The sequence below is a fragment of the Cocleimonas flava genome, assembly GCF_004339015.1.
Lineage (GTDB): Bacteria > Pseudomonadota > Gammaproteobacteria > Thiotrichales > Thiotrichaceae > Cocleimonas > Cocleimonas flava.
Map to the genome: position 1 here is coordinate 1 of NZ_SMFQ01000002.1, position 230686 is coordinate 230686.

Below are 230686 nucleotides of genomic sequence, written 5' to 3' on the forward strand. Positions count from 1 at the left end.
ATTTTCAAGTAATCAACATTTATTTAATGTTTTTTACTCAACAATTCAAACAAAATTCCCAACAAATCAAAACACTTTACAGCGACCTAATCTGTAAGAGCGGCGCATTATAGGCACATCCATTTTTGAGTCAATAACTAATTCACTATTAATTCAAATTAAATGAACACAAGGGTAATTTTGCTTTTTAACCAAGCTCGCGCCAGGCAAAACCATCTACCTGCGAAGCCAATGAAACCGCCCCTGCTTCGCAATTCAAACCATCGCAAAGCGCTTCGATTGCATAGTCCTCTGTATTATTCTTTTCGCTCACATGCATACCAATAATATGCTTGAGCTTATCTACTTTGAGACTCTGCAATAACTGGACTGACTGTTTATTATCAAGATGCCCTCTATTACCTGAAACCCTTTGTTTTAATTTTTGCGGATAAGCACCATTGTGCAACATATGACTATCGTAATTGCATTCGAGTAACAAACCATCGACATTATCTAGTTGCTCAATGACATGTGGCGTAATACTACCAAGGTCAGTGGCGATACCTAACTTAGAAACACCGTCGGAGAAAACAAACTGGCAAGGCTCCCTCGCATCATGCGGCACGGGAAATGGATGAAGAAAGATATCGTCGATCTCGAAGTCTTCATGCGAATTAATGAAATGAGTTTCGGGGAAATCAGTGTCTTTGGAATTATCCCAGGTACCATGAGTCAACCAAACAGGGATTTTATATTTGCGAGCCAATCTTCCAACGCCAATTATGTGATCGGAATGCTCATGCGTAATAACAATGGCGGTGATGGATTCTGCGGTACGATCCAGTTTCGCCAACCTGCTTTCTACTTCTTTCGTGGAGAAACCACAATCAAGCAGAATTCGAGTATCCGACTCTTTTACACCAGACTCAATGAGAGTTGCATTACCCTTACTGCCACTTCCGAGCGATGCAAAACGAATCATTCTATTTTAATTAAACCTGGCGATTAGAGTCTGGATATCAAAGAGGAAAATTCCTCTTATTTATTAAATTCTTTATTCAGTAGCGATATTATTTGAGCGTGCTGCGCGGTGGTTAAAACAGTACCTTCAGTTTTAGCTATACGCACCAGCGGAATACCCTGAGCATTAATAACAGATACTCGATAATTACCACCCTTCACCAAAGCAGGGGCATTACCTTGATAACGGACATTCATTTCACCGGTTGCCAGCATTTTATTTACTACTTTAAACTGCATTCTTTCGAGAATAATCTCTGTTAATAACAAAGCTCTTTCATACTTGTCATTAATCTGAAGATAAGAATCGTTACCCTGCTTCTTGATGGTAGAAAAACTTGCAGAACGCGGCTTTGCTACTGCAGCAGTTGTTTGCGCTGGAACAGTTGATGTATTGGTATAGGTCGGCGTCGTCGTTACACTATTTAATGAGGAAGCGGTTACCGTTCCCGTTGGCAAGTCAAACGCTCTATCAAATTCAGGAGCAGTTAAATCAGGTGGAAATTCCAAATCCTTTACCGACTTATTATTTTCATGACGCGCTACTGCTTTCTTACCTGTAACTAGACTAGTAACTTTATCAGCGGCACTATTAATAGTACTACAAGCGGTTATGCCAGAAATAACAAATAACAATAACGCAAATTTAATAACGTTGTTAATCATGCCAAAGTGTAATTTACTCATCGATTCCTCATTATAAAACTATTCTGTCAGACACGCTCTTGTCGAACAATACGCTTAACAAACACTGTTTAAACTAAAAATTAAATTTCTATACCAGCTGCGGCAGCTGCTGCCGTAACTTCTGGGTAAAACTCTTCAGAAAGTGGCACAAGCGGTAAACGCATCGTATTACTTCCATAGCCCATTTTGTGCATTAACCACTTTACTGGAATTGGATTAGCTTCTACAAAAAGCTTGGTATGAAGTGGAATTAACTTATTGTTAATCTCTTCTGCCGCTTTACGATCACCTGCCAACGCTGCTTTACACATTTGATGCATTAATGCAGGCGCCACATTAGCCGTAACTGAAATATCACCTTTACCACCGGCAAGAATCAGTTCCATGGCAGTGCCATCATCACCACTGATTACATCGATTCTATCGCCACAACGTTTGATGATTTCTTTAGCACGATCCAGATCCCCCGTTGCTTCTTTAATAGCAACAATATTTGAAATATCAGATAAACGCTCTACCGTCTCAGGCAGCATATCGACAGAAGTACGGCCAGGTACATTGTATAACAACTGAGGAATCGCAACTTTTTCTGCGATAAGTTTATGATGCTGAAACAAACCTTCTTGAGGAGGCTTATTGTAATAAGGAGTAACCAGTAAAACCGCATCCGCGCCATCTTCTTTAGCAGCTTTGGTTAACTCAAGTGCTTCAACGGTACTATTAGAACCCGTACCAGCGATAACCGGAATTTTACCCGCAACCAAGGCAATGATCATTTTCACAGCCGCACGGTGCTCTTCATGTGAGAACGTTGCAGATTCTGCTGTTGTACCCATTGCCACAATAGCATCCGTTCCTGCATCTAGATGAAAACCGACCAAGGCTTCTAATGCAGACTTATCTAAATCACCTGTTGCTGTCATCGGCGTAGCCAGAGCAACCATACTTCCCTGAAACATCTTAAATACTCTTCTCGTTAATTGAATGCAAAGTCATTGACTGACCTCAAAAAAAGTCGAACCAAAATAGCTGAACAAAAAAACCACATTCAAAATAGTGTTCTGTTTATCGCATGCAGTCTAATGCGCCATTAATCGAAACACAAGCGCAAAGCTCACTTGAAATTCTCAAGCTAGGCTTATATCTGATCGCATAAACCTCATCACAAACTTAACTATTTTTGTTATAGCAAAAACAATCGGTAACGTGATCATTCACCATGCCCGATGCCTGCATATAGGCATAGCAAATTGTGGTGCCGATAAACTTAAACCCCCTCTTCTTTAAATCTTTACTCATGGCATCGGATAACGCTGTGCTAGACGGCACTTCGCTCATATCTTTCCATTTATTAACCAATGGTTTGCCATCTACAAATTGCCAGATATAGGCATCAAAACTACCAAACTCTTTTTGCACTTCGATAACGCGGTTTGCGTTATTAACAGTGGCATTGACTTTAAGCTTGTTTCTTACGATTCCCGGGTTGTCTAAAAGTTCAGCGATTTTTGCTTCATCATAATTAGATACCGTTTCAATATGGAAGTTATCAAATGCAGCCTTATAGTTCTCGCGCTTATTCAAAATTGTGACCCAGCTCAAACCGGCTTGCGCACTTTCCAGATTTAAAAACTCAAAGAGTAATTGATCATCGTGAACAGGCACTCCCCATTCATTATCATGATAATCTTTTTCTAATTGGCTACCTTGAGCCCAACCGCAGCGGTTTTTATCGTTCAAGAGCAGATTCCTCTATTTTTGAATTCATTGCGTTTATTTTAGGCCACCCCCACCTTTCGGGCACTTTTTTATGTAATTAATTAGGTTTTAAATACGAGATAACTGCTTTTATCTATATCTATGTTAAATTACGCTCAAAATTCGACTCAACACACATACAGATAAGATAATAGTTATGCCTACAAATACAGAAAACCTTAATATTGAATCCACCGAGATACTACTAACGCCTGCTGAAATTAAAGAGCAAATTCCTCTTTCTGCAGAACTGCAAGACTCCATCACCCAACACCGTAAAACTCTTGAGAACATTCTCGATGGAAAAGACGATCGTTTATTTGTCGTGGTTGGTCCGTGCTCTATTCATGACCCTAAAGCTGCCATTGATTATGCGAATAGACTTAAAAAACTCGCAGATGAAGTATCGGATAGTATCTTTCTTGTAATGCGTGTGTATTTTGAAAAACCTCGTACAACCACAGGCTGGAAAGGCTTGATCAACGATCCTCATTTAGATGGAACCTTTGATATCAAAACCGGGCTAATCCAAGCGCGTGAATTAATGATTGAACTGGCTGAAATTGGTTTACCCATTGCTACCGAAGCTTTAGATCCTATTAGCCCTCAATACCTCGCTGATTTGATTAGCTGGAGTGCAATCGGAGCACGCACCACAGAATCTCAGACACACAGAGAAATGGCCAGCGGATTATCATGCCCGGTCGGCTTCAAAAATGGCACCGATGGCAGCTTAAAGGTTGCGACCGATGCATTGCAGGCCGTTACCAGTCCACATAGTTTTCTAGGCATTAATCGTCAAGGTCAAGTTGCGATTGTTCGCACTAAAGGAAATTCTTACGGGCATATCGTATTGCGTGGTGGTGGCGGCAAGCCTAACTATGATTTAGAGGTCATTAAAGACTGCGAAGAAAAATTAGCAGCGTTAAATCTACCTAAGAACTTAGTGATTGATTGTAGCCATGAAAACTCTAATAAAGACCCAGCCAATCAAGCGACAGTTTTTAATTACTGTATTGATCAACGACTCAACGGTCATTCATCAATAGTCGGCATGATGATTGAGAGCAACATCAATTGGGGCAACCAAAAGATGCAGGAAGATCTTTCTCAATTAGAATACGGTGTTTCGATTACGGATGCCTGTATCGACTGGGATACCACTGAAACATTAATTCGTAATGCCGCTAAAGCGTTTAAATAAAACGATCAAGAAATAGCACTTTGATAAAAAAGTGCCTATAAGTAGGGGGGGGGGGTGTCTTTACTCCCCTACTCTTAAATACAATATCGAATGAATCACCTAACTACTTTAAATACACTCAATAATCAGTACTTTGCTTTGCGCCACGGTGAAAGTATCGCAAACCAGAAAGATCTGATTGTAAGCTCGCCTGAAAATGGCATTAAGGATTACGGTCTGAGCGAAACAGGACAAAAACAAATTCGAGACAGTATTGAAGCATTCAACACACTCAATAATAAAACCAGAATTATCAGCTCAGATTTTTTACGCACAGCTGAATCCGCACAGATTGCACATCAACTACTTCAAGCAGAAGACGAAATTCAATTTTCCCCATTATTGAGAGAGCGTTTTTTCGGTGATCATGAATTAAAAGACAATAGCTTCTACCAGAACGTCTGGGACATGGATTTGCAAGATTCAGCGCATAATAACAACAATGTAGAAAGTGCTGATGCGGTATTAGAAAGAACCACCTCATTTATCGCTACCTTAGAAACAAACTTCAAAGATGAAGTGTTTTTACTGGTTTCTCACGGCGATGCTTTGCAGATATTACAAACTGCTTTTAGTAAAGTTCCGGCATCCACTCACCGATCACTGACTCATTTACAAACCGCTGAGATAAGAGAACTGGTTTTACAAAACTAAACCCGTACATTACTCCCTACCCTCATGACTCAAAAGATCAACAATCTGCAAACACTTTCGAAACACTATGATGTGTTTTTAATTGATGCCTGGGGAGTTTTGCATGATGGTGGTACGGTGTTTACTAGTGCTATCAATTGCCTTAAGTCACTTAAAAAAAATGGAAAAACCATAGTCATTCTCTCTAATGCTGCCAGAAGAACGGATACGTTTAATCACGAACTTCTAAAGGCTGGCATCGACAACAGTTGTTATGATTTCAGTTTAAGTTCTGGCGAGTTAGTTTGGCAAAATTTAAAACTGCCAAAAGACACTGGGCTAACCAACAGTTATGAAATCTCAGGCAATCGTTGCTTTTACCTTGGGCCATCCAGAAGCATGGGATTGTTAGATGACCTTGACCTGGAGTTAGTCAGTGATATAGATAACGCAGATTTTATTTTAAATACGGGCGTTGAAGGCAACCAAACTGATGCAAGTTCACACAAGTCTCTATTGCTCAAGGCAGCCCAAAAACAGCTAACGATGATTTGCGCAAACCCCGACCTTGTGGCAATCCGCAAAGGAGTGCTTGGCATATCCGCAGGTGCTATCGCCAAATTCTACGAAACACTCGGCGGTATTGTTCATTACACGGGCAAACCCTATTCTCAGATTTACGATGTATGTTTCGACAAATTAGGTGAAACACCCAAAAGCAGAATATTAATGATCGGCGATGGTTTACAAACCGATATTAAAGGTGCCAATGATTTTGGTATCGATTCTCTGTTTATAAAAGAAGGCATCTATTCCCATCAAATAGAACAACAAAAGCACGAAAGTAGCGAAGACAATATTTTAAAAACGCTATTTACACATGAAGGCGCACAACCCACCTACTACATGAACCATTTAAGTTATTAGAAAATACTAACTAAAAAAGTGCCTGAAAGGTAGGGGGTGCCTTAAAGCTTTTTTGCCTTAAAGCAAATACCATCAAATAATTGCTAAACGTACTTTTGATGAAACCCACTCACTAATTAAAACCGCAATCAATATCATTATTAGAATTACCGTAACTTGTGGCCACGCCAATATATTTAAGGATGATTGAAGGTATAAACCGATACCGCCCGCGCCAACTAAACCAAGAATGGTAGATTCACGAATATTGATATCCCAACGAAACACACTTAAACCCGCAAACGCAGGCATGATTTGTGGCACGATGCCATAAGCAATCACTTGTAGCTTACTCGCACCCGTTGCCTGAATCGCCTCTACCTGAGTGGTGTCAATCTCTTCAATTGCTTCATAAAGCAGCTTCGCGACAAAGCCAATGGAGCGAATCGCAATCGCTAAGGTACCTGCAAAAATTCCCGGACCGATAATAGAAACCAATAACAGCGCCCAAACTAATGAGTTAATCGAACGCGTAGATACGATAATTAACAGCGCAAATGGACGTAAAAACTTCCTACTCGGCGTAGTGTTGTTTGCCGCCAGGAATGCCACTGGCACCCCCATGATAATGGCCAGAAGCGTACCTAGTGTTGCGATATTGATCGTATCCCACATTGGCTTCCATAATTCAGAGAGGTATTCCCAGCGCGGTGGCCAGGCTCTACCGCCAATATCGGCGGCAATTCTTGGCGCATCAAACACGAAAAACCAGGTTGTCGCATCGGAAATGATTTTCCAGCAGAACATAAATATCGCGACACCCACAAACCACATCGCCCAGATTTTTAATTGCTTAGCACGGTCTCGGCGTTGCCAGACTTTTAATTCGCCTTTGCTAATTACTGGCATTTTTTATTCCCCATGCTATTGCACCTTTGCTCGAATAAAGCTTGAGACATATTCAAGCACTAACACTATCGCAATAATCATAATGATAATTGCTGCAGCGGTATCAAACTCATAGCGATCAAACGCCGTATTGAGCGTTGCCCCTACGCCACCCGCGCCCACCAGACCTAAAATAGACGAACTCCTGAAATTGATATCAACACGATAAATAGATAAACCGATCAGGCGCGGCATCACCTGTGGTTGTATCGCGTAATTAATCCATTGCCACCAACCAGAACCGGTTGACTTAACGGCTTCTGCCTGTGGTTTGCTGATATTTTCAATATCTTCAGCGAGTAGTTTTGCGATAAAGCCAATGGTTGAAAATGCCAAAGTGATAAAACCAGCCAGTGGACCAAAACCAAAAATAGCCACCATCAAAATCGCCACAATAATTTCGTGCAACGCTCTGGCAACCGCAATAATGCCACGACAGAAAAGATACACTGGTTTCGGCGCAAGATTACTCGCCGCGCCGAGCGCAATCGGTATCGCTAATATAATCCCCACCACTGTTGAGGTCACTGTAATGACAATGCTTTCCCAAATGCCTGCGGATATATCTTTCCAGCGCGTGACAAAATCGGGGTTACTGAATGCTTTGATAAATTCCCAGCCGCGATCTAAACCTTCGTATACACGTGCCCAATTAACCTCGTAAGAAAAAAACGCAGCGATAAAATATACGATGACGAATAACAGCAACCCATAACGCAACTTCGTATCTTTGATTAATGGAGGACGTTTCCATGTTCTTGAGGGTGAAGCCGTGCTCATGGAGCACTCACTGCTTCGGTGATATCTTTAGCGACTTTATCCGTATTCTTTGCCGAATCAATACCATCTTCATTTATGTCATCATCAATGTCATCGCTTACTTCATCAATGGTTGCTTCCCAATCTTCTTCACCATATATTTGGGTCAACACATCTGGGGTTAAACCTTCAGGCGGGCCATCGAATACGATTTCACCCAATTGCAAGCCAACAATTCTTTCTACATACATTTGTGCCAAGGCAACATCGTGAATATTAACGATGGTTGAAAGATTCCTCTCTTTACATAATTCAGCGATGAGTCGCATGATTTGACGAGATGTTTTTGGATCAAGTGACGCTGTAGGCTCGTCGATCAATAAAACCTCAGGATCCTGAATCAAAGCTCGGGCTATGCCGACGCGTTGCTTTTGACCGCCAGATAATTCGTCGGCACGTTTATCCACCATGTGATCTAGCCCTACCCGCTCCAGTAAACGAAAGGCTTCATCAACATCTGATTGAGGGTATTTACGCAGAAAACTTTTCCAGAATCCGACATAACCCAATCGACCCGAGAGTACGTTTTCCATAATAGTAAGCCGATCGACCAGCGCATATTCCTGAAAGATCATACCCATCTTACGGCGTTCTTTACGCAAGCCACCTGCAGAAAGTGTTGTTACATCCACATCATTTAAAATAACTTTGCCCGTAGTAGGCTCAACCAAGCGATTCACACAACGAATCAAGGTACTTTTTCCTGCACCGGAAGGACCAATCAAACCCACAATTTGGCCATCAGGTATTTCTAAATTAACGCCTTTAAGCGCATCATCACCGGTCTTATAACTCTTTCCTAGATTTTGTAGCTGGAGCATTTATGTTCCTTTATTTCACTGTAAATTTTCATCACATAAACAAAAGAGCTTCTTTAAGATAAAAGAAGCTCTTCGATAAAAAAACAAGATTGTTTATTTACACGCGTAAGAAACTTCGTTGGCAGAATCGATGGTACGAATAACTGACCAATGCTCTTTGTAAGTGATTGGAATGAATTTGGCTTCGCCATTTTTAGAAAACTCAACTTTCAGTGAGCTAGGCGTGCCATCAGCATTATCCCAAGGGAACGTTTCAAATGTTTTCACGATATTCGCTGCCAATTCAGGCTTGAGATTGTAAGCATAACCATAACTGGTCGTTGGGAACGTTTGTGATTTGTAAATTGTCTTGAGTTGATCTTCCTTTACCACGTCTCTTTTCAACATACGTTTTTTAACAGAGTTCGCAATCGACGCTGCTGGGTAGTCTTTATTCGCAACACCCAATATTGAATTATCATGCTTACCTGAATAAGCAGGAGTAAAGTCACGATCTGCAATCATATTAAATTCTTTTTTAAGTAACGCCGATGGAGCTTTGAAACCAGAGTTTGACGTAGGAGAAGTAAACGCCAGTGTTTTGCCTTTGATATCTTCAACCTTTTCGATGCCGCTACCCGGATGGGTGATTATTTCCATCTCATAACCGAAACTGCCATCAGCCCCTGCCATGATTGTGAATGGGTGATAACCAGAACAGTTAACCGCAAGAGGATTTGAGCCTGTATTAAAACCAGCTATATGTAATCGACCTGAACGCATCGCTTCTATTTGAGCTGCATTTGATTGCACAGGGAAGAACACAACTTTTTTGCCAGTGGTTTTTTCCATATAAGCAAGAAAGTCAGCCCATGCTTCTTTGTATACAGCAGGATCTTCTACTGGGGTGTAGGCAAAAATTAATGTGTCTGGGTCAAGCCATTTGGATGAGTCTGTTGGAGCATCTGCCACCAAATCACCATCTCTATCGCAAAAACGTTCATCTAAATCACCATGTGGACAGTCTTCTGCCATTGCTGAAGAAGCCATAAAAATAGAAGCGGCGAGTGTTGTAAACAAAGCGGACAAAGTTTTAGAAAACAAAGATTTCTTCATAATAATTATTCCATGAATGAGTGAGTATTTTGAATAAGGAGGAGTTAGCGGGATCGATTTCCTTAAACACTTGTTAATTTATAGAACAAAAATATGACAAGTGCATGAATTAGCGTATTAATTTTTTTATTCAAGCATTTAAAGAGTCTTAGGAGACATAAAAACGCAAATTAACGCTAAGGGAATTATGCATTTTATTTAAAGCATGGTTAAAATACTCTTTTATAGTTTCACTTATAAATCATTTCTAAGTAACTTCTAAAACTTATTCAAACAGGAATTATCATGACTGAAAAAACATCGTCGTTAGTCGTCGGGGAAGCAGTCCCAGACTTTGAAGCACCAGCCACTTCGGATCTACACTTCAAGTTATCGGATTACAAAGGTAAATCGAATCTGGTTATTTATTTCTACCCTAAAGACAGCACTCCGGGCTGTACCACTGAAGGTCAGGATTTCCGTGATTTATATGACACGTTTAAATCACATGACACTGAAATTTTTGGTGTTTCTAAAGACAGCATGAAACGCCACGATAATTTTAAAGCGAAGCAAGCATTTCCTTTTGAATTAATCTCTGATATCGATACTAACGTATGTGAGCACTTTGGTGTTTGGCAACTAAAGAAGACTTTTGGCAAAGAATATATGGGTATTGTGCGAAGCACTTTTCTGATCGATAAAGAAGGTGTGCTAAGACAACACTGGGATAAAGTAAAAGTAAAAGGACACGCAGATGAAGTACTCGCTGTCGTTAAAGAACTTGCATGATTATTCAGGTTTTAGGGCAAACGGAGCTTAGATTATCGCGTTTTGATGAAGATGGACTGGATATTCAGTTAGAAAATAAAGTCCCTCGATATAGTGCTCTAGCGATGTTTGTTACCGCATTAGGGCGCTGTACTTTTGCCGTATTAGATCATTATGCTTTACGCATGGATGTTCCTATTGAAAACATTGTCACTCATTTAGAATGGGATTATCACAGCGATCCTACGCGCTTTAAAACCATCACCATGAAAATATACTGGCCGGAACTCCCTGAAAAAAGAGTCGCATCCGTTGAGCGCGCTTCACATAAATGCGCCATCTCGAATACTATTAAAGATTGCGTAGATATCAATGTATCTGTCTTCAATAAAAGTGATGCGTAATTGATCATTTTTCGCTGTGTTATAGATACTTTGACACCCCCCTACTTACAGGCCTTTTTTATTCAACGCCTGTAAGTAGGAGCATCTGCATCTAATTATATTTACTATCTATGCGTTATATCAGGCAAAACCAAAAACTTTGTGATAACGTCCGATTAAAAATAACCACTACGTTTCACATTTATTGCAAGGAGAAAACATGCAGGTTTCACTAATCATAACCATCCTCGGACCAGACAAACCTGGCTTGGTAACAGCGCTTTCCGAAACCATTAATAAATTCGGCGCTAGCTGGACTGAGAGCCGTATGGCTCATCTTGCGGGCAAATTCGCTGGTCTGCTTCAGATTTCTCTACCAACTGAAAATCTTGAACCATTGACTCAAGCTATCAATGCACTTGAAACAGATACCTTCAAAATTCATATTGAACAGGCCAATAGTGACGTAAACAAACCAGAAAAAATACTTAAGCTTGAGTTATTAGGCCAGGATCGTCCTGGAATAATTCATGACATTACACAGCAACTAGCTAAGCTGGAAGTCAATATTGAAGAACTGGAAAGTCACATCAGAGAAGCCAGCATGTCAGGAGAAATCTTATTCTGTGCTGAGTTAACGTTAGGCCTACCGGCTAATATTTCCACGAATGAGGTTCAGGATATCCTGGAAGAAATGTCCGATCAGTTTATGATCGACATAAACTTCAATGCCTAATCACTCGGGTCAATATCACAACCAGCAGTGACATGAGCAGGACACGAACAAGACAAGAGCGAAACAAGAGTAGGACAAGAGTAAAAAGACAGAATGGAACTTTATCGTTTATACTCCTGACTAATTCGAAAAAGTTTAAGTTGTAAGATTAAAAACATATATGGAGCACCTATGAAACCTTTGTTTCACACAAAGTTAAGCACTAAAACCACAGCAGCATTGCTAGCCGTTTTCTCATTATTCTTTAGCACCGAACTACTAGCCAGTGGTTGTAGCAAAGCTGATATTGAATTCTATTTACAAAAAGGTTTTACACACGAGCAGGTCACTAAATTATGCTCAATTCCTACTGCAGCACCTGCTGCTGCACCTTATCAAGGACAGCCACAACAAGGTTCTCCTGAATCTGTTGATCAGGCTTACTTAGCTGCAGCGCTTGATGCTAACAACGTAACCATTAACCAAAACCGGTTAAGTTACACAAGCAAAGAGTGCGTAGAATACGGACCACCTAATAATACCGACCTGATTGAAGAAGCGTGTGCAAATACAACCGTTACCGTTAATTTTGCTGGCTTAAAAATCAGAAAGATCTCTAATGGTTTTTTCCTTATCAAAGACGCTCAATTCCTGGTTGAAGGCGACTTAAAAAGAGAGTTTCTGAATCTAAACAAAGTAAGACGACAAGATAAATCTGAAGTTGTGCGTCTTCTACCAACTAACCCTAAGCGCGTTAATATTCCTATTCGAAGAGGCATTGACCCAGAAGAAGTCGCACAAAGAATTCGAAAATATATACGCTAATAGAATAGTCACTATTTCTTGAACAATAAAAAAGCACTCTATTGAGTGCTTTTTTATTGTTCTTTTTATTGTGCTTTAATATATTCCTAAATATGTTACTTAATATTTTTGTTATGGTTTTTAATCTTGTATTTCAAAATACTCTGATTCTGGACTAAGCCTAAGCACACTTAAAATAAAGAACTTAGAACTTATAACGTACCCCTAAAGAAACGCCATCGGCATCCCCTGAAGTCGTTGAATAAACACCAGAACCATGATCTGCACCACCCAAACGATAACCTTCTGTTACGCGTGCAAACTGTGCATATACATCAGTTTTCTTGGCTATACGATAGTCATAACCAATCGCTAATAAGTCTGGATCATTGCTAGTACCACTTACATCACGTGAGTAGTACTGACCTTTAATTTTTCCTTTGCCGATTCGATAAGCCGCACCCACACCAAATACAGTAGCATCGGCAATTCCCGTCTCTTTGGTTTCATTGTTTTCATTCTGATAAAAACCAACAACTGTGAAAGGGCCTTTCTGATATCTTGTCATTAATCGTATCGCGTTGGGCTCGGCATTAACATTGTCCAGATCTTGCCTTTCGTAGGCAGCACCTACTCTGAAATCACCTATTATATAAATTCCATTAGCGCTAAATACTGAACTATCAGCGGCATCACCAATATCACTGGAGTACGCAACCGTGCCTTGAAATCCATCAAGTCTAGGCGTTTGATAAACGACAATTCTATCTGCACGAAGGTCCCATTGTGACGGGTTTGTCAGATTACGATTTTGCCCCAATTGTGAATGCCAAAATAAATCTGCTTTAGCGCCCAGTGTTTTAAAAGGCGTATCGTAGCGACCTACGATAACTGCGCCGAATTTACCCGCTAGCCCTATGACCTGATTTCTATTTTCTATCAAATCCTTGTTACTATTCACCAGACCTTCAGCGGTTGATTCGACGCCACGGTCACTTTGAAAACCTACTTCAAAATTGTAAATGAAATTGAGATTCTTGTTTACATTCTGTAAACCTTTTACCCCCAATACGCTGCTATTTAAAGATAAGGTATCTGCATTGGAAACTGCCGACGAATCTGCATCAAGCTTATCAAAAGAAGCATGCAATTCACCGTATATTTTTGTCGCACCCATTACCGGAGTACTAGCTATAACCGGAGCACAAACCGACGCCGCGATTGTTATCGCGTGTAGTTTTCTCATTCGATTCTCCCTCGATCTCTCACATCTATTATGTCGTTTTATGCCTTATTACTGGCCGTTTTCTGTTACCACACTCAACGGTGTGTTTCATTTTTTGCGCTATTTTAGCCTATGCTTATTGATTATACTGCTTTATTTAATCGGCAATGGTTTTTGACCACTGGATAATTGCCTCAATAATCTCAGTAAGTGCATATTAGCATAGCCATCTCCGGCATAACCTTGCTCAACTTGCCATGCCCTGATGGCTTCTCTGGTTTTAATCCCGATCTTGCCATCTGCCAGTCCTGGACTATAGCCTTCCAGATTCAAACGCATCTGAATTTCTTCAACTTCATAGCGACTCAGTGCTTTGTCGTTTACTGGCCAAGATGCCTGAATTTTTTCACCTGTAGCTAATAGTCGACTTAATTGCGCCACCGCTAACGCATAACTGGAAGAATTATTATATCGCTTAATCACTTCAAAGTTATGCGTGACCAAAAACTTAGGGCCAAACTGCCCAGCAGGAATGAATAGCGAGGCCTGTCTTAACGGATACGGAAAATCTTTGCCATTTATTTGAGTTACATTCAAATCTTGCCATTGCTCGAACCTAAGCTCGTATGATGCACTATTCAAACGCCAATCAAACTTGCTAGGAATTGTGACTTCTACCCCCCAGCTTTCATCTTTTCTCCAACCAGCTTCTGCAAGAAAATGTGCAATTGAACCAATAACATCAGGCACTGTTTGCCACAAGTCAATGATGCCGTCGGCGTTTTGATCCACTGCGTACTTTAGATAGGAACTAGGCATAAACTGCGGCTGCCCCATCGCACCTGCCCAGGAACCCACTAGATCTTTCGTATGAATTTTGAAACTTTGCACTATTTTAAGGCTAATCAGCAGTTCTTTTCGCGCAAACTCCGTCCGCTTTTTAGAGACGCTTGCATAAGCCAGAGTCGCCAAGGATCGAATTACATTTTTATTGCCGTAATTGCGCCCAAAATCACTTTCCAGCGCCCAGATCGCAAGAATAATTTCTCGTTGAACACCGTACTTGTCTTCTACTAAATCAAATAAGGCATCGTATTTTTTCATCAAACTTCTGCCCTTCTTAATTCGGTGATCAGAAGTAGCGTTATTGAGGTAATCCCAGATACTACGAGTGAATTCAGGCTGACTATTATCAAGCTTAATAACATCAGGATCGAGCTTGAGCCCAGCTAAGGAGCGTTCTAAAAAACTGGCTTTAATTCCCTGTTCGAGTGCCTCAGTTTTGAACTCTTGTTTCCACTTCTCAAAGTTAACATCAGCCATTGCCATTTTTGTTGTAACTGACGTTACAGCAATTGAAATAGCAAAAAGAATTACGTACTTGTAAAAAATAGTCTTAACAACAGCCCCCAAATTTTTTATTAACTATCTGCATACTATTACTTTAAGTAAATAATGTGAAAACACCGAAAAATCATTCTTATAGCATAGTTTCTTCCAGTTATTAGTAGGATAGTCCAAATCCAGATAAAAATGAGGTTTAGATACTTCTTTAGCCACCCCCCTACTTTGGGGCACTTTTTTTATTAGTGATTTTTCATATGACGTTTTACCTGGATATTTTTTTCTTGTTAAAGGACTTATGCAGGAAATAACATAATTTGTATGACTCATAGTGTTTTTCCAGACTTTTCACTTCAGATATAGTGACTCTATCTCTATTTCGCTCTTTATTTAAGCAGTCTTAGAATCAAGAAAAAGCACCAAACATTTGGTCGATAAACATTAAATAATTTTAATGTTTTCTTTTCACTAAAATATCCCAGATAAAAAACACTCATTTAAAATAAAAATAAAATATTAATAATCAATAACTTAATAAAATAAAAACAGAACCTATAAAAAAATATTTACATTCATTTATAAAACCAAACAACTCAAAAATAGAATATTTTTCGCAAATAATGAATCCAAAAAAAATATCACCGCGTTATTAAAGCCATGACACAGACAGTAACAGTTGTCTAAAAACCAAACTAAGGAACATTAACTATTATATAGAAAATGCGAATTATGAATAAATAAAAACGGTATTTTAATATTTTTTAAAGACAATATAATGATTTCATCAACTCGACGGAGACAAGAAAAAAGTCTGAGATTGAGATTATATTTGCAGAATTTTCTGCTTTATTAAATACCAGATAGATTAACTTAAAAGGATATAAATTATGAAAACTCAAACTAAAGCAATCATCGCAGGATCAATTTTAACAGCACTTTTTGCATGTCAATCAGCGTATGCTGGTCAAGATTCTGATCAAACAGTTTACGCAGAACTTACAGCAAATACAGTCGTGACTGATACTTCATCAACGGACAAAGTAAGTTACGACGCACCTACTGTTGATAGCCAGTACGATGTAGTTAGCGGTAGAAAATAAACAATCAACTTTTCAAAAAATAAACTAAATATTGATACCAAAAAATTAAAGGATATTAACATGAACACTAAAGCAATCATCGCAGGAACATTACTTACAGCATTATTTGCGGGTCAATCTGCAATTGCAGGTCAAGATAAAGATCAAACTGTTTACGCAGAATTAGAGGCAAAGACAGTAGTTAGCAACACATCATCTTCTGACAAAGTACGTTATGACGCACCTACATCTGATACACAGTACGATGTAGTAAGTGGCAGAAAATAAACCCAAACAAACTTTCAATAAATTACGAATATTTATTCAAACAAAATTTAAGGACATTAAACATGAACACTAAAGCAATCATCACAGCAACTCTATTTTCAGCTCTTTTTGCAGGTCAAACTGCTTTTGCTGGACAAGACAAAGATCAAACTGTTTTCGCAGAATTAGAAGCAAAGACAGTAGTTAGCAACGCATCATCTTCTGACAAAGTACGCTATGACGCGCCTACAGTTGATACTCAATACGATGTTGTAAGCGGCAGAAAGTAAGTTTTAAACTAAAGACTCTCTCTCCTTCTTAAAACCCCTGTTTGTTGATTCAAGCAGGGGTTTTTTCGTATCTGGCGTATTGATTTAATTTCACAGGGTAGACTTTCACCCAGACCGTTACTTACAACTGGCATATTGACACGAATAGGTAATCAGGAATTTTGGTAAATCTGGTATAAGCAGAGCAAAGACTGCTCAAGAATAGTATTTATTTTGCATACTGTAGTTGCAATAAAATCAAACGGGAAGCTTCTTGATACAGCTTCTTTTTCACGAGCTTTTCTTCTTCTGCTTTGCCCAAGGCGTAATCTGAGTCATACAGGTAAGACTTGTCGATATTGATTCGACGTATGGGTAACTTCTTTTCTTTTGTTTTTGTACTTTTAGATACGGTACTTTTAGATGCTGAGCCTTTAGATTTTTTACTTTTAATGGCTTTGCCATCAACAATGGCTACCTCATAATTGAATTTGAGGTATAACAAATATTCTCTGACTTCCAGATCACTATCATAAGCAACAACGCGTTTATCCAGCTTATAATTTTTAAAACGAATAATGCTTTTAGTTGAAGAGCTATCTTCACCCTCTGTTATAAGGTTCCCACCAGCATTTTCTAACGCCTCTTCAAACACCTCTGGAAAGTCACTATCAACAGGTAATCCTTCTAATGCTATATTTTGATACTGAATGGGTAAATCTACATTATTGCGTAGATGAAAACCATTACCGCTACACCCTTGCAACATAGACGCAAGTAACAACGATGAAGCAAGCATAACGAAAAACGCCATCCGCTTTTTCTTAAAGAGAAAGTCAGATGGCGTTTTAAGGAATGAAGTATTCATAGTTTCTGACTAGTTAGCCACAATGTTAATTAATCGGCCTTTAACCACGATTACTTTACGTACTGTAAGATCTTCGAGAAAACCTTTAACGTTCTCATTTTCCATTGCTAAGGCTTTTATATCAGCTTCATCGGCATCCACAGCAACATCAACCTTGCCACGTAATTTACCGTTGATTTGAATCATCATCTGAATTTTGCTTTGCTCCAGAGCAGCTTCATCCATTTCTGGCCATGACTCGTCCATCAATACGCTTTCTTTGCCCAGGATTTCCCATAGCTTTTGACAAGCATGAGGCATAATGGGTGCAAGCATCAAGACGATTAACTCGAGTGTTTCTTGTCTAACTGCACGACCCTGATCACTGTCTTCATGGAATTTGAATAGATCATTCAGCAATTCCATATTCGCAGCAATCGCCGTATTGAAAGTGAAACGACGCGACATATCATCCGTTACTTTTTGCAAGGTATTGTATGTCTTGCGACGCATTTCCTGTTGAACGTCAGTTAAATCATCAGTGTCCAAATCAGTTAATGGGCGGTTTTCTAAATGCACATACACCTGACGCCACAAACGCTTAATAAAACGATTAGCGCCTTCAACACCAGTGTCTGACCATTCCATACTCTGATCGGGAGGAGATGCGAACATCGAGAACACACGTAAGGTATCAGCACCGAATTTTTCGATGAGCTCCTGTGGATCTACACCGTTATTCTTCGACTTCGACATTTTACTCATGCCAGAAGAAACCGCTTCACGACCTTGATCGTCTTTATAACCGAGTATTTTACCTTTCGAGTTACGTTCGATTTCGATGTCTTTTGGCGCGATCCATTCCTGACCGCCACTCTCACCTTCTACATAATAAGTATCCGCAAGTACCATGCCTTGGGTTAACAAATTAGTAAATGGCTCATCGCATTCCACCAAACCTTCATCACGCATTAACTTATTAAAGAAACGCGCGTATAAAAGATGAAGCACTGCATGCTCGATACCACCTACGTATTGATCAACAGGTAACCAGTAATCCGCACGCTCATCCAGCATCGATTTATCATTATCTGGTCCGGTATATCTTGCGTAATACCATGATGACTCAAAGAAGGTATCAAATGTATCCGTTTCACGAGTCGCACCTTTGCCACAACTAGGGCAACGCGTATCATAAAACTCTGGCATATTTTTAATTGGTGATGCACCACTTTCATCGAAAACGATGTCAGTCGGTAACTCCACGGGCAAATCTTCATCTGGTACGGGAACAGCACCACAATCATCACAGTAGATAATGGGAATCGGACAACCCCAATAACGTTGACGAGAAACACCCCAGTCACGTAAACGGTAATTGACGGTTTTGCGCCCTTTTTTCTCTTCTTGTAAGAAGTCTGCGATTGCGTCTGAAGCTTCTTCTGAAGTCAAACCATCGAATTGATCTGAATTAATCAGCACACCCTTTTCAGTGAATGCCCCTTCATCAATATTCAGATTACTCGCTACTGTCTCATTTTCAGAGGTTATTACCTGAGTGATAGGTAGTTTGTAGGCTTTAGCAAATTCCCAATCGCGCACATCATGAGCAGGAACAGACATAACTGCGCCCGAGCCATAACTCATCAACACAAAGTTAGCGACCCACACTGGCACGTTTTCACCCGTGATTGGATGAACCGCAAACAAACCAGTATCAATACCCTTCTTTTCCATCGTCGCCATATCGGCTTCGGCGGTTTTCATGTTTTTACATTCTTCGATGAATGCTGCCAACTCAGGGTTTTCTACCGCTGCTCGCTCTGCCAAATGATGTTGAGGAGCAACGGCTAAATAAGTGACTCCCATCAAGGTATCTGGGCGCGTTGTAAATACAGAAATCTTTTCTTCTGTTTTACTTTTGGAGTCTTCCTCTGCATCCGCTAATTCGAATTCAAGTTCCACACCTTTAGAACGACCGATCCAGTTTTCCTGCATCGTGCGAACTTGTTGTGGCCAGTTTTCTAATTGACGAACATCTTCTAAAAGCTCATCGGCATAAGCCGTAATTTTCAAGAACCACTGATCAATTTCGCGTTGCTCGACTAAAGCGCCCGAACGCCAACCGCGACCATCTACGACCTGTTCATTCGCCAGCACTGTATTGTCAACAGGGTCCCAGTTAACTGTTGCCTTCTTGCGATAAACCAGACCTTTTTCCAACAAACGCAGGAAGAACCATTGTTCCCAGCGATAATAATCAGGCTTACAGGTTGCTAGTTCGCGTGACCAGTCGTAGGCAAAACCCATCGTTCTGAGTTGTGCGCCCATTTCTGCGACATTTGCATCCGTCCAGGCAGCTGGTGGTACATTATTTTTGATTGCAGCATTTTCTGCAGGCAAACCAAACGCATCCCAACCCATAGGTTGTAATACATTTTTACCCTGCATACGCTGAAAGCGCGAGATTACATCGCCTATGGTGTAATTTCGCACATGCCCCATGTGTAATTTACCGCTTGGGTAAGGAAACATAGAAAGGCAATAGAATTTTTCTTTATCAGGATCTTCGGTGACTTCGAAGAGTTTTTTATCTTCCCACATTTGCTGTACTGTAGGTTCGATGTCTTTATGGTTGTATTGTTCTTGCATAGATCTACGCGTATTTTTAAAAATGTATCTAAAACCTTTTATCCAAATGACGCGAATAGTTAGGGGAATTGGAGGATACCGAGGATTTTACAAACTCGCTACTTTTTTTACGTGCTTTTCATCCAATAATTAAGCAAAACAAACACCTCAAGCCGACACAGCCTTGTTTCAAGCGCTGTATCGAGCTGATAAGCCAGAAGCGAATAAATAGACCTTTTTAGTAAAATGCATCTTTAATAATAGGTATGTTAACAACTCATGTATTTTGTTAATCTTAGTCATTTATATTTCTAGTGGGTGCGTCATGAAAAAACTTGGAATAACACTGTCATCATTCATCATCGACGAACAGCGAAAACTTGGCAATAAAGCCAGCGGCCAATTTACCGGTTTACTCAATGACATCACTATTGCCTGCAAGAGCATTGCAAACCTTGTCAATCAGGGAGACCTGGCTGGTGTACTCGGTGCCACCAAAAGTGAAAACGCAATGGGCGATGTACAAAAGAAAATGGACTTAATCGCCAACGACCTGTTTATCGACGCGCTAGAAAACAATGGTCATTGCGCAGGTATGGCATCCGAAGAGCTCGATGAGATACTCACCCTTCCAGAAGGAAAGCCACGAGGAAAATATCTGGTTACCTTCGATCCATTAGATGGCTCATCGAATATGGATATCAATATGGATGTTGGTGCGATCTTCTCTGTATTAAGAGCGCCGGCAGATAAAGAAAACCCAACAGCGGAAGATTTCGCCCAACCGGGCACAGAACAAGTCGCAGCTGGTTACTGTTTATACGGACCATCATCCATGATGGTATTAACCACAGGTAACGGCGTAAATGGTTTTACATTGTGTTCATCGATTGGTGAATTCATCCTTACCCATCCGCACATGGAAATCCCTTCTGACACATCAGAGTATGCAATTAATTCATCTAATCAGCGCTTCTGGGAAGCGCCCGTTCAAAAGTACATCGAAGACTGCAATCAAGGCGAAGAAGGCCCACTGGGGAAACGCTATAACATGCGCTGGGTGGCAGCAATGGTTGGCGAGATTCATCGAATTCTCTGTCGTGGTGGCGTTTTTCTTTATCCCATTGACGAACGTAATCGTGAAGTAGGCGGCAAGTTGCGTTTACTTTACGAAGGCAACCCCATGGCAATGATCGTCGAACAAGCTGGGGGAGCTGCAAATACGGGGTACGGCAGAATTATGGAAGTACAACCCAATGGCGACCCGCATCAGCGTGTACCTGTGATTATGGGCTCTAAGAATGAAGTAGAGAAGATTCTAAGTTATCACGCTGCAGATTAATTCAATTTGAATCAAAAAATACTTATAAATAGGGGGAAGGATTTAAAAAAGTCACCCCCCTACTTTTAAGCACTTTTTTATCTTATTTAATATTAATCACTTTTACTTACTCAATAAAAAATAAAGCACCTTAGCGTCGCAATCACACTAGAATGCCGATAAACAAATCATCAAAGACTCAAATGACAAAATCGGCTAAAACAATCATCGTACTTCTCGTTTTAATATTGATTAGTTATGTTGCTGTTTACTTGTATAAACAATTTGAGCATTTAACTACTTTCGATACTCCTCCCATCAAGTTATCCGAAATAAAAGATATTGACCCTGATGCTTCATTAAATATTTTTGTTAGGGAAAAGGACTTCCTTCTTACTTATAGAAATGACGAAGAAACGGTGACGACAACTGAAGAAATTTTAGGCAAATACAATACATTGAAAGAAGCTGACCCAGAGATAACTGTGACGTATGAAGCACAGAAAGATTTAGAGTTTTTACGCGTGATGATTCCTTTTTCTGATCTCAGTGTTATACCTGCAGGAAAAATGAAAGTGATTAATATAAAGCCACCCACAAAAAATAATTAATCCACATTCAAACACCTCTGCAAAAACGAGCTATTCGTAAAATCCCATAAGCAATTAAAATCTATAAGTTACCCTTTCAACTCCCTCTTCAGGAAACGCAACACGCACTTATATGTAAAGTAATGTAAATGTAATTATTCTCTAAACTATTTTGCTCTATTCTTGCGCAAAATTACTAACGAGATATAGATATGCGAGATACATTTGAAAAATTCAGCCCACTTACTGTCGGCTTCCATTGGATAATCGCCGTTGGCATGATTGCGATGCTGGGGTTTGGTCTTTATATCGAAGATCTCCCTAGAGGTCCCGATAAATTTAGTTTGTTGGACCTGCACAAATCATTCGGTATTATTATATTTGTATTGGCAACTGCGCGCATTTTATGGCGCATCAAGAACAAATTCCCTCAACCTTTGAGTGAGATGCCAAACTGGCAGGAATTTTCAGCTAAATTCACCCACTGGTTTTTAATTATTGCTACGGTGATAATGCCAATTTCTGGTGTCATGATGTCTGCAGGTGGTGGGCATGCGATTTCATTTTTTGGATTGGAAGTGATAGCCGCCGGAGATAAAAATGAAACCTTTGCTAATATAGGGCACACCATTCATGGGCTGGGTAGCAAAGTGCTTATATTCTTTATTTTATTGCATTCACTGGGCGCAATTAAACATCAGTTTATGGACAAGGACGGAACGCTATCTAGAATGGTTGGACGTCGCGTAAAACCTGACTCTAAAACTTCATAGATTAAGCCAGTTATAAAAGCATTATGATAATAAAAGCACCATGATAAGAAAGGAGCATTTCAAATATATTTGAAATGCTCATCGTATATAAGTGAGAACCTGTCCCTTGAAAGCCTGCCTTAGCGGGTCAATATATTGCGGTTTGTACTGGCTATGTGAATAGCCGAGTTCGACCATTCTCTTACTGAAAGGTGCGTGATGGCCGCGACCGGGATCAACGATGATCACTTCACACTCAGGTTTACTATGGCGGTGAATAAAGTCTGTCAACAATTTGATGTGTTGCTTTTCATAAAGCAAGTCGGCACCTATTAACACATCAAATTCGCCTAAGGCATGATCATCAGAATTTTCCCAACCGGTTCGCAAAAAAGGAATCTGATTACCATTGTTGAGTTTTACATTGTCGGCCAGATATGAAGCGACTTCCGGGTGGTAGTCCGTAGCCGTTATATCTGCATCACGTGAATTTAATAAAAGGCTTGAAAGAGCCATTCCACAACCAATTTCAAGAATACGCTTACCTTTAATATCGTACTCCATCATTTTTTCAGCAAGTACTTCACTCGATTCCCAAACAACGCCAAATAAGGGCCATTGAGAAGGGGAAATCCCCATTCCTTCGGCTTCACCAAAGCTGTCTAAAAATTGTTGTTTATCACGTAATGATTTGACGTGAATATCTAAAGAACCAAACTCGTAGGTTTGAAAGCGAATGCGAACAGGTTTCATGCGATTATTCCAGAAAATGAGAAAACGCAACTAGCCAATACCGTAAATTTGCTACGCAAAGACACTATAAGCGGATTAAGTGAATAAGACCAGATATCTCATAACACATTCAATAACCTAGTTCTCAGATTGTTCAAAACAGATTTTAACGTGTATTTAAGCTGTTTTTTACTTACGACTTATAACTGCATCTTAAAATAGTAATACGACGTATATAACCTAAGAAATCAACACTAGATAGCATTTAAAATATGAAAGATATTCGTCGAAACGTTATTAAAGCGGGTGCCGCTGCGCTATTACTACCAATACTGCCAACAACTGTATTTGCCGCTAAAAAGCATAATTATGGCATTGCGGGAAAGCTAGCCCCTGAGCTTAAAATTTCTGACTGGATTGATGGATCAGGAAAATCTACCTCTTTCAAACTGGCTGACCATCAGGGCAAGTATGTGTTTATGGAATTTTGGCAGTCATGGTGCCCCGGATGTCATGCACATGGCTTTCCTACATTGAAAAAGATTTCAGACGCGTTTAAAGGTAGCGAACACTTTACCGCTATAGCGATTCAAACCACCTTTGAAGGTCATACGGTAAACACGTCAGATAAAATGCGGGAAATTCAAAAACGCTATGAACTTGATATCGTGTTTGGGCATGATGCAGGAGACCCAAAATCTCATGGACATCCTAAAACCATGATGGATTATCGCTCTGGCGGTACACCATGGGCGGTACTAATCTCACCTGAAGGAAAGGTCTTATTTAATGACTTTCATATAAATGCCGAGGGAGCTATTCAATTATTGGAACAAGAAATTAAAAAGCTGGCTTAGCTACGGCATTTCTTTTATAAAAGTTTCTCAACCATCAATTGCAACGAACAGGTTTCTCTAAACTCGTTCACTTCCAATCGGTACAATAAATGCACTTCATCGCCTTCGGTCGGCCAGCTATTTACATCAATATTAAAGGCTATGGCATCGACGGTTCGACCTTGATTAAAGACACCATCTGAATCGAAACTTATAGGTTTCAATACCATCTTCAGATGTTTTTCTTTGAGTATACGTTTATTCACTATAATGAATTTATTATCAAACGCAGGGGCTGGAAAATGTTGCCCCCACGGCACGGCAAAACGTAACTGATCTGCATGTTTTAACTGAAAATCATCTGCCTCTAATTCACCATCGCTGTAGTGAATTTCTTCGAAAGTCTCATCATCTGCCTGCCTTGCAACGACGTCACAAATAGCTTTCTTGAATCCTTCTAATTTAGATTCGTCGAGTGTGAGACCTGCAGCCATGGCGTGGCCACCAAACTTATCGAGCAAACCCGGATTACCAGAAGCGACCTCATCAAACGTATCTCGAATATGAATGGTGGGAATGGATCTGGCTGAGCCTTTGATGTCGCTATTATCTGGATCATGCTCATCGGCAGGAGCAAAAATCACTGTAGGTCGATGGTATTTTTCTCTAATTCTTGCAGCCAGTATTCCAATCACCCCTTGATGCCACGATGGATTGTAAAGGCAAATCACAGGCGGAATATTTCCGGTTAATTCATCCAGGTCTAATTCTTCCAATGCGGCCAAGGCTTCTGCTTTCATACCGTCTTCTATCGCACGCCGTTCAACGTTTAAATCATCTAAAACTTCAGCTATTTCCATCGCATGATTAGCGTCTTCACTCAATAAACATTCGATACCTAAAGACATATCATCTAAACGACCGGCAGCATTTAATCTTGGGCCACAGGCAAAACCTAAATCTGAACTTACCGCACTACGGATATTGCGTTTGGCAATTCGGAATAACGCCTGAATGCCTTCACAAGCAACACCTCCGCGCATACGACGAAGTCCTTGTTCTACCAAAATTCTATTATTTTGATCTAAAGGAACAACATCAGCAACCGTGCCTAAAGCAACTAGGTCTAATAAGTTAATCAAATCCGGCTTCAGGTGATCATTTTTTATAAAGTATCCCTGTTCAGTCAGCGCTTTTTTCAGGGCTAACATCATGTAAAAAATAACGCCTACACCTGCCAGATTCTTTGATGGAAAATCATCACCTTTTTGATTTGGGTTAATAATGGCTTCTGCATCAGGCGTTTTTTTACCAGGTAAATGATGGTCGGTGATAATGACTTTATTGCCATATTTTTTAGCTTCGGCGACACCTTCGATACTTGAAATACCGTTATCCACGGTAATGATAATATCAGGAGAAAAGCGTTGAGCATCTTTGACAATTTCGGGCGTTAAGCCATAGCCATACTCAAACCGATTAGGCACTAAATAATCAACCTGACCGGGATAACCTAGAATCTTAAAAGCTTTAACCGCAACAGCAGTAGCTGTTGCACCATCTGCATCAAAATCACCGACTATCAGAATATTCTGTTTTTGCTCAAAGGCATCTACAAGTATTTTAACAGCGGGATCAATTCCTAATAACGATGAAATGGGGTGTAGCTGCTTGAGTTCAATACTCAGTTCGCTTTCAGAGTCTATGCCACGTTTAGAAAGCACTCGGGTTAGTAAGTCAGAACCTAAACCTTCCCCAGAAATTTTTCCGCTACTCTCTCTCTGTACTAATTTCATATTAGTTCTTCCCTAACATCATCTTTTGTTGATTTATCATCACGGCTACATCGGAAAGTGATCGTGGTTTCTTCCAGAATTTCAAAACAGAAGGTTTAATTGGGCGGATACGGCTCCCATCAGCAGCATCAAGCACCAAATCTATTTGATTACTTTTCCACGCTTGCATCAAAGGCTTTATATAACCCTCGTCAATTTGGGTTAATACAGTCTGATAAGCATCCAGGTTTTCTTCTCTTACTGGCTGTTGCAACCGATCTAAGAGCACGAAATATTTACCCACTCTATTTCGTATCTGAGTTAATAACGCATTTCCATTTGAAGGTAATTTATACCACTTGCAATCGACCGCTTGTGCCAACATTTTTCCTTGTATTTCAGACTTATGGTCTTCATCACTTGAGAATACTTTTTCATACTCTGTTTTGATTTTTTTTGGCTTTCCACCGCCCCAAAACCACAAGCTATTCAAGGGTATTAATCCTGCCATTTCTCTTCGTTTATTAACTTCAGAACTATGCAATATCATTTGAATTTCATTTTGTATTTGCTGCCAGTTTCGTTGCTCGCTGAAAGGTAGAGAAGCAATAATATTTTTATTGAGAACATCTTCCAGAGGAGTTGTTTCGATAACTTCACTGCTTGGAAATAGGACATACCAATGCTGGTTACTACCATAAAAAAACTGCAACCCATCGGCACGAAAATACTGATTGAGCAAGGCTAAGATCTCTTTAGCATCGGCTTCAGTCAGGTCACATATTGTTTGGGTTAGAGTGACATCTTTCATGCCAACTTCAAAGTGCACAGGATCAGCACACATTATATTTCTTTTGTCTTGAATTAAAGAAGAGTGTAGAGCGTGATCAGGATGAATCGAGGCTCTAAAATATGCCGCAGGAATTTCTTTATCTTTCCAACCTAAATTGCTAAAAAAACAAGCAGAAAGCCCTTGAACCTTTTGTACGTCGACAAACTCTAAAGATGTAAGAAGCAAAGAGAGGTAATCGGAAGTTACTTCGAACTTGAGACCTTTCTTCCACAATTCCAATGGCTCAAATAAAGCTGGAATAGAAAGATGGATTTCAGGTTTAGGAGACATATTTCTCGTGAGAATTGGTCGGGGTGGCCAGATTCGAACTGACGACCACCACACCCCCAGTGTGGTGCGCTACCAGACTGCGCTACACCCCGATATATGAACAATTAGCTAACGTAAATATTACGTAATAGCTTAGGTTTTAAGAATAATTTATCCATAACACCCTGTTCTTCAACAGCTGCGAAGAATACATGATGTATAGATAAAACGAAAGAAAAACGGATACTTAACCAATATGTACTATAGATTTTCACTTTACTTAGGGATTAAGCTAATTAACAAGATAAATAGCAATCTGCATTTTATAGCAAATGAAATGCACTTCATCGTTAATACTAGACCATTAAAGTGGATTAAAACCAAGTCAACAGTAGATATGTTTATCATGCAAACGTACACATTAAAAATAAAAATTAGGTAGTGAATATGATTTACTCAATAGATGTCGAAGACTGGACTCAGTCGGTACTGGATAATAATAATCCTGTATCTGATCGTGTCCTGAACAGCACATCGCGCATATTAGATTTGCTCGACGAATACGAGCAAAAAGGAACATTTTTCATTTTAGGAAATGTTGCCGAAAAACACCCTAATCTTGTTAGAAGAATTGCAGATGCTGGACACGAAGTAGCCTCTCATGGCTATCATCACCATTCAATTTTTAACCTTTCGCCGAAGCAAGTTAAGAAAGATGTCGGCAATTCTGTAAAGCTTCTTGAAGACACAGTTGGCAAAAAAGTCATTGGTTTTCGTGCGCCTGATTTTTCCATTCGTGAATATCTTTTCGAGTGGTATTGTGAAGCCCTTGCAGAGAATGGTTTAAAATATGACTCTTCATTGTTCCCAATGAAAGTGATCAAGTATGGGATTGAGAAAGAATATTCATTAAAGATATTTAACAAATATCATCTAAATGAACATTACTTGAGCTATATGAAAATAGGAAATTCTAAACTTCCATTTTTTGGCGGCGGATATTTCAGGGTAACACCCTATTTCCTTACCAAACATTTAAGCAAAAAACTGAATCAAGATCGTGCTGTGTTCTATATGCATCCTTATGAAATTGATACAGAAGAGCTTGCTGCAATTAAAGGCGAAGGTAAACACATACCTTTAAAGTGGAGACTTTCTCAGTTTGTTGGCAGAAACACGGTTGAAAAGAAATTACACAGACTGTTCACCGATTATAAATTTACATCTTTTGAACAAGAATATTACAGCGAGTCATCGTCATCTATTCCACAGAATACCAAGAGTAACTTAGATGATATTGAGCACGATCATTCTGGAATTGGTCATGACAATATTGTTGCTAAAACATCTTTCTCTTAATAAGACGAAAGAAGCAACACATACTAAGCAGACATAAAAAAACACCCATATGGGTGTTTTTTTATGTCTGCTTAGTATGTTAATAAAAAAATTATATATAGTCTCTAAGCGAACTAGGCTTTCTTGGTTATTAAACAGAGCTCCTATTTAACTATTAACATCGACCATTTTTTGATATTCCGCTTTGTATTGATCCGCCATCGCTGTTAGAGAAAAGTGTTCTTCAGTATGTTCTTTTGAGTTACGTCCCATTTCTTCTCTTTTTTCTGGTGAATCAATTAATTCTTCCAGATGAGTCATTAGAGCTTCTTCGTCCTCTCCAACATAACCTGTTACACCATGTTGGACCACTTCATCATTACCTGGGATCTTTGTTACTATTGCTGGAATACCTGAAGCCTGCGCTTCTAGTAAAGCTAGAGATAGCCCTTCATAGGCTGAGGTCTGAAAGTAAATATCCAGAGATGGAATCAACTTTAATGCGTCACTTCTATCAAGCATGCCCGTGACTTCAACACCTGCTTTATTGAGCATCTCAACATCATCTTTTTCTCCACCACCAATCCAGATAAATTCGACATCGTTTCTTTTCTTATTAACTTTGTCAGCAATAGCGGCAAAAACCCATGGTGCTTTTTGTAAAGAAATTCGACCTACAACTCCAATCTTAACCTTCTCGTTTTTAACTGAATAATCTTTAGGTGTTAATTGAACAGTATCAATACCGTTACTAATTCGGATTAAACGCTTTCCACTACCATTGGTTATGTCTTTCCGAATAATTTCATATTCCTCTTTTCCACAAGCCACGATTGTTCCGCCTAACCAATAACCAATATGCTCAAAATATTTATACAGTTTTCGCTTTACAGGTTGTTCAATTAAGGGGTAATGAATCGCATGTGAAGTGTAGAGTAATCGCTTATTTTTTCTCAGCATAAATCCTGCAGCTCTGGCTAAAAAACCACCTTTAGAGGAATGCGTATGAATAATATCCGGATTGATACGTTTGATATTTTTAGTGAGGCCTATCAATGCTTTAACATCCATCACAGGGTCAATTGAGCGGCTCATTTGTACATGTATTAACTCCACACGTGGATCAAACATTTCTCGCCAGTTTGGAGGAGTATGCTCACGTATAGAATGTAGAACCGTTACCTTATAACCGTCTTCTACTAAACGGTTTGACATATCTACTACCCAGATGAAAACACCATGTTCCATTGGCTCTATTACATGTACGATGTGCATAATTTTCTCTTTATATTATTTTTAGTTATTTTGTGACTGTATTTGTCTTATTGTTCATTTATTTATCGTTACTCAATCAACTTTAAGTATTTTCAACTGAATAAATTTAGCGATATTAAAAAGGGTAAATCGGTATTTATGGGGTGACCATCTTAATCGAAACATTGGCTCAGTCTCTGCGGCATATTGTTCCTTTTTATAAGAATCTCCCGCATCAGAAAACATAAAATCAAACACTTGCTTATTTTTAATCGCTTCACCAATTTCATTACACACCAGAATAAATAAAGGCGAATAACGATTCGCATTCTCGGAATAAAATCCACTCTGGTAATAATGAATCACGCCTTTATCTACAAAGCAGTAATATGTTGCTAGTGGCTTCTCATCCAAATACAGTGTTTTGATGAATGCTTTTTGCTTTGGAACTAGACGCTTTAATGCTTCCAAATGAAACTCTTTAAAAAGCGGTGAATCAAATATATTTAGCTTTGCTCTATCATTCCAGCGTGAACTATGCATTTTTGAAAGCAGTTCGAATGATTCATCAATTGACTGTAAATCATCAGTAATTTTCGTTGTGACTTCACCATCTCTGGATAGTATGCGACTTTTTTTTGCATACATTTTTCTCCAGCGTTTACCCATTTTAGATTGGTATTGCTCGAAGTCTGCCATTCCCGAAACAATAAATCGGACACCATAATCTACTTCGCCTTTTATGATTTTACTGTTTACCGAGGAAAAACATTTGGCAATTAACGAGTCTTTTAGAAGAAATTCAAAGTCGGCAAAACTCCAGTTACTAGTGGTGTTTTCAAGGTAATCAGAGATTTGATCTACCATTTGATCTTCGTAACCAGCAGCAACGATAAAGTCGTTAAACTGGGTTACAATCATATCTTTCTTCTCTTCACCAGACCCAATAAAACACAGTGTTTTACCTTGAATCCAGGACTTCGGAAATGAAGACACAATATGAAATGGCGCAATACCGACGAGTGAGTCTTCATCATATAAACATATAATGAACAACTCGGTTTTTAGATTTTTACTAAATACTTCCCACCAGGTATGCATCCAGTCCCAACTAGAAAAAATGCCAGCCTTATCGCAATTTTCATACAAGGCATCCCATTCTTTTTGAATACTTCTAAACCCAGTATCAGTATCGATTACTCGAATTGATAAGTTCATGGACCCCCCCCCACTTTGAGAGGGTTTTTCATAGAAATTTTTAATTTAAATAGTTGATTCACTTGTATTATTTTAGTTATTAAACAGAAAATGCGCCAACACTTAATTAGTATTAAGCCAGATGAAAATACTTTACATGTTAATTGTACAATTATTAACCATACTTAGTAGAGCTTTCATGACAGAAGGAAGCACCTGACAGGACGAAAAGTTTTTTCATGTCTCTGCTAAACCCACAGGGTGCAATAACTTTAATATCTTTAGTTTCAAGCTGTCTGATTAAACTACTTAAGCCAATTTCTTTACGCTCATTGCCTTGAATCTGCCTTGTCCAAGGTAATGACAAAGAAACCATTTCAGGATGAATTCTTTTTAATAACTGGATGGACTCTTTAGAGACGACAAAGCCCTCTAAAGCTATCTGGCAATTATAAGCGCGGACTTTATTGGCAAATACAATTGTGGACTTAGCTTGCCTTTCGCTCACTTGAGATGGCACCAAAAAAGTAATATGAGACGACTTGACACCTATTCTTCGCAACCCTGGTATTAACCATGCTAAAAATTGCTCATCAGCCACGGATGCACCATTTAATCTCACAATCAGGTTAGGCTCAACATTCCTTTTTTTGAGTAGAATTTGTAACAACCGAGTGAGTTTTACTTTATCCCAGAAGATGGAACAGACCTCTTGTGAACGTGCACCAGAGAGATCCTGCAGAATATCATCAACACCTTTTTTCTGAGCGATGGGGACTTTTAAAGACAGCAAGTAATGTGTGTCAAATTTATCGAACTTCAGTTCGTTTTTCTTTAATCGCTTCAGACTAGTTGTTTTAATAACGGCTTCTTCTCGATTAATGATGCCTTTTAATAAACTCGCAGGTGTATACGTCTTTTTTTGTTTGGTATTCATATCCTCAGCACTACCTTCTGTTTTGTCTTTTAATAAAACCTCAAAAGGGTTAGGTGGTTCTTTGCTTTCTTGTTTTGGTTTTTCTTGTTTTGGTTTTTCTTGTTTTGGTTTCTTTTGATTCTGACTGACTTTTACACCTTTTGTTTCCGGAAAATCACTCAAGTTCACCTCATCAGATGTTTCTACATCGCCCATTACCCGAACCCAAAGCTGAAAACATTTTTTACTTTTGTAGACTGTGGGAATCAGATAGGTATTGGCCCTAAACGTTGCTCCATTTTTCTTTTTCATGGTTAAGACCAATGAATGATTCAGGTCCGCATTTCTTAATTGAGAATTTTGAAATCCATCAAACAGACGATGCTCATCTTCCAGAATGAAATCTCTAACTGCAATCGATCTCAACTCTTGAACAGAATCTAAATGAAACAGATTGAGATACGTCCTATTCGCATAAAGGTGGAGATCTCTAGAAATAAAAGCAATCGCTTCTCGACTCGAATCTACTAGCCATTGGCAACGTTTTTCAGAAATACCCAGTAGTGTTTTACACTTCCTGAAGTCTGATTTGATAAAGGCTGTTTGAAGGAGAAACTGGAGCTGTAGAATAGTTTCTTTTTTATCTTTGTCGAAGTGAAGCTTTGATATTTGAGTATTATCATAAGGCGTCTTCAAAGAAAGAGATTGTGTCTTCTTCGTCAGAATAACGATGATACTGTCAGAGGCATATTGCCAGACAAGATCAGACAAACTCTCCAACGAGAATGGTACATCATCAGATATAAACACAAGACTTGCGCTTCTCAAGCGCTTGAGACTATTGATGATAGCTCTCTTGGAGTTATCTACCTGTTTAAATCTAAAATGGGCTTCCTGCCCTCTTAGAGTACTTACTAGTTCAGAGTATAATGGTTTATTCTGACCAATCAGCACGCATTGTAAATCACCTTTTATCATAAGATGAACAATACGATAGCCCTGTTTTATATACAGCTATTACCGACTATAGTTTAAAGAATAGGGATAGATGGAACATCTTACGAGAACGAGCACACAGAAAAATGTGACTCGTTTTTTCTTAACATTCAGTTACACAGGGTAACTTTTCTTAATAGGAATCACTTTACCCTTATCATCATTGCTGATGGCTGAGTCGTTATTTGCAGTGTTTTCCCAAGGTGTATAGCCACTTACGATCTTGGTTAGTGATTTTTTAATCTCATCAAGGTTATCGTCAGTTAAGGTATTTTGTAAGTTTTTCAGAAGAACTTCTAACTGCGATTTACTTAAAAACTCTTCATTTGCCTGCATTATGCGACTATGTTTTGTACCGCTTACATTATCGCCAATGAGCAACTCTTCATATAATTTCTCACCCGGACGTAAACCAGAATATTTAACTTCAATATCTCCATCAGGGTTATATTGATCTTTGAGTTGCAGGCCCGCCAAGCTAATCATTTTGGTTGCCAGATCAGTGATTTTTACAGATTCACCCATATCCAAAACAAAAACATCACCGCCTTTAGCCATGGCTCCCGCTTGAATAACAAGCTGAACCGCTTCTGGAATTGACATGAAGTAACGCGTTATTTCTTTATGCGTAACAGTGATTGGACCACCATCCGCTATTTGCTGCCTGAATTTAGGCACGACTGACCCTGATGAGCCCAGAACATTACCAAATCTCACCATAGAGAAAGTCGTTTCACAATTTTTGCTATTAGCTAATGACTGTAACACCATCTCCGCTATACGTTTGGTACACCCCATCACATTCGTCGGTCTAACGGCTTTATCGGTAGAGATCAAAATAAATGTTTCTACTTTCGATGCCAAAGACTTCTCTGCCAAAGTTTTAGTACCGAATACATTGTTTTTGATTCCAGCTACTGAGTTCTCTTCAACCAATGGCACATGTTTATAAGCAGCAGCGTGATAAACCGTCTGGATTTCATTTCTCGAAAACAACTTATCGAGTAACGTTATATCTCCACTTGAACCTAACACTCTCTCAATTTCCACACTGAAATGCATTGATGACAAAATTTCATTCAGTTCTTGTTCGATTTTATAGAGGGCAAACTCACTCAGCTCGAGCAATACAAGTTTCTTCGGCCTTAAGTTAAGAGCCTGTCGACAAAGTTCAGAACCGATCGAACCTCCTGCTCCTGAGATTAATACCGTTTTACCATGAATATTCGCAGGCAATAACTGCTTATCAGGGCTTACCGGCTCCCGACCTAACAAATCATCTATATCAATATCTTTGATATCGGATACTCTAAAATTACCACTCGCGAAATCTTCAATCGCAGGAATAATTCGTACCTTTACCGGAAAGGGTTCTAATCTTTCAATAATAAATTGCCTTTCCTCTCTATCTATCGAAGGCATGGCAATAATTACTTCAGTGTTTTCTGGAGCATTCATCAATGTCGCAGCCGTTTTATCATAACTTTGCACATCAAAACCAAGCATATTCCAGCCTCTTAACGATGCATTATCATCAATGAAACCTTCTACGACATAAGCTGGATCTCCATCTAATAAAGCGGCTAATTTAGTACCTGATTCCCCGGCACCATAAATGTACACACGCTTCCTAGATGTTTTATTATCGTTATTGGTCCCATACAGCCATTGCTGAATCTGTAAACGACTTCCGGCAATGAACGTAAAGGTGCTTAGCCAATACAAAATTACACCAGACTTGGTCAAATCTGCCATACCAGTCACTTTCACCGTAATCGCCCAGATAATGGTCGTTATTAAGGTTGAGAGTAAAATTGCGGATATCGTTTGGTTACGAAAATATCGTAATACCGCTCGGTACAAGCCAAAGTTTATAAATACAGGAAATGAAATAGCTAACGCTAATGGGAAAATCCACCATTCACCAGCATGTGGGAACATTACCTCATTTTTACCTAATGATAATGAAGCCCAAAGAAGCATGGGTAAGAATAAAGCATCGAGCAAAAGTATGAATAAACGCTTTTGCATTCGTGTTCGCTTTAAAAAGAATTGTTTTACTGCGTTTATCATTTTATGTTTTCAAAAAAACCTCTATAAGTGGGGAGGTGCCTTATAATTATTAGTATTGGATTCAAATCGTTTATTTGAAAGTTAGATTAAAAAAGTATCTAAAAAATTGCGATCACCGTTTTGATGATTAGCTTAAAATCCATCCATAAAGAACGTTCTTTTACATACTCTACGTAATATTTAAGTTTTATCGGCAATACTTTATTTTTATAATCACTTACTGGATCTTCCGATCCACTTAGTAAATCATTTTCGTTTACAAACTCAATTGATGCCTTATCGGTCATGCCAGGTGGTACAGATAACACGATACTCCGTGTTTCTTCTGGATAAAACTCAACATATTCAGGCACTTCAGGCCTGGGACCGACCAAACTCATCTCCCCTTTTAGTACATTGATTAATTGAGGAAGTTCATCCAGTTTGTATTTTCTTAGTACTCTTCCGATAGGCGTGATGCGCGGGTCATCTCCCGTAGTTACTTTGTTGCCCAGTTTTTCAGCATCCAAAACCATGGTTCTGAACTTCAAGACATCAAAGTGCTTACCATTCTTTCCCACTCTCACTTGCTTAAACAGGACATTACCACCATCTTTTAACTTGATGATTAATGCTATTACCAACAAAAAAGGAGCCAGAACTAACAAACCTGGAATGACAAAAAACAAATCAAATAAACGTTTGCTAAGCATGTTTACACATTCCTTTATTTAGCAACTTTGGCACAAACATTTACCACTGCATCGATAACATTCTGCACATCTTCATCAGTCATTTTGGGGTAAATGGGTAAACTCACCGCTCTATTAAATACATCTAAAGCAACGGGATAATCTTCCTGTTTGTAATTGTAACGATCGCGCCAGTATGGCTGTAGGTGCAATGGAATGAAGTGAACGCTTGTGCCAATTTTCTCTTCGGCCATTAGCTCTATAAAACGGTTGCGATCAACAGTGATTGAGTCCAAATCAAGTTGGAGCACATATAAGTGCCAGGCATGTGTATCTTCAGGTCGTGCAAGATAAGGGGTATTTAAAGGTAAAGATGAAAAGGCTTGATTGTATTGAGTTGCCATCCATTCACGACGTTGCTGAAACTCGCAAGCTCGTTTCAACTGATGAATTCCCAAAGCCGCAGCAATGTCAGTCATATTGTACTTATAACCGGGCTCTACCACTTCATAAAACCACGAAGGTTTATCTGAAGTATATCGATCAAATACATCACGATTAATGCCATGTAAACGCATGGTTTTCATACGAGAAAGATAGTCTTCATTTTCAGTGGCAATCATTCCACCTTCACCCGTTGCAATCGTCTTGGTGACATAAAAACTATAAACGGTAATATCTGACAACGAGCCTATAACTTTACCTTTATAAGTCGTGGGAAGCGCATGAGCCGCATCTTCAACGACTTTAACATCGAACTCTTTTGCCAAGGCTAAAATAGCATCCATATCACAGGCTTGCCCTGCAAAATGAACAGGCATAATTGCTTTTACATTATCGTGACTCTCCAAAGCTTCTCTTAGAAGCTCCGGATTCATATTAAATGTTTTGGGATCTATATCGACAAGAATGGGATCAGCACCCAAATATCGGATTACCTCGGCCGTAGCGGTAAAGGTATAAGTCGTTGTAATAACTACATCACCCGGACCTACTCCTACTGCTTCCAATGCAAGATGAAGACCAGAAGTTGCGGAATTTACCGCTAGCGCATGTTTTGCGTTAACAAACTCAGCAAAGTCTTTTTCAAACTGAGCCGTTTTAGGCCCCGTTGTTAACCACCCTGATCGTAAAGTATCTACAACTTCATTTATTTCGTCCTCACCAATGAGTGGCAAGGCGAATGGTAAAAAATCACTCAAAATAATTCATCCTTGAAATTTTATTTTTAATTAAGTAACCCATTGAAGAAGAAAAGTTTATAAAAAAGAAACAAAACTGTTACCTATTATAAAAACTCCCAAACATCTTCGAAAGACTCTAAAGAACCATCCGCTGATTCTTCTTTCTCTAAGACTTCATATTTACAATAGGCAAAATTACCCACTGTATCATCTATTGCAGTAATTCTAACATGCTGTTGACGTGTGCCTAATGTAATAACAAGCTCATCTTCAGCCTGGAAAATGAAACCAGGGAAAATAAGGTTCGCTTCATCTCTTGCGCCATCAATCGTAGGAAGAAGAACACCTTCCAAAGGTAGTTTTTGTGAGATATCACGGTTTGAGATTTCATCAACCTGAACGACCATTCCATGCAGAGAAAGAATCTCTAGCCCCATTTTAAGGCCTATGTTTTTAAAGGCATCCATCCAGCGTGTTACCGCAACCTGCCATAAACCAGCCGTATCATTCGGGTCTTTGATGGCTACAAGCTCACCCACACGAGCGGTACTTGCCTCATTTTTTACCTGCTTTAGTCCATAACCTCCAGAACTACTATTTTCTATCTGCCAGCTATGAATCTGTACTTCACGTTCGTCTGCCAAAGCTTCAACATCAATATCAGACCAAGGACTAGATATATTGTCTTCAGCGGCCAGCGCCTCATAAATATTATCATCCTCAACATCTTCATTGATCTGATCCATGAAAGACTCAGGCTCATTATCACGAATCATCGTAATAACATCCTGCATCTTAATCACTAAAGAGGCCTTTTCATCACGAGGAAAACGTTTATAACGACGATTACGAATTGTTGTTAATACATACACAAGTCTTTTAGCCAAACTATGCGTCAACATTGGTAACTTATAATGAGTCCCCAAATCCGAGTCTTCACTTAAACTCACAAACTGGTCGATTAGCTTAATAACTTTTGATAAATCAAATATTCTGCTTGTTGGTGAATTTAGCAAATCACTGACAGGCATAAGGTTTGCAGGCTCATCACTATTCATTAATGCGATATGTGCAAACTTACTTTTTACTTTATCCGGGTTTGAAATGATAGACACTTCATTAAGCGTCTTGACAAAAAACTCACGTACTTTGGTAACTTCTCCATGACGCAAAGTATTAGGTGCAGCCAGGGCAACCAGATTGATTAATTTGTATTGCTCTTCAATGCTAAAGTTTTCACCGTTGACATCATCTTTATGTGGTATTTCTTTTGTTTCAATTTTATTTTCGCAGGCAAGCAGATATAAGTGATGAATATCATGCCAGATAGTCTTCTGGTTTTTAGCATATACCGCGTAATCATTGACAATGACTGAGCTCATGTACTGAATAGCTCTGCCAATTGAAACCAGTAGTTTCTTTTTAGACACCGAATTCTTGGTTAGCATATCAAGCGCTGCTAACTGATATGAGCCCGCAAGCTCCATTAACAATGATCTTTTAAGATCAAATACTTTTTGACTTCTCTCTGGTAGAGGGAATGAACGCGTCTGAAAATGCCTGTCTAAATTTTCTAGTGCCATTTTCACATAAGGCAACAAAATTTCTGTCACATCTATTCTAATCTGAGGCGACACAGGTTCTTGATTAAGTTTGGTGATTCCAGCAAACAAACGTCTGGTTGTCTCACCCATATCCATCATTGGTAACTCACCAACCCAGGAACGTGCCTTCGATACAGAACGAATATCGATAGTATCAATTAATTTGGGTTCAGCTTGAGGAGTAGATTTTTTAGTAGTTTCGTTACTATTATTTTTTTTCTTAAACAAAGAGATACTCATGAGACGACCTTAATTATTGTTAGTTTTATCTTTTTAAATGATATTTAAATCGTTTTTTATTTTTATTATTCTTGATAATACTAACATTATTCAGGATTTTTTTCGATAGGTAGCTTAGACCGTTCGCCGGAAATATCTTCAACCAATCTTGGAACCAAATAACCCGGCAAATGGTTTCTTAAGCCTTCCACAAGTCTTATCGACCGATCTCGCTCCACTTCAAAATGTGCGGCTCCCTGAATGCGATCTAACTGATGTAGGTAATAGGGCAAAACATGATTCGCCATGAGTTTATGGCTCAACTCTGACAAGGTAGCGACATCATCATTCACTCCCTTTAATAAGACAGATTGATTCAACAAGATAAAACCATCTTTTCTTAAATCTGATAAAGCACGACTCACGTGTTCATCGATTTCATTAGCGTGATTAATGTGAATCACCATGACTTTCTGAATCTCTTGAACCGCAGATAGTGCTGTAAACATTTTGCGCAAACTTTGATTTATTCTTTCCGGTAAGAATACAGGTACTCTGGTGTGGAACCTTAATGTTTTCACATGTGGTATAGCTGCAATTTCAATACACATTTTCTGCAAGCGATCATCAGACAACATCAAAGGATCACCACCACTAAAGATAACTTCGTGAATACTGTTGTCGCCCTGAATGTAATCTAAGGTGTTCTGCCATTGTTTTTTATCGGGCGATGAATCCGCATAAGGAAATTCTCTCCTAAAACAATAACGGCAATGCACTGGACATGCACCGGTTGTTACCAATAGAACTCTTCCCTGATATTTATGGAGTAATCCTGAAGATGCTTCCGCCTGCAAGTCACCAATAGGGTCATTCACAAAACCCCGTGTTTCAATATTTTCCTGGTTGATCGGCAACACCTGCTGCAACAGAGGATCATTCCAGTCACCCTTTTGCATTTTTTCCGCATAAGACAATGGAACCAACATTTTAAAGCGACTATCTGTCTTAACTTTATCTAAATATTCAGCGCGATCTAACCCTAAGAACTCTAATAATTCCAACGGATCTTTGAATGCTTTTTTTAAAACGGTACGCCAATTGGATTCATTGTTTAGCTGGATTCTTTCCAAAGGATGTGAACTTAGCATTGAATGGTTTTCATGGCTTTTCCTCTTGGAAAACTATCGATTAAAAAAATAAGTGAACAATAGCACCAACAAGTTCGATTTTCTCAAAGACTATGCCCTAATTTCACGTTATTATGATCGGCTTATTATTTTTCCAATTTGTAAGGAGTGCCATCGATGGCAACTGTTAGCACAAGTGAGTTTAAAAGTGGTCTGAAGTTCATACTAGACGGAGACCCTTATACCATCGTTGAGAATGAGTTTGTTAAGCCCGGTAAAGGTCAGGCATTTAGCCGGGTAAAGATACGTAATCTTAAAACCGGTAGAGTGGTTGATAAGACATTCAAGTCTGGTGAAAAAGTTGAAGCGGCCGATGTCATGGAAGTCGACATGGAATATTTGTATGAAGATGGAGAGTTCTGGCACTTTATGGAACCAACCAGCTTTGAACAACACGCTGCAGAAGAAACCGCAGTTATGGATGTTAAGCATTGGCTGAAACCACAGGAAAAATACATCGTTACGCTTTGGAATGGTTCACCATTAAGCGCGACACCACCAAACTTCATTGAATTACAAATTACAGAATGCGACCCCGGTGTTGCAGGTAATACCGCCCAAGGCGCAACAAAGCCAGCCACGGTGGAAACTGGCGCTCAAATCAAAGTCCCATTATTCGTTGAAGAAGGCGAAATGGTTAAAATTGATACTAGAACAGGCGAATACCTATCTAGAGCAAAAGACAGTTAAATAGAAATAAACAGTAAGTCCACCCCCCTACTTATGGGCAGTTTTTTATATAATTCTTATAAGTAAGCAGGGTGTGACAATCAGGAAGTAGAATCTTGGATTGGTCACCTAACACCACACAGCAAACAAGAAAATCTCGCGCCCAAATGTTACATGACATTCGGGCGTTTTTTTTGCAACGAGATGTTCTAGAAGTCGAAACGCCAGCATTATCTCAGTTTGGCAATACAGATCCTTTTATTGAATCGATACAATGTATTCAGCAAAAATCAGAAGGCTCAGAGCTCCGATACCTACACACCTCGCCAGAATATCCGATGAAACGCCTTCTCGCGGCAGACAGTGGTGATATCTATCAAATTTCAAAAGTATGGCGAGCGGGAGAATCTGGCAACAAACACAACCCAGAATTCACCTTACTTGAATGGTACCGTGTAGGTTTTAGTTATCAAAAATTAATGCAAGAGGTAGAAGAACTCCTCAGTATTGTATTGCCTGATTTACCTAAAAAGCCCCAATTTAAAACTTATGAATCGTTATTCCTTGAAAAATTCAACATCAATCCCCATATCGCTACAAATGAACAATTAATTGACTGCGTAAGAGAGCATATCGACCATTTAGATACTGAAGGTATGAATAATCAGTCATTACTAGATGCAATATTGAGTTTTTGCATCGAACCTGAATTCGAAAGCAGTCATTTAACTTTTGTCTATGACTACCCGGTTTCACAGTCTGCGTTAGCCCAAATCAGGCAAACTGAGCACTATCCAGTTGCCGAACGTTTCGAAGTTTATTTAGGGCAATCAGAATTAGGAAATGGCTACCAGGAAGAAGTAGACAGCAAGCGCAACAAACAGATTCTAAGTGATGAAAATCAGGCTCGAAAAGACTTTAATTTAGAGACTGTCAAAGAAGACCGCCTATTTTTAGCAGCTGCTGAAAAGGGTATTCCTGCCTCGGCAGGTGTAGCAATCGGTTTAGATCGGGTTTTGATGTGTATTACAGGTGAAAAATCCATACAGAAAGTTATTAACTTTCCGTGGGATAAGGCATAATACACGGCTATTTATTGAACAATTGTTTCTGCTTTAAAGAAACGATTATATTAAGAATTTTAAATTTTGGAGATTACAATGGATTTTTTCATTTCAAACGCAATGGCAGCTGGTGAAGCACCAGCAGGTGGCGGTTTACAACTTGTATTCATGGTAGCCCTGTTCTTCGGCATCATGTATTTCATGATCATTCGCCCACAAGCTAAAAAAGCGAAAGAGCATACTTCTTTACTTGATTCACTCAGCAAAGGTGATGAAGTTGTAACAAGTGGCGGAATCATTGGAAAAATCTCTAAGCTAGGCGACAGTTTCGTCGAGCTAAAAGTATCTGAGACTGGCACTATCACTATTCAACGCCATGCAATCTCAGCGGTACTTCCAAAAGGTACAATGAAAGGCGCTTAATAATCACCATTCGACGCATAACAATCCCTCATGTCTTAGTTCTAAGCATGGGGGTTATTTACTTATAACGTTACAAACACACCGGGTTAATAATAATGAACCGCTATCCAATGTGGAAATACATCATAATTATTGTCGTAATGCTGGGAGGTCTTATCCTCGCATTGCCCAATATTTATCCCTCTCAACCTGCCGTTCAGGTTACTTCTAGCTCTCCAGATTTTCCTCTTGATGCTTCCGTCCTTCAACAAATCAAAGACACACTGACTGAAAATGGTATCGCTGTTGAAGACACTCAATCAATAGATAACAGCAAAGCTTTGATTCGTTTTGATTCGCCAGATACGCAACTTGCAGCAGCTGATGCCATCAAAACCAGCCTAGGCAGCAAATACAATACAGCATTGAATCTTGCCCCTGCGACACCTAACTGGCTAAGAAGCCTCAAACCTATGAATCTAGGTCTGGACTTACGTGGTGGTGTTCACTTCCTGATGGAAGTTGACATGAAATCTGCCATTGATAAATCTCTTACTCGCCACAGTGAAGAATTCAGAACTTTTTTACGTGAAAAGAAAATCAGTTATCTGGGTGTAAAACGTGTTGCTGATGACTTAATAATCCAATTTAAGACAGCAGAGCTTAGAGATCAGGCAAGACGTGAAATAAGAGGCGAATACCGCAACGAAATTGATTTTGAAGATGAAGAGACCGCCAAAGGTGCTGCTTTAAAAGCGACACTAACGCAAAATAACATCAACAACACCAAGCGTTTTGCCCTACAACAAAACATTACTACCTTGCGTAAGCGTGTGAATGAATTGGGTGTTAGTGAACCAATCATTCAACAACAAGGACTTGAAAGAATTGTTGTGCAATTACCTGGTGTTCAAGACCCGTCAGTGGCGAAGGAAATTCTTGGAACTACAGCAACACTTGAATTTCGTTTAGTCGACGAGGGTAATGACCCCTACTCTGCACAAGCTTCTGGTCGTATCCCTGTTGGCGATAAATTATTTGTTGAAAGAAACGGTAACCCTATCCTGCTAAAAAGCAGAGTGATGTTGACAGGTGATTATATTACCGATGCTTCTTCAGGTTTCGATCAACGTGATCAACGCCCTTCAGTTACGATCGTTCTTGATGGCAAAGGCGCTAAGTTATTTGCTAAATCGACAGGTGCTAATGTTCAGAAACTAATGGGCGTGGTTTTCATCGAACATAAAACAGTTGTTACCAAACAAGATGACGGCACTTTCACTAAGAACACCAAAGTTTCCAGAGAAGTAATCAATGTTGCTCGTATTCAAGAGCAACTCAGCAAACGCTTTCAGATCACTGGATTAGATACCCCTCAAGAAGCATACAACCTTGCTCTACTTCTTCGTGCTGGAGCACTTGCGGCGCCCGTTTATATCGTAGAAGAACGCACCATTGGTCCAAGCCTTGGTGCTGATAATATTTCAGCAGGCTTTAAATCGGTAATCATTGGTTTCGTGCTTGTATTGATCTTTATGGCATTCTATTACCGAGTATTTGGTTTGGTAGCGAATCTGGCGTTAACACTCAATCTGGTTTTGATTGTTGCTGCACTATCAATGCTACAGGCTACTCTAACCTTACCGGGTATAGCAGGTATCGTACTGACCGTAGGTATGGCGGTTGATGCGAACGTACTGATTTATGAACGGATAAAGGAAGAGCTGCGCAATGGTTTGACGCCTCAGGCTGCGATTCAATCGGGCTATGAGAAAGCATTCTCGACCATCGCCGATGCTAATATCACAACCTTGATTGCCGCAATTGTACTCTATGGCATGGGAACAGGACCTATAAAAGGCTTCGCAATAACGCTGGCAATAGGTATTGTCTCTTCAATGTTTACCGCAATCATGGGCACTCGTTCAGTGATTAACTTAATTTACGGCGGTAAGAAACGTCTTAAGAAGCTGCATATTTAGGAGCTATCAATAATGAATACAAAAACTAAAAAGTTAATCAATTTCACGGGCAAACGCAAAATTGCCATGATTTTCTCCGCTATTTTAATGATTGCTTCAATAGGCTCATTAATTGTCAATGGCTTAAACCTGGGTGTTGATTTCACCGGCGGTACAGTCATTGAAGTTGGTTACAAGGAAGCAGCTGATGTCGACAAGATCCGTGAATCATTAACCGCGGCAAACTTTGATGCTTCAGTGCAACACTTTGGTACAGCGAAAGATGTATTGATTCGAATAGCACCACACGAAGGTGAAGACCGAGCGAAAATCGGCGATGCTGTTTTTGCAATCCTAAAAAGCACCAATGCTGATGTAGAGTTGCGACGCGTAGAGTTTGTTGGTCCACAAATCGGTGATGAGCTACGTGACGATGGTGGCACAGCAATGCTTCTGGCTTTAGCTGGCATTCTAATATACGTAACCTTGCGTTTTGAATTCCGTTTTTCAGTGGGAGCAATCGTCGCTCTGATACACGACGTAGTTATCACCGTCGGGATATTTTCAATCACCCGAATTGAGTTTGATTTGACCATACTAGCGGCCATACTGGCGATTATCGGTTACTCCCTCAACGATACTATCGTAGTGTTTGACCGAGTCAGGGAAAATTTCCTTAAACTCCGAAAAGCTACGGCAGAAGAGTCGATTAATACATCTATTAACCAGACGCTTTCCCGTACAATAGTGACTTCATTAACTACATTATTGGTGTTAACCGCATTATTTTACTTCGGTGGTAAAATCATTCACGGTTTTTCACTCGCCATGATTATTGGTGTAATTGTTGGTACTTACTCTTCAATTTTTGTGGCAAGCAGTTCATTGTTAATGATGGGAATTACCCGTGAAGCGCTTTTACCACCTGAAAAAGAAGCTGATGACCAGGAAGAATTACCTGATATGCCTTAAAGCTTGTCGTGTCATTTAAGGCTGATTTAGCTTATACACTAAATTAGTCTACACACTATAAAAAGGCAGGTTTACTCAACCTGCCTTTTTTGTGCCAATTCAACACAGAAAAAGTGAATTAAAGACTAAAATAAGGTCACCCCCCTACTTTGGGGCATTTTTTATATTAAAACTTTATTTTATTTAACTGCAACGAAACCATTAGATACGCTATAAATACGAATATGTTTGCTGCCTTGCCTTATAAATTTAAAATAGCGTTACTTACGTTAATTCCTCTGATTATTGCTATTTCAGGGATAGCGCTGGCCACAGCTCACCAGACAAAACTACTCGCCAGCACTCAGGCAGAAACGTTTGAACAAGAGTTATTGAACACCAAGAAGAATGAACTTAAAAACTATATGGAACTCGCCTATACAGCGATCATCAATGTTTATGAGAATCCTAATGTAGCAAAAAAACATGCCCAGCAAGAAGTGTATGACATCCTCAAAAACATGGAATATGGTGAAGATGGTTACTTTTTTGTTTATGACTATAACGGGGTCAATATCGTTCATTCTAGAAAACCAGAACTTGAAGGCAAAAACCTTTTTAATTTCAAAGATGACAATGGCAAATTACTGATTCAGGAATTAATCCAAAATGCCAAACAAGGCGGCGGCTTTACACACTATCTCTGGGACAAACCTTCAGGCGGAAAATCTGTTGAAAAGCTCAGTTATTCTATTGGCTTAGATAAGTGGCAATGGATGGTGGGAACCGGACTTTACATCGACGACATCGAAAAAGGCGTGTTTGGCATAAAAGACAAAGCCAATAACACAAACAAGAAGACGCTATTGCTTACCTCCATCATAGCGATTATCGCCACCTTACTGACTTCACTCATTGGCTTTTTGATCAACCTGTCAGAGGGCAAACTCGCCACCCAGAAAATGCGCGATCTAACCAATAAAACGGTTAACTTTCAGGAAGACGAAAGAAAACGGGTATCACGCGAATTGCATGATGGCATCAATCAATTATTAGTTTCTGTCAGATATAAACTCGATACAGCCAAAAGCAAATTACTAAAACCGAACAGTGAGACCGAAAACACCGCAAATATTATTGATGAAGCAGATGAAATTCTGAATACTGGAATTCAGGAAGTACGAAGAATATCGCGCGATCTTCGCCCTAGCCTGTTAGATGATCTTGGACTGGACTCAGCGATCAAAAGTTTACTTTCAGACTTTTCAGAACGCACCAATATCATTGTCGACTACAAAAACAATGCCACCAACACAAGACTACCTCAGGAAATAGAAACAGCCTTTTATAGAATCATCCAGGAAGCTGTCACCAACATAGAAAAACATGCCCTTTCTGCTAAACATGTTACCCTTAAGATCGATAAGAAAAGAGCCTCTATTCATTTGAGTATCAGCAATGATGGCATAGGATTTGATAAACAAACGCTGGAACAGACAAATCCCGAGCGCGGCCTTGGTTTACGCAATATGGTCGATCGAACTGAATTACTTGAAGGCTTTCTAACCGTTAATTCGTCCATTGATAAGGGCACAACAGTTATCGTACACATTCCATTATGAACACTTTACTTAAAAACAACACTGAACTTACAGATAGCCAAACTGGCACAATAACCGTGGTACTTGCTGACGATCATCCTTTGGTACAGGATGGTATTAAAACGCGTTTTGAAGACGTTGAGGATATCGACGTGATTGGGGTTGCAGCTACCGGACAAGAATTACTCGATATAACGGATGCACTAAAACCTGATGTAATCATCACGGATATAAGCATGCCTAATATTAATGGCTTAGAAGCCACACGCCTTTTATCTAACTCTCACCCCGATATAAAAGTACTCATCTTAACCATGCACGACAATAAAGAGTACATGCAAAATGCTATCGACTCAGGCGCAAAAGGCTACATATTAAAAGACCAGCCCGCAGCTGATATGATCGATGCAGTAAGGACAATACATCAAGGCGGAACTCACTTCTGTTCTAACGCTGCAAATATTCTGGATAATAAAGATAACGCTGCAATCAAACTCACCAAACGTGAACAAGCTATATTGATAGAACTGTTAAATGGCTTAAACAATAAACACATTGCCGAGAAACTCTCCATCAGTTTGCGCACAGTAGAATGCCATCGTGGCAATATCTATAGAAAACTAGATACACACTCGATCGCAGGATTAATTCGCTATGCGAAAAAGCATGGTTACATTTAATTGCGCGAATCTGTTGATCACCCCCCTACTTACGGGCACTTTTTTAGGTTTTCTAACAACTTAAAAGAATTTTAGTTGTATTTTTACGTAATTTTACCGATGCATGGTCTTCATTCTTAAGCTAGTCTTATGGACGTGATTAATCACACTAAGAAGTCTTGCCTGTAAATAACGGAAACCACAGTTATTCGGTAGGCCTCTATAAATATAAAGAAGATCTAACCCATAACAGAGGATATTATAAATGGATAGACGTAAAGTACTTAAAGGTGCCATAGCCGGTGCAGCAACAGCTGCAGCAGCGACAGTCGCAGCACCAGCAGTGGCAGCCAGCCATAGCAAAAAAATGAAAATCAACATGGTTTCAACTTGGCCACGTGACTTCCCTGGTTTAGGTACAGGTGCACAACGTTTCGCAGAAAGACTCACCAAAATTAGTGGTGGTAGCATGGAAGTTAAATACTATGCTGCTGGAGAGCGCGTTAAAGCGTTTGACTCGTTTGATGAAGTTGCTTCGGGCAACTCACAAATTTACCACGGTGCAGAATACTACTGGAAAGGAAAACACCCAGGATTTGCATACTTCACATCTGTTCCATTTGGATTAACATACACTGAGATGAATGCTTGGATTCGCTATGGTGGCGGACAAGAGCTATGGGACAAACTCGCAGGCGAATACGGTCTAAAAGGACTTATGTGTGGTAACACTGGTGTTCAAATGGGCGGTTGGTTCCGTAAAGAAATGAACTCTGCAGAAGACTTCAAAGGCCTTAAAATGCGTATGCCAGGACTTGGTGGAGACGTTTTATCCAAGTTAGGTGCTTCTCCAGTTACTTTACCTGGTGGACAGATCTACGAAAACCTTGTATCTGGAGCAATTGATGCAACAGAGTGGGTTGGTCCTTGGAATGATAAGATCATGAAGTTCTACGAAGCAGCAAAATACTACTACTACCCAGGCATGCACGAGCCGGGCGCTATGCTTTCAATCGGCATGAACAAAAAGTGGTGGGATAGCTTGACTGAAGCTCAACAAGGTATGGTTGAAGCAGCAGCATCTACTGAAAATGACGTAATGATGTCTGAATACAACGCTAAAAATGGTGAAGCATTAGCATCGTTATTAAAAGAGCACGGTGTAAAACTTCGCGCATTCAGTGATGACATCTATGACAGTTTCGGTGAAGCAGCGGATAAAGTATTTGACGATGTTCAAAAACACAGTCCACTAGCTAAAGAAATTCATGAGAGCTTCATAGCAGCACGTACCAATGTTGGTGCATGGGCCAAGATTTCTGATCAGGCTTATGTTCAGCAACGTAACAGAGTTTTGGGTCTCTAGTACTCCGACACTCAACCAGAAACGGAACCTTGTGGTTCCGTTTCTGTTCAAAATTAACCATAATTTGGTTTTCTTAAACTACTACCTTTAACAAAGAAATTCTTAATAAGACTACTGTTCTTGTTAATTACTGGTGGTTTAATAAAATTAATTTCACCTGCTAAGGAAAGGACTCTAATGGATTCAGCTTCTAGTTTATCTGATCAACAGACATCTATAGCTACCCACGCATCATCGCGAAGTTTTATCAGAATTTTTGCGCGGATTTTAGTGGCTACGGTACTGCTTTATTTATTGAGTCGTTTTCTGATTTATTGGCATGACTGGCCTCCGTTGACCGAAACCCTTCATTCCTTTATGGGAGGCGAAGCACTTGAATCGTCGAGGCTATATAAAGGCATTGCGTTACTGCTTATATATATCGCCACATTCGTTTTGATTACTTTTTCGATTAAACGTTCTCCAGAAAAGACGCTCTCTTCTGATGCAGAGCGTTATAAAGAGCTATCTTATTTCATTGTTAGAGCTGCATTCTGGGCGGTGTTCTTTATTGGCCTGACAGATGCTGTCATTTCATTTTTACGCGTAGAAGAAATTCTCATTCCTATCGTTGGTGCAGAAACTGCGCAAATGCTCGATCAATCTACACAACGTGGACTCTATGTTCACTACCCATTACTGGTTTTAGCCATTGTGGTTGCATGGTTCAGTAAATCATTAGGCTTTTACTGGCTCGCTTTTCTGGTTGTTTTAGCCGAGTTCACCATCGTAATTACACGCTTTGTTTTCTCTTACGAACAAGCTTTCATGGGTGATTTAGTCAGATTCTGGTATGCGGCATTCTTCCTTTTTGCTAGTGCTTATACATTGGTTGAAGGCGGCCATGTTCGTGTTGATGTATTTTATGCACGCGTTACCAATAGAAAGAAGGCATGGGTAAATGCCTTGGGATCTTTGATCCTCGGATTGCCTGTTTGCTGGACGATACTACACTACGGCCTTGGGAGTCGTCAGAGTAGCTTAATCGCTCCTATACTTAGTTTTGAAACCTCACCTAGTGGCTATGGTATGTATGTGAAATATTTAATGGCTGCATTTCTCGTTGTATTTGCTGTCTCGATGGCACTTATTTTTATCAGTTATTTTCTAAAGAATTGTGCTTTTCTATTTAAAGAAGCAGATGCAGAGCTACCTAGTGGAGGAGAGCACTAATGGAATTACTCTTTTTAGGTCTATTATTCTTTTTGATGATATGGGCATTATCATCAGGTTTCCCCGTTGCATTTGCACTTCCAGGTTCTGCCATTATCTCGGTAGGTTTAGCAGCACTTACAGGTTATCTCTTTACAGGTGACCCAAGCTCCTATTTTGCTGAAGGTAGCCCTTCTCAATGGCTAAGTGCTGGTGTGACTAACTTTAGAAGCCTCTATTGGATTGTTGAACGAGACACGCTGATTGCGATTCCATTATTCATTTTCATGGGGATAATGCTGCAGCGCTCAAAAATCGCTGAAGATCTACTCGTAGCTATGGCGCAACTATTCGGTCCTCTTCCGGGTGGATTGGGAATCTCTGTTGTTTTTGTTGGTGCTCTATTAGCAGCAACAACTGGCATTGTTGGAGCGACAGTTATCGCCATGGGTCTAATCTCCCTGCCCGCAATGCTGCGCAATAATTATTCGAAGTCACTGGCAACGGGAACGATTTGTGCCTCCGGAACCTTAGGGCAGATAATTCCCCCCTCGATTGTATTAATCATACTCGCTGATCAGTTATCAAATGCAGCTGATCAAGCAAGCACAATGAGAAAGACCCTCTACAAAGAAGCTACGGGTGAATTTAATATGCCTTCGCATCTAGATGTAGTCTCGGCTAGTGCGGGCGATATGTTCATGGGTGCACTAATCCCCGGAATGATCCTTGTTGGTTTGTATATGCTCTACATCCTTATTTACGCATGGATAAAACCAGAAGCAGCTCCACCTGTTCCTTATGACGGTGAGTACGACAAATCCTTTTTACTAAATATCTTGCTTGCACTTGTTCCTCCTCTAACTCTAATTTTTATCGTTTTAGGATCAATCATTCTTGGTGTTGCCACCGTGAATCAGGCAGGAGCCATCGGTGCCATCGGCGCCATGGTGATGGCAGGCTATAGACTACATACAGGCAGTAAATCGACAAGATATATCCCTGCTTTTATGACGCTGTTTGCCATCTTTGCAATAGGGTTCCTTTCAAATACCTATGACTTGAATGTAAGAAGCATCAACAGTCCTGAGCAATTCTTTGGTATTAAGCTCGCTATTGGAGCAGTCGCTATACTTGTAATAGCTATCGGCTGGAGCGCGTTGAGAGCCTTTAAAATCGACGACACACTTAAGAGTGTCATGATTGATACCGCTAAAATGACATCAATGGTGTTTGTTATCCTGATTGGTGCAGCGATGCTTACATCAGCCTTCCGTGGCTTTGGCGGTGAAGAAATAGTTAAACATTTCTTAACGACTTTACCGGGTGGTTTCTGGACTCAGTTCATTGTCGTAATGCTAGTAATCTTCTTACTAGGGTTCTTCCTCGACTTCATCGAAATTGCAGTAGTAGTTGTACCAATAGTTGCCCCAATATTGCTTGCTAACCCAGAAGCTAACGTAACTGCAGTATGGCTTGGTGTCATGATAGGTTTAAATATCCAGACCTCCTTCTTAACACCACCGTTCGGCTTCGCCCTATTCTACTTACGTGGTGTCGCCGATAAAATAGTGAAAACAACAGATATCTATAAAGGTGCATCTGCCTTTATTCTGTTGCAATTACTCGGATTAGTTATCGTTGGTTTGTACCCAAGCTTGGTAAACTACCTACCAAACCGTACACACTTACTTTCAGAAACTGCTCCTCCGCCGATGAATCCTAAGCTACAGTTTTGTCTTGAAGACTATGTCCAAGAGCAATACGCAAATAATAGCGACGAGATCAAGGCGAGCATCAAACAGGCACAAACATTGGATGTAAGTTACTTACCAAAGAAACTGGCTACCCAATTTACTGAAAGTACAGAGAGTGCCTTGAAAGGATTAGAGTTAGCCAATGTCATTGCTGAAGAAAAGTCGAAAATAGAGGAATTTTCAGTAGCCTATAAACCACTGCAACAGCAAGTGAGTTATATTAATTCTGACGTCAAAAAATTAGCTAACGAAATCGAATCTATACAAGACGAACTTGATGATTTGAGTGAAGATAGTCCTGATATTGATAGCTTCAAGGAAAAAATCAGCAACCTGACTAAAGAAAAGGCCGAGCTTGAGGCTTCTGTTCCAGAGCAATGGAGCAAGGAAAATGCCAGTTACAAAGAACTTGATAAGGCATTAAAGAAATCACGTAGACAGTACAACACTAGCGTGGATTCTGCTTATGAGCCACTTCAAGAGCTTTCTCAAATCATTGCATCAAAAGACTTACTTGCTGATGCAGGGGATAGTATGAATTCACTTGGAGATAGCATTACATCTAATGATGCAGACAAAATTGTTGAAGATGTAAAAGCACTGGAAAGACAGTTTAATAAGGTTAAAGGCTCTGGGGCCATCAAAACCAAACTGGCAAAAACCAGACGTGCTTTTAAGAAAGTGGAAGATGAAACGGCGCTCAACGAAGCTCGAAATAAAGCACTCGTATTTTACAATGAAGCTAAAGAAATTTACGCAAGTGAGATCAAATGGCGCAATAGAGCTGCTACTGATCTAGTGCCTGATTTAGAAACCTATAAAACAGCACTTTCCAAGAATATCGGATTGCGTTTGCAGCCAAGGTTTACAGATCCACAGGCGAAAGAAATGGCAGCATGTTTATCGCATCATCGAAATCTATCGCTTGAGTTTTAGGAGCCAACGACTCTCTATAAAAGAAATGGAATAGAAAATCCCCCTATAAGTAGGGGGGTGTCAATTTTGTATCTTTATTGAATTCGGGCTTTAGAAATAGAGCCCGAATTTGAATTTAGTAAGCTTGAATCTGAATATAACTAAAGAATCTAAATATAACTAAAGATAGAACGCTAAGCAGTAGCCAGCTCAGCATACGAAAAAATCAGGCACACGCTACAGCTGAGTTTACGCCTTCCATAACTGCATATTCGTCACCTTCTCTTGCCATATATACCTGACATTCTGAATTTTGTGACTTCACCCACGCTTTACTATCAATCAATATCTGATCTAACTGCTCATCCGTTCTTGATGGATCATGATGAAATAATATTAAATTAGAAACATTTGCATCTACAGCAAGTTGCAATGTCTGGGAAATTAACGAATGTCCCCAGCCGTGTGTTTTTTGTAATTCATCATCCAAATACATAGCGTCATGAATCAAATAATCCACACCCTGAAAGAAATCAACCCAATCTTGATAATTAGTATCTGGCTCATTAGGCGGAAAAAGCTCGTTATCAGTCGCATACGCCATACTACCTTCAGGCATATCTAAACGATAAGCAGAACCACCACCAGGGTGATTCAATGATTTGGTTTTAACTTGCGTTTTCCCAATCAACAACATGCTATTAATGACGGATAAAACTTTTACTTTAGCCTCTAACCTGTCGCTAGGTACAGGAAAGTGAGGATCAGTCATCTGAGTTAATACAGTATGGGTTTGTTCATCCTGCATGTGTGCAGCTAATAAGTGAATCGTTTGATCAGGCTGATAGGCCGGTAGAAAAAAAGGAAAACCTTGAATATGATCCCAATGATAATGGCTAAAAAACAAATGAATATCTTCTTTAGAAGACTTCTCCATCAACTCATCGCCCAGAATTTTTATTCCAGTCCCAGCATCTAATACGAAATGAGAACCATCATCGGACTTAACAGATACGCACGCAGTATTTCCGCCATACCTAATAGTATTGGGTCCGGGTGTAGCTATTGATCCTCTAACTCCGTAAAATTTAATTTTCATATATTTTTATACTTAAATGTCCAAACTAGAAATGTAACTGACTTAATTATTTTGCTTTAAAATAGCGTGATAATTAAAAAAGCTATTTAAATTTAGATAGAAATATGCGTTCAAAAGTTCATTTTAATTATTATTAGTTCTAAATCAGAAAGTTGATATTTCGTTCTTTTTAGCCAAAAATCTAAATCATTTAAAAATTCGATATCCAACATGATCTCAAATAATCTAAAACTTGGATATTACCCATTCAGGTTAGAATTTTAAGATACTGTATTATAAGAATAATTTATTGTTTGCTCGATTTTTTCGCTACATTGTTACGAATATATACGGGTTGTGCATCTTCAATTGCGACTGTTCTTTGTTGCAAAAACTCTATCATCGCAAGGCGAGCAATCTCCGTAGCACAAGGAAAAGCATTCTCGATGATCGTTAAACTTTGCTCAGAGTTTTTAACAGAACCATCCAATGTTTCCAATGTATATGCATCCCAGGCTGAACCGATACCTAGAAAATGTTTGCCCTCAAAACTGTCAATATACTCCCCAATCTCAACCATTTTTGTGACTTTTTCATCATTTATGAGAATTAATTCACTTTTTTGGAATTCAAAAGCCCCCCAATAGACTTCATCCATTCGCGCATCAAGCCCGACAAGAATTGTTTCACCCGAATATTTTTGTTGTCTGTCCTGTAATGCGGATACAGACTGAAGTGCCAAGGCAGATAAAGTAGAAACAGGAATCACAGGTTTATCTATAGAAAGCGCCAAACCCTGAGAGATACCTGCTGCAATGCGCAAGCCGGTGAAAGCTCCTGGGCCACGACCAAATGCAATTGCATCGATATCATCCATGGTACACCCCCCTACTTTCAGCACTTCTTCTATCATTGGCAGAATTAGCTTGGTGTGTTCTCGAGGGGCAAGTTTAAATTGCGAGAATATTTTAGGCTCTGCACCCTTTCGCTCTGCAGTGTTAACATCTGTATCAGTTGAATTATCTTCAAAGCTGATCAAAGCAGCGGAACAAGCTTCTGTAGCAGTTTCTATAGCGAGTATATTAGGCATCGGCAGTTTTACCCTTATCCAGATCTTCGCCTTTAGGCGATTCAGTCTGGAGTTTTTTAGTTTTTAGGTGTTCGAAAAAGCGCTCAACCACTTCTAGCTTACTGGTTCTAGGGACTCTCGGCATGCTTTCCAGAAACGTATTTCCATAAGATTTAGTTCGTAAACGCGGATCACAGATCATCAGCAAACCGGTATCGTTATCATCGCGAATAAGACGACCTACACCCTGTTTAAGCGCAATTACTGCTTGCGGTAGCTGATATTCAAAGAAAGGATTACCACCGGCCTCACGAATACTTTTGATACGCGCTTCAAGAACCGGATCACCCGGTGATGCAAACGGAAGCTTATCAATAATAACACAGCTTAACGCTTCCCCTCTGACATCAACGCCTTCCCAGAAACTACTGGTTCCCAGTAAAACGGCATTACCCAATTTACGGAAATTATCGATCATGTCGCCTTGTGATGAATCACCCTGTACCAGAATGGGATAATCGATTTCACCTCGCAACAGTTCCGCGGCTTCGTTGAGTGCCCGGTAACTGGTGAACAACATAAATGTTCGACCACCACTCGCTTTAATAACAGGGATAGCTGCTTCAACTAACGCAGGCACAAATTCTGCATTTTGCGGTTCAGGAATATTCGGTGGCGCATAAAGCAAGGAATTGTGCCAATAGTCAAATGGACTATCGAGCAATAATTCCTTCGGTGATTCCATGCCAATGCGCTGGGTAAAATGATCGAACGATTTTCCGACAGCGATGGTTGCTGAGGTTAAAATCCAGGCGCACGGCCAACTTTCTAAATGTTTTTTAAACGTATCTGCAATATCTAAAGGTGTTGAAACCAGTGAAAAGGATCTAGTATAGGTTTCATACCATTGAACGGTATTAGCTTTTGGATCATTTAAATTACGTAAACGTTCTACCTGAATTTGTATGCGCTCGTAACAAGACTCAAGTCCTTTGCTACGCTCAGCCGCAATTTTTAACTGACTATACAAGGAATCGAGTATTTCACTTAAATGCGCAATCTCTTTTTCGATAGCTGGTTTCGTTTTTATTTTATACCACGGCTCACGCAGACCCGGTTTATCCATCGCTAAACGTAAGTCTAATACGCACTTTTCCAATTCACGCAAATCATCGCGTAAATCCGTCATATCTGCAGCACCACTAAGAACCTCAGCGAGGGTATCCCGGCCTAATTCAATTAATTGGCGACTACTTAATGTTTCACTAAAAAACGTAGAAGCAACTTCAGGGAGTTGATGTGCCTCATCCAGAATAACCGCATTTGCACTCGGCAATAATTCGCCAAAACCCTCTTCCTTTAAGGCTAAATCAGCAAAAAATAAATGATGATTAACGACGACAACATCGGCTTCTTGCGCTTCTCTTCGGGCTTTAACCACAAAGCAGCTGTCGTAGTCCTCACAATCTGTGCCTAGACAATTATCTGCAGTTGAAGTGACTTGCTGCCAGACTTCAGCATCTCTGGGAACGCTATTAAGTTCTCCAATATCACCAGAATAGGTCATGACTTCCCAGTCAGCAATTCGCTGCAAATGAGAAATGGTACGGCGATCATCAAATTGACCTTCCGACTGAGCACGCCCCAAGCGATACCGACACAGATAATTTGCGCGCCCTTTTAGTAGTGCGATTTGAGTATCAGTTTTTAAGGCATTTTTAACGACGGGCAAATCTTTGGCAAAAAGTTGGTCTTGTAAGGTTTTGGTCCCTGTTGAAACAATAATTCGACCACCGGAAGCTATCGCCGGCACCAAATACGCAAAGGTTTTACCAACACCTGTTCCCGCCTCGATAACCGCAGCAGAATGGTTTTGAATCGCTTCGCCAACCGCTTCCATCATTTGCTGTTGTTGATCACGTACCTGAAAACCTGGTATGGCGGCTGCTAGCGGCCCATCATCACTTAGCAGTTTTTTCCAGTCATCATCTAAGTCAATTCCCATATCAAGGATTTAACTTGATGTAATCAAGCGCTTCTTTGATAGCAGTGGCGTTACCTGATTTCTCACCTGCTTTTTTAATTAATGCCCAGTTTTGCGCAATCAAATTATCATCGTTTGAATAACGATTAGATTTTTTAGCCATGGTGATAGCCTGTGTGTAGTCGTTATCTGAGTAATGCGCTTTTGACAGTAAATGCCATAACTCTGGATTCTGAGATTCTATGCGTAAACCTCTTTCCAGTTTACTCACCGCTGAGCTATTTTTGCCTATTGCCAAATCTGCGCGTGCACCTACCATTAGTGACTTAACCGCAGGTGAGCTACTCGAAGAAGTATCAGCAGCCTCCTCTTTCTCTGGACTAGGATTTTCTACCGTAGATGTAATACTCAAAGAATTACTCTCAGGTACCGTTGCATAAGGATCGATATCAACCGTAGCCTGCTCTTTAGCTTGTTTTTGCAAAAGTTCCTTTGCCTGCATTCTTTCCTCGGCTGTAATGACTTTAACCTGAGGTTTGACCACTTTTGCAACGGGCGCTTTTTGCACACGCGTCACTTTTTTCGGCTGCGTATAGCGAGGATTATTGACTTGCTGTCGTTTAACTTCAGGAATTTTGGGTAAAGCTCGAGCCTGAGGTTGTGGTGACTGAAACGAATCGACAACCGAACACCCCGTCACACTCATGAGCAATAATGCCAATCCTACACATTTTACTTTATGGGTAAATTGAAAAATGAACTGATAATTAGATGGATTATTGTATTGAGGAAATGTGTTCATGTTGCTTATGCTTTCTCTGGTTTTCATTTTCAGTAAATACAGGGGGCTGTAAATACGGGTTTTATAAGGCTTGTAAGAATTATCTTGATCCACCCCCCTACTTTGGGGGCTTTTTTATTTCCAATTTTTGTTGGAAAAAACACGCTATAAGTAGGGGGGTGTACTTAAATAGAATGAATCAGCGCGGAGTATATTACCAGAAGCTCAATAAGCAACCAATATATGACAGCTTATAACTGACCACTCCAAATCGGACCATCATCAACAGGTGCTTGTTGTTTTTGTTTATCACTCCATTGAATGGCTTTTTTCTTTGCCAATCCATTACCAGACAAATTCATTTGATCGGTCTGATTTCTATTTTGACGATTTTGATTATTAGGTGCTCTATTCGCACTATTGTTGCCTTGCCAAACAGGTGCACCTGCTGAATTATTTGTAGACTCGCTACTAATTTCATACTGTATTTCAGGAACGCATTCACTGATTTCGTTAGGCTCTGTTCCCGCAAAGAAAGGCACTGTATGAGATTTCCCACACGATGGATTAAAAATCAGACCCGTAACCGTATCAACCTTCATAAACTTAATACCTTTAGGTCTAACTGGCTTAAATGGTTTAGTCGGAATCTCTTTCATGAAATCAGCCCATACGCGTAATGCGCCAGCAGCCCCTGTGAAACCCGTAGGCTTGTTGTCATCCCGTCCGACCCAGACAGACACCACGTGTTGGCCCGTGAACCCAGCGTACCAACTATCTACATTTTTATTAGTTGTGCCTGTTTTACCCGCAGAATTTTTCCAAGCAGGCAAGGCATGACTTAAGTAACGTGCCGTGCCTTCTTTGGTGACTTTATTCATAGCGTAAGTTAACAAATAAACCGATTCTTCTTTGGCAACCTGTCGAACTTTTAGTGGATAACTCTTGAGCGTTTCACCGTATGAATTCATCACACTTCGGATTGCCTTTAACGGCGTATAACTTCCACCAGCTGCCAATGTTTGATAAATCTGTTGCACTTCCATCGGCGTTAACTGCAAAGCGCCCAACAATAAAGAGGGGTTCTCTGTCACCTCATGATTTAAACCCAGATTATGCAAGGTACGAATAACTTGCTCCAGACCTAAGGTGATGCCAATACGCACCGTTGGCGTATTTAGGGATTTAACCAAACCTTCTTCAAATGGAACAATGCCTAAATCTTTTCCGCTATAGTTTTTCGGTTTCCAGGTTTTTGTTTTGGATAAACGAACTGTCACAGGACCTGCATCAACCGGACTCGCCAAGGTATATTCACCTGACTCAATTGCAGACAGGTAAACCACCGGCTTAATCAACGAGCCGATTTGACGTGAAGCACTTAAAGCACGGTTATAACCGGCAAAACGTGCATCACGACCACCCACCACAGCCAATACTTCACTGCCCTGAGCGCTACTAACCACCATCGCACCATTGAGTTTATCTTTCTCCATGCGCTTGGATTTTTCGAGCTGCTCGATACGTTTCTTTAATACCTTTTCAGCGGTGATTTGAACGATAGGATCCATCGAAGTAAAGATCAGTAATCCTTCGGAATTCAAATCTTTCTCGTTGTAATCTCTTTGTAATTGCTTACGTACCAGTTCCAAATAAGAAGGAAAAGGACTCACACTCGGTGGCGCAAAGGTATTCACTCCCAAAGGCTTTTTCTTAAGAACAGCGACTTTCTCTTCTTCCAGAACGCCTTCCCTCGCCATCACATCCAACACTAGGTTACGACGTTCCATTGCTCTTTTAGGATGAGATCTTGGATTGTAAACCGATGGACCTTTTGCCAATCCAATTAATAGTGCGACCTGTTCTGTGCTTAATTCACTAATTGGTTTATTGAAATAAAACTGAGACGCTAAACCGAAACCATGTATCGCACGTTTACCGTTTTGCCCCAGATAAATCTCATTCAAATAGGCTTCGAGAATTTCATCTTTATCGTAATGCACCTCAAGCAGCATCGCCATGATGGCTTCTTGCGCTTTACGCTTATAACTTTTTTCGCTGGTTAAAAAGAAGTTTTTCACCAACTGTTGCGTCAGCGTACTTGCACCCTGAACTCTTCGACCTGCTTCAGCATTAGCCAAGACAGCACGAACAATAGATTTTGGATTAACCCCAAAGTGATCGTAAAATTTCTTATCTTCAACAGCAACCAGACCTTTTGCCAGTAGCGGTGTGACGTCATCCAGCTTTACCAAAACGCGGTCTTCATTATGCTGTGGATAGAAATTACCAATTAAAACAGGCTCGAGTCGCATTAGGGTTAATGGCTCATTGCTTTCTGTATTTGATAGTTTGACGATCTTATCTTTTTTAATCTGGATACTGATTCTACGTGAAATTTCCTGATCCTGAGCAAACTTAAAACCACGCGTTTGAATAGAGAACAGTCCTTTTTTATCTTTGGTGAATTGTCCCGTACCGACCAGATGAGTGACATAGCTGTAACCCAGCAATTGAAGTTCTTTCTGTAGATTTTCCGGCTTTAAACTCTGACCTTCGTAAATTTCCAATGGTCTTGCAAAAACTCGTGCTGGCAATGCCCAACGCTTACCTTCAAACTGCGATCGAACCAGTTCATCCTGTTGTAAAACATAGGCTGCAGTCAGTAATGAACCTATCACAATACCGATTAAAATAGCAATTCTGGATACGCGCCATAAACCTTTAAATACGCCTAAGATAATGCCGAATACCGTACGTTTTCTGGGTGGAACAGCTTGTTCTGTTAAATCAGCGTCTTCTTCTGCCAACGCAAGTGGCTCAAGGTCATCATGCTCAGTGCTGTTATCAACGTCCACAGTGTTTTCGACGTCCACAGCATCATCTGCGGAATCGGTAACAATATCTGAAACCTCGGAGAGGTTTAATGTATCAAATGGTTTGTCTTTATTGTCTGACAAAGGAAAGCCCCGGAAATATGACTAATAGCTTATGACTGTTTTCAGTTTGTTAAGTTCTAAACTAAACCCTGAAGCAGTTTTCTAATTAGTGTTATGGATTCTACAATAATTTACACATCACTGTATGAGATTATGTTTAAGTTAATTTAATAACCACACTTAAGATTCTCTCAAAAACGCACTGTTACTCATTATTTATTAATTACTAGGTTCAAATCATCAAAAATTCATAATGATTAGCAAGCTTAAAATCAATTAAGTTCATTTTGATTCAGCATACAGTAACCATTGACCAAGTACTCTTATCATCTTTAATGGTCTCTAATTCATTTACTGAGACTCATTCTTCCTTTCTTATGTGCATTTTATGTGCACAGAAAAATGATAATAAGAGTAAATAGCAATGAAGAAATTAAGCGCCCTGTTAAGCTTAATCGTTTTAACCCAATTAATATCAGCCTGTTCTCAGGGTCGATATACCCATTACCAACAGCCCCAGCGCAATCAACAACAGGCAGCCGTGCAACAACAAAGCGCACAGCAACAAAGAGCACAGCAACAAGGGCAACGCTACTCACAACAATCACCATCCCGAAGACAGGTGCAAAACTCTGCACCACAGTCATCTTCACAGCAGGCATCACGCCCTCAGTTTTCACAGCAGACTCAACAGTCAGCTGTTTATGATGTTAATCCTGCCCGCAACAGAATGGTGCAAATTGCAACAAGCGCCATAGGAACCCGCTATAAGTGGGGGGGTGACTCACCACAAAAAGGGTTCGATTGCAGTGGACTCATGACGTATGTTCATAAGAATGCCTTAGGAATGAATATTCCAAGAACCACTGCAAACCAAAGAGACCGCAGCCGCACCATTCCTTACCAGCAATTACAACCCGGCGATATGCTATTTTTTAAGACCGGCGCCAGAACCAATCATGTTGGCGTTTACATAGGCAACCGTAAATTTGTGCATGCACCCTCAAGCGGAAAACGCGTCACTGTCGCTTCTATGGATAACGCCTATTGGCACAAACGCTTTGTTAAGTTTGGCTCATTTCTTTAAAAGCCAAATATTGTGCTGATTACGTTTAGCTGATCATATCTAATTGTGCGTTAAGTATTGGCACCCCCCTACTTTGGGGCACTTTTTTTGAATTCGTTTATACGCTGGCACTATCTTGCCCAGCTATGTTGCCTAGTAAAATTGCCTAGCTATGCTGCCTAACGTGTTGCCAACAAGGATTTAATTCAATCACCTTGAAATACATGAATATAACCCTATGATAGCTGTGTAATTCTGATAAATATAAACTATCATTAGAATTCACAAATTAATTAAATCAAAGGAGATTTACAATGGGTCTATTAAGCTTTGCCAAGAATATTGGTAAGAAAATTTTTGGCAGCGAAGATGAAGCGCCAGAAAAATTAAAAAAACATATCGAAGAAGATAACCCTGGTATTAGCAACCTTGAAGTCGACGTTAAAGACGGAGTCGCAACAATCAAAGGCGAAACAGATGACCCCAGCGCACTGGAAAAAGTCATTCTAATGGCCGGTAATGCTTTAGGCATCGAAGAAGTTCACGCCGATGAAGTCACTGCTCCAGCTCAAACTGTTACTGTTGAATATTACGAAGTTAAGAAAGGCGATAGCCTTTGGAAAATAGCCCAGAATGCTTATGGAGACGGTAACCGTCACCCTGAAATTTTTGAAGCTAACAAAGAAGTCATCCAAAACCCTGATCTTATATTCCCGGGTCAAATGCTACGTATTCCTCAAGACTAATTGAACCTAAATTCAACAAGTAACACTTATATTTGTTGAAACAAGTATTAATTAATCTAAAGGATAATATTATGGACATGGGCGATCTTTTAAAAATGGGTGCTTCGGCATTTATGAATAGCCAACGTAGTGGTGAAGCAGGCAGTGGCCTTGATCTTGGATCTTTAACTTCTGCACTTTCTGGCCTTACTGGCGATAGTGAAGAAGGCGGATTAGACATCGGCTCTCTGCTTGGCAAAATGCAAAGCGGCGGAATGGCTGAGATGGCTGCTTCTTTCCTTGGAGATGGCGAAAATCAGGAAATGGCAGATAGCGATGTAACTGATCTTTTCGGTGCTGACAAAATCTCTGAATTTGCATCACAGTTAGGTATGAGCGAGACAGAAGCTGTCGGCGGATTACGCGATGCGATGCCACAGATGATGGATCAGGCAAGTAGCGGCGGATCACTTCTCGATTCAATCGGTGGAATCAGCGGCGCTATTGGTCTTGCTGGTAAATTATTCGGAAGATAATTCGAATAATAAGAAGAATAAAAAAACCACCCTACTGGGTGGTTTTTTTTCGTCTGTACTTTTTAAAGTTTAAACTCACTTCAAACTAAAGATCAGTTAAGTTTTACACGGCTTTCGCAAGTTGTTCTAGTTTAACCGCAGAATCCATTGCCGATAACAAAGCCTGTAAACCCGCTTTAGTAATATCTTCATCAATCGCGCAGGCACTGTATATTTTATCTTCTACTTCTATTGCTACAGCCGCAATTGCATCAGAGCGTGTTCCTTCGGTTAATGCGAATTCATCAAAGTGAAGTACGCGTATATTCATACTAGAACGCCTTTTCACTGCATCGACCATTGCTTCGAAGGCGCCTTTGCCTGCACCTTTAAAGGCGGGAGATTGACCGATGTTAAATTCAAGTTCGACATAATCTTCTTTAGTCTTGATTGAATAGTCTCTTAGTGTCCATAAATCTGACACCTGAATAAAGTTGCTCTGGAAAATCTCATGAATTTTCGCTGGTGTAATTTCTTCACCGCTTTTATCCACATGCGCTTGTACCAACACACTCAATTCACCATGCATCCATTTAGGCAATGTGATACCAAAGTCACGTTCTAATACTAATGCCACACCACCTTTGCCTGACTGGCTATTGATACGCACCACTTCTTCGTATTCGCGGCCAATATCGCGAGGATCAATTGGCAAGTAAGCGACATTCCAATGTTCTCGTCCATTTTCATTATGGAAGTCGATAGACTTACGAATCGCGTCTTGATGACTGCCAGAAAACGCGGTGTAAACCAATTCTCCTGCCCATGCATGACGCGGATGAACCGGTAACTGCGTACAATATTCTACGCACTCCACGATTTCAGCCATATTGCTTAAATCTAATTCGGGGTCGATGCCTTGCGAATACAAATTCATCGCCATGGTGACGATATCCATATTGCCAGTACGCTCACCATTACCTAGCAATGTTCCTTCGATACGATCCGCACCCGCCAATATACCCATTTCTGCAGCAGCGATTCCACAACCACGATCGTTATGCGTATGCAAACTGATTTCAATACTGTCACGTTGTGGAATATTGTTGCAAAACCACTCGATTTGATCGGCAAACACATTCGGCATTGCAGACTCGACCGTTGCAGGTAGATTAATGATCACACGTTGGTCTTTATTATCCTTTTGCCAGACATCAATTACCTGACTACACACATCAACCGCATAATCTAATTCTGTCTGACTGAAACTTTCAGGAGAATACTGAAAGCTCCATTGTGTTTCAGGGTATTTTTCAGCATACGATTTCACCAAGCTCGCTCCATTCAACGCGATATCAGTAATGCCTTGCTTGTCGCGTCTGAACACTTGCTCGCGCTGTACAAACGAAGTCGAGTTATAAACGTGCACAATTGCTTGTTTAACGCCTACCAAAGACTCGTAGCTGCGTGAAATCAAATCTTCACGTGCCTGGGTTAGCACCTGAATGGTTACATCATCCGGAATCATATTCTCTTCGATTAGGACCCGTACGAAATCAAAATCTGCTTGCGAAGCCGACGGAAAACCCACTTCAATCTCTTTGAAACCCAATTCAAGCAATAGCTTGAACATGCGAGTCTTTTGTTCGACATTCATCGGATTCGGTAAAGCCTGATTGCCATCGCGCAGGTCCACACTACACCAGTTTGGTGCTTGTGTTATCGAACGATTCGGCCATGCACGATTAGGCATCTCGATCGGAGCGAATGGTTTATATTTTTTATGGTCGAAGCCAGCTTTCATAACAATTTCCAGTTTAATCCTGATTAATATTGATTAGATTCTATAAGTGGAATGATAAGCAAAAAACCGCGCAATTACTTTGCGAATAATTCATTAATTTATCTTAAATTGGCATTTATTATCAAATTTTGTTATTTTTTAGCAATATTAAACTAGTCAACAGATAAATCATGACATCCAAAATCCAATTAGATGCTTTTGACGTTAAAATCCTTCAGGAATTGCAAATTGACGGAGGTTTGAGCAATCAGGAACTCGCAGAAAAAATCGGACTATCTGCTTCACCCTGTTTACGTCGGGTAAAGATTCTTGAAGAGAATGGCATTATCGAAAAAAGAGTGACATTACTGGATCGTAAGAAGCTAGGGCTGGATATCACTGCAATCATTCAAATTGGAATGGATCGTCATACACCTAAAAAATTCGAAGTGTTTGAAGCCCAACTCAAAACCTACGAAGAAGTGATCGAATGTTATCTTATTACTGGTCAGGACGCGGACTACACCATCAAAGTTGTGGTGCCCGACATGGAGGCCTATCAGGAATTTTTACTCAATCACATTACCACCATTCCAGGTGTGAGCAGTGTAACGTCGAGCTTTGTAATGCGGCGCGTGGTCGATACCGGAGCATTACCACTTAAGTATGTTAAGTAGAAAGATAACTTGAAGTCACCCCCCCTACTTTGGGGCCATTTTTTATTGATACTTTTTTTATTGAGCTATTTTTGATGGTTCTATATTTAGGACATTAGCTTAAAATACGGAATATAAAATCAGAGACAAATCACTCATTGTCTCTAGACATGAACTTACCTGTTCCGGTATTCACTTTGATAATTTCACCGGTCTCCAGATATTCTGGCACTTGCACTTCAATACCCGTGCTTAAAGTAGCCGGCTTATTTCGGTTTGTTGCGCTTGCGCCTTTGAGTCTTGGCGCGGTGTCCGTGACTTCTAAAGATACCGTAGATGGCAGAACAACTCCGATGATATTGCCTTCGAGCAATAATGCTGTGATTTCTTCCATACCCTCGGTGATATAACCTACTTGGTCACCCAGATCATCTTTACTCAAGGAGTGTTGCGAATAATCTTCGTTATCCATAAACACATAATTATCGCCATCCATATATGAAAATGAAACTTTAACGCGCTGGCAATCGGCTTCTTTGAGCATCTCTTCCGCTTTATGCGATTCATCACGCTTCATGCCTGTCTGTAGATTGTTATAACGGATCTTGTAATAAGTTGATGCACCACGAGAAGATGGGCTTTTGCAGTCTACGCTCTTTACGGCATGTGGAACGCCATCGAATTCTATAATCATTCCACGTTTTAGTTCATTTGCCTTAGGCATAGTCTTCCCCTCGTTGTATTTTTTAAAGCATGGAGTCTAGGTTTTCACCGCTGCAGATGCAAGGCTTGCATGATTATTAAGTACAGACAAATGAACCGTTTATCCCTATTTCTATACCTATTAAGACCCCCAAAAACACAATGGAAGATATAATGAAATTACGTAAACTACTGTCATACACACTCATCCCTGTTGCTTTATTGCAACTTCAGGCTTGTGGTGGAGGCGGCAGTAGCAGTTCAAACAACAGTGTTAATAACCCTGTTAACACCGCAAATCAACCAAATGACAGCACTTCCCCAACGCTATACATGCGTGGTTCGACACCTTTATTGCTAGCATTAGGCGAATCGTTTAATGACCCGGGCGCATTAGCTATCGATGATGTTGACGGCGACATCAGCGATCAGGTTTTAGAATCAAACGATATTAATACCAATATTGCAGGTTGTTACACACAGAGTTTCTTTGTAACAGATTCTGCGGGTAATAGCAGTGCTGAATCAAGAACGGTGTTTGTTGGTACGGATGCACAAAGACATTCGCCGAATACTGCTCCGGATGTTCTTCAAGACGCCGTTTCAACCAATAATTATGACGTCGTCACTATTGATGTATTGTCTAATGATAGCGATGCAGAATGTGATCAATTAACGGTTGTTTCTGTTTCCCAGCCTGCTTTGGGCGAAGCGTATGTGAACAGCGACAATACAGTGAGCTATGACCCACAAGGCAATGTCGGCAGTCATTCATTTATCTACACCGTTTCAGATCAGCACGGTGGCTTAAGCACAGAAGGCGTAACGGTAGCGAGTGTTGACCCCGACGATAATAATGATAACTGGCCTAATGTAGTCCCAGATACGGCTACGACCTCACAAGGGGCAACAGTATTTATCGATTTATTGGGTAATGATTCAGATGCTGATGGCGACGTACTTGTGCTCGATCAAGTTGATACCCCACAGCATGGCACCATCGTTAAACAAGATGGCGGAGTGTTTTATACGCCAGACGCTGGTTATATCGGCACTGATTCTTTCTACTACGGTGTGCATGATAATCATGGTCATAACGGGTCCGCGATTGTCGAAGTTAACGTGACTCAATAAACTGTAATAAACGTTAACAAATAAAATAAACCTAATACACCCCCCTACTTACAGGCCTTTATTTAAAAAAAGGCCTGTAAGTAGGGGGGTGTATTTTTTTGCCCGTGTTTTATAGTAATTAATCGTGTTTAATAGAACCAAGCATTAACATCCATGCGGTTCTCATAAAATAAAACAATAGAGTTAAGTGAGGTTGAATATGTCCCAAAACACCAGTAATACCAGTAAGCAACACGAAAAGATCAACTACATTGAACTACCAGCGAAAGATATCGAAAAAGCCAAATCATTTTTCAGCGATGTGTTTGCATGGACATTTGAAGATTTTGGACCAGAGTACACAGCCATCCATAATGCGGGTATTGATGGGGGATTCTATAAATCAGAACTTAATGTTTGCACTAAAAACGGAAGCGCTTTAGTGGTGTTTTACAGTAATGATCTAGACAGTACTCAGGAAAAGATTGAACAATCTACCGGGGAAATCAGCGAAGCAATTTTCTCATTTCCTGGCGGCAGACGTTTTCACTTTACCGACCCAAACGGCAATGAATATGCCGTTTGGTCAGATGCATAATGGTTAATTAGTTTTGGAAGTAATAATCGTATTTACGTTGTAAGTTGCTCGTAAACTTCCACGCTTCGTTATAAGACAAACCACTGTTCTCAGGAATCACAACTTTGATGTATAGATTCTCTTTGTGCTTCTTTTTTAATGCCTCTAAACCGCTGGCTAACTGTTTTGCCGTTACCGTTTTATAGCTACCATTCGGGCTGGTTTTCAATCTGATAACCTTTTTACCGCCCCTCTTTTTATAGGTCACACTGGCAATATACTTACCTTTTGATGAACGCGCAGGTCGCAACAACTTTTGATATTTGCTATCCAGCGTATCGTACTCACCCTGAAGGCTTCTAAGCTGGCTATTCCCTTCTTCCTGATCTACTTTAAGTGCTGCGATTTGCTCTTCTTTAGCCTTTAACAGCTCCTGTGACTCTTCAACACTGGCCGTAAGTTTAGCCAGCTCTTTTGCTTTCTCTTCCAGTTGTTGTGTCAGTGTTTGCTCTACTGTGCCCTGTTGCTCTTTATCGCTTTGCGTTTCTTCTAAACGGCTTTGAAGTGCGGCTAATTGCTGTTGCAAATTCTGGGAAGTTGCGCGTTCTTGCTCTAACGCCTTATTTGTCTTTTCAAGTTCCGAGGTTAAAGAACCGTATTTACTATCAAGACTGCTACGATCGCTTTGTAAGGATTTCAACATCGCAACACTATTCGACGCCGATGTCTTGAGCTTTTCAATTTCAGCTAAGTTTGACTGTTTAGACTGCTCTAAGGTTTTTAATGCCGTTTCACTCGCGACCAGCTTTTCACTCAAGGTCTTTTCCTGATTAAGAACAGTAGCAATCTGTTCTTTCTGAGATGCATTCACCTCAACAAGCTTTTGATTTTCCTGACTCGATTGAGATAGATCTGTTTTTAACGCGGCAATGGATGCAGTGCTTTCTTTAATCAGCGACTCTTTTTCAGCAAGGTTCGATTTTTGAACCGCAACCTCATCAGAAAGTGCCGTTTTTTCAGCAGTAACAGACGCTAAATCTGTTTTCAAGCTTGCGAGTAGTGCCGCATTCTTTGTGTTGATTTCTTCACTTGCCAACAGTTTTGCTTGCGTTTCTTTTAAACTTTCCTTTGTTTCTTTAAGACTCGATTGCGTCTCTGCTAATGTATTTTCTGTACTTGTATTTTTAGTGGTTAATGCAGTGAGTTTGGTATTTAACGCAGTGATCGCATCAGACTTTTCGGTCAATTGCTGCTTTGCTGTTGCCAATTGCTGATTCGTTTCCAGTAAACGCTTATCGGTATCGGTGAGCTTTTCGCTGGTACTCAGTAAATTCGCTTTTTCAGTCTCGTATCTTGTATTTAGCGCCTTTAACTGCTCTTCAATTGAAGTAAGTAAGGTGGATTTAGCCGTTAAATTTTCAGTGGTACTGGAAAGTTTTTGTTGAGTATCTGCAAGACTTGCTTTTTCAACTTCATATTTTTGATTTAAAGTAACCAGTTGTTTCTCTAAGGATTTGAGTCTGGCTGAAAGTGTCTGATTTTGTTCTTGTCGATTTTCTGCTAAATCAGATGCTATGTGTTGTGCATTAATACTGGTCTTTAGTTCTGATATAAGCGTCCAGTTATTGAGAATAACCGCGACTGTAACCAAAAGAAAAACCATCACAATAACCATCATGATGTCGGTAAATGAAGGCCAGAAGCTCTCTTCATTGACATTGTGATTTTCTAAATGGGTATTCGACCCTGGATAACCGTAGTTCATCTAAGTCTCCCTATTTAAGGTCTGCGACTTTAATATCACTTTCGGCTTGTTTCGCCAATTCTACTGCAGGTTTATTTAGGTCTGTTGATTTATCAGAATCATATTCAGGCTCGGATAAATGAAAACCTTTTCGTATCAGGTCTTTAATATCATCAAGACTCGAACCTTTTACTTGTCCATGCAAGTCATTAACAGCTAATTGCAAACGGTCTCCAGCGAGCATAAACCTATCTTCAACCATCAAGAGCTTTTCTGCCGCTTTATTCAATGCATTGGTTAACTCTGCGACTTTATTGATCATCCCCTCTTGAGTGTGAGAAACACTTGGGATCAGATACATGCTGGTCATGTCTTCAATCTGAGTTAACAGCTGAATGCGCGCATCATTTAAACGAAGATAAAAATAAGCAAACACAAAGAAGCACACAATTGCCGTAATGGTAGAGCTTAGTGCAGATGACATGCCACTGATAATAGCGCCCATTTCTTTCACACCTTCAGGCGAATTAAGCAAACCAGCCGCGCCGATTAGCGCCATCGATAACGAAACAACGGTACCAAAAACACCCGCTAAAATTAATGTGCTGTGGACAAAGCGGATTAAGGTTAAACGTGAATTCTCGTGCGCATTAGAACTTGATGCCAACGCTTCCTGATTGATCGGTGAGCCTTGCTTGGCTAACCAGCGAATCGCCTTATAACGATTAACAGCCAAAGAATTTTGTTGCAGTCTTGCGGTTGGGTCTTGAGCATTTTCTTTTAGGTATTCAGTCAGCTGAAAGAGCACTCTTTGCTCGTTAATGTAGCGAAATAGCACTAAGACTATCCTTAACATACCGACAAAGAACAAGGCAAAGATAATGCCGTTGATAATCATGCCGATTTTACTAATCTCGCCTGATGCGTACATGCCGACGATTGTGTCTTTTTTATAAAGAATCAATAACGCGAAAGCGATTAAAAAAATGACAACCTGAATTAATGTACTCTTTGCACTGCTTTTACCAATATTCATTGTTTGCCCTTCCCCCAGGATCACAGCATTTGACTGGCGGCTATAATGACACGCCATGACAATTTGCTCAAATATTAGTCATTATCTTTTTAGGGAATTTTCTTTAAAATAGAAACCAACAGATAAAAATAACAATGAATTATCAAAAACTTAAGTACTTAGTTGTTACTTTATCTCTAACTAAAAACTCTTTATTAAAAAAGTATTTAAACAGAGAAAACCTAAGCCCGGTTAGTTAAGCCAGGGTAGAATTTCATCAGGATATTCAATTACGCCGTTTGCTCCCCAGTTAACCGGTGTTTGCGAATCATCGATATAGCCATAACTCGCAATCAATGTTTGCATATTAGCGCGATTGCCCGCTTGAATATCACGTTCGGCATCACCGACATAAATACATTCAGTCGCGAGACTACCGCATTGACTGGCTGCTAGATAAAGCGGTGCCGGGTCTGGCTTTCTTTCAGGAATCGTATCACCCGAAATAACGCTACAGGCTCGTTGAGATAACTTTAACTGTTCTAATAAAGGATTCGTTAAGAACGCCGGTTTATTTGTCACAATACCCCATCGAATGTAGTTTTCTTCGAGAAAAAGCAACACTTCATCCATCCCTTCGAAAAGTTTTGTATCCAAACACAGGTTTCTCTCGTATAAATGCAAGAAACGGAGACGACGACGTTCAAATTCATCTGGATCTTGTTGTTCTCCAAAACCTAGAGTGACCATCGCGACTGATCCATGCGAGACGAAATCTCTACAAAACTCGGTAGTTAGCGGCGCTTTATCCTCTTCTGAAAGAAGAAGGTTTAACGCATTTGTCATATCTGGAGCGGTATCTAGTAGTGTTCCATCCAGATCGAATAAAACACTGGATATTTTTGAACTGTTGTCTAATTTAGCCATCTAATTCACGAATCATCTTTCATTTAAATTAATTAAAAATTGGATATGTATTGTTAACATATTTATATAACGAGGAAATTGTCTGTGATACGACTTTCATTAGCAAATAAAATATTTGGGACAGCATTAAAGAGTGTGTTGTTGGGAGCACTAATCATTGGTAGTAATGCATTTGCATTCACCGACATGAATGGTAAGCAAGATTCAATCAACAACCATATCGGTAAAGATAAGTGGACGATCCTAGAGATTTGGGAATCAACCTGTTCTGCATGCCGCAGTCATATGCCAGAAATGGTTGAATTTGATGGAAAGCTTAAAAATGCACGTATCATAGGCGTGACTCTGGATGGCGTAAGGGGCATAGAAGATGCAGAAGATTTCATCGCAGAATATGACATGAAATTCACCAACCTGGTAAGTAACTACGTTGAAATGAATATCTGGATGGAGCAAAGCATCGGTGAATCACTACGTGGTACACCAACATTTATCTTATTTGATCCAGAAGGAAAATTGGTAGCGGCTCAGCCAGGTATTGTTGCAATATCCTCTTTAGAGAAGTTTATCACCCAGAATTCTGGTGAGAAAACAGCTCAGGTTGTCGACACAACAAAATAATTAAACTCGTTTAAGTTTAAAAAAAGCCTTCGATGTCGAAGGCTTTTTTTATGAAGTCGATTTTTTATTGCTATAGTTTTTATTGTCATAGTATAGGGATACTTGCTCGATCAACTACTTAGACATATAGTTACCACAACTCAACGGAGTGCCGCGCAACATTCAAACGGCTGAGAGGTTTCACAACCGATCCGATGAACCTGAACCGGTTAGTACCGGCGTAGGGATGTGAGTTGAAGCTGTTTACCCAGTTTAAAACTTCTGCATCTCTCCGTTTTTATTGGAGACCCTTTCGTGCGATTTTTCTATTCTTTTATTTGTTTCACGCTGTTATCAATATCTATTCCTGTTATATCAGCCGAATCAGCCGATAAACCAACACTCAATGTTTACACCTACGATTCATTTACCAGTGACTGGGGACCAGGTCCCAAAGTCAAAAAAGCTTTTGAAGAAGTTTGTAACTGCACATTAAATTATGTTGCTTTAGAAGACGGTGTTTCCTTGCTGAGCCGATTGAAGCTCGAAGGCAGACACACCAAAGCCGATATTGTCTTAGGTTTAGATACCAATTTAATAGCGAATGCAGAAGCAACTGGATACTTTGCCCCACACGAAATGGCGCTTGAAAATTCGACACTGCCTGAAAAATGGACAAATTCACATTTTATCCCCTACGACTTCGGCTACTTTGCTTTTGTTTATGACAAAGACAAGTTAAAGAATCCACCTACCAGTCTTAAAGCACTGATTGAAAACCCAGACTCACCGAAGATTTTGATTCAAGACCCAAGAACCAGCACCCCGGGTTTAGGCTTATTATTGTGGGTAAAAAAAGTCTACGGCGATAAAGCCGAAGAAGCATGGGAAAAACTAGCGCCGCGTATTGTGACTGTCAGTAAAGGTTGGAGCGAAGCATACGGTTTATTCTTAAAAGACCAAGCACCATTGGTTTTAAGCTACACAACCTCACCTGCTTATCACATGATTGCTGAAAAAAAGAACAACTTTGCCGCCGCTAAATTTTCAGAAGGTCATTACCAGCAAATTGAAGTAGCAGGAATGATCGCTGCGAGTAAAAACAAGGAACTGGCAAAGAAGTTCCTGGACTTTATTCAAGGCGAAACATTCCAGAAAATTATTCCAACGACGAATTGGATGTATCCCGCAGCACTAGACAAAACTGAGCTACCTGAAGCATTCAATACACTAATTGATCCTGAGCCTGCCCTTATTTTCTCAAGTGATGAGGTAAATAAAAACCGCAAAGCATGGGTCAGTGAATGGCTTAATGCGTTAGCTAAATAATCTATCATCCAAAATAATCATAGTTAACAATGAAAGCTGGAATCCTCGTCGCCTTATTCGTGATTGCTTTTATCACGGTGCCACTATTTAGTCTTTTTTTTGCTAGCGGCACACTTTCCGGCGAGCAAACAGCGAGCTTTAGTGAGATATGGAACAGTAGCTATATTCGCAGAGTGCTGTTTTTCAGTTTATGGCAGGCATTCCTTTCCACATTACTCAGCATCGCCTTCGCCATTGTCGTAGCGCGTGCTTTTGCACGATATCCAAGCTTTCCATTTCGCTCATTTTTCCTAAGCCTATTTGGGCTGCCTTTAATCGTTCCAGCCGTTGTTGCAGTCATTGGAATCATTACAGTTTACGGAAAATCCGGCTGGCTACCTATTGGCTCAAACCTATATGGACTTTTGGGGATTTTACTGGCTCATGTCTTTTTCAATTTACCGCTCGCTGTGCGTTTATTCTTGCCTGTCTGGAATCAAATTCCTGAACAGCATTGGCGTATCGCTTCACAACTAAAATTTAACAGCATTCAGCAATGGAAACATATCGAATGGCCTGCGTTACGCGAGAGTTTACCCAGTGTTGCGCTATTAGTTTTCATGTTGTGTCTAACAAGCTTTGCGGTTGTATTAACGCTCGGTGGCGGCCCCAAAAGCACAACATTAGAAGTCGCCATCTATCAGTCTTTGCGGTTTGATTTTGATCCTGCACAGGCGGTTGTTTTAGCATTACTACAATTGGGATTATCTATACTGGTGGCTATAATTGCTTCTCGTTTTAACAAGATACCGGATGTAGAACCCGACCTAAACATCAAAAATCCCAAGCACCAATCCGAAACTGGCAAGTTAGATAAAATGCTACAAATCACGTTAATCGTATTCGCAATATTGTTTGTAAGCTCCCCTCTTCTCGCTATTTTCATCGATGCAGCAAGGGGCCCAATCATCAGCGTACTCAGTGAAAGAAATCTGTGGAAAGCGACTGCATTCAGTTTATTAATTGGTTTGAGTGCAGCAACTATTTCACTGGCACTCTCCTGGTTTCTATTAAATGCCAGTGCTCGAGCTAGCTACCAAAACAAAAGCAACCTTTCGCAATGGTTATTGCTTTCTGGATCTATTATTTTTGTGGTGCCGCCATTAGTGATCGGCACAGGGCTTTTTATTCTATTGGCTGACTTTATCAATGTGTTTGACTGGGCAATTTTGATCGTGATTCTTATAAATGGCTTACTCGGCATTCCCTTTATCATTCGCACGCTAGGGCCAGAAATCAGACAAAACACAATGAAGTATCAACGTCTTTGCGATAGTTTAAATTTAAAAGGCTGGCAGCGTTTCAAACATCTCGACTTCCCTCTTTTAAGGAAACCGTTGGGCTTATCTGCAGCGCTTGTCACCGTTTTTACCATGGGAGATTTAGGTATTATCGCGTTATTTGGCAGCCCGGAAACAGCCACACTGCCACTATTACTTTACCAGCGCCTTGGTGCTTACCAGATACCTCAAGCAGCAGTGACCGCCGCTTTTTTACTGATTATCAGCCTCATCACTTTCTGGCTTTTAGAAAAAATCATTAGCGGTAAAACGCAAAAGGACATGTAATGTTAACCGTAGACAATCTGAAATTCAGCTATCCAAAACACTCAGCCGATGTCGATGACAAAGGTACTAATACTGCTGAGATGCAATTCAACCTTGATGTTCAGGCGGGAGAAATTCTAAGCATTATCGGCCCGAGCGGTTCTGGCAAGACGACCTTGCTCAATTTAATTGCTGGTTTTAATTCGCCAAGCTCGGGCAGCATTATTGTTGATGATGTGGATATCACCTCACTAAAAATTCATCAGAGACCTGTCACAACCGTTTTTCAGGACAACAATCTTTTCCCTCATCTTGATGTGTTCACCAATGTGGCTATTGGCATTCAGCCTTCATTGAAACTCACTCAAGATGAAAAGCAGCATATTCATCATGCACTGGAAAATGTTGGCTTAGCTGATTTCCATAAGCGCCGTCCAAAAGAGTTATCAGGTGGTCAGCGACAGCGCATTGCTTTAGCCAGAGCATTAGTCAGAAAGCAATCCGTTCTCCTGCTCGATGAGCCATTAGCGGCGCTGGGCCCAGCGATGAAAGACGAAATCATTGATTTACTCAAAGCGATGGTTGAAGAACAAAATATGGCCGCCCTACTTATTAGCCATCAACCCACAGATGCTTTTCGTGCCTCTAAGCGTACGGCTTTTATCAATCAGGGAAAGATTCACCAAATCGGAAATACTGCGGATGTGTTAGGGGATTCGGCAGATAAGGTAATTAAACAGTATCTGGGCGAGAGCTAAAAAAACGCATCTCAAAAAAACGCCTATAAGTAGGGGGGTGGCTTTTGCTAGATTTAACCCTGCAATTTATGGCTATATTGATGAATATATCGGCTTCCTGAGCTTTAATCTTGCACTTTCAAGGTTCTCTACTATACTAACCGCCATCGCCTGGGGGTGGTTGTTGTATTTATTTTCATATAATTTAATAAATTCAACGTAACCTGAGATTCCGTGAGGAAGACCCTAAGAACCTGATCTGGATAATACCAGCGTAGGGATAGGTAATGTCTTTCTCGATCTAGCTTTGTCATTTAAAGCTATGAATCTACCAAGCATGTCTCCTATCCCATTTTTATTTTTAGGAGTACAGCATGCCATTTCAAGTGCCATCACAAACCAAACTGCCCGCACGTTTTTCATTAGCATTAACGAGTGTATCCGCATCAATTCTAGTTCTCGCACCGTTATTATCTAGCGTTAGCGTAAACGCTGCTGATGTTCTCGAAGAAGTGACCGTCACAGCGGATTTCCGCCCTACTACTTTAGAAGAAAGCACAGCGAGTATTTCGGTAGTAACTGAAGAAGAGATAACGAAACGTGGCGCTCAGCATATTGAAGACACCTTGAATGCTGCACCTAATGTCAATATGGCAAGCGGCGCATCTCGATCTCGTTTCTTCCAGATCCGCGGCATAGGTGAACGCAGCCAGTTTATTTCTCCGATAAACCCATCGGTAGGTCTATACATTGATGGCATGGATTTTAGCCGCAGTGGTGGTTCTGCAACGCTGTTTGATGTCGATCAGATAGAAGTAATTCGTGGCCCACAAGGCACTAAATACGGCGCAAATGCATTGGCTGGCATTATCAATATTCATTCTACCGAACCTACCAACGAACGCTCAGGAAAGATTGAAGCAACCTTAGGTAACTACGGTAAGCAAAGCCTTGGAATAGCTGCTGGCGGACCGTTGATTAAAGATAAATTACTGGGGCGTTTTTCATTACACACCAACCAATCAGATGGCTTCATGGAAAATGATTTCCTCGATCGTGATGACACAGCAGACCGTGATGAATTTACCGGACGCGGACACCTTAAATGGTTGGCAAATGACGACCTAACCGTCGACCTAAAAGTGTTACACCTTGATATCGATAACGGCTATGACGCATTCACATTTGATAACAGCCGCACCACATTGAGTGATGAGCCGGGAAAAGACACGCAAAAAACGGATGCTATCTCTTTAAAAGCATTGCTGGATATCAATTCTTCAGTGGCTCTTGAAGCCAGCGCAAGCTACTCAGATTCAGATCTTGGTTACAGCTATGATGAAGACTGGGGATATGTTGGACAGTTCTCTGAAGACCTTTATCCATATAGTTCTTTCGATGAATACCTACGTAACCGCAAAAATACCAGCATTGAAGGACGCCTACTTTCTAATGAAGATGGACGTATATTCAATGATAAAACTGACTGGGTTGTGGGCTTATATCATGCCAAAAAAGAGGAAGGACTAACGCGCAAGTACACCTATTTAGAAAGCGACTTCCTAAGCCAGTATGACACTGAAAACACCGCGCTTTATGGTCAACTAGACACTGAAATCAATGACAAGCTTAAGCTCATCACTGGTTTGCGTGTAGAAAAATGGAAAGCCGATTACACCGATTCTAACGACAACAAAATCAATGTCGATGAAACACTGCATGGCGGTAAACTCGGTCTGGAATATGAACTCAACGACAACCATTTGGCCAGCACCAGTATCTCTCGTGGTTACAAAGCGGGTGGCGTAAATACCGATGGCACATTGCCTGAGAACCTACTCGATTTTGATACAGAATACCTGTGGAATTTCGAAGTCGGGGTTAACTCATCTTACTTAGATGATGCGCTAACCACTCGTATTACTGCCTTCTACGCCAAGCGTAAAGACCAGCAGGTAAGAAGCTCTATCGTTGAACTTCGTGAAGATGGTAGTACCGACTTTACAGACTATATCGGAAATGCAGCAAAAGGTAGCAACTACGGTATCGAAGCGGAACTTCACTGGAAGGTGAATGACAAATGGCGTTTGAAGACTTCATTAGGTCTGTTACAAGCCAAGTTTGATGAATACACAGATCCGCAAAGTACCGCAAACGGCTTGGATTTAGCAGGAAGAGATCAGGCGCACGCGCCTAACTACCAATACTCTCTGGGTGCTGAATACTCGATCACGCCAAAATTAACCGCTGGTGTAACACTTGAAGGCAAAGACGGTTTCTACTTCTCTGATCGCCACAATGCCAGAGCAAAAGCTTATAGCTTGATAAACGCTAACCTGAGTTATAAAAAAGGTGATTGGACAGCAACCTTATGGGGTAGAAATCTAACCGATAAAGACTATGATGTCAGAGGTTTTGGTAGCTTTGGAAACAATCCCGGCAATGGTTACATTACTGAAACCTACACCCAAAAAGGCGAGCCACGCACTGTTGGCTTAACCGTTTCATTGGACTTTTAAGCTAGACTTAACCTCATATTTAAAGAGAATAGATTATGGAAATTTCAGTAGATATCAGCCTTTACCCGCTTAAAGAAGAATACGTTGAGCCTATTCTGGCGTTTATTAAAGGTCTAGAATCAAACCCGAAGATCACTGTAAAGAAGAACCAACTCAGCACTCAGATTTATGGCGAATACGACGCGGTGATGGCATTGATTACTGCAGAAATGAAAGACGTTTTTGCGGCGATGCCTCATTCGGCTATGGTAATGAAGTTTGTCGGCACTAACCGTGCGGATGTAGAAGTTGATTGGTAATAGCGTTTCATTGAAAAGAAGATCGCTATGACAACAGATGCAATCGTTGAAGCTTTCCTAGCCTTATCTGGCTGGGAAGTTTTTGCCACGACTCTCGGTATCGCCTATGTGATTTTGGCAGCGAAAGAGTCCATCTGGTGCTGGCCAACGGCATTTGTCAGCACCTTGATTTATACAGTGCTCTTTTGGGAAGGCCAACTTCCCATGCAGGCTATCCTTAATTTCTATTACATGGCGATGGCTATCTACGGCTTTATGCTGTGGACTAAACACAGTAAAAATGACGATACTCTCAAAGTTAAAACATGGGGCTGGCAAAAACATATCGCGTATATTGTCATCGCCAGTGTCTTAAGTATTGGCATTGGTTACTATCTCGACCTCAGCAGCGGAACCCGACTTCCCTTTTTAGATTCTGCCGTGATGGTATTTTCTGTGATCAATACCTGGTTGATGGCGCAAAAAATTCTGGAAAATTGGCTGTACTGGATAATCATAGATGCCGCAGCTATTTATCTGTATTGGCAAACGGGCTTTTACGTCACGATCATTATGTTTGGTGTTTATCTGATACTGGCGGTTTATGGCTATAAAGAATGGCGAGATTCATTAAAAGAATCGTTGGATGAAACTGATTTAACAAACACTGAAAATCCTTATATGTAGTTCAAGTCATTAGATCAACCTCTAGGTCACCCCCTACTTTAAGTAACTTTTCATTTTGCAGTTTAAAATATCCTAAGGAACTTATGCTTTGCGGAATGACAATTTGTTTTTTGTTGTTTAAAAAACGATTTTGGAATTTATGAAGAGCTAGGCACTTTTTCTAGTATTCGTTGAATAGTAGAAAATCAATAATCTCACTGTTATTTTCCGTATTTATACCCATAATAAATGGATGTACTATTAATCCTGTTCCTTATTTTTATATAATAAGACCAATAATCAATCTAATTTAAAGTAACCACTATGAGTAATACCCCCGAGCATAAGCCTCGCCCCTTAATTGATCTGTTAGTTAGTATCATTTTACCCTCTGTAATTTTAATGAAATTCAGTGGTGATAATGATTTAGGTGCAGCTGGCGCACTCATCATTGCATTAGCCTTTCCACTTGGCTGGGGTATTTTCGAATTAGTAAAATACAGAAAATTTAACTTTATCGCTCTACTTGGTTTAGTCAGCGTGCTTCTTACCGGCGGCATTGGTTTATTAGAATTAGATAACAAATGGCTCGCGATTAAAGAAGCGGCTGTCCCCAGTGTGATTGGTATAGCTGTATTAGCGTCGACCTTTACGCGCTACCCATTAGTGAAAACGCTGCTGTTCAACCCTAAAATAATGAATGTGGAAAAAATCGAACAACACCTCGAAGAACGCAACAGCACACCTGCCTTTGAAAACCGTTTGATGAAGGCTAACTACCTGTTTGCTGGAACGTTTGTCTTTTCTGCAATCATGAATTACGTTCTGGCTAAATGGATCGTCACTAGCCCTTCTGGCAGTACCGCTTTTAACGAAGAACTCGGACAATTGACTTTATACAGTTACCCGATGATTGCGATCCCATCCATGATTATGATGATGGCGATTTTGTACTACCTATGGCGTACCATTAATGGCCTTACTGGGCTTGGTTTTGAAGAAATTCTTGCTACAGAAATCGTAGAGAAGTAACTCTTCTAATCGGTTTCGTCTTACTCTTTTGAGTTTAGTAGACCCACACCCTCGAAACTTTTAGATTCTGGAACCTTATAGCGACATAAGGTTGTAAGGTTCCAATCCCACCTAAACATTTAGCTCGTTGCAGACATGTATCACTCTATTAAAAAATTCATCGAAAGCTCCACTTTTCAGAACTTCATTATCAGCCTGATTATCCTTAATGGTATAACCATGGGGCTTGAAACATCGAAGCAAATGGCTGCAAATTACGGCAGTTTTTTTAAATGGTTTAACATCTTTGTCATCAGCATCTTCACTATCGAAGTTTCACTGAGGATTTATATTCACAGATCAGCATTTTTCAAAGACGCATGGTCCTTATTCGATTTTTTCATCGTCGCTATCTCCTTAGTGCCTGCCAGTGCAGGATTTGAAATTCTGAGATTTTTAAGAGTATTAAGACTATTGCGCCTGGTATCAGTGGTACCGCAAATGCGAAAAATCACCACCGCTTTAGTCACTGTGATTCCCGGTATTGCCTCCATTGGTGGCTTGCTAACGCTGTTTTTCTATATATTCGCGATTATGTCAACGCAACTTTTTGGCGATACATTTCCTCAGTGGTTCGGCACATTAGGCGAATCCTTTTATACCCTATTCCAGATCATGACCCTCGAATCCTGGTCGATGGGAATCGTTCGCCCTGTGATGGAAACTTATCCTTTAGCCTGGGTATTTTTCGTCCCCTTTATCTTTCTGGCCACATTTATTATCGTGAATTTAATAATTGCCATCGTCGTAGATGCCATGAATGAAATGAAAGAAGCCGAAGAAGAAAATATTATTGGTGAGCTACAAATCACTGACGATTCAACCAAGCATGAGCTTCAATTAATACGAAATGAGTTAAAAGAACTGAAAGCGCTTATTAAAAACAGTCCCACGGGATTCAATAATTAAGTGAAATAAATAAAGAAAAAGGACTGCGATCATGAGAAGAATTTTCTTAAGCTTAATTACGTTCTACCAAAGATATATTTCACCTCATAAAAATTTCAGTTGTGCCTACGGCTTACTTCACCAGAATGGTTCTTGTTCCAGCAGAGTTTATTCCATCATTCAAAACTCACCTCCAAGCAATTTACTTCCTGAAATTTCTGCCCAGTTTAAAGCATGTAAAAACGCGCATTTACATTTAACCGCCGAGAAGAAAAAAGAAGAGGCAGAAAATACAGAGGGCACAGATAAAAAGAAAAGTACTAAAAACAACGATCATTACTTATGCATTGGTGGCGAATGTGGTATTTGGGCATGTTTAGGGATCTTTTCTTAAAACCATAAAAACCTTCTTATACGTATCCCACTAGCCTAATTCTCACTAAAGCAGTTTATCTATGTGTAACAATTAAAGTGCAACAATTAAACACTTCCAAAATGAACTGACAGACTTCTTGGAAGTCTATTTTTACAGAGAATATATAGTCCTCAGGACTTAAAAACCTATTTCAACCTTGAGAGAATTATGCAACCACCTCGTTTACTGACTAATTTAACGCTGTTACTCGCTCTGTTTTCATTGAGCAGTTTCGCCAACGCTGTTGATGATATTTTCAAAAGTGATAAAGGTTCTAGCCTCGAAGCTGAAAGCTTTGGAGAATTCAATCAACCCTGGGCGATGACTTTTCTATCTGATGAAAATCTATTGATCACTGAAAAAGCAGGAAAGTTACTGTTAGTGAATCTCAAAAATGGTTCTAAAACTAAAGTGGCAGGGTTACCCGAAGTCGCTTATGGCGGTCAAGGTGGCTTGGGTGACATTATTCTTCACCCTCAATACCAGAAAAACCATTGGGTATACTTATCCTATGCTGAGCAAGATTCAGCAGGGAAAAAAGGCGCTGTTGTTGCCAAAGCAAAGCTACAACTTCCTGCAGCCAAACCTAAGCTAGAAAACATTGAGGTTATTTGGCGACAGACTCCCAAAGTTACTGGCAGTGGGCATTATTCGCATCGAATGGCATTCAGCCCCGATGGATATCTATTCATCACTTCGGGGGATCGACAAAAACAAACACCGGCACAAGACTGGAATCAAAATTTAGGCAAAGTTATTCGATTAAACGGTGACGGCTTAGTACCCAAAGACAATCCTTTTCAAAACAAGGGCGAGCTCGCAAAATCTTTTTGGTCATTAGGTCATCGAAACATGCTGGGTATCTCTTTCGATAAACAGGGCAAACTGTGGACGCACGAAATGGGTCCAAGAGACGGTGATGAATTAAACCTGACGACTCGTGGCGATAACTATGGCTGGCCCATTGTTTCCTGGGGTGATAATTATTCCGGTATTCCGATTCCTGATCATGACACGCGCCCAGAATTCAATGCACCCGAAGCCTATTGGGTACCTACGATTGCACCTTCTGGACTGATCATATATTCAGGTTCGGTATTTCCTGAATGGCAGAGCAATGCATTCATCGGTGGACTAAGATCAAGGTCGCTGCTTCGCATTAAAATTGACGGAGACCAAGCTCAGGAAGTCGAACGCTTCGACATGAACAATCGCATTCGCGAAGTTGAACAAGGGCCTAAAGGCGCAATATGGGTTCTGGAAGATGGAAGAAATGGACGCTTGCTTAGACTGACTCCAGATTCGTAAATAATCAATTTGCATTTTGCCTAAAGAAACGATCAGTTAGCATTCGCAATATTGCAAGTCGCTAGGTATTATTCAGCTTATAATTGCATCACTGAAACTATTTATGAAATCATCGTTTAGAGCACTACTTTCCCCAATTCTTAAATTATTTGAGTCGGGAGAAGGCCCCTATAACTATAAAAAATCCCATAGAACTATTTTAAATGTAGTGGGTTGCCTGTTTATACTCTTGTCATTGGTTACGGTTGCTGGCGGATTGGCTAGCTCATTAATGGGTGCAATCATCCCTTTTTTAGTATTTTTTTTGGGTGGTTTACTGTGTTTAGTGATAGGTACTTTAGGCACTGACCGTGCAGTTGCGAAAATATGGGGGACTAAATAGCCAATTTATTATGGCTCTCTGTTAAGTCACCCCCCTACTTTAAGCCACTTTTTTAAAAGCGATGCGCTGCATTCATCCATTTATCAATATCCTGCTCGCCCAGTACTTCCATATAAAACAACAATAAACGATAAGCAGGACGCGCATATTTCAGCTCAGGAATAGTGTGATGTCTGGAATAGACTTCAATGAAATACTCGAATTGTTGTTGGTCTAGCAAATACTCCAGCAACACAAAATCCAGTTCTCGCGGAGCCAATACAAACGCGTCTAGATCTAGCAGAATCAATTCTGAACTGTTCTTTGTGATTAAAAATTGATCCCAGCGCAAATCTGGCATCATAGGAACAAATTCATTAACATTTAACTGCTCACACGCGTCTAATGCAGCATTCAGATATGCATTGTCTGTTGTTTTGTCACCCCCCCACTTATGAGCACTTTTTTCTAAAGTATCTCTCAGACGTTTTTTCCAATGACCACTGTTAAATATTCGTTGGTGTATTGACCCCCAATTATCCTGCCGATCCTGATGGAGACTAGAGAGATGTTGAGCCAGTTGCTCAACCATTCCAACGCTGATTTTTGAATTATCCGGGACTAAACCATCTACTTCAGGCGTTAAAATATACGACCCATGTTGCCTGCTGCTTTGGGATTGAATCAGTTCAGGTATTTTTAATGAGGTCAGTGATGATATATGCCCGTATAAGGCGTTGAAGTTTCCGATATCGTCCCGTAAAACAACCCCAAAAAGCTGCTGCATAATCTGCCAGAAAGGCGATTCAGTATTGCTGCATACTTTCAGAAAATAGTTACCCTGTGTTGATTTCAAACGCCATAAATCATGGGTACTGTCTGCAAAACGTTGTGGAATAAATTCAGCATTTTCAGCCCCTATTCCGTTCGGCAATGTTTCAATTAGCGCTACTGGTATTTTCTTATTATGGTTTTGCTTCATGAATTTACGTAAATCGCGCTAGATTAGGTATTAGAGAGTATAAGGTATTTTTCAAAACAAGAGTGTTTACTATATAATGCCCTGCTAATTAACTTTAACATCTGCTCCTACTATGTTCTATACAGAATCTTTCGATGTCATTATCATCGGCGGTGGTCACGCCGGCACTGAAGCTGCTCTTGCGCCTGCGCGCATGGGACTGAAAACATTATTACTCACCCATAATATTGAAACCATTGGACAGATGAGTTGTAACCCTGCCATCGGCGGTATCGGTAAAGGCCATATCGTAAAAGAAATCGATGCACTGGGTGGTGCAATGGCACATGCAGCTGATAAAGGCGGCATCCAGTTTCGCACGCTAAATGCCAGCAAAGGCCCAGCGGTTCGTGCAACACGTGCACAAGCTGATCGCTCTTTGTACAAAGCGGCGATTCGAGAAATGGTCGAGGCCGAAGAGAATCTGCAAATATTCATGCAAGGTGTTGACGACTTAATTATTGAAAATGATCGAGTGGTTGGTGTGAGTACCGAAATGGGGCTGAAGTTCAAAGCCAAAGCAGTGGTTTTAACAGTAGGAACTTTCCTCGGCGGTAAAATTCACATTGGTATGGAAAATCATTCCGGCGGGCGCATGGGTGATCCACCATCGATTGCCTTGGCCGATCGTTTACGCGAAATGCCGTTTAGAGTAGACCGTTTAAAAACTGGAACACCTGCACGTATTGATTCGCGCAGTATCGATTACAGCAAACTACAAGAGCAGCCTGGCGACACCCCTATTCCTACGTTTTCATACATGGGAAAGAAGGAAGATCATCCAGAGCAAATTTCTTGTCACATCACATACACCAATTCGCGCACGCACGATATTATTCGTGCGAGCTTAGATCGTTCGCCGCTTTATTCAGGTGTCATCGATGGTGTTGGGCCACGCTATTGTCCTTCAATCGAAGACAAGATTGTGCGCTTTGCGGATAAAGACAGTCACCAGATATTCATAGAACCTGAAGGTTTAAATACTTACGAAATCTACCCAAATGGTATTTCAACCAGTATGCCGTTTGATGTGCAGTTTGAATTTATTCGCTCTATCGAAGGGTTTGAAAACGCGCATATCACTCGACCAGGTTACGCGATCGAGTATGATTTCTTTGATCCGCGCGATCTTAAACCAACGCTTGAAACCAAATTTATTGATGGACTATTTTTTGCCGGTCAAATCAATGGTACGACTGGTTACGAAGAAGCTGGCGCTCAGGGTTTGCTTGCAGCGACTAATGCAGCACTTCAAGTTCAGGGCAAAGATTCATGGTTCCCGAAACGCAGTGAAGCGTATATCGGTGTAATGGTTGATGATTTAATCACCCACGGCACGCAAGAACCTTACCGTATGTTCACAAGCCGTGCTGAGCATCGTCTGTTATTGCGTGAAGACAATGCAGATTTACGTTTAACTGAAATTGGTTACAAGATTGGCTTAGTTGATGAAGAACGCTGGCGCGCATTCAACATCAAACGCGAGCAAGTCGAAGTCGAAATGCAACGTTTGCGTGACACCGTTATGCACCCTGCTGATGTCAACGCAGAACAAAACGAGCGCATTTTTAAAGGTTCTTTAAGTCGTGAATACCGCCTAAACGAGCTACTACGACGCCCAAATGTTAGCTATGCTGACTTAATGTCTATCGACAAGTTTGGTCCAGCGGTTGAAGACCCAAAAGTTGCGGAACAAGTCGAAGTACAGTTTAAATACGCGGGTTATATCGATCGCCAACAGCTTGAAATTGATAAACAGAAAAATCATGAAGAGACGGTTTTGCCGGATGATTTTGATTATTCAACGATCAAAGGCGGCCTTTCAAATGAAGCATTGCAAAAACTACAAGATCAAAAACCGACAACAATCGGTCAAGCTTCGCGTATTCCTGGCATTACACCAGCGACTATTTCGATTTTGATGGTACATCTGAAGAAACACCGTTACCAGAAAGCTAGCTGATACTCGTTCTTAGAAGAGAATTTATAAAAAATGTCGCACGATCAACTCTGGGAACAAGGGCTAGAACAACTCGGTTGCCAGCCTGATGAGGCTCAATTAGCTCTGTTAAAACAATACGTTGAGTTACTCAATCGTTGGAATAAAACCTACAACCTCACAGCAGTGCGTGAGATTCAGGATATGATTCCATTGCATATTTTCGATAGCCTTGTGGTCGCTGATTTCATTAAAGGCGATAACTGTTTGGATGTCGGTAGTGGCGCAGGTTTGCCTACTATTCCGCTAGCGATTATGCAGCCGGATCGTGAATTTATGGCTGTCGATACCAACGGTAAAAAAACGCGATTTATTCAACAGGCGATTATTGAGCTGGGTTTGAAAAATGCCAAGGTTGCTCAAGCGCGTATTGAAAGTTTAGATTCTGAGATTAAATACGATGCGATTATTAGCCGTGCCTTTGCCTCGGTATATGACTTCCTCGAAGGCTCATCAGATCAGCTAGCCTCAGGTGGAACGCTGTATGCCATGAAGGGACAATACCCAACAGGTGAGTTACAGTACATCCCCAAAAAATATACTTTAACGCAATCGCATTCGATGGAGGTCCCTTTCGTCGATGGTGAACGCCATCTGCTTGAATTTACCATGAGTCAGACAACAGCATAAATTAAACTAGCCACAGGACAACGCATGAAACTAAAGCATTCACGTTCGGTTTTTTACCTATTTACCGCAATGGTGATTAGTAGTGTGGTCATTGGAAGTTATTGTAAAACCAAATTTATGCCTGTGAGCAATGCCAATGCGGCAACGTCTTCAGCTACTTCTACAACTACTTCTTCTACAACTGCAGATAACAAATCTAAATATGCCGATGTAGATGTTGCAATGGAGTTAGTCAAAGTTGGCGAACACAGCTATTACGTCCAAGGTAAAGCGGGGATCGCTACAGATAATGCAGGTTTTATCTCAAATGCAGGCGTAGTAATCACAGATGCTGGCGTGGTGCTATTCGATGCACTGGGTACACCCTCTTTAGCAAATAAGCTACTGCAGAAAATACGCGAAATAACGGATCAACCTATCGTTAAAGTGGTTGTCAGCCATTATCACGCGGATCATATTTATGGCTTGCAGGTATTCAAGGAACAAGGCGCAGAAATTATCGCGCCAGATGGCATTTATGAATATATTGATTCGGACGTTGCCAGCAGCCGTCTGGAAGAAAGACAGTTTTCACTGGACCCCTGGGTGAATGAAAACACCTACATTGTCAAACCCGATACGATTCTAGATGCTACGGAAAAGTTTACTGTCGGCAATATTGATTTCACCATCAATGTCATTGGCAAAGCTCACTCTGATGCTGATTTAACCCTATTCGTTGAAAACGACAAGGTGCTTTTTACTGGTGATATCCTGTTTGAAGGTCGTGTGCCCTTTATAGGAAACCATACAAAACACTGGCTAGAAACATTACAAAGTCTGGAAACCAATCAGGTAACAGCCTTGGTTCCCGGTCATGGCCCTGCGGCAAAAGACCCACAAAAAGCTATTACATTAACGCGAGAGTATTTAGCCTATATGCGTGAAAAAATGGCGATTGCCGTGGAAGAGATGATTGATTTTGATGAAGCCTACGAAGAAGTAGATTGGTCAAAGTACGCAAAACTACCAGCTTTTGAAGCCGCAAATCGTCGCAATGCATTTCAGGTTTATCTTTCATTAGAACTAGAGTGATATTGCCCTAAATAAACAGATTAAATAAACAGACTATTTGAATAGAAACCCACCTCCCCACTTACGGGCAGTTTTTTTAAAAAAGTGCCCGTAAGTGGGGAGGTGGGTTTATTTATTTTTATCGAACACTATCTGTTTTTGTTCTGCTTTAATCCGACTGATTCGTCTATCAGTCATCGCCAAAACACCTGCAAATACAATAATTATGATGCCAATGATGGTTTTATAATCCAGAACCTCATCCCAGATTATCCAACCAAATAAAGCGGCAAAAGCCACTGCGGTATAAGTATAAGGACCAAGTTGGCCAGCAGGCGCATGACTGTAAGCTTTGCTTAATGCTAATTGGCCTATAGTTGAGAAGATTGCAATACCCGCTAACGAAGCTAGTTGAATCCAGCTTAAACTCACCCAGTTTAGCAGCGCTGGAATTGCTGAGACCAAGGTCCCAATTAGTGCAAAGTAAAACACGATTCGACCCGGCGTTTCTGTGGCGGTCATTTTACGGATAATAACCTTAGCAAGTCCTGCCAGCATCGCCCCGACTAACGCCAATAAAACGACCAGATTGAATTCTCCCGCGCCCGGATTAATGATTAATACAACACCAAGAAATCCAACTATGATGGCGATAATCGTTTTCAAACCAATACTTTCTTTGATCCAGAAAAAGGCAAAAATCGGAATAAAAATCGGCGACGTCTGTTTCAATAAGGATGCTTGCGCCAGCGGCAAATGCCCCCAGGAGTAAAACAAACAAACCATTGCCGACAAACCAACCACACTTCTAGCGATGTGCAGACCGATATGCTTGGTATGAAGTCTTGAAATACCCTTCCTCATTAGCCATGGCACTAATATTAATAGGCCAACAAAATTTCGGATGAATACGATTTGCTCTATGGATACTTCAGCAGATATGGTTTTAATTATCATCCCTGTGGCTAGAATTGCCAGTTCTGCCAGGACGATTAAAAAAGCACCAAGGGCGATGTTATGGGATTGCATAGAGCGATTACTTCTCTTTGATTAAGGTGCCTGCTTCTTATTTATGCTTAGTTATATGTAGATAAAACTAATCAAAGTGAACAAATCAGGGTTTTCAGTTATGAGATCAAACCACTATTTTTGATGCCATCAAACATGAACTGAACGGCTAATGCGCAAAGAATAACGCCGAAAACACGAGTGATTACTTGCAAACCAGTAACACCAATAAAGCGATGTAACTGGCTCGCACCAATCAGTGAAATATAGGTAATTAGCATGATGCTTAGCAGACCTAAAACAACCATACTTTGCTGTGCAATATCACCCTGAACATTGGCCATCAATAAAATGACTGCACCCATTGCACCAGGGCCGGCTATAAGCGGAGTAGCGACGGGAAACACACTGATATCGTGACTGGTCTCGGCTTCTTCAACCTCATCTTCTGTTGCAGAAGTACCGCCAGAATGTCGGGCAAAGACCATATCAATGCCGATCAATAATAATAAGATACCACCAGCCACGCGTAATGCAGGCAGCGTAATACCCAGAGAACTCAATATAGCTTCGCCAAGAAAGGCAAACGCTAGAAGAATACAGGTGGCAATCAACACGCCTTTTAAAGCTATTTTACTTTTAGTGCGCGCACTTCTCTGGGACGTTAGCCCCGCAAATACAGCAGCCACGTCGATAGGTCCGACAGTGGCGAAGAATGTTGTTAGCGCTAGAATGTAAGTTTCGAACATAATAAATAGCTACTAAAGAATGGTTTATACAAACACCATATAAATTCTGAAAATAAAAACGCCCCCTAAGTAGGGGGGTGGGTTTTAATTCATCTATTGTAGTTGGATATTTAAATTTTGCCCGCGAATAATAGTATTTTTTAAGTTAAATATTATTTAAGTATTCTTTTTCGCCGAGCACTTTTTAGCTAAGCACGCTTTTAAGCTAAGAACAGCTTATTTAAGCACGCCATGTAGGCGTTTGATCATATCTTTGAATACTTTTGGGTTTGCCGCGACAATATCACCCGACTTCAAATGCGTTTCGCCACCTTGCATATCACCAACAAGACCACCTGCTTCTTGCACTAGTAACACGCCTGCAGCGATATCCCATTCTTGTAATCCGAATTCCCAGAAACCATCGTATCGACCAGCTGCAACATACGCCAGGTCTAGCGAAGCAGAACCTGCTCGTCTAACACCAGCTGTATTTAGCATCAACGCTTTCATTGTTAGCTGGTAAGTATCAATGATTTCAGCTTGATCTGGACGGTATGGAATTCCGGTTCCCAGTAATGCATTTTCTAACGACAAACGTTTAGAAACACGAATGCGACGATTATTCAAAAATGCGCCACCACCTCGTGATGCATGGAATAAATCATCTCTCATCGGGTCGTAAACAACACCCTGATCGATTTTTCCATTTTTCTTAAGCGCGATTGAAACCGCGTAATGTGGTACACCGTAAAGGAAATTTGTAGTTCCATCGAGAGGATCAATAATCCATTCGTATTCTTTAGAAGTGCCTTCTATTTTTCCGCTTTCTTCGCCGATAAAGCTATGATCCGGATACGCTTTTTTCAAAATACCGATAATAGTATCTTCGGCAGCGCGATCTATTTCAGAAACAAAATCATTTTTGTCTTTGTTTTCGATCTGTAACTGGTCGATCCTATCGGCACTGCGCGCAATGATGTCGCCAGCTTCGTGGGCGGCTTTAATAGCCATATTTAACATAGGATTCATAACAATTTCCGTAAATAGTAGTTCATCAGATCAAACAATTTTATAGTTATCTCGGTATTATCATAATAGATAATTACTGAGATTATTTCAGCCGCGAGAGTCTAACAGAAAACGATCCTAAATTCCCCAGTTGATCACCTTCTATTGCTAATTAAATTATCAAAATGCGATCTATTGCTATATTGTTCCTGACTTAGTCATACTACAGCATAAAGTATGCTGTTCTATTGAGGAATTTAAGATGAACAACAAGCCATTAGATAACATCAGAATTGTTATGATTCACACGTCTCATCCCGGAAATATTGGCGCTGCAGCACGTGCCATGAAAGTAATGGGGTTATCTGATCTCTTTTTGGTAAATCCCAAGTCTTTTCCTGATGAACAAGCTAATGCAATGTCTGCTAATGCCACTGATATTCTAGACAATGCCACCGTCGTATCAACCTTAGCCGAAGCGATAGCCGATTGCCAATTAGTGGTAGGGAGCAGTGCCAGACATGAGCGAACCTTGAGCTGGGATATTCAAGATTCTCGGGAATGTGGAGAAACCCTTGCGCAACACGCCGTCAAAGCTAAAGTCGCGTTGTTATTTGGTCGCGAGAGTTCTGGACTTACAAACGATGAACTCGCGGTTTGCCAGCATTTGGTACACATTCCTACTAACCCTGATTACAGTTCTTTAAATGTCGCATCTGCGGTTCAGTTACTGGCTTATGAATGCCGAGTCGCTGTATTAAAAGACAGCCCTACAGCCCCCCTTATCGCCAAAGAAAAATCAGAAAAAGAGCAGGAAGATGAATGGGTTACATCAGAAGAGCTTGATGGTTTTTATCAGCATTTAAAACAAGTCATGGAAGACGTTGAATTTTTAGACCCGGAAAACCCCAAACACTTGATGACCCGTTTAAGACGCCTCTATTCCCGATCTGGCATGACACGAAGCGAACTCAATATTCAACGTGGATTTCTCGCCGCTATTCAAAAGAAGAATCGCTAAAAACTTATTCAAAATAATAGCTTAAATAATCGCTTAAAATCGGTCTCATTCAGCTTAGGCTCAGCCGTTAGGCGTAAAATCATTGAAATAAGATAGATAATTGTCTATTTTTAAGTGAAAGAGCATCTTGGTTTAGATAATTTTTAATTAAAGACAAAACCCGTATTACGCTCTTAAAAATAAAAATAAAATGATTTGAGAGAATGAGCAATGAATAATCAAAAGCATACCGTTAACGAAGGCTTTCGTGAGCCAAAGGTATATAGCACAACAGGCTTTAAGGACACATTAGCATCACCACTCTTTTATTCCGTGGCGGCTGTGGCCCTGGTTTTGGGAATCGCATCTATATTTGGCTTTCTACAAAACCCATTAAAACTTAAAGCCGTTGCTAATGCTGTACATAACAAGGTTCATATAAGCAGCCCTGTTCGAAGCAGTCCCCGCAATAATTTATATTCTCTGGAACAGTCTTTTAAAAACAAAGACTACAGAACAGATAAGAATCAAATTCAAAATCAGCCGCAATCGGTTGAAGTTGAACAGCCACAACATATGGGTGGCTTAAATCGCGTTTCGTTTAATTACGATGTGACTGCAAATGACTTCTGGACAGATTTAGATACTTCTCGTCTTGAATCGGCTGTTGAAGAAAGTGCGAGACAGGATTTAGAAGCTTCTTTGCTTGGCGCTCCCCTAGGATCTGAATTCCATCAGCAACTAGAATTAGAAGCGATGCCACTCAATGATTCTATTTACAGCTTGAACACTACGCCAACGAGTATTTAACGGAGCCTTGATTCATAACCTTTGATTCATGACCCTTGGTTCAAGAATCTAGTTTCTGAATCAATGCCTCTTCCAACTCCGCCTGTTTTTCTTCTGAAGTAACAGGCTTTCCGCTGTTTGTGGTTACAAGGAAAATATCTTCGGCAATTTCACCTAATGTCGCAATTCGCGCATTATGAATATTAATCCCATACTGGGTAAATACCTCACCAATTCTGGTTAAAATGCCTGCACCATCAGCAGTATTGATCAATATTTCAGTTTGTTGATGCTGCGTATTCAAGCTAAATTCAACCGATGTTTTAGTGTCGAAATGCTTTAACTGTCTTGGCATTCTATGATGATCGAAATTATACGAAGGTTGCTCTTGAGATAAGTTTTTCTTAATCGTATCTAACAGCTGTTGCTTATCATCATAGCTACTCAATGGTTTGCCATCGTTATCTAACAAATAAAATGTAAACAAATCATAATCGTCATTAGTCGATGTGATGCTCGCCCCAACTGTATTGAGACATTGCTGTTCTATCGCAGATGTTATTTTTACAAACAATCCATACCGATCTCTGGTGTAAATTAACAATACCGAGCTTTTGGTAACACTGCTGTCGGCAATTTTTATGATTGCTTCTTCTGTATCTTCTGCCAAGGTATTCTGAGTAGTTAGCAGACTTTTATTTTCGGCAATTTCTTTGATATGCCAGAAAAGTCTCTCAGCAGAAAATTGCACAAAATAATCATCATCAAATCGCTTCCAGAATCGTTCGCTGACTGCCTGATCCATGCCATTTTCTGCAATCATGGCTAATACAGCCTGTTTCTTACTCTGTATTTCTCGCTCAATAATGTCTTCGTTGCTATCCGTTTTAGCCACTTCGTTCTGTAGATATTTTCGCGTATTTTTAAATAATTCAATCAGCAATGAATGCTTCCAACTGGTTAAAAGGGTTGGGTTCGTGCCCTTAATATCACTAATAGTTAAGATGTGTAAGTATTCTAGCCTTTCCAGAGTACCTACAACTTCCACAAAATCTTTTATCACTTCAGGGTCATTAATATCTTTGCGTTGCGCTATACTACTGATCAACAGATGATTTTCTACCAGCCAGCTAACCAGCTGAGAATCTTCTTCGCTAAGCGCGTGAGAGCGACAGAATTCAAGCGCATCGACAGCACCTAATTCGGAATGACTACCACCTCTACCCTTTGCAATATCATGGAATATACCCGCCAGAACAAGCAGCATTGGTTTCTCGATATGCTTGAAAAGCTCATGACAGAAAGGGAGTTCTTTAGCGCCCTTTTCGATACTCAAGACACGGATGTTACGCACCACATTTAAGGTGTGATCATCCACGGTATACGCATGGAAAAGGTCATATTGCATACGGCCAACAATATTACCGAAAGCAGGAATATACGCAGCGAGAACCCCGTAGCGATTCATTCGCCTTAAGACAAAATTCACTCTGTGATTAGCGGATACAATATTAATAAACATATGTTTATTATGTGGATTATCGCGAAAACCCTGATCTACCAGATGTAAATTACGGCGCAATTCTCGAATAGTTGCTGGCGTTAAGCCTTTAAGATTAGGCACTGTTTGCAATATGTGAAACACTTCCAGAATCGTATGCGGTTGCTTACTGAATAAGTCTTTTTGCGCCAAATCCAGATAGCCGCCCTGATTACAGTAAAAGTTATTGATGGATATTGGCTCAGCCTGATTCTCCAATAAAATACGTTGTCTGAGCAAACCCAGTAGAATTTCATTAAGCCGCTCTAACTGCGTGATAGTTTTGTAATAACTCTGCATGAACGCTTCGATTGACTCATTATGCTCATCATTGGTGTAACCAAAAGCATGCGCGAGATCTCGCTGATGATCGAATAGCAGTCTGTCTTCTTTGCGTCCCGTTATCTGGTGTAAGGCAAAACGTACTTTCCAGAGAAAATCTCGTGCTTCGATGAGCGATTCGTATTCTTTGGGGTTGAGCAAGTCATTATCTTTTGCATCACTCAGCGTTTTTAACGAGCCGATGCCGTATTCACGCAATGTAATCCAGCCGATCATTTGCAAATCACGCAAACCACCCGGGCCATCTTTCAAATTGGGTTCCACGCGGTAAGCAGTATCGCCATAACGCAGATAACGGTCTTCCTGTTCTTTTATTTTCGCTTTGAAAAAATCCTGACTGTTCCAGATTTTATCTACTGAGATGAGATTTTTAAGCTGATGATAAACGTCTTCATTCCCACACAGAAAACGTGACTCAATCAGATTCGTAATCACGGTTAAATCATCCGTCGCTTCTGTTACGCACTCATCCAGAGTACGTACGCTATGCCCTATTTCCAGACCTAAATCCCATAGCTGGGTAACAAAATCCGATAGCTTAGCTTCTTCTTCTGCGCTCGGCTCTGTTGCTAACAAAATCAATAGATCAACATCAGAAGCAGGATGCATTTCCTCTCTTCCATAACCACCCACGGCAACTAAGGCGGCTGAGAGTGAATCATTAGCATTATCACTATTTTGCTGGGACCACATCGATTGCAATAAACCATCAATAGTCTGGCTGCGTTGCTTGAGAATGTCCTGAATTTCAACTCCCTCTTCAAATTGCTGCTGCAATTGTTGATTATTGAGTTGTAAGGTTTTTTTAAGGGATGGAGTAGAAGTCATGGAGGGATTATGCACGATTTAGAGATAACTTAAATACACCCCCCTACTTTTAGGCCTTTTTTTGTAGCTATCATTCTCAATACCCAATTTTTACCCAATAAATAATGAATTAAATAGCAAATAATGACGAATAAACGCTGAATAAATACCTTATTACAGCGCAATTTGTTATCCTTGCGCGGCTATAACTATTGAGTTTTGATTACAGCATTGATGCTTTAAACTTAAGCACTACTCTGCTATAAATCTGTTACAAATATCGCTATGAAACCTGTATTCGCCCTTGTCGGCCGACCTAATGTCGGTAAATCCACTTTATTTAATCGCTTAACCAAATCGCGAGATGCATTGGTGGCTGATTTTCCTGGCTTAACCCGTGATCGCAAATACGGTCAAGGCGTTCTAGGTACTGATAACAACGAAATCGAACGTGACTATCTGGTTATCGATACCGGCGGGTTAAGCGGTGATGATGCGGGTATCGACGAGTACATGGCAAACCAGACATGGTTGGCAGTGGATGAAGCGAATACCGTTTTATTTATGGTGGATGGTAGAGAAGGACTTACCCCTGCAGATCATTTAGTCGCAGATCGATTACGTAAAGCGGGTAAAACAGTTTACCTGGTCGTCAATAAAACCGACGCTGTTGACCCGGAACAAGCCAAAGCAGAGTTCTATCAACTAGGTTTTAAAGACGTATTCGCCATAGCTGCAGCACATGGTCGCGGTGTTACGTCGATGATCGAAAAGCTGCTCGAAAAATTCCCGGTTGAAGAAGAAGAGACGATTCCTGAAGAGCACGCGGATAGCATTCGTATTGCCTTTGTTGGTCGCCCAAATGTAGGAAAATCAACACTTATCAATCGTATTATGGGTGAAGAACGCGTAGTCGCGTTTGATAAGCCTGGTACCACACGCGACAGTATTTACGTTCCTTATGAACGTGATGGTAAAAAATACACGCTAATCGATACTGCAGGTGTTCGTCGTCGTGGCAAAGTAAAAGAGGCGATTGAAACCTTTAGCATCATCAAAACGCTAGAAGCGATCAAACAAGCCCATGTCGTGATTATGCTGCTAGACGCGCATGAAACAATTACGGATCAAGATGCGCATTTACTGGGATTAATATTAGATGCTGGCCGATCTTTGGTTGTTGCGATTAATAAATGGGATGGTCTGGACGAATATGCGAAAGACCAAATCAAAGTTAAATTAGAAGTTAAACTACCTTTCCTCGACTTTGCTGATAAACACTTTATTTCTGCACTGCACGGCACAGGTGTCGGACATTTATACAAATCTGTCCACGAAGCCTATGATTCTGCCATGCTTGATGTACCTACTGCTCGCATGACGCGAATTCTACAAACTGCGACAGAAGCCCATCAACTTCCAATTGTTGCGACGCGTCGTATCAAACTTCGTTATGCACACCAAGGTGGCAGCAACCCGTTCACCGTTATTATTCATGGCAATCAGACCAATCGAGTTCCCGGTTCATACAAACGTTATTTGATGAATTATTTCCGCGAGACACTGAAGCTTAAAGGTACTCAGGTAAAAATAGAATTCAAAACGGGCGAGAACCCCTTCGAAGGAAAAGACGATAAGCGCGCCAAGCTGTCCCCTTCTCAGATGTTCCGTAAAAGAAAGAAAAGCCCACATGCTGCAAAAATAAATAAAACCAGTAAAAAGAAAAAATAAAACGATCAATAACCCGCCTATCAATTAATCCTGATACGGCGGGTTTTTATTTTGGCGAGAAATAGAACCTTTTTATTAAAAACAAAACTAAACACTATACTGTTAAAAATACTGATAAAAAATACACCAACAAAAAAGGGGAAAGCGTGAATATCAAAGGATTGATTAACACACTGCTAGCGACATTATCTATTTTGCTGTGCACCACAACGCTTGCCAAATTGCCCGTCGGCATGAATACCAATGAAATTCAGCACGTTGATTCAAGCGCTCCGTTTGTCAATGTGTTCAAAATGGCGATGCCATTTAAAGACGCCAAAAAACTCACCCATGGTCATATTCAATACGATCGTGATGGATGGCCAGTTGACTTAAAAGGCGGAAAGGCAGGCAGCTACATGATTCACTGGCTTCCAGCAGGCACTCTTCCCGAAGGTAATTATACGGTTCTTTATGATGGTGAAGGCCAACTGGCATACGAAGGCGATGCTAAAATTGTTCACTCTTCGCTCGGCAAAGACATTGTTGAATTTCGTTCTGGGCATGACAAATTCATGCAGGTCGCGCTTTTAATAAAACGCTCCGAACCTAATAACTATGTACGCAATATTCGAGTAATCATGCCAGGCGGCATTTGCGCAAACGATCCATTCACAAGGGTTAACAGCGCAAACCAATGCCGTGGAAATTTCCTATCGTTTGAAAAGCATCACAAAAAAATTATCTTCAACCCTGATTACTTGAGATTCATGAAAGACTTTAAAGTGATCAGAATGATGAATATGTCCGGTATCACTCGTAACCCGATCAAACACTGGAAGCAAATGCCCCACATGAGCAAAGCAACATGGGCAGGTTACGAAGGCACACGTGGCGCGCCATTATCGGTGATGGTTAAGCTGGCGAATGTGCTCAACCGAGACCCCTGGTTCAATATCCCCCACGCTGCCGATGACAAGCTCGTCAGGAAGTATGCGTCTTATGTAAAGAAACACCTGCGACCTAACCTGAAAGCATATATTGAATACACCAACGAAGCCTGGAACCCCGGATTTTTACAAATGCATTATGCGAAAGATATGGGGACTAAACTTCGACTCGATCCTGATCCTAATGTCGCCGGACAAAAATTCTATTCACAACGCTCTGTAGAAATCTTCAAAATATTCCAGCAGGTGTTTGGTAATTCGAGCAGTAATCGTATTGTCAGAGTCATGGGAGCGTGGTCGGCAAATCGTTATATGACACCTGTGGTGATGGAACATAAAGGCGCTTATAAACATGTCGATTTGATGGCGATCGCGCCCTATTTCTTTGTACACCAAAAAGCGCTTTCAGGCGTGAATAGCGTACCGAGTGTTTTTGCCCTGCTAAAAGACGATCAGAAAAATCCTTATTCAATGAATAACGTCTACAAGATGATTCAAGTACAAATGGATTTAGCGAAAAAATATGGCGTCAAACTCGCTGCTTATGAAGGGGGACAGCACCTTACCGCTCCTGGGACTAAATCCACACGAGATCATCCCAACCCATTCCTTATTGGAGCAAACCGCGCGCACCCAATGGAAAAATTCTATATTGAATTTTTACAAAACTGGGACAGAATTACCGAAGGTGGATTATTCGTTGCGTTTTCCGCACCACGGACCTGTCAGTTTTATGGTTGCTGGGGAGTAAAAGAGCACCTTAATCAACCACCTGAAAAAGCACCTAAATATAGAGGTTTACAACGATTTTTCTAAACCTTGTAAAAAAAGGCCTATAAGTAGGGGGGTGTACTTTTTTTAATTCACCCCTCTAGTTACCATGAGCTTGCCATTTCGTTTTTTTGAAATGGACAACTCATGTATGCCAGAGCTTAAAACTAGCTCGCCGATAGGCGATACTAGATTTTAGCGTGTATTTAGGCACTTATTCCGTTTATAGTACGCCTTTTGACTGAATACGAAGCACATCAACAATGATCATTATGTACGGCATCAAAAATTGCGACACAATCAAAAAAGCGCGCAATTATCTGGAAAAAAATAACATCCCTTATGAGTTTATAGATTTTCGCGAAGATGGTTTAAACCCAGTGCAATTACGCGCATGGATGAAAGAACTAGGCTGGGAAAAAATCATCAATAAGCGCAGCACAACCTGGCGCAACCTCCCAGACGAAACCAAAGAAAACATGAATGAAACTCTGGCTTTAGTCGTTGCAGAAGATCAACCAACGATTATTAAGCGCCCTGTTTTAGAACTTCCTGATCAGGTGATGGTTGGTTTTTCTGAAAAAACCTATGCCACTTTGCTGTAAAATATTCACATGTCTAATACCTTAAATCTCACAAAAGAACTGATCTCCCGCAAGTCTGTAACACCGAAAGATGAAGGATGCCAGGATTTACTCATCGAGCAACTTGAGCCTATTGGCTTTGTTGCCGAGAAACTCAACTTTGGCGAAGTCGAAAATATCTGGCTACGCAAAGGTACAGAAGCACCTGTTTTTTGCTTTGCAGGTCATACTGACGTTGTACCTACCGGCCCCTTAGAAAGCTGGGATAGTGATCCTTTTTCTGCTGAGATACGTGATGGGAAGTTGTTCGGGCGTGGCACCGCAGATATGAAAGGTAGCATCGCTGCATTCACTGTCGCCTGCCAACGCTTTGTCGCAGACTACCCCAACCATAAAGGCTCAATCGCCTATTTGATTACCAGTGATGAAGAAGGACCTGCCACAGACGGTACGGTCAAAGTCATAAAAACACTGGAAGAACGCAACGAAAAAATTGACTGGTGTTTAGTCGGCGAACCGTCATCTACTAACGAAGTGGGTGATGTCATCAAAAATGGTCGCCGCGGATCTCTCGGCTGCTGGTTACAAATTAACGGCAAACAGGGGCATGTGGCGTATCCGCATTTAGCTGAAAACCCCATCCACCTAACTGCGCCAATGCTAGAAGAACTAACGGCAATGGAGTGGGACAAGGGTAATGATTTTTTCCCGCCTACAACCTTTCAGGTATCGAATTTAAATTCGGGTACTGGCGTGACAAATGTTATTCCTGGAACTTTGAAAATGATTTTCAATTTCCGCTTTTCTACGGAAATTACACCTGAAGAATTACAACAACGCGTTGAAGCCCTTCTCGATAAGCATAAGCTCAATTATGAAATCAAATGGGTTTTATCCGGCATGCCATTTTTAACAGCCGAAGGTAATTTGGTTGATGCCGCAGTCTCTGCGATTAAAGAAGTACGTGGAATTGATACCGAACTTTCAACCAGCGGCGGAACATCGGATGGACGTTTTATTGCACCTACAGGTGCTCAGGTGCTGGAGCTTGGGCCAACCAATGCAACCATTCACCAAATCAATGAATGTGTCGGAGAAGATGAATTAGAGCAGTTAGAGAATATCTATTACGCGATGCTGAAGAAATTACTCGCTTAGAAATATAGTTTAAAGCAGGAGGTGAGCCTTGAGTAGCCACCTCCCTACTTTGAAGGCGTTTTTTAGAAATCTTTACCCAGCATTTCTTCTTTAAGACTAGTTTGCGCTGGCTTACCAGACAACCAGATTCCAAATAAAGCCTGTTTAATCGGTAATCCACGAACAACAGTAGTTTGTTTATTATTCTTTAACACCTGTGTTCCACCGCCTGGCGTATAAACCAAGTCGAAAACATCACCTTTATTCACTTTTTCTGTAAAAGCAGCCTTCAACAGCTGATCTATTTGTGGCTGAATCGGTGCAGTATTACCACCAGTAGAATTATTAAAGCCGGTAATAAGCGCGCTTTTCATTTTATCTGCACTCGCAAAACCAGAAAGCACTTTCATACGGATAGCCATCGGCGCGTTTGCCGCAACGATTTGTTTAGCATCGCCACTTTTTTTCTGTAGATAAAGTCCTGCACGGTAAACAGAAATTACAAATTTGGTTCGGGTTCCAACGCCATTCAAAACGAGTTGTTGTCCGCCCGCTGACAACGTCTTTGGCATATCAGCTGCAGAAGTAACTGAATAAGGTAGTATCAATAAGATAAAAGAAAGGAATGAAAGTGACAATAGTCGCATGTAGGTCTCCAGTGTAATATATGATTATTTTTGTAAGCTTTTAACCAGCTTATTTAGTGAGTAATAAACTCGCTTAGCTTTGTTCATAAAACTCGAATAAGATTATAGGACATATTTACAACGATATAGATCCTGACCAGCCTCCTTGTATTTTTTCTCAAATAAAGTCAAAGGCTTAAAAGACTCACCAACATCAATCACCTCAACGCCAGAACTTTTCACACCCTCTAAACCGCTGTATGCAAGGGCCTGACAAAACTCGTCTGCATAAACTTTCCAATTGGTTCGCAGTTCGACCTCCCCGCCTAACGCCAATAAAGACGGATAAGCAGGGTGCGCGTGCCAGCGACGTTTCAAATGTTTGGATTTAGGATACGGATTAGGATACAAAATGGTGTGCTTTACTGTTTTCCACCCTGCTCTTTGCGCCAACATCCAGAAGTCAGCACAATCTGCCTGAACTAAAATCGCATTCTCAGGAACGGAGTCGTCATATTGTTTCGATAATCTGACTTCCGAACGATCTATCCCAATGACTAATGCATCTGGATTCTGTTTAGCGATTATTCGGGTACTTACTGCAGTCCCACAAAAAGAGTCCATAAGTAGGGGGGTGCCTTTAGCTAATGCATCTTCTACTTGCTGTTGAATTTTACTAAAAGCGTCTAAGGTGTGTTCTGCAATGGGTTTTCTATAAGTATTCCCACAATGCTTACGCACGACTTTTTCGAGATTTTCGTGAATACCTTGCTGCGCATCAGTGATCGCGCGGGAGTTATTTTTATGGTCTTGATTAAGATCTTGATCAAGATCTTGGCTAAAGTTTTGTTCTAGTTTTTCCATGTATCTGCTTGAGTAATTCTATATCAACGTAATCATAGCCCATTGCGTCACCCTCTATCACTGTAAAAGGTGAATTAGGCTCACCAAATTGATCTAATACCAGACTGGCCCCAGTGAAATCATCGTCTTTGGTGTAATCGTTAATGGTAATAATGGTTTTAAGCTTTGCGCCTAACGAAGATTTAATCCCATTCATTGAATCCTCAAATGCCAGACAAGCTTCTGCTTTGATATTCATCTGTTGCAAAGCCCAGTTATAAATATCAGGCGCTGGTTTTTTAGCAGGGACGATATCCCCTGCTGCGATTACTTCAAAACAATCGATAGATTCCTTACCTAAGCTTGACGAAAGTAGATAGGTCACATTTTCAGGCGTGGTTGTCGTAGCAATTGCCAAACGCAATCCTGCTTCTCGCGCTGACAGGATCAATCTTTCCACTCCTGATCGTAAAGGAATAGCGCCAGACTTGAGTAACTCTAGATAAAAATGCGTTTTACGCTTATGTAAATTTGCAATAAAAGTCGTGATGTCTTGTTCAAGCTTGAAATCATTCAAGTATTTTTCAACATAAAAGCGAATACGTTCTTTTCCGCCAGTCACTTGCAATAGTTTGCCATAAAGCTTTGGCGTCCAATCCCAATCCAGCCCTGCTTCGGTAAACGCTTGATTGAAAGCAATTCGATGACCATCGCGCTCGGTATCAGCCAATGTTCCATCAACATCAAAGATCAACGCTTCTAACTTACTCATAGACTCACCATCTCAATGTTTATTAAGAGGAAAACTGTACGTGAGAGATGAATTAGAAGCTATATAGCTTATGGGTAAGCAATTTATATCTAATTATTATTAGCTACAAACAAAAAAGCCATCGTAGATACGATGGCTTTTTTGGTGTGTTTCTGTAAGAAACAGTAAACGTTGTAAATTAACGTTTAGAGAACTGAGTCGCTCTACGTGCTTTACGAAGACCAACCTTCTTACGCTCAACTTTTCTTGCATCACGAGTTAAGTAACCCGCTTTCTTTAGTGTACCGCGTAGGCTTTCATCGTACTTAAGTAATGCACGTGCAATACCTAAACGAATCGCGCCAGCTTGACCACTGTCGCCACCACCTTTTACTGTAACCATAAGGTCAAAACTTTCACTGTTCTCTGTAGTAACCAATGGTTGCTTAAGAATCATGTGAGCTGTTTCACGTCCAAAGTACTCTTCAAGTGGAAGCTTGTTGATTACGATGTTGCCCGTTCCTTTGCTCATGAAAACACGCGCTGAAGAAGATTTGCGACGTCCGGTTCCGTAGTATTGTGTAGTTGCCATGTTTTTAAATCTCTAATGCTAGTGGTTGCTGAGCGTGATGATTGTGCTCAGGACCTGCGTAAACTTTTAATTTTCTGTACATCTCACGACCTAAAGGACCTTTTGGAAGCATTCCTTTAACTGCAAGCTCGATAACACGCTCAGGCTTGTCATCTAACATCTTACTTAAAGATGCTTCTTTCAGATTACCAACATAACCAGTATGTCTGTAATACATCTTGTTCTTAAGCTTGTTACCAGTCACGTAGATTTTCTCAGCGTTAACGATAACAATGTAGTCACCTGTATCAACGTGTGGTGTGTATGTCGGCTTGTGCTTACCACGTAAACGTAAAGCTACTTCACTTGCCAAACGTCCAAGTGTTTTACCTTCAGCATCGATGACAAACCAGTCACGTTTTACTTCAGCAGGTTTAGTACTAACTGTAATTCCCATTTCAATTCTCCAGAAATGAAGGTCTATTCTTGCAAAAGCCAATGACCGCTCGACACACTCATCAACTAATAAATTATGAATGAACTGATTACTCTCTATCTAGGTGTATAAAATACACAAAAGATTCTGTTGAGCACTCAGATTCAAAGAACGCGACATTTTAGGAGAATCCCACCCAGTATTCAAGCAGTACTTTCAATTAAATCCTTTTTTTTACTAATAAAAGGCACATCTGCTTCAAATATGGATTTAAAACCTAAACAATATCGTTTTTTTACTCTCGATTATTTCACTACATCAAGTTTAAGGGTCGATAATGTATCTTCGCGAATACTCATAAATAAATTTTCATGAGATACAATCGATATACCGTAAGACGGAATAATCTCTTTAACTCTGGTTTGCCATTCTTCTGTGGCAAGCCGATCAGCAAAACATTCTTCAATCGTTTCTAATATTATGGGAACAAGTAATGAAGCCCCCGGGGATGCACCTAAAAGCGCAGCCAAGGTTCCATCAGAAGAATGCACGACTTCGGTACCAAATTCGATCTTACCGCCATCTTCTTCACACTTCTTAATGATTTGAACACGCTGCCCTGCGGTTAATAAAGTCCAGTCTTCTTCTTTAGCTTCCGGGTAATACTCACGTAAGGCTTTCATGCGCGCGCCTGATGACTGGAAAGTCTCCTTGATCAAATACTTGATCAAATCAAAGCTTTTCATACCAACTCTCATCATTGGCCAAATATTATTTAAACGAATCGATTTAAATAAATCCAACACTGAACCTTTCTTTAAAAACTTTGTGGTAGAACCCGCAAATGGTCCAAATAATAATGCCTTTTCATCACCAATGATTCTGGCATCTAAATGCGGCACCGACATTGGTGGTGCGCCTACAGAAGCTTTACCATAGACTTTGGCCATGTGGCGTTTAACAATTTCCGGGTTTTTACAGACCAGGAATTGCCCACTCACGGGGAAACCACCATAACCATTTCCTTCTGGAATGCCTGATTTCTGTAACAAAGGTAGAGATGCTCCACCTGCACCAATAAAAACGAAACCAGCTTTGATATCGTAATTTTCAGCAGTTACTTCATCTTTCAATGAAACCGTCCAACGCTTATCAGCATCTTGTTTTAAATCTTTTACTGACGTATTCAGCAGTAAGTCGAAATGATCCTGCGTCTTCATGTGCTCGATCATACCTAAACTTACAGCGGCAAAATTCACATCAGTGCCATACGGAACTCGCGTCGCTGCAACTTTTTGAGAAGGATCTCTGCCTTCCATGACCAAAGGCATCCATTCTTTTATTTCTTCAGGATCTTCCGAGAATTCCATCGCCGCAAACATAGGGTGACCTATTAGCGCTGCATGACGCTTGCGCAAGAATTCAACATTATCTTCACCCCAGACAAAGCTCACATGAGGCACAGGGTTAATGAATTTTGTAGGTTCAGGCAATGCACCCAATTTAACTAGATACGACCAGTATTGAAGACTTACTTCGTACCTTGCATTAATCCCGTAAGCCCTTTCAACATTCACACTGCCGTCTGGCTGTTGAGGGGTATAATTAAGTTCACAATAAGCGGCGTGCCCTGTACCTGCGTTATTCCAACCATCACTACTTTCCTGCAATGGTTTATCAAGACGCTCAACAATAACAACAGATAAATCAGGATCCAATTGCTTCAGCATAGAGCCCAAAGTGGCACTCATTGCTCCTGCTCCTACCAGTAGAATATCAACTTCTTTAATCATAATTATTTTTATACGACGGTTTATTTAATAGTTGACGTAATAGTAAAGGCAAGAATCGCTCTTTTCCATTCATTACTTGAATAGTGGGATTGAAAAAAGAGTCTGATTAGCCGAAGTTCCTTATTTAATAAGGCTCCCAAGGCATTCACAAATATATAATAATAATTATCACTTTTTCAGTAATAACAAATTTTATTAGAATAAATGGAGTTTACTTAGTAAAACTAAGGGTTTAAACCAACTAAAGCAGAATAGATTATTGCTTTTTAGTCTTTTCTCAGCAAAAAAAAAGCAGCTCAAATTTGAGCTGCTAAATACCACCAAAGGAGGATGGATGAGGGAATCAGTATCTAAACTGAATATTCTTATATAATAATACACTTATATACTAATGTCAATTAAGGCTAAAAATAAAAAAATAACTTAATCATGGGTCTAAATATTCTTATTAAACGTTTCTATTTATAATCTAATACAGTTATATCTTCTCTTATAAGCTAAACTAAAAAGGCTGTATAATTAAAGACATAACATGAAATATGAGGAATAGATTCATGTTTAATAGCTTACGCAACGCACTCTGGGAAAATATTGTTGGCTGGCTTAACGATATCCCCAAAAGCAATCAAAACATGCAGGCAATAAATAATTATGAGGATATGCTTCGTAATTTACGCCCTGCTGACGTCATCCTATTTGAGGGAAAAGCCCGCGTTAGCGAAGTTATTAAAATCATCACTCTTTCACCATGGACGCATGCCGCACTTTATATAGGCAGTCTCAACGAAATTACCAACCCTGAAACAAAATCAATAGTAAAACAACATTTCGATGGTGACCCAGATGAACCCCTTATCGCTGAATCACTATTAGGGTTTGGTACCGTTGTTAATAAACTCTCCGACTATAAAAACGATAACCTTAGAGTTTGCCGACCTGAAGGCTTGAGCGTTGAAGACCAGAATGAGGTTGTAGGATTCGCCGCCGAACATTTGGGGATTGAATACGATGTGCGTCAATTACTCGATTTAGCGCGTTTTATGTTTCCTTATGCTGTTTTACCCAGACAATGGCGCTCTTCCCTGTTCCAGCATAATGCCGGAAGGCCAACTAATATTGTGTGCTCCAGTATGATTGCGCGATGCTTTCATAGTGTTCACTACCCCATATTACCCACCATAGAAGGCGATCATAAAGATCAGCTTAAATTCCATAAACGCAACTTCCGTTTATTCGTGCCATCAGATTTTGATTACTCACCCTATTTCGATGTACTTAAGTTTCCAGCCTGGCCCATCTCCTTGAGTCAAAGCTACCGGGATTTGCCTTGGCACGAAGAACACATAGAAACCGCATTAAAACCACAAATTATTTCGTCTGATGACAGTAATGATAAAAGCAACAATGATGAAATCGATAATGGTGCTGATACTGATGATCAGAAAAATGATTTAGTTGGTGTATCAAATACTGCAACAGTTACAATTGAAGAAAACCAAACAGAAAACAAAAATTCGACTGCCAGCTTTCTAGAAACTTTAATTAAAAAAACAAGGTCGAAACCAGAAACTAAATTACCTACCTAGGAGAAAAGCCATGCTTTGGTTGTTAGCACTACTAATTATTATAGGGGTCGTCGGCTATTTGCGTTCATCCTTAAACCACGCAAGCTGGGCAATCGGTGCCTGGCTTGTAGTCACTGCGTTTTCAGGTGCTTTATTCAGTTGGCTTTTGGTAATCTGGGTTCCTGTACTGCTGATCATCACCCTGATTAATATCCCGAGTTTACGTCAATCGCTGATAAGCAAACCTGCGATGAAGTTGCTTAAAGCCAATCTTCCAACTATCTCGAAGACCGAACAGGAAGCACTCGATGGCGGAAATGTCTGGTGGGATGCGGAACTATTTTCAGGAAAACCAGACTGGACGCGTTTGCGCGATTTATCTTCAAGCGTATTAAGCAAAGAAGAACAAGAATTTCTTGATGGCCCGGTAGAAACGCTATGCGGCATGCTGGATGACTGGAAAATCACCCACGAACTTCAAGATTTACCTACCGAAGTTTGGGACTATATAAAAGAAAACCGTTTCTTTGGCATGATTATTCCCAAAGAATATGGCGGTTTAGGATTTTCTGCGCACGCTCACTCACAAGTGGTGATGAAAGTTTCAGGTCGAAGCATAACTGCAGCTGTAACCATTATGGTGCCGAACTCACTTGGCCCCGGTGAGTTGCTGATGAAATATGGCAATAAAGACCAGAAAGATTTTTACCTGCCGCGACTCGCTGTCGGTAAAGACATCCCGTGTTTTGCCTTAACTGGACCAGAAGCAGGCAGTGACGCAGGTTCAATCCCGGATATCGGTATCGTTTGCAAACAAGAATTCAATGGTGAGAAAGACGTCCTCGGTATTGGACTGAATTGGGAAAAGCGCTATATCACTCTCTCGCCAGTGGCGACATTACTCGGTTTAGCTTTTCAGCTTTACGATCCTGATGAATTATTAAGTGATGATATTGAAAGAGATGGCGATCACATCGGCATAACCGTTGCGTTGATTCCAACCAACACACCAGGCATCGATATCGGCAAACGTCACTTCCCTCTTAACAGTCCTTTTATGAATGGTCCTAACTGGGGCAAAGATGTATTTATCCCTATGGATTGGCTCATCGGTGGCGTCGAAAATGTTGGTAAAGGCTGGCGCATGCTGGTTGAATGCCTGGGCGAAGGTCGCGGTATTTCACTGCCTGCACAATCAACTGGCGCAGCTAAATTAGTCTCACGTTACACCGGTGCTTACGCCAGAGTGCGCAGACAGTTTGGTCTACCTATCGGCTTGTTCGAAGGTGTTGAAGAACCACTCGCGGAAATTCTTGGCAATACCTACATCATGGATGGCGCGAGAAAACTCACCACAACTGCGTTAGACCAAGGCCAAAGACCGGCTGTGGTAACCGCATTACTCAAATACCAACTTACCGAAAGAATGCGAGTTGTGATTAATAATGCAATGGATATTCAGGGTGGATCAGGTATCTGCCTTGGCCCATCGAATCTACTTGGCCGTGGTTATCAGGCGGTTCCTATTGCGATTACGGTTGAAGGTGCCAATATCCTTACGCGCACACTCATTGTGTTTGGTCAGGGCGCTATTCGTTGCCATCCTTATCTATTAGATATCATGAAAGCAACACAGGAAGATGATCTTAAAACTCTTGATGAAAAATTATTCTCACACATCGGCTTTGTTGTAAGTAACCTCTCTCGTAGTGTCTGGTTCGGTTTAACCAATGCTATTTTTGAAGTACCCGGTACACCATTAACGCGCCAATACTATCGTCGACTCACACGCTTAAGTGCAGGCTTCGCATTATTGTCTGACTATGCATTATTAACTCTCGGCGGAAGTCTTAAACGCAAAGAAAGACTCTCGGGTCGATTTGCCGATATCCTGGCCAATATGTACTTGTGTTCAGCGGCATTAAAGCACTTTGAAGATCAGGGCGAGCCTGAAGCTGATCTTCCGCTATTGCATTACGCCTGTCAGTCAACCATGCACGATGCACAACAGGCGATGTTAGCGGTTTTTTACAACTTACCCATTTCACCCATTGCCAAAACCCTGCGCGCATTAATGTTCCCATTCGGCAAGCCCTACTCGCCACCTTCAGATAAATTGATTCACGAAGTAGCTCAACTGGCTTTAAGCCCTTCTGCAACACGTGATCGTTTAACCGAAGGTTGTTATCTTACCGATGACCCAAATGATCCTGCCGGCAGAATCGAACACGCATTCAATCTGGCAATTAAAGCCGAAGCTCTGGAAAGCAAGTTCAAGAAGCTGATGAAAGAAGACAAACTGAGTAGCAGAACACATGAAGAGCGCATGCAAGAAGCTGTCGACAAAGAATTATTGACCGAAGCTGAGGGCAAACAATTACATGAATTGTGGCTAGCAACCAGAGAAGCTATCCGCGTTGACCACTTTACCACCAAGGAATTAAACCGTGCCTAAAACCTCTAGATCGAAAACCAGCACGCAAATCGCAAGACCTGTTTATCTTGTCGATGGTGCGCGCACGCCATTTTTAAAAGCACCGGGTGCACCCGGATTATTCAGTGCGACGCAACTTGCACTCGGCGCCACTAAACCACTTATGTTAAGACAACCTTTCGAAGCATCTGATCTGGATGAGGTTATTTATGGCTGCATGATGCCCAGTGAAGACGAGGCAAATATCTCACGTGTAATCGCATTACGCATGGGTGGTGGCGATAAACTCACGGCCTTCACCGTGCAACGCAACTGTGCCTCAGGCATGCAAGCTATCGATAATGCAGTGAGAAATATCTCGCACGGATACGCCGACATGATTATGGCAGGTGGTGTTGACGCCATGAGTAGAGCGCCATTATTACTGCGACAAGACATGGTGCACTGGTTAGCCAACTGGAATAAAGCAAAATCTGCAGGCGCAAAAATCAAAGCACTAGGTAAATTAAAAGGCCGTTATTTCGCGCCAATTATTGCGCTTCTGCGTGGTTTAACTGATCCTGTAGTGGGTTTGAATATGGGTCAAACTGCCGAAAATCTGGCGTATAAATTCAATATTAGCCGTGAGCAAATGGACGAATACGCGGTACAAAGTCACTTGCGTTTAGTCGCCGCGATGGAAGCAGGTTCGCTTGAAGAAATCGAAGCGATTTATGATGATTCAGGAAAGATGTTTGATGCAGATGATGGCGTTCGACCTGATAGTTCGGTAGAAAAAATTGCCAAACTCAAACCTTTCTTTGATAAACCTTATGGAAAAGTGACACCAGCAAATAGCTCACAAATCACAGACGGTGCAACCAGTTTAATCGTTGCCAGCGAAGACGCCGTCAAAAAATACAAGCTATCACCTATCGCCCAATTAAGCCCTGCCCAATGGGCTGGTTTAGATCCCGCTCAAATGGGATTAGGTCCGGCGCATGCGATTGTAGAAACACTGAAATTCCACCATTTGATTATGGAAAATATAGATTACTGGGAAATCAACGAAGCCTTTGCCGCGCAAGTACAAGCCTGCGTGCTGGCACTGAACGACACAGAATACTGTAAGAATGAATTAGGCTTACTCAAGGAAGCAGGAAAAATTCCGATGGATAAACTCAATGTTGATGGGGGTGCAATTGCACTCGGCCATCCAGTAGGTTCGAGTGGTGCTCGCATTGTGCTTCATTTGGCGCATGTGCTTAAACGGGAAAATGCCAAGAAAGGCATCGCATCACTTTGTATTGGTGGTGGTCAAGGTGGATCAATGTTGGTGGAGGCGGTATGAGCAACAGTATAGAAAATAACAAAAACACTTACGAAAACCTTTCACTCTCTGTTGAAAATGAACTCGCATGGTTAACACTCGATGTTAAAGACGAAGCAGCAAATGTGATTAACCCTGATGTTGTTGCAGAACTATCACAAGCCTGTGATGAAGTCAAAGCCATGTCCGGCATAAAAGGCTTAATTATTCATTCGGGCAAACCCAGCGGCTTTATCGCGGGTGCAGATGTGAAAAAATTCACCGAAGTCACCGACACGACACAAGCCTTGGGGTTTATCCACGCAGGTCAGGCTGCCTGTCAAAAAATTGAAGACTTGTCGATTCCCACTGTGGCGATGGTTCAAGGTTTTTGCATGGGAGGCGGTTTAGAAATTGCATTATCTTGTGACTATATAGTCACTGACGATTCACCATCGACCAAACTTTCACTGCCCGAAGTCAAACTAGGCATTCACCCTGGCTTTGGTGGCACGGTTCGCTCGATACGCCGTATGGGTGTATTAGCCGCAATGCCATTGATGCTAACGGGTAGAAATGTATTACCGCGCCAGGCTAAAAAAATGGGACTAACGGATTTGTGCGTACCATTACGCCAGCTAAAAGCCTCTGCGATTCAAACGGCTTTACGCAAACCACCGAAACAACAAGCGCCCAAATCTGCAATGTTGCTAGAAGCTGGACCGATGAGAAAACTAGTCGCAATGCAAATGCGCAAACAGGTTGCCTCAAAAGCCAAGCAAGAGCACTACCCTGCCCCTTACGCCTTAATCAATATTTGGGAAATGCACTGTAGCAAAAGCAATGATATGTACGCTGCCGAGGCAGAGTCTGTTGCGCAGTTAGCGATGACTGAAACTGCACAGAATCTGGTACGTGTGTTCTTCTTACAAAATCGTTTGAAAGCATTGGGTGATAAATCACTCTTTTCACCCAAACATGTTCATGTCATCGGCGGTGGCGTGATGGGTGGCGACATTGCAGCATGGTGTGCTATGCAAGGTTTTAAAGTCACCATTCAAGACCTTAGCCAAGATGCATTAGGCCGCGTGGTGGGGAGAGCTGTAAAAGGTTTCAAACGCCGTTACCGCAAAGACAAATTCCGTATTATGAATGCTCAGGATAATCTCATCCCTGATTTACATGGCCACGGAATTAGCAAAGCAGATGTAATTATCGAGGCCATTTTTGAAAACCTTGAAGCCAAGCAAACGATATTCAAAGACGTCGAAGCCAAAGCTAAACCAGACGCGATCATCGCGACCAATACCTCTAGTATTACGCTAAATGAAATTGCAGAAGTCATGAAGCAACCAGAACGATTAGTCGGCCTGCACTTCTTTAATCCCGTGTTTAAAATGCCGTTATTAGAGATTATCTACACTCCTGATAAAACAGATCCTAAAGTCATAGAATTGGCTCAATCGTTTGGCGCTCATATTGGCAAACTGCCGTTACCTGTCAAAAGCTCACCGGGCTTTTTGATCAATCGTATTTTGATGCCTTATATTCTTGAAGGTGTAACGATTCATCAGGAAGGTGTTCCGGCCGCTGTTGTCGATAAAGTCGCTGTCGATTACGGCATGCCAATGGGACCGTTAGAGCTGGCTGATACTGTCGGTCTGGATATCTGTTTGCACGTGGGGAAAATTCTTGCAGATAAGGTCGGCGTGACCTTGCCAAACACTCTGGATAGTGAAGTAGAATCCGGTCGATTAGGTAAAAAATCAGGACAAGGTTTCTATAATTGGAAAGCAGATAAGAAAGTTAAGGAAAAAAACGCCCCAAAGTGGGGGGGTGACCTTGATCAATTAGAAAAGCGTCTCATCGATAAGTTTTTAAACGAGTCACAGAAATGTCTCGATGAAAGACTGGTAGAAGACGTTGATTTACTCGATGCTGGCGTGATTTTTGGAACAGGTTTTGCCCCGTTTAGAGGTGGTCCAATGAATGTGATTAAAAACGCTGGATAAGAACTCACTTTTTAAAGAGATCTTTAAACTACAATTCAGCGGATAAGCCCTTGCGTTGCTCGGCAATCAAAGGCTTATTCGCTGGCTCTCCAGAATCCATCACCACCTGATATAAACCCTGTACCAGCATTGCGATCTTTTCATAATCGATCATTTTTTCAGGCTCGAGCTTGGCGGTTGATTTTGATAGACTGCGTCCCCTTCCCGTTTTTGGCTCACCCTTTGTTCTCAGCTCTGCGGTATCGCTCATCAACACGGCGGGATAACCCATTTTCCAATAGTTTTGGTGATCGACCGATTTCGACCCTAAAAGATTTTGCGGAATACTCTGCGAATAAAGCGGCAATTTCGACACGCGTTTAAAACTGCGCTTCAACTGCCTTACTTCGGTAAAATCCGTTAAACGTCCGGTGAGATTGATGTAATTCCCCTGCTCTGGATAAAACAGTTTCATAAAATTATACGGATGTTTCTGGCTTTGCTTATCCGAGTTATAGATACCGACGCTGTCTAGCGACACCATCAAACGCACTTCTTTTCCGGAATCTTTTAAGGACTTCGCATGAATATAGCTACCGGTAGTTTCAATGCGATTCGATTGATTACTGGATAAGGGATACGCGACTAACACCACTCGTAACGGTAACTTTTCTGCATTCTTTGATAAGTGTCGCGCCAGCTCTATTAAAGCCGATACACCAGATGCATTGCCTTCGGTTTCATGCGAACTATTTTCCGCATCATAATGGGCGCCAATCACAAAAATATCTTTGGAATCTGCGCCTAAATTGAGTAATACATTTTGATAATTACCCGCCAGCGTTTCGATCGTTTGATATTCAACCCGACCCAAACCGATAAATTCATTCGCGATATATTTGGCGGTTTTCTTTAATTGTGCGCTGTCGAGGGTACGTGGCGCATATTTATTCGTCAGCAGACTGACATGCCTTTCCAGACGTTTCACATCGATCTCGGGAGCTGAATCTTGCTGAGCGAAAGAAAAAATTGGTTGCGTCACCGTAAACCAGATCAACACGCTTGCCACAAATAATGCGATCAGCCAATCCGTCAGTTTGCTAGCTAGCTTTTTAGCGAGTGAATTCGCGAAAGAATTGGCAACTATTTTCTGCATGCATCAATCAACAGTGGACATCACAATAGACATCGATAAGGGGCAAGAAAATCAATGTCTCACAGCAGTTCATTTTTATTGGGGAGATACATACCAACGGTATGTTTACACCGATTAAAAAAAGCTAAAAGAGAGAGTTGGTCAAAGAATAAACAAACAAAGCCACCCCCCTACTTTGAGGGACTTTTTTCAACGCATCTCAGGCAATCATTTAGATTCCTTTATGTAGGCTAATTCACTGCTGTCACGTTCGTTCGGCTAACTGCGATTGCAATTCCTGATACAACAGTTGTGAAAGCTCAGACGATGATGTGCCTTTTCTTTGCACCAGCACTACATGGCGATGCACTTGCGGTTCACCAAAAGGGAATATTCTTAGATTTCTCGCGACTTCTGGCGACACTCTGCCCATGGGAACAATTCCGCTACCAAGCCCAGCCAGAGTCATTTGCACGATGGAATCTGTTGAGTCTAGCTCCATCGCTTCGTCTACATTTAGATGAAACTGTTTCAGCGCTTTATCAATCTGAATACCTAAACCTGCATTTCGATTGAGCCGAATAAAATGATCAGCTTCGAGCGCTTCTCGCCACGATTGCGGGTTTTTGGTTAAATCTGAAATTACCACCAGAGGCTCGCTGAAAATAGGAATTCGCTCCATAGACTCAGGCAGCTCAGTGACATCACTAACGATAGCTGCATCCAGTTCTTTACGCATTACCCGTCGCATGAGAATTTGCGATTGACCTTCTTCGATACGCACCCTAACTTGAGGGTAGCGCCTAACCAGCGAACGTAATGTTTCTGGCAATAGTGATGGCGTGATACCGTTGATGGAACCAATGGATAACCGTCCACGAATGGTACTCTCGGTCGCGGTAGATTTAAAATCATCAAACTCCTCAACCAGTTTACGCGCACGCTCTAGTAATGACTCGCCCATTGTATTTAAACGAGGTGGTCGCAAAGATCGATCAAACAATTGCAGGTCTAACTCTTCCTCCAATTGTCGGATTTGCTGGCTAACCGCTGCGGGTGTAATAAATAATAGCTCCGCCGCATCTGCAAAAGAATCAGCTTCCGCCACCGTGATTAACGCTTGTAAATGTCTTATCTCCATAGATTAAGTGTAGCTTAATCTATCCAAAAATAACTATCGTTTGATTTAATTTATTCTCTGCATAACAATTAACACTCGTTTGATTAAACGTATTACATGAATCTTTTATAGGAAAACATAGGAATAAAATCATGGAAACACTTGAAGAGATGATCCCTTATTTAGTCGTTATCACTTTCTTGGTCGCTTTCAACTTGCCTTTTTTATTAAGTTAAACGCAGCCACCTGATGAATGAAAAATTAGAAATTAGAAGTTAGAAGTTAGAAATTAGAAATTAGAAGTTAGAAGTTAGAAGTTAGAAGTTAGAAGTTAGAAGTTAAAAAATAGAAATAGAAATAGAAAATAAACAAGTACCAGCAAGCAATATATACAGCGCTGGAAACTAAATCATAATTAGAAAATTCAGTACCGCAAAATAAGTTAGCCCAAGTTAAAAAACAACTCTCCAAAAAAAAGCGCTCAGTAAGAGCGCTTTTTTTATATCTCGAATTTAGAGTAGATTAGATTAATAACTCAAAACCACTGTATCATCGGCAAACAACGCAGGCCAGGTCACATCCGAACCGCCTACAACCACACCGTCAATAAGATCTTCTTTACTCAAACCACCAACATTCTTCATGCACATAGGGCATACAATGACCTTGCCACCCGCTTGCATAAAATCAGCTAACATTCCTTTTAATGATTTACCCGTCGAATGTTTATGCTCAGGAATATTCTTATCCGCGATTCTTACGCCTTCAACATTCAGGAAAATTGTCACCGGAATTTTCTTCTCCATACGCACCTTCATGCTAAAGCCAATCGCCATTGCTGCTTTGTTAATGTCATCACTGGTTATATTTACGAATAACTTTTTACCATCAGAATCTGCATACACGCCTTGTGAAAATGCCACAAAAACCAGCGCGAAAACCATCAATATCTGTTTAACACTTTTCATATAAAACTCCCAAGCCCCAAGATTAATGAGAATAGAAAAATCAAGCCACACAGGGCTAAATGCAACCTTTCATGAAAAAAGCATAAGGCTTTAGATAAGGGGAGTAATTGACAATTATTAAATTAGGAAGGGTTATTTTTTGAAGAAAAAAACAGAAAGTCACCCCCCTACTTTGGGGGCGTTTTTTTACATAGAGCAAAAGCAGAAAGCGTTTGCAGGTGTTTGGGAAACATTAATATGTGCCCAAACCAGAGATGACAATTCAATCTTGTCATCCACAAAGTATTACCGAACATTACCGGAAATAAATAGCACAAAATGACTTAAGACAGTCATCAGCAAACTATTCCTTAATCATTCTCATCAATGGTTGCAACGCCTTTAGCCGTTAACTCCACGTAGATGGTTTTCGCATTATTGACGACTAAATCATCAATGCTATCGGTGAGTGCTAACAACGGTACTTTGTTTGCCGTTTCTTCTGTTTGGCCAACTTTGCAATCGAAGCTCCAATACTTGGCATCAGTCGGTAAGTTTTTGCTGCGTTCTTTTTTCAGGAATTTTTTGATCTCGTGTTTAATCGAATCGACGATACGAGGTGTTTTGATTTTCGGGTGTACTAGCTTAAAAGTCTTTTTCATTGGAATCCTAATGGGATGAGTCACTCATTAGCCAGAAATTAAAGCTAACAAATAATTTAAGAGTAAATACAGAACACAGAATAGCGTCTAACGGCGCGCAGTGTACATTTGAAAGAATGATACTACAAGACCTTGCGTTCGGATGAAATAAGGTAGGCTTTAAATACGTTATACGAGAAAAAGATTAAAACAGAAGAGTAGACCCACCCCCCTACTTATAGGCACTTATTTAAAAAAGTACCTATAAGTAGGGGGGTGGGTCTATGAATACTTTACGAAAATAAAAAACTAAGACGATGACTTATCCTTTTTCACTGAACAGGTATTAATACCAAACATCGCATACGGTGGACACCAGCCTACTAATCCCGTTAATAACGGAACAGCACCAATCAGACCCCACCAGTTTTTCGCATAAACACCCCAAGCTAAAATAACCAAGCCTGCGATCACTCTTATAACACGTTCATATTTACCGATATTAATATTCATTTGAATCAACCTCTCGTAATTTAAACACTCACCCTAAGCGATGAGAATAGATAAGAAACTAAGGTTCGTTTTTCGGGGAACTCGCCTTATTAACAGCAAACACCTGTTTACTGTCCACAGACAAAATTTATACCCATCCGCAAAGAAAGTCTATTAGAATATTCTTATATATTGAAATGGCTTTCAGAAAATGAATAGACGTTTGATACAAAAACTCACGGACGTTATTGCAAGATTAAAAGACCACTCATCCTAAAATAGATCATTAGCATTCAGAAAACTTTCTTCAATCCTAAAATAAAAAACTTGATTATTTTTTTACGTCAACTTGTCCACAATATCTGTGGATAAGTCTGTGCATATCACTATGAATTAATCCTAAGGAGGGCGGCACAAATAGGATTTTTACTAATTGCTTAATTTTTAACCAATCAGCATTAATCATTATTATTCAATAGCTTACAGAGACTAATTAAGCAAGAAAAGCAAAAAAAGAGCGGATGTTACATTTTTATGACATTTTAATACTTGCTTTTTTGCTTGTGTATAAATCGAAAAATATACAAATTTTGGCATCGATTTCGCTAAGTCCTTGTTAAGTTTAGATTAAGGGAGTTTAGTGCAGAGCAAATCAGATTAAGTATCAATGATTTATCGACACATAAATCATTTGAATGAGAGTTATTTACATAGCATGTATAATTTTTCAACGTAAAAATTTAATCACTCAATTTGAAGCGTTGTTTTATTAAATAGATACGATTGGATAGGTTTATGTCACCCCCCTACTTTAAAGCCGTTTTTTTAAAAAAGTGCCCCAAAGGTGGGGGGTGGCTTAATGTCTATTCTAAGAACTACTCTAAAAACTAATCTAAGAAACATTCAAAAGTAAATAGTCTATACTCTTAAAAGACATTAAAAGCGCCCATCAAAACCGCTGTCAAATGACTTCCCCCCAATGATTATGTCTAAAAAACACAACGTAAACAGGTGAAATTTTTAGTAGGTTTAATAACCGATAATTAGGGAGATTGATAATGAATGACGCACAAATTATTCAAAAGTTACAACAACAGATTCAAGAGTTACAAAAAACAATTAAGGCTCTGGAACCGCTTACGGAAAAGATAAAGGTTATTGGCCCTAATATAACTTTTGAAACACAAGGCACTATTGAGTTTAAGGCAACCAATATTAATTTTAAGGCATCAGGCATCTTAAATATGAATACATCAGGCACCTTAAATTTAAAAGGGTCGATGATTAAAATGAATAATGGGAATAAACCCGCTGCGCGTTTAGGCAGTAAAACGGCAGGAACACAGGCAATGCAAACGGTTCTGGATGGAAGCCCAACTGTTTTAATACCTTAAAAGTATGCTGGCCTTTTGGGATTGCCAATACGGATGGCGCATCTTGTCAGGCCATACTTTTCCGACCTAGTCGATTTGTTATTTTGAGAAAGTTATTATGTTAGTAAAATTCAGTAGTACATCGGGTCAAACGCTTTCCATGTTTGAAGATCAGGCGAAAAAAATGCTACGTGCGATGGATATGACCGGAAATATTCCCGGAGCAATTAATCCTGAAGATCTTCAGGCGGCACTAGACCACCTTGAAGCCTCTATAGAAGCTGAAGCGAAAACAGAAAAACCAATGGAGTTTGGCGATGAGGTTTTTGATGATGAACGCAAAGCCATCGAAAGACAGATTGTCAGCGCTAAAGCCAGAGCCTTTCCATTGATGGAGTTGTTACGATTATCTATCAAGCAACAGAAGAGCGTTATGTGGGAATATGAATAGCAAAGATACGGGATTGAGTTTCTTATCTTGATTTCTTATCTTGGTTTCTTAATACAGCGTGTTGCTATACACTCCTGCAACACGCTTTTCGACCTAACTTTTTCACGTTTAGTTGAAATTAAATATCAGATAAGCAATTAACACATCAAGAGACAAACACGTGACCAATATAAAAGAAAAATTCCTTAAAAACCTTGAAGCACAGCTGCGTGAGTCGATGACTGTAGCGAGAGCTGGCGGTAAAATCGCTGATGCGGATAAGCATCGCTGTGAAGGTTTTATGCAGGCAGGTGTTGAGTTGGAGCTTGTGACTGACGAAGATATTCAGGAATTAATAAAAGCAGTACATGTCAGTGTTTATGGTGAGTCGATTACTGCACGCCGTGGCAAAGAAAAGCTGGGAAGCCTGCACTAGGCTTCATTCGCTATTAGACTTGGCCAAGCCCTTAATTAGCGGCTTAATATAGCTACCTGAATAACACAAATAATAACTGCTGTTACTAATTTTCCCTGACGACAAAATCATCAAAGTAAATATATTCATCGTGCGGATGCGATGAGCTTTCTGGCGTATTGCCGCCAAAAAACGTACTGAAGAGTAAGGAATCTATAGAGAGTTCGGGCACATCACGAAAACGTATATTGTTGCAATCGACAACGAGTTTGTCGTCAAGCCAGATTTTTAGTTGTCCGTCACGATTACCTTCTGCAATTTTATCGGTGGTAGCAACTTTATCTTCAGTAGTTACGCTATCTGTGTTTTTCTCAGGCAAGGTATTCATTTTAATAAACTGTTTTATTTTATAAAAACGCTCTGTTTTAAAACGGAATTCGAATTCGTCTGCGGCCCATTCGGATAAACATTTTTTGCTGCTGTCGTCATCGAAAGTGAAGTACTTATTGCGTTTGATGACACAGAGTTCATGATCTAAACCATAACGCGGGCAAGCGTCTTGATTGTATTTGTCATCGCGCATATCCGGATAGTAAAGATAGCCAAGTCCGCGACCTAATTGACCCCACATGATGCGAGATGTCCAGCCGTTTTTTCCGTTTGCTGTTGCGCCGCCACTGATGGTTTCTCCGCCCATTAGACCTGGAAGCTTGCCACCAAAGAGTCCTTCGCGGTCATATAAAAAGCCTTCTTTGAACATGACTTTATATTCGAGCGAGAGTTGTTCGTATTTTTCAGGAAATTTCATCACCCAGGTTGCGCCCGTAAGCGCAGAACCGAATAAGTTTTCAGGGTATTTTATTTTTAGTATGTGATTGTCGTTTTCATCGATTTTTCTATCAACCACATTCACACGATTTTGACTTACCCCAAGGTTTAAGAAGTGAACTTTAGTGCTTAAACTTTGCAGATTTGGCCAGTCTTCGACGAGATCTTCTTCGGTATATAAACCGGTTTCGCGGTTCTCGAAGTCCTGACAGAAGATGGGTTTTGGCTCTTGTTGCTCACTACAAAAATCAGGTGAAGCGAAAAGTGAGTGTGTGGCAAATAATGGTAGTAATAATAAAAATCTAGGGAACATATAGCTTCACTTAAAATGATTGAACAGCGAGTTTCGGTGGAGTTTATCCTATTTATTCGAATAAATAATGTAAGTTATCAATACTTAACCAGCGTTTTATTTATTTTTATTCTGTTGGCTTGGTCAACTGAGTGGGATCGAGTAAACGCTCTAAGGTTTCTCTGTCTAAATCTGTCATCTCTAATGCGACGTCAATTAACGGGCGTTGTTCGGCATTGGTGCGCTTGACGATTGCCGCCCCTTTTTCGTAACCGATAACCGAATTTAAAGCGGTTATCAGGATAGGATTTTGCGCCAGTGTTTGCGCTAACTTTTCTTGCTTGTAGTGCATATTGGCAATACTGGTTTGGCCAAGTTCCTTCGAACCCGATGCGAGAATATCGACACTTTGCTGAAGATTGTGGGCAACCAGTGGCAACATCACATTCAACTGAAAATTACCGGATTGCCCTGCGATAGTTAGTGCAGCATCGTTACCTATGACTTGGGCCGCGATCATACATACCGCTTCGGGTATCACTGGATTTACTTTACCTGGCATGATGCTACTACCTGGTTGAATGGCGGCTAATTGAATTTCACCTAAACCTGCGTATGGACCGCTATTCATCCAGCGTAGATCATTACTGATTTTCATCAGACTGGTGGCGAGTGATTTGAATTCTCCGCTAAGACTTACTGCGGTATCTTGTGAGTTTAAACCTCGAAAAGTATTTTCAGCTTGTTGAAACTGGCGCGATGTAAATTCTGATAAGTAGTTAGCAACCAGTTTCCCAAAATCAGGGTGCGCATTGATACCTGTGCCTACGGCAGTGCCGCCGATGGCTAGATTGCTTTGCATTTCTTCAGCGATATTCGTTATACGCTGTTTGTGTGCGTTTATTTGAGATGTCCACGCGCTAAGTTCTTGAGCAACGGTTATCGGCATTGCATCCATCAAATGAGTACGCCCAGTTTTAATCAATTCGCCTTGTTTTGCGGCGATTGAATCGATGCTTTGTCTCAAAATCTCAAGCGCTGGCAACAGCTTATTATGAACCGACAGCGCAATGCTGAGATGAATACAGGTCGGAATAACATCGTTGGAGCTTTGGCTTTTATTAACGTGATCGTTAGGGTGAATTTTCTGACCAGAATAACTGCTCGCGAGATTAGCGATCACCTCATTGGCATTCATATTGGTGCTGGTGCCAGAACCCGTTTGAAATACATCGATAGGGAATTGCTCATAGTGCTGCCCTAATGCAATTTCCAAAGCGGCTTTTTCTATGGCTTGCGCGGTGCTTTCATCGAGTAAACCCAGCTTATGATTGGCATGCGCGCACGCACTTTTTATTAACCCAAGCGCCTGAATAAATTCTTTCGGCATCGGAATGCCACTGAGTGGGAAATTCTGAATCGCCCGTTGTGTTTGAGCACCATAAAGTGCGTCAACGGGGATTTCTATTTCACCCATGCTATCGGTAACGGTTCTGGTTTTATTCTGTTTCATGCTCAAATACTCTATTGGAAATTGTCTGAGTTCGTTAATGTAACTAAGCTTAGTTACTAAGTTTAGTTAATAACAATACTTTAGCATGAGAGTTGAGATGTGGATTAGTTGAAAGTCATTAACTTGATGAGAGACATAATCTTGATGTAAGACATAATCTTGATGAAAGCCAATAAAAAACCAAACGAAAGATTGAAATGAAAGCGCCTAATTTATTGCTTGAACCTCATCCCAAACCTTTCTCTAATCGGCGCATTTTAAGCAGCGTGTATAGGTTGGGTCAGCATCTAAGCGTTTGATATCGATGGCTTCTTCACAATAGAAACAAAAGCCGTATTGTCCCGATTCAATGCGGCGTAAACCACCTTCAATGTTATCCGCCTGCATTTCCCGACGACGAGAAGCTTCCAATGACATTTGCTGGCTTTGCATTGCATCCATCCGCGAAAGCCGGCCCACACTGTTTTGATCAAGAATGACAGTCTCGCCAGATTGAGCAAATTCTTCTTCTAATTCATGCAGACCTTGCTGCAGTTTAAGTAATCTTTGTTTGAAATTGTTCAATTGGGTTAGGGTCATTACAGTAGCCGTTTGTTGTTTGGTGTGTGTCTATTGTACACCCCCCTACTTTCAGGCACTTTTTTATTCATACTTTAGATAACTTCACGAAACATCCGTTTAATAAACCTAGGTAATTAGGGATTTTAAACGTGCTGTAGGTACTAATGCATAGTGTGCGGACATCCAGATTGTTGATGCTTCGAATAATTAGTATTAGATATTCGCCAGACTGTGAGGCTTATGTAACAATAAAGTATTAATCGATTACAATTACAGCGAATAATAAAATCAACCATCACAATGCAATCAGCCTTACATTGCGTTTAAGATACAAAGGAGAAGAAGTGAATAAACTCGACCAATTAAGAGAAATGACTGTCGTTGTTGCTGATACTGGCGACCTGGCGGCGATAAAAGAATACAAACCACAGGATGCGACGACAAATCCTTCGTTATTGTTGAAAGTTGCACAAGATGCGGACTATTCGAGTTATATCGATCAGGCATTGAGCACCGCGGAAGGTTCTGCCAGTGACAGCAAAATAGACGATGCTATGGACAAGTTTGGTGTCGCTATTGGTTGTGAGATTTTAAAAGTGATTCCTGGTCGTGTATCCACAGAAGTTGATGCACGTCTTTCTTTTGATACTGAAGCAACAATTGCTAAAGCGAAAAAGTTGATTAGCTTATACGAAGCACAAGGTGTGGCTAAAGATCGTGTATTGATCAAAATTGCATCGACTTGGGAAGGCATTCAAGCGGCGCGCCAACTGGAACAGGAAGGTATTAACTGCAACCTAACCTTGTTATTTGGTTTTGCTCAGGCGGTTGCCTGTGCGGAGGCAAAGGTATTCTTAATCTCACCTTTTGTCGGCCGTATTCTTGATTGGTATAAAGCCAACGGTGAGCAACAGGAATTCGTACCGAGTGAAGACCCGGGCGTAGTGTCTGTCACTAAAATTTATAACTATTACAAACAACATAGCTACAACACGATTGTGATGGGTGCGAGTTTCCGTAACAGCGGAGAAATCGAAGCGTTAGCGGGTTGTGATTATTTAACCATCGGCCCAAATTTCCTTGAAGAGTTACGCGAAGACCAAGGAACGCTAGTTAAGCAACTAGACCCAGAGAATACTGGCGAAGCCCAAGAAAAAGTCGAACTGGATGAAACAACGTTCCGCTGGATGATGAATGAAGATGCGATGGCAACTGAAAAACTCGCGCAAGGTATTCGCGGATTTGCTGCCGATCAGGATAAGCTGGTCGCTTTATTTTCTGAGCGTGTTTAATAGCCCGTTTTAGAGAGTTATATTTGTTTTCATGATTTGGGTGGTATTTACACCACCCAAATCTGATTTTCACAACAACCTAAGCCACCCCCCTACTTTGAGGCGTTTTTTTCAACTACCCAGATCAGGGCAAATCATTTATCATCCTCATGATAACGCGAATGCGTATATTTACTTGCGTTAGATCAACCACTTGTTAATCTCACACTACTTGTTGATAGGTTATCTATACTATTAACCTAGCTACCAGTTTATCCATTGAGTTTATTTTTTAACTTAATGAATGATTAAATAATTGGCTTAAAAAAATAAAAAGCAAAAAACGGGGCATACATGAAATCAAACATTCACACTAAGCATTTGCTTGTTCGTATTATGTTGACGGGTCTTATCAGTCAATTCTTTATCAGTTTTGCAGTTGCGGCTCCATTAATTGCTAAACCGTCTGTAGCATCAGTAGGGGCACTTAAAGGTGACGCCAAAAAAGGCAAAGACGCTTTTCATACCTGTGCCTTGTGTCATACCCCTGAAGGCTGGGGATCAGAAGAAGGCAATTACCCACAATTGTCAGGACAACACCCCAACGTTCTCATTAAACAGTTAATCGATATCAAGTCGGGGAATCGAGCGGTACCTACGATGATTCCGTTTTCCGATGAGATTTTTGATAAAGGCCATCAACATGTGGCTGATGTTGTAAGTTATATCGCGACGCTCCCCATGATACCGAAGAACTCAGTGGGACAAGGCGATGATTTGGATAAAGGCAAAAAGCTCTATACCAGCCAATGCGAAAGTTGCCATGGCAAACACGCAGAAGGTAATAATGAAAAGGGTTATCCTTTATTGCAGGGTCAGCATTACGAATATTTATTTCGCCAAACTTTATGGATAAAGGACGGATTGCGTAAGAATGGTGATAAAAAAATGGAAAAGAGAATTGCCGCTTTTTCAGATGCTGATATTCGCGCAGTCTCTGATTACATCTCTAGAATTAAACCCGATAAAAACAAGCTAGCGGATAGCGCTGACTGGCAGAACCCCGATTTTCATGGTGATTTTGTGAGTGTTCCGGCAAATGTTACGAAAAAAAGTAACAGCCAATAAAAGGATTATTATTATGTCAACGTCTCTCAAACTTTCCAAACATCTCAACGCCAGATTTGCTCTTGTGGCTTTCTTACTGCTATTTACCGCGGTAAGTGTTAACGCAATTGATAATTCAGAAAGCGAGGAAATGCTGTTAATCAGCGCCTATGAAGGGGATATCGAGAAGGTTAAAGACTTACTCGCCAAAGGTGTCGATGTTAATGCCAAAGGCTATAACGATGAAACACCATTACTGGCAGCAGTAAACTCAGGAAAAGTAGATATGACAGCATTGTTATTGTCGTATGGTGCTGATATTGAAGCGCGAAACTTTCAAAAATCAACACCTTTAATCATTGCTGCACAGTATGGCCACACTGCGATAACAGCTATGTTAATCGAACTGGGAGCTGATATCTCAGTGCGAGATTACAACGGTTATGATCCTTTGATGATTGCTGCTTCTCGTAATCACAATCTCGTGGTGCGTCAACTTATTGCATTTGGCGCTGATACTACATTACAAAACAACCACGGAAATACCGCATTGATGCTGGCGATTTATAATGAGCACCCAGCAGTTGTCAAAACACTGTTAGAGAAAGGCAGTAAAAAACAGTTGAGCATCGCAAATAAAGAAGGCTTAACGCCGAAGACATTCGCCGATGAAACTCATAATGCCTTAATTTCTGAATTGATCAGCAAATACAGCAAGCAGTGAGTACAGCAAAGGGAGATCTAGATTGTTGCTTCTTCGATGATGCTTAATTGCTCTGCGATTGCCTCTTCATCTTCCATGATTTGAGGTTCACTTAGCAACCAAACGGAAAACGTAGAACCTTCACCCAGCTCAGATTCTGCGGTGATATTTCCACCAAAACGACGCACTAATCCATAACTAATGGATAAACCTAACCCGGTCCCTTCGCCTTGTTCTTTAGTACTAAAGAATGGGTTAAAAATCTGCGCAAGATGTTCTTTATCGATCCCCTTACCATTATCGGTAACACTAATAACGACCCCTTTGTCCTTCCAGTTACGGGAAGCAAGGGTAATTTGCGCGTCGTCTCTGTCTAAGGCGTGAATTGCATTTACCAGCAAATTCACCAACACTTGCTGTAACTCTTGAGAGTTTATTTCTATCAGCTGAGTCGCCTCAAAGTCCATCTTAAATTCAATCGACTTACCCTGATTCAAGTGATTAACCAACTTCAGCGTATCTTTAATTAACAGATTAACGTCAATCATATTGATGTAGCCAGAATACTCATCTGGGTGTGCGTACTGCAGTAATCGATTGATAATGTCTTTAATCCGGTAGATTTGGTCAATAACCAAATCGATTTCTTTCTGCACAGGTTTAGCGTTATCGCCTAATTCAACCACCATGAGATCGAGATTACCCAACATCACAGCTGTCGGATTATTAATTTCATGCGCTACACCTGCGGTCAACTCCCCCAAGGCGGCCAGTTTTTCTGCTACCACTAATTGTTGACGTGTTTGTCGCAGCAACTGGATGCTGTTTTCCAAATCCTGATTCTTTTGTTTTAATTCTGCCGTGCGGCTTTCTACTTTGTCTTCCAGTGAATCTGCCCATTCCTGTATTTCTTGATTGCGTAGCTGCAATTGATCGAGCATATCGTCAAATTCTCGCGAGAGTGTCCCAAGCTCGTCTTTTGACGTAATCAACCCCACACGCTTAGCACTTCCCTCTTGGGTCGCATGCACCACATTACTCATTTTTTCGATGGGTTTGAAAATTCTGCGGGCACCACGAATAGCAGCCCATGCGGACACTAACATCAGGGCAAGAAACATCAAGACAAGGGCTAGCAATGCATTCCAGAGTTCATCACGAAAGGGTTTTTCCAAAAAGCCTGCGTAGAGCATTCCGACTCTTTTGCCATCTACATCTACAATCGGCTCATAGGAAGAGACGTACCAATCGTTTACTACAAAGGCGCGGTCTATCCAGGTTGAGCCGTTATCTAATACTTTGGTTCTAACTTCATTAGATACGCGCGTACCAAGCGCACGCTCACCTTCATTCAGAGGCACATTGGTTGAAATTCTTACGTCATCGATAAAAACGGTAACCGTTCCGATACTCCCTTTGGGTAAGCTATTGGGGCCATAGGCGAGATCACGTATAGCATCAACAAATTGGAAATTACCGTTGAGTAACACACCACCATCTAACAGGGCTACCACTTCACCTCGTGAATCTTTAACGGGGTAAAGCGCGCGAATCACCATTGCCCGCTGTTCTTGAGTCCGATTGCTTGGTCTCGCTCTTGGGGTTTGTAAAATGGGAAGTTCAACACGCTTTTGAAGCTCTGGATCTTCTGCCTGTAACTCTTCTGGTGAATAAATTTCCACCCCCACACTTTCGTGGCCTTTTAATGCGTTTAATAAGCTAGAAGAGTTTCTTCTGCTTTTTAAAATATTTTGCTGATCATTTTCTGTTGAAATAACCTTGAGGAAAGAAAAATTTTGCTTATCTTTTAACGCCTTAACCTGTTCGAAAACAGATGACTGGTTTCCCGATTCTAAGGCTGTGCGAAATTGATGGGATTCGGCCAGACTGGTTAAATGGTTTAAATAATCCCCTTGAATGCGGTTAAACGCATCATGAGAAACAGCAAGGTCAGTGCTGACTTTGAGAAATAATTGTTCGTAGGTAAAGTTCTTACCCCAATAAATAGCCAGCCCTAATGCGACTGGCATGATCAATAATATTGGGAACAAAACGAGCAGTAATAATTTGTATCTTACTTTATGGCGAACAGCCCGTTGAATGTTACCGATAAAGCCCATAAATCAAAGTTCGTTCCAGGCTTTTACTTTACGCTCCAGCGTTTTTCTAGAAACCCCTAAAATTCTGGCCGCTGCAGATTTATTCCCGTCTTCGCTTTCAAGCACTTTAAGAATGTGATTTTTTTCAATATCTTCCAAAAGTGCACTGTTATTTACAGAACCGGCTGGAGAGCTCTCTCCCGCTTCAGCAGAAATGCACTGCCCTGGCTTCAGGTTTAGTAACAAACAGCGCTCTATAACGTTTCGCAGTTCGCGAATATTTCCTGGCCAGTGGTAATCGCGCATCTGATGTAAGTCTTCGCCGGATATTGTTTGAGCATCCACCCCTAAATCTGAAGATAAGGTTTGGGAAAAGTGTTGAACCAGCGCAGGTATATCATCCATTCTCTCACGCAACGGTGGCATGCGAACGTTAACCACATTTAATCGGTAATACAGGTCTTGTCGGAAATTACCTTTTTCGACTTCTTCTTCTAAATCTCTGTTGCTCGCAGCGATGATTCGAACGTCCACAGGAATTTGACGATTAGAACCCACAGGTCGAATGACTTTTTCTTCTAAAACCCTTAATAGATGGACTTGCATCGACATCGGCATTTCACCGATTTCATCTAAAAATAAGGTGCCGTTATTGGCATAGGTGAATAAACCTTCGCGGGTTTTTTGTGCCCCCGTAAATGCACCTTTGGTATGGCCGAAGAATTCGCTCTCCATTAACTCTTCTGTGATTGCACCACAGTTAACAGGAACAAAACTGCCTTTTCGACCACTCCAACGATGCAGAGCTCTGGCGGCCAATTCTTTACCTGTACCCGATTCGCCTCCTATTAACACAGTGGTTGGCATTGGCGCTATTCTTTTAATGACCTCGCAGACGCTTTTCATCGTGTCGCAATCACCAATCATGCCGCTATCGTAGAGTTGATCTACCTGGCGTTTCAACACGATATTTTCTCTTTGCATCTGCTGGTGTGCCATGCAACTTTCTATTGATGCCATCATTTGGTCCATGCGAAATGGCTTCATAATAAAATCACTCGCACCCACCCGTAATGCAGCTATAGCAGTTTCGAGACTGGCATGCGCCGTAATAAAAATGACCGATGTGGTACTGCCCTGACTTCGAATTTCAGTTACCCAGTCAACACCTGACTTTCCGGGTAGGCGAATATCGGAGATGATCAAATCAAAGTTACAACGCTGTCTTAGTGCTTCGGCTTCCTCAACATCCTCTGCAACTTCTACTAAGCCAAATACTTTTTCCAAACCTTTTTGCAGAAAGTTTCGTATACCCTGCTCGTCATCCAGTATCAGTACTGAATTCCGCTTAAAACTTAAAGGTTTCTCATTGCTTTCTATTGCCTGACTTTCTGGATTATCTATAACTTCTAATGTAGAGCTCATTGCGTCCTCGAGAATATACGCCCAAATAATCCACTCTTAAAATGAATATGGGACATTTTTTACCTATTTTTATGCCTTACTTATATAAATTACGGTGAATTTGCCGCCTATGTTCGGCAACCGCAATCTAAAAGTCTTTATGTATCTTATATTTAGCCTATTTGGTCATTATTTTCAGCATTCCTTTTAGATTTGGCACTGATTTTGCTAAATGATCATAATGGATGTTGCTAAATTTTAACATTCTATTTCCTTTCAATTAACCAGGTAAATTTAATGATGTTTTTAACGAAACTAATGAAAACGTTCACCCGATTTTTACTGCTATCAGCGGTAATTTTCTCAGCATTAACTTTCTCATCTACTGCCTACTCTAAGACAGAGGGAGATTCAAAGCTTATTCGTTTAGCCACAACGACGAGTACTGAAAATTCCGGACTACTTCGTTATTTACTTCCTGAGTTCGAAAAAGATACAGGTTATAAAGTTCATGTAATCTCTGTTGGCACAGGTAAAGCATTAAGAATGGGACGTGATGGCGATGTTGATATTCTTTTGGTACATGCTTTAAACGCAGAGAAAAAATTTGTTGAAGAAGGTTACGGTGTAAAACGTTACCCTGTGATGTACAACGACTTTGTTATTGTTGGTCCTGCAACAGATCAGGAATTATATAAAGACGCAAAGAACGTAGGCGATGTACTAAACAATGTTGCTAGCAACAAAATGCGCTTCGTTTCTCGTGGTGATGATTCTGGAACAAACAAGAAAGAACTATCACTATGGAAAAGCAGCAAATACCAACCAAACTCTAAAACTGATACCTGGTATGTAGAAGCAGGCCAAGGTATGGGAAAAGTATTGCAAATGGCCGATGAAATGGGCGCATATACAATGACTGACCGCGGCACTTGGCTGGCATATAAAGACAAGCTTACATCTAAAATTGTATTTGAAGGCGATGAGACTTTATTTAACCCTTACGGCATTATTGCGATTAATCCAGAAAAATACCCTGATGTTAATATTGCGGGCGACGATGCTCTGATAAAATGGATCACTTCAGAGAAAGGACAAAAGCTTATTGGTGATTTTAAAGTGGCCGACGAGGTTCTGTTTGTCCCAAATGCAGATACCATGGCAAAAAATGAAACCGTTAAAAAATAAGATCACATGCAATCACTAGCAAGTACCACAGTTGATGCTGTAAAACTCTTGCTATCTGGAGATGCCGATATTTGGAATATTATCGGCATTTCCTTTCAAATATCCACCATAGCGATACTTATAGCAATGGTGCCAGCAATTCTGATCGGATTTATACTGGCTTACTATAATTTCCCTGGTCGGCGACTTTTAGTCTCAATATTCAACACTATGTTGGCAGTGCCCGCGGTTGTGGTTGGACTTACCCTATATATCCTTTTATCGCGTCAGGGGCCATTAGGAGAGTGGCGCTTACTCTTCACCCAAACCGCCATGGTTCTGGGACAGATTGCTTTATGCTTTCCTATTTTAGTCGCGATGAGTCATAGTGCCTTTCAATCAATTGAAAAACGCGCGTGGGATACGGCAAAAACACTCGCCGCAAATCCTTTCAAAGCATTTTTTATCGTAATGCGCGAAGTACGCTTCGCTTTATTTGGTGCTTTACTGGCAGGTTATGGCAGAATTATTGCGGAAGTTGGCGCTTCAATGATGCTTGGTGGAAACATACTGCATTATACTCGTAACATACCAACTGCCATTGCTCTTGAAACCAGTAAAGGTGAATTTGCACAAGGTATTGCTTTAGGTATCATATTAATCTCGCTAGCCTTCTTCTTAACGATTGGTTTGCATTATATGCAAGGAAAAGGAACTGTCGTTCGTGATTAAAATATCCGCGACTAAACTATCAATGACTCAAAAAGCCCATGGCAAAAAACATCGATGAACAAGATCTCTAGACCTGTTCGTCTTGAATATACGAATATCGTAAAAACATACGGTAAAGGCAAAAACACCAAAGCGATCCTCAATGATATTAGTTTGAGTTTAAAAGGTGGCGAGTGCACGCTAATCACAGGTAAAAATGGTTGCGGTAAATCTACCCTGCTCCGTATTATGGGCGGACTATTGAAACCTGACTCTGGTTTGATCAATACAGGGCTGCATAACCTTAACTGGAACAAATACCGCAAAGCACTGGGCAATGATGTGATGTACTTTTATCAAGAGCCCTATATGTTTGACGGCACCGTTAGGCAAAATCTGACTTACGCTTTAGATAAAAAACAGAATAAAGACATCATAGATAACGCACTTAAATGGGCTGAACTAGAACACCGCAGCGACACCCAAGCAAAATGTTTATCTGGCGGAGAAAGACAACGCGTAGCTTTGGCACAAGCCTGGATTAAACAGCCTGCGGTATTACTGCTTGATGAGCCAACGGCTAACATGGACACAGAACACCGACTTAGAACCGAGACCTTCCTGTCGACATTTATTGATTCTGGCACCGCGCTTTATATTGCCAGCCATGATCCAAATCATTTTCATCGAATCATGAATCACCGATTACTCATTGAAGATGGATATGTGTCTGAGTTTGAAGAATTGAAAGCCACCAATACAGTAAACGATCAAAATGACGATACTTTATTAAATGATTCCCTACTACAATCTAACAAGAACGTGACTTTATTCCCCAACAATAAAAGCACAAACTTTTCATCACAAGATAACAAATAAGATAGTAAACAATGACGATAAATAAAAATCAAATAACTGCTGTAATTCTGGCTGGTGGAAAAGGGAGTCGTTTAGGTGGACAAGACAAAGGCTTAGTTGACTACCAAAACAAACCATTGATTGAGCATGTTTTAGAAAAAATAGAGCCTCAAGTAGGCCAAATCATTATTAATGCGAATCGTAATCAGGATGAATACGCAAAATTCAAGCACCCCGTAATTTCTGATGAATTAAGTGATTTCCAGGGTCCTTTAGCGGGCTTTTTAACGGGTATGAAAACCTGCAACACAGATTACATACTTACGCTACCATGCGACGGACCAGATTTACCGGATGATTTAGTCTCAAGACTTATCAGCGAAGTACAGAATAATAATATTGTAGTAGCTCACGACGGCAAAAGATTACAACCTGTGCATGCACTTATCCCCACTTCATTGATTGAAAGTCTTGAAGATTTTCTTGCTAACGGTGACCGTAAAATAGACTTGTGGTATGCACAGCACTCGATGGCCACTGCCGATTTTTCAGACAAACCGGAAGTTTTCTTTAATGTAAATACTGAAGAACAGCGTCAACAACATCAGCAACAACAGCAGGGTAAACCTCAAAATGGTTGAGTTTCACTTACCTATGCTTGGTTTTGCGGCGTTTAGCGGAACAGGTAAAACAACATTACTTAGCCAGATCATTCCTTTATTAAGGGCTAAGGGACACCGCATTGGTGTTATCAAGCATACTCATCATAATATTGATATTGATAAGCCCGGCAAAGACAGCTACGTACTGCGCAAATCTGGCGCAGATCAGATGATTTTGGCCTCTCGATACCGTACAGCTTTAATCATCGAAAAAGCGGACTCTACCAAAGAACCTGAACTACAAGATGTGCTGGATAATCTACAGACGGATTCTTTAGATTTAGTATTGGTAGAAGGATTCAAACTAGCTAAAATCAACAAAATAGAGCTGCATAGACAAGCATTGGGTAAACCTTATCTGCACCCTAATGACCCCAACATTATTGCTATCGCTGTGGAAGATAAAGAATCGAAAGACTTTCCAATAGATAGTTTAGACTTGAATAATCCTGAGCAAATAGCAGACTATATCGTAAAAACATTACTCAGCTAAATGAAAACCCGCTTACAAATTAATTGATAACACTATGAAAGATAGACCAGCCAGTTGTTTAGATGCCTTCGAAGTTGACGCGATTAGTGTTGATGAAGCTCGTCAAATTATCACGAACGAAATCACACCCATTAGTGCAAGCGAAACAGTTCCTGTTAGAGAGGGCTTAAAGCGTTATCTAGCAACAGATATTATCTCTCCGATTAATGTGCCACCGCATACTAATTCTGCGATGGATGGTTACGCATTAGCTGGCAGTGACTTACCTACTACTACGCCAGTAGATTACAAGGTGTCAGGTGCATCATTTGCAGGCGTTCCTAGTACTGAATCTTATCAGAGTGGAACCGTTGTGCGCATTATGACGGGCGGCGTTATGCCAACTGGAACGGATACTGTAATCCCTCAAGAATTAGTAGAGACTCTGGATGACAATACTATTCGCTTAGAAGCGGAGCATAAAGCTGGACAAAATGTACGTCACCCTGGCGAAGATTTAGCACAAGGAAAAAAGATCTTTGATAAAGGCCGAAAACTCAGTGCCGCTGATATTGGCATACTCGCATCACTTGGTTTTGGTGAAATAGATGTTTTAATTCGACCCAAAGTCGCCTTTTTCTCAACTGGAGATGAATTACGCTCAATAGGTGAAGCATTAAAAGAAGGTGAGATTTACGACAGCAATCGTTACACCTTGTTTGCAATGTTAAAAAATCTGGATGCCAAAATCATCGATTTAGGTGTGATCCCTGATACCGAAAAAGACATTCAAGACGCATTTAAAAAAGCCGCAGAAGAATCTGATATATTCATCAGTACAGGTGGCGTATCTGTCGGTGAAGCTGACTATATTAAACCCACCTTGAAACTACTGGGTGAAACGCACTTCTGGAAATTGGCAATGAAACCTGGCCGACCTTTGACGTATGGCACGGTTCATCATAACAATGTATCAGCCAAATTTTTCGGCCTTCCCGGAAATCCGGTTGCGGTAATGGTGACTTTTTTACAATTTGTGCAGCCTGCCATCAATTATCTTGCCAGTGGAAAACAGCAAAAACCAATCTTCCTAAAAGCCACCTCGGAAGAAAACATCAAAAAACGCCCAGGTCGCACGGAATATATTCGTGGAGTCTTTGAACAAACACCTGATGGTGGGTTCAGTGTAAAGCGCACCGGCAAACAAGGCTCAGGAATTTTAATGTCGATGAGCCTTGCGAATTGTTTTATACACTTTGATGCTGATTCAAGTGGAGTGAATCAAGGGGATACAGTTGAAATCTTACCGTTTGAAGGCGTGGTTTAAATAGGGCAATTTAAATAACCCTATTTAGAATATCTAATCAATATTTTTTTACACCCCCCTACTTTGGGGCACTTTTTTATCTTGCACTCATTAGCTTGAGCACATTCATTGGTTTTCATTTACCCACACCCGTTTATATAGCCTGAAGAACTCACGCTATATAAATACTAAACCAGCGAATATTTACCTTCCGGTATATCGATTCGTGCAGCAATTGCAGCCGTGGCAATCACAGTAACGGTTTCTTGAACGGGATCTTCGATATTTAAACCACCTTTTACAGTATTAACCTTGACGCTTCCAAAAGGTATTTGAGCCGCAACATCGTCCACATTAACCAAGTCAGGATTTTGCGTACCAATTGTGACTTCTACCTGCATCTCATCTCGTTCAAAATCCATCGACCGAAACAATGTAATAGAACTATGATGAAGCGCATCCTGTACCGCTCTTATAGCCGCTTTGGTGTAATCTTCGCCGTATAAATCGTTACCTGTACCCATTTCTAAAATAATACGTTGAAGATTTTTAGTTGGTTGATGACTCATGCCGCATCCTCCGCAAAATCCAAGTACACAACGACCCCAGCATTAGCGATTACCGTTGTTTTGGTTTTACAATCACTCAAAATATCCAGGCCACCTTCAACAACGTCAACCGAAGCTTGCCCGTAAGGTAAAACCGCTTTCACTACTTCTTTATCTACCTGATCTGGCTTAGCCACCCCAATAGACACTTCGATAATCATTTTCTCACGATCAAAGCCAAACGCAGGTGCAATCGTCAAAGAGTTATGCCACAACGCATCCTTTAGCGCGCGCACCGCGGCTTTTGTGTAATCCTGCCCTTGCAGATCGGTACCCATACCCATCTCTACAACCATTCGCTTTTTCGCCATGCCAACTCCTAAACAACTTTATTAAGGTTTCTATGATTGATTAACTCATTAATAGACTGATAGTAGTACACCCCCCTACTTTGAGGGCATTTTTTTAGAACGATCGGAGAAATAGATTTATTTCAGGCAAAAAAAGCCCGCTAATATATAGCGGGCTTTTTAAAAGAGGCTTGGCTATGAATCATCGAACTATGAATTTCATTTAATCACCAAAGTTTTGGTGCATCAGGTGTTAATCCATACATTTCAGGAAATACCAATATTGATAAAACCACAGCAATTTGAATTGCTATGAATGGAAGAACGCCAAAGTAAATATCAGAGGTCTTTATTTCTTTCGGAGCAACTCCTCTCAGATAAAATAGGGCAAAACCAAAGGGGGGGGTTAAAAATGATGTTTGTAAATTCATCGCTACCAAAATAGCGAACCAAATAGTATTAATCTGTAATGTCTCTACTACGATATAAATGATAGGCAGCACAATATAAGATATCTCGATGTAATCAAGAAAGAAGCCTAAAAACATAATAAGAAGCATGGTAAAAATTAGGAACCCCCATTTTTCACCAGGTAGATTTAACAATAACTCTGCTACCTCTTCTTCGCCACCAGTGTAGGCAAAGCCCATAGAAAATATAGATGCGCCTAAAATTACGGCAAAAACCATTGCTGTAATTTTAACGGTTCCCATCGTGCTTTCCCAAAGCATAGAAAATGTAAATTTACGATAAATGAGTGCCAAGAAAACTGCACCTATACAACCTAATGCAGATGATTCGGTTGGTGTAGCAACGCCGAAGAAAATTGACCCCAATACGACAAGAATTAACAACAAAGGAGGAATTACAGCAACCAGTGCCTCCTTAATAACCGTTGTTTTTGATACATTTTCATCTTCTACAGGAATAGGAGGTGCAGCTTCGGGCTTTATCATGCAAAAGATAACGATATATGCAATATAACAACCTATTAAAACCAAACCAGGCTTAATCGCAGCTTTGAATAAATCACCAACAGGAATATTGAGTACATCACCCAAAATAATAAGTACAATTGACGGAGGAATTAGTTGGCCTAATGTACCGGCTGCACAAATAGTTCCTGCTGATAAGGCTTTACTGTATCCATAACGTAGCATTACTGGCATGGATATCAGCCCCATAGCCACAACGCTTGCCCCAACTACACCAGTAGATGCCGCTAACAATGCACCTACCAGAATTGTTGAAACTGCAAGCCCTCCTCGAACTGAGCCAAATAAACGCCCCATAGATTCGAGTAATTGTTCTGCCAATTTTGTTCGTTCCAATATTAAACCCATGAAGATAAACAGTGGTATTGCCATCAAAACAATTCCATCACCGTTATCCCCCATATTGGAATATATTCGATAAGGTATTTGCGCTAGTTGACTAGGATCGGCAAATAGAAAAACAAATAAAATTCCCACACCCGCAAAAGTGAAAGCAACAGGAAAACCAAATAGTAGCAATATTAATGCTAGTAAAAATATAGATATACCTATCATTTAAATACCCATGAATAGTATCGAGGAAGATGCATCTGAATGATGCACAAAGTAAGATGTATACGTTAAATAAGATCAGTAGAGTCTTAGCTAGATTCCAATTTGTCTTATTCTGAAAAATGGATAAATACATTAACTCTATTAATGAGAAAAGAAATTCCACTCAGAACTAGAAAGAGAAAGGATAACGGGATTAAGCCTTTGATAATAAAGCGGTTAAGCAGACCGCCAGGGTCCTGACTTTTCTCACCAATCCCAGACGTTAGAAACTGCTTTATCAACCCCATAACGCTATCGCTATGTTCGCCATAACTATAGGATTGAGCCATAAAATCCCAACCATAATAAACAATGAGAATAGACATAGGTAAGAGAAAAAATAATGTCCCTACTATGTCAATAAGAGATCTTTTTCGTTCGGAAAGTTTCTCAAAAATTATATCAACTCGAACATGAGATCCTGTTCTTAAGGCATAAGGGATACCTAAAAGAAACACGCCCGAATAGAAATGCCATGCTAACTCCTCAAGTTTTATAGATGAGTTACTAAAAGCATAACGACCAATGACGTTATAAGAAATTATCAATACTAGTAAAATCAACAATATACCGGCAATTATACCGATAATATCCATAAGCTTATTAATATAGTGTTCTGTTTTTAATAGCATGATTACTTCTTTAGTAAGTTTATATTCTCTTTTGTAGAACGACTTAGAGTCCTTCTACATGACGTACATATGATAGAAGCCCTCTAACCGAAACATCAAAGGTAGAGAGCTTCTTAGCATTAAACGTAGGTAGCTTTAGTTGTTTAAATAAGCTTTATCAGAAATATTTGTCCACTCACGCACTTGCTTTTTAAACTTTCGCTGGGATTCAATTATTTCAGCAGTCAATCCGCCTTGTTCTTCTAGCTTGTCGACTAATTCCTTATTTGCTTCTCTTAGAGCAGCCATTACATCAGGTGGGAAAGTTTTTACTTTAATATTAGGAAATTCATTCTTGATCTTTTCCCAGTTAGCTCCATTTTCGTAATACAATCTATCTGTAACACTTGTTTCAGATTCTCTCATCGCAGCTTTTAAAATTGCTTGTAAATCTTTTGGCAATTTATCAAAAGCTTCGTTGTTGACCATAAACTGTATTTCAGATCCTGGCTCATGCCAGCCAGTATAATAATACTGCGCTATTTTATGAAAACCCATACGCAAGTCAAAAGATGGGCCAACCCATTCCAGGGCATCAATCGTGTTTCTTTCTAAAGAAGTATAGAGTTCACCAGGAGGTACGTTTGTTACAGTTGCGCCTACTTTTGCTAGCACTTCCCCAGCAAATCCAGGTATGCGCATTTTTAGGCCTTTTAAATCATCAACACTGTTGATTTCTTTTTTAAACCACCCACCCATTTGACTTCCTGAGCCTGCAGGATATTGAGTAATTCCATGTTTGCTATACGCTCTTTTAGCTAGCTCGGCACCACCACCGTTGTGATACCATGCAGTGCGTTCAGCAGAAATCATACCGAATGGCATAGTAGTAAAAAACAAAGTGTTTATGTCTTTTCCTTTCCAATAATAAGAGGCTGAGTGACCCATTTGATATTGCCCAGATTTAACAAAATCAAAAATCCCTAGAGCAGATTTATGTTTATTAGCAGAATCAATACTAATAATTAATCGACCATTTGACATTTCCTCAACTCTTTTTGCAAACTCTTTTGTAGCTTCACCATAGATTGGAAAATTAGCAGGCCAGGTTTCGGCTAACTTCCATTTTATTGGTTTATCAGCAGCAAAAGCATTAGTAGCTGCTGCAAAAACGGTTAGTAGAATAAAAATAATTTTCTTCATCTGGTCAAAACTCCTTAGTAATGTTGTTATTTTATTAATATGTAAAATTCTAAAACTTTTAATCCAATCAGATTTGTGATGAGAATTAAAACACTTGTATTGCCTAGGCTCATACTCAGTATTTAAAACAACATTAGTTGTAATCCATTTTTTTAACAAACTGATAATTCTGAACAGGAGTGATCAATATTCATTGTTGATAGGTCACGAGAATTTATATTAAATACTTATCGGAGATAAATTAAAGATCATAAAAATCGTATTTTGAAGATGATTTTTTAGTTTTACTGTACTACTGTTGACTTGATTCAAGCAAAGATAGACTTGTAACTGTGCGCCTTACATGAGCGATTTATTAGCTTTGTCCAATTATACAGACGTACATAATTTTTTTAAAAAGACCAATATTAAGCTTTTAAGGAACGACCTAAATGAATACCAGATTTCTTGAAGCTTTTGTTTGGGTTGCTAGATTAAACAGCTTTCGAGCAGCAGCGGAAAAATTATATGTTTCACAAGCTACTATATCGAGCCGTATTGCGACTCTAGAAAATGAATTTGAATGTAGTTTATTTGATCGTGAACACAACACGATCAAACTAACCAGTAAAGGTATTTTACTGCTAGATAAGGCTGAACGAATGTTGCAAGCCGAACAAGCACTACAAAAAGCAATGCACGACGATGAGGAGATCATCACAAGGGTTCGTATTGGAGTTATTGAAGCCATAGTTCACACATGGCTAGAAGTTTTTTTAACCGAATTAAATAAAACTTATCCTAAACTTGAATTTGAACTGACCGCAGAACCAACATCTCACCTACATGCTCTTTTTTCCAAAGGCGCTTTGGATGTCATAATTCAGACTGATCCAGTCTTAGATGACACAGTTATTAATACTGAACTTGAATCTCTTAAAATGGAGTGGGTGTGTCATGGGAAAAACCAATTTGCTAACCGAGATATTTCATTAGAAGAATTAGCTGATTCACAAATCATTACTTTCACACGGGGCTCTCAGCCTCATCTATCAGCATTATCTATTTTTGAAAAACAGGGACTTAGACCCAGTCAAGTTCATTGCGTTACATCACTAGCAGCAATTAGCAAATTAGTTAAGAAAAAACAAGGTATCGCAACTCTGCCTCTGACTGCTATTTCAAATGAATTAGATAATGGTCATTTAGCTTTAGTAAATTATCCAGAAAAACCAGATCCCTTAAGACTGATTGCTAGCTGGCAAAAACTTTCCGACAATGACCTTAATAAGATCATTGTAGACTTGGCAATCTCGGCGTCTAAATCACACTCCCAAAACCAATTCCCCCAATAATAATGCTATAAAAAAATACTGATCACCCCCATTCACAATATACCGTTTGTAACATGATTGAATCCACTCCAGTATCTTCCTAAGATTGCTTTTATTCGAAGCAAACAATCTAATAATAATTTTTTTATAACTAATAAACTGACGCCTACCCAAGTGCGCAGTATTGATTTATAAATTCAGGAGTGCACATAGGATGATAATTCAGAATACCACAGCAGCAGAATTATTCGTTTGGACAGACATTGATCCAACCTATGAACAGGATTTTAATCAGTGGTACGATCGTGAACATATGACAGAGCGAGTCTCTATTGATGGATTTACATGGGCTAGTCGATACCGCGCCGTGTCAATGAAAGCCCGCCGATACCTTGCTCTTTATAGAACCGAAAATATTAATGTTTTCACTTCCAATGCCTACAAACAAGCATTTGCCAATCAAACCTCTTGGTCGAAAATAAATTTTGAACGAATGACTAATACTAAACGCCGTGTTATGCGCGTTGCATACGAAGGTGGTTATGGAACTGGATCCGCTATCGGGTTAATCCAACTGCAAAAGACAATAGTAGATTTTAGTTCTATTGAGCAGGTTCTAAATTTAGTGAGCAAGACAGAAGGAATCTTAAAAATTAGAGTACTTGAACCTGATCAAGAGCTATCAATACCCTTGTCATCAGAAACCAAGCCACCTACCAAGCTCGAATCCGCCATTATTATAGAAACTACAAATGAGCCAACAGCAGCGGCAGCTGTTCGCATTGTTCTAGATCAATTAAATTTAAAACAAGACAGAGGTTTAACTTTTAATTTAATTTGGGAACTTCATTCTAATGATTTATAAATCATGGTCATTTAAAGACGCCACTACAAGATTAGATACGGCGATTACACGCATAGAAAATAATCCCCCCGAATTAAGGCACGTTTTTACACAAACATTTATCGAATCTGCCAGAAATGATTTAAATAAACTAGAGTGTTTTAGAGACGAAACTCTCTGTGGTGCTATTATTTCTATAAAAGATTTATTAGATGTGGAAGGTTTTGTTACTCGATCTGGTTCAACAGTACTATCAAACAATCCGCCGGCAAAAAAAGATGCAGATGTTGTTGATGCTCTTAGAAATTCAGGAGCTATCCTGATTGGGCACACTAACATGAGTGAATTTGCTTATTCTGGACTAGGGTTAAATCCACATTATGGAACTCCCGAAAATACTCTTTACAAAGATCATATTCCAGGAGGTTCTACTTCTGGTGGCGCTGTTTCTGTAGCAACAAACCTATGCGATATTGCTATTGGAACTGATACTGGAGGGTCATTAAGAATTCCTGCTGCTTTTAATGGCATTGTCGGTTTTAAACCTAGCCAACAATCAGTATCTCTAAAGGGTTGCAACCCTCTTTCTTTTAGTCTCGATAGCATAGGACCTATGGCATCAAGTGTCGAAGCCTGTGAAGCAGCATGGTCTGTCATGTCAGGATTTGAAAGAAAGCCTAATTTTGCTACGCAAGACAGAAAATTAATAATTCCAAAAAACTTTGGATTAACAGAATTGGACGAAATAGTTGCAGAGGGGTTTCAAGACATAACACATCGTTTAATAAAATCAGGTATCGAGATAACAGAAAAATTCTTGCCATCACTTGAACAACATAAAGAATTAAATGCATGGCATTTGAGTTCTGTGGAAGCAAATACAGCATATAAATATTACATTCAAAATGACTCTAATAATTTTGACCCACGAGTAATTAAACGCATACAACAATCAAATGAACTTAAGGCTGTTGAATATTGCGAAACATTGATATCTCGTCAAAAAAACATTGAATTATTTGAAGAAGAGTTAGCTGGAAGTTTATTATTGTTACCAACCGTAGCTATTTTACCTCCTAGTTTTTCTGAAGTGGAAAACGATGATGACTATCACCGATTAAATATTTTGTCCCTACGTAACACTAGTCTGGGCAATGTCATGAACGGTTGTAGCATTTCAATTCCTTTTAAGTATAAAGGTCAAACATTGGGATTGATGTTAACTGGTATCAATGGAGAGGATATCCATCTTTTAGAGAAAGCGAAACAATTGGCTTCATTTCTATAGACTTATGTACAATTTAAGATCTAAATTGCTAACATTTATGACCTTCGCTCATTCATTTAACTGAGTAATCCAACCTTAAATGGCTTTTCCAAGCGTCACTCACGCTTCTTAAAAAGGTGTTGTAATAATACCTTTTAGAACCCCTTATACTTGTACATATAAGTTTTTCACGTCTGAAAGTTTTACATTTATTGTTTGGAGGTATGTTCTTTCCGAACAACTTACTATGCTTAGACCATGCATCGTATCCTTGCACTCTTGCGTTCTATCCCACGAAGAGCAAAAAATGATTGGGAATAATTGGATGAAATCCCATATATATGACTTCTACCCGGGCCTAAACGTAGAATTCATTGGATTGAACCTGATGAGTCAATACTCCTTGCAAATGCACTACCTGAACATTTAGCTCTAGCATTTCGCTTTTCTTTAGCTACAGGTTTACATCAAGGTAATGTAAAAGGTCTGGAATGGTCGCAAGTGGATCTGGCACGTCGTGTGTTGGATTCACCCTGATCAATCTAAATCAAGGCGCGCTATTCATATTCCTCTATATTCAGAGGCTATTAGCGTGCATGAAGAAGTTAAAGATCAACATCCTAAACGTGTATTTACTTATCGCGGTAAACCCATAAACCAAATGACAACTAAAGCTTGGTATAAAGCACTAGAGTCGGCAAACATTAAGGATTTTCGTTGGCATGATTTGAGGCACACGTGGGCTTCTTGGCATGTTCAAAATGGAACGCCTTTAAATGTATTTCAGGAGCTTGGTGACTGGGAAAGTGTTGATATGCTTAGGCGGTATGCTCACCTTGGGATAACGCATCTTGCGGAATATTCTGAGAATAGAGTTAAGCTATTATCAGAAGTCACAAAATTGGCACAATCTTAAAACTAAAAAGGCCTGACATTTCTGTCAAGCCTTATAGAATATGGTGGGGCGTGAGCGATTCGAACGCTCGACCAATTGATTAAAAGTCAACTGCTCTACCGACTGAGCTAACGCCCCATATCTAGCGTGTCCTTACTTTAAAGCGTTAAATAGTTTATCGCTCCACTGCAAGAAGGCGGCTAGTATACACTACCGAATTCCGCTTTCAAGCGCTTTTTGAAAGAAGTTTAATTTTTTTTAAAACTATACTTTATCAAGCTTGCGAAAACTATTCGGCAACAGTTTCATATCGGCCAATCCAGCCACTAAAGCCTTGCCAAAGCTAGCTTCTTCCTCGTATACCATTTTATAAAATTGAATCTTCATCGTTAATGCACTTCCGAGAACTATCGCAAAAACAGTCAGGAAAGACCCCATTGCCAATGTAGAAGCACCAGTTACGCCTTGGCCTATAGTGCAACCCATCGCAAGAACGCCTCCAATTCCCATTAATAGTCCACCAATGATATGAACGACAAAGTCCTTCCAGTTAGCAAACCACTCGAATCTAAACTTTCGTGCCAATATAGAATAAAGAAAAGAACCGACTACCACACCAAACGCTGCCATTAACGCGAAGGTATATAAAGAAGAAGAAAAGCCAGTTTCAACCCAACGCAAGAAATGACCAGATGGCTGTGAAAAAGTAAATGATTGCGCGCCAAGAGCAAAAGGCTGTTCATCCATCATTTCTGCTTCTTCGAGTAACGTTTGCCCTAATTCACCCGTTGTTACCCACCATGCAGTAACCACGACCAACGCGACAATAAAACCACCTAGGATATTATCTAGGCTACCTCTGAAGTCATTCGAAAGAAAAGCCCAAAGAATAAGGAGTCCACCAAGTAGTGCAGCTACTATGGTGGTCGTGCTTTCAATTTCAGTGCCGATGAAATGTGCAATCACCGTCCCCAAGCCCTGGTTTTCAATATCATTCAATGAGAGATCAATAAAGGCAGGCTCCATCCATGATAAAAAAGCCGTGTAACTAAAATTAGTGAATATCATTAAGTAGGTGGTAACTCCCATAGCGAGAAACACAAATATGGACTTGATATTTCCTCCACCTAATCTAACCAGGGTTTTATTCCCACACCCAGAACCTAAAGTCATGCCAATACCAAAAATCAAACCACCGAGAATATGCCGAGGCCACGCAAAGTTAGCAGTAAGATAAGGAGGGTTCGCTGTATCGTTATTCGCAATTAAAGAGGTATTGGTGAGACCTAATAAAGATAAGCCCATCACACCAAGGATTGCCAAGCCTATAGCGAACACCCAGGAACGCATACGGCCAGTATCTCCAATATTAACAACGTCAGATACCGCACCCATGGTACAAAAGTTAGTTTTAGTTGCAAAGAAACCTAGCACGACCGCTAAACCAAATGCCCATAACAGCACCACCGTAAGTATTTCCATACTATCTCCTCCCAGATAAATAAGTATCAGGGAATTATATCAAGGTAATATTTCCATCTTCCATACCAAGGAATGGATAAACGAAAGGATGAATGGTCAATAAACTGACATGACCTGTCAGTTTTAACAGTTTACCGTCATAAAGTGACACATATTACTGACAATTGACACTTATAAAAGGGCATGCCAAAACACGAGAAAAACTCATTTCCATCTAAAAATCAATACCTTAAGTGATAATTATTTTTTTTGGCACGGCAAATGCAATATTACCAGCGAACATATTGTTCAACCTGTTAAGTTTTTGTTAAGACCTAATTGAGTAAAATTGAAAGGGTAAGATAAGACTAAACAGTAACAATTAAAACTTACTTACATTAATTAATGTATTAATCATAAAAATAATTTGGAGATTCAAAAATGAAAAAGCAACTACAAAAAGGTTTTACACTTATCGAATTAATGATCGTTGTAGCGATTATCGGTATTCTAGCAGCAATCGCACTTCCTGCATACCAGGATTACATTGCTCGTACACAAGCTGCTGAATCAGTGGTATTACTAGATGGCGCTAAAGTATCTATCGAAACTGCCGTAGCTGATGATGCTACAGCCTTTCCGGCTGACGTAGCTGCTTTAGGAACTGATCTGGGCGTTAAATTAGCGGGCACTTACGGAACACTTTCTGCAGCTGCACCTAACGGAGCTGTTGGAGCAGGTACAGTAACTTACACATTTGCTGCTACTACTAACCCTCAGGTAGCTGGTCAAACTGTTCAATATGCACGTACAGTAGATGGAAACGGCATCGGTGATTGGGCATGTAACGCAACTGCTAACGGTGGTTCTTTACCTGCTAAACTAGCTCCTAAAGGTTGTAATTAATAGCTAGCTATTTACTCTACAACTCTTAAGTTGCAAAGTAATATTAACAAAAAGGCAGAGTTTTTACTCTGCCTTTTTATTGTGAAAAACAATTGAAAAGGAATAAAGCAATGAAACTCAATAGTGGATTCACCCTTATAGAGCTAATGATTGTTGTCGCAATTATTGGAATATTAGCAGCAATTGCTTTGCCAGCTTATCAAGATTATCTGGCACGTACACAAGCCGCTGAATCCGTTGTCATACTTGATGGTGCAAGAACTTCCATCGAAGTATCAGTATCTGATGATCAAATAAATGGATTTCCAACAACAACAGCTCTTTTAGATGAAAACCTGGGTACTAAATTACACGGCACTTACGGCTGGATTTCAGATGCGAATGGAGCCGCTGGCGAAGGATATGTAGAATTCACATTTAGAGCTAATACAAATAATCAGATAGCTGGAAAGAAGATTTATTACAATCGTTTGATTACAGGTAATACCGCTGACTGGACTTGTGACGCAACGAGTGCTGGGACAGGTGCTCGAAAAGGAGATTTGACGGCTAAATTAATACCCAAGGGTTGCATGTAAATTACCTGTACTAATATCCACTAATAATAAAAATAAGTATTTACGATATAAATAAAATTTTAGGGTAACAGGAAAAAAACAACATTAAATCTTAATGTGTATTTTCTTCATTAAATAAGCTCACACTTGGTTCAACCCTCTAGTACAGTTGAACCAACTAGTATCGTTCTTTCAATCACATAAAACTTTTCTTCAAACTATTTCCGATCTCTTTCAAACTCATGTTTAACAAGCGAAAGGGATACCAATAGATTTGTATTATCCTCCCACGACTTGAAGTTTTCCTGCCACATGCCGATTTAAACTTAGATAGTTTTATTGTATTGCTTACCCTGCAACTTTTGTAACTCACTAGTATCGATTCATCGTATTACCAAGTATTATTGATAGATAAAGTAACAAAGAGTCTAATGATGCCCATAAGAGAAAATACTTCCCTCTATCCGATCCCTGATTTATTGGGGCATTTGGGGAATTCGTCTAGTATTCATATAAAGTATTTGAGAAACTTAATCTGCCGATGACTTGAGTAACTAGTCGGTTGACAGGTACAGCTTTATTATCCTAAACAATTGATCTCGTGACTTATCAATAATTCAGATAGATCATCCTGTATAAATAAACATTTAGAATGACATAAAATGTTAGCAATAAATACTTGAGTTACAACATGTCAGTTTTAGCAGTTTACCGTCATGAAGTGACACAAATAACTGACAATTGGCTTTTATAAAAAACCGAAAAAACACAAAAAAACATAATATTTTTTTATATTTCAAATACTTACATCATATTATCTATTCTTGGCACGGAGAATGCTTTAATACCTGTGAACATACTTTTAAACCAGTTAGTTTTTGACCTAACTATGAAAAACTAAAAATGCAAGAAAAGACTAAACGTAACAATTTAAAATACATTAATTAATGTATTAATCATAAAAATAATTTGGAGATTCAAAAATGAAAAAGCAACTACAAAAAGGTTTTACTCTTATCGAATTAATGATCGTTGTAGCGATCATCGGTATTTTGGCAGCAATCGCACTTCCTGCATATCAGGATTATATTGCTCGTACACAGGCTGCTGAATCAGTAGTATTGCTAAATGGCGCAAAAATATCTATTGAATCTGCCGTAGCTGATGATGCTACAGCCTTTCCTGCGGACGTAGCTGCTCTAGGAGCTAATCTGGGCGTTAAATTAGCGGGCACTTACGGAACAGTTTCTGCAGCTGCACCTAATGGAGCTGTTGGAGCAGGTACAGTAACTTACACATTTGCTGCTACTACTAACCCTCAGGTAGCTGGCCAAACTGTTCAATATGCACGTACAGTAGATGGAAACGGCATCGGTGATTGGGCATGTAACGCAACTGCTAACGGTGGTTCTTTACCTGCTAAACTAGCTCCTAAAGGTTGTAATTAATAGCTAGCTATTTACTCTACAGCTCTTAAGCTACAAAGTAATATCAATAAAAAGGCAGAGTTTTTACTCTGCCTTTTTATTGACAAACATAATAAAAGTGGAATTTATAGATTGACTTTTGATGAGATGGACCAGTAAATATTATGTGAATTATCATTCAGAATAAAATACGGATAGTTAAAACAAATATTAAGTTTGTATTCATTACTACTTACATACAATAAACGAAAAATAATAAAATCACTTTCTAATAGATGATTCACCATGTTTAAACAAAAATTAAAAGCATCCTTAATTCATTTACTCTTAAGTATCGTTGTCGTTACATTACTCATTGCTGCCCTTATTTATTTTTGGTACCCACCAGCCTATTTGGGTATCACAAACTTTAAAGACATTTTACTACTCATTATTAGTATCGACCTGATATTAGGACCGTTTTTAACTTTTGTAGTTTTTAATACTGCTAAAAAAAGCTTACACTTTGATCTTGCCGTAATTGCAGTCATTCAGATATCTGCTCTTGCTTATGGCGTAAACGCTCTTTATCAAACTCATCCACTGTTTATTACTTATAACCACAATAGTTTTAATCTAATTTTAGCAGATGAAGTCACACCTAAAAATGCTAAAAATGACGAGTTTAATATATCTAAATTTTCCTCACCAAAACTCGCTTTTGCCAAGATGCCAAGTGACCCAACTAAACAAACTGAAATTATGGTTGGTGTTGATTTGAAAGGAGAACCTGATATTGATAAACGAGCTGAATATTATGAGCCACTTGATGAACACCTTGATACTATTATCAAGAGCAGTTTAGATACAACAAAACTCTTTGAAGATAAAAATTTAACTGCCTCTAGTAAGTCTTTTCTAAAAAAATACTCCAGCCATGATAAATTTATATTTTTGCCTTTAGAGGGACTTAATGGAAATGCAATTATTGTATTAGATAAAACTACTGCTGAGGTAGTTACTACGATAAAAGCCAATCCCTGGAAATTTGTAAAACGCTAGTTTACTTTAATTAGATTAACTAATCTCTTTAGCCTCAGAATAGAATTCTTAGAGATCGAGATCGAGATCGATATTGACAATATAAAAATGGAATCTTTTATTAGTCTTCTGAAATTAATTACCTTTTATCCAGTTTTGATAACCTGGTTTTTTGAAGTACCTTAATCTGCACTTTAGATATTATTTAAGGGGTTATGATTAATGAGGGTAAAAGTTGCACTGCGTAATCTTTTAATCAGCCAGCTAATTATTGGTATCTTTTTAATATTCGCCTATTTTGTTTGGTTCCCACATTCTTATTCAACCTTAGGTGGATTCTACAAGACGGCATTTATGATTGTTTTTGTAGATATAATTTTAGGTCCTTTGCTTGTCTTTATTGTCTATAAAAAAGATAAAAAATACCTTAACTTTGATATCAATGTATTACTTGGAATTCAGCTAGCTGCCTTTATCTATGGGGCATATGCTCTATATCTAAAGCATCCTGTATATAATGTATTTGTAGAAAATAGTTTCAAATTAATCAATGTTAGTTTCTATAAGCCAACAAATACCTATTTCGAAAATCTGCATAATTTTTTCTATTCAAGACCTAAAATAGCATATACCGAACTACCTAAAGATCAGACTGAACGCACTAGGTTTATGATAGGAGTGGACTTATTTGGTGAACCAGATATCTATCAACGTAGAGACTTATATCAACCTCATTATCAAGCTCTTAATAAAATACTTGATAGACAACTTAATCCAACATTACTTTTTAGTTCGAATGAAACTCGAACAAAATTGAATAAGTTCATTACAAAGTATGGTGGTGATTTATCAGACTATGCTTTTTTTCCAATTAGTGGGAATAACAAGAAAGAAGCAGTATTTGCTATGAATAAAAAGAATGGTGATGCCGTAGGAATAATAGATATGAGCCCAAAGCTTAAACTAGCTAAGCTTAATAATACAACTCTTGACTAATTTCGGTAAATTCAAGCCAGCTAACATCTTCACCCCAATCACCTAATACAATACGTTTTTCAGACATACCGTCTAACATAAACTCATGCTCAGCAGGCCGATGCGTATGCCCATGTATAAGCAATGACACCCCCCTACTTACAAGGGCTTTTTCTACCACTTGTTGGTTTACATCTAAGATATTGTAATTTTTCTGTTTAGTCTGTTTGCTTGTTTTGCTACGTATTTCACTGGCTTTTTTATCGCGTTTTTCTGGGCTCATTGACAGGTAAATTTTCTGTACTATCCATAAGCGAAATATCTTACGCATCAGCTGATAACCTTTATCATCAGTGCACAATGTATCGCCGTGCATGATTAAAGCGGGTGTACCATAGAGGTCAATAACAATTTCATCAGGTAAAAGCACTCCTCCTATTCGGTCCATAAATTTCTGGCCAATCAAGAAGTCTCGATTTCCCTGTATGAAATATATTTTGGTGCCTGAATCAGAGAGTGATCTTAATTGTTCTATTATCGGTAGATAGGGCTTACCTATGGGCAAGTCAATTATGTCATCACCTATCCAGAATTCGAACAGATCTCCCAGGATGTACAAGGCTTCGGCATCACCCTTGATTTTATCGATGAATTCGTGAAATAACTTGTATAGATGGGGTCTAGAGGGATCTAGATGAAGATCGGAGATGAAATAGGTTTTATTCATTGCGAATAAAAAATCATCATTCCTTGAACCAATAAAGTTCAAGGAATGATTTATCAATATTTATTCTACTGTAGCTTTGATAATTGTAACTGGCTCTAAAGGTACATCACCATGGTGACCGTGATTACCAGTTTTTACTGCTGCGATTTCATCAATCACATCCAGACCTTCTACTACTTTACCAAATACCGCATATCCCCAACCTGCTGGTGATTCGCTTGTGTGGTTTAGGAAATCATTGTCTTTAAGGTTGATAAAGAACTGTGATGTTGCAGAATGCGGATCGTTAGTACGTGCCATTGCGATTGTTCCGCGATCATTCTTAAGGCCGTTATTAGCTTCGTTTTGAATCGGTGTTTTATTACCTTTTTCGCTCATATCAGGATTCATTCCGCCACCCTGAACCATGAAGTTAGGTATTACACGGTGGAAGATTAATCCATCGTAAAATCCATCGTTTACGTAGTTAACAAAGTTCTCACTTGATTTAGGCGCTTTTTCAGCATCAAGCTCAAGTACCATAGTGCCTTTGCTTGTTTCTAATTTAATTTTTGGGTTCGAGGACATTTTCTCTCCAGATTTTTTAGTTTGATCGGTGGGGGTTTTAGTAGTCTGTACTTTTGTAGATTGCTCTTTAGCTTGCGCATTAGTCTTTTGCTCAGCTGTTTTTTCTGCTGCATTACAGCCAGTCATCAAAAAGAAGAATGAAAACAACAAAGTAAGTAATTGATTAGGTCTGATAATATTGTTCATTTTTTATACGCCTTTGAGCAATTTCAAAAGCCGAATAATAGCGGAATTAATGTGCTTCTGCTACTATTGCCAGCGTTTATTACCCTCCCTAACAGACCCTATAAGAATTCAAAAAATGTTAAAAATTTATAATAGCCTAAGTAACCAAAAAGAAGTTTTCACCCCCATCACAGACAATAAAATCAATATGTACGTGTGTGGAATGACAGTTTATGATTACTGCCACTTAGGCCATGCGCGCGTTATGGTGGCGTTTGATGTAGTTTACCGTTACCTGATTGCTAAGGGTTATGACGTAACTTATGTTCGTAATATTACCGACATTGATGACAAAATCATTCAGCGCGCCAATGAAAATGGTGAAGATTTCAGTCAGTTAACCGAACGCTTTATCGATGCAATGCATGAAGATGAAAAAGCATTGGGAATACACCCCCCCACTTTCGAGCCAAAAGCTACAGATAACATCGAAGCGATTATCGACATGATTTCGACACTTATTGATAAAGGCTACGCGTACCAAGGGGCCTCAGATAATGACTGTACTGATGTCTATTATTCTGTGTCCAAATTTGAAGGCTATGGAAAATTATCAGGACGAAATCCTGATGATCTTCGCGCTGGTGAGCGCATTGCGGTAAATACAGACAAACAAGATCCATTAGATTTTGTTTTGTGGAAATGTGCCAAGCCTGATGAGCCTTACTGGGATTCCCCCTGGGGAAAAGGTCGTCCAGGATGGCATATCGAATGTTCCGCGATGTCGACACAAATCCTTGGTAATCATTTTGATATTCATGGCGGTGGACACGATTTACAGTTCCCTCATCACGAAAACGAAATTGCACAGTCTGAAGCTTGTACGGGTGAGCACTTTGCGAACTACTGGATGCATAATGGCTTTATTCGAATAGATGAAGAGAAGATGTCTAAGTCTTTAAACAACTTCTTCACCATTCGCGATGTATTAAAGGACTATAAAGCAGAAGTGATTCGCTACTTTATGCTAACCAGCCAGTATCGTAGCCCACTTAATTACAGCACTGATCAATTAGATGCTGCGCATGCTGCTTTAGATAGATTTTACACTGCTCTACGTGGTCTTGACCTCTCTGCTGGTGACAATGCTGATCAAGTTAAATCTAGCTATGAAGAACGCTATGAAGAAGCGATGGACGATGATTTCAACACACCAGAAGCATTGGCCGTTTTATTTGAATTAGCTCGAGAAGTTAATCGTGCCAGACAAGCTGAAGATAAAAAAGAAGATAAGTCCGAATCACTCAGACTGGCGAAAATTCTCTTTAAACTCACATCACAGTTAGGACTGCTTACTGGTGATATTGAAGATTGGTTTAAAGGCGATGCTGGTTCTGATGGAATCAGTAATGAAGAAATTGAAACACTTATTCAACAACGTTTAGATGCTAAGGCCAATAAAGACTGGGCATTGGCGGATAAGATTCGTGATGAATTAGTCGCGCAGAATATTTCACTTGAAGATAAAGGGCCAAAAACAATCTGGAGACGTGATTAAGTTAAAAACGCTTTATCACGCGTTCTACAATATTGATCTAATACAAACCAAGTAATTATTAGATCAAAAAAGCCCGTATAAGTAGGGGGGTGTATTTACAAATACACCCCCCTACTTATACGGGCTTTTTATTAATAACCTATTCAACCTAAACTATTCATTGCTTAGATTGCCTCTAACTTGAGTCAGAACAAGGCGGAAAATGTGAGCTTACAAATGTAAGTGATCATTTTCCAACGCCGTAATGGCTCAAGTTAGAGGTGAGCTAAGTTATTAATCAGCTTGATTGCGTAAAAAAGCTGGTATATCCAGGTAGTTAGACTCTGTAGCCGTTGTTGACTTAGGCGTAGTTTCGTAATGAGGCTGGGTATGCCCACCATTAGCTACCATCCGAGGTTGCTCAAGTTCAACAGGACGTAATCTGCTGTTACTTTGTCTTTCTTGAGTAGGAACTGCCTGAAGCTCTGCCCCTTGCTTATCAAGACCTGTAGCAACCAATGTTACGCGAATCTCTTCACTCATATCAGGATCGATTACCGTACCAACCACTACTGTTGCATCATCATGTGCAAATTTACGTACAGCTGCACCCACTTCTTCGAACTCATGGATTCCCATATCTAGGCCTGCTGTAATATTTACAAGAATACCTTTAGCACCGTTTAGGTTGATATCGTCAAGTAGTGGACTAGAAATTGCAGCTTCAGCTGCTTTAGTCGCTCTATCATCACCACGTGCAATGCCTGTACCCATCATAGACATGCCCATTTCGCTCATAACTGTTCTTACGTCAGCGAAATCCACGTTGATTAAACCAGGACGAGTAATTAAATCTGCAATGCCTTGAACGGCACCAAGTAGAACATCATTAGCTGCTTTGAAAGCGTCTAGTAATGTTGTATTTTTACCGAGTGAAGTCAATAGTTTAGCGTTAGGAATAGTGATGATTGAATCAACATATTTTCCTAATTCAGCAATCCCTTCTTCTGCCGCTTTCATACGCTTAGGACCTTCAAACGGGAATGGTTTAGTAACAACCGCTACTGTTAATACACCCATTTCTCTAGCCATTTCAGCTACTACTGGTGCAGCACCTGTACCTGTTCCGCCACCCATACCAGCAGTGATGAATAACATATCAGTACCAGAAACCAACTCTTTGATACGCTCACGATCTTCAAGTGCGGCTTCGCGTCCAATTTCTGGGTTTGCGCCTGCACCTAAACCTTTAGTTAATGCATTACCTAATTGAATAAGGTTTTTTACTGGTGAACCATCAAGTGCTTGTGCGTCTGTATTTGCACAGATGAACTCTACCCCTTCAACGCCTGCATCAACCATATTTTGAACAGCATTTCCGCCGCCGCCACCAACTCCGATGACTTTGATATTCGCATTTGTTGCTTCTGTATCCATTAATTCAAACATTAGCCCTAACTCCTTTTATTACTTAATTTCGATGTGATTAAAATTAAAAATGCTTCCTTCTAAAACATTTTTTACTACGTTACTTCTTTGTACTTTTTAAACTTCTAACTTTTGTATCTGCTGCATTTTTTACAAATTACTACCAAACCAATTCTTCATTTTGTCCCATAGATTCTCTTGTGAAACATGAGAAAAACCTTTACCACCTGAAAATTCATTTCTGGCAGCTCCGTATAACAACAAGCCAACACCTGTTGAATGGATTGGGTTTTCTACTTCTCCTTTTAAACCACCAATATTCATTGGTGCTCCGATACGCACTGGCATATGGAAAATTTCTTCTGCTAACTCTACGGCACCACGAATCTTGGAAGACCCTCCGGTTAAAACGATGCCTGCGCCGATTCGCTCTTCAAATCCGCTACGTCTGATTTCAGCATGAATCATGGAGAATAATTCTTCATAACGAGGTTCAATGACTGAAGCCAATGTCTGTGGAGAAAGACCTCGAGATTCACGCTCACCAATACCTGGTACTTCGATGACTTCATCACTTGTAACTAGCTGGCGTAACGCATAACCGTGTTCAATTTTTAGCTTTTCAGCAAACTGAGAAGTCGTGCGCACTGCAACTGCAATGTCATTCGTTACCTGATCTCCAGCAACCGGAATAACTGCAGTGTGTTGAATCGCCCCATCAAGGAAGATTGCGATATCACTGGTTCCACCACCGATATCTACCATGCAAACGCCTAGCTCTTTTTCGTCGTTTTCTAAAACAGCGTAACTAGACGCTACCTGCTCTAGAATCACGTCATCAACATCCAGACCACAACGGTCTACACATTTTATGATGTTCTGTGCCGCACTTTGTGCGCCAGTAATTAGATGAACGCGAGCTTCTAAACGCACACCAGACATACCCACCGGCTCACGAATACCTTCTTGCTGATCGATCACATAATCTTGTGGTAACACATGTAAGATGCGTTGATCGGCAGGTATTGCTACAGCTCTCGCTGCATCCATAACGCGCTCAAGATCACCTTCTGTCACTTCTTTTTCTTTAATCGCGACAATACCGTGAGAATTAAGACTCTGAATATGACTACCCGCGATTCCCGCGTATGCAGAGTTAATATTCACTCCAGCCATCAACTCAGCTTCTTCAACAGCACGTTGAATCGCTTCGATGGTTGAATCAATATTGACCACAACACCTTTTTTCATTCCACGGGAAGGATGTTTGCCTATGCCGACTATCTCTACACCGCCCTCTTCGTTGACTTCTCCAATAAGTGCAACAATTTTTGAAGTACCTATATCTAGAGCAACAACCATATTGCCTTCATTACTCACAGACATTGTTATTTCTTTCAATGGTTTCCCCATAACAATTCTCCTAACCCTTCTTTATAAATAAGAAATTTAGTTTCCCTTCGAAAAAACTAAATCTTCTTTTAACCTTTAAAAATGCTGCTTGGTGTCAGCCCCTTTTTCCATTTAACTGCAAGGCCATTGGTATAACGAAGATCTACGACACTGATCTTATCTACCACGTCCTTTAAACTCTCTTGATACGCAACCATAAATCTTTTAAGGCGCTTTTCCTGATGTTCACGCCCTACTTTTAAAGTCATACCGTTTTCTAATTTTATTTTCCACGACCCACGTGCATCTTCTTTAAACTCAACCAGCTTTACTGGAAAGCCTTTCATCATTTGTCTAATCTTTAAGAAACCTGTTGCCATATTTCGGCCCTTATTTTCTGGGCTATATAACAACGGTAAATCATTCGATTTATTTGCTAGTACCGCTTTAATGATTTCACCATTTTCGGCCAACATGGCTTTATCACCCCAATAAGCAACCGGCTGTTGCTCATAAATTCTTACTGTTAACTTATCTGGCCATACGTGCGTCATTGACGCTGAATGTACCCAGGGGTTACTTTCAATTTTCTTTTCCAAACCTTCCACATCAAGCAGATACAGGTTTGTTTTGGCATAAGACTCAATAATTGGCTGTAATTGCTTTTTATTCAGTACCGACAAATCCCCCGTTACTTCTACCGATTTAATCGTCAGATTCTCAGGGTTTTGTATCCATAAATAGCCACCTGTGATTCCTGCAATGGGCGCCACTAAAAGCGCTGTCCACATCAGTGGTCTCCACGAAATAGAAAAATTCCTTTTAATAGAATCACTTTTAGACACACGCACTGTCGCTTGTGGTCTTTTTGCTCTTCTATTATTTGGTCTTTTCTTATTTACAGTTTTCATTTCGTTTCTACTTGTTTTGTGTCTTATCGGATAACTTTAAAATTTCCAGTGTTAAATCTGAAAAACTCAAACCATGTTGTTTAGCTGCCATAGGCACTAAAGAATGATCAGTCATCCCTGGGCAAGTATTTACCTCTATCAACCAGAAAGTACCGACATTGTCCTGCATTACATCAACACGTCCCCAACCTTTACCACCAACGATTTCAAAAGCAGTTTTAGACAAAGCTCTCAACGCTTCCTCTGCATCATCATCTAAGCCACTTGGGCAGTTATATTGCGTATCATCCGATTCGTATTTAGCATCGAAATCGTAGAACTCGGTATCCGTAACTACATTGATCGATGGTAAAACTTCATCACCTAGAATCGCTACGGTATATTCCTGACCAGTAACCCATTGTTCAGCAAATACGACATCATCAAATTCAGCCGCTTTTTCGTAAGCGCCTTTTAAATCTTTGGCATCATGCACTTTACTCATGCCGATACTCGAACCTTCCTGTGCAGGTTTTACAATCACAGGTAATCCAAGTTTTTCGACAACGTCATCAAAGTTCGACTCGCTATTCAAAATTTCAAACGCTGGAGTCGGCAAACCCGACCCAGTCCAGATTCGTTTGGTCATCAATTTATCCATACTGATAGCCGATGCCATAACACCACAGCCTGTATATGGAATTTGAAGGATTTCTAACGCGCCTTGAATGACACCATCTTCACCACCACGCCCATGAAGAATATTGAATACACGATCAAATTTTCCTTCACGAACAACATCAAGCACATTTCTATCGACATCGATCTTATGCGCATCAATGCCCTTTTCTAACAACCCTTCTAAAACAGCCTGACCACTTTTTAATGACACACTGCGCTCTGCTGCCCAGCCTCCCATTAAAACGCCTACTTTTCCGAAGCGCTTTTTCATATTCTCGTCGATGGCAGTAACTTCTGACATTAAACCAACGTTCCTTTTGATAATTGAGCAGGTAAACCAGCTGAAATAGTCCCAACGCTACCAGCGCCTAAAGTAAGTAATACATCTCCGTCCTGAAGCTGGTTTTGTAATACTTCGACAATGTCATCCTGATCTGCAACAAATAACGGATCGACACTACCTCTGTTTCTTATTGAACGTGCTAAAGCTCTTCCATCTGCGCCCGCAATAGGCTCTTCACTTGCTGCATACACATCCATTAACACCAAGACATCAGGCTCTGATAATACTTGTGAGAAATCTTCAAAAAGATCACGCGTTCTGGTGTATCTATGCGGCTGGAATAAAACCACCATGCGTCTATCAGGCCATGCACTTCTGACCGCTTTCATGGTTGCTTCCATTTCCGTTGGGTGATGACCATAGTCATCTACCAGCATTACGGTTCCCTGATGTGTTTTGATCTCTCCATAACACTGGAATCTTCGACCAACGCCCTGGAATTTATCCAGACCACTCAATATTGCTTCGTCACTTATTTCTAATTCAGTCGCTATTGCAATCGCTGCCAAGGCATTCTGGATATTATGCTCACCCGGCATATTCAACGTGACATCAAGCGTTGGTTTATCTCTACGTTCTACTGTGAAGAAACTTTGCGTACCTGCGTATCGCACATTTCTTGCACGAATATCAGCATCATAATGAATACCGTAACTAACGATGGTTCTGGTTATTTCAGGCAAGATATCGCACACATTGTCATCATCCACACATAACACTGCCAAACCGTAGAAAGGCAAATGATGCAGAAACTCAACAAAGGTATCTTTTAACTTTTCAAAATCATTATCGTAAGTTGTAAGGTGATCAGCATCGATATTGGTAACAACTGAAATCAATGGCTGTAACAATAAAAACGAAGCGTCACTTTCGTCAGCTTCTGCTACCAGATACTCACCTGATCCAAGACGAGAATTACTTGCAGTACTGTTTAATCTTCCACCAATAACAAATGTTGGATCTAAGCCACCCTCTGCAAGCAAGCTTGTTACTAGACTGGTTGTTGTGGTTTTACCATGCGTACCGGCAACTGCAATTCCATTACTAAATCGCATGATTTCTGCCAGCATTTCCGCGCGAGGTACCACGGGAATATTCATATTTTTAGCAGCGATTACTTCAGGGTTGTCATCACTTACCGCTGAAGAGGTAACAACTACATTTGCCCCTTCGATATTAGTTGCGGCATGACCTTTAAATATTTTTGCACCTAATGATGCAAGGCGATCAGTCATTGCATTCTGAGCTAAGTCAGAACCCGTAACTGCATAGCCGATATTGGTCAGTACCTCAGCGATACCTCCCATTCCAGAGCCGCCAATACCGACAAAATGTACTTGTTTAATTCGACGACGAGCTAAATCATTAGGCTGTTTCATAACTTACACCTTTACCTGATTTAACTTTAGTAAGACTAGTTTCATTTAGCGTTCCATCACCATTTTCTATTATTCCTTCTGGGCCAATTGTTTCTACAAATGTTTCCCAACCATCATCTTCAGCTAACTTTTTTGTGTCAGCTGTGATTATTTGTTTATTTCCTTCATCATCGACATGATTACAATCTGATTTATCGAAATCATATCCGGCATATTCTGCGCAAATTGCAGCAACTTCTTTTGTTGCTTCAGGCTTTGCTAATTTTCTTGCTTTAATACTCATTTCGATCAATTTATTTCTATTGCCACAAAGATCTGTCAGCAACGCAGATAAGCTTTCTTTCGTCAGATCATTCTGCGAAAGTAAGATTCCAGCCCCTGATTCGCTTAAATATTTTGCGTTCGCGGTTTGGTGATCATCCACTGCATATAAATAAGGAACCATAATTGAAGCCACACCCGCTGCAGCCAACTCAGCTACAGTCAATGCACCAGAACGACAAATAACTAAATCAGCCCATTCATAGGCTTCGGCCATATCTTCAATAAACGGAGTAACTTCAGCAGTCACGCCCATTTTTTCATAGAGGCTTTTTGTTGATTGATCTTTATTCTTACCTGCCTGATGTCTTACAACAGGTCGTTTGTCGATAGGCAATTCATCCAGCGCCATCGGCACCACTTCATTGAGCACTTGTGCGCCCAGACTCCCACCAAAGATCAGAACATTAATATGCCCCCAACGATCACCCATGCGATCAGCCGGCGACGGTATTGATGCGATATCAAGTCGAACGGGATTACCAATACCCACTGAATTACTTTTTGCAAAAGTACCCGGAAATCCTTCTAATATCTTTTTACTCACTCTACTCAGTAGTTTATTGGTTAAACCCGGAATTGCATTTTGTTCATGAATGATTACAGGTTTACCCAAAAGAGCCGCAACAAGACCACCAGGCCCTGCAACAAAACCACCCATGCCTAAAACTGCCGAAGGCTTAACTTTGAGCATAATATTTAAAGATTGAAATAACGCTTTCATCAACTGAAAAGGTGCTGCCAAAAGCGCAGTAATTCCTTTGCCTCTCAAGCCATTAACAGACAGATAGACCATGTCGATACCAGCTTCTGGTATTACTCTTGCTTCTAAGCCTTTATGCGTACCCATCCAGATCACAGGAATATTCTGCTCTTGTAATGCTCTAGCTACCGCTAAACCTGGGTACACATGCCCACCAGTGCCACCGGCAGTAATCAAGATTGGTCCTTTTGGTTTAGCATTCATATTGTTGATAGTTTTATCTTGCATAACTCGCCTTTGTTCTGGCTTTGCTACGAGCTGTTTTCTCAATCATTTTACTTTTTGCTTTTTGTGCTTCTTTATCGCTAAGCCCAAACAGTGCAATTTGCGTATCACGGTGTACACGCATCAATAATGCAATTGCCATGAGTGTAACCAGCAGACTACTTCCCCCATAACTAATCAGAGGTAAAGTCAGACCTTTAGGAGGTAATAAGGCTAGATTCACACCAATGTGGAACAACACCTGAAAACCCATCCAGAAGCCAATTCCGTAGGCTAAATAAGCCGCAAAGTTCAGTTTTGCTCTGTCTGCCTTGAAACCAATAACGAATGCACGCTGTACAAACCACGCGTATAAAAATAAGACAAATACTATCCCGACAAAGCCCATCTCTTCTGCCAAAACAGCAAAGATGAAATCGTTATGTGCTTCTGGAAGATAGAATAGTTTCTGTACACTTCCACCCAAGCCAGCACCAAACCAGCCACCATCACCAACTGCCATTAATGCATGAACAGTCTGGTAAGCTTTACCTGATGCGTGAGACCAAGGATCTAAGAATGCAGTAACACGAGCGCCACGATACCCCATCATTACTAATGGAATCATAATCGCTATCGCACCAACAAAAAGCAGTGCTAAGCGCGTTAGCTTCAAGCCGCCAAGGTATAGAAGAGCAATTCCAGTAGCAGTTAATACGACAACAGAACCAAAGTCAGGTTCAAGCATTAACAAACCATCTGTCACACCTAAAACCACTAAGGGAATGATTAACGGCTTATAAGAAGTTGAATGTGCGAGCTCTTTGCCATGACGCACCAAGTAACCCGCCATATACATAATGATAATAAGCTTCGCCATCTCAGAAACCTGTAAAGAAACAGGCCCTAGATTAATCCAGCGGTGACTTCCGTTTACTTCTTTACCTATCACAGGTAATAACACCGCCACTAATAACATCAGAACGATCGGCAATAGTTTTGCACCCATGTGTTGCCATACCGATGTTTTAATTCGATAAACAAAGTAACCGACGACCAGTCCCATGCATAAGAAAACAAGCTGGCGATTAAAGAAGAAGTACATATTGCCAAAGTTCTTCTCTGCAACCGCAATAGATGCGGACATCATAATTACTAGCCCCAAACCTAAGAGCATTATCACGCTCATCATCAAGCCACGATCTACATATCGCTGCCATGATGGCTGAAAATTAGAACAGTAATCTTCGATTATTGCTTTCACCGGCAAGTAACCTCTTTTGCTATTTGTTTTTCTAGTTCATTAACCGCTCGAACAAACTTTTGACCACGTTCTATATAATTCTTAAACATATCAAAACTCGCACATGCTGGAGATAGCAACACATTGTCGTTTTCATCAGGGTTAGCTAATTTCTTCGCCTCTAAAACCGCCTGTTCCATACTATTTACGTATATCACTGGAATGGATGAATCAACGAACTTTCCAATTTTTTGAGCATCTTCACCCATCAGAACCACTGCACGAGCTTTTTCGGTAATAACGTTTTGAAGCGGCAAAAAATCCGCACCCTTGCCTTGCCCACCTGCGATCAACACAGTCTTATCAGGCAAACCAGAGAGTGCGGCAAGCGTAGCCCCTACGTTCGTTCCTTTTGAATCGTTGTACCAATTTACATTTTGTATTTCTGCTACCCATTCGGTTCGGTGTGCCATTCCAGCAAACTCTTCAAGTGCTTCGAGCATAGAAGGCATCGGTAAACCTGCTGCTTCACCCAACGCCAATGCCGCTAATGAGTTAGCAATATTGTGTCGACCGGGTTGTTTGATGTTAGAAACTGGCACGAGTAACTCATCACCTTTTGCTAACCACTCCTGATCTGAATCCGGATCTAGTATTAAACCGAAATCACCTGCATCTGGCTGATTTAAACCAAAACTAACCAATGACTTTTTTGATGACGCCCCAGATACCGTTTTATTTGCAAAGTCAGACGAGTAATCATCTTCACGGTTAAAAATAATATGTTCACAATTCTTGTAGATTAGCGCTTTAGCTTGAGCATATTGTTCAATATCATTTTCGTACCGATCCAGGTGATCTTCAGAGACATTCAAAATAACTGCCGCCAAGGTTTGTAATGATGGTGTTGTTTCTAATTGATAACTAGAAAGTTCCAGTACAAATAACTCTGACTTTTTATCTTCTATTAGTTCTAATGCAGGCGTTCCGATATTTCCACCAGTACCAACGTTAACCCCAGCCTTTTTTGCCATGAAGTCAAGCAATGTAGTTACCGTGGTTTTACCGTTAGAACCAGTGATAGCAACAACAGGAACGCTTGGTTGATTCTGATTAGCTTCGCGAGCAAATAATTCGATATCACCTATTATTTCCGCACCAGCGTTTTTCGCCTGTGCGATTTCCGGGGTGGATACAGCAATACCCGGATTTACGATCAGTTGTTTTGCTTGAGAGAACAGCGCTTCATTAAAGCTACCAAAATGGTGTGCAATGGATTGATTAGCCGATTGTTCCATTGTGAAGAGTTCGTCGGCACACGGTGGATTTGTACGACTATCCACAACCGTAAAGCCACGTTGTTGACTCGCCAAATAACGCGCAACAGAAAGCCCTGTGGTGCCAAGGCCCACAATCACTGTATCTGATGGTTTTTGTTGCGTATTCATTATTTAACTCTTTTCTCTCTTTGTTTGTATCTTGTTTTCTGTATGTCTGTGTAGAAGTTGTGATTAGTCACCCCCCTACTTACAGGCACTTTTTTAACCTATCTAAATCTCTTATCTAACTTTTAGTGTTGCCAAACCAACCAGCACCAACACGATGGTAATAATCCAAAATCGCACAATGACTTTTGGCTCAGCCCATCCTTTTAATTCAAAATGATGATGAATAGGTGCCATGCGGAAGATCCTTCTCCCTGTCAGTTTAAAAGATGCAACTTGCAAAATAACTGACACTGCCTCCATGACAAACACTCCACCCATAATAAACAGCACCAATTCCTGTCTAACCATCACAGCAATTATCCCCAGTGCCGCACCCAACGATAGCGCCCCTACGTCGCCCATGAATACTTGTGCCGGATATGTGTTAAACCACAAGAAACCTAAACCAGCACCAAAAATTGCACCACAGAAAATGAGAATTTCACCCACTCCTGCTACATACGGAATACCCAGATAATCTGAAAACTTAACGTTTCCGCCCGCTAAAACAAATACACCTAAAGCAGCCGCAACCAAAATGGTTGGCATAATCGCCAACCCATCTAAACCATCGGTTAAGTTCACCGCATTACTCGTACCAACGATGACGAGATAGCTCCAGGGAATAAACATCCAACCCATATTCCAGAACCAATCTTTCACCACGGGAAAATACAAGGTTGTTTCTACCGGCGTTTTTGCTGCTATATATAAATAGGTCACCGCGATAAAAGCAATTAACGACAAGCCGAGGTATTTCCAGCGTGATGCTAAACCTTTACTGCTTTTTTCTTTCAGCTTGAGAAAATCATCGTAACCACCGATTAACCCAGAACCTAAAGTGACAAACAGCGCGACCCAAACATAATGATTGGTCAGGTCCGACCACAATAGCGTTGCCAATACGATTCCTAATAAAATCAAAGCACCACCCATGGTTGGTGTGCCTGCTTTTACCAAATGCGTCTGCGGGCCATCGCCACGAATAGGCTGTCCCATTTTCAGACTTGTTAACGCTCGGATCATCCAGGGACCCATAAGCATCGAAACACCTAAGGCTGTTAACACACCCAGAATGGTACGAAACGTTGAGTACTGGAATACATTAAATCCCGAGTAGAATTGCGACAACCATTCAAATACTGGAAGCAACATTAGGCTGTCTCCCCGTATTCAATTGATAATGCTTCTACTGCTCTTTCCATTCGCATAAAACGCGAGCCCTTTATTAAAATTGTTGTACTGTCAGGAAAGTCATTTTGAAGATCTGTCTTTAATTCACTTAACAGATCATCCATCTCTTCAAAACTTTTGCCATTCTTGCCAAAACTATTACAGGCATTTGCACTGTAATCTCCTAAACAATACATATGCTTTATACCTACTGCTTTTGCTTTTTCGCCGATTTTTTCGTGCACTTTTTCAGGATTCTCACCAAGCTCACCTAAATCACCTAAAACGAAAACAGTGTTTTTTCTTTGCGCAAGCACATCGAGTGCCGCCACGACAGAGTCTGGATTTGCATTGTAAGTATCATCCAGAATCTGTGAGTTATTAATGCCAGCTACGGGGGCTAATCGCCCCTTAACTGGCAACATGGATTCCAAACCTTTGACAATAGTCTCTAGTTTGATCCCCAAAGCGGACGTTGCCGCCGCTGCCGCGAGTGCATTCATTGCATTATGACGACCGAGTAACTTGAGATTAGCCCTAACCTCGTTTTCACCCATTTTTATCATCAGACCCCCATCCGATAATAAACTGCCGCTTATTGTTGCTACATTATTAATGCCAAATGCTATGACCTCACGGTCTTTGTTGGAATCCATCCAATAATCCGCAAATGTATCATCTGCATTGATTACGGCGATTCCGTGAGTCCCCAACCCAATAAAAATTTCTCCTTTTGCCTGCGCGACACCCTCAAGGTTTATGAACCCCTCAAGATGTGCTGCACCAGCGTTATTCACAACAGCCACGTCGGGTTTTGCAATTGTTGTTAAGAATTCGATTTCACCAAAATGATTTGCGCCCATTTCGATAACAGCGAAATCGTGTTCTTCACGAAGTCGCAATAATGTTAACGGCATCCCAATATTGTTATTGAGATTACCCATCGTTGCTAATACCTTTCCTTGTTGAGATAGAATCGCAGCGATCATTTCTTTTAAGGTTGTTTTACCGTTACTACCCGTTAATGCGATCAAAGGCTTGGTATATTGTTGACGCCAGGCTGCTGCCAAATCCGCAAGGGCTTGCAAGGTATCTTCAACAACAATTTGTGGTAGATCACAATCTATTTTTTTACTGACTAACGCTGCACCTGCGACTCCTGTTAAATCAGCAACGAAATCATGCGCATCAAAACGCTCGCCTTTGATTGCAATGAATAATTGATCACTTTTCACTAGACGTGAGTCAGTCGCAACCGAATCAATCATCAAATCATCACCATGGAGGACACCCCCCACCTTTTGCGCGATTTCTGACAGACTTAAGAATTTATTAGCTGTTTGAGTCATTAAGCCGCTAGCTCCAGTAACACTTTATTAGCATGTTCACGATCACTAAACGGAATGCTACCAGTAGCCAGAATTTGTACTTTTTCGTGTCCTTTACCTGCGATAAGAACGGTATCCCCACGCTTTGCCTGAGTTAAGGCTTTACTGATTGCACTCGCACGATCATGTTCGATAACAGCGGCTGAAGGATTAATAAATCCTGCAACAATATCTTTCATGATTAACTCAGGGTTTTCAGTACGCGGATTGTCATCAGTCACAATAACCACATCTGCATTTGCTTCAGCGATTTGAGCCATCATCGGACGCTTACCTGCATCACGATCACCACCACAGCCAAACACACAAATCAGATTATTTTCGGTATGTTCACGCAATGCTTTTAAAACAGTTTCCAAGGCATTCGGCGTATGTGCATAATCCACAACAGCCAACACGTCTGAATCTGCTACTTTTTCCATACGACCCGCAACTGTTTCCACATGATTCAGTCTTGCAAGTGCCGACTCTAATGAATCACCTAAAGCTAACATTGCACCCAAAGCTGCTAATAAATTACTTAAGTTAAAACGCCCAAGCACAGATGCATTTAACTTAGCTTGTTTACCGGCAAAGTGAATATCAGCTGAAATGCCTTTATGTGTGAATTTCGCGTTTACTGCCACTAAAGAACCTTCAGGATAATCAGTTAACTGCCCAACACCATAAGCAATGACACCCCCCGACTTTAAGGCCATTTTTCGACCAAACTTATCATCAAGGTTTACAACAATTGCCTTTAATCCAGCCCAGTCAAACAGCTTTTCTTTGGCTTCTGCGTAAGCCTCAAGAGTCTTATGATAATCAAGATGATCACGACTAAGATTAGTAAGCACTGCCACATCAAATGCAACACCAGCCACTCGCCCTTGATCCAGAGCATGAGAAGAAACTTCCATTGCTACTGTTTTAATATTTTTAGCTTTCAATGCGACTAAACTTTCATGCACACTAAAAACATCGGGTGTTGTGTGCGTAGCAGTTTGCAAATCATCAAGCGAACCGATACCCAAGGTACCAATCACAGCACTGTCATTCATAGCCTGTGCGATGAAGTGACTCACACTGGTTTTACCATCAGTCCCAGTGATTCCAATCATATTAAGAGACTCACTAACCGAACCAAAAAAGCGATTCGAAATTTCACCCAGAAAATCTCGTAAATTGGTAATTTCGAATTGAGGTATATTTAATTCAGAAGACTCAGTGATACCGTCCTTTTCCCAGACTATTGCAGACGCACCTTGCTTCGCCACATCATTAGCGTAATTCAGACCATGTTGTTGAGTACCCTTAAGGGCAACAAACAATGTACCTGCTTTGGCTTCACGACTATCTAATGTTATTGACGTAATATCACACTCCAATGCTGGAGTTACTTGAGCAATACCTTCTAATAGAACAGATAGCTTTGTGGGAAAAAGTTTATTCACGCCTCTCCTTCCTTTTCAACAAATCCAGAAGGCCTGGGAGAGTCAAACGAAACCGGAATTGCTGATTTTGAAGGAGAGTGTGGTTTTGCCTGTTTTAACTGTGGTAAATCATCAGGTGCGATATCCATAATGCGCAGTGCATTCGTCATGATTTTTGAAAACAAAGGAGCAGCCAATCGTCCGCCACCCGCTTTTTCAACTTTAGGATCATCGATCATCACCGCAACTACCAAGCGAGGATTCGATGCTGGCGCTAGACCAATAAAACTAACGACTTTATTGTGCTTGCTATAGCGACCATTTATTAATTTATATGCAGTTCCTGTTTTACCTGCAACACTGTAACCGTCAATAGCCGCATTTTTACCCGTAGCGTCGTCTTGCACTACTGCAGTCATCATTTTCAGTACCGCATCAGCGTTTGCCTTAGACATAACTCGCTGACCAAGTGGCTGACTGTCTCTTTTATAAATACTCGCAGGATTTAAAATACCGCCGGTGGCAAATACGGTATATGCATGTGCCAACTGCAATAAACTTGCAGATATACCATAACCGTAACCATGAGAAGCCCTATCAACGCTTCCCCATTTATCGTAGTACGCTAATTTACCCTCTGTTTCACTAAAGAAACCTGCATCAGGTTTACGACCAAAACCAACGCGATTCAAAAATTTCCAATGCTCGCTAGATTTCATCAACAAAGCGACTTTGCTCGCACCAACATTACTGGACTTTGCCAGTAATTTAGAAAGAGTAATGGTTCCGTAGTTCTTAGGATCTTTGACGGTTACCTTGCCAATTTTGAGATTACCAGGAGAGGTTTCGATCGATACGTCTTCACCGATTGCCCGTGCCTCAAGTGCAGCAGCAATAGTAATAGGCTTTAATGTTGAACCTGGCTCAAATGCATCCACAACAGCACGATTACGATACTGATAAGGTTTCAGCGAGGTACGATTATTAGGATTAAAACCTGGCATATTCGCCATAGCTAATACTTCGCCAGTTACAGTATCTAATACAACCACTGAACCCGACTTAGCGTTTAATTTATAAACCTCACCTTTCAGTAACTTATAAGCCGCATATTGAATACGATGATCAAGACTCAATTGAACCGTTTCGCCCGGCACCATCGTTTCGATTTCTTCGATACTTTCTACTAAACGACCACGTCCATCACGAATAACTCTATTTCTACCAGAGTGCCCAGCTAATCGAGTGTTCATTGAACGCTCAACGCCTTCTATACCCTGATCATCAATATTGGTAAAACCAACGACGTGAGAAGTAGTTTCAGCCATTGGATAAAAACGACGATACTCTCGCTTAACACTTACCGCAGGAATTTGCAGATCTGCAATTTCTTGTGCCTTTTCAGGCTCTACATGTCGACCCAGATAATGAAAACGCTTGCCAGACATAGAGTCCAGTTTGCTTAACAGTGATCCTTCAGGCATCTCCAACAAAAGCTCTACACTCTTTAGCTTTGCATCCAGTATCTCTAGATCTTCTCTTGCCAATGCACCACTTTCATTCTTTTCTAATGCAATCTTTTTCATTGCACGTTTTGCATCTGCAAGCTTTCGAGGATCTATTGAAATCGAAGAAACAGGTGAACTGACAGCTAAAGCCTCACCATTTCTATCCACAATCATTCCTCTGTAAGGAGGAACAGTTAAGGTTCTTAATTGACGCTTACCTGCCTGTTTTTTCAACCAGCTTTGCTGAAATACATCGAGATATGCAGCACGCATCAACAGCACACAAATACCTGCCAACAATAAAAGCATGAGTATCAAGCGACGACCACGGTAAACGGGCGACACTATTGCTGAATTTCGTCTAGTAGACGCGCGGCTATTAACGTTGCGACTATTAGTGCTTTTACGCCTATTAGTCACTCAGACTTACCTTAGATAATTTATCGTGATCAATCATAGTTTGATTAGAAACCACAGCATCAACTACTGCTTGAGGCTCCCTAACAATTCGAATTTCTGACGCTTTAGGGATTTTCATTTTCAAATCCCAGCGAGCATACTGCTCAACACGAACCTGATTTAATGCAGTACCCTGCTCTAATTTCAAGCGACTCCACTGAGCAGCCAACTTGTCTCTTTCTTTTTCCAGGGTTTGTAATTTCATATAAGCAGTTCTTGACTCATGACGTTGAACCACGGTTTTAATAGCCACAAATACTATTGAAACGAACAGGATAGCCAATAAAGGCAACTGCCAATTAGTTACTGAATCTACAGTTACTTGTTTGTTAGTAGCATTTACATCAACCGGATCTTGAACACTCATTGCTTCTCTCCAATTCTCATAATGGCACTTCGCGAACGAACATTAACCTGCACTTCAGACTTTGAGGGCTTGATAGCTTTACCAATTGACTTCATTAAGGGAACTGACATTTTATCTTCCATAATAGGTAGACCACGAGGGAGCTGGGGAGCACTAGAGTGCAATTTCAAAAATCGCTTAACGATTCGATCTTCCAGAGAGTGAAAACTAATCACCACTAATCTTCCTTTGGTAGCCAAAAACTCTTTCGAGTTATCAAGACAATCAATTAAATCCTCAAGTTCACGGTTTATAAATATCCGAATAGCCTGAAAACTACGGGTTGCCGGGTGCTTTCCCGGTTCTTTTCTCTGTATTTTTTTGGGAATCGAAGATGCAACGATTTCAGCCAACTGTAACGTCGTACTGATTGGGGTAGCTGCTCTTTTCTCCACTATATTTCTCGCAATGCGTCGCGAGAGTCTTTCATCGCCATACTGATAGAGGACATTGGCAATCTCTTCTTCTGGGGCTTTGCCAAGCCACCCGGCAGCGCTCATCCCAACATCAGGATTCATACGCATATCGAGTTCGCCATCACGCATAAAACTAAAACCACGCGACGCGTCATCTAACTGAGGTGATGAAACACCTAAGTCCAGCAACAGCCCATCCATTTCTTGAAGCCCTATTTCTGCCAGAGCATCAGGAAAATCTTTGAAAGACCCCTGCCAAACAAAAACCCGCTTATCATCTTTATAAACTCCCTTCGCATGAGCGATGGCAAGCGGATCTTTATCTATCAACAACATTCGTCCGTTCGGACCAAGCTGTTCAATTACCTTTGCCGAGTGACCTCCTCGACCGAAAGTGGCGTCTATATAAACACCATCTTCTTTAATATTTAACGCTTCTACTGCTTCTTCTAACAGTACCGTTTCGTGTTTGAATTTATCTGACATGGGCTTCCCATCACTAGATTGATAACCCTTTTAGGGATTCGTCATTCTGAATATTAACCGGAGCAGACTCTCTCATATTTTCACAGCCCTGCTTCCAGGCATCCTCATCCCACAATTCAAACTTGTCGCCTTGACCGATCATGATTAACTTCTTTTCCATGCCCGCATATTCCCTTAAAGGTGATGCCAACATTATTCTGCCTTGTCCATCCATCTCAACATCCGATGCATGACCAATTACTAAACGTTTAATTTCTCGAGCAGCTTCAGAGAGATTCGGCAAACTTAAAATGTTTTGCTCTGTCTCAACCCATTTAGACATCGGATATAAAACCAGGCAACGAACACCATAATCCACTGTCAAAATCATCTGCCCTTCAAAATCAGAAGTTATCTCATCACGATACTTGGTCGGAATCGCTAATCGACCCTTCGCATCAAGATTTAAATTTGAGATACCTCTGAACACTTTCTTATTTAGTTCCTTATTAGAAGTTCAAACTCTGATTAAGTCATATTAACCACTATTTACCACAAATATACACTTATTTTCCCATATTACCACTTATTAACCACAAAACAAGCACTCTTTTAGGTAAGAAACCTCTTTAAAAGACAAGCAGTTAGAGGTATCGAGAAGATTTCGACACAAGATAGATTGGATTAATTTTCTTAATTAGATAGATACAAAGGAGATTCTAGATATTACATTAAGAGTGTATCTTTTTTGTTCGCCAAAAAGCGATATTGATGATATTTAGGGTGAGTTTTACCCGGATATCTAGATCATTAGATATCTGAAAGTACATAATTTTTGATTGATTAGAGAGCTTTACTATTTATTATAAAATTCAAACACTTTTTATCTTCTGTAATACCTGCATTCGAACCGTGATTCGCGCTAGCGCTCTCTTCGAAAACGACGTTATCCGCGCTGATAAGCAAATTCCCCCCATTTCTTAAGTAACACTCAAGATGATTAAACTCCTGCTGCGACATACCAGGTTCAACAATTAAAAACGGACAATAAGCGGGATTACACAACAATAAGTTGCCATCAATTTTCTGATACTTTAATCCTATTGGCCTGAGCGCTTCAGACAAACCGAAGTCCTCATTACCTTCTATCTGATCACTAATTTCAGGAAGACAGGCAACAGAATTACCGCCAGCCCCTTCATTTAGATTTGAAAAGGCTCCCCAGAGTAATTCCAAACGCGAACTATATGACCAACCTTTTCTCAGCATGCCAGATATTCTTTCAGGGAGTATCCCAATAATGCTGGAACCTACAGAGCCATAAACCACCATATCCAGATACGGCTCACTAGGCTGTATGATTTTGGGAGAAGAAGAGCAATCAAGAGAGGGTTTATCTGGAGCAACTTCCGAATAAAGGAACGTTAAGTTAGACAGTCGTCTTTTAATTCCTATATTTTGACACAGGATTGTCTGCTGATCGTAGTCACGACCGAGCAATGTTTCCGTCAAATTTAACAGCAAGGTTTCATCTGGGTCCAACGCATAGCTAGCGAGCATAACCATCTCCTTACAATGAGTAACATCGACTTTGATGCATAACTCACTATAAGCATTAACCATGCCAAATAACGACAAAAGGTAATTCTTGTTTAATAACAATAACTTAAAAGAAACGTAAAAGAATACAGCAATATTTCAAGAAAACTAATTGCAAACAATCAACTACTTTAAGTGTAAAGATTTGTCTCTACACTCAAGCTCTCAAGATATTGATTTCAATATTAATTTAACAACCCGAACGGGTATAAGAACAGATAAAAGTGTGAGTTGACCTATAAGCCGGGTTCTGTCGTGAACAATCATTCATCTGGATGATACGTCGCCGCACACCTCAAGCGATCTACCCGGATGCAGTGCGGGTACACACCTATTGCATCCCTATTTGATCTTGCTCCGGACGGGGTTTACCTTGCCACAAACTGTTACCAGTTGTGCGGTGCGCTCTTACCGCACCCTTTCACCCTTACCTCACTACCCGAAGATAATAAGGCGGTCTTCTCTCTGCTGCACTAGCCGTCAGCTTGCGCTGCCCAGACGTTATCTGGCGTCCTACCCTATGGAGCCCGGACTTTCCTCGATTCAGGACTAGCCTGAAGCGCGATTGCTCGGTCAACTCACGCGCGCAGTGTAACAAAGTACAAACAAAAGTAACGATAAATGTTAGACAGATTCAAGATAAATTAGACCTCAGCTATTACCGTCTTGCAGGGAGAGACTTCCTCAAGACAAGCCGCTCTATAAATTAGCTGCAAACAGCTATCCGCATACTCATCAACCGTCTGCTCGGCATTATGATATTTCCACGGCTTTAGATAACGTTCCTGAATCATCGAAAGCGCCATCGTCGCAACAAAACCAGATTTGTGACAAGCCTGTAAATCAGGAGATAATTTAGATATTAATTTATCCAGCTCCCCTACTTGGGCTAACTCTAGGTTCTTTGATTCTTCCTGATCTATTTGCGGCAGACATTTTGTTTCGAAATACAGGAAATTAAACCACGCCTGCATAATCGTCGATGCATAGAGATAACCTTTCACAAGCACTCTTAGGGCTTCCATAGGGTCTTCCTGCTCCCGCGACTCTTCAACGATATCTTCACAAATGAAAGCAACCACATCTTTTACTATAATAGCTATAGCATCTTTGCTTGAAATACTGGAATAAAGTCCTCCCATGCTCAAACCTGTTTCAGCAGAAAGGTCTCTAAGTGACATGGCATGAAAACCAATTTTTGGTGATATCAAAAAAGTCGCATTAAAGATTTTTTGCAAATTACGTATCGCAAACTTCTCTTTACTGACCTTAATTTTGTCCTTATTTCTTTCAAAGATCATTGAGTATAGACGATCACCTTTATATTCAAAGTGCTCTTCAAACTCTTTAAATGTAGTAAAGGTATGTTGCTGTATTTCAGGAGATGTCGATGACACGTATTAAAACCCTATTGTTATAAATAATAAAAAATGATCTAGAAACAAAACGATTATAGAAATGTTCTTGACAAAAAGCATACTACAGTCTTTAATAAAAAGCGAACGCTCGCTCTATTTTTAATTTGATGAGATAGAGTTCAACAATAAAAACTTAAATCAGGATTTTTTAATATGTTAAATCTTTTTCTTATTCTCATTGCTGTTGCAGGTTTTGTAGCCATCGCATATCGCGGTGACCGTATTATGTATACAAGTATCCTTGGTGCAGTATTAACACTGATCACACTTGTTAGTAGTGCGAGTGGCATTTTAACCGTGCTTTTTGCATTGATAACCGCAGCTACTTTGGTTTTCTCTCTTCCGGGTGTACGCACTAAGTTGATCTCGGCTCCGATGCTATCAATGGTACGTAAAATATTGCCGCCAATTTCAGAAACGGAACAAGAAGCTATTGATGCTGGAACTGTATGGTGGGACGGTGAACTCTTTAGTGGCAAGCCAAACTGGAATAGCTTACTGAGTGCAGCAAAACCAGAGTTATCAGAAGAAGAACAGGCTTTCCTGGATGGCCCAGTAAATGAATTGTCACGCATGTCTAATGCATGGAAGATCAACCACGACTGGAGCATCATCCCGGATGAGATCATCCAGTACGTACTCGATAATGGCTTCCTTGGGATGATTATTCCAAAAAAATACGGCGGTCTTGATTTCTCTGCAGTAGCACAGTCTAGAGTTCTACTTAAGCTCAGCAACACAGGCAGTGGTATTAGTTACCTAGTAGGCGTACCTAATTCATTAGGTCCTGGTGAGCTATTAATTAAATACGGTACAGAAGAGCAAAAAGAATATTACCTACCACGTTTAGCTAGCGGTAAAGAAATCCCATGTTTCGCGCTAACAAGTCCAACCGCTGGGTCAGATGCAACATCGATTTCTGATACTGGTGTGGTTTGTATGGGCGAGCATGAAGGTGAACAAGTATTAGGTATCAAACTTAATTTCTCTAAGCGTTACATTACATTAGCGCCAATCGCTACATTGATTGGTTTGGCTTTCCGCTTACAAGATCCTGATGGATTAATTGGTGATACAGAAGACTACGGTATTACTTGTGCCCTAATCCCACGCTCTACTCCAGGCTTAGAAATTGGCCGTAGACACTTACCAATTGGCGATGCGTTCTTAAACGGTCCTATAAAGGGTGAAGATCTGTTTGTACCACTCGATTCTATTATCGGTGGCAAGGAAATGGCCGGTAAAGGCTGGCGTATGCTGGTTAACTGTTTATCAGTAGGCCGTGCAGTGACATTACCGACAACAGGTCAGGTTATCAGCAAGCGTTGTACTTTAGGTACTAGCTCTTATGCCAACCTACGTAGTCAGTTTGGCGTTAACATCGCTAAGTTCGAAGGCGTACAAAAGCCCCTCGCACGCATGGCTGGTTTAACGTACATCATTGAAGCAGCAAGTATTCAGACGATTCAATCAATCGTTGATGGCAACAAGCCAAGCGTACCTTCGGCCATACTTAAATATCACTGTACAGAAATGGCACGTCAATGTGTGATCGACGCAATGGATATTCACGGTGGCAAGGCTGTAATGAAAGGTCCGGGTAACTATATCTCTTCATTATACGAATCAGTACCGGTTGCGATTACGGTAGAAGGTGCAAACATTCTTACGCGTAACCTAATGATCTTTGGTCAAGGTGCAATCCGCTCTCATCCTTATGTATTAGATGAAATGGAATTAGCACATGCAGAAGACAATCAGGAGACATTGAAGAAGTTTGATACAGTTCTGTCATCGCATATTGGTTATGGCGCGACAAACTTCGCTCGCTCTTTAGTACTTGGCTTAGGCTTCCCTGGCGCGAGTATTAAAGAAAACAAAAACGCTGATCCTTACTACAAGCATATCAATCGCTTAAGTGGCATCTTCGCTTTAGCTGCTGATGCATCAATGCTAAGTCTTGGCGCTAAGCTTAAGTTCAAAGAAAACCTATCTGCACGTTTAGGCGATTTACTCAGCACCTTATTCCTCGCGAGTATGGTACTCAAGCATCACAAAGATACTGGGTATAATGAAGAAGAATGGCCGATTGTTCAGTGGTCTTTAGATCACCTGTTACATGAATACCAGATAGCTTTTGATGAATTAATGGCTAACTTCCCGAACCGCGCTGTCGCATTCATGGTTAAGAAAGCAGCTTTCCCGATTGGCGGAGGCTTCAAAGCACCAACTGATAACCTTGAAAAGAAAGTGGTAGAAGTAATCAGCACTAACAATGCATCAAGAGATCGTTTAACTGACGGACTATATATGGAGCTTGAAGAGCTGAACCCACTGGCACAGGCAAATAAGGTATTCCTTGATAGTCTTGAGTTACAACCGTTACAGGCAAAACTCAAAACCGCTATTAAAGACGGCACTCTGCCTAAAACCTTTGGCCAGGAGTTATTAGATGCAGCTGTTAAACAAGCTGTTATTACGGCCCAGGAAGCTGAGCAACTAAGCAATCATTACGCGGATGTGATGGGCGTTGTGAACGTAGATGACTTTGACGAGTCTGAATTAATTCGTGTTGCTTACAAAAAACCAAGAGCCAAGAAAGCAGCTCTTAAAAAAGCAGTTTAATGGCTTAACATTGAGCGCTTCGTAAAACAGAAGCGCTCAATAAAAAAACCAGTGTAATCGGTGATAAAGAACATTAAAAAGTCACCCCCCTACTTACAGGCTGTTTTTTAAAACAAGAAAAATTGTAATAAATAAATAGTAGTTAAAGAAAACAATTAGGAGAAATTAAATCATGGCAGAGATTGCCTTTTCGGATATCAAGTTGATTAACAAGATACCAGTTATAAAGAAAGCCGCTATTCTTGGCGCAGGCGTCATGGGCGCTCAGATTGCAGCACATTTTGCAAATGCAGGAATACCAGCATTACTATTCGATCTACCTGCTGAAGGTAAAGACAAAAGTGCGACAGCGACCGGTGCGATAAAAGCACTTGCCAAACAAAAGCCAGAGCCACTTGCTCTAGGCCGTTTAAGCAAATTACTGACGGCTTGTAACTACGATGACGATCTAGACAAACTAGATGATTGTGATTTAATTATCGAAGTTATCGCAGAACGCGCTGACTGGAAAATTGATCTTTACAAGAAGCTTGTTCCGCATCTGAATGAGAATACCATTCTTGCGAGTAACACTTCGGGTATCTCCATAGAGTTATTGGCAGAAGGTGTTCCAGATCAGTTTAAAGATCAGTTCCTCGGCATTCACTTCTTTAACCCACCACGTTATATGCCTTTGGTTGAAATCATCGGCCATCCGGGCACACGTGCGGATGTAATGGATAATGTTGAAGCATTCCTGGTTAGTACATTAGGTAAAGGCGTGGTTCGTGCTAAAGACACCACTAACTTTATCGCGAACCGTATCGGTGTATTCTCAATTTTAGTCACGCTTTATCACGCAGAACGTTTGGGCATTAACTTTGAAACAGTTGATGAACTTACAGGCGCGAAAATCGGCCGTCCTAAAAGTGCAACCCTACGTACAGCCGACGTTGTTGGTTTAGACACACTACGTCACGTTATTAATGGCGTAGTTGATAACCTAAAAGACGATCCTTGGGCTGACCTTTTCAAAGTACCCGCATGGATGGATACGTTAGTTGAAAATGGCGCACTGGGCTCAAAAACCAGAAAAGGTGTTTACAAGAAAGAAGGTAAAGACATTCTCGTATTCGAACCTAAAGATGGTTCGTACCGCAAACGTAAAGTGAAAATTCCGGGTAAAGTTGAAAAAGCTGTTAAAGATTTCAAAAACCCGGACAGACTTGCAAACCTACGCAGTATTAATGATCCACACGCAGAATTCCTTTGGTGTATTCACCGTGATGCAATGCATTACTGTGCGCACTTATTAGAAGACATTGCCGATAACGCACGCGATATCGACATGGCAATTCGTTGGGGCTTCGGCTGGAAACAAGGACCTTTTGAAATCTGGCAGTCTGCAGGCTGGAATAAAGTTGCAGGCATGATCAAAGAAGACATCGCAGCAGGCAAAACTCCTTGTGACCTCCCTCTTCCAAATTGGGTTTCTGAAATCGATGCGATACACAACGAAGAAGGCTCATGGTCTGCGAGCGCTAATGCTTATAAAGCACCATCGTCTCTAGATGTATACAAACGTCAGCGCTGGCCAGAAAGTGTCGTTGGAGCAAAGAAGCCAGAACAAAAAACTATCTTCGAAAACGATGCGTGCCACTTCTGGCTTACGGATGATGATATCGGTGTTATTAGTTTCAAAACTAAAATGCACACCATCAGCGATCCTGTTTTAGAAAGCTTAAATCAAGCGCTTGATATCAGTGAAAAGCAATTACGCGGCATGGTTATCTGGCATCCAGATGCGCCATTCAGCGCAGGTGCTGACCTTAAGTCATTTATGCCCGTTGCCATGAAAAGCATGCTCCCAGGCAATAATGGTCTGGATGAGTTATTAGCGAAATTCCAGGCTACATTATGTCGCCTGCGTAAATCTAATGTACCTGTCGTTTCAGGTGTTCAAGGACTAACACTGGGTGGTGGTTGCGAAATGATGATGCAAACCGACCGTGCAGTAGTCGCATTAGAAAGTTATATCGGTTTAGTTGAAGTCGGTGTTGGTTTAATCCCTGCAGCGAGTGGTTGCATGGAATTCGCACGACGCGCCAGCATTGCAGCCAAAGGCGGTGATGTATTTGAAGGCATCAAAAATGCGTTCGAAGTTATCGGCATGGGTAAGGTTGCGACCAGCGCACATCAGGCAAAAGACTTCGGCTTCTTACGTGAAACCGACATCATTGTGATGAACAAAGACGAAGTGCTTCACACTGCACTAGCTCAAGTTCGCGCATTAGATGCAGCAAACTACAGACCACAGCCAGAGCTACCGATTACAGCAGCAGGTCGTGGCGCCATTGCCAATATCAAAGCAGCGATGACGAATATGCACGCGGGTCAGTTTATCTCTGATTACGATATGGAAATCGGCGTAAAAGTGGCAGAAGCATTATGTGGCGGTGATGTTGATACTGGCACACCACTGACTGAAGAATGGTATTTACGCAAAGAGCGCGAAGGTTTCCGTAGTCTAATCAAGAACCTTAAAACGCATAAACGTGTTAAGCACATGCTAGATACTGGCAAGCCGCTACGTAACTAAAAATGCAACTGTAAAGCATACTCATTAATAAAAATGACACCCCCCCTACTTATAGGCACTTTTTTTAGTGATCGAATAAGTAGGGAGGCTAATAAGATAGGAAGATATTAAAAATGACAGAACAAGCATATATCGTTGCTGCAAGAAGAACCCCAGTTGGTAAAGCGCCACGTGGTGTTTTTAGCACAACTCGACCAGATGATTTACTGGTTCATGTATTAAAAGGCGCAATCGAAGATTGTGGCGGATTAAAAGGGCAACAAATCGATGACCTCGTTATCGGTTGTGCAATGCCAGAAGCAGAGCAAGGTCTCAACGTCGCACGGATCGCAGGATTACTTGCGGGATTACCTGAAAGCGTACCGGGTTACACCGTCAACCGTTTTTGTGCATCGGGACTTCAAAGTGTTGCGAATGCAGCAGATCAGATTCGTTTGGGCGAAGCGGATATCGTCATCGCAGGCGGTCTGGAATCAATGAGCATCGTGCCGATGATGGGCCACAAGGTTTCAATGAACCCAGCAATCTTTGAGAACGATGATGTTGCGATTGCCTACGGCATGGGAATCACCGCAGAAAACGTCGCAAAGAAATGGAAAGTTAGCCGTGAAGCGCAAGATGAATTCGCACTAAACAGCCATTTGAAAGCACTAGCCGCTCAAGAAGCTGGCCACTTCAATGCAGAGATACTGCCGTTTGAAGTACAACAACACGTACCGGGCGCTGATGGTACCGTACAAATTATCAAGAAAATGGTATCTGCAGACGAAGGACCACGTGCAGGCAGTACGCTTGAAGGTCTTGCAAAGCTACGTCCTGTATTTGCTGCAGAAGGCAGTGTAACGGCAGGTAACAGCTCACAGATGAGTGATGGCGCAGGCGCAGTGGTACTGATGAGCGAATCTAAAATGAAAGAGCTTGGCCTAGAGCCACTAGCACGTTTCGTAGGTTACTCCGTTGCAGGTGTTCCACCAGAAATTATGGGTATCGGGCCGAAAGAAGCGATTCCAAAACTACTCAAGCAAACAGGCGTTAGCTTAAATAGCGTTGACTGGATCGAGCTTAACGAAGCATTCGCAGCTCAAGCACTTGCGGTAATGCAAGAAGTTAACCTAGACCCAAGTAAAGTAAACCCACTTGGTGGCGCAATCGCATGGGGACATCCTTTGGGGGCAACTGGCGCAGTGCGTACCGCGACTATGGTTCATGGTTTGCAACGCACTGGCGGATCACATGGCATGGTTTCTATGTGTATTGGAACAGGAATGGGAGCGGCAGGGCTGTTCGAACGTTGCTAAATTGTTTTTGGATTAAAATGGCTTGAATCTCCTACCTTCTCCTTAAAAACTCGCAAAATAGTCATACTATTCTGCTCGCTTTTATGAAGAAGGTAGAAAATTACGCTCATTTTTCTCTCAACAAATTCGGATATAAAGATATACCTACATAAGAACACTAATTAGTAAAAAGCGTAACACGCAAAGTGGCGGGGGGGATTTTCTTCTTGCCGAACCTCGCCACTTTGTTTTTTATTTCTGTTTTTTTATTCATGCTTACTTTGTGTTTATTCATTTATAGTTTATTCATATAAGCATTCAATTCGCTGTATTCTCTTCGTTTAACAAAAACGTTTAAAAAGGCTAACTATGACCAACCCTCTAAAGTTTATTGATAAAACCGTATTCGTTGCTGGTGGCACCAGTGGCATCAATTTTGGTATTGCGGAAAACTTCGCAGCTTGCGGTGCAAATGTCGCTGTAATGAGCCGATCAGAAGACAAGGTCAATGCAGCCGTTGAAAAACTCCAGAGTTATGGCACTAAGGCATTAGGCTTTTCAGCCGATGTACGCGATTACGATGCCGTTGCAAACGCACTTGCAGAAACCGAAAAACTGTTTGGTAAAATTGATGTATTGATATCCGGTGCGGCAGGTAACTTTCCCGCAAAAGCCAGCGATATGTCACCCAACGCCTTTAAATCAGTAGTCGACATTGACCTGCTTGGTAGCTACCACGTATTACGTGCAGCCTACCCTCACTTGAAAAAGCCTGGGGCATCAGTCGTTAATATCTCAGCGCCACAAGCATTTGTACCAATGCAATTACAATCCCACGTATGTGCCGCCAAAGCAGGCGTTGATATGCTAACGCGCGTTCTTGCGATGGAATGGGGCGCAGAAAAAATCAGAGTCAATTCAATCGTACCTGGTCCGATTCAAAACACAGAAGGCATGGCGCGATTAGCCCCTTCTGAAAAAATGATTGATGCCGTAAAGCATTCAGTACCGTTACAAGAACTAGGCACTGCAGACGATATCGCCAATGCAGCGATGTTCTTATCATCACCAATGGCAAGCTACATCAGTGGCGTGGTATTACCTGTTGACGGTGGCTGGTCACTGAATGGCGCGGGACAGATGATGGATACTTTGGCTCGGCAGTTGGCTAAATAAGAAATTTCAAAAAAAGTACTCATAAGTAGGGGGGGTGACTATTGATTGTATTAGTCTCCTCCCCTTAGACTTCTTTTAAATCTAAAGTAGTACCTCCTTCAACTCTAACAACCTGATAAAAAACAACTTTATTATCAATATGCTTTTTGCATAAAAATTTATACCTCTCTATGTCTTTCGGTATACATTTCAAACCAAACACTATTCTCGACAACTTTCCTGGCAAGGGGTATGTTCCAAATTTTTCTCTCATGTATCTCCATTCTTTTTCATACCTCCAATCATTAGTTTTTGTGAATAGTACCGATTGAATTTGAGAATCATTTATTTCGATACGGTTTTTTAACTTTGTCTGACCATATTCATCTATATAATAATCTAGTGCGTTCTTAAGACCTTTTGATAAATCAACTTTTAACGCTTGATCTGAGTACTTCACTGGCTGGAAATACTCTTCATTAGATAAATCAGAACCTTCATTGGCATCAAACCCGTATGCAAGTCCTTTATGGTCTTCTCCATAATGAGACCACATAAGCATATTAAGAGGGTCTTCAGAAAGACTAAATATCCCAACCTTATCTAAAAACTTAAAAAGGGAATTAGTCTGTCCTTTAGGGTCACTAAATCCATTATGCCCAATACTATGGTAAAAATTATTCGCAACTTTGTATTTTTTATCTAAAGTTTTTGCTTTCTTTATTTTATTTAGTAGTAACTTTATTGATCTTCCTTGAATACTAAAAAAACTTTCACCGCTTACATGACTTTGATTAGCAGCCATAACAAATCCAGTGAGTTGATTAGTTTTTATTTTGTCGATATGGCCTTTTAATTGAGCATCAGTAAATGCTGGTATATCACATTCAAATGGGTCATTTAAAGAACTTGGTTTAGCCGCCCATATTTCTTTTTTAATAAGAAAATTCTCAGTCCATTCACTGATTCCGCGATATTTATAATACATCTTGCGAACACTCCTTAACATAAAGCAGTTAATCAAACGAACCTATCAAGAATATCCATGGAGGTTTCTAAAAAAATACGACGAACTTTATTAGATTACTAGTAATTAAATACCGATAGTATTGTCGATGCTCTATTTCTTAGATAGCTTTAGATTAAAAGTTCTTATTGATTATTATTAAACTCGAATATCGTAACCTGCACTTTTAAGTTCTTTAATAATTGCATAACCTTGTGCATCGATTGAGTCATCTACTTTTTTGTATACAAGCCCAGCAAGATCACTTGGAATGGAAACCTCACCTTTATGAAGACAACAAACTCTAGAGCGCCCCAATTTACCTATAAAATAGCCAAATTCAAAAATAACATTTGGTCTAGCTCGATATTCAGTAATTCTAGAATCCTCATCAACATCTATTTGATCTGTAGTCATTGATATTTCATCTGGAGTTAAAAGTATAAAAGCAAACCCAACATCACTGTTCTCTTCGAACTTTTCTATAACAGTATTACCGTTATCAGCTTGTCTATGTAAAACCACTGGTTCCAAACCAATTTCATGGATAAATCGTTCAACATCTGCTTTCAACTGAGAATCATGACCATGAACAATGAATACTTTGTTCGATAAAGCAGGAGAAGAGTTTTCACTCTCTTCTAACTTCAGTTCACCATATAGATCTTCGATAAGTGCACTTTTCGTATTATCTAAAGCTGCTAATAAAGATGATTTAACTTCTTCAAATTTCACAAAATAATTTCCAGAAGTACCAATATTGACAGCTTTATATGCTAGTTTCACCGCTGGAGAATCACTTGCCATTGATCTATCTATTATGTTTTTAACTCTAGTTTTCCATTCTAACCACTCTGGAGTATCATCCCCTCCAAATTCACCTGGATAAGATTCATTTGGATAACAAAAGTTCTTCTCAGTAAACTCTTCTCCAACTTCAACTAGTTTTTCTATTACTTTGATCTTACTATCCATAATTGCCTTGGTTCACGAAAAAACATATAACTGTCTATAAGAAAATCCATTTCCGTTTTTCAATACTTTTATTAGGTTTACTCCCTGTTTATTGTCTTACTAAAGCAGTCCATAAGTATTAAATTACATAAGTATGTCAGGTTTTTTTCTATTTTCACTATTTATTTATTTGTTATAAAGAAGTGCCTAAAAGGTGGGGGGGTGACCTATTGAGAAAATTGAATAGGTCCCCCCCCTACTTATAGGCTATTTATTACTTACCTTTCAACTCCATCGCCATACGATACAACTCATTCTTCTTTCTACCCGTTATCTTCGACGCTATTGCAGCGGCCTGTTTAACTGGTAATTCATCCAGCAATATGGTGAGTAATTCTTCACTCGAACTATTAATTGCATCGCTGTCGGTTTCTTCTTCGTGTCCATCGACCATTAACACAAATTCGCCTTTTTGATGCATAGGGTCTGCATTTATCCAATCCAGCAAACCTTCTAAGTCACCACGGAATACTTGTTCGTATAGTTTGGTTAATTCGCGCGCTAGTACGACTTTTCTCTCTGCGCCAAAGATGGTGTGCATGGCTGCGATGGTGTCGTCGATTCTATGGCTGGATTCGTAATACACCTGAGTGCGGGTTTCTTTGGCATTGGCTTGTAATGCTTTGTTTCTGCCAACTGATTTAGCCGGTAGAAAGCCTTCGAAGGTGAAGCGATCTGTAGGTAAGCCTGCGATTGAAAGTGCGGTGATTATGGCACTCGCACCCGGGATGGGTTCTATTCTGTAATTCTCTGAGCCCAACTCATTTACCAAGTGATAACCGGGATCACTTATCAGTGGTGTCCCTGCGTCGCTTACGAGCGCGATGTTCTCACCTGCATCTAACCAGTTTTTAATCTGTGCAATTTTGTGTTGTTCATTATGATCATGCAGTGCTTGCAGATCGGCTTGAATGCCGAAATGCGTGAGTAACTTACGCGTATTTCGGGTGTCTTCAGCACAGACTTTATCGACCTTTTTTAAAGTCTCGATAGCGCGATGTGTAATATCACCCAGGTTACCAATGGGGGTCGCTACAATATATAAAATTCCGCTGTTCGTGTCTGTGTTTTTTGTTGTCATTAATGATATTCTTACTTGAAATTGGGTAAATATTGTACATTTTTAAAAACGTGCTAGCTAAAATCAAAGTGCTAAGCAAGTAATGTACACGCTAAAAAATACAAACTAAATAAAGCATATAAATGGGGATTTATTATGAAATGCAAATTGGCTAAAACCAAGAAACTGAGCTTGTTACCAGTCTCATTACTTTTTGCCGTTGTGGTTCTAGGAGGCTGTGCCTCGTTACCAAATATTGTACCGCAATTACCTTCACCCCGAGCTGATAATTACTCTTTGCCTGCGGGTCAGGATATTGGTCGTGCGAATGCTTTTTTAACTCAGGGTAAAAAACGTGAAGCGGCGGCGGCTTATTTTGAAGCATCTAATAATTACCGTTCGCCAGAGCGCGAAAGACTGATTTTACAAGCCGCTGAACTTGCAGCGGTATTAAAAGATACGCCACTGACACAACGCTATTTAGCTCCGGTTAATTACGCGAATTTAAACGCTGAAAATCAGGCGCGTTTCCGCTTTACCCAGGCACAGCTTGCGTTAAATGATAATAACTACCGCGAGACATTACGCATTCTGCCACAGCGTGTGAATACCTTGCCGATGGAGCTTGGCACTAAAATCTTGAATGCGCGTATGAGTGCGGCGCAATCGAGCGGTGACAAACTGGCATTGGTGCAAGAGTTAGTGCTGCAAGAGTCTAGCCTTAAAGAGCAGCATCAGATTGATCTTAATCACGATCGTATCTGGAATCATGCGCAACAAATCCCTAATTTTCAGCTGGATGAAGGCATCGGCAGAATCAATCATCCTGTACTCAAAAGCTGGTTGACGCTGGCGAAGCTTGGAAAAATTTCAAAGAGCAATACTGCGAGTGCTAAGACGTCTCTGCGTGGTGATACGGCTAAATGGTTACAACAAAATCCGAATCACCCCGGTAAAAGTAAAGCGATTGAGTTGTTGAATGTTGTGCCATCAACGACGGTTACGCCCTACCAGACTGATGCTACAACAAGCACAACGAATAGCACTGTTGCCGCTGCTAAACCAAGTCAATCAAGCAGCTCTAAAAAACAAATCGCGGTGCTTTTACCGTTAACCGGCAATCTTTCTGGAATCGGTAAAACCTTGTTGAGCGGGATTCAGGATGCGCACAAGTTGAACCCTAACAACAGCGAATTAAAAGTGCTGAATACGGCAAGTGGCAGCATTGATGGCATTTACAGAACGGCATTAAATGGCGGCGCTCAAACGGTCATAGGACCATTCATTAAACCTGCATTGAGCAGCTTATCGAGAAGCACGATTCCTGTGCCTACGATTGGCTTGAATTACGTCGAAGGCTTACAGAATACATCTGGCAATTTATACCAGTTTGGCTTATCACCCGAAGATGAAGCGAGACAGATTGTGGATTATGCGATGAGTAAAGGTTTACAACGCGTAGCTATCTTAACGCCAGATTCTGACTGGGGTAATCGCCTACACGATGCAATGCGCAGAGCGACGATTGAGAAACAAGGCAAGGTTGTGATGAGTGAAAGCTTCCGCAATAGCGCGATTAGCTATGCAAAACCCGCAGAGAGTATCGGCGCACGCGAAAACGAACTTGATGCGATTTTGGTGGCTGCATCTCCGACTCAAATAAGACGTTTATACCCTGATTTACGCCAGAAGATTCGCGCATTGCCTGTTTACGCAACATCGCATGTATACAGCGGTTTGCCAGACACGGATAAAGACTCTGTTCTGGAAGGTTTAGTCTTCACCGAAACGCCTTGGGTACTGGATAGCGCAAGTCGTCAAAATTCTGCATCTAGCGCCTTCCCGCGTTTGTATGCGATGGGTATGGACGCTTACAAGCTTTCATCAAGCACTGAATCTCTTAAAGCCTACGGCAGTACTGTTAGTGGCAAAACAGGAACGATTAGCCTTGAGAAAGATGGAAGCTTCCATCGTAAATCCGGTTTAGCGCGATTCAATAAAGGCGTGGCGATGCCATTTGGCGGTTAGGTGTATCAATACGCCAATAAGCAATTAATGACACGCTAATGCCAAAGCAATTATCTTTATTTGCGAAGCAGTTGAATAAGTTAAAGTCGCTGAAATCTGGTGTAACTAATCCTGCTAAAAAGCAACTGACGGCTAAACGCAAAAAAGGCAATCTGGCGGAAGAGATCGCCTGTGACTATTTGCTTAAAAAAGGGCTGATTCTCAAACAGCAGAATTTCAATACACCTGCGGGTGAGGTTGATTTGATTATGTTAGATGCTAGAACCGGCAATAATAGCAACTCCGATGAGACACTGGTTTTCATAGAAGTGCGCTACCGTAAAAATGCAGATTTTGGTGGAGCTGCCGCCAGTGTCACACCAAAAAAACAGCAACGAATCATTAAAGCCGCCCTTGCCTATCAGCAGCAGAATGCGCCCCAATCGTCTATGCGTTTTGACGTGGTTGCTATAGAAGGCGATAATATAAACGATAACCCGAAAATCGACTGGATAGAAAATGCTTTCAGTGGTTTTTGAATGTGAAAATAAAACGTAGATAAATACGAAATCGATAAGCAAATAATGAACAGCAACGTTAACTTTTATGAATAACTCGCGCATCGACTTCCTCAGGGAAGCGGCACCTTACATCCACAAACATCGTGGCAAAATTTTTGTCATCGCCTTTGCCGGTGAGGTTATCGAGAACGAGAAATTTTCACAACTCATTAAAGATATCGCGATCCTGTCAGCGCTTGGCACTCAAATTGTTTTGGTTCACGGCGCACGTCCGCAAGTCGATAGACATCTTCAAGCACTCGATCATGATATTCAAGTGGTTGATGATATGCGCGTGACTGATAGCGTCACTCTGCAAACAGCCAAAGAAGCCATTGGCGCATTGCGCGTTGAGATAGAAAACCAGTTGAGCCATGCACTGAGCATGCCACCTGTGGTGAATGAAAGCCTGGGTGTGCTATCGGGTAATTTTATTACGGCACAACCGTTAGGAATTCATAACGGTACTGATTTTCAACACACCGGAACGGTAAGAAAAATCAACGCCAAGCTGATCAAACAATTAACCGCTGCAGGAAGTATCGTTTTATTGTCATCACTCGGGTTTTCACCGTCTGGAGAAGCGTTCAATCTACGCTATGAAGATGTGGCAAGTTTTGCCGCAAAATCCTTACAGGCTGACAAACTGATCTTTATCCATGCGGATGCGGCAACCCCTACACTCGATATAGACTTGCAACAACTGGATAGTTTTATCGAAGCGAATCCGGAGCAAAGTCGTTTGCTCAACCACATTAAAGCCGCAATGAATGATGGCGTTGAACGCGTCCATCTGGTCAGCACCGAAACCAAAGATGGTTTGTTGTTAGAGATTTATACACGCGATGGTATCGGCACCATGTTTAACGCCAGCCAGTATGAAAATATCCGTCAAGCAAAAATCGAAGACGTCAGCGGAATTATCGATGTGATCGAACCGCTGGAATTAAAAGGTGCCCTAATCAAACGTTCTCGCGAACAGCTGGAACTAGAAATCGATAAATTCAGCGTCATAGAACGCGATGGAAAAATCATCGCCTGCGCAGCCTTATATTTAATCGCAAATACCAATATGGGCGAACTCGCCTGCCTTGCCGTTCACCCAGATTATAAAGGCGGAGAACGTGGCGACAGACTGCTGAAGCGCATTAGTCAGGAAGCGATGAATCGAAAACTCAGTCAGTTGCTGGTTTTGACAACCCAATCGATAGACTGGTTTAAAGAGCGTGGGTTTGAACCCGGCGAGGTTGAAGATTTACCTGATCAGAAAAAGGCGCTGTATAATTTTCAGCGAAAGTCGAAGATTCTATTGAAAGAATTGTTGATTAAAACCTGATACTCGCCTTTCTTTAATATATTTAAATAAAGCCACCCTTGCTTATCGGCACTTTTTAATGGAGTAACGTGAAAATGACTACTAAAGACATTTTTAACTTCATCCAGATTTCTGATGTTATCAGCACGTCAGGCCAACCTACCCCTTTCGAATTCGAAGTTATTGCGGATGCCGGTTTTCAGCACGTAATAAATCTTGCCATGCATGATTCAGATAATGCCTTACCCGAAGAAGGTAGTTATGTAGCAGAAGCAGGAATGAACTACTTTCATATTCCAGTCCCGTTTGATGCCCCAACGATAGATCATCTCCAATTATTTCTTAAACAAATGAGCATTTTAGAAGGTGATAAAATCTGGGTGCACTGCGCTTTAAACCATAGGATTTCAGCTTTTATGCAGCACTACCAACGCAGTGTAATGCATCGAACTGATGATGAGATTATCCCAATGGTATCCAGCTGGGAGCCTAGTGAAGTTTGGCAGGAATTTATTAAGCTTGATTTAAAGGATGACTAATTAAAAAAAGGCCTATATACACGCAAAGTTCTAGTATCTCCTTTCAGTCGAGCTATAACTAAGCTTTTGCATAAATTCGTTCTAACGTTTTAAAAAACAAAACGAGAACTCATTCAAATAGGGGGGTGACTTAATTTTAGTCACCCCCCTACTTAGAGGCACTTTTTCTTCGTTGTTTAAATGAATACTAACTAAGGTTAGCTTTCAAAAACTCAGTAGTCCTCTTCCATGCAGTTGCAGCATCTTCAGCGTCGTATCTTGCACCTGTTGGATTTGCGAAAGCGTGATTGGCGTCGTACCAATTCACTGATAATGAATCCTTCTTGCCTGCTTTTTCCATTTCAGCTTCGAAGCCTCCGACCATTTCTTTATTGATGTTTTGATCTTGAGTACCGAAGTGGCCAAGTACTGGGCCTTTTAGTGATTTAAGTTGATCTGCTTTTTGGGTGACATAACCGTAGTAAACGATGGTTGCATCGACAGGTGTTGCGATTGAGGCGTTCACAGACCAACCGCCACCGAAGCACCAACCCATGGTGCCCACTTTGCCATTAGATTGTTTGTGATTTTTAAGGTAATCAACCCAACCCACTAAGGTTTCGGTTGCCTTGTCTCCATCAACGGCTGACATTAATGCTTTCGCTGATGGCGCATCTGTTCCGACTTTACCGCCATATAAATCTACTGCTAAAGCGACATAACCCATTTCTGCCAGTTCGGCAGCGACCGCTTTGATTTGATCATTTAAACCCCACCACTCATGAATCAATAAGACTGTGGGTGCTTTTTCTGCTTTGGGTAAAGCGATTGCGGCACTGACTTCTGTGCCATCTGCTAGTTTAATCGATACATTATCAAGCTTTGCCGCAGCTGCCTGAGATAGCTCAGGAAAGGCCAGTACTGATGCCAACGGTAAACTCGCTAGCCCTTTTAAGAATAAACGTCTGTCTTCTGGTTTTACTTTTATTTCTGGTAGATGACTCTGATCACCACACCCGTCTAAATCACACATTTACAATCTCCCGTATTTATTCAATGAATTAATCAATTTTTGTTAACTGCAAATATCTTCTTCTATCAAGAATTCTAGTACAGAGTTGAGAAATTAATACGTAAATATGAAAGTTAGACTGCAAAAAAAGGGGCTATAAGTAGGGGGGTGTGTTTGAATAAAAGCAGAACTTGAGCGCCCTGCTTTTATTCGGGCACTATTGCATGCCTTGAAAAATTATTTTCTATTAACTTGATGAAGCTAAAAACTCAGCAATTGCCTTAATTTCTTCATCAGTAACAGCTGCCATAATGCCTTTCATGACTGCTGATTGACCATTACTGCGCGCGCCGCTTTTAATATCTTTCATTTGTTGTTCTGTGTATTCCTTGCTTTGACCTACAACCTTTGGATACGCAGGCGCAATTGGGCTCTTACCGTCAGCACCATGACATGCCAGACAACCTTTAGACGCATACAAAGCCTCTCCATCAGCGGCGAACACACTCGGACTCATAACAAGCATTAAGGTAGTTGCTAATAATATTTTTTTTGACATTGTTGATCACTCCAAAGTGGGTTTAGTTTAAGTTCTTTGTGCATCTTAGTGGGACTCCACTGTAAAAGCCTTGAGGTATATCAAGCGCTCATTCAGCTGAAACTGGAACGTTGATTTTTAATTTTCCGGCTTTTTCAAATTCCAGAGTGACTAAAACCTCTCCGTCTTGTTTGATCACATCATGGTTAATATTCATAAACATTAAATGATATGACATCGGTTTTAATATCAACTGAGCCCCTGGCTCGAATACATAATCTTCGACATGATTCATTTTTGCCATGCCATCTATGATCTCTGACTTATGTAGCATAATCATGCCTGCATCAGAACTGATGTTGATGAGGGTATCCTGAACATTTCCAGTATTTTCAATAACTCCATACGCCGCAGCGCTTGTTGCAACAGGGGGAGGTAAAATCACACGCAGCTGCTGTGTAGAAATAGTAGAACTATTGTCTGCCATTACATTTACCGTACAGCTTACAAAAACGAATAACCAAAAAAGTCTTTTGATCGCATCTATCATTCGCGTATTTTTATTCATTGATTAACATCCTTATTTTATGCGCAAAGTCATCTCTGGGGGTTCCTGTGTATTCCAAGCTTCTGGTGTAACCCTCCTTATCTATAAGGTAAAGCACAACAGTGTGTGAAAAGAGTGACGCTTTTTCATTTGTGTCGCTGGTTTTTTGTGGGGTTGTTCTTCTAATTTCTTTGGTGGCAACTTTGCCTTCAGAAAGATCACTATATTCGGCTTTATACAACGATGTTATGTGTTTGATTTGTTCGTTTGAACCTGACAAACCGATAAAATCTTTATTGAAAAATTGAACAAATGCTTTTAAATGCTCAGGGGTATCATAATCAGGATCAATCGTTACAAAGATAAAACGACTCTGTTCTTGTTCTTCTTTTGATAAGTTACTGTAAAGCTTTTTCAAATACCCTAAGGTAAACGGACAGATATCTGCACAATTGGTATAACCAAAGGCCAGTACAACCGTTTTGCCTTTATAGTCTGCAAACGTTACGTTGTTGCCATCACTATCTACAGCCGTAAAATCCCCACCTACACCACTTAATATGGGCAAGCTCATTTGATTGGCCAACGATATTTGAGAGGGGCCAAATATCATTAGAGCCATGACTAAATTTTTGATTATCTTTAACATACCAAGCCCATCCATGGAGCGGTTACAGGAAGTAGATGTTCTTCAGTGATTGAGATTACTTCCCATGATTGATCGGTTTTAATGTGTACTTTAATTTCTTGATGAATTCGGGCAATTACTGGCTTACCTTTCGGGCTAGTGCCTTTCCATTCGAGGATAAGATCAATAACAAAAGTATTTGATTCATTGTCTTGATTTTTAATATCTAGAGAACGTAGTAGGTGACCACCCTTTGCAAGGAGTTGCCTTCTTTTTACTAATATTGAAGGTATCGAATCTTCTGAATGATCCGACCCCATATTCAGTGAATATGTCGCTTTATCTAACCACGCTGATCCATTCATTGTGGGTTTTAATATTTTCACGCCATCAATATAGGCTAACCATGCATAGGTAAACTCCCTCACCTTGTAATGCGAGCGATTGTATTGATGTGTCTTTGCCTTTTTTGTATCTACAGTTTTTGTATCTGCGTTTTCTGTATCTGCGCTTTGTATCGTTTCACTTTTATTTCTGCTGATGGTTTTTATCAGAGGCTGATTTTCATTAAGCAGAAAAGTGTTTTTAAACACAAAGGTTTCATCGAGTAATTGCGTCTGCAATTCATTTTTCACGCTATGTATAAATTTTGATTTAACGTTGAACTGATAACCATTGTCGTTTTCAAGTTTGAGCAAGTCATTACTAGTGATCAGTATTTGAGAAATATTCTTAGGATATTGAGATCGATAATCACTCCATTGATCTCCAGTATTTTTAGTGTTGAAACTAGATTGTCTATCTTCAGCCTGATTATCAGTAATCAAACTTCCATACCAATTCATAATCACCACGGCGATGGTATTTAGTGACGTACTATATTCGCTACGATCTTCTATTTTAGAGGGAGCTGCATGAGCAACTCCCGCTAAAACTTGAGGAATAAATAGTGGCATAAAGAGTGACAAAAAGAGTGCCATAAAGGTAATGATGCTTGTTAATTTCATGGCTATTTCCTATCAATCTAAGCTGCTATTAAACAATAGGACCTGCTTTTTGTACCTGCTCCATCAGATCATTATTCCATTCACCTTCAACAGACACATGACCTAAGGCGCCCAACATAACCGCTTCAATTAAGTTGTGGTTTACATAGGCATAAACACCGGGCTGCTTGAAGGTATACATTGCTGCACCTGCTTCACCACCAAGAATCGACCATGTTTCTCTGTCTACTGTTGGTGTGTTATTAAACGAGCCACCTGGCCAGACCAGATCACCATGTCCGCCAATCAAATGGATACGTGTATCTTCATTGGCTTGCGAATGAAGGAATAAAACAGTCTCTCCAACTTTTGCTGTCATCGCGTTATCGCCAGTTAACGCACCGACTTTGCCATTAAACGTAATATGCGTTGGATTCAATCCTTCCATGATTTTCAATGTATCTCCCATTGCTGCTATTGGAGAACTGTAACGCTTATATTTGCCTGTCTTATCATCAAAAGGAACGTACCAACCCTGTTCACCGATATAATAAACTTTGTCGTAGGTAACTGATTTTCCGTTGTTATCTTTCAAACCATCGCGAGGTAATACTAAAAGTGCACCGTACATTCCTGTTACAACATGATAAGGAATCATGATGCCACCAGGTGCACAGTGATAAACAAATACGCCTGGTCTATCACATTTAATACGAAGAATTGTTTGCTGACCTGGTGCAACGTGAGTTAACCCACCTCCACCTAATGCTCCCGTTGAAGCATGGAAGTCAATATTATGTGTCATCGTATTAGTTAGAGGATTTCTGAGCGTTAACTCAAGATAGTCACCTTCATGAACAACCATCATTGGTCCAGGATTTGTACCATTGAATGTCATCGCCTGAACAAATACTCCTGGCTTTATTTCAATCTCTTTTTCTTCGATATCCATCACCACCTGAACCACTTTTGGTCCACCTTTAGCGACTTGGTCGTGCTCAGGTAAAAACGGAGGGTTTACAAGTTTTTGAGAAACTCTCTCCAAATCTTTAACATTTGCTTCTACACCGATTTCACCAATTTTGGTGGGTGCTTCAGCAACGGCAGAAGAGCTAGTTACTAGGGCCGCTGATGTAGCAGCAATCGCGGAAAGTAAAAAATCTCTCCTTTTCATTTGCATCATTTGTTTCACTTTATACTCCAATAAGTTTGTATGTCTGAATTCAGGAGTAGTATGAGGTTAAAAGAAGGAGCACCTCCTTGATGTAAATCAACGGCTCCTCTTTATAAGTTGATAAATATCAAACTATAGAGATTAACGGAAAGATGATTGGAAGCATTCTTTTTGAATATGAAGCTGCTGTTTTAAATCTTCGCACACAATACAAATGTAGCTTCTGGTTTGATCACTCGACCTACATCAAATCACAGGACTATATTTAGACAATCAGTTTTGTTAAGGAAGTAAAGAGATTAAAAGACGAGCCTTTAAACGAATCAAAAACTAGTCATAGTTTTGATTTGTGGTGCAGATTTAAAATAAAAAAAGAACTTTGCTATCACTAAAATAAGTTAATAAAAGACGATAGTTATATTAAAGACGATAGTTAAATTAAAGATTTCATTAATTTCTATTAAATGAATAACATTTCTCTTAGTTTAGACGGATCTTTAACAAGGATATGTTCATCATATACTTCTATTAATTCATCTTGTGAAAGGCTTTTCAGAGTACGTGAAAATGTTTCAGGGGTGACTGAAATTCTGGAAGCAATGATACGTTTAGGCGCACCCAAGATTACTTTGGTTTCTTCAACACTTCCATGAGGAATATCTTCAAGCAAATAACTGATCAAACGATAGGACGCATTGTGCAGGCTTAAGCGCTCCATTTCATTCATCAACCAATGCAAGCGAGCACTTAATCGACCAATGACTTTGAGACAGGCTTCGGATGAATTGCTCAACACCTGTATATATTTTTCAGCATTAATACGAAGTACTTTGGCATTACTCAACGCTTTTGCATTAACCGGATAGCCCTCCATGCCGTTTAAAATAATCACTTCCGCGAATGTATTGCCAGGATTGATGATATCGACGACTTTCTGCGTTCCTTCAAATGACAATAAGCTTATCTTGATCTTACCTTCAACCAGCAAGAAAAATTCGGTTGCCGGTTGCTTTTGTGAAAACAGAATTTCACCGGCACTCAATTCACAGACAGAAGTCCCCTGCAAGATCGTCGCAAAATCGCCTTCTTCAATATCCATAAACAGGTAATTGCTACGCATCGCTTCTTTATATTCAGGGTTTAAAACTTGCATTGCTATCCTTCGATTGATTATTCATTTTATAGCGATCATTTAAGCCTTTCAGTGCTATCAAAAGAGTATACCGAATCACTGCATAGTTGTAATAACTTGATCAACATCAAGGTCATCCTTATTTCATCACTACTATCCAAACTCGTAAACCATGAAGCGCACATTTTTGTTGCTTATTTTTAGATTGCGTTTTCAATTACGTTTTCAAATTAAGAGCAAGTGTTGACGGAGACTTTTCATGATCTTTTCTACTAGCTGAAATCATTCATCGATCGTAGCCTTAAAAAAGTGCCTCAAAGGTGGGGGGTGCCTTTACACATTCCGGAATGAATTAACAACAGTGCCTTTGTTCGTAGCAAAGAATATTCACTGCCGAATTGATTTTTATCAATTAATTTTTATTAGCTATAGACCACTTGATGCACATCAAGGCTAGCCGAGTCCTATGTGGATACAGTCGCGGCAACTATTAATGGACTGGAGTGTATATTGCTATGAGAGAGACCTTTACAAAAGGTATGGCTCGCAACATTTATTATGGAGGAGGGGTTTTCTTCTTCCTGGTACTTATTGGATTAACCGTGGATACGGTGAGAGGCCTACCAAAAACCGATAATTCACAGAACCTTACCGAGGAAGTCGCAGCGGGTAAGAGACTGTGGGAAATAAATAACTGCATTGGATGCCACACTTTATTGGGAGAAGGCGCTTACTTTGCACCTGAACTGGGTAATGTTTACACCCGATTTGGCGAAAGCACTGATGCAATCAAAGGCTTTATTATGAGCCGTCCTAAAGATGGTATTCCGGGTCGACGCAGCATGCCGCAATTCAACTTTACTCCTGATGAGTTAGAAGAAATTGCGCAGTTTCTTAAGTACGTTGATGGCATTAAAGTCGCCAGAGACTGGCCACCAAATAAAGAAGGGTAAGGGAGAAATCACATGAAATATCAATCACAATCCATAGCAAAGCTGTATTTTATTGCCGCTATTGGACTCTTCGTGGGACAAATCCTTTTTGGTGTCACGCTGGGTCTTCAATATGTCATCGGTGATTTCCTATTCCCCGAGATTCCTTTTAACGTGGCACGTATGGTTCACACCAACCTATTAATCGTTTGGCTTCTGTTTGGCTTTATGGGTTCGGCTTATTATCTGGTTCCTGAAGAATCAGAGCGTGAGCTTTACGCCCCTTGGCTGGCCAAGTTAATGTTCTGGATATTCTTAATCGCTGGCGCGTTAACCATTCTTGGTTACTTGATGGTGCCTTATGCAACCTTGGCAGAAATCACCATGAATGATTTATTGCCAACCATGGGACGAGAGTTTTTAGAGCAACCAACTATTACTAAAATAGGCATCGTTATTGTTGCACTGGCTTTCTTGTTCAATATCGGCATGACCATTCTTACTGGTCGTAAAACTGTTATCTCGCTGGTTTTATTGACGGGCTTAATTGGTCTTGCAGTGTTCTTCCTGTTCTCATTCTACAACCCAGACAACGTGGTTATGGATAAGTACTTCTGGTGGTTTGTGGTACATCTATGGGTTGAAGGTGTATGGGAATTAATCATGGCTGCAATGCTGGCTTATGTATTGATTAAGGTTACAGGTGTTGACCGCGAAGTTATCGAAAAATGGTTATACATCATTATCGCGATGGCATTGATCTCTGGCCTAATCGGCACAGGTCATCACTTCTTCTGGATTGGTGCACCGGATTACTGGCAGTGGTTGGGATCTATATTCTCTGCAATCGAGCCAATTCCATTCTTCATGATGACTTTATTTGCCTTCAATGTGGTGAATAAAAGACGCCGCGACCATCCAAATAAAGCAGCGGTATTATGGGCACTCGGTACAGCGGTTATGGCATTCCTTGGCGCTGGTGTTTGGGGCTTCCTACACACACTTGCACCGGTTAACTTTTACACTCATGGTACTCAGATCACAGCGGCTCATGGCCACATGGCGTTCTACGGTGCTTATGTAATGGTAATTTTAACCATGATCTCTTACTCAATGCCATTAATGCGCGGTAAACAGGCAGGCAATGCAAGAGCTCAGGTTATTGAAATGTGGTCATTCTGGTTGATGACTGTAGCGATGGTGTTTATCACCCTATTCCTTACAGGTGCTGGTATCTTGCAGGTTTATTTACAGCGATATTCAGATACACCATTAGGTTTTATGGCAACTCAGGACAAGCTCGAGATATTCTATTGGGCACGTGAAGGAGCTGGCGTTATCTTCCTCATTGGCTTATTTCTTTATATCTATAGCTTCTTTGCGAAAGGTGAAGACGTTGTGATGCCTGAAGCTGCAGTGGCTAGTTAACAGATTCTGTTAATGTGTCTTTAAAAAATACCGCTTCTAAAGCGGTATTTTTTTAGTCACGAACTCTGTCCAATTAAACGATCAAAATACTTAAAAGGAAAATGAGCGATGATGAAATCTGAAACATCCAAAAACAATGAGCAACAGCTCAAAAATGCATCGAATGCTGCCCTCGCCTCTTTGTTAAATTTAACGATTTTACCCGTCATTAGTTTTATCGCGTTGTTGTTTATTTATAAGAAAACACAACCCGGAAACATTGATCATTATCATGCAGTTCTTGGCATAAAAATAAACATTACAGCAGCGCTGGCATTATTTTTAGTCAGCACATTGATGATAGTGCTTGGTGGTTTTCATTCGCCCTGGACGTGGGTGTATGTAATCACTTATTTCACCATTGTACATACGATATTTATCGTTTTTGCGATCTGGGCATTAGTACGATCATGGTCTGGAGACAAATTAAGGTCTAAACACAATTAGTTAATACTAAAAGCCACCCCCCACCTTTGGGGCACTTTTTTTATTAGGCGAATCGTTATTCATCACTTGATGATCATCAAGGCACTTGCCGCTAATCATCATTACAGTTAAGTCATTAAAATTAGAATAGAAATACTGTGAATACTGCAATTATCGAACAAGAACCAAAGCTACTTCCGGGCGATTTAGCCATCTGGTTTTTTATATTTATGGAACTGCTGGTTTTCGGCATTGCTTTTATTAGTTATGCCGTAGTTCGTGTACAAAATGAGGATATGTTTAATCAATTCCAGTTAACGCTGAATACCGAATTAGGCGCGATTAACACTATTGTATTGATAACTTCCAGCTACTTTGTCGTACGTGCTGTGCATACGATTAAAAATCACGGTGATTATATTGGCTGTTCACACTGGCTATATGCCGCAATAGCAGGCGGTGGTGTATTTCTCGTTTTAAAATCATTCGAATACTACGATAAGTTTTCAGCAGGCATTAGCCTCAGCACCAATACGTTTTACATGTTTTATCTATCGCTAACGATGTTCCACTTTTTGCACGTCATCCTCGGCATGATTATCTTGCTGGCAATTGCGATAAAAGCACAACGCGGTGGCTATAGCGCAAGCAATCACATCGGTGTTGAATCCGGTGCTTCCTATTGGCACATGGTGGATTTGGTCTGGATTATTTTATTCCCCCTTGTCTATGTAATGCGCTAGTGAGCAATCGATTATGAGAAGTTATTTCAACATTCACACCATCTGGATTGCATTGATATTACTCACACTTTCCACTTACGCCATGGGAGCACTTGGTTTTAGCGGGCTTCCTATTGTGATTGTGCTGTTACTCACTGCTGCAATTAAAGGGGTATTGATCATCAGTGAATTTATGGAATTGCGTGGCGTTTCTTTGTTATGGCGAGTCATTATGTATGGCTGGCTATGGACCGTAATTATTGTGATCGCGATTACATACGCTATCACTATTTAGCTTAAATATTTATCAACTCAAACAGGCACCATTCAATGAGTAATATCCCTTTTTATCAAAGCCAGAACAATGAAGTTGAATTGTTTGGACACGCTTTCAACAACCAGCTCCCACTATTGATCAAGGGACCAACTGGCTGTGGTAAAACGCGTTTTATTCAACACATGGCAGCCAAATTAAACCGCCCACTTTATACCGTTGCCTGTCATGATGACCTTACAGCAGCAGACCTTGTTGGTAGACATTTAATTGGTGATGGCGAAACCTATTGGCAAGATGGCCCACTGACTAAAGCAGTGCGTGAAGGTGCTATTTGTTATCTGGATGAAGTGGTTGAAGCGCGTAAAGATACGACTGTTGTGCTTCACCCACTGACTGATGATCGTCGCATTTTACCTATCGAACGTACCGGTGAAGTATTGACTGCATCACCAGAATTTATGTTGGTTGTTTCTTATAACCCTGGTTACCAAAATCTGCTAAAAGGGATGAAACCTTCAACACGCCAGCGCTTTATCTCCATGCGGTTTGATTACCCGGATATTGAAACCGAAACCACTATCGTCCAGCAAGAAGCAGCGATTGATAAAGATACTGCCATCCAGTTGATCGAATTGGCGCACGCTTTGCGTGTATTGAAAGATCATGATCTGGAAGAGTCTGCATCTACCCGTTTATTGGTTTATGCGGCTACCTTAATAAAGTCCGGATTTGACCCCATCGATGCTTGCCGCGCTGCAATTATTGAGCCTTTGAGTGATGATGAAGAAACGGTTGAAGCGTTGATGGAAGTAGTCAGAGCTAAAATTGTGCCGACGAAAAAGGACGCATCAGTTTAAACGCTATGAAGTCACCAAACACCAAGGTTGCTAGCGAATTTATCGCAAAAGAACCTAGACAAGCCGAAGATCATGCGGGCACTATTGCTGAAGCATTCTTCATTGCGAATCTGCTGTTTGTGGGTATTTTTTATTTTCTGCTTTGGGGCTTATATTTTATGGCCTACAAGAATGCATCTGCCGTAAGTAAACATCACCTTAAACAAACGTTAATCGCGAGCAGCGTGAGTACATCTATCGCAATATTACTCAATATTATTATTCTGCTAACGACAGGATATGCTTCAGCGACTGCGCTTATTTTAGCGGAAGTGTATCTGATGGTCATTGTTCCTGCTTTTTTGATTGCAGGTATTCTGGGTTTTACCAAAGCGGTTCAGGGATTGGACTTTACTTTCCCTTTAATTGGTCGTTTTGCTGCGAGTGCACAAACCTAATGAATAAGCTTGTCACACATTATTCTAAAAAAACGGCCCCACGAAGCATAAATTCTATTTACGTTTTAAAACAACAAAAACGTAATATCATTCATAAGTGGGGGGGTGCCTTAGCTTACTTAGAGGTTGATATAACATGAGAGAGCTAAGCTGCGCCCATTGTGGCAAAACCCTATCTGCTGATGATAAATCCTGTCCTCATTGCGGTATGCCGTTAGCCCCCAATCAGAGAAAGACGCCACAAGGTAAATTCATACTCTGGTTTATCGCCATCGTGATTTTCTGTGCGCTAATGATTTACCTTCTGCCCTTTTTGGGCTCTACAAGATTTCCGGGGCGATAACTTATGTTAGAGGAATTTGTTGGCGAAACCTGGCACAAGTTTATTACAAAACGTGCGGATAAAAGCTATCCGGAAGCGGTTGTGCATCTGGATGAGGTACGACGCACTGCTGGCATTTTCTTTCGTGCGCTTGGTGGCGAAGGTGGCTTACGCGTTGAAAACGCAACGGATTCTGAAGTTCATGCAAAACGCACTATTTTGCAACGCATAGCAGGTATTGCCGATAAAACCCAATACGCCTGGAGAGACGAAGAAACACTTCGCTTACCCGATAGCATCGCCCTATTTCCTACTCGTCAGCTGAATCTGGATTTATACCTCTGGTTAACCGCCTTATCGGTGATTGATAGTAATAATGCTACCGCTAAAGACTGGATTAGTCGTAATCAATACTGCACCTTAAGCACACTAGCCATCTGGCCGGGCTTGAAGCCACGTTATGACAATCTACTGCAGGCGCATTTACAGCAACGACCAGACCCTAAACACTTAAGCAAAGGCGAAGCGAACCAGGAAACTGCAATCCAGAATGCTTTAATGGATTCTGACAAAGCAGTTCAGCTTCAGTATGCCAAAAGACCACCTCAACCTGTGCCATTGTGGTTACACCCATCACCGCCTGAAGAAGAATTTTCTAACAGCATACCTCCTCAAGACCCTGATTTTGACGAGGCTGCTCAATCCAAAGAACAGAAAAAAGATCAGGAAAAACAACAAAAGCGCAAACAGGGAAAACGTACTGAAATGCCGGATGGTAATTCAGGTTTGATGAGTTTTCGCCTTGAAAGTCTCTGGAGTTGGGCCGAATACAGTAAAGTAGATCGCACCAGTACCGAAGATGACGATGACAATGCCATGCGAACCGCAGAAGACATGGATAGCATTACCGTTGCTCAAGACAGTAAGACCACATCAAGCAAGATTAAACTGGATCTCGATTTACCTTCCAGCAACTATGATGACATCGTATTAGGTGAAGGGCTTCCTATCGATGAATGGGATTATAAACAGCAGCGCATGCAAAAAGATCACTGCCGTTTACAAACCATGGTGTCACGCGATGCAATCCCTACTGAATTGCCCGAGAGGCTTAGGGCTCAGACACATAAAGTGCGTCGCCAATTTGAGGTTTTAAAACCACAACGCGTATGGAAGAATCGCCAAAACGATGGCACTGAATTAGATCTGGAAAACTACGTTAATTACCTCACTGATCGCAAGCATGGTCATGTGCAAAGTGACACACCGGTTTATCGAGAGTTGAGAAACCAGAACCGCGACCTTTCCTGTTTATTGCTGGCTGATCTTTCACTCTCAACCGATGCACATATTAATAATGATTCACGCGTGATCGATGTGATTCGTGACTCTTTGTATTTATTCTCTGAAGCATTGCATGCAACGGGCGATCGTTTTGCCTTACATGGCTTTTCTTCACGAAACCGTAATCATGTTCGTTTCTACAATATCAAAGATTTCGATGAAAATTACAATGATGAAGTCCGTGGACATATCGATGCTGTAAGGCCGGGTTATTACACGCGCATGGGTGCGGCAATTCGACATGCAACCGAGCAATTATCCAAACAGGCAACCAGCCAAAAACTCTTATTAATTCTCACCGATGGCAAGCCAAATGATCTTGATAAGTATGAAGGTCGTTATGGAATTGAAGATACGCGCATGGCAGTGCTAGAAGCGGAAAAATTAGGCGTGAGACCGTTCTGCGTCACCATTGACGAACAAGCTGAAGATTACCTGCCTTATCTATTTGGTAGTCGCTCTTTTGTGCTTATTCGAAATGCCGCGGAGTTACCGAAGAAGCTGCCACTATTATACTTACGACTAACTAAAAACTAGCTATAAGTAGGGGGGTGTCTTTCACTAGATACTATAAATTGATCGAATACTTTTTTAATCGGTATAGCAGTGTATCTCTAGTTAAACCTAATAAGCGCGCCGCCTGGGATTTATTACCGCCGCTATTACGCAATGCCTGCTGCATCAAATCGACTTCTAAAACCTCTAACTCAACGCCAGATTCGGGTAGTGTAAAAATCGATTTGGAACTTAACTCGGTATAGTGTCTAATTTCCGCGGGAAGATTCGTCACTTCAATGTTTTTGTTTTGGAATAACAAAAACATGCGTTCACAGAAATTGCTTAACTCCTGAATATTACCGGGCCAGTTATATTGCTTTAATTTGTGGATGGCTGGTGTACTAAATTCTGGAGCAGGTCTTCGATGTTGTTTTACCAATTGCTTGAAAAAATGGTCTGCTAATAACATGACATCATCTTCTCTTTCAGACAGCTTAGGTAGCTCAACTGGGATAGTACATAATCTGTAATACAAATCTGCGTTGAATTTACCTTCGGCGACTAAATCTCTTAAGTTCTCAGAACTACTAGCTACTATTCTTACATCTAATTTTTGTTTCTTGAATGACTTGAATTGTTGAGTTGAAAGTACTTGTGCATTATCGATCAAATACAGTAATTGAGCTTGAGCCTCAAGATTCAGGTGAGTGACTTCTTGCAGATAGAGTGTTCCTGTATGAGCCTGAAATACAAATCCATTTTGTTCTGGTGTTAATTTATTAGCATAAGAAAACAATAACGATTCAGACGTTTCAGCAAAAAATGCTGCACAATTCACACTTATCAAATGATTACGTTTGCTTGCTTCATGTAAATATCGAGCTATCGATTCTTTTCCGGAGCCAGTTTCACCCAAAACCAAAACCGGCACATCGAGTTTTGCAATTAAATCAGTAACTCTAAGCGCTTCTTGAAACTTGGTTGAGTTACCTATTAATTTAATTTTTTCTCGATTCGTCATAATGAAATGTGTTTTCTACAATAATTGGAAATGTAACTGGTGATGTAGATGTGGATAAACCACCAGTATCAAACTTATAATACCCATTATTATCAATAGCAAACCTGATATAGATTGGATTTTTTTAGAATTCCTGAACTGAGTAATCTTTCCTGTCAAAAATCCAGTACTCATCATCGGTATCAGTGTGCCAATCCCAAAAACCATCATAAATAATGCGGAGTTAATTGCACCATCGCTTGCTGGCGACATCAATAACATATAGTACACTAATCCGCAGGGCAACCAGCCCCATACGAGACCGAACATAGTTGCCTTCCATATTTTATCTACCGGTAATAACTTCTGCCCTAAAGGTTGTAATAAAGACCAAATGGGAACACCGATTTTTTCAATACGAGAAAACTGCGGAAACCAGCCTGCAATATAGAAACCCATAGCAATTATCATGAAAGAGGCGATTAAACGAAGTAGGCCAATGCCATGCTCTGGCATAATGAAATCTTTAAAAACCTGGCCTAATAAACCAACCAATAATCCGGCAATCATGTAACTGATGATTCGCCCAAGATTATATGCAAATGTGTATTGCGCGAGTTTCAACTGGTTTTGTCTTATTTCAGGGCTTAAGCTCATTGTCATTGCGCCAACCAGCCCACCGCACATGCCGATACAGTGAATAGTGCTCAGTAAACCGACAACAAAAGCAATTAGCATAAATTACCTGAGCCTATACGTTACAGGTATCGAAATCTGCCATTGTGCTTTTTTCAGCTCTCTTGGAATGGGCAATTTTCCTGAAATAGACTGGATAGCTTTGATTGCAGCTTTATCCAGAGTTGCATGCCCTGAGCTTTTAATTGCCCTTATTTGAGTGATCTGGCCATTAGCAAGTAGCACAAATGAAACAGTGACTGTTCCTTGTTCGCGGCGACGCTTTGCACGTTTTGGATAACGCTTATTCTTTGCGATTAACTGTCTAAGTCTCGACTTGTAAGATGCCTCTAACTTTTTAGTCTGCGCGCTGTTTGTAGCAGGTTTATTTACAGGCCTTGGTTTTGCCACAGCTTTTGGCTGAGGTTTACGTTGTGGCGCAGTTCGTACTGCATTATTAGGTTTAGCCTGAGGTCTTTGTACTCTATTCGGCGCAGGTCTTTGTGCAACTTTTGGTTTTGCCTGTGGTTTAGGCTTATGAACAACTTTTGGACGTGGCTGCGCCTTTCTAACAATTTTTTTAGGAGCGATTTTCTTTGGTTTTGGAACAACCTTTTTCTTTTTAACTGGCTTTTTTACTATTTTTTTCTTGATCGGCTTTTTCTTGATGGGCTTTTTCTGGATCAGCTCTTTCTTGATAGGTTTTGGCTTAACCGTTTTCTTTTTTTCAACAGGTTTGGGTTCTACTGTCTTTGGCTCAATTTTTTGAACTGGCTTTGGCTCAAGCTTTTTAACAACAGGCTCAATAGCTTTTTTAATAATAGGCGCAGCTAGAACTTCTGGAACTATCGTTGGTTCTGGTTCTGGTTCTGGTTCTGGTTCTGGTTCTGGTTCTGGCTCTGGCTCTGGCTCTGGCAGAGTTTTTTCTGCGATTTTAGGAAGCACGATAGGTTCAGGCTTCACTTCTTCAATGGGTGCTTCAACAGGAGCCACCTTTGCAAGTGCTTCTTCAAACATAGACAGGGAGATCGCAATTTCTTCTGGCTCAGATGGTTTAGACACATCTTTGGAGTCAAAATTAATGACTAACGCAGCTACTCCAAGATGGAGGAATGCTGAAAGTAAAAAGCCTGCGAGATAGTTATTCATCGAAAGAGCGGATCTAATCAAGACCCTTCTTTGGTAATAATTTTGAGTTTTTCGAGATTATTCTTTTTCAATAAATCGATGACATCAACAAAATTTTTAAAAGCGACTTCTTGATCAACCCGTAAGCGAATCGGGGTATCCTTGGCTATATTTTCTAGCTTAGTTGAAAGAATTTCTCGTGTTGCAGGTTCACCATCAATAAAAAGTTCCTTATTTGCATTTATCGAAATTTCGATAGTTGTTACTTCTGCTTGTTCTGATATCGGCTTGGCACTTTGTGCTTCAGGTAGATTGATATCAATCACTCCTTGAGAAATAAAGGTAGCCGTTGTTAGCACAATCGCGAGTAACACCAACATGATATCAATAAATGGAATCATATTGATTTGGTCAAATCGTTTCATGAGTTGTTTTGCGCTTCTTTATTCGTAGCATTAGTAGTATTTTGTGTGTCTCTAAACTCACGCCATCTTGCCGTTACCACATCCACTTTTCTAAGCAGAGCGTTGTAAAATATGATTGCTGGAATAGCGACTAACAAACCACCCGCGGTCGCTTTTAGTGCCAATGCCAGTCCAGTCATAATATTTTGTACATCTATCTTTCCACCTTGCCCCATATCGTAGAAAGTTATGATAATTCCAAGTACTGTCCCTAATAGGCCAACATACGGCGCATTCGCTGCAATCGTAGAAATAACAGTAAGATTCTGGGTTAATGACACATTCAAATTATCTTCATGGGTAAAACCCTCTACTTTTACACGCGCGAAGTAGAAATATCTTTCTATGACGAACCACAGCATAAAAAAACTCATCAGGCCCAGAATGCCAAAGACCATATAGTCTAAATTATCTCTCAAAAAATCCATCGTTATATTTCTTCACTCATGTAAAACGCAAACAGAATCTAACATTTATATTCTTTTGCAAATAATAATTACGTCCAAAGTGTGTGATATCACACACTTCTGTGTCAATTAACCTATTCGAAATTTTATCCGTATCACCCTCAAATACTAATTCATATACTTGGGCGGATACATTATATGACTTATTGACGGGTATAAACATGGGAAATAAAAACCTCTTATTTTTGCTTTCACTTTCATTGGCGGTATCTTCAAATGTGCTTGCAGAAGAACTAGATAATATTGTTATTGAAGATGTATTAACTATTAATCCGAATTCAGCCGATGCTAATGATATTAATCGAGTTAGCCCTACCAGTTCTGACGGAGGAGATTTTTTAACACAGGTGAATGGCGTTTCCATGAGCCGTTTTGGTGGCAGGGGTTTAGAGCCGATCGTACGCGGACAGAGTCAAACTCGTCTAAATATTTTATTAGATGGGGCATATATCCATGGCGGCTGCCCTAATCGCATGGACCCACCAGCAAGTTGGGCTGCATTGGAAACTTACGAGAATGTTACGGTACTTAAAGGCGTTCAAACACTTGCATACGGCAGCGGTGGAAGTGGTGGAACCGTTTTGTTTGAACGAGATACTAGAGATCTGGCTGAGGATAAAGGCGTCCATGGCCGTGTAAGTGCAACTTTTACTGATAATGCGATTTCTCATGACCTACTTGCAGATGTTGTCGCGTCGGGTGAAAAAGGTTATCTACGTGGTATTGGAGAAATCAAAAAAGCGCAAAACTATGAAGATGGGGATGGTGTCGAAGTTCGATCATCCTATGATCACAAACAGGCTGGCATCATCGCTGGTTTCACACCCACAGAAGACAGGCTTTTCGAGTTTAGTTTCGAAAGAAACTCATTTTCTGATGCACTTTACCCCGGTGCAGGAATGGATAGTCCAACCGAAGATGCCGATATCATTCGACTACGTTATGAAGATAAACCAGCCACAGATAAAATAGATAGTATTAAAGCAGAAGCTTATTTAAGCGATGTAGATCATCTGATGGATAATTATAGCTTGCGCACACCACCAACTTATATGGCTTGGCACCCAAAAGCGGGGCAGGATATGTTACGCGCAACACCGACAACGTCTAAAACGACCGGCGGAAGAATAATTCTTAATTCAACTGTTGGCGCAAGCAAATGGGAATATGGAGTTGATCTTCAGCGTAACACCAGAAATGCATCACTTAATAATATGGATAGCGGAACTGCAGCACCCATCACATTGATGTGGCCCGATATTACTATTCAACAGTTAGGACTGTTTGCCGAAAGTACTCGATCACTCTCTAAAAAAGATACTTTAAAATACGGATTAAGAGTTGATCAAGTCGATGTCTCAGCGGGTAAAGCAAACGATATGATCGGTAGTATGCCAATGGGTGGTCACTCTGCAAACCAGTCTTATGCCGAATACTATGGCAGTAATGCGGATGATAAAGATGAAACTAATATTGGTGGCTTGCTGCGTTATGACAAAGACATGGGTAATGGAATATCGTTATTTACTGGCCTAAGCCGAAGTGTAAGAACAGCTGATAGTACCGAAAGAGGAATCAACAAATGGTCAGCTGTGCCCGGAACTGCGCCTGTTGAAGCGCAAGAAACTATTTTAGCTGGGCGCTGGATCGGAAACCCGGATATCAAACCTGAAAAACATCACCAATTTGATATTGGTTTAAGTAAAACAACTGATACATTAGATTTCAGTGCCGTTGCATTTTATGACAAGGTTGATGATTACATCTTGCGTGATACTGCTCGCGGGCAAGATGGAATTCTCAAATCTGACGGTGCGGATATTTATCGGAATGTTGATGCTGAGCTGTATGGCCTGGAGTTTGAAAGCAAAATTAAGCTCTCAAACCGATTAGATTTAAGTGGCAGTATTGCATTTGTTCGAGCCACAAATACCACTGATGATAATCGGCCCATTGCTCAAACGCCGCCTATTAACGGAAAGCTACAACTGGATTACACCGGTGCTAAATGGGGCGCTGGAGCGAGAGTCAATTTTGCGTCTCGTCAAGATAGAATTGATGTCCTTAGCAAGCAGGAAGTTGGAGAAACGGCAGGTTACGGCACTTTAGATCTTTATGGTAATTACAAATTAAATAAGACCGTTAGCCTACGCGCTGGAATAGATAATGTGATGGATAAGACCTATGCTGAACACGCAAGCCGATCTAATATTATGGATATTAATTCAATCAAAGTTAATGAGCCTGGACGAACTGCCTGGCTTAAAATAACCGCTGAGTTCTAAGTAGTAATAATAGTTGTAGTTATAAAGTAATAAGTAAAAATTTCATCGAATGTACTTACAGTTAACATTCTTGTTAATTGTAAGTACACCCCCCTACTTTAAGGCACTTTTTTAAAGCGTTTTTTAATCCGCTTAATTTAGTAACTTTACCTAACAGTATAAAAACGAAACGGCGCCATCATTACGCCTTTTTCCGTTTCTAACTTTACTTGGGCTTCCCATTCCATTCGCGTGTTAACACAAATAGGAATAGTAAATTTACCGCTATAATTATTGGGCTTGTCCAGTTTTAACTCACTGCGGTTAAAACCCATATCCATATTCAAACCGACAAAATCCACTTTGACTGATGAAGCTGTGATTCCTTTGGTTTCTACATGTAACGATAGCGGCGTTAAAATTGGTATGTCTTTGGGGTTTAATGAAAAAGTGACAGATTCGCCATTAGGAAACACATTGATACAAGAGTCTTGTCTAAGATCACAGGGTTCTTGCAACGATGCCTCGGCGATGTAATTTGAAACCAGAAATTTTTTATATAAATAGCTCGCAGCAATACCGCCAGCAAAAACAAGCAAAGCAACAATCGTCAGGAAGTTCGAGGATTTTTTGGTGTCGGACATGATTCAGCTAAATTAAACGATGAAAAGACTAAGACCGACGATTATAAACTGGCTTCAACCGCGAGAACACATAAAGACATCAATGCGCCGGGTAAAATCCCTAGTGCTAATACTGATAGGCCATTCACGCTTAATAGTAATTTAAAATCGAAACCAGATTTAGCAGGTACGAGTAATTCTTCATCACCAACAAATTCATCGGGTTGATCAAAGTACATGAGTTTTATCGCACGCAAATAATAGTAAGCACCAATGACAGACATCACCACTGCAAACACGGCGAGCCAAACCACTTCAGCACCGACAACTGCTTTTAATACAGATAGCTTTGCGTAAAAACCCACGGTTGGCGGAACGCCTGCCATGGAGAATAAGAACAGCATCATCATAAAGGCATACCAGGGATGGCGTGAGCTCAAGCCTTGTAAATCGATCAATCGATCCGCTTCATAACCATCTCTACTGAGTAGGATAATGATTCCGAATGCACCCATCGCGACTATTGAGTAAGTGATGATATAGAACATTGATGATGCATAACCTACTTCGGTTCCAGCAAGAATACCGAGAAGCACAAAACCCATGTGCGAAATTGTAGAATACGCCAGCATGCGTTTGATATTAGTTTGCGCGATGGCAACAACGTTACCAATGAATAAAGATAATGCTGCAAGCAATGATAGTATTTGCTGCCAGCCCAGTAACATTTCATCAAGCCCTTCCACGAGCAAACGGAACATCATCGCAAAAGCAGCAATTTTTGGTGCTGTTCCCAGGAACAAGGTTACCGCTGTCGGTGAGCCATCATAAACATCGGGCACCCACATGTGAAAGGGTACGACACCGAGTTTAAAGCCAAGCCCTACAAGAACAAAAGACAAGCCCAACAACAAGCCCATATTTGTCATCACATTATGGCCCATCATGAAACTATCAATATGATCAAGATGCAGGCTACCGGTAACACCGTAAATAATCGACATACCGTAGAGCAACATGCCGGATGCAATCGCCCCCAGTACAAAATATTTCATCCCTGCTTCGGACGCTCTTCCGTCATTTCTTCTGAATGCCACCATCGCGTACATGGCTAACGAAAGAAGCTCTAATCCTAAATAGATGACTAACATGGTTTTCGCAGAAACCATGATCATCATTCCAAGAACCGCAAACATTCCCAGGGTAAAGTATTCGCCCTTGAACATTTGTCGTGTTTTTAAATAAGGGCGGGAATAAACGAAAACGCCAACAGTAATCAGCAGGATCGAAACTTTCAGTACTTGCGACATAGGATCGAGCACAAACATCTCGCTAAACGTCGTTAAACTCGCTTTACCTGTTGTTTGCAATGCTTCTGCCATACTCACATCATTGATGCCACTAATGACTAGATAGGCAGTAATCAACAGCACGGTTTGTGATAGTAGGTATGTGATGTAACGATTTGAGTCTTTTAAAAACAAATCGACCAACAATACCAAACAGGTTCCTGCCAATAGGAATATTTCAGGTATTGCCGGAGCGAAATCTGGAATAGCGAATTGCATCGGAATTAATGTAGCCGTTGTAAATGACATAAACATTTTAATTCCCCAACTTACTGGTTGTGGCTTGCTCAACAACATGAGCCAGTGAATCATTCATCACATGTACCAAAGGCTCTGGCCAAAGACCGAGAAGCAATACGAAAAAGGCTAAAGCAGCAAGTATGACGGTTTCACGCTTATTGATATCCGTTAATTCAGCAACATTACTGTTGGCGACGGCACCGAAAATTACGCGTTTGACCAACCATAAGGTATAGGCAGCGCCAATAATTAAGGTAGTCGCTGCAAGAAATGCTATCCAGAAATTCGCTTTGAAACTGGTGAGAATAACCATGAACTCACCGACAAAACCCGAGGTGCCCGGTAGGCCTGTATTCGCCATCGCGAATAATACAAAGAATCCAGCAAACCATGGCATTCTATTCGAAACACCACCATAAGCGGTGATATCACGCGTATGCATCCGATCATATAAAACGCCGATACATAGGAACATCGCACCTGAAATAAAGCCATGTGACATCATCTGAACCATACCGCCCTGCAAGCCTAATAGTGTTCCTTCAGCGCTGCCTGTTTTTGTCACAATTGGGAATAGCACAAAGAAACCTAAAGTCACAAAACCCATATGCGCTATCGATGAATACGCCACAAGCTTCTTCATATCGTTTTGTACCAAAGCGATAAAGCCAATGTAGACAATCGCGGTTAATGACATAAAGATCACCAGCCACGCAAGCTCACTTGAAGCATCGGGAACCATAGGCAAGGAGAATCGTATAAAGCCATACCCGCCTATTTTAAGCATCACTGCGGCTAGTATCACCGAACCACCCGTTGGTGCCTGTACGTGAGCATCTGGCAACCAGGTATGTACTGGCCACATCGGTACTTTGACACCAAAGGCGATCAAGAAAGACAAGAAGATTAGAATCTGTGGCGTCATGCCCAATTTCACACTATGGAAATCTGCAATTGCAAAACTATCCGCTTGTGAATACATGTAAACCAGACTGATCAGCATAAATACTGAGCCGAAAAAGGTATAGAGGAAGAACTTGATAGTCGCATAAATACGATTATCGCCACCCCAGATTCCAATCACGATAAACATAGGAATCAGCATCGCTTCGAAGAACACATAAAACAAGATAGAGTCTTGAGCGGCAAACACGCCATTGATGATGCCTTCCATGATTAAGAAGGCAGCCATATATTGCGCAGGCTTATGTTTAATCACTTCCCATCCTGCAATAACAATCAAAACAGTAATGAAGGTATTGAGCAGTATTAGTGGCATTGAGATGCCATCAACGCCTAAGTGATAATTTATTTTGAAGGCTTCAATCCACGGCGCTAATTCAACAAACTGCATTTGATGACCGACGGGATTAAAGTCAGTCCAGAGTGGAATACTGAGCAAAAAGGTTAAGGCACTGAATACCAATGCTATAGGTCGAGGCGCAAACTTGTCGCCAGTAAACAGCAGTATCAACCCACCGATGATCGGCAGCCAAATTAAAATACTGAGCAAATTACCCTCAAACATTATTCGCTCCAAACAATAACCAACTCATAATTGCTAGAACACCAATGATGATTGAGAAAGCATAGTGATATAAATAACCCGTTTGCATGTGTCTGATAATCGATGAGAACCAGCCGGTCACTTTGGCAGAACCATTTACGACTAAACCATCGATCAAGAAACGATCTCCAACAGACCACAATGTTTTGCCAAGAGCGATTGCCCCTCCAGCAAATACAGCCATATTGAACTCATCCGCGAAATATTTTTTATCTAGAATTACGTGGATGAAACGCAATTTGTCATAACCCCATTTGGCAATTGAAGGCTGCTTCATATAGATATAATACGCGCTACCTGCACCAGCCATTGCTAACCAGAATGGAAGGGCAATCAAACCATGCCCGACAAAACTAAATATATTCACTATCCAAGTTTCACTTCCATGAAAGTGATGTGTAATCGTTTCAACAGCAGGATGGCTTTCATCAACATGTATTACACCATCAAAGAAATCACCCACAACCATCGGGTCTAAAAAGTAACCTGTTAACACTGCTGGAATAGCTAATGCTATCAAAGGCCACGTCACGACTTTTGCAGGCTCATGTAAATGAGATTTAGTGTGTTCATCCATGCGCTCTTCACCGTGGAATACCAGGAAGAACATTCTGAAGCTATAAAATGCGGTAACGAATACGCCGAGTAAAACCATCCAGTAAGCGTATTCTGATCCGGGAATATTTGCAGCATGGACTGCTTCGATTATTAAATCTTTGGAGAAGAAACCAGAAAAGAATGGAAAGCCAATTAAGGCTAAAGAACCCACTAGTGAAGTCCAGTAAGTAATCGGTAGATACTTTTTCAATCCCCCCATTTTACGAATATCTTGTTCGTGATGCATGGCAATAATGACAGAACCAGCCGCCAAGAATAATAGTGCTTTAAAGAAGGCATGAGTCATCAAGTGGAACACAGCAGCGCTGTAAGCCGAAGCACCTAGCGCCACTGTCATATAACCGAGCTGTGACAACGTAGAGTAAGCAACAACGCGTTTGATATCGTTTTGCACTATACCAATCAGCCCCATAAAAAATGCCGTTGTGGCTCCAATGATTAGCACCATACTCAATGCTGTATCCGACATTTCAAAGATGGGTGACATACGCGCCACCATGAAAATGCCCGCGGTCACCATTGTCGCCGCATGTATCAACGCTGAAATGGGTGTTGGGCCTTCCATCGAGTCGGGTAACCACACATGCAATGGTACTTGCGCTGATTTTCCCATGGCGCCGATGAATAAGCAGATCGCAATAATACTGACCAACATCCATTCGGTATTCGGCAAAATTGTTAGGGTAATATGTTCAATTGCCGGTAAGCGCTCAAACACTTCTTTGTAATCGACTGAACCAGTGTAAGTCCAGATTGCCGCGATACCTAATAGGAATCCAAAGTCACCGACACGATTCACTAAAAAGGCTTTCATATTGGCAAAAATTGCCGTTTCTCGGGTAGACCAGAAACCAATCAATAAATAAGAGACAAGACCTACTGCTTCCCAACCAAAAAACAGCTGCATGAAGTTATTCGACATAACCAGCATTAACATGGAGAAGGTAAATAACGAGATATAAGCAAAGAAGCGCTGGTAACTATTTGTGCCACCACGACTATCTTCAGGCCAATTATGCTTATCGTCTTGCATATAACCGATGGTGTAGATATGCACCATTAATGACACAAAGGTCACCACAACCATCATCATCGAGGTTAGGCGGTCTATCTGAAAACCGACAGCGAATTTCGTATTGCCTACTTGCGCCCAGGTATACACATCACCATAAAAAGTATGCCCATCAAAACCCACATGCTTAAGTACAACAAAAGACAAGAAGCACGAAATACCTACACCTAAAATGGTAATTGCATGTGCGCCTTTTCGGCCAATGATACCGCCGAATAAACCGGCGATAATTGCACCAATAAGAGAAGCAAGAGGAATAGCTAGATAGATACTTTCCATAGCGCCCCTACCCTTTCATATCATCAAGCTCTTGCACATTGATGGTTCGACGATTTCGAAAAACCGTAACCAGAATTGCAAGCCCGATAGCGGCTTCAGCAGCAGCAACGGTGAGAATAAAAAATACAAAAACCTGTCCAGCCATATCACCTAGATAATGAGAAAAGGCGATAAAGTTCAGATTCACTGCGAGTAGCATGAGCTCGATACACATCAAAAGAATAATCATATTCTTCCGATTGAGAAAAATTCCAGCCACAGCAATTGAAAACAGCAAAGCACCAACAATGAGAAAATGCGATAAAGGTATCATTATCTTTCTCCCTGCTTAGCTTCTGTTTTCATTTTAACGATGCGTAATCGATCTTCTTTGCGGGTTCGAATTTGCGCTCCCTGATCCTGCTTTTTAACGCCTTCACGTCGACGCAGTGTTAACGCGATAGCAGCGATAATAGCGACCACTAAAATGACTGCTGCAATTTCGAATGGGTAGACATATTCAGTGTATAGAATCTCGCCGATTGCTTCGGTATTGCTACTGTCTAACGGCGCAGCTTCTGGTATCGGACGATCAAAGGTTTTTGACTTCATCACCAGAATCATTTCAGCGGCGACAGCCACGGCAACCAGAATTCCTATGGGCATATATCGCGTAAAGCCTTCTTTCAGCGTATCTATATTGATATCAAGCATCATGATCACGAATAAAAACAGCACCATAACCGCACCGACATAGACCAGCACCAAAACCACACCAAGGAATTCAGCTTCAAGTAATACCCATGTTGCAGCACTGGTAAAAAACGCCAGAATCAAAAATAAGGCGGCATAAACAGGATTACGCGCAGTCACTACACCGACTGCAGAAAACAGTGTTACTGCTGAAAAAACGTAAAATATGAATAGCTCGAATGTCATTTTCTTCCTTGTTTAACCTTACTTACTTCTTAGTTCTACAAAATTAGTTCTATCAAGTAGCACTATTTATAAGGTGCGTCTGCTGCTTTTCGTTTTGCGATTTCGCTTTCATGTTTATCACCAAAGGCTAATAACTCTTCCTTTGTGATGATGTTTTTGCCACGTTCTTCAAAGTGGTATTCAAAAATATGGGTTTCTACAATCGCATCCACTGGGCAGGCTTCTTCGCAGAACCCACAGTAGATACACTTGAAGAAATCAATATCGTATTTAGTGGTACGACGGGTTCCGTCTGCGCGTTCTTCCATTTCAATATCAATCGCCAACGCAGGACAAACTGCTTCACACAATTTACACGCGATACAACGCTCTTGCCCGTTGGGGTATCTGCGTAATGCATGATGTCCTCTAAAACGAGGAGACATCGGCGTTTTCTGTTCTGGATATTGGATCGTAACTTTGCGTTTAAATAAGTATTTACCGGTAACGCCCAAGCCTTGAAACAATTCAAATAGCGTAAAGGATTTGATGAAATGTTTGATTGATCTAATCATGACAACCTCTTTTACATTTCATCTTTGCTAACGATATACCCTTTCCCAAAAAAACTGCCTGTAAGTGGGGGGGTGCCTTTTTACTTATATTGATAAACGTATTCTCAATGATGTTTACAACCATGGCTGCCACCCAAGAGCAATTGCAATGCCCTCGCCAAAGATCCAGACTAACGTTACAGGAATTAGTATTTTCCAGCCTAAACGCATAATCTGATCGTAGCGATATCTGGGGAATGTCGCTCTAAACCATAAATAACAGAATAGGAAAAACATCGCTTTTAAAAGTAACCAGTGAAAACCATCACCCATTAGAAAACCAAGCACCGGAATATCATCCATAGCTGTACCAAATGGAGACAGCCAGCCGCCAAAAAACAGCAAAGCGGTTAATGTTGATATTAATATCATGCTGGCATATTCCGCGAGGAAGAATAACGCAAACGCCATGCCGGAATACTCGACGTGAAAACCAGCAACGATTTCAGACTCGCCTTCTGCCACATCAAATGGAGCACGGTTGGTTTCTGCTACACCAGAGATAAAAAACACCACGAACAAACCAAAGAGTGGCCATACATTCCAACCGAACAGCCCCCCACTTTGAGCTCTTACTATTTCTGTGAGATTCAAACTCCCTGAAACCATTAATACGCCAACCAAGGCGAAACCCATGGCAATTTCGTACGAGACTACCTGTGCGCCAACTCGAAGTGAACTCAAAATCGCATACTTGGAATTTGATGCCCAACCAGCGAGGATAATGCCAAAAACATCCAGTGAGTTAATCGCCAAAATGAGCAGTAAGCCTGCATTTACATTGGCTAGAACACCGCCATCCCAAAATGGAATTACTGACCATACGGCTAATGCTGGTGCCAATGCCAACATCGGAGCAATAAAAAACACCACTTTGCTGGAGTTCGTAGGCGTAATAATCTCCTTAAACATCAGCTTTACTGTATCAGCGATGGGTTGCAACCACCCTTTTGGCCCAACACGGTTTGGCCCCATTCGGGCTTGCATATAACCAATAACTTTTCTTTCAGCAAATGTGGTGTAAGCGACAGCAAGTATTAAAGGCAATAGGATAGCGATGATCTTAAGCAAGATCACAATCAGAGTGGCTAAACCCTCTGGTAGGAAACTGTTTAAAAATGTCGTTAAAGTATCCAATTTATCCCTGTTACATTTATCTATTTAAAATCTGGTTTAAATCACGTCGTACTGCACCAAAACTATTCTAAATCTATTCTAAAACTATGCTGTTATTTCTATCTCTCCAAAAGCTGAACCTAATAAGCTACTCGATTTAGTACCCGAAGCCAGTAAAGCACATTTATCTGGAATATTGTCATTGATCAACAGTGGCATTGAAACAACCACTTCACCCTGCTTTACATCAACCATTACTTCTTTCTCAGCGTGTTCATTATCTACTGTAGGCAAATCTTTCAAACCTAACAAAGCAGCTTGTTTAGCATTGAGTTGCACTGCATTTTGCTCTGGGTTGCTTTTTTGTAATGCTGTGGCTCTTCTTACTAGTGAGTCCCCAGAAAATTCGCCCACATTACCGATGCGATACAAAGACTGACTTGTAACGTCATCAAGTTTTGTATAAATGCCTTCAACACTCACAGGATTTTCATTATTAACATTTTCACAAAGGCCTTGAAGTTCGTTTCTAACATCTTTAGAACTTACGTAATCAAAACCTTTAACGTCTAATTTATTTCCTAATACACGTAGAATTTTCCACGCTGGTCTTGCTTCGCCATAGCTTTTAGCGGCAGCTTTAAAACTTTGCCAGGTACCTTCGGCATTCACGTAAGTACCCGATGTTTCAGCATAGGCAGCGCTAGGTAAAATGATATCCGCTAAAGATAATAAGGTTTTATTGGCGTAAGGAGTCACAGCAATGATCGTATCTGCCTGATTCATGGCTGCTTTAGCTTGTTGAGGATTATCGGAGTCTCGTTCTAGCTCCAAATCCAAAAGCATATACACTTTCTTCGTTTTCGAGAGCATCTCGCCCGCATTTTTCCCGATAATATCGGCTTTTTGACCCGCTTCTTTTTGATGTGGTACGACACCGGCTAACCAGGCTCCGGCTGAGTTTGAAGCACCTGATAAATACGCCAATGTGGATCCCGTATTACCGGCGATTGCTTTAGATAATGCTCGTAACGTTGAATAACCAGGATGTTGCATCGAAATACTACCCAGAAATACCGCTGAATTTTTCGATGCAATCAAGTTTTCAGCAAATACCTTATCTGCTTTATTCAACCTGACGGAAGTAAACAGATCATTCAAGCCTGCCGGAATTTCTGTTTTACTCAAGATATAGCTGGCTTTAGCGATGATCGCCAACGTTTTAATCATTTCAACGGGATTACTTACTCGTTGCGCATCAACATCGTAATTAAAATCCAATTCAAGCGGATTCACGCACATTATCTTAGCGCCATTTAAAGCCGCTTTGCGAATACGCTGATTAATCATTGGTTGCTCTTTTCTTACATTAGAGCCGACTAAAAGAATGCTATCTAGATTTTCTATATCTGCAATCTTCATGCCCAGCGAAGGGTATGCGCCCGAACTTTCCTGATCATTAAAATCAACCTGACGTAAGCGATGATCGATATTCGCAACACCAATACTGCGCATAGACTTTTGCAGCAAATAAAGCTCTTCAAGCGTTGCGCGGGCAGAAGCTAATACAGCAATATCCTTTGCCGAAACCTCTGTTAGTTTTTCAACGGTTCTATCAAGTGCTGTTGACCAATCGACTTCTTTCCAGATGCCGTTATATTTTATCATCGGTTTTTCTACGCGATCATCCGCATAAACCCCTTGATAACTGAAACGGTCACGGTCAGAAATCCAACACTCATTAATATCTTCATTCTCGGCAGCTATCACGCGCACTAATTTTTTCTTGAACGTATGCAATTTAACATTAGAACCGACACAATCATGCGATGCGATTGATGGTGTTTGCATCATTTCCCATGCTCGGGAATGGTATCGTGAAGGTTTTGCGGTAAGCGCCCCAACCGGGCAAATATCGATGATATTTCCTGAAATTTCTGAATCCAGGCTTTTTTCAACAAAGGTGCCTATTTCCATTCGATCGCCACGACCCGTTGCACCCATTTCACGCATTCCAGCAATTTCTTCACCGAAACGGACACAACGTGTGCATTGAATACAGCGTGTCATTTCAGTAGCGACAAGCTCTCCAATATCCTTATCAACGACAACACGTTTCATTTCATGGAAATTTGATGTACCACTACCAAACTCCATTGATAAATCTTGCAACTCGCACTCACCACCCTGATCGCATATAGGGCAATCCAATGGATGATTAATCAGCAAAAACTCCATGGTATCTTTTTGTGCGGTTAATGCTCTTTCAGATTTTGTCCATACGACCATGCCCTCATTAACGGGAGTGGCACAAGCAGGTAATGGCTTCGGTGCTTTTTCTACATCAACAAGACACATCCGGCAGTTTGCGGCTACGGATAGTTTTTTGTGATAACAAAATCGTGGGATATGAATATCTGATTTATCAGCAACATCAATCAGCATCGACCCTGGAACAGCCTCTATCTCCTTATCATTGATAGTAATTGTTACGAATTGTTTATCCGTATTACTCATCTGCCATCCACCATTGAACAACCGTTTTCAACATAATGAACAAACTCTTCTCTAAAGCTTTTCACAAAGCTCCACACTGGCATTGCAGCGGCATCGCCTAAGGCGCAGATAGTGCGACCTTCTATTTTGTGTGCAACTTCGTCTAGGCGATCAATATCTTCTAAACTCCCTTTGCCTTCGACAATGCGACACAACATACGATACAACCAGCCTGTACCTTCACGACAAGGCGTACATTGCCCACACGATTCAGAAAAATAGAATCGAGAAATTCGTTGCAGCACTTTAACCATATCGGTCGTTTCATCCATGACGATAACAGCACCAGAACCTAAAAAGGATCCTGCTTTAGCAATGGTGTCGTAATCCATCGTCAGTTTCATCATTTCATCTCCTGTTAATACTGGAACTGACGAACCACCTGGAATCACTGCCTTAAGTCTATTGCCATTTCTAACACCACCAGCCATCTCTAGTAATTCTGCAAATGGTATTCCCATAGGAACTTCAAAATTACCGGCATTATTGACGTGACCAGAAACAGAAAATAGCTTTTCTCCTCCTGAGCCTTCAACACCCATATTTTTAAACCACTCGCTTCCGCCCCTTAGGATTGCAGGTATTGAGGATAAACTTTCGGTGTTGTTGATAGTTGTAGGTCGCCCGTACAAACCAAAACTAGCAGGAAATGGAGGTTTAAATCGTGGCTGCCCTTTTTTTCCTTCTAAAGATTCAAGTAATGCGGTTTCTTCTCCACAGATATAAGCGCCTGCACCTAAAGCGCCATATAATTCAAAATCCACACCACTTTTTTGAATATTCGTTCCAAGATAACCAGCGTCATAAGCCTCTTTCACGGCTTGTTCAAAACGAATAAAGGGTTCATCCATAAATTCGCCGCGCATATAGTTGTATCCAACGGTTGCGCCAATGCAATACCCAGCAATCGCCATTCCTTCAACCAAGGCATGGGGATTAAATCGAAGGATATCCCGGTCTTTACAGGTACCAGGCTCTGACTCATCTGAATTACAAACAATGTATTTTTGACCGGGCATATTGCGCGGCATAAAACTCCACTTTAATCCGGTAGGGAAACCAGCCCCGCCTCTTCCTCGTAAACCTGAGTTTTTGATCTCTTCAATCAGGTCATTAGCATCCGTTCCCTCTTTCAGAATTTTTTGCCAGGATTGATAACCACCTAACTTCAAATAGTTTTCAAGAGAATAGCAGTCATCACCATATTGTTTCGTTGCAAAGCAAACTTGATCGACCATTAGCTCACCTCCTTATTTTTTAAGGAAGCTTTACTTCTAACACCATCAAGAAGCTCATCAACTTTTTCAGGTGTTAGATTTTCGTGGTAAACGTGATTCAACTGCATCATTGGCGCACCACAACAGGCAGCCAGACATTCTTCTTCGATTTTGAAGAAAAACTCGCCGTCGGGAGTTGTTTCACCCATCTTGATACCGAGCTTTTCTTCAATATGTTCCACAATATTATCTGAACCATTCAGCATACAAGAGATATTAGTACAAACAGCGATAGTGTTTTTAGCCGCTGCTTTTTCTTCTAATTCGTACATTGAATAAAAACTGGCAACCTCGTAAACAGCAATCTTTGAAAGCCCCAAGTAATCAGCAACGGCATCCATCTTCTCTGTAGAAAGATAATGATCCTCATGCATCACAGCTCTTAACGCTGCTAATAACGCTGATTGTCCACGATCTTCAGGAAAGCGCTTTAACCACATATCGATTTCGTCAGTTTCGTGCTTCGTCAGAATTGTTTGAGTAGCAGCCATTATCTGTCTACCTCACCAAATACGATATCCATAGTGCCTATAATAGTAACCACGTCAGCCAACATATGTCCTTTGGTTAGTTCATCCATAGCCGACATATGAGCAAAACCCGGAGCACGAATTTTTAGGCGATATGGCTTGTTTGCACCATCCGATACGATATAACAACCAAACTCTCCTTTAGGGTGCTCAATCGCAGCATAGGCTTCTCCTTCTGGTAAACAATAGCCTTCTGTTGCTAGTTTAAAGTGATGAATCAATGCTTCCATATCACCCTTCATATCTTCGCGTTTTGGTGGTGTGATTTTATGATCAGCATGCATCACAGGGCCCGGATTTTTACGTAGCCAATCAACACACTGCTTAATAATTCGATTCGACTGACGGAATTCTTCAATACGTACCAAATAGCGATCGTAGCTATCCCCGTTTTTGCCAACGGGAATATCAAAGTCTACTTGATCATACATTGCGTATGGCTGCTTCTTTCTTAAATCCCACTCAACACCAGAACCTCGTAACATTGCTCCGGTTAAACCAAGTTGCAATGCCCTTTCTGGAGAAACAATACCAATATCGACCAAACGTTGCTTCCAAATTCGATTATCGGTTAATAGTGTTTCGTATTCATCCACGCATTTAGGGAAACGGTTTGTGAAATCCTCAATAAAATCCAATACGCTTCCACTACGGGTCTGATTCAAACGTTCGATATCAGCATCACTATGCCAGCGTGATTTTTCATGAAGCGGCATCACGTCGGGCAAGTCTCTGTAAACGCCACCCGGACGATAATAAGTAGCGTGAAGACGCGCGCCTGAAACGGCTTCATATACATCCATTAAATCTTCGCGCTCACGGAATGCATATAAAAACATGGTCATCGCACCAACGTCTAAAGCATGAGCACCAATCCAGAGAAGATGATTCAGGATTCGCGTAATTTCATCAAACATGGTTCGAATGTATTGCGCACGAATAGGCGCTTCGATTCCCAGCATTTTCTCTAACGCCAGAACATAACCATGCTCGTTGCACATCATGGATACATAGTCGAGACGATCCATATAACCAATGCTTTGATTATAGGGTTTGCTTTCTGCTAACTTTTCGGTGCCGCGATGTAGCAATCCTATATGAGGATCGGCTCGCTGAATGACTTCGCCGTCCATCTCCAACACTAATCGCAATACACCATGCGCCGCGGGATGAGCCGGACCAAAATTTAATGTGAAATTACGAATCTCAGGCATTATTCTTGCGCCTCTTTATCTGTTTGATTCGTTTTATCCGTTTCGTTTTCTTTGCTTGCGGTAAAGCGTAAATCATCTCTAATGACTCTGGGCACAAGCACACGCGGCTCTATCGATACGGGCTCATACACTACTCTTTGTTGATCTTCATCGTAGCGCATTTCTACTTGCCCAATTAACGGAAAGTCTTTTCTGAATGGATGACCAGAAAAACCATAATCAGTCAGTATTCTGCGTAGGTCGGGGTGACCACTATACATAATTCCAAAAAGATCAAATGCTTCGCGCTCGAACCAGTTTGCAGAATTCCAGATAGTTGTCACCGAATCTACAATTGGAAATTCATTGTCATCGCAGTATGTTTTTAAACGGATTCGATGATTGTGTTTAAGTGAAAGTAAATGAATCACAGAAGCAAAACGCTTGCCTTGAAATTCGATGTCAGTTTCATCCATTTCGCTGTCATCAAATGAAAATTCTCTTTTGACACCTCTAGAAAAACTACTTGCATCGATATCCCATTCAGATTCGCCATAAGCGAGATAATCGACGCCGCAAAGGTCGATTAATTGTTCGAAACAGCATGAATCATCATCGCGTAAAAATTGCGCCGTTGAAATCAAATCAACAGGCGCTACTTCAATCGTAAGCTCGTTGATTGCGATTTTACTGGAAATTAGTTTATCGGATAAAGACTCAAGCAAATATGTCTTTAACACTCTTAAAGCTTCCGTCATGCAACTTCTTCCTGACGGGCAATTGTGTTTGTATTTTTTATTTTATTTTGCAATTGAATGATTCCGTACAACAACGCTTCCGCTGTTGGAGGGCAACCAGGTACGTAGATATCTACTGGCACGATACGATCACAACCTCGCACAACCGCATAAGAATAGTGATAATAGCCGCCACCATTCGCACAAGACCCCATTGAGATCACCCAGCGAGGCTCAGCCATCTGATCGTATACTTTACGTAATGCCGGAGCCATTTTATTGGTAAGTGTGCCAGCAACAATCATGACATCTGATTGACGAGGACTGGGGCGAAACAGGATTCCGAAACGATCCATATCATAACGAGACGCGCCTGCTTGCATCATCTCTACAGCACAACATGCCAAACCAAATGTCATTGGCCACATTGAACCGGTTCTTGCCCAGTTGATCAACTTGTCTGCACTGGTAGTTACAAAGCCTTCGTTAAGTTTTCCTTCTATTCCCATTCCAAGGCTCCTTTCTTCCACTCGTATATAAAGCCGATGATTAGAATACCGAGGAATATGCCCATTGCTATAAGACCAAACAATCCTATTTTATCGAGCACAACTGCCCATGGAAAAAGAAAAGCTATTTCAAGATCAAAGATAATAAATAGAATGGCAACCAGATAGTAACGCACATCAAACTTCATACGCGCATCGCCAAATGCTTCAAAGCCACATTCAAATGGGGAGTCTTTCGCTTCGCCAGGACGACGTGGAGAGAGTAATGACCCAAGTAGCAACATTAAAATCGCCATTGCAAATCCAACACTCAGAAATACAAGAACAGGCAAATATTCTGCAAGCATAAACTCTCCATAGCGTTTAAGGTTTTATTATTATATAAAATAACCACCAAATCCTTAATGATGTTTATTTACTAACTAACAAGAATATACACTTATTTTTACCCAGTTCACAACTAAGCTGGCGAATAATTCCGAGAAAAGTCTAACTCATTGACCCGATGATTTACGGACTTCCTAATGCTGCTTGCCATTGAAGAATGGCGCTATGAATACTTATCAGTTACTTACCGCATAGAGAAAAGCGATTTAATAAAACGTAAGTACACCCCCCTACTTACAGGCACTTTTTTTTATATTATTGATGTGCGTCAAAAAGTTCAGAAATCTAACTCATTAAATACATCCTGACGATCAAATGATATACATTTGATCGTCAGGTAAAAACAGTTAAACCTTAAATTCTCTGATCGCTTGATTAAACGTCTCACTAGGTCTCATTACTACTTTTGTTTTTTCTGGGTCCGCATAGAAATAACCACCGATGTCTACGGCATCACCTTGCACCGCATTCATTTCTTCAATGATTTTTTGCTCATTTTCAGCTAATTGTTTAGCTAAAGGTGCATACTGTTTTGCAAGATCAGCATCTTCAGTTTGCTCTGCGAGCATCTTTGACCAATACATAGCCAGATAGAAATGACTTCCTCGACTATCTAATTCTCCGGTGCGCTGAGATGGAGACTTGTTCTCATCGAGTAGCACACCGATCGCCTGATCCAGAGTTTTAGCCAATATTTTGGCTTTATTATTTCCTGTAAATTCACCAGCTTTTTCTAGTGATACAGTAATTGCCAAGAACTCACCTAGGGAATCCCAACTCAAATGATTTTCTTCTAATAGCTGCTTAACTAATACAGGAGCAGTTCCACCAGCACCAGTTTCAAACAAGCCACCACCTGCCATTAGGGGAACCACTGATAACATTTTTGCGCTGGTACCTAATTCCATGATTGGGAAAAGATCTGTCAGGTAATCTCGTAGGATATTACCCGTTACAGAGATTGTATCTTTACCGCGAATAATTCTTTCAAGGGTATAACGCATCGAACGTAATGGAGACATAATTTCAATATCCACCCCCGTAAGATCATGATCTTTTAAGTAGTGTTTTACCTTTTTAATGATTTCAAAATCATGCGGGCGATATTCATCAAGCCAGAATACTGCAGGAATTTGCGCTTCACGCGCACGATCAACCGCCAGTTTAATCCAATCTTGAACAGGAATATCTTTAGTTTGACACATTCTCCAGATATCACCTTCTTCGACTTCCTGCTCAATGACAAAGTTACCTTCATCACAAACGATTCTTGCCGTACCAGCTTCTTTTATTTCGAAGGTTTTATCATGCGAACCATATTCTTCAGCTTTTTGTGCCATCAAGCCAACGTTTGGTACTGTACCCATTGTTGTTGGATCAAACTTACCGTTACTTTTACAGAAATTGATCATCTCTTGATAGATACGCGCATAGGTGCTTTCTGGCATTACCGCTTTTGTGTCCTTAGGCTTTGCGTCAGGCCCCCACATTTTACCGCCATTACGAATCATTGCAGGCATAGACGCATCGACAATCACATCATTCGGCGCATGCAGATTGGAAATTCCTTTAGCGGCATTTACCATCGCTAACTCTGGACGTTCTGCATAACACTTATGAATATCTTCCAGAATTTCTTCTTTAATTGATCCTGGTAGCGTTTCGATTTTTTCATAAACACTACTAATTCCATTATTAGGATTAACGCCTAGCTTATCGAAAAGCTCACCGTGTTTTTCAAACAGGTGTTTATAAAATACCTTTACAGCGTGGCCAAATACAATGGGATGCGACACTTTCATCATCGTGGCTTTTACATGCAAGGAGTACATGACACCCGTTTCTTTTGCATCTTCCATCGTATCTTCAAGAAATTCGCAAAGTGCTTTCTTGCTCATAAACATGCTGTCTATGATTTCACCCTTGAGCAAATCTGTTTTTTCTTTTAGAACGGTTACTTTGCCTTCTTTATTAACAAACTCCATTCTAACGGTGCAGTCATTTTCAACCGTTTTGCATTTTTCACTGGAATAAAAATCACCATGACGCATATGTGCAACATGGGTTCTCGATGCGGGACTCCAGTCAGCCATTTCATGTGGATTCTTTTGCGCATAACGTTTTACAGCAGGTGGTGCTCTTCGGTCTGAGTTACCTTCGCGTAAAATAGGATTAACCGCACTACCTAATACTTTCGCATAACGCTCATGGACTGCTTTTTCCTCATCGGTTTCTGGCGCTTCAGGATAATCTGGAAGGGCAAAACCATGCGATTGCAATTCTACAATAGCCGTCAGTAATTGCGGCACAGACGCACTAATATTTGGTAACTTGATTATATTCGCACTAGGCTCACCAATAACTCTTCCCAGATCAGCTAAATTATCAGGGATTCTCTGATCTTCTTCGAGGTAATCACCAAACTCTCCAATAATTCTTGCTGCAAGAGAGATATCACTCTTCTCTATTTCGACACCTGCCGCTGACATAAATGCTCTCAAAATGGGAAGCAAAGAAGCAGTTGCTAAAAGTGGCGCCTCATCAGTGAGTGTATAAATTATTTTTGAGCTTTCTGTTCCCATTTGCAGTATTTCTCCATTGCGATTAATTAAGCTTATGTGCGGATTAAAATACTTGAGTATATAACGTTTAAACTCTTACGACCCTTACTTTCTTCAATGAAGGGTATTTGACAGTAGAAATTCACAACCAAATAACTCGAATAGCATAAATCCCAGATACAAAAAATCCTGCTCGAAGCAGGATTTTTTGTATCTGAAAATATTCAGGAATTTGGTGCCGATGGCCGGAGTCGAACCGGCACTGCTTGCGCAACACGCCCCTCAAGCGTGCGTGTCTACCAATTTCACCACATCGGCTAATTTGATACTACTTAGGTATATCTGAGGGAGCTTCTTCTTTGGCAGGAGCAACTTCGCCCGAACCTTTTGGTAGATCTATTTCAGGAGATCCTGCTGGTGCAGGCTCCGTAATCGCAGTAGGTATAATTGATTCACTAACAACACCGTCTGGGTGTGCAACCAACCACGCTAACATAAGCGAGTTCGCAAAAAATACTGTTGCAAGAACTGCAGTAAGTTTGGTTAAAAAGTTACCAGAACCACGCGAACCAAAAACTGTACCCGAAGCACCACCACCAAAAGCTGCACCTGCATCCGCGCCTTTACCATGCTGAATTAATACTAGGCCAATAATACCTAGTGCCACCATGATCTGAATAATTAACATTACGTTATATAACATGTAAAACCTTTTACCTTATTAAGCCTGTATCGCAAACCGGGAGAAATTTATTTAATCTCTAACCTGCTTTGCAAATTGCCAAAAAATCTTCTGCTTTCAATGAAGCGCCACCGATAAGACCACCGTCTATATCAGCCATAGCAAAAAGCTCATCGGCATTTCCACCATTTACGCTTCCGCCGTATAAAATTTGTACTTTTTCAGCCACACCTGCATTTAATGCTGCAATTTTTCCTCGAATAAATGCATGTACATCTTGTGCTTGCTGAGGCGATGCCGTCATACCTGTACCTATAGCCCATACCGGCTCATAAGCAATAACACCATCTGCAAGAGCTTCCACACCTTCTAATTCAATCACAGCGTCTAATTGACGAGCAACTACTTCTTCGGTGATACCCTGCTCTCTTTCTTCCAATAACTCACCAACACATAAAATCGGCTTCAAACCATGTTTACGTGCTGCTGCAAATTTATTTGCTGTATCTGAGTCTTTCTCAGCAAATAAAGTACGTCTTTCCGAGTGACCTACGATTGCATATTCACAATCAAAGTCCTTTAACATAGCACCCGATATTTCACCGGTATAAGCACCCGAATCATATTCAGAAATGCTTTCTGATCCGTATGCCACATCAGTACCCGACAACAACTCTTGTACTAGCGGAATGTAAATATAAGGAGCACATACAGCAACATCTGATTTTGCTTCCGACATTCCCGCCAGAACACCACCCAACAATTCTTTAATACTATCTTTAGAACCATTAAGCTTCCAATTACCAGCTACCAGAGTTTTACGCATGTGTTTCCCTGCTGTGTTTTTTTGAATCGCGGAAGGTTAACCCTAGGTCACGCAGAAATCAAATGTTTTGTGCATTAGCGCGCGACTTTCTCAACAACATCTGCAATATATTGCGCATATTGTTGCGTATGTTTCTCTTCTTCCGCCTCAACCATTACCCGAATAAGTGGCTCTGTGCCCGACGCTCTTAAAAGCACACGACCACTACTACCCATCTGGGTTTCAGCTTCTTTGACAGCATCTTGAATTTTTTTATTTTCCTTCAAATCAATTTTATTATTAATACGTACATTAATTAATTTTTGAGGATATTTAGTCATAACTTGCTTCAACTCATGCAAGTTTTTACCACTAGCAATAACCGCATAAAGCACTTGAAGCGCAGCAATTGTGCCATCACCTGTTGCGATACGATCACGAACAATTATATGACCAGATGATTCGCCACCGAGAATACCGCCTGACTTGCGCAATAACTCCATCACATATCGATCACCAACATCAGCACGATGAAAATTCAACCCCATGCCTGCCATGGCTTTTTCCAAGCCCAGGTTACTCATCAAGGTTCCAACCACATCCTTTTTGAGCCCTTCTTTCTGCATTCGATGCGCCGCTATGATGGCCAATATTTCATCACCATCGACCACTTCACCCTTATGATCCACCATCATTAAGCGGTCGCCATCACCATCTAAAGCTATTCCGAGATCAGCCCGATACTCTTTGACGCTTTTTTGCAATAAAGCCAAAGACGTCGCACCGCAGCCATCATTGATATTAAAACCATCTGGTCTCGCTGCTATTTTAACCACATCAGCACCCAGCTCAGAAAAAACATGAGGACTAACGTGATAAGTAGCTCCGTTAGCACAGTCGACAACAATACGAAGCCCATCTAACGTCACATGCGAGGGAATTGCACGTTTACAAAACTCTATATAACGTCCCGCAGCATCATCAACACGCTCTACTTTCCCTAACTTATCAGAACTTACAGTAACCAGATCTCGCTCTAAATAATCTTCAATCTCCAACTCTGTCTCATCTGAAAGCTTTGTACCTTCGGCAGAAAAGAATTTCACCCCATTATCTTGATAAGGATTATGCGAGGCACTGATAACTACGCCCGCTGAAGCTCTAAAGGTTGTCGTTAGATAAGCCACCGCCGGAGTAGGCATTGGCCCTAGCAAACGTATATTGACTCCTGCTGCTACAAGACCAGCCTCAAGCGCTGATTCAAGCATGTAGCCTGATATACGCGTGTCTTTACCTATTATAACGAGAGGCGTGCCATGAGCGGCCAACACCTTACCCGCAGCCCAACCCAGTTTTAAAACAAAATCTGGCGTCATAGGCGTTTTGCCTATTTCTCCACGAATACCGTCCGTGCCAAAATACTTTCTGCTCATAAATTCAGTACTGTTCAACGTTTGATTAAATTTGTGTGACAAACTATAGCATTTTTCTTTTGTTTGATGACCATTTACCACATTCAAAATATCGCAAGAAAACAGATAAACCAGAAATCTTCTAACAAAAAAGTGCCTGTAAGTAGGGAGGTGCCTTTTGAAAAAAGTTCAGAATAAAAAAAGGACGCTAAATGCGTCCTTTTTTACAGAATATAACAATTATCTTAAAGAGATTCAGCAGGATCGCCTATTACATCTTTTTTAGATTTTTTATCATCTTTAGATGAATCAGCTTCTACAGCAGAACCGCCGTCATCGCCATCAATTGGAGAATCATCATCAGTCCAACCTTCAGGTGGAGGTGGAACATCACCCTTCATGATTGCTGCAATTTGCTCCTGATCAATTGTTTCATATTTAATCAGCGCTTTAGCCATTGCATCCAACTTATCAATATTCTCTTTCAGAATAGTTTCAGCACGAACGTAATTAGTGTCTATTATTTTTCGAACTTCATCATCAATTTCATGAGCCGTATCATCAGATACACTCTTAGTTGGTGCGCCCATGAAACCTTGATTTTCATCATCACTGTATGACAATGGTCCTAGCTTTTCAGACAAGCCCCATTTAGTCACCATATTACGAGCGATGGATGTAGCGCGTTCGATATCATTTGATGCTCCGGTAGTTACACCTTCTTTACCAAGAATCATTTCCTCAGCAATTCGCCCACCAAATAATGTCGAAATCTGACTTTCCAGATTTTGTTTACTGGCACTGTACTTATCTTCCTCAGGCAAAAACATAGTCACACCCAAAGCACGACCACGAGGAATAATTGTCACCTTATAAACAGGATCATGATCTGGAACAATCAAACCTACGATTGCGTGACCTGCTTCATGATAAGCCGTGTTCGATTTCTCTTTCTCATTCATCACCATAGACTTGCGCTCTGCGCCCATCATAATTTTGTCTTTAGCCTTTTCAAATTCTTCCATGCTAACTACGCGCTTATCGCCTCTAGCAGAGAAAAGTGCAGCCTCATTCACAAGGTTCGCTAGATCAGCACCAGAAAAACCTGGGGTACCACGCGCTAAAATTGCAGGCTTAACATCTTCACCTAAAGGTACTTTACGCATATGTACTTTCAAGATTTGTTCACGACCACGAACATCTGGTAACGGAACAACGACTTGGCGATCAAAACGACCTGGACGAAGCAATGCCTCATCAAGAACATCAGGACGGTTGGTAGCAGCAACTACAATAACGCCTTCAGTACCTTCAAAACCGTCCATTTCAACCAATAACTGGTTTAGTGTTTGCTCACGTTCGTCATTACCGCCACCCATTCCAGAGCCACGCTTACGACCTACGGCATCAATTTCATCGATGAATATTATGCAAGGTGCATGTTTCTTTGCTTGTTCAAACATATCACGAACACGAGATGCACCAACACCAACAAACATTTCAACGAAGTCAGAACCAGAAATACTAAAGAAAGGTACTTTAGCCTCACCAGCAATTGCTTTAGCAAGAAGCGTTTTACCTGTACCAGGAGAACCAGCCAGTAAAACGCCGCGAGGAATCTTTCCACCCAACTTCTGGAATTTGCTCGGGTCACGCAAGAACTCTACTATTTCAAAAACTTCTTCCTTCGCCTCTTCACAACCTGCAACGTCATTAAATGTTACTTTAACCTGGTCTTCCGTCATCATTCGCGCTTTACTCTTACCGAATGACATTGGACCACCTTTGCCACCACCGCCTTGCATTTGGCGCATGATGTAAATCCATAGACCAATAATCAATAAGAATGGAATGGTGTTCACTAGAATATCTACAAGAACTGAACGACCTTCTGGCTCTTTTACGTTAATTTTCACATCATTAACAATCAACTCATCCACTAATTTTGGATCGTTGTAAGGCGCATAAGTCTGAAACTTTTCACCAGAGGTGCTTTGACCAGTGATTGTTTGACCGCTAATTTCAACTTCTTTAACGCCCTTGTTATCTACGCGCTTAATAAAGTCCGAATAAGACATGCCAGTCGATTGCGCTGTTGGCACATTGAATTTGCTGAAAACAGCAACCAATACCAGCGCTATTACCACCCACATGACTATATTTTTATTTAAATCGTTCAAGAAATATTCCTCTACTTAAAATATTATGTTTGTTGAAAAAAACAAACCATTTACATCTGATCTTACACTAATATTTCTGACTTTATTAGTTATAAAAACCTTGAGCTACAACATAAACTTCGCGACTACGGGGCCTAGAAGCCTTTGGTTTTCGCACCTTTACTTTCTTAAAATGACTTCGAACATCTTTTAAAAATGCATCCGATCCATCACCCTGAAACACCTTTGCAACAAACGATCCACCTGGCTTTAATATCTGACAAGCCATATCTAATGAAAGTTCGCATAAGTAAATAGAACGAGGCTGATCTGTTGCTTCCACACCTGACATGTTTGGGGCCATATCTGAAATTACAACATCTGCCTTGTAATTAGTTGAATCTTTATACAATACGTTCAATATATCATTTAAGACGCTTTCTTCTGTAAAGTCACCTTTGACAAATTCCACGAATGGAAGCGGATCGATATCTAAAATATCGCTAGCAACAACACGACCATTTTTCCCTACTAACTCAACAGCATACTGGCTCCAACCACCTGGAGCAGCACCCAAATCGACAACTTGCATATTTGGACGGATTAAATTGTCTTTCTGTTGAATCTCTTCAAGCTTATAAACCGCTCTGGATCGATAGCCATCATTTTGTGATCTTTTGACATATTCATCATTAAAGTGTTCTTTTAACCAGTCTCCACTGGTTTTGCTTCTAGCCATTTACATCTACCCGCATTATGATTGCGCCCATGAATAAATTAGAAATTAAACAGCTTAAAGCATTAGCTCACAAACTCAAGCCGATTGTTACTGTTGGTCAACACGGCATGAAAGACTCAATTGGCGAAGAATTAGATTCTGCGCTCGATTTTCATCAACTCGTAAAACTGAAAGTAAATTTGGGTG

At 40.7% G+C, this 230686-nt stretch carries 212 protein-coding genes, 3 tRNA genes, 1 other RNA gene, 2 pseudogenes and 2 riboswitches (1 of these 220 cut by a window edge); of the genes and pseudogenes, 99 read left to right on the top strand and 119 right to left on the bottom strand.

From position 1 onward, the window contains the following. Positions 1-187: 187 nt before the first annotated feature. The 4 genes from EV695_RS00005 to EV695_RS00020 form a co-directional block, all read right to left on the bottom strand. Positions 188-964, bottom strand: a complete 777-nt coding sequence (locus EV695_RS00005) for an MBL fold metallo-hydrolase (RefSeq protein ID WP_207906904.1) — start codon at positions 962-964, stop codon at positions 188-190. Between the two features lie 56 nt (positions 965-1020). After that, complete coding sequence (locus EV695_RS00010) at positions 1021-1689, bottom strand: hypothetical protein (protein WP_131903825.1); 669 nt, start codon at positions 1687-1689, stop codon at positions 1021-1023. An 80-nt stretch (positions 1690-1769) separates the two neighbouring features. Continuing rightward, a complete protein-coding gene (gene dapA, locus EV695_RS00015; RefSeq protein WP_131903827.1) occupies positions 1770-2648 on the bottom strand; it encodes a 4-hydroxy-tetrahydrodipicolinate synthase in 879 nt (292 codons plus the stop codon). A gap of 211 nt (positions 2649-2859) precedes the next feature. Then, the gene (locus tag EV695_RS00020) at positions 2860-3429 is read right to left on the bottom strand and encodes a DNA-3-methyladenine glycosylase I (RefSeq protein WP_131903829.1); all 570 of its coding nucleotides are present in this window, start codon (positions 3427-3429) and stop codon (positions 2860-2862) included. 175 nt (positions 3430-3604) lie between these two features. On the opposite strand from EV695_RS00020, the gene EV695_RS00025 reads away from it, so the two are divergent. The 3 genes from EV695_RS00025 (at position 3605) to EV695_RS00035 (ending at position 6250) form a co-directional block, all read left to right on the top strand. Further along, the gene (locus tag EV695_RS00025; protein ID WP_131903831.1) at positions 3605-4651 is read left to right on the top strand and encodes a 3-deoxy-7-phosphoheptulonate synthase; all 1047 of its coding nucleotides are present in this window, start codon (positions 3605-3607) and stop codon (positions 4649-4651) included. Positions 4652-4741: 90 nt separating this feature from the next. Then, positions 4742-5344, top strand: a complete 603-nt coding sequence (locus EV695_RS00030) for a histidine phosphatase family protein (RefSeq protein ID WP_131903832.1) — start codon at positions 4742-4744, stop codon at positions 5342-5344. 24 nt (positions 5345-5368) lie between these two features. Further along, the gene (locus EV695_RS00035; RefSeq protein WP_131903833.1) at positions 5369-6250 is read left to right on the top strand and encodes a TIGR01459 family HAD-type hydrolase; all 882 of its coding nucleotides are present in this window, start codon (positions 5369-5371) and stop codon (positions 6248-6250) included. A gap of 72 nt (positions 6251-6322) precedes the next feature. Here the strand turns inward: EV695_RS00035 and phnE (EV695_RS00040) are convergent, their stop codons facing one another. From phnE (EV695_RS00040) to phnD, 4 genes are all read right to left on the bottom strand, one after another. Continuing rightward, positions 6323-7138: a phosphonate ABC transporter, permease protein PhnE gene (gene phnE, locus EV695_RS00040; RefSeq protein WP_131903834.1), complete on the bottom strand. Its 816-nt coding sequence runs from the start codon at positions 7136-7138 to the stop codon at positions 6323-6325. Positions 7139-7153: 15 nt separating this feature from the next. Next, positions 7154-7957, bottom strand: coding sequence for a phosphonate ABC transporter, permease protein PhnE (gene phnE / locus EV695_RS00045; RefSeq protein ID WP_131903835.1), 804 nt, complete (start codon positions 7955-7957; stop codon positions 7154-7156). Further along, positions 7954-8817 carry a phosphonate ABC transporter ATP-binding protein gene (gene phnC / locus EV695_RS00050; protein ID WP_131903836.1) on the bottom strand — a complete coding sequence of 288 codons (864 nt, stop codon included), beginning with the start codon at positions 8815-8817 and terminating at the stop codon, positions 7954-7956. Before phnC ends, phnE (EV695_RS00045) begins: the two co-directional genes overlap by 4 nt. A gap of 93 nt (positions 8818-8910) precedes the next feature. After that, positions 8911-9912: a phosphate/phosphite/phosphonate ABC transporter substrate-binding protein gene (phnD, locus tag EV695_RS00055; RefSeq protein ID WP_131903837.1), complete on the bottom strand. Its 1002-nt coding sequence runs from the start codon at positions 9910-9912 to the stop codon at positions 8911-8913. A 285-nt stretch (positions 9913-10197) separates the two neighbouring features. Between phnD and bcp the strand changes: the two genes are divergently transcribed. The 4 genes from bcp to EV695_RS00075 all read left to right on the top strand — a co-directional run bounded on the left by bcp (position 10198) and on the right by EV695_RS00075 (position 12585). Next, a complete protein-coding gene (gene bcp, locus EV695_RS00060) occupies positions 10198-10683 on the top strand; it encodes a thioredoxin-dependent thiol peroxidase (RefSeq protein WP_131903838.1) in 486 nt (161 codons plus the stop codon). Beyond that, a complete protein-coding gene (locus EV695_RS00065) occupies positions 10680-11066 on the top strand; it encodes an OsmC family protein (RefSeq protein ID WP_131903839.1) in 387 nt (128 codons plus the stop codon). The genes bcp and EV695_RS00065 overlap by 4 nt, the downstream gene beginning before the upstream one ends. Before the next feature lie 199 nt (positions 11067-11265). Next, the gene (locus tag EV695_RS00070; RefSeq protein ID WP_131903840.1) at positions 11266-11781 is read left to right on the top strand and encodes a glycine cleavage system transcriptional repressor; all 516 of its coding nucleotides are present in this window, start codon (positions 11266-11268) and stop codon (positions 11779-11781) included. A 171-nt stretch (positions 11782-11952) separates the two neighbouring features. Further along, positions 11953-12585 (top strand): hypothetical protein, encoded by a 633-nt coding sequence (locus EV695_RS00075; RefSeq protein ID WP_131903841.1) that lies wholly within the window; start codon positions 11953-11955, stop codon positions 12583-12585. Between the two features lie 184 nt (positions 12586-12769). Here EV695_RS00075 and EV695_RS00080 read toward each other — a convergent pair whose 3' ends face one another. Continuing rightward, positions 12770-13810 (bottom strand): porin, encoded by a 1041-nt coding sequence (locus EV695_RS00080; RefSeq protein ID WP_131903843.1) that lies wholly within the window; start codon positions 13808-13810, stop codon positions 12770-12772. 132 nt (positions 13811-13942) lie between these two features. After that, positions 13943-15112 carry a lytic murein transglycosylase gene (locus EV695_RS00085; protein ID WP_165874580.1) on the bottom strand — a complete coding sequence of 390 codons (1170 nt, stop codon included), beginning with the start codon at positions 15110-15112 and terminating at the stop codon, positions 13943-13945. A 908-nt stretch (positions 15113-16020) separates the two neighbouring features. Here EV695_RS00085 and EV695_RS00090 point away from each other — a divergent pair. From EV695_RS00090 to EV695_RS00100, 3 genes are all read left to right on the top strand, one after another. Then, on the top strand, positions 16021-16233 hold the full coding sequence (locus tag EV695_RS00090) for a hypothetical protein (RefSeq protein ID WP_131903847.1): 213 nt from the start codon (positions 16021-16023) through the stop codon (positions 16231-16233). A 60-nt stretch (positions 16234-16293) separates the two neighbouring features. Then, positions 16294-16500: a hypothetical protein gene (locus EV695_RS00095; protein ID WP_131903849.1), complete on the top strand. Its 207-nt coding sequence runs from the start codon at positions 16294-16296 to the stop codon at positions 16498-16500. A 62-nt stretch (positions 16501-16562) separates the two neighbouring features. Beyond that, a complete protein-coding gene (locus EV695_RS00100) occupies positions 16563-16769 on the top strand; it encodes a hypothetical protein (protein ID WP_131903851.1) in 207 nt (68 codons plus the stop codon). A 208-nt stretch (positions 16770-16977) separates the two neighbouring features. Here EV695_RS00100 and EV695_RS00105 read toward each other — a convergent pair whose 3' ends face one another. Together EV695_RS00105 and leuS are read right to left on the bottom strand one after the other, a co-directional pair. Continuing rightward, positions 16978-17616: an LPS-assembly lipoprotein LptE gene (locus tag EV695_RS00105; protein ID WP_131903853.1), complete on the bottom strand. Its 639-nt coding sequence runs from the start codon at positions 17614-17616 to the stop codon at positions 16978-16980. A gap of 9 nt (positions 17617-17625) precedes the next feature. Further along, positions 17626-20247 carry a leucine--tRNA ligase gene (leuS, locus tag EV695_RS00110; protein ID WP_131903855.1) on the bottom strand — a complete coding sequence of 874 codons (2622 nt, stop codon included), beginning with the start codon at positions 20245-20247 and terminating at the stop codon, positions 17626-17628. A 304-nt stretch (positions 20248-20551) separates the two neighbouring features. Here leuS and EV695_RS00115 point away from each other — a divergent pair, with 304 nt between their 5' ends. The 3 genes from EV695_RS00115 (at position 20552) to EV695_RS00125 (ending at position 22910) form a co-directional block, all read left to right on the top strand. Beyond that, complete coding sequence (locus EV695_RS00115) at positions 20552-21568, top strand: class 1 fructose-bisphosphatase (protein WP_131903858.1); 1017 nt, start codon at positions 20552-20554, stop codon at positions 21566-21568. A 182-nt stretch (positions 21569-21750) separates the two neighbouring features. Then, on the top strand, positions 21751-22158 hold the full coding sequence (locus EV695_RS00120) for a hypothetical protein (protein ID WP_131903860.1): 408 nt from the start codon (positions 21751-21753) through the stop codon (positions 22156-22158). Positions 22159-22349: 191 nt separating this feature from the next. Continuing rightward, positions 22350-22910 carry a cytochrome b gene (locus EV695_RS00125; protein ID WP_131903862.1) on the top strand — a complete coding sequence of 187 codons (561 nt, stop codon included), beginning with the start codon at positions 22350-22352 and terminating at the stop codon, positions 22908-22910. A gap of 78 nt (positions 22911-22988) precedes the next feature. Here the strand turns inward: EV695_RS00125 and EV695_RS00130 are convergent, their stop codons facing one another. After that, entirely contained in the window at positions 22989-23642 is a 654-nt protein-coding gene (locus tag EV695_RS00130; RefSeq protein WP_131903864.1) for a class I SAM-dependent methyltransferase, read from the bottom strand. A gap of 251 nt (positions 23643-23893) precedes the next feature. Here EV695_RS00130 and EV695_RS00135 point away from each other — a divergent pair, with 251 nt between their 5' ends. Continuing rightward, complete coding sequence (locus tag EV695_RS00135; RefSeq protein ID WP_131903866.1) at positions 23894-24478, top strand: peroxiredoxin family protein; 585 nt, start codon at positions 23894-23896, stop codon at positions 24476-24478. Positions 24479-24492: 14 nt separating this feature from the next. Here EV695_RS00135 and recJ read toward each other — a convergent pair whose 3' ends face one another. The 3 genes from recJ to EV695_RS00150 all read right to left on the bottom strand — a co-directional run bounded on the left by recJ (position 24493) and on the right by EV695_RS00150 (position 27447). After that, positions 24493-26253 carry a single-stranded-DNA-specific exonuclease RecJ gene (recJ, locus tag EV695_RS00140; RefSeq protein WP_131903868.1) on the bottom strand — a complete coding sequence of 587 codons (1761 nt, stop codon included), beginning with the start codon at positions 26251-26253 and terminating at the stop codon, positions 24493-24495. A 1-nt stretch (position 26254) separates the two neighbouring features. Further along, positions 26255-27355, bottom strand: a complete 1101-nt coding sequence (locus EV695_RS00145; RefSeq protein ID WP_131903871.1) for a hypothetical protein — start codon at positions 27353-27355, stop codon at positions 26255-26257. Positions 27356-27370: 15 nt separating this feature from the next. After that, positions 27371-27447 (bottom strand) — tRNA-Pro (locus EV695_RS00150). A gap of 334 nt (positions 27448-27781) precedes the next feature. Between EV695_RS00150 and EV695_RS00155 the strand changes: the two genes are divergently transcribed. Further along, positions 27782-28693 (top strand): polysaccharide deacetylase family protein, encoded by a 912-nt coding sequence (locus EV695_RS00155; protein WP_131903873.1) that lies wholly within the window; start codon positions 27782-27784, stop codon positions 28691-28693. A gap of 147 nt (positions 28694-28840) precedes the next feature. Here the strand turns inward: EV695_RS00155 and EV695_RS00160 are convergent, their stop codons facing one another. The 8 genes from EV695_RS00160 to epmB all read right to left on the bottom strand — a co-directional run bounded on the left by EV695_RS00160 (position 28841) and on the right by epmB (position 39937). Continuing rightward, positions 28841-29947 carry a glycosyltransferase gene (locus tag EV695_RS00160; RefSeq protein ID WP_131903875.1) on the bottom strand — a complete coding sequence of 369 codons (1107 nt, stop codon included), beginning with the start codon at positions 29945-29947 and terminating at the stop codon, positions 28841-28843. A 72-nt stretch (positions 29948-30019) separates the two neighbouring features. After that, complete coding sequence (locus EV695_RS00165) at positions 30020-31144, bottom strand: GNAT family N-acetyltransferase (protein WP_131903877.1); 1125 nt, start codon at positions 31142-31144, stop codon at positions 30020-30022. 154 nt (positions 31145-31298) lie between these two features. Beyond that, entirely contained in the window at positions 31299-32849 is a 1551-nt protein-coding gene (locus EV695_RS00170; RefSeq protein ID WP_165874581.1) for an EAL domain-containing protein, read from the bottom strand. 300 nt (positions 32850-33149) lie between these two features. Beyond that, entirely contained in the window at positions 33150-35066 is a 1917-nt protein-coding gene (locus EV695_RS00175; RefSeq protein ID WP_165874582.1) for a polysaccharide biosynthesis protein, read from the bottom strand. A gap of 140 nt (positions 35067-35206) precedes the next feature. Beyond that, positions 35207-35800, bottom strand: coding sequence for a sugar transferase (locus tag EV695_RS00180; RefSeq protein ID WP_131903883.1), 594 nt, complete (start codon positions 35798-35800; stop codon positions 35207-35209). A 14-nt stretch (positions 35801-35814) separates the two neighbouring features. After that, on the bottom strand, positions 35815-36981 hold the full coding sequence (locus EV695_RS00185; protein ID WP_131903885.1) for a DegT/DnrJ/EryC1/StrS family aminotransferase: 1167 nt from the start codon (positions 36979-36981) through the stop codon (positions 35815-35817). A gap of 86 nt (positions 36982-37067) precedes the next feature. Next, a complete protein-coding gene (locus EV695_RS00190; RefSeq protein WP_131903887.1) occupies positions 37068-38807 on the bottom strand; it encodes a hypothetical protein in 1740 nt (579 codons plus the stop codon). An 86-nt stretch (positions 38808-38893) separates the two neighbouring features. Next, positions 38894-39937, bottom strand: a complete 1044-nt coding sequence (gene epmB / locus EV695_RS00195; protein WP_131903889.1) for an EF-P beta-lysylation protein EpmB — start codon at positions 39935-39937, stop codon at positions 38894-38896. 156 nt (positions 39938-40093) lie between these two features. Here epmB and efp point away from each other — a divergent pair, with 156 nt between their 5' ends. The 10 genes from efp to EV695_RS00245 all read left to right on the top strand — a co-directional run bounded on the left by efp (position 40094) and on the right by EV695_RS00245 (position 52533). Continuing rightward, positions 40094-40666 carry an elongation factor P gene (gene efp, locus EV695_RS00200; RefSeq protein WP_131903891.1) on the top strand — a complete coding sequence of 191 codons (573 nt, stop codon included), beginning with the start codon at positions 40094-40096 and terminating at the stop codon, positions 40664-40666. A 95-nt stretch (positions 40667-40761) separates the two neighbouring features. After that, positions 40762-41727, top strand: a complete 966-nt coding sequence (gene epmA, locus EV695_RS00205) for an EF-P lysine aminoacylase EpmA (RefSeq protein ID WP_131903893.1) — start codon at positions 40762-40764, stop codon at positions 41725-41727. Positions 41728-41805: 78 nt separating this feature from the next. Then, positions 41806-42132 (top strand): preprotein translocase subunit YajC, encoded by a 327-nt coding sequence (yajC, locus tag EV695_RS00210; RefSeq protein WP_131903895.1) that lies wholly within the window; start codon positions 41806-41808, stop codon positions 42130-42132. 95 nt (positions 42133-42227) lie between these two features. After that, positions 42228-44093 carry a protein translocase subunit SecD gene (gene secD, locus EV695_RS00215; RefSeq protein ID WP_207906905.1) on the top strand — a complete coding sequence of 622 codons (1866 nt, stop codon included), beginning with the start codon at positions 42228-42230 and terminating at the stop codon, positions 44091-44093. Between the two features lie 12 nt (positions 44094-44105). Continuing rightward, positions 44106-45044 (top strand): protein translocase subunit SecF, encoded by a 939-nt coding sequence (gene secF / locus EV695_RS00220; protein ID WP_131903899.1) that lies wholly within the window; start codon positions 44106-44108, stop codon positions 45042-45044. A gap of 224 nt (positions 45045-45268) precedes the next feature. Then, positions 45269-46645 carry a cache domain-containing protein gene (locus tag EV695_RS00225; RefSeq protein ID WP_131903901.1) on the top strand — a complete coding sequence of 459 codons (1377 nt, stop codon included), beginning with the start codon at positions 45269-45271 and terminating at the stop codon, positions 46643-46645. After that, a complete protein-coding gene (locus EV695_RS00230; protein ID WP_131903903.1) occupies positions 46642-47304 on the top strand; it encodes a response regulator transcription factor in 663 nt (220 codons plus the stop codon). Before EV695_RS00225 ends, EV695_RS00230 begins: the two co-directional genes overlap by 4 nt. A gap of 244 nt (positions 47305-47548) precedes the next feature. Then, positions 47549-48649 carry a TRAP transporter substrate-binding protein gene (locus EV695_RS00235; RefSeq protein ID WP_131903905.1) on the top strand — a complete coding sequence of 367 codons (1101 nt, stop codon included), beginning with the start codon at positions 47549-47551 and terminating at the stop codon, positions 48647-48649. 177 nt (positions 48650-48826) lie between these two features. Next, on the top strand, positions 48827-49861 hold the full coding sequence (locus tag EV695_RS00240) for a TRAP transporter small permease subunit (RefSeq protein WP_207906906.1): 1035 nt from the start codon (positions 48827-48829) through the stop codon (positions 49859-49861). Further along, positions 49861-52533, top strand: coding sequence for an SLC13 family permease (locus tag EV695_RS00245; protein WP_131903907.1), 2673 nt, complete (start codon positions 49861-49863; stop codon positions 52531-52533). Before EV695_RS00240 ends, EV695_RS00245 begins: the two co-directional genes overlap by 1 nt. 205 nt (positions 52534-52738) lie before the next feature. Here the strand turns inward: EV695_RS00245 and EV695_RS00250 are convergent, their stop codons facing one another. From EV695_RS00250 to mrcB, 5 genes are all read right to left on the bottom strand, one after another. Continuing rightward, on the bottom strand, positions 52739-53611 hold the full coding sequence (locus EV695_RS00250) for an MBL fold metallo-hydrolase (protein WP_131903909.1): 873 nt from the start codon (positions 53609-53611) through the stop codon (positions 52739-52741). Between the two features lie 286 nt (positions 53612-53897). Continuing rightward, on the bottom strand, positions 53898-54680 hold the full coding sequence (gene tsaB, locus EV695_RS00255; RefSeq protein ID WP_131903911.1) for a tRNA (adenosine(37)-N6)-threonylcarbamoyltransferase complex dimerization subunit type 1 TsaB: 783 nt from the start codon (positions 54678-54680) through the stop codon (positions 53898-53900). Beyond that, entirely contained in the window at positions 54673-56664 is a 1992-nt protein-coding gene (gene yoaA / locus EV695_RS00260; protein WP_131903913.1) for a DNA repair helicase YoaA, read from the bottom strand. Before yoaA ends, tsaB begins: the two co-directional genes overlap by 8 nt. A 1-nt stretch (position 56665) precedes the next feature. Beyond that, entirely contained in the window at positions 56666-57445 is a 780-nt protein-coding gene (locus tag EV695_RS00265; RefSeq protein ID WP_131903915.1) for a tetratricopeptide repeat protein, read from the bottom strand. Positions 57446-57675: 230 nt separating this feature from the next. Next, positions 57676-60384 carry a penicillin-binding protein 1B gene (mrcB, locus tag EV695_RS00270; RefSeq protein WP_131903917.1) on the bottom strand — a complete coding sequence of 903 codons (2709 nt, stop codon included), beginning with the start codon at positions 60382-60384 and terminating at the stop codon, positions 57676-57678. 403 nt (positions 60385-60787) lie between these two features. On the opposite strand from mrcB, the gene EV695_RS00275 reads away from it, so the two are divergent. The 3 genes from EV695_RS00275 (at position 60788) to EV695_RS00285 (ending at position 62690) form a co-directional block, all read left to right on the top strand. Beyond that, positions 60788-61450 carry a C40 family peptidase gene (locus tag EV695_RS00275; protein ID WP_131903919.1) on the top strand — a complete coding sequence of 221 codons (663 nt, stop codon included), beginning with the start codon at positions 60788-60790 and terminating at the stop codon, positions 61448-61450. Between the two features lie 293 nt (positions 61451-61743). After that, positions 61744-62175: a peptidoglycan-binding protein LysM gene (lysM, locus tag EV695_RS00280; protein ID WP_131903921.1), complete on the top strand. Its 432-nt coding sequence runs from the start codon at positions 61744-61746 to the stop codon at positions 62173-62175. 71 nt (positions 62176-62246) lie between these two features. Continuing rightward, positions 62247-62690, top strand: coding sequence for a YidB family protein (locus EV695_RS00285; protein ID WP_131903923.1), 444 nt, complete (start codon positions 62247-62249; stop codon positions 62688-62690). Between the two features lie 103 nt (positions 62691-62793). Here the strand turns inward: EV695_RS00285 and EV695_RS00290 are convergent, their stop codons facing one another. Next, entirely contained in the window at positions 62794-64473 is a 1680-nt protein-coding gene (locus EV695_RS00290) for a 2-isopropylmalate synthase (protein WP_131903925.1), read from the bottom strand. A gap of 170 nt (positions 64474-64643) precedes the next feature. On the opposite strand from EV695_RS00290, the gene EV695_RS00295 reads away from it, so the two are divergent. Further along, positions 64644-65129: an Lrp/AsnC family transcriptional regulator gene (locus EV695_RS00295; RefSeq protein WP_131903927.1), complete on the top strand. Its 486-nt coding sequence runs from the start codon at positions 64644-64646 to the stop codon at positions 65127-65129. Between the two features lie 130 nt (positions 65130-65259). On the opposite strand, the gene efpL is transcribed toward EV695_RS00295, so the two are convergent. Beyond that, positions 65260-65832 carry an elongation factor P-like protein EfpL gene (gene efpL, locus EV695_RS00300; RefSeq protein WP_131903929.1) on the bottom strand — a complete coding sequence of 191 codons (573 nt, stop codon included), beginning with the start codon at positions 65830-65832 and terminating at the stop codon, positions 65260-65262. 152 nt (positions 65833-65984) lie between these two features. Between efpL and EV695_RS00305 the strand changes: the two genes are divergently transcribed. Further along, positions 65985-66944, top strand: coding sequence for an Ig-like domain-containing protein (locus tag EV695_RS00305; RefSeq protein WP_165874583.1), 960 nt, complete (start codon positions 65985-65987; stop codon positions 66942-66944). Positions 66945-67143: 199 nt separating this feature from the next. Further along, a complete protein-coding gene (locus EV695_RS00310; protein WP_131903933.1) occupies positions 67144-67521 on the top strand; it encodes a VOC family protein in 378 nt (125 codons plus the stop codon). Positions 67522-67528: 7 nt separating this feature from the next. Here EV695_RS00310 and EV695_RS00315 read toward each other — a convergent pair whose 3' ends face one another. The 3 genes from EV695_RS00315 to EV695_RS00325 all read right to left on the bottom strand — a co-directional run bounded on the left by EV695_RS00315 (position 67529) and on the right by EV695_RS00325 (position 71186). Then, the gene (locus EV695_RS00315) at positions 67529-69265 is read right to left on the bottom strand and encodes a coiled-coil domain-containing protein (protein WP_131903935.1); all 1737 of its coding nucleotides are present in this window, start codon (positions 69263-69265) and stop codon (positions 67529-67531) included. 10 nt (positions 69266-69275) lie between these two features. Next, a complete protein-coding gene (locus EV695_RS00320; protein ID WP_165874584.1) occupies positions 69276-70280 on the bottom strand; it encodes a MotA/TolQ/ExbB proton channel family protein in 1005 nt (334 codons plus the stop codon). Positions 70281-70511: 231 nt separating this feature from the next. Continuing rightward, positions 70512-71186, bottom strand: coding sequence for an HAD-IA family hydrolase (locus tag EV695_RS00325; RefSeq protein ID WP_131903939.1), 675 nt, complete (start codon positions 71184-71186; stop codon positions 70512-70514). A gap of 84 nt (positions 71187-71270) precedes the next feature. Between EV695_RS00325 and EV695_RS00330 the strand changes: the two genes are divergently transcribed. The 12 genes from EV695_RS00330 (at position 71271) to EV695_RS00385 (ending at position 82965) form a co-directional block, all read left to right on the top strand. Then, positions 71271-71807, top strand: a complete 537-nt coding sequence (locus tag EV695_RS00330; protein WP_131903941.1) for a TlpA family protein disulfide reductase — start codon at positions 71271-71273, stop codon at positions 71805-71807. 134 nt (positions 71808-71941) lie between these two features. Continuing rightward, a riboswitch (TPP riboswitch) is annotated at positions 71942-72052 on the top strand. 49 nt (positions 72053-72101) lie between these two features. Next, entirely contained in the window at positions 72102-73115 is a 1014-nt protein-coding gene (gene thiB / locus EV695_RS00335) for a thiamine ABC transporter substrate binding subunit (RefSeq protein WP_243651403.1), read from the top strand. A gap of 29 nt (positions 73116-73144) precedes the next feature. Next, the gene (thiP, locus tag EV695_RS00340) at positions 73145-74722 is read left to right on the top strand and encodes a thiamine/thiamine pyrophosphate ABC transporter permease (RefSeq protein WP_131903943.1); all 1578 of its coding nucleotides are present in this window, start codon (positions 73145-73147) and stop codon (positions 74720-74722) included. After that, positions 74722-75459 (top strand): thiamine ABC transporter ATP-binding protein, encoded by a 738-nt coding sequence (thiQ, locus tag EV695_RS00345; RefSeq protein WP_131903945.1) that lies wholly within the window; start codon positions 74722-74724, stop codon positions 75457-75459. The genes thiP and thiQ overlap by 1 nt, the downstream gene beginning before the upstream one ends. Before the next feature lie 142 nt (positions 75460-75601). Then, positions 75602-75737: riboswitch (TPP riboswitch) on the top strand. Positions 75738-75812: 75 nt separating this feature from the next. Further along, a complete protein-coding gene (locus EV695_RS00350; RefSeq protein ID WP_207906907.1) occupies positions 75813-77957 on the top strand; it encodes a TonB-dependent receptor in 2145 nt (714 codons plus the stop codon). A gap of 35 nt (positions 77958-77992) precedes the next feature. After that, positions 77993-78256, top strand: coding sequence for a YkoF family thiamine/hydroxymethylpyrimidine-binding protein (locus tag EV695_RS00355; RefSeq protein WP_131903947.1), 264 nt, complete (start codon positions 77993-77995; stop codon positions 78254-78256). Positions 78257-78283: 27 nt separating this feature from the next. Continuing rightward, positions 78284-78922, top strand: coding sequence for a nicotinamide riboside transporter PnuC (gene pnuC / locus EV695_RS00360; RefSeq protein WP_131903948.1), 639 nt, complete (start codon positions 78284-78286; stop codon positions 78920-78922). 303 nt (positions 78923-79225) lie between these two features. Continuing rightward, entirely contained in the window at positions 79226-79933 is a 708-nt protein-coding gene (locus EV695_RS00365) for a VC0807 family protein (protein ID WP_131903949.1), read from the top strand. A 135-nt stretch (positions 79934-80068) separates the two neighbouring features. Beyond that, positions 80069-80881, top strand: a complete 813-nt coding sequence (locus EV695_RS00370) for an ion transporter (protein WP_131903950.1) — start codon at positions 80069-80071, stop codon at positions 80879-80881. A 31-nt stretch (positions 80882-80912) separates the two neighbouring features. Next, a complete protein-coding gene (gene yidD / locus EV695_RS00375) occupies positions 80913-81254 on the top strand; it encodes a membrane protein insertion efficiency factor YidD (RefSeq protein ID WP_131903951.1) in 342 nt (113 codons plus the stop codon). Between the two features lie 189 nt (positions 81255-81443). After that, positions 81444-82583: a PQQ-dependent sugar dehydrogenase gene (locus EV695_RS00380; RefSeq protein WP_131903952.1), complete on the top strand. Its 1140-nt coding sequence runs from the start codon at positions 81444-81446 to the stop codon at positions 82581-82583. Between the two features lie 103 nt (positions 82584-82686). After that, complete coding sequence (locus EV695_RS00385; protein WP_131903953.1) at positions 82687-82965, top strand: hypothetical protein; 279 nt, start codon at positions 82687-82689, stop codon at positions 82963-82965. 52 nt (positions 82966-83017) lie between these two features. Here the strand turns inward: EV695_RS00385 and EV695_RS00390 are convergent, their stop codons facing one another. Then, entirely contained in the window at positions 83018-83926 is a 909-nt protein-coding gene (locus tag EV695_RS00390; RefSeq protein WP_131903954.1) for a hypothetical protein, read from the bottom strand. A gap of 112 nt (positions 83927-84038) precedes the next feature. Here EV695_RS00390 and mnmG point away from each other — a divergent pair, with 112 nt between their 5' ends. Genes mnmG through EV695_RS00405 form a run of 3 tightly spaced genes read left to right on the top strand, consistent with a single transcriptional unit; the run spans position 84039 to position 87668 of the window. Beyond that, complete coding sequence (gene mnmG, locus EV695_RS00395; protein WP_131903955.1) at positions 84039-85928, top strand: tRNA uridine-5-carboxymethylaminomethyl(34) synthesis enzyme MnmG; 1890 nt, start codon at positions 84039-84041, stop codon at positions 85926-85928. Between the two features lie 30 nt (positions 85929-85958). Then, the gene (gene rsmG / locus EV695_RS00400; protein WP_131903956.1) at positions 85959-86594 is read left to right on the top strand and encodes a 16S rRNA (guanine(527)-N(7))-methyltransferase RsmG; all 636 of its coding nucleotides are present in this window, start codon (positions 85959-85961) and stop codon (positions 86592-86594) included. A 24-nt stretch (positions 86595-86618) separates the two neighbouring features. Beyond that, complete coding sequence (locus tag EV695_RS00405) at positions 86619-87668, top strand: MBL fold metallo-hydrolase (protein WP_131903957.1); 1050 nt, start codon at positions 86619-86621, stop codon at positions 87666-87668. Positions 87669-87776: 108 nt separating this feature from the next. Here the strand turns inward: EV695_RS00405 and EV695_RS00410 are convergent, their stop codons facing one another. The 3 genes from EV695_RS00410 to EV695_RS00420 form a co-directional block, all read right to left on the bottom strand. Beyond that, complete coding sequence (locus EV695_RS00410; RefSeq protein ID WP_131903958.1) at positions 87777-88676, bottom strand: DMT family transporter; 900 nt, start codon at positions 88674-88676, stop codon at positions 87777-87779. A 98-nt stretch (positions 88677-88774) separates the two neighbouring features. Continuing rightward, positions 88775-89404 carry a MarC family protein gene (locus EV695_RS00415; RefSeq protein ID WP_131903959.1) on the bottom strand — a complete coding sequence of 210 codons (630 nt, stop codon included), beginning with the start codon at positions 89402-89404 and terminating at the stop codon, positions 88775-88777. 216 nt (positions 89405-89620) lie between these two features. Continuing rightward, positions 89621-90415, bottom strand: coding sequence for an inositol monophosphatase family protein (locus EV695_RS00420; RefSeq protein WP_131903960.1), 795 nt, complete (start codon positions 90413-90415; stop codon positions 89621-89623). A 241-nt stretch (positions 90416-90656) separates the two neighbouring features. Here EV695_RS00420 and trmJ point away from each other — a divergent pair, with 241 nt between their 5' ends. Both trmJ and EV695_RS00430 read left to right on the top strand, forming a co-directional pair. Beyond that, on the top strand, positions 90657-91415 hold the full coding sequence (gene trmJ / locus EV695_RS00425; RefSeq protein ID WP_131903961.1) for a tRNA (cytosine(32)/uridine(32)-2'-O)-methyltransferase TrmJ: 759 nt from the start codon (positions 90657-90659) through the stop codon (positions 91413-91415). A 210-nt stretch (positions 91416-91625) separates the two neighbouring features. Then, complete coding sequence (locus EV695_RS00430; protein WP_131903962.1) at positions 91626-92204, top strand: hypothetical protein; 579 nt, start codon at positions 91626-91628, stop codon at positions 92202-92204. 40 nt (positions 92205-92244) lie between these two features. On the opposite strand, the gene glnD is transcribed toward EV695_RS00430, so the two are convergent. Continuing rightward, entirely contained in the window at positions 92245-94893 is a 2649-nt protein-coding gene (gene glnD, locus EV695_RS00435) for a [protein-PII] uridylyltransferase (RefSeq protein WP_131903963.1), read from the bottom strand. Positions 94894-95157: 264 nt separating this feature from the next. On the opposite strand from glnD, the gene der reads away from it, so the two are divergent. The 4 genes from der (at position 95158) to dapE (ending at position 100045) form a co-directional block, all read left to right on the top strand. After that, the gene (gene der / locus EV695_RS00440) at positions 95158-96603 is read left to right on the top strand and encodes a ribosome biogenesis GTPase Der (protein WP_131903964.1); all 1446 of its coding nucleotides are present in this window, start codon (positions 95158-95160) and stop codon (positions 96601-96603) included. 146 nt (positions 96604-96749) lie between these two features. Next, a complete protein-coding gene (locus EV695_RS00445) occupies positions 96750-98348 on the top strand; it encodes a hypothetical protein (RefSeq protein WP_243651405.1) in 1599 nt (532 codons plus the stop codon). A gap of 218 nt (positions 98349-98566) precedes the next feature. Further along, positions 98567-98908, top strand: coding sequence for an ArsC family reductase (locus EV695_RS00450; protein WP_131903965.1), 342 nt, complete (start codon positions 98567-98569; stop codon positions 98906-98908). Positions 98909-98917: 9 nt separating this feature from the next. Further along, positions 98918-100045, top strand: a complete 1128-nt coding sequence (gene dapE, locus EV695_RS00455; protein WP_131903966.1) for a succinyl-diaminopimelate desuccinylase — start codon at positions 98918-98920, stop codon at positions 100043-100045. A gap of 62 nt (positions 100046-100107) precedes the next feature. Here dapE and EV695_RS00460 read toward each other — a convergent pair whose 3' ends face one another. The 6 genes from EV695_RS00460 to mqo all read right to left on the bottom strand — a co-directional run bounded on the left by EV695_RS00460 (position 100108) and on the right by mqo (position 105044). Beyond that, positions 100108-100671, bottom strand: coding sequence for a chalcone isomerase family protein (locus tag EV695_RS00460; protein ID WP_131903967.1), 564 nt, complete (start codon positions 100669-100671; stop codon positions 100108-100110). A 102-nt stretch (positions 100672-100773) separates the two neighbouring features. After that, complete coding sequence (gene trmB / locus EV695_RS00465) at positions 100774-101514, bottom strand: tRNA (guanine(46)-N(7))-methyltransferase TrmB (protein ID WP_131903968.1); 741 nt, start codon at positions 101512-101514, stop codon at positions 100774-100776. Then, on the bottom strand, positions 101489-102265 hold the full coding sequence (locus EV695_RS00470) for an HAD family hydrolase (RefSeq protein ID WP_131903969.1): 777 nt from the start codon (positions 102263-102265) through the stop codon (positions 101489-101491). The genes trmB and EV695_RS00470 overlap by 26 nt, the downstream gene beginning before the upstream one ends. Before the next feature lie 178 nt (positions 102266-102443). After that, a complete protein-coding gene (rpsI, locus tag EV695_RS00475) occupies positions 102444-102836 on the bottom strand; it encodes a 30S ribosomal protein S9 (RefSeq protein WP_131903970.1) in 393 nt (130 codons plus the stop codon). Between the two features lie 4 nt (positions 102837-102840). Next, entirely contained in the window at positions 102841-103272 is a 432-nt protein-coding gene (gene rplM, locus EV695_RS00480; RefSeq protein ID WP_131903971.1) for a 50S ribosomal protein L13, read from the bottom strand. 284 nt (positions 103273-103556) lie between these two features. Continuing rightward, the gene (gene mqo, locus EV695_RS00485) at positions 103557-105044 is read right to left on the bottom strand and encodes a malate dehydrogenase (quinone) (RefSeq protein ID WP_243651407.1); all 1488 of its coding nucleotides are present in this window, start codon (positions 105042-105044) and stop codon (positions 103557-103559) included. A gap of 554 nt (positions 105045-105598) precedes the next feature. Here mqo and EV695_RS00490 point away from each other — a divergent pair. The 4 genes from EV695_RS00490 to EV695_RS00505 are packed head-to-tail and all read left to right on the top strand — an operon-like array spanning position 105599 to position 112343. Then, positions 105599-106630, top strand: coding sequence for a YiiX/YebB-like N1pC/P60 family cysteine hydrolase (locus tag EV695_RS00490; RefSeq protein WP_243651409.1), 1032 nt, complete (start codon positions 105599-105601; stop codon positions 106628-106630). A gap of 10 nt (positions 106631-106640) precedes the next feature. Beyond that, positions 106641-109064, top strand: coding sequence for an acyl-CoA dehydrogenase (locus tag EV695_RS00495; RefSeq protein WP_131903974.1), 2424 nt, complete (start codon positions 106641-106643; stop codon positions 109062-109064). Continuing rightward, positions 109057-110373 (top strand): acetyl-CoA C-acetyltransferase, encoded by a 1317-nt coding sequence (locus EV695_RS00500; protein ID WP_207906908.1) that lies wholly within the window; start codon positions 109057-109059, stop codon positions 110371-110373. Before EV695_RS00495 ends, EV695_RS00500 begins: the two co-directional genes overlap by 8 nt. After that, complete coding sequence (locus tag EV695_RS00505; RefSeq protein ID WP_131903975.1) at positions 110370-112343, top strand: 3-hydroxyacyl-CoA dehydrogenase NAD-binding domain-containing protein; 1974 nt, start codon at positions 110370-110372, stop codon at positions 112341-112343. Before EV695_RS00500 ends, EV695_RS00505 begins: the two co-directional genes overlap by 4 nt. A 28-nt stretch (positions 112344-112371) precedes the next feature. Here EV695_RS00505 and EV695_RS00510 read toward each other — a convergent pair whose 3' ends face one another. From EV695_RS00510 to EV695_RS00530, 5 genes are all read right to left on the bottom strand, one after another. After that, on the bottom strand, positions 112372-113478 hold the full coding sequence (locus tag EV695_RS00510; RefSeq protein WP_131903976.1) for a M28 family peptidase: 1107 nt from the start codon (positions 113476-113478) through the stop codon (positions 112372-112374). A 244-nt stretch (positions 113479-113722) separates the two neighbouring features. Beyond that, on the bottom strand, positions 113723-114598 hold the full coding sequence (locus tag EV695_RS00515; protein WP_131903977.1) for a LysR family transcriptional regulator: 876 nt from the start codon (positions 114596-114598) through the stop codon (positions 113723-113725). 506 nt (positions 114599-115104) lie between these two features. Next, positions 115105-115545 carry a DsrE family protein gene (locus tag EV695_RS00520; protein WP_131903978.1) on the bottom strand — a complete coding sequence of 147 codons (441 nt, stop codon included), beginning with the start codon at positions 115543-115545 and terminating at the stop codon, positions 115105-115107. A gap of 350 nt (positions 115546-115895) precedes the next feature. Further along, positions 115896-116186, bottom strand: coding sequence for a DUF6172 family protein (locus tag EV695_RS00525; protein WP_131903979.1), 291 nt, complete (start codon positions 116184-116186; stop codon positions 115896-115898). Positions 116187-116474: 288 nt separating this feature from the next. Beyond that, positions 116475-116678 (bottom strand): YgaP family membrane protein, encoded by a 204-nt coding sequence (locus tag EV695_RS00530; RefSeq protein WP_131903980.1) that lies wholly within the window; start codon positions 116676-116678, stop codon positions 116475-116477. 1037 nt (positions 116679-117715) lie between these two features. Between EV695_RS00530 and EV695_RS00535 the strand changes: the two genes are divergently transcribed. The 3 genes from EV695_RS00535 (at position 117716) to EV695_RS00545 (ending at position 118896) form a co-directional block, all read left to right on the top strand. After that, positions 117716-118051 (top strand): PAAR domain-containing protein, encoded by a 336-nt coding sequence (locus tag EV695_RS00535; RefSeq protein ID WP_131903981.1) that lies wholly within the window; start codon positions 117716-117718, stop codon positions 118049-118051. 97 nt (positions 118052-118148) lie between these two features. Beyond that, entirely contained in the window at positions 118149-118481 is a 333-nt protein-coding gene (locus EV695_RS00540; protein ID WP_131903982.1) for a DUF1840 domain-containing protein, read from the top strand. Between the two features lie 160 nt (positions 118482-118641). Then, a complete protein-coding gene (locus EV695_RS00545) occupies positions 118642-118896 on the top strand; it encodes a hypothetical protein (protein ID WP_131903983.1) in 255 nt (84 codons plus the stop codon). A gap of 85 nt (positions 118897-118981) precedes the next feature. Here EV695_RS00545 and EV695_RS00550 read toward each other — a convergent pair whose 3' ends face one another. The 3 genes from EV695_RS00550 to EV695_RS00560 all read right to left on the bottom strand — a co-directional run bounded on the left by EV695_RS00550 (position 118982) and on the right by EV695_RS00560 (position 122087). Further along, positions 118982-120016, bottom strand: a complete 1035-nt coding sequence (locus tag EV695_RS00550) for a polysaccharide lyase (RefSeq protein WP_131903984.1) — start codon at positions 120014-120016, stop codon at positions 118982-118984. 106 nt (positions 120017-120122) lie between these two features. Next, positions 120123-121508: a class II fumarate hydratase gene (locus EV695_RS00555; RefSeq protein ID WP_131903985.1), complete on the bottom strand. Its 1386-nt coding sequence runs from the start codon at positions 121506-121508 to the stop codon at positions 120123-120125. 243 nt (positions 121509-121751) lie between these two features. Beyond that, complete coding sequence (locus EV695_RS00560) at positions 121752-122087, bottom strand: TraR/DksA family transcriptional regulator (RefSeq protein WP_131903986.1); 336 nt, start codon at positions 122085-122087, stop codon at positions 121752-121754. 326 nt (positions 122088-122413) lie between these two features. Here EV695_RS00560 and tal point away from each other — a divergent pair, with 326 nt between their 5' ends. The 3 genes from tal to EV695_RS00575 all read left to right on the top strand — a co-directional run bounded on the left by tal (position 122414) and on the right by EV695_RS00575 (position 125171). After that, positions 122414-123361, top strand: a complete 948-nt coding sequence (gene tal, locus EV695_RS00565; protein WP_207906909.1) for a transaldolase — start codon at positions 122414-122416, stop codon at positions 123359-123361. Between the two features lie 333 nt (positions 123362-123694). Beyond that, a complete protein-coding gene (locus tag EV695_RS00570; protein WP_207906910.1) occupies positions 123695-124468 on the top strand; it encodes a c-type cytochrome in 774 nt (257 codons plus the stop codon). Between the two features lie 13 nt (positions 124469-124481). Further along, on the top strand, positions 124482-125171 hold the full coding sequence (locus EV695_RS00575) for an ankyrin repeat domain-containing protein (RefSeq protein ID WP_165874585.1): 690 nt from the start codon (positions 124482-124484) through the stop codon (positions 125169-125171). Between the two features lie 17 nt (positions 125172-125188). On the opposite strand, the gene EV695_RS00580 is transcribed toward EV695_RS00575, so the two are convergent. Further along, positions 125189-127180, bottom strand: coding sequence for a sensor histidine kinase (locus EV695_RS00580; RefSeq protein WP_165874586.1), 1992 nt, complete (start codon positions 127178-127180; stop codon positions 125189-125191). 93 nt (positions 127181-127273) lie between these two features. Then, positions 127274-128674 (bottom strand): sigma-54-dependent transcriptional regulator, encoded by a 1401-nt coding sequence (locus EV695_RS00585; RefSeq protein ID WP_131903989.1) that lies wholly within the window; start codon positions 128672-128674, stop codon positions 127274-127276. Positions 128675-128950: 276 nt separating this feature from the next. Here EV695_RS00585 and EV695_RS00590 point away from each other — a divergent pair, with 276 nt between their 5' ends. Genes EV695_RS00590 through moeA form a run of 6 tightly spaced genes read left to right on the top strand, consistent with a single transcriptional unit; the run spans position 128951 to position 133850 of the window. After that, positions 128951-129841 carry an ABC transporter substrate-binding protein gene (locus EV695_RS00590; RefSeq protein ID WP_243651412.1) on the top strand — a complete coding sequence of 297 codons (891 nt, stop codon included), beginning with the start codon at positions 128951-128953 and terminating at the stop codon, positions 129839-129841. A gap of 6 nt (positions 129842-129847) precedes the next feature. Continuing rightward, positions 129848-130552 carry an ABC transporter permease gene (locus EV695_RS00595; RefSeq protein WP_131903991.1) on the top strand — a complete coding sequence of 235 codons (705 nt, stop codon included), beginning with the start codon at positions 129848-129850 and terminating at the stop codon, positions 130550-130552. Positions 130553-130606: 54 nt separating this feature from the next. Further along, on the top strand, positions 130607-131410 hold the full coding sequence (locus tag EV695_RS00600) for an ABC transporter ATP-binding protein (protein ID WP_131903992.1): 804 nt from the start codon (positions 130607-130609) through the stop codon (positions 131408-131410). Positions 131411-131421: 11 nt separating this feature from the next. Beyond that, positions 131422-132030, top strand: a complete 609-nt coding sequence (gene mobA, locus EV695_RS00605) for a molybdenum cofactor guanylyltransferase MobA (protein WP_131903993.1) — start codon at positions 131422-131424, stop codon at positions 132028-132030. Further along, on the top strand, positions 132023-132544 hold the full coding sequence (gene mobB, locus EV695_RS00610) for a molybdopterin-guanine dinucleotide biosynthesis protein B (protein ID WP_131903994.1): 522 nt from the start codon (positions 132023-132025) through the stop codon (positions 132542-132544). Before mobA ends, mobB begins: the two co-directional genes overlap by 8 nt. Before the next feature lie 34 nt (positions 132545-132578). Continuing rightward, a complete protein-coding gene (gene moeA, locus EV695_RS00615) occupies positions 132579-133850 on the top strand; it encodes a molybdopterin molybdotransferase MoeA (protein WP_131903995.1) in 1272 nt (423 codons plus the stop codon). Between the two features lie 167 nt (positions 133851-134017). Here moeA and EV695_RS00620 read toward each other — a convergent pair whose 3' ends face one another. From EV695_RS00620 to EV695_RS00640, 5 genes are all read right to left on the bottom strand, one after another. Then, positions 134018-134398: a Lin0512 family protein gene (locus EV695_RS00620; protein WP_131903996.1), complete on the bottom strand. Its 381-nt coding sequence runs from the start codon at positions 134396-134398 to the stop codon at positions 134018-134020. Next, positions 134395-134748, bottom strand: coding sequence for a Lin0512 family protein (locus EV695_RS00625; RefSeq protein WP_131903997.1), 354 nt, complete (start codon positions 134746-134748; stop codon positions 134395-134397). The genes EV695_RS00620 and EV695_RS00625 overlap by 4 nt, the downstream gene beginning before the upstream one ends. A 206-nt stretch (positions 134749-134954) precedes the next feature. Beyond that, a complete protein-coding gene (locus EV695_RS00630) occupies positions 134955-136277 on the bottom strand; it encodes a TRAP transporter large permease (RefSeq protein ID WP_131903998.1) in 1323 nt (440 codons plus the stop codon). A 107-nt stretch (positions 136278-136384) separates the two neighbouring features. Continuing rightward, positions 136385-136948, bottom strand: coding sequence for a TRAP transporter small permease subunit (locus tag EV695_RS00635; RefSeq protein WP_131903999.1), 564 nt, complete (start codon positions 136946-136948; stop codon positions 136385-136387). Between the two features lie 135 nt (positions 136949-137083). Beyond that, complete coding sequence (locus EV695_RS00640; RefSeq protein ID WP_131904000.1) at positions 137084-138130, bottom strand: TRAP transporter substrate-binding protein; 1047 nt, start codon at positions 138128-138130, stop codon at positions 137084-137086. A gap of 431 nt (positions 138131-138561) precedes the next feature. Between EV695_RS00640 and EV695_RS00645 the strand changes: the two genes are divergently transcribed. The 4 genes from EV695_RS00645 to EV695_RS00660 all read left to right on the top strand — a co-directional run bounded on the left by EV695_RS00645 (position 138562) and on the right by EV695_RS00660 (position 142470). After that, entirely contained in the window at positions 138562-139464 is a 903-nt protein-coding gene (locus EV695_RS00645; RefSeq protein ID WP_131904001.1) for a LysR family transcriptional regulator, read from the top strand. A 193-nt stretch (positions 139465-139657) separates the two neighbouring features. Beyond that, the gene (locus EV695_RS00650) at positions 139658-140308 is read left to right on the top strand and encodes a DUF4286 family protein (RefSeq protein WP_131904002.1); all 651 of its coding nucleotides are present in this window, start codon (positions 139658-139660) and stop codon (positions 140306-140308) included. Then, positions 140298-141575 (top strand): amidase family protein, encoded by a 1278-nt coding sequence (locus EV695_RS00655; protein ID WP_131904003.1) that lies wholly within the window; start codon positions 140298-140300, stop codon positions 141573-141575. The genes EV695_RS00650 and EV695_RS00655 overlap by 11 nt, the downstream gene beginning before the upstream one ends. A gap of 496 nt (positions 141576-142071) precedes the next feature. Continuing rightward, positions 142072-142470, top strand: a complete 399-nt coding sequence (locus tag EV695_RS00660) for a tyrosine-type recombinase/integrase (RefSeq protein WP_207906911.1) — start codon at positions 142072-142074, stop codon at positions 142468-142470. Positions 142471-142511: 41 nt separating this feature from the next. On the opposite strand, the gene EV695_RS00665 is transcribed toward EV695_RS00660, so the two are convergent. Then, positions 142512-142587, bottom strand: a tRNA-Lys gene (locus EV695_RS00665). A 126-nt stretch (positions 142588-142713) separates the two neighbouring features. Next, the gene (locus EV695_RS00670; RefSeq protein ID WP_131904004.1) at positions 142714-143931 is read right to left on the bottom strand and encodes a YeeE/YedE family protein; all 1218 of its coding nucleotides are present in this window, start codon (positions 143929-143931) and stop codon (positions 142714-142716) included. A gap of 420 nt (positions 143932-144351) precedes the next feature. On the opposite strand from EV695_RS00670, the pseudogene EV695_RS20225 reads away from it, so the two are divergent. The 7 genes and pseudogenes from EV695_RS20225 to EV695_RS00695 all read left to right on the top strand — a co-directional run. Next, positions 144352-144457: pseudogene (locus EV695_RS20225) on the top strand (prepilin-type N-terminal cleavage/methylation domain-containing protein); the annotation flags it as partial. Positions 144458-144483: 26 nt separating this feature from the next. Continuing rightward, complete coding sequence (locus tag EV695_RS20305; RefSeq protein WP_243651486.1) at positions 144484-144816, top strand: pilin; 333 nt, start codon at positions 144484-144486, stop codon at positions 144814-144816. A gap of 110 nt (positions 144817-144926) precedes the next feature. Beyond that, positions 144927-145394, top strand: coding sequence for a pilin (locus EV695_RS20310; RefSeq protein WP_424273792.1), 468 nt, complete (start codon positions 144927-144929; stop codon positions 145392-145394). A 962-nt stretch (positions 145395-146356) separates the two neighbouring features. Beyond that, positions 146357-146462 (top strand): annotated as a pseudogene (locus EV695_RS20235) (prepilin-type N-terminal cleavage/methylation domain-containing protein); the annotation flags it as partial. A 32-nt stretch (positions 146463-146494) separates the two neighbouring features. Continuing rightward, entirely contained in the window at positions 146495-146821 is a 327-nt protein-coding gene (locus tag EV695_RS20315; RefSeq protein ID WP_243651488.1) for a pilin, read from the top strand. A 264-nt stretch (positions 146822-147085) separates the two neighbouring features. After that, positions 147086-147841, top strand: coding sequence for a TfpX/TfpZ family type IV pilin accessory protein (gene tfpZ / locus EV695_RS00690; RefSeq protein WP_131904007.1), 756 nt, complete (start codon positions 147086-147088; stop codon positions 147839-147841). A gap of 201 nt (positions 147842-148042) precedes the next feature. Beyond that, positions 148043-148816, top strand: coding sequence for a hypothetical protein (locus EV695_RS00695; RefSeq protein WP_131904008.1), 774 nt, complete (start codon positions 148043-148045; stop codon positions 148814-148816). Here the strand turns inward: EV695_RS00695 and EV695_RS00700 are convergent. Both EV695_RS00700 and EV695_RS00705 read right to left on the bottom strand, forming a co-directional pair. After that, positions 148794-149522, bottom strand: a complete 729-nt coding sequence (locus EV695_RS00700) for a UDP-2,3-diacylglucosamine diphosphatase (protein ID WP_131904009.1) — start codon at positions 149520-149522, stop codon at positions 148794-148796. The genes EV695_RS00695 and EV695_RS00700 overlap by 23 nt on opposite strands. Positions 149523-149582: 60 nt before the next feature. Next, positions 149583-150275 (bottom strand): peptidylprolyl isomerase, encoded by a 693-nt coding sequence (locus EV695_RS00705; RefSeq protein WP_424273793.1) that lies wholly within the window; start codon positions 150273-150275, stop codon positions 149583-149585. A gap of 115 nt (positions 150276-150390) precedes the next feature. On the opposite strand from EV695_RS00705, the gene cysS reads away from it, so the two are divergent. After that, positions 150391-151812, top strand: coding sequence for a cysteine--tRNA ligase (gene cysS, locus EV695_RS00710; protein WP_131904010.1), 1422 nt, complete (start codon positions 150391-150393; stop codon positions 151810-151812). A 273-nt stretch (positions 151813-152085) separates the two neighbouring features. Here the strand turns inward: cysS and ftsZ are convergent, their stop codons facing one another. The 18 genes from ftsZ to EV695_RS00800 form a co-directional block, all read right to left on the bottom strand. Next, positions 152086-153240, bottom strand: coding sequence for a cell division protein FtsZ (gene ftsZ, locus EV695_RS00715; protein WP_131904011.1), 1155 nt, complete (start codon positions 153238-153240; stop codon positions 152086-152088). 129 nt (positions 153241-153369) lie between these two features. Then, positions 153370-154605 (bottom strand): cell division protein FtsA, encoded by a 1236-nt coding sequence (ftsA, locus tag EV695_RS00720; protein ID WP_131905019.1) that lies wholly within the window; start codon positions 154603-154605, stop codon positions 153370-153372. 95 nt (positions 154606-154700) lie between these two features. After that, entirely contained in the window at positions 154701-155522 is an 822-nt protein-coding gene (locus EV695_RS00725; protein WP_131904012.1) for a cell division protein FtsQ/DivIB, read from the bottom strand. Positions 155523-155529: 7 nt separating this feature from the next. Beyond that, positions 155530-156483, bottom strand: a complete 954-nt coding sequence (locus tag EV695_RS00730; RefSeq protein ID WP_207906912.1) for a D-alanine--D-alanine ligase — start codon at positions 156481-156483, stop codon at positions 155530-155532. Further along, entirely contained in the window at positions 156483-157904 is a 1422-nt protein-coding gene (murC, locus tag EV695_RS00735; RefSeq protein ID WP_131904013.1) for a UDP-N-acetylmuramate--L-alanine ligase, read from the bottom strand. Before murC ends, EV695_RS00730 begins: the two co-directional genes overlap by 1 nt. Beyond that, on the bottom strand, positions 157891-159216 hold the full coding sequence (gene murG, locus EV695_RS00740) for an undecaprenyldiphospho-muramoylpentapeptide beta-N-acetylglucosaminyltransferase (protein WP_325807113.1): 1326 nt from the start codon (positions 159214-159216) through the stop codon (positions 157891-157893). Before murG ends, murC begins: the two co-directional genes overlap by 14 nt. Continuing rightward, the gene (gene ftsW, locus EV695_RS00745) at positions 159206-160456 is read right to left on the bottom strand and encodes a putative lipid II flippase FtsW (RefSeq protein WP_243651413.1); all 1251 of its coding nucleotides are present in this window, start codon (positions 160454-160456) and stop codon (positions 159206-159208) included. The genes murG and ftsW overlap by 11 nt, the downstream gene beginning before the upstream one ends. Further along, positions 160453-161883: a UDP-N-acetylmuramoyl-L-alanine--D-glutamate ligase gene (gene murD / locus EV695_RS00750; RefSeq protein WP_131904014.1), complete on the bottom strand. Its 1431-nt coding sequence runs from the start codon at positions 161881-161883 to the stop codon at positions 160453-160455. The genes ftsW and murD overlap by 4 nt, the downstream gene beginning before the upstream one ends. A 111-nt stretch (positions 161884-161994) precedes the next feature. Next, positions 161995-163077, bottom strand: a complete 1083-nt coding sequence (gene mraY, locus EV695_RS00755; protein ID WP_131904015.1) for a phospho-N-acetylmuramoyl-pentapeptide-transferase — start codon at positions 163075-163077, stop codon at positions 161995-161997. Continuing rightward, the gene (locus EV695_RS00760; RefSeq protein WP_131904016.1) at positions 163077-164444 is read right to left on the bottom strand and encodes a UDP-N-acetylmuramoyl-tripeptide--D-alanyl-D-alanine ligase; all 1368 of its coding nucleotides are present in this window, start codon (positions 164442-164444) and stop codon (positions 163077-163079) included. Before EV695_RS00760 ends, mraY begins: the two co-directional genes overlap by 1 nt. Further along, positions 164444-165916 carry a UDP-N-acetylmuramoyl-L-alanyl-D-glutamate--2,6-diaminopimelate ligase gene (locus EV695_RS00765; protein WP_131904017.1) on the bottom strand — a complete coding sequence of 491 codons (1473 nt, stop codon included), beginning with the start codon at positions 165914-165916 and terminating at the stop codon, positions 164444-164446. The genes EV695_RS00760 and EV695_RS00765 overlap by 1 nt, the downstream gene beginning before the upstream one ends. Further along, positions 165913-167823 (bottom strand): peptidoglycan D,D-transpeptidase FtsI family protein, encoded by a 1911-nt coding sequence (locus EV695_RS00770; RefSeq protein ID WP_243651414.1) that lies wholly within the window; start codon positions 167821-167823, stop codon positions 165913-165915. The genes EV695_RS00765 and EV695_RS00770 overlap by 4 nt, the downstream gene beginning before the upstream one ends. Continuing rightward, on the bottom strand, positions 167816-168229 hold the full coding sequence (gene ftsL / locus EV695_RS00775) for a cell division protein FtsL (protein ID WP_131904018.1): 414 nt from the start codon (positions 168227-168229) through the stop codon (positions 167816-167818). Before ftsL ends, EV695_RS00770 begins: the two co-directional genes overlap by 8 nt. Continuing rightward, positions 168226-169170, bottom strand: coding sequence for a 16S rRNA (cytosine(1402)-N(4))-methyltransferase RsmH (gene rsmH / locus EV695_RS00780; RefSeq protein WP_131904019.1), 945 nt, complete (start codon positions 169168-169170; stop codon positions 168226-168228). Before rsmH ends, ftsL begins: the two co-directional genes overlap by 4 nt. 13 nt (positions 169171-169183) lie before the next feature. Continuing rightward, complete coding sequence (gene mraZ / locus EV695_RS00785) at positions 169184-169639, bottom strand: division/cell wall cluster transcriptional repressor MraZ (RefSeq protein ID WP_131904020.1); 456 nt, start codon at positions 169637-169639, stop codon at positions 169184-169186. Positions 169640-169992: 353 nt separating this feature from the next. Next, a complete protein-coding gene (locus tag EV695_RS00790) occupies positions 169993-170709 on the bottom strand; it encodes a hypothetical protein (RefSeq protein ID WP_131904021.1) in 717 nt (238 codons plus the stop codon). Positions 170710-170971: 262 nt separating this feature from the next. Beyond that, positions 170972-171329, bottom strand: an RNA gene (rnpB, locus tag EV695_RS00795) — RNase P RNA component class A. Positions 171330-171392: 63 nt separating this feature from the next. Continuing rightward, on the bottom strand, positions 171393-172145 hold the full coding sequence (locus tag EV695_RS00800; RefSeq protein WP_131904022.1) for a TetR/AcrR family transcriptional regulator: 753 nt from the start codon (positions 172143-172145) through the stop codon (positions 171393-171395). Between the two features lie 174 nt (positions 172146-172319). On the opposite strand from EV695_RS00800, the gene EV695_RS00805 reads away from it, so the two are divergent. The 4 genes from EV695_RS00805 to EV695_RS00820 all read left to right on the top strand — a co-directional run bounded on the left by EV695_RS00805 (position 172320) and on the right by EV695_RS00820 (position 179822). Further along, a complete protein-coding gene (locus EV695_RS00805; protein WP_131904023.1) occupies positions 172320-174791 on the top strand; it encodes an acyl-CoA dehydrogenase in 2472 nt (823 codons plus the stop codon). A gap of 172 nt (positions 174792-174963) precedes the next feature. Continuing rightward, complete coding sequence (locus EV695_RS00810) at positions 174964-177369, top strand: 3-hydroxyacyl-CoA dehydrogenase/enoyl-CoA hydratase family protein (RefSeq protein ID WP_131904024.1); 2406 nt, start codon at positions 174964-174966, stop codon at positions 177367-177369. A gap of 113 nt (positions 177370-177482) precedes the next feature. Beyond that, positions 177483-178667 (top strand): acetyl-CoA C-acyltransferase, encoded by a 1185-nt coding sequence (locus EV695_RS00815; protein WP_207906913.1) that lies wholly within the window; start codon positions 177483-177485, stop codon positions 178665-178667. Between the two features lie 348 nt (positions 178668-179015). Further along, positions 179016-179822: an SDR family oxidoreductase gene (locus tag EV695_RS00820; RefSeq protein WP_131904026.1), complete on the top strand. Its 807-nt coding sequence runs from the start codon at positions 179016-179018 to the stop codon at positions 179820-179822. Between the two features lie 64 nt (positions 179823-179886). On the opposite strand, the gene EV695_RS00825 is transcribed toward EV695_RS00820, so the two are convergent. The 3 genes from EV695_RS00825 to rsmI all read right to left on the bottom strand — a co-directional run bounded on the left by EV695_RS00825 (position 179887) and on the right by rsmI (position 182902). Then, positions 179887-180789, bottom strand: a complete 903-nt coding sequence (locus EV695_RS00825) for a DUF2971 domain-containing protein (protein WP_165874587.1) — start codon at positions 180787-180789, stop codon at positions 179887-179889. Between the two features lie 177 nt (positions 180790-180966). After that, entirely contained in the window at positions 180967-181782 is an 816-nt protein-coding gene (locus EV695_RS00830; protein WP_131904028.1) for a TIR domain-containing protein, read from the bottom strand. A gap of 253 nt (positions 181783-182035) precedes the next feature. After that, positions 182036-182902, bottom strand: coding sequence for a 16S rRNA (cytidine(1402)-2'-O)-methyltransferase (rsmI, locus tag EV695_RS00835; protein WP_131904029.1), 867 nt, complete (start codon positions 182900-182902; stop codon positions 182036-182038). A 135-nt stretch (positions 182903-183037) separates the two neighbouring features. Here rsmI and EV695_RS00840 point away from each other — a divergent pair, with 135 nt between their 5' ends. The 4 genes from EV695_RS00840 to EV695_RS00855 all read left to right on the top strand — a co-directional run bounded on the left by EV695_RS00840 (position 183038) and on the right by EV695_RS00855 (position 187302). After that, positions 183038-184909 (top strand): penicillin-binding protein activator, encoded by a 1872-nt coding sequence (locus EV695_RS00840; protein ID WP_131904030.1) that lies wholly within the window; start codon positions 183038-183040, stop codon positions 184907-184909. Positions 184910-184947: 38 nt separating this feature from the next. Further along, complete coding sequence (locus EV695_RS00845) at positions 184948-185427, top strand: YraN family protein (protein ID WP_131904031.1); 480 nt, start codon at positions 184948-184950, stop codon at positions 185425-185427. 67 nt (positions 185428-185494) lie between these two features. Further along, positions 185495-186784, top strand: a complete 1290-nt coding sequence (argA, locus tag EV695_RS00850) for an amino-acid N-acetyltransferase (RefSeq protein WP_131904032.1) — start codon at positions 185495-185497, stop codon at positions 186782-186784. 74 nt (positions 186785-186858) lie between these two features. Beyond that, positions 186859-187302: a protein tyrosine phosphatase family protein gene (locus tag EV695_RS00855; protein ID WP_131904033.1), complete on the top strand. Its 444-nt coding sequence runs from the start codon at positions 186859-186861 to the stop codon at positions 187300-187302. Positions 187303-187489: 187 nt separating this feature from the next. Here EV695_RS00855 and EV695_RS00860 read toward each other — a convergent pair whose 3' ends face one another. The 7 genes from EV695_RS00860 to EV695_RS00890 all read right to left on the bottom strand — a co-directional run bounded on the left by EV695_RS00860 (position 187490) and on the right by EV695_RS00890 (position 193319). Further along, on the bottom strand, positions 187490-188314 hold the full coding sequence (locus tag EV695_RS00860) for a dienelactone hydrolase family protein (protein WP_131904034.1): 825 nt from the start codon (positions 188312-188314) through the stop codon (positions 187490-187492). 226 nt (positions 188315-188540) lie between these two features. Next, a complete protein-coding gene (locus tag EV695_RS00865; RefSeq protein ID WP_131904035.1) occupies positions 188541-188852 on the bottom strand; it encodes a c-type cytochrome in 312 nt (103 codons plus the stop codon). 88 nt (positions 188853-188940) lie between these two features. Beyond that, positions 188941-189318: a copper chaperone PCu(A)C gene (locus EV695_RS00870; RefSeq protein WP_207906914.1), complete on the bottom strand. Its 378-nt coding sequence runs from the start codon at positions 189316-189318 to the stop codon at positions 188941-188943. 73 nt (positions 189319-189391) lie between these two features. Next, positions 189392-190027, bottom strand: a complete 636-nt coding sequence (locus EV695_RS00875) for an SCO family protein (protein ID WP_165874588.1) — start codon at positions 190025-190027, stop codon at positions 189392-189394. Beyond that, the gene (locus EV695_RS00880; RefSeq protein ID WP_131904038.1) at positions 190021-191013 is read right to left on the bottom strand and encodes a hypothetical protein; all 993 of its coding nucleotides are present in this window, start codon (positions 191011-191013) and stop codon (positions 190021-190023) included. Before EV695_RS00880 ends, EV695_RS00875 begins: the two co-directional genes overlap by 7 nt. 28 nt (positions 191014-191041) lie before the next feature. Next, a complete protein-coding gene (gene nirK, locus EV695_RS00885; protein ID WP_207906915.1) occupies positions 191042-192175 on the bottom strand; it encodes a copper-containing nitrite reductase in 1134 nt (377 codons plus the stop codon). 451 nt (positions 192176-192626) lie between these two features. Beyond that, positions 192627-193319, bottom strand: a complete 693-nt coding sequence (locus tag EV695_RS00890) for a Crp/Fnr family transcriptional regulator (RefSeq protein WP_131904039.1) — start codon at positions 193317-193319, stop codon at positions 192627-192629. Positions 193320-193813: 494 nt separating this feature from the next. Here EV695_RS00890 and EV695_RS00895 point away from each other — a divergent pair, with 494 nt between their 5' ends. The 9 genes from EV695_RS00895 (at position 193814) to EV695_RS00935 (ending at position 200619) form a co-directional block, all read left to right on the top strand. Next, on the top strand, positions 193814-194251 hold the full coding sequence (locus tag EV695_RS00895) for a c-type cytochrome (protein WP_131904040.1): 438 nt from the start codon (positions 193814-193816) through the stop codon (positions 194249-194251). Positions 194252-194263: 12 nt separating this feature from the next. After that, a complete protein-coding gene (locus EV695_RS00900; RefSeq protein ID WP_131904041.1) occupies positions 194264-195658 on the top strand; it encodes a cbb3-type cytochrome c oxidase subunit I in 1395 nt (464 codons plus the stop codon). 108 nt (positions 195659-195766) lie between these two features. Next, positions 195767-196144: a magnetosome magnetite crystal formation protein family gene (locus EV695_RS00905; RefSeq protein ID WP_131904042.1), complete on the top strand. Its 378-nt coding sequence runs from the start codon at positions 195767-195769 to the stop codon at positions 196142-196144. A gap of 137 nt (positions 196145-196281) precedes the next feature. Continuing rightward, a complete protein-coding gene (locus EV695_RS00910) occupies positions 196282-196866 on the top strand; it encodes a cytochrome c oxidase subunit 3 family protein (protein WP_207906916.1) in 585 nt (194 codons plus the stop codon). A 13-nt stretch (positions 196867-196879) separates the two neighbouring features. After that, positions 196880-197140 carry a cytochrome C oxidase subunit IV family protein gene (locus EV695_RS00915; protein ID WP_131904043.1) on the top strand — a complete coding sequence of 87 codons (261 nt, stop codon included), beginning with the start codon at positions 196880-196882 and terminating at the stop codon, positions 197138-197140. 35 nt (positions 197141-197175) lie between these two features. Continuing rightward, a complete protein-coding gene (locus tag EV695_RS00920; RefSeq protein ID WP_131904044.1) occupies positions 197176-197979 on the top strand; it encodes a CbbQ/NirQ/NorQ/GpvN family protein in 804 nt (267 codons plus the stop codon). A gap of 5 nt (positions 197980-197984) precedes the next feature. Further along, entirely contained in the window at positions 197985-198416 is a 432-nt protein-coding gene (locus tag EV695_RS00925) for a hypothetical protein (protein WP_131904045.1), read from the top strand. A 136-nt stretch (positions 198417-198552) separates the two neighbouring features. Then, positions 198553-198759, top strand: a complete 207-nt coding sequence (locus tag EV695_RS00930) for a zinc ribbon domain-containing protein (protein ID WP_131904046.1) — start codon at positions 198553-198555, stop codon at positions 198757-198759. Between the two features lie 3 nt (positions 198760-198762). Then, positions 198763-200619 carry a nitric oxide reductase activation protein NorD gene (locus EV695_RS00935; protein ID WP_131904047.1) on the top strand — a complete coding sequence of 619 codons (1857 nt, stop codon included), beginning with the start codon at positions 198763-198765 and terminating at the stop codon, positions 200617-200619. A 31-nt stretch (positions 200620-200650) separates the two neighbouring features. Here the strand turns inward: EV695_RS00935 and EV695_RS00940 are convergent, their stop codons facing one another. Genes EV695_RS00940 through exbB form a run of 5 tightly spaced genes read right to left on the bottom strand, consistent with a single transcriptional unit; the run spans position 200651 to position 204275 of the window. Continuing rightward, entirely contained in the window at positions 200651-201601 is a 951-nt protein-coding gene (locus tag EV695_RS00940) for a sigma 54-interacting transcriptional regulator (RefSeq protein ID WP_131904048.1), read from the bottom strand. Between the two features lie 15 nt (positions 201602-201616). Beyond that, positions 201617-202318, bottom strand: coding sequence for a sulfite exporter TauE/SafE family protein (locus EV695_RS00945; protein WP_131904049.1), 702 nt, complete (start codon positions 202316-202318; stop codon positions 201617-201619). A 3-nt stretch (positions 202319-202321) separates the two neighbouring features. Continuing rightward, on the bottom strand, positions 202322-203425 hold the full coding sequence (locus EV695_RS00950; RefSeq protein WP_131904050.1) for an energy transducer TonB: 1104 nt from the start codon (positions 203423-203425) through the stop codon (positions 202322-202324). Then, on the bottom strand, positions 203422-203808 hold the full coding sequence (exbD, locus tag EV695_RS00955) for a TonB system transport protein ExbD (RefSeq protein WP_131904051.1): 387 nt from the start codon (positions 203806-203808) through the stop codon (positions 203422-203424). Before exbD ends, EV695_RS00950 begins: the two co-directional genes overlap by 4 nt. Continuing rightward, positions 203805-204275, bottom strand: a complete 471-nt coding sequence (gene exbB, locus EV695_RS00960) for a TonB-system energizer ExbB (RefSeq protein ID WP_131904052.1) — start codon at positions 204273-204275, stop codon at positions 203805-203807. The genes exbD and exbB overlap by 4 nt, the downstream gene beginning before the upstream one ends. A 200-nt stretch (positions 204276-204475) precedes the next feature. Between exbB and EV695_RS00965 the strand changes: the two genes are divergently transcribed. Further along, positions 204476-206599: a TonB-dependent copper receptor gene (locus EV695_RS00965; protein WP_131904053.1), complete on the top strand. Its 2124-nt coding sequence runs from the start codon at positions 204476-204478 to the stop codon at positions 206597-206599. Positions 206600-206745: 146 nt separating this feature from the next. Here the strand turns inward: EV695_RS00965 and EV695_RS00970 are convergent, their stop codons facing one another. From EV695_RS00970 to rlmE, 22 genes are all read right to left on the bottom strand, one after another. Then, positions 206746-207222, bottom strand: a complete 477-nt coding sequence (locus EV695_RS00970; RefSeq protein ID WP_131904054.1) for a hypothetical protein — start codon at positions 207220-207222, stop codon at positions 206746-206748. 41 nt (positions 207223-207263) lie between these two features. After that, a complete protein-coding gene (gene nuoN / locus EV695_RS00975) occupies positions 207264-208805 on the bottom strand; it encodes an NADH-quinone oxidoreductase subunit NuoN (RefSeq protein WP_341539021.1) in 1542 nt (513 codons plus the stop codon). Between the two features lies 1 nt (position 208806). Continuing rightward, on the bottom strand, positions 208807-210318 hold the full coding sequence (locus EV695_RS00980; protein ID WP_131904055.1) for an NADH-quinone oxidoreductase subunit M: 1512 nt from the start codon (positions 210316-210318) through the stop codon (positions 208807-208809). Beyond that, positions 210311-212326 carry an NADH-quinone oxidoreductase subunit L gene (gene nuoL, locus EV695_RS00985; RefSeq protein WP_131904056.1) on the bottom strand — a complete coding sequence of 672 codons (2016 nt, stop codon included), beginning with the start codon at positions 212324-212326 and terminating at the stop codon, positions 210311-210313. The genes EV695_RS00980 and nuoL overlap by 8 nt, the downstream gene beginning before the upstream one ends. Before the next feature lie 7 nt (positions 212327-212333). Beyond that, positions 212334-212639 (bottom strand): NADH-quinone oxidoreductase subunit NuoK, encoded by a 306-nt coding sequence (nuoK, locus tag EV695_RS00990; RefSeq protein ID WP_131904057.1) that lies wholly within the window; start codon positions 212637-212639, stop codon positions 212334-212336. Next, complete coding sequence (locus EV695_RS00995; RefSeq protein WP_131904058.1) at positions 212639-213244, bottom strand: NADH-quinone oxidoreductase subunit J; 606 nt, start codon at positions 213242-213244, stop codon at positions 212639-212641. The genes nuoK and EV695_RS00995 overlap by 1 nt, the downstream gene beginning before the upstream one ends. A 62-nt stretch (positions 213245-213306) precedes the next feature. After that, entirely contained in the window at positions 213307-213798 is a 492-nt protein-coding gene (gene nuoI, locus EV695_RS01000; protein ID WP_131904059.1) for an NADH-quinone oxidoreductase subunit NuoI, read from the bottom strand. 114 nt (positions 213799-213912) lie between these two features. Next, on the bottom strand, positions 213913-214974 hold the full coding sequence (gene nuoH, locus EV695_RS01005; protein ID WP_131904060.1) for an NADH-quinone oxidoreductase subunit NuoH: 1062 nt from the start codon (positions 214972-214974) through the stop codon (positions 213913-213915). Positions 214975-215058: 84 nt separating this feature from the next. After that, positions 215059-217470: an NADH-quinone oxidoreductase subunit NuoG gene (gene nuoG, locus EV695_RS01010; protein WP_131904061.1), complete on the bottom strand. Its 2412-nt coding sequence runs from the start codon at positions 217468-217470 to the stop codon at positions 215059-215061. Further along, the gene (nuoF, locus tag EV695_RS01015; RefSeq protein ID WP_131904062.1) at positions 217467-218747 is read right to left on the bottom strand and encodes an NADH-quinone oxidoreductase subunit NuoF; all 1281 of its coding nucleotides are present in this window, start codon (positions 218745-218747) and stop codon (positions 217467-217469) included. The genes nuoG and nuoF overlap by 4 nt, the downstream gene beginning before the upstream one ends. Continuing rightward, positions 218747-219277, bottom strand: coding sequence for an NADH-quinone oxidoreductase subunit NuoE family protein (locus EV695_RS01020; protein ID WP_131904063.1), 531 nt, complete (start codon positions 219275-219277; stop codon positions 218747-218749). Before EV695_RS01020 ends, nuoF begins: the two co-directional genes overlap by 1 nt. Further along, positions 219277-220530, bottom strand: a complete 1254-nt coding sequence (locus tag EV695_RS01025; RefSeq protein WP_131904064.1) for an NADH-quinone oxidoreductase subunit D — start codon at positions 220528-220530, stop codon at positions 219277-219279. The genes EV695_RS01020 and EV695_RS01025 overlap by 1 nt, the downstream gene beginning before the upstream one ends. Then, a complete protein-coding gene (locus EV695_RS01030; protein ID WP_131904065.1) occupies positions 220530-221267 on the bottom strand; it encodes an NADH-quinone oxidoreductase subunit C in 738 nt (245 codons plus the stop codon). Before EV695_RS01030 ends, EV695_RS01025 begins: the two co-directional genes overlap by 1 nt. Beyond that, positions 221264-221755: a NuoB/complex I 20 kDa subunit family protein gene (locus EV695_RS01035; protein ID WP_131904066.1), complete on the bottom strand. Its 492-nt coding sequence runs from the start codon at positions 221753-221755 to the stop codon at positions 221264-221266. The genes EV695_RS01030 and EV695_RS01035 overlap by 4 nt, the downstream gene beginning before the upstream one ends. Beyond that, complete coding sequence (locus tag EV695_RS01040) at positions 221746-222102, bottom strand: NADH-quinone oxidoreductase subunit A (protein WP_131904067.1); 357 nt, start codon at positions 222100-222102, stop codon at positions 221746-221748. The genes EV695_RS01035 and EV695_RS01040 overlap by 10 nt, the downstream gene beginning before the upstream one ends. 387 nt (positions 222103-222489) lie before the next feature. Then, the gene (locus tag EV695_RS01045) at positions 222490-224724 is read right to left on the bottom strand and encodes an NADP-dependent isocitrate dehydrogenase (protein ID WP_131904068.1); all 2235 of its coding nucleotides are present in this window, start codon (positions 224722-224724) and stop codon (positions 222490-222492) included. 212 nt (positions 224725-224936) lie between these two features. Further along, a tRNA-Leu gene (locus tag EV695_RS01050) sits at positions 224937-225021 on the bottom strand. A gap of 10 nt (positions 225022-225031) precedes the next feature. Beyond that, positions 225032-225406: a preprotein translocase subunit SecG gene (secG, locus tag EV695_RS01055; protein ID WP_131904069.1), complete on the bottom strand. Its 375-nt coding sequence runs from the start codon at positions 225404-225406 to the stop codon at positions 225032-225034. Positions 225407-225464: 58 nt separating this feature from the next. Beyond that, positions 225465-226211, bottom strand: a complete 747-nt coding sequence (gene tpiA / locus EV695_RS01060; protein WP_131904070.1) for a triose-phosphate isomerase — start codon at positions 226209-226211, stop codon at positions 225465-225467. Between the two features lie 74 nt (positions 226212-226285). Beyond that, entirely contained in the window at positions 226286-227623 is a 1338-nt protein-coding gene (gene glmM / locus EV695_RS01065; protein WP_131904071.1) for a phosphoglucosamine mutase, read from the bottom strand. A gap of 224 nt (positions 227624-227847) precedes the next feature. Next, positions 227848-229782: an ATP-dependent zinc metalloprotease FtsH gene (gene ftsH, locus EV695_RS01070; RefSeq protein ID WP_131904072.1), complete on the bottom strand. Its 1935-nt coding sequence runs from the start codon at positions 229780-229782 to the stop codon at positions 227848-227850. A gap of 85 nt (positions 229783-229867) precedes the next feature. Then, the gene (rlmE, locus tag EV695_RS01075) at positions 229868-230500 is read right to left on the bottom strand and encodes a 23S rRNA (uridine(2552)-2'-O)-methyltransferase RlmE (RefSeq protein WP_131904073.1); all 633 of its coding nucleotides are present in this window, start codon (positions 230498-230500) and stop codon (positions 229868-229870) included. Positions 230501-230529: 29 nt separating this feature from the next. On the opposite strand from rlmE, the gene EV695_RS01080 reads away from it, so the two are divergent. Then, a protein-coding gene (locus EV695_RS01080) for a YhbY family RNA-binding protein (RefSeq protein WP_131904074.1) crosses the window boundary here: on the top strand, positions 230530-230686 show its 5' portion. The gene runs 134 nt beyond the window's last position; 157 of the gene's 291 nt are visible here — the first part of the coding sequence; its start codon is at positions 230530-230532; the stop codon falls past the right edge of the window.

Excerpts from the sequence above, each read along its gene's own strand:
- EV695_RS00230 (WP_131903903.1), top strand. The coding sequence starts at position 46,642 with ATGAACACTTTACTTAAAAACAACACTGAACTTACAGATAGCCAAACT.
- EV695_RS00430 (WP_131903962.1), top strand. The coding sequence starts at position 91,626 with ATGAATAATCAAAAGCATACCGTTAACGAAGGCTTTCGTGAGCCAAAG.
- phnE (WP_131903834.1), bottom strand. The coding sequence starts at position 7,138 with ATGCCAGTAATTAGCAAAGGCGAATTAAAAGTCTGGCAACGCCGAGAC.
- nuoG (WP_131904061.1), bottom strand. The coding sequence starts at position 217,470 with ATGAGTAATACGGATAAACAATTCGTAACAATTACTATCAATGATAAG.
- EV695_RS20310 (WP_424273792.1), top strand. The coding sequence starts at position 144,927 with ATGAAACTCAATAGTGGATTCACCCTTATAGAGCTAATGATTGTTGTC.
- nuoI (WP_131904059.1), bottom strand. The coding sequence starts at position 213,798 with ATGATTAGATCAATCAAACATTTCATCAAATCCTTTACGCTATTTGAA.
- EV695_RS00420 (WP_131903960.1), bottom strand. The coding sequence starts at position 90,415 with ATGAATCCTATGTTAAATATGGCTATTAAAGCCGCCCACGAAGCTGGC.
- dapA (WP_131903827.1), bottom strand. The coding sequence starts at position 2,648 with ATGTTTCAGGGAAGTATGGTTGCTCTGGCTACGCCGATGACAGCAACA.
- murD (WP_131904014.1), bottom strand. The coding sequence starts at position 161,883 with ATGAATACGCAACAAAAACCATCAGATACAGTGATTGTGGGCCTTGGC.
- thiQ (WP_131903945.1), top strand. The coding sequence starts at position 74,722 with ATGTTAACCGTAGACAATCTGAAATTCAGCTATCCAAAACACTCAGCC.
- tfpZ (WP_131904007.1), top strand. The coding sequence starts at position 147,086 with ATGTTTAAACAAAAATTAAAAGCATCCTTAATTCATTTACTCTTAAGT.
- EV695_RS00670 (WP_131904004.1), bottom strand. The coding sequence starts at position 143,931 with ATGGAAATACTTACGGTGGTGCTGTTATGGGCATTTGGTTTAGCGGTC.
- efp (WP_131903891.1), top strand. The coding sequence starts at position 40,094 with ATGGCAACTGTTAGCACAAGTGAGTTTAAAAGTGGTCTGAAGTTCATA.
- EV695_RS00860 (WP_131904034.1), bottom strand. The coding sequence starts at position 188,314 with ATGTGTGATTTAGACGGGTGTGGTGATCAGAGTCATCTACCAGAAATA.
- dapE (WP_131903966.1), top strand. The coding sequence starts at position 98,918 with ATGTCTAATACCTTAAATCTCACAAAAGAACTGATCTCCCGCAAGTCT.
- EV695_RS00905 (WP_131904042.1), top strand. The coding sequence starts at position 195,767 with ATGATGAAATCTGAAACATCCAAAAACAATGAGCAACAGCTCAAAAAT.
- efpL (WP_131903929.1), bottom strand. The coding sequence starts at position 65,832 with ATGCCTAAGGCAAATGAACTAAAACGTGGAATGATTATAGAATTCGAT.
- EV695_RS00125 (WP_131903862.1), top strand. The coding sequence starts at position 22,350 with ATGCGAGATACATTTGAAAAATTCAGCCCACTTACTGTCGGCTTCCAT.
- mobA (WP_131903993.1), top strand. The coding sequence starts at position 131,422 with ATGACGATAAATAAAAATCAAATAACTGCTGTAATTCTGGCTGGTGGA.
- EV695_RS00290 (WP_131903925.1), bottom strand. The coding sequence starts at position 64,473 with ATGAAAGCTGGCTTCGACCATAAAAAATATAAACCATTCGCTCCGATC.
- EV695_RS00010 (WP_131903825.1), bottom strand. The coding sequence starts at position 1,689 with ATGAGTAAATTACACTTTGGCATGATTAACAACGTTATTAAATTTGCG.
- EV695_RS00930 (WP_131904046.1), top strand. The coding sequence starts at position 198,553 with ATGAGAGAGCTAAGCTGCGCCCATTGTGGCAAAACCCTATCTGCTGAT.
- EV695_RS00515 (WP_131903977.1), bottom strand. The coding sequence starts at position 114,598 with ATGGAGATAAGACATTTACAAGCGTTAATCACGGTGGCGGAAGCTGAT.
- glmM (WP_131904071.1), bottom strand. The coding sequence starts at position 227,623 with ATGAGCAGAAAGTATTTTGGCACGGACGGTATTCGTGGAGAAATAGGC.
- EV695_RS00285 (WP_131903923.1), top strand. The coding sequence starts at position 62,247 with ATGGACATGGGCGATCTTTTAAAAATGGGTGCTTCGGCATTTATGAAT.
- EV695_RS00365 (WP_131903949.1), top strand. The coding sequence starts at position 79,226 with ATGAGTAATACCCCCGAGCATAAGCCTCGCCCCTTAATTGATCTGTTA.
- nuoF (WP_131904062.1), bottom strand. The coding sequence starts at position 218,747 with ATGGTCGATCAAGTTTGCTTTGCAACGAAACAATATGGTGATGACTGC.
- EV695_RS00655 (WP_131904003.1), top strand. The coding sequence starts at position 140,298 with ATGATTTATAAATCATGGTCATTTAAAGACGCCACTACAAGATTAGAT.
- nuoK (WP_131904057.1), bottom strand. The coding sequence starts at position 212,639 with ATGATACCTTTATCGCATTTTCTCATTGTTGGTGCTTTGCTGTTTTCA.
- EV695_RS00370 (WP_131903950.1), top strand. The coding sequence starts at position 80,069 with ATGTATCACTCTATTAAAAAATTCATCGAAAGCTCCACTTTTCAGAAC.
- tsaB (WP_131903911.1), bottom strand. The coding sequence starts at position 54,680 with ATGCCTAATATACTCGCTATAGAAACTGCTACAGAAGCTTGTTCCGCT.
- EV695_RS00275 (WP_131903919.1), top strand. The coding sequence starts at position 60,788 with ATGAAGAAATTAAGCGCCCTGTTAAGCTTAATCGTTTTAACCCAATTA.
- EV695_RS00520 (WP_131903978.1), bottom strand. The coding sequence starts at position 115,545 with ATGAAAAGTGTTAAACAGATATTGATGGTTTTCGCGCTGGTTTTTGTG.
- trmJ (WP_131903961.1), top strand. The coding sequence starts at position 90,657 with ATGAACAACAAGCCATTAGATAACATCAGAATTGTTATGATTCACACG.
- rsmH (WP_131904019.1), bottom strand. The coding sequence starts at position 169,170 with ATGTCAGATAAATTCAAACACGAAACGGTACTGTTAGAAGAAGCAGTA.
- EV695_RS00635 (WP_131903999.1), bottom strand. The coding sequence starts at position 136,948 with ATGCTATTAAAAACAGAACACTATATTAATAAGCTTATGGATATTATC.
- secF (WP_131903899.1), top strand. The coding sequence starts at position 44,106 with ATGAATACAAAAACTAAAAAGTTAATCAATTTCACGGGCAAACGCAAA.
- EV695_RS00410 (WP_131903958.1), bottom strand. The coding sequence starts at position 88,676 with ATGCAATCCCATAACATCGCCCTTGGTGCTTTTTTAATCGTCCTGGCA.
- EV695_RS00590 (WP_243651412.1), top strand. The coding sequence starts at position 128,951 with ATGATGTTTTTAACGAAACTAATGAAAACGTTCACCCGATTTTTACTG.
- EV695_RS00560 (WP_131903986.1), bottom strand. The coding sequence starts at position 122,087 with ATGACCCTAACCCAATTGAACAATTTCAAACAAAGATTACTTAAACTG.
- EV695_RS00890 (WP_131904039.1), bottom strand. The coding sequence starts at position 193,319 with ATGCAAGTTTTAAACCCTGAATATAAAGAAGCGATGCGTAGCAATTAC.
- EV695_RS00980 (WP_131904055.1), bottom strand. The coding sequence starts at position 210,318 with ATGTTTGAGGGTAATTTGCTCAGTATTTTAATTTGGCTGCCGATCATC.
- EV695_RS01035 (WP_131904066.1), bottom strand. The coding sequence starts at position 221,755 with ATGGGAATAGAAGGAAAACTTAACGAAGGCTTTGTAACTACCAGTGCA.
- EV695_RS00875 (WP_165874588.1), bottom strand. The coding sequence starts at position 190,027 with ATGTTAAAGATAATCAAAAATTTAGTCATGGCTCTAATGATATTTGGC.
- EV695_RS00155 (WP_131903873.1), top strand. The coding sequence starts at position 27,782 with ATGATTTACTCAATAGATGTCGAAGACTGGACTCAGTCGGTACTGGAT.
- EV695_RS00945 (WP_131904049.1), bottom strand. The coding sequence starts at position 202,318 with ATGCTAATTGCTTTTGTTGTCGGTTTACTGAGCACTATTCACTGTATC.
- EV695_RS00695 (WP_131904008.1), top strand. The coding sequence starts at position 148,043 with ATGAGGGTAAAAGTTGCACTGCGTAATCTTTTAATCAGCCAGCTAATT.
- EV695_RS00535 (WP_131903981.1), top strand. The coding sequence starts at position 117,716 with ATGAATGACGCACAAATTATTCAAAAGTTACAACAACAGATTCAAGAG.
- EV695_RS00315 (WP_131903935.1), bottom strand. The coding sequence starts at position 69,265 with ATGAACTACGGTTATCCAGGGTCGAATACCCATTTAGAAAATCACAAT.
- EV695_RS00865 (WP_131904035.1), bottom strand. The coding sequence starts at position 188,852 with ATGTCAAAAAAAATATTATTAGCAACTACCTTAATGCTTGTTATGAGT.
- EV695_RS00730 (WP_207906912.1), bottom strand. The coding sequence starts at position 156,483 with ATGTCAGAAGTTACTGCCATCGACGAGAATATGAAAAAGCGCTTCGGA.
- nirK (WP_207906915.1), bottom strand. The coding sequence starts at position 192,175 with ATGATGCAAATGAAAAGGAGAGATTTTTTACTTTCCGCGATTGCTGCT.
- EV695_RS00845 (WP_131904031.1), top strand. The coding sequence starts at position 184,948 with ATGCCAAAGCAATTATCTTTATTTGCGAAGCAGTTGAATAAGTTAAAG.
- EV695_RS00070 (WP_131903840.1), top strand. The coding sequence starts at position 11,266 with ATGCAGGTTTCACTAATCATAACCATCCTCGGACCAGACAAACCTGGC.
- secG (WP_131904069.1), bottom strand. The coding sequence starts at position 225,406 with ATGTTATATAACGTAATGTTAATTATTCAGATCATGGTGGCACTAGGT.
- pnuC (WP_131903948.1), top strand. The coding sequence starts at position 78,284 with ATGACAACAGATGCAATCGTTGAAGCTTTCCTAGCCTTATCTGGCTGG.
- EV695_RS00240 (WP_207906906.1), top strand. The coding sequence starts at position 48,827 with ATGGATTCAGCTTCTAGTTTATCTGATCAACAGACATCTATAGCTACC.
- EV695_RS00380 (WP_131903952.1), top strand. The coding sequence starts at position 81,444 with ATGCAACCACCTCGTTTACTGACTAATTTAACGCTGTTACTCGCTCTG.
- EV695_RS00250 (WP_131903909.1), bottom strand. The coding sequence starts at position 53,611 with ATGAAAATTAAATTTTACGGAGTTAGAGGATCAATAGCTACACCCGGA.
- tpiA (WP_131904070.1), bottom strand. The coding sequence starts at position 226,211 with ATGCGTAAAACTCTGGTAGCTGGTAATTGGAAGCTTAATGGTTCTAAA.
- EV695_RS00120 (WP_131903860.1), top strand. The coding sequence starts at position 21,751 with ATGACAAAATCGGCTAAAACAATCATCGTACTTCTCGTTTTAATATTG.
- EV695_RS00650 (WP_131904002.1), top strand. The coding sequence starts at position 139,658 with ATGATAATTCAGAATACCACAGCAGCAGAATTATTCGTTTGGACAGAC.
- thiP (WP_131903943.1), top strand. The coding sequence starts at position 73,145 with ATGAAAGCTGGAATCCTCGTCGCCTTATTCGTGATTGCTTTTATCACG.
- EV695_RS00385 (WP_131903953.1), top strand. The coding sequence starts at position 82,687 with ATGAAATCATCGTTTAGAGCACTACTTTCCCCAATTCTTAAATTATTT.
- EV695_RS00630 (WP_131903998.1), bottom strand. The coding sequence starts at position 136,277 with ATGATAGGTATATCTATATTTTTACTAGCATTAATATTGCTACTATTT.
- EV695_RS00920 (WP_131904044.1), top strand. The coding sequence starts at position 197,176 with ATGAGTAATATCCCTTTTTATCAAAGCCAGAACAATGAAGTTGAATTG.
- yoaA (WP_131903913.1), bottom strand. The coding sequence starts at position 56,664 with ATGGGAATTGACTTAGATGATGACTGGAAAAAACTGCTAAGTGATGAT.
- phnE (WP_131903835.1), bottom strand. The coding sequence starts at position 7,957 with ATGAGCACGGCTTCACCCTCAAGAACATGGAAACGTCCTCCATTAATC.
- mnmG (WP_131903955.1), top strand. The coding sequence starts at position 84,039 with ATGTTCTATACAGAATCTTTCGATGTCATTATCATCGGCGGTGGTCAC.
- EV695_RS00625 (WP_131903997.1), bottom strand. The coding sequence starts at position 134,748 with ATGGCGAAAAAGCGAATGGTTGTAGAGATGGGTATGGGTACCGATCTG.
- murC (WP_131904013.1), bottom strand. The coding sequence starts at position 157,904 with ATGAAACAGCCTAATGATTTAGCTCGTCGTCGAATTAAACAAGTACAT.
- EV695_RS00085 (WP_165874580.1), bottom strand. The coding sequence starts at position 15,112 with ATGGCTGATGTTAACTTTGAGAAGTGGAAACAAGAGTTCAAAACTGAG.
- rplM (WP_131903971.1), bottom strand. The coding sequence starts at position 103,272 with ATGGGAATTACAGTTAGTACTAAACCTGCTGAAGTAAAACGTGACTGG.
- ftsA (WP_131905019.1), bottom strand. The coding sequence starts at position 154,605 with ATGTCTGTGAGTAATGAAGGCAATATGGTTGTTGCTCTAGATATAGGT.
- EV695_RS00470 (WP_131903969.1), bottom strand. The coding sequence starts at position 102,265 with ATGAGTAAGTTAGAAGCGTTGATCTTTGATGTTGATGGAACATTGGCT.
- EV695_RS00415 (WP_131903959.1), bottom strand. The coding sequence starts at position 89,404 with ATGTTCGAAACTTACATTCTAGCGCTAACAACATTCTTCGCCACTGTC.
- EV695_RS00310 (WP_131903933.1), top strand. The coding sequence starts at position 67,144 with ATGTCCCAAAACACCAGTAATACCAGTAAGCAACACGAAAAGATCAAC.
- EV695_RS00460 (WP_131903967.1), bottom strand. The coding sequence starts at position 100,671 with ATGCGACTATTGTCACTTTCATTCCTTTCTTTTATCTTATTGATACTA.
- EV695_RS00265 (WP_131903915.1), bottom strand. The coding sequence starts at position 57,445 with ATGAACACATTTCCTCAATACAATAATCCATCTAATTATCAGTTCATT.
- EV695_RS00035 (WP_131903833.1), top strand. The coding sequence starts at position 5,369 with ATGACTCAAAAGATCAACAATCTGCAAACACTTTCGAAACACTATGAT.
- EV695_RS00760 (WP_131904016.1), bottom strand. The coding sequence starts at position 164,444 with ATGACTCAAACAGCTAATAAATTCTTAAGTCTGTCAGAAATCGCGCAA.
- EV695_RS00355 (WP_131903947.1), top strand. The coding sequence starts at position 77,993 with ATGGAAATTTCAGTAGATATCAGCCTTTACCCGCTTAAAGAAGAATAC.
- EV695_RS00145 (WP_131903871.1), bottom strand. The coding sequence starts at position 27,355 with ATGTCTCCTAAACCTGAAATCCATCTTTCTATTCCAGCTTTATTTGAG.
- yidD (WP_131903951.1), top strand. The coding sequence starts at position 80,913 with ATGAGAAGAATTTTCTTAAGCTTAATTACGTTCTACCAAAGATATATT.
- EV695_RS00895 (WP_131904040.1), top strand. The coding sequence starts at position 193,814 with ATGAGAGAGACCTTTACAAAAGGTATGGCTCGCAACATTTATTATGGA.
- EV695_RS00160 (WP_131903875.1), bottom strand. The coding sequence starts at position 29,947 with ATGCACATCGTACATGTAATAGAGCCAATGGAACATGGTGTTTTCATC.
- EV695_RS00235 (WP_131903905.1), top strand. The coding sequence starts at position 47,549 with ATGGATAGACGTAAAGTACTTAAAGGTGCCATAGCCGGTGCAGCAACA.
- EV695_RS00180 (WP_131903883.1), bottom strand. The coding sequence starts at position 35,800 with ATGCTTAGCAAACGTTTATTTGATTTGTTTTTTGTCATTCCAGGTTTG.
- EV695_RS00825 (WP_165874587.1), bottom strand. The coding sequence starts at position 180,789 with ATGTATTATAAATATCGCGGAATCAGTGAATGGACTGAGAATTTTCTT.
- EV695_RS01040 (WP_131904067.1), bottom strand. The coding sequence starts at position 222,102 with ATGCTTGCAGAATATTTGCCTGTTCTTGTATTTCTGAGTGTTGGATTT.
- EV695_RS00555 (WP_131903985.1), bottom strand. The coding sequence starts at position 121,508 with ATGAAACAGAATAAAACCAGAACCGTTACCGATAGCATGGGTGAAATA.
- EV695_RS00135 (WP_131903866.1), top strand. The coding sequence starts at position 23,894 with ATGAAAGATATTCGTCGAAACGTTATTAAAGCGGGTGCCGCTGCGCTA.
- EV695_RS00490 (WP_243651409.1), top strand. The coding sequence starts at position 105,599 with ATGTTTAATAGCTTACGCAACGCACTCTGGGAAAATATTGTTGGCTGG.
- EV695_RS00495 (WP_131903974.1), top strand. The coding sequence starts at position 106,641 with ATGCTTTGGTTGTTAGCACTACTAATTATTATAGGGGTCGTCGGCTAT.
- EV695_RS01045 (WP_131904068.1), bottom strand. The coding sequence starts at position 224,724 with ATGGGAACAGAAAGCTCAAAAATAATTTATACACTCACTGATGAGGCG.
- EV695_RS00030 (WP_131903832.1), top strand. The coding sequence starts at position 4,742 with ATGAATCACCTAACTACTTTAAATACACTCAATAATCAGTACTTTGCT.
- EV695_RS00620 (WP_131903996.1), bottom strand. The coding sequence starts at position 134,398 with ATGAGTCATCAACCAACTAAAAATCTTCAACGTATTATTTTAGAAATG.
- EV695_RS00820 (WP_131904026.1), top strand. The coding sequence starts at position 179,016 with ATGACCAACCCTCTAAAGTTTATTGATAAAACCGTATTCGTTGCTGGT.
- EV695_RS00965 (WP_131904053.1), top strand. The coding sequence starts at position 204,476 with ATGGGAAATAAAAACCTCTTATTTTTGCTTTCACTTTCATTGGCGGTA.
- moeA (WP_131903995.1), top strand. The coding sequence starts at position 132,579 with ATGAAAGATAGACCAGCCAGTTGTTTAGATGCCTTCGAAGTTGACGCG.
- EV695_RS00320 (WP_165874584.1), bottom strand. The coding sequence starts at position 70,280 with ATGAATATTGGTAAAAGCAGTGCAAAGAGTACATTAATTCAGGTTGTC.
- lysM (WP_131903921.1), top strand. The coding sequence starts at position 61,744 with ATGGGTCTATTAAGCTTTGCCAAGAATATTGGTAAGAAAATTTTTGGC.
- EV695_RS01030 (WP_131904065.1), bottom strand. The coding sequence starts at position 221,267 with ATGACGGAAGCTTTAAGAGTGTTAAAGACATATTTGCTTGAGTCTTTA.
- ftsZ (WP_131904011.1), bottom strand. The coding sequence starts at position 153,240 with ATGTTTGAATTAATGGATACAGAAGCAACAAATGCGAATATCAAAGTC.
- EV695_RS00105 (WP_131903853.1), bottom strand. The coding sequence starts at position 17,616 with ATGAATACTTCATTCCTTAAAACGCCATCTGACTTTCTCTTTAAGAAA.
- EV695_RS00540 (WP_131903982.1), top strand. The coding sequence starts at position 118,149 with ATGTTAGTAAAATTCAGTAGTACATCGGGTCAAACGCTTTCCATGTTT.
- EV695_RS00405 (WP_131903957.1), top strand. The coding sequence starts at position 86,619 with ATGAAACTAAAGCATTCACGTTCGGTTTTTTACCTATTTACCGCAATG.
- trmB (WP_131903968.1), bottom strand. The coding sequence starts at position 101,514 with ATGGAAAAACTAGAACAAAACTTTAGCCAAGATCTTGATCAAGATCTT.
- EV695_RS00305 (WP_165874583.1), top strand. The coding sequence starts at position 65,985 with ATGAAATTACGTAAACTACTGTCATACACACTCATCCCTGTTGCTTTA.
- EV695_RS00450 (WP_131903965.1), top strand. The coding sequence starts at position 98,567 with ATGATCATTATGTACGGCATCAAAAATTGCGACACAATCAAAAAAGCG.
- EV695_RS00075 (WP_131903841.1), top strand. The coding sequence starts at position 11,953 with ATGAAACCTTTGTTTCACACAAAGTTAAGCACTAAAACCACAGCAGCA.
- EV695_RS00080 (WP_131903843.1), bottom strand. The coding sequence starts at position 13,810 with ATGAGAAAACTACACGCGATAACAATCGCGGCGTCGGTTTGTGCTCCG.
- EV695_RS00995 (WP_131904058.1), bottom strand. The coding sequence starts at position 213,244 with ATGACATTCGAGCTATTCATATTTTACGTTTTTTCAGCAGTAACACTG.
- EV695_RS00005 (WP_207906904.1), bottom strand. The coding sequence starts at position 964 with ATGATTCGTTTTGCATCGCTCGGAAGTGGCAGTAAGGGTAATGCAACT.
- EV695_RS00940 (WP_131904048.1), bottom strand. The coding sequence starts at position 201,601 with ATGACGAATCGAGAAAAAATTAAATTAATAGGTAACTCAACCAAGTTT.
- EV695_RS00090 (WP_131903847.1), top strand. The coding sequence starts at position 16,021 with ATGAAAACTCAAACTAAAGCAATCATCGCAGGATCAATTTTAACAGCA.
- rpsI (WP_131903970.1), bottom strand. The coding sequence starts at position 102,836 with ATGGCAACTACACAATACTACGGAACCGGACGTCGCAAATCTTCTTCA.
- EV695_RS00815 (WP_207906913.1), top strand. The coding sequence starts at position 177,483 with ATGACAGAACAAGCATATATCGTTGCTGCAAGAAGAACCCCAGTTGGT.
- EV695_RS00225 (WP_131903901.1), top strand. The coding sequence starts at position 45,269 with ATGTTTGCTGCCTTGCCTTATAAATTTAAAATAGCGTTACTTACGTTA.
- EV695_RS01025 (WP_131904064.1), bottom strand. The coding sequence starts at position 220,530 with ATGCCTGAGATTCGTAATTTCACATTAAATTTTGGTCCGGCTCATCCC.
- EV695_RS00830 (WP_131904028.1), bottom strand. The coding sequence starts at position 181,782 with ATGGATAGTAAGATCAAAGTAATAGAAAAACTAGTTGAAGTTGGAGAA.
- EV695_RS00900 (WP_131904041.1), top strand. The coding sequence starts at position 194,264 with ATGAAATATCAATCACAATCCATAGCAAAGCTGTATTTTATTGCCGCT.
- EV695_RS00700 (WP_131904009.1), bottom strand. The coding sequence starts at position 149,522 with ATGAATAAAACCTATTTCATCTCCGATCTTCATCTAGATCCCTCTAGA.
- mqo (WP_243651407.1), bottom strand. The coding sequence starts at position 105,044 with ATGATTAAAGAAGTTGATATTCTACTGGTAGGAGCAGGAGCAATGAGT.
- EV695_RS00025 (WP_131903831.1), top strand. The coding sequence starts at position 3,605 with ATGCCTACAAATACAGAAAACCTTAATATTGAATCCACCGAGATACTA.
- nuoL (WP_131904056.1), bottom strand. The coding sequence starts at position 212,326 with ATGGAAAGTATCTATCTAGCTATTCCTCTTGCTTCTCTTATTGGTGCA.
- EV695_RS00645 (WP_131904001.1), top strand. The coding sequence starts at position 138,562 with ATGAATACCAGATTTCTTGAAGCTTTTGTTTGGGTTGCTAGATTAAAC.
- EV695_RS00095 (WP_131903849.1), top strand. The coding sequence starts at position 16,294 with ATGAACACTAAAGCAATCATCGCAGGAACATTACTTACAGCATTATTT.
- EV695_RS00585 (WP_131903989.1), bottom strand. The coding sequence starts at position 128,674 with ATGAGCTCTACATTAGAAGTTATAGATAATCCAGAAAGTCAGGCAATA.
- EV695_RS00350 (WP_207906907.1), top strand. The coding sequence starts at position 75,813 with ATGCCATTTCAAGTGCCATCACAAACCAAACTGCCCGCACGTTTTTCA.
- EV695_RS00530 (WP_131903980.1), bottom strand. The coding sequence starts at position 116,678 with ATGAATATTAATATCGGTAAATATGAACGTGTTATAAGAGTGATCGCA.
- EV695_RS00550 (WP_131903984.1), bottom strand. The coding sequence starts at position 120,016 with ATGTTCCCTAGATTTTTATTATTACTACCATTATTTGCCACACACTCA.
- epmB (WP_131903889.1), bottom strand. The coding sequence starts at position 39,937 with ATGCTAAGTTCACATCCTTTGGAAAGAATCCAGCTAAACAATGAATCC.
- EV695_RS00855 (WP_131904033.1), top strand. The coding sequence starts at position 186,859 with ATGACTACTAAAGACATTTTTAACTTCATCCAGATTTCTGATGTTATC.
- EV695_RS00100 (WP_131903851.1), top strand. The coding sequence starts at position 16,563 with ATGAACACTAAAGCAATCATCACAGCAACTCTATTTTCAGCTCTTTTT.
- EV695_RS00065 (WP_131903839.1), top strand. The coding sequence starts at position 10,680 with ATGATTATTCAGGTTTTAGGGCAAACGGAGCTTAGATTATCGCGTTTT.
- EV695_RS00810 (WP_131904024.1), top strand. The coding sequence starts at position 174,964 with ATGGCAGAGATTGCCTTTTCGGATATCAAGTTGATTAACAAGATACCA.
- EV695_RS00805 (WP_131904023.1), top strand. The coding sequence starts at position 172,320 with ATGTTAAATCTTTTTCTTATTCTCATTGCTGTTGCAGGTTTTGTAGCC.
- EV695_RS00915 (WP_131904043.1), top strand. The coding sequence starts at position 196,880 with ATGAGAAGTTATTTCAACATTCACACCATCTGGATTGCATTGATATTA.
- phnD (WP_131903837.1), bottom strand. The coding sequence starts at position 9,912 with ATGAAGAAATCTTTGTTTTCTAAAACTTTGTCCGCTTTGTTTACAACA.
- EV695_RS00115 (WP_131903858.1), top strand. The coding sequence starts at position 20,552 with ATGAAAAAACTTGGAATAACACTGTCATCATTCATCATCGACGAACAG.
- EV695_RS00880 (WP_131904038.1), bottom strand. The coding sequence starts at position 191,013 with ATGAAATTAACAAGCATCATTACCTTTATGGCACTCTTTTTGTCACTC.
- EV695_RS00970 (WP_131904054.1), bottom strand. The coding sequence starts at position 207,222 with ATGTCCGACACCAAAAAATCCTCGAACTTCCTGACGATTGTTGCTTTG.
- phnC (WP_131903836.1), bottom strand. The coding sequence starts at position 8,817 with ATGCTCCAGCTACAAAATCTAGGAAAGAGTTATAAGACCGGTGATGAT.
- EV695_RS00190 (WP_131903887.1), bottom strand. The coding sequence starts at position 38,807 with ATGAGTATCTCTTTGTTTAAGAAAAAAAATAATAGTAACGAAACTACT.
- EV695_RS00325 (WP_131903939.1), bottom strand. The coding sequence starts at position 71,186 with ATGGCTAAATTAGACAACAGTTCAAAAATATCCAGTGTTTTATTCGAT.
- EV695_RS00580 (WP_165874586.1), bottom strand. The coding sequence starts at position 127,180 with ATGCCAGTCGCATTAGGGCTGGCTATTTATTGGGGTAAGAACTTTACC.
- EV695_RS00175 (WP_165874582.1), bottom strand. The coding sequence starts at position 35,066 with ATGCAAAAGCGTTTATTCATACTTTTGCTCGATGCTTTATTCTTACCC.
- cysS (WP_131904010.1), top strand. The coding sequence starts at position 150,391 with ATGTTAAAAATTTATAATAGCCTAAGTAACCAAAAAGAAGTTTTCACC.
- EV695_RS00525 (WP_131903979.1), bottom strand. The coding sequence starts at position 116,186 with ATGAAAAAGACTTTTAAGCTAGTACACCCGAAAATCAAAACACCTCGT.
- ftsL (WP_131904018.1), bottom strand. The coding sequence starts at position 168,229 with ATGAGTGTTCAAGATCCGGTTGATGTAAATGCTACTAACAAACAAGTA.
- EV695_RS00790 (WP_131904021.1), bottom strand. The coding sequence starts at position 170,709 with ATGCTCGCTAGCTATGCGTTGGACCCAGATGAAACCTTGCTGTTAAAT.
- rsmI (WP_131904029.1), bottom strand. The coding sequence starts at position 182,902 with ATGACAACAAAAAACACAGACACGAACAGCGGAATTTTATATATTGTA.
- EV695_RS00935 (WP_131904047.1), top strand. The coding sequence starts at position 198,763 with ATGTTAGAGGAATTTGTTGGCGAAACCTGGCACAAGTTTATTACAAAA.
- mobB (WP_131903994.1), top strand. The coding sequence starts at position 132,023 with ATGGTTGAGTTTCACTTACCTATGCTTGGTTTTGCGGCGTTTAGCGGA.
- bcp (WP_131903838.1), top strand. The coding sequence starts at position 10,198 with ATGACTGAAAAAACATCGTCGTTAGTCGTCGGGGAAGCAGTCCCAGAC.
- secD (WP_207906905.1), top strand. The coding sequence starts at position 42,228 with ATGAACCGCTATCCAATGTGGAAATACATCATAATTATTGTCGTAATG.
- leuS (WP_131903855.1), bottom strand. The coding sequence starts at position 20,247 with ATGCAAGAACAATACAACCATAAAGACATCGAACCTACAGTACAGCAA.
- EV695_RS00165 (WP_131903877.1), bottom strand. The coding sequence starts at position 31,144 with ATGAACTTATCAATTCGAGTAATCGATACTGATACTGGGTTTAGAAGT.
- EV695_RS00595 (WP_131903991.1), top strand. The coding sequence starts at position 129,848 with ATGCAATCACTAGCAAGTACCACAGTTGATGCTGTAAAACTCTTGCTA.
- EV695_RS00640 (WP_131904000.1), bottom strand. The coding sequence starts at position 138,130 with ATGAAGAAAATTATTTTTATTCTACTAACCGTTTTTGCAGCAGCTACT.
- EV695_RS00870 (WP_207906914.1), bottom strand. The coding sequence starts at position 189,318 with ATGGCAGACAATAGTTCTACTATTTCTACACAGCAGCTGCGTGTGATT.
- yajC (WP_131903895.1), top strand. The coding sequence starts at position 41,806 with ATGGATTTTTTCATTTCAAACGCAATGGCAGCTGGTGAAGCACCAGCA.
- der (WP_131903964.1), top strand. The coding sequence starts at position 95,158 with ATGAAACCTGTATTCGCCCTTGTCGGCCGACCTAATGTCGGTAAATCC.
- EV695_RS00570 (WP_207906910.1), top strand. The coding sequence starts at position 123,695 with ATGAAATCAAACATTCACACTAAGCATTTGCTTGTTCGTATTATGTTG.
- argA (WP_131904032.1), top strand. The coding sequence starts at position 185,495 with ATGAATAACTCGCGCATCGACTTCCTCAGGGAAGCGGCACCTTACATC.
- EV695_RS00505 (WP_131903975.1), top strand. The coding sequence starts at position 110,370 with ATGAGCAACAGTATAGAAAATAACAAAAACACTTACGAAAACCTTTCA.
- glnD (WP_131903963.1), bottom strand. The coding sequence starts at position 94,893 with ATGACTTCTACTCCATCCCTTAAAAAAACCTTACAACTCAATAATCAA.
- mraY (WP_131904015.1), bottom strand. The coding sequence starts at position 163,077 with ATGTTGCTTCCAGTATTTGAATGGTTGTCGCAATTCTACTCGGGATTT.
- murG (WP_325807113.1), bottom strand. The coding sequence starts at position 159,216 with ATGCAAGATAAAACTATCAACAATATGAATGCTAAACCAAAAGGACCA.
- EV695_RS00245 (WP_131903907.1), top strand. The coding sequence starts at position 49,861 with ATGGAATTACTCTTTTTAGGTCTATTATTCTTTTTGATGATATGGGCA.
- EV695_RS00840 (WP_131904030.1), top strand. The coding sequence starts at position 183,038 with ATGAAATGCAAATTGGCTAAAACCAAGAAACTGAGCTTGTTACCAGTC.
- EV695_RS00925 (WP_131904045.1), top strand. The coding sequence starts at position 197,985 with ATGAAGTCACCAAACACCAAGGTTGCTAGCGAATTTATCGCAAAAGAA.
- recJ (WP_131903868.1), bottom strand. The coding sequence starts at position 26,253 with ATGAAATTAGTACAGAGAGAGAGTAGCGGAAAAATTTCTGGGGAAGGT.
- EV695_RS00130 (WP_131903864.1), bottom strand. The coding sequence starts at position 23,642 with ATGAAACCTGTTCGCATTCGCTTTCAAACCTACGAGTTTGGTTCTTTA.
- EV695_RS00295 (WP_131903927.1), top strand. The coding sequence starts at position 64,644 with ATGACATCCAAAATCCAATTAGATGCTTTTGACGTTAAAATCCTTCAG.
- EV695_RS00390 (WP_131903954.1), bottom strand. The coding sequence starts at position 83,926 with ATGAAGCAAAACCATAATAAGAAAATACCAGTAGCGCTAATTGAAACA.
- EV695_RS00725 (WP_131904012.1), bottom strand. The coding sequence starts at position 155,522 with ATGAAAACTGTAAATAAGAAAAGACCAAATAATAGAAGAGCAAAAAGA.
- nuoN (WP_341539021.1), bottom strand. The coding sequence starts at position 208,805 with ATGTTTATGTCATTTACAACGGCTACATTAATTCCGATGCAATTCGCT.
- exbB (WP_131904052.1), bottom strand. The coding sequence starts at position 204,275 with ATGGATTTTTTGAGAGATAATTTAGACTATATGGTCTTTGGCATTCTG.
- rsmG (WP_131903956.1), top strand. The coding sequence starts at position 85,959 with ATGTCGCACGATCAACTCTGGGAACAAGGGCTAGAACAACTCGGTTGC.
- EV695_RS00510 (WP_131903976.1), bottom strand. The coding sequence starts at position 113,478 with ATGCAGAAAATAGTTGCCAATTCTTTCGCGAATTCACTCGCTAAAAAG.
- EV695_RS00600 (WP_131903992.1), top strand. The coding sequence starts at position 130,607 with ATGAACAAGATCTCTAGACCTGTTCGTCTTGAATATACGAATATCGTA.
- exbD (WP_131904051.1), bottom strand. The coding sequence starts at position 203,808 with ATGAAACGATTTGACCAAATCAATATGATTCCATTTATTGATATCATG.
- EV695_RS01020 (WP_131904063.1), bottom strand. The coding sequence starts at position 219,277 with ATGGCTGCTACTCAAACAATTCTGACGAAGCACGAAACTGACGAAATC.
- rlmE (WP_131904073.1), bottom strand. The coding sequence starts at position 230,500 with ATGGCTAGAAGCAAAACCAGTGGAGACTGGTTAAAAGAACACTTTAAT.
- EV695_RS00705 (WP_424273793.1), bottom strand. The coding sequence starts at position 150,275 with ATGAACAATATTATCAGACCTAATCAATTACTTACTTTGTTGTTTTCA.
- EV695_RS00575 (WP_165874585.1), top strand. The coding sequence starts at position 124,482 with ATGTCAACGTCTCTCAAACTTTCCAAACATCTCAACGCCAGATTTGCT.